This is a genomic window from Saccharopolyspora sp. NPDC000359 (genome assembly GCF_040300525.1).
Taxonomy (GTDB): Bacteria; Actinomycetota; Actinomycetes; order Mycobacteriales; family Pseudonocardiaceae; genus Saccharopolyspora.
In genome coordinates this window covers 1-183,923 of the sequence record NZ_JBEPDU010000006.1, presented here as the reverse complement: position 1 = coordinate 183,923, position 183,923 = coordinate 1, and the positions used below count along the sequence as shown (strand labels likewise).

The window sequence follows — 183,923 nt, the reverse complement described above, 5'->3', positions numbered from 1 at the left end:
TTTTGTGCCGAGGGGTTCGTTTTTGGCTTTGTGGGGGGTGGGGGGGGTGCTCCCGGGCACCCCGCACGTCACCACGACTTCAGGCCGAGTTGTGCATCCGTTGGTCCCCTGACCACGGTTCCAGTTGAAACTGCAGAAGAACAAGCGGCGAGAGGGGATGTCGTGAAACGTGCCGCACTGGTGGTGGCAGCGGTGGCCGCAGCGCTGGTGACCCCGACCGCGAACGCGGCCGAGCCGGTGCGGTTCGCGACGTTCAACGCCTCGCTCAACCGCGCCACCGAGGGCGAGCTCCTCGCCGACCTGTCCACTCCGGACGACGAGCAGGCCCGGAAGGTGGCCGAGGTGGTGCAGCGGGTCCGCCCGGACGTCCTGCTGCTCAACGAGTTCGATTACGTCCCGGGCGGCGCCGCGGTCGACGCCTTCCGCACCAACTACCTGGCCCGCAGCCAGCACGGTGCCGACCCGATCGACTACCCGCACGTCTACACCGCACCGGTCAACACGGGCGTGCCGTCCGGCATGGACCTCGACAACGACGGCACCACAGGCGGCCCGGGCGACGCGCACGGGTTCGGTGACTTCCCCGGCCAGTACGGCATGGTGGTGCTCTCGAAGTACCCGATCGGCCAGGCCCGCACCTTCCAGCAGTTCCGCTGGGCGGACATGCCGGGCGCGCGGTTGCCGGACGACCCGGCGACGCCGGAGCCCGGCGACTGGTTCACCCCGGAGGAGCTGGCGCAGGTCCGCCTGTCCTCGAAGTCGCACTGGGACCTGCCGATCGACGTCGGCGGCCGCACGGTGCACTTCCTGACCTCGCACCCGACGCCGCCCGCCTTCGACGGCCCGGAGAAGCGCAACGCCCTGCGCAACCAGGACGAGATCCGGTTCTGGGCGGACTACGTGACGCCGAACCGCGGCGACTACATCTACGACGACGAGGGGGTGCGCGGTGGCCTGCGGCCCGGTGCCCGGTTCGTCGTCGCGGGCGACCAGAACTCCGACCCGCTGGACGGCGACAGCAACGGCATCCGCGAGCTGCTGCACGCCCCGCGCGTGATCGACCCCCGACCGGGCAGCGCCGGGGCGGTCGAGGCGAGCGTGACCCAGGGCGGCGCGAACGGAACCCACCGCGGCAGCCCGTACTTCGACACGGGCGACTTCGACGACGAGTCGCCGGGCAACCTCCGCGTCGACCACGTCCTGCCGTCGGCCCCGCTGGTCCCGCTGCGCTCCGAGGTGTTCTGGCCAACGGCGGACGACGAGTTGTCCCGCCTCAACGACGCCTCCGACCACCATCTCGTCTGGGTGGACGTCCTCCCGTGACCCGAGGCGACTAGGTTGGAGCCGAAGTCGCGACGAGAGGCGAATAACTGTGGTCGAGGTCCTGCTCATCACGGGGAGCACGCGGAGCGGCTCCACGAACACCGCCGCGCTGCGCACGATGCGCGATGCCGCGCCGGAGGGCGTGGAAGCGGTGCTGCACGAAGGCCTGGCGGACCTGCCCGCGTTCAACCCGGACGACGACGTCGACCCGCTCCCTCCCGCGGTGGCCGAGCTCCGGAGCCGCTTGGCCGCGGCGGACGCGGTGCTGTTCTGCACACCCGAGTACGCCGGAACGCTGCCTGGCAGCTTCAAGAACCTGCTGGACTGGTCGGTGGGCGGCACCGAGCTGAACGGCAAACCGACTGCCTGGGTCAACGTGGCAGCCGAGGGCCGTGGTGACGGCGCGATCAGCACGCTGGAGACCGTGCTCCGCTACTTGAGCGTCGACCTCGTCGAACCGGCCTGTGCCCGGTTGTTCGTGCCGCGGGACGCAGTCGGCGCGGATGGCGCGGTGTCGGAGCCCGGGATCCGCGACGGCCTGCGCGAAGTCCTGCGGGCGCTTGCCGCCCGGGTCTGAGCGGGGCTGCAAACCAGGGCCGGTTCGGGGTTCTCCCTGGCGTGCCGACGATGTCGGAGATCGATGCTGGGGGCATGAGAACGCTGATAGCCGCCGTGTCGGCGAGCGCGCTGCTGCTGACCCCGACCGCGGTGGCCACCCCCGTCCCCGCGTTGCCAGGACCGACCGGCCCGCACGCGGTGGGCACCACGACGCTGCACCTGGTCGACCACGACCGGCAGGACCCCTGGGTGCCGCAGGAGGACCGCGAGCTGATGGTGTCGTTGTGGTACCCGACCAGGGACCACGACGCCCCGCGCGCCCAGTACGTCACGCCGGAGGAGTCCCGCCGGATCCTCGAAGGCCAGGACCTCGGCGGCGTTCCGCCGGAGGTCTTCAGCACCACCCGCACCCACGCGGGCGTCGACGCGGAGCGACCGGCTCGCGACCTCCCGCTGGTGCTGCTCTCGCCCGGGTTCAACCTGCCACGCACCTCGCTGACCGGTCTCGCCGAGGACCTCGCCAGCCGTGGCTACGCGGTGGCCGCGGTCGACCACAACTACGAGGCCAGTGCGATCACCTTCCCGGACGGCCGGGTCACCGGCTGCCTGGCCTGCGAGCAGGTACCGGGGCCGGATGGCGAGGTGGTGGCGGGAAACCGCGCTGCTGACCTGTCCTTCGTGCTCGACGAGCTGATCGCGCGCGGCGGGATCGACGCCGACCGGGTCCTGGTGGCGGGCCATTCGATGGGTGGCGCGGCGGCGACCCGCGCGCTGCTGGCCGACCACCGGTTCCGCGCCGCGGCGAACCTGGACGGCACCTTCCACCCGGGGCTGACCGCCGACTCCGACCGTCCGCTGCTGATGCTGGGCGCCGACCAGCACGGGCGGCCGGGCGCGGACGACACCTGGGACCAGACCTGGGCGCACCTGACCGGCTGGAAGCGCTGGTTCTCGGTCGAGGGGTCGGCGCACTGGTCGTTCACCGACTACTCACCACTGGCCGAGCAGGTGGGCGTCGACCTGGGGGAGGAGCCGCTGGGCGGCGACCGCGCGGCCCGCATCACCCGCGACTACCTGGCCGCGTTCGCGGACCTGCACCTGCGCGGGGTCCCGCGGCGGCTGCTGGACGGTCCGTCCCCGAGCCATCCCGAGGTCCGCTTCGAGAACCCGTGACGGACGTGGGTGTTCTGCGATTCGCCGCAGAACACCCACGCCTGCTCAGCTCCAGCTGCCAGCGGGTTCGGTGGCGGTGAGCGGCTGGTAGATCATCTTCAGGCCGGTGGCGTCGGCGGGGATGTCGAAGAACACCTTCCCGCTGTCGGAGTCGCCCTCCGCCAGCAGCGTCGCGAAGAGCTGGCCGGTCAGGTCGGTGCCGTTCGGCGCGGCGTTCGGGTACTCGTTGCCCGCGGCGTCGACCAGCATGAAGTCGACCGAGGCGACGGCGCCCCCGGTGCCACCGACGAGTTCGGCCGTGACGTCGGTGGAGACGTACTTGCCCTCCATCGGCGGGGTGGTGAACTCGGTGACGTCCTGCAGCGGAGTGGCGGTGATGGCGAACTGCCCGCCCTCCTCCTCGATGCCAGCGGTCTCGCCGAAGGCCACGTCCTTGCCGCCGACCTGGGTCTGCGAGGTGTCGGCCTCACCCTGCTCGGACTGGGACTGCGGTTCGGGGGCGGAGGTGGTCTCGCTGGCAGCGCCGCATCCAGCCAGGCCCAGCAGGACCAACCCGACCACGGGCGCGATGAACTTCTTCACTTGTCCTCATTTGATCATCCGGAACGAACGCGAGGATGTTCCCAGCGCGTCACGTCCCCGACAACGGGAATCCGGAACAATTCCCAGGACCATTTCAACTGAACTCGGGATCATCGCTCTTCCAACGGGTTTCGCGTGCTCGGGCTGCCTTCGCGCAGTCGCTCGGAGGTTCCGCATGCCCACCGCCCCGACTGCCTGACCTGGGGGTGGAAGGCGATTCCAACGGGGCCAGGTGTCTGGTTCCCATTGGAATCGCAAGTTCCGGTGGAAAAGTTGGGGGAGTCCCCGGGTTTGGATTACTGGGTGGACCAGACGCCGAGTTCGTTGCCCGCGGGGTCGTGGAAGTGGAACCGCCGCCCGCCGGGGAACTCGTACGGACCCTGCGTGACCGTGCCGCCCGCGTCGCGCACGGCCCGCGCGCTGGCGTCGAGGTCGGCCGAGTACAACAGCACCAGCGGACCGCCGGAGGTGGCCTCGTCGACCAGTCGGAAGCCGCCGACCTCGGCGTCACCGCTGCCGCGGATCCCGACGTAGGCCGGTCCGGGCCCGTAGTCGGTGAACTCCCAGCCGAAGGCCGCGCCGTAGAACGCCTTGGCGGCGGCGAAGTCGGTCACGGGGATCTCGACGTAGTCGAGCGCGTGGTGTTGCTGCGAAGAGATGTCGGACATGCCGGGAGTGTGTCGGAACTACCCGACAGCCGCCCGCGGCCTGCGGCAGAATCGCCGGATGGGTGAGCGCAGGTGTGCCGTACTGGCACTGCACTGGCAGGTCAACGTGATCAGGCCCGAGGGCTTCTTCGGCGGGATGCTCGCCGAGCCGGTGGCCCGCAGCGGGGTCGTGGAACGCGCGGCGCGGTTCCACGGCGCCATCGGCGAAGCGGGTGCCGACATTGTCCACACCCGCTTCACCATCCCCGAGGGCGAGGGCCAGCTGGTCCGCAACACCGGGTTCATGCGGGCCGTGGCCGATGCGCAGGAGGCCTTCCGCCCCGATGCGCCGGGCTCGGCCCTGGTCCCGGAGGTGGCGCGCCCCGCGAACCACGTGGTGGACAACCAGAAGCTCTCCGGCCTCGCGGGCAACGACCTGGCGGACTGGCTGCGCGCGCGGGACGTCGACGTGCTGTTCCTGACCGGGGTCGCGACGAACCTGACGGTGGAGCAGACCGCCCGCCACGCCACCGACCTCGGCTTCCACGTCCACGTCGTGGCCGACTGCGTCGCAGCGGCCGACGAGCAGGTGCACGAAGCCTCCCTGGCCAACCTCGACCTGACCACCGCGGGCTGCGTGTCGGCGGCCGAAGCCATCCGGATCGCGCACGACCTCTGACCCCGCGTCCCACCGCCTCGCCTCACCTGGCGATCCCCGGTGCCGGAGCCAACGATGGGACCGGGGCAGCCGCGGCGGAGGGGAGGCAGCGATGCGCCAGACCAACCTCGCCAGGGAGACCGCCGAGTACGTGCGCGCCCGCGAGGAGCTGCGCAGCGCCGAGATCAAGTTGATGCGCCACCGCGAGCGGGTCGCGGAGCAGCGCCGCCAGCTCCCGCCGGGCCCGGTCGTCGACGACTACCTGTTCGAGGAGGGGCCGGCGGACCTGGGCGCCGGTGACGAGCCGGTGCGGGAGGTGCGGTTGGGCGAGCTGCTCACCGCCCCCGACCGCGACCTCGTCGTCTACCACCTGATGTTCGGCAAGGCGCAGACCGAGCCGTGCCCGATGTGCACGATGTGGGTCGACGGCTTCAACGGGATCGCCCACCACGTGGACCGCAACGTCGACCTCGCGGTGGTGGCCGCGGCTGACCTGCCCGCCTTGCGCGAGCACGCCCGCAACCGGGGCTGGACGCGCCTGCGCCTGCTCAGCGCCGCGAAGAACACCTTCAAGCGCGACCTGGCCAGCGAGGACGAGCGGGGCAACCAGGACTCGGCGGTCTCGGTGTTCACCCGGGACGGCGACGGCGCCGTGCGGCACGCCTACTCGGTGCACCCCCGCCTGTCGGACGAGATCGGCGAGCGCGGCATCGACCTGCTGACCCCGGTCTGGCACCTCCTCGACCTGACGTCCCGGGGCCGCGGTGACTGGTACCCCACCCTCGACTACTAGCCGGTCAGCGGAAGGCGGCGCTGTTCACCGGGAAGTCGAAGTGCTGGTCCGGGAACGGTTCGTCGGGCAGGTTGTAGTGCCACCACTCGTAGGCGTAGTTCTTCAGCCCGACCGAGGTGAGCACGTCGCGCAGCAGGTTCCGGTTGGCCGCGGCTTCGCCGGTCACGCGCGGGTCGTCGGTGTGCGAGAGGTTGTCGAAGCAGTCGTAACCGGTTCCCATGTCGATGCTGTTGTCCGGGAACCGCTGCGCTGCTGGGGCGGTGCACGAGGTCAGCGGCTCGCCGGGCACGTAGGCGCGCTGGGGGTCGGCGGGGAGCCGCACCAGCGTCAGGTCGACCGAGCTGCCCCGGCTGTGCCCGGAGCGCTCGGCGATGTAGCCGTCGGCGAACAGCCGCGACTTGTCCAGGCCCGGGTAGAACTCGTCCTTCATGCGCTGGTCGTCGACGTCCTCGGCCCACGCGACGAAGTGCCCGTCGGCGCGTTGCGGCCGGTAGCAGTCGTAGACCTTGAGCGCGTAGCCCTGTTCCACGAACCGTTCCTGCGCCGCGCGGAGCGCGTCGGCGAGCGGCGTCGTCACGACGCACATCGGCTCGTCGTAGCCGGGCACCGGGTCGCCGGTGAAGTTGTGCGGCGTCGCGTAGCGGACCTCTTCGATGATCGTGGGGTCGACGTCGCGCAGCGGCACGAAGCCGGGCGGCGCGTGCTCGACCTGCTGCGTGGGCTCCGGGCTCGACGGCGGCGCAGGCGGGGCGGGCGGCGGAGGTGGGGCCGGAGCGGGCGGCGCGGTCGTCCCGCACGCCGCCGCGACCAGCACCAACGCCACCGGGACGAGCCGCCATGAACCACGGGTCATCCAGCCACGCTAACCCCGCTTCGCCCGGACCACCCGTCCCAGCGCTGGTCGCAGGACTGGCGCGTTGCTGGCCAGGAACTCCCACAGCTGGTCGGCGACCGGTCCGTGCGGCCGGTCGCGCCGCCGGGCCGCGGAGAGGTCCTCGACCACGCCCGGGAAGTGCCGCCCCGCGATGGACAGCAGCCGCCCGTCGCGCAGCTCCGACTCGACCAGGAACCGCGGCAGGTGCCCCCAGGCCATGCCGTGCAGGACCAGCTCCTTCTTCATGAGGTGGTCCGGCACCGAGCTCTGCGGCGCGCCCTCGACCAGGAAGTGCCCGGGTTCGAAGGGGTCGCGCGCGGAGTCCCGGACCACGCACTGGGTGAAGGTCTGCATCCGCTGCGGCGTGATCTCGGTGTCCGGCGGGAACGGCAGGAACCCGGGCGCCACGACGGGCACCAGCGCGACGCGGCCGAGGTCGATCCACTCCATCCGCACGTCGCTCTTGGGCACCCGGTGCACGATCAGGTCGGCCTCGTCCTCCAGCAGCCGCTCCCACGGCCCGGTGACCGCCTCGAACTGCAGGTGCAGCCGCGTCTGCGGGTGCTGCGCGAAGAAGCGGCTGAGCAGCTCCAGCACCGGCGGCAGCGGGCACAGGTCGCCGAGCACCACGCGCAGTTCGGCCTCCTCGCCCATCGCCAGCTGCTCGGCGTAGGTGTGCAGCTCCTCGGCCTCGTGCAGCAGGAAGCGCACCTTGCGGTGGAAGGCGCGCCCGGCCTCGGTGGGCTGGACCCGGTAGCCCGAGCGGTCCAGCAGTGCCAGGCCCAGCTGCCGCTCCAGCTTGGCGACGGCCGCGAACACCGAGGGGTGGGAGCGGTGCAGCCGTTCGGCGGCGGCCTGGAACCCGCCGTGGAGCACGACGGCGTTGAAGCACTGCAGCTCGTGGAGCGTGAACATCGTCCATTGAACCTACAGGGATGGTCGGATCTTTGTAATGGATGCCTACGGGGTACCTCCCTAGGCTGAGCGCATGACCGTGGAATTCACCACCACCGGCGATGGCGTCCGCCTCGCCTACCGCTTCGACGGCGACCGGGACGCGCCGGTCCTGCTGCTCTCGAACTCCATCGGCACGGACCTGCACATGTGGGACGGCCAAGTGCCCGCGCTGACCGAGCACTTCCGGGTGCTGCGCTACGACGCCCGCGGCCACGGCGCCTCCGACGCGCCGAGCGGCCCCTACGCCCTGGACCGGCTGGGCCGCGACGTGGTGGAGCTGCTGGACGCCGTGGGCCTGGAACGGGTGCACGTGCTGGGCCTGTCGCTGGGCGGGATCGTCGCGCAGTGGCTGGCGATCCACGTCCCGGAGCGGGTGGACCGCCTGGTGCTCTCCAACACCGCCGCGAACCTCGGCCCGGCGAGCCGGTGGGACCAGCCGATCGCCGAACTCCTGGCAGCCCCCGACATGCAGGCCACGGCGGAGGACTTCCTGCACGACTGGTTCCCGCCCCACCTGCTGCACGACGAGGTCGTCGAGCCCTTCCGCCGCGCCCTGCTCGCCACCAGGCGCGAGGGCGTGGCGGGCAGCTGGGCGGCGGTGCGCGACTACGACCTGCGCCGCACGGCCGCGCTCATCCAGAGCCCGACGCTGGTCATCGCGGGAGCGCACGACACCGTCACGTCCGCTGCCCACGGCGAGGAGCTGGCCGGGATCGTCCCCGGCGCCAAGCTCACCGTCCTGCCGACGGTCCACATGGCGAACGTCGAGGCCCAGGCTGAGTTCCTGGACGCGGTGCTGACCTTCCTAGCCGAGCCGTAAACCGGCAACGGTTGGTAAATCGCCAAGACCACTCCTGCGCCGGTTGTTCTGCTAACTTCCGAGAAATGCGCCGAATCTCGTCGAACGATCGCGGAAGAGCTCGTCTGGCCAAGGTGTTCGCGGCGTCCGCCTGCGCGCTGGCGCTGCTCCCCGCCGGTTCGGTGGCGCACGCGGACGTCGTGGCACCCGCCGCCAGCAGCAGCCTGCGCGACGAGTGCGCGACCCCGTCGATCAACCGGTACCAGCAGTGGCTCGCGTCCGGCGAAGGCACCACCGTGCCCGCGACCGGCAGCCTGCTCGTGCCGGAGGGCGACGGGTACGCGGCGAAGGTGGAGTTCCTGCGCGACGAGTGGCACGTGGCGGTCCTGTGGCTGGCCAACCAGTTCGAGGCGCAGGTCGACCTCGCCGGCTCGTCCGGTTTCTGGCTGACCTACAGCGCGACCGACGACTTCTACGTCCAGCTGCGCCCGGCCTCGCACTGGAGCGGCGGGGACAAGTGGCTCACCCTGCTGCCGTCGACCGGCGGGCAGGTCGAGCGGAAGTTCGTCAGCTTCGCCCCGCAGGACTGGACCTGGCTCCCCGAGCTGGGCGAACCGTCGTACCCCTTCGCCGAAGCGCTGGGCGAGGCCCGCGGCCTGGTCTTCGTCGGCAAGACCCCGAACAAGCTCGACTTCCGAGGCCTGGAAGTCGACGGCTACCAATCACCCTGCCGGTGACCGGAGGCCACACCACCGCTCAGTCCACGTCGGTGACGCACAACAGCAGCAACATCCGCTGATCCAGGTCGTAGGCGACCCACGTGACGTTGAACAGCCCGGGGAACCACGCGCACCACGGGTCCGGCGTCTTGTACACGTTGATGGCGGCGTACCGGTCGCCGAACAACATCGAGTACAGCTCCTCCCCGGCGTTGATGGCGCGCTGCTCCCGCTCGGCGGCGGTCAGGGTCCGGTCGATGGACGTGTACATGCCACCGGCGTACAAGCTCCACGCCCACTCCCTGCTGAGCTGCATCGACAGACTGGCTCTCCGAGTGGGTGGGGGATCCCGACAGCCCCGTCACCGAGGACAGCTACTGCCAGGTCGACCTGCAACCCGGTGAGACCACGACCTGCGATGTGCGCACGTACCACCCGACGTCGGGCAAGCCGTACAACGTCACGGCAGCGTCGGGCGGTGGTGCCGAGCGTCGCTCCGGTGTGCGCAGCGACGCCTACTACTGGGAAGGCGACGACTTCGGCGCCCACGTCACCGGCTGATCTCTGCCCGGTTGGCGGGAGCTCGGCTGGGGAACCTCCTCGTGCGAGCAAACTTCCGCGCACTACCGTGGCCGGGTGCCCGAGGAACTGGCCCGCGCCTTCTACGACGAGCTCGCCGAGGACTACCACCGCATCTACCCCGACTGGGACGCCAGCACCGCGCGGCAGGCCAAGGCCCTCGACGGTGTGATCAGCGGCGAACTCGGTCCCGGACCGCGTGCGATCCTCGACTGCGCCTGCGGCATCGGGACCCAAGCCATCGGTCTCGCCGCGCTCGGGCACAACGTCGTCGGCACCGACGTCAGCCCCGTCGCCACCGCCCGCGCCGCTCGCGAAGCGGCTGCCCGCAACCTGCGCCTTCCCGCCGCCGCGGCGGACATGCGCACACTGCCCTTCGGCTCCGACGCCTTCGACGTCGTCGTCTGCGCGGACAACTCGCTCCCGCACCTGCTCACGCCCCACGACCTGCGGGCGGCGCTCGGCGGCATGCACCGGGTCCTGAAGCCCGGCGGGCTGCTGCTGCTCACCACCCGCCCCTACGACGAGGTCCGCGAGACCCGCCCCCGCTCCACCCCGCCGCAGGTGGCCGACACCCCAGCAGGCCGGTCGATTACCTTCCAGCTCTGGGACTGGCACGACGACGCGGAGCGCTACGACCTGGAGCACTTCCAGCTCGTCCCGCAGGCAGGGTCCTGGATTGTCCGGCAACGCCGCACGACGTACTGGGCGCTCACCCAGGACCAGATCACCAGCTTCGCCAGCGGAGCGGGCTTCCGGGCCGCGAAGTGGCACACCCCGCAGGACACCGGCTTCTTCCAACCAGTCCTGACCGCCCGCACCCCCAGCTGAGCCGAGTCCCGCCGATCACGCCTGCCGGAGCGGGAATTTCGGAGCCTGCTCAGCCACCCTGCCGAAGCCGTGGCCCGAGTCCCTCTCCCGCGGGCCCCGGTTCGGGTACCGTGCGAGGTGGAGTGCCGGGAAGTCTGGTCGGCGAAGTGGTTTCCATTGCTGAGCTCGACCAGAGAGGCGCTGTCGTGGCGTACGAGCAACTCCCGACCCCGTTGACCATCGCCATCACCGGGGCCAACTCGGGCATCGGGCTTCGCGCAGCCCGGCAGCTGGCCCTCGCGGGTCACGAGGTCGTCGCGCTGTGCCGGGACCCGGACCGGGGCGCCACCGCCCTGGAGCAGATCAACCGGGGCGTCGCGCGCCCAGCCCGCATGGTGCCCGTCGACCTGGCCGACCTGGGGTCCGTCCGCACCGCCGCCGCGACGGTGCGGCGCGAGTTCGACCACCTCGACGCCCTGATCAACAACGCTGCGCTGTTCGACCAGACCCTCCGGCAGCCCGTTCGCAGTCGTGACGGGCACGAGTTGTTCTGGGCCACCAACCACCTCGGGCCCTTCCTGCTCACGGCACTGCTGAGCCCCCTGCTGGCCGCAGCTCCCGCGCCGCGCCTGCTCACGATCGCCAGCAAAGGACTGATCGCCCACCCGCACCTGCGCATCCGGTTCCCGGAGCTTGACTGGCCGGAGGTCGCGGACTGGTACACCCCCACCAGGGCCTACTACCACGCCAAGTTGGCGCAGGTCATGACCAGCTTCAGCCTGGCCGAACGCGCCGGGGGGCAGCTCCGCGTGACCTGCCTCCGGGTACCTGCGGTGCGGTTGGACCCAGACCGCACCGCCGCCCTACCGCGGCTCCTGCGCGTGCTCCACGCCCCGAAGAACCGGATCGCGCTGCCCCCGGAACGACTCGCCCGCTCCTACGCGCAGTTGGTCACCGGGCACGCGCCCGGTGCAGTGCGGCCGTCCCGCGACGCAGGAGCAGACCCCCTGCGCGGGCTGTACGTCAATGAGGACCTGGAGCCCGTCCGCGCCCCTGTCCACGCCCACGACACCTCCGACCGGCGGCGCCTGTGGACCAGGACGCAAGCGGCGACGGGAAACCCCGACTGGGCGTGGTGAGGACGTTGGCGCGATCGCCGGACCGGATTCGTGCCGAGCTGTTCCGGAGCTGCTCGTGTCAGTGCTTCACTGGTGCGTCGGGTGGGACCGGTGTTGCGGGACTGGGGTGCGCATGCGGCTGTTGCTGGGAATCCTCGTCGCCTTCGGCTGCGTGGCGCTGACAGCGACCGCTGGCGTGTCCGTGCTGGTGGGCATCGCGGAGCAGCGCCACGCCGATCGCGCCTACGTGGTCGGATTCGTCCCCGGGGCCGGTTGCGACGACGGTCACGAGCTGTACCTCAGGACCAGGGACGGGGCGGTGCTGGACTGCGTGACCGCGGGGTTGCTCGGGTCCCGCAGGGTCAACCTGCCGGGATTCACCGAGGAGCAGGAAGAGCAGGTGGAGGAGCTGGTCGAAGACCTCGGTGGCGACGGGTTGTCGGTCGCTGAGCAGGCCGAGGTCCAGGGGCTCGTGGACAGGCTCGTCGCCCAGCTCCCGCCTGAGCAGCGGCTCTACGGCGAGTACGAGGTGTGGGGCAGCGGCCGGATCTGGCGCGGGGTCAGAATGGCCCTCGCCGGTGTGATCGGCCTCGTGGTCGTCTTCTGGTTGATCGCGCGAAGCGGCACCCGCCACGGCTGAACACGCGCAACTGAGGGGGTCGCCACCTCGGGGGGCGTTGTCGAGCAGTCCGCCGACAGCGGGGCGGCTTCCTCGGTGTCCCAGGTGCGAAGGCGAGGCCGACGAGCCGCACCCCGAGGTCGAAGTGCCACCAGGCGGGTGCACTGGGAGCGCAGTGCTCGCTGGGCCCAGTACCGACGAGATCGCGCCTGCCCCCGCTTCTTCGCAGCTCCTGCCGAGGGGAACGAAGATGACAACGGAACGGTCAACTGAGACCGGAACTGAGCCGAAGCGCGACAGAGCCCGGCCGGGGACGATCCCCGCCGGGCTCTTCTCGTGCTGGTCATAGGCGCGGAAGCGGGGGGATTCGAACCCCCGGTCGCTCTCGCGACGCTCGCTTTCAAGGCGAGTGCATTCGGCCGCTCTGCCACGCTTCCAGGGCGCAGCGTAGCCAACCGGGGCGGGTTGGCGTGCAGCCGGGCCGCTACTTGATCCCGCCCAGGTGGGTCGTCAGGCGGTCGAAGATCCGGCCCAGCGCTTCCTGCTCCTGCTCGTCCAGGATGTCGATCAGGTTCTCGCGCACGCTCGCCACGTGGCTGGGGGCCGCTTCCTGGAGCTTCGCCGCGCCCGCCTCGGTGAGGATCGCGAAGACGCCGCGGCCGTCGTCCGGGCATTCGTCGCGGCGGACCAGCCCGGCCGCTTCGAGGCGGCGGACCTGGTGCGACGTGCGGCTCTTGGAGTGCGCCACGTCGTTGGCCAGCTCGCTCATGCGCATCCGCTGGTGGGGTCGCTCGGACAACCGGACCAAGATCTCGTAGTCCGCGATCGACAGGTCGTGGGTGAGCTGCAAGTCCCTGTTCAGGCGATGCGTCAGCAGTGCGCTCCCCACGATGTAGGAGCGCCAGGCCGCCATCTCGCGGTCGTTCAGCCATCGAGTGCCCTGCTCAGTCACTTGATCAGGCTACAAGCCCGCACCGACGCCGGGAAATCATTTGCCACCTGACCATTCGGCGCGGATACCATCGGGGCGTGCCCGGCTTCGCGGAGCAGGACCCGCGGCAGATGCCGCTGACCCGACTGGTGGGCTTGACCGGTCGGCGGTTGTCGCAGCACTGGGAGCGGACCGTGGCGCGCAGCACCGAGCTGAGCCGGACCTCCCTGCTCGTGCTCGACGTGCTCGACCAGCAGAACGACCAGACCCACCGTGAAGTGGCCCGGCGCTGCTGGGTGCGTCCGGCGACGTTGACCCCCGTCGTCGACGCCCTGGCGGACGGCGGGCTGATCACCCGTCGCCGGGATCGTGCCGACCGCCGGGTGGTCAGGCTGCGCATCACCACGCGGGGGCGCGCCGAGCTGCACTCGGCGCAGCAGGTGGTGCGCGCCGAGCACCAGCGGATCGAACCGGACATCCCACCGGCGGAGGCGGCGATCGTCCGGCAGTACCTGCTTGCGGTCCTGAGCGGACTTGGCGAGGAAGAAGGCGGATGTGACCACTGCGGTTGAAGTGACCGACCTGGTCAAGCGGTACCCGAAGGCGCGCGGCAACGCGGTCGACGGGATCAGCTTCCAGGTCGGCGCGGGGGAGGTCTTCGGGCTGCTCGGGCCGAACGGCGCGGGCAAGACCACCACGGTCGGGATCCTGACCACCAGGGTGCTGCTGACCAGCGGCAGCGCCCGTGTCGCCGGGGTGGACGTGGCCGCCGACCCGGTGGCCGCGCGCAGCAAGGTGGCGGTGGTGCCGCAGCGGGTGAACCTGGACCGCTCGCTCAACTCCCGGCAGAACCTGGTCTGGCACGCCGCCTACCACGGGGTGCCGCGGGCCGAGCGGCGCCGCCTCGCCGACGAGCTGCTGGACCGGATGGGGCTGGCGGACAAGGCCAAGGCGCGCGTCGACGACCTCTCCGGCGGGCAGGCGCAGCGGCTGATGATCGCCCGCGCCCTGATCCACCGGCCCGAGGTGCTGTTCCTGGACGAGCCGTCCACCGGCCTGGACCCGCAGGCCCGGCTGTTCGTGCACGACCGGATCAACGACCTGCGCTCCGAGGGCGTGACCGTCGTGCTCACCACCCACGACATGGACGAGGCGGAGAAGCTGTCCGACCGCGTCGGCGTGGTGGACCACGGCAAGCTGCTGACCCTGGACACCCCGGAGGCGCTGATCAAGTCGCTGCCGGGCAGCGGCACGGTGGACGCGACGCTGCGGCCCAACGGCTACGAACCGGCGCGCATCTCGAAGCTCCTGTCCGAAGTGGACGGTGTGCAGCGGGTGGAGCAGATCGGCAGCGGCACCGCGGCCGACGGCGGGACCGAGCTGCGGCTGCGGCTCTACGTCGGCGGCGAACCAGCCGCGCTGCTCGGCCCGGTCGCGCAGACCCTGCACGAGCAGCGGGTTTCGGTCAGTGACCTGGCGCTGGGCTCGGCCACGCTCGAAGACGTCTTCATCGACCTGACCGGGAGGGAGCTGCGATGAGTCCGGTGCGCGCCTTCACCGCGGTGCTGGGCCGCGACGTGTTCGTCACCGGCCGGGAACTGCCGAGCTTCCTGGCGCAGGTGCTGGTCCAGCCGGTGGCGCTGCTGTTCATCTTCGGCAAGGTGCTCAGCGAGCTCGGCTACGCCCAGCCCGGTTACGCGCAGATCCTGTTGCCGGGCATGATCGCGCTGAACGCCTTCCTGGTGTCGCTGCAGAACACCTCCTTCCCGCTGGTGCTGGACTTCTCCTACTCGCGGGAGATCGAGGACCGCCTGTTGGCGCCCCTGCCGATCAGCTGGGTGGCGGTGGAGAAAATGCTCTTCGGCGCGCTGCGCGGCCTGCTCGCGGCGGTGCTGATGGTGCCGATCGGCATGGTGATGCTGGGCGAGATCAACTGGAACTACCGCGGTCTGGCCTTCGCCCTGCTCTGCATGCTGCTCGGCTCGCTGGCCGGGGCCGCGGTCGGGCTGACGGTGGGGGCGGCCGTGCCGCCGCGCCGCATCAACATCATGTTCGCGGTGATCCTGGCCCCGCTGATGTTCACCGGTGCGACCCAGTTCCCGTGGGCGCAGCTGGAGCACCTGCGCTGGTTCCAGGTGCTCTGCGCGATCAACCCGCTGACCTACGTCAGCGAGGGCATGCGCGGCGCCCTCCTCCCCGAGGTCCCGCACATGCCAGCGTGGATCTGCGTGCTGGCGCTGCTGGCGTCCTGCGTGGTCTTCGGGGCGCTGGGCATCAAGTTCTTCCTCCGCCGCGCGCTCGACTGACGTTCGGCGGAGCAGGTTCGTGCTGACGGCGGATGAGCAGTGCACCGGCGACGTGCTTCTGTGGGAGGGGGCCCGCTTCGCAGGGAGGTCGCCGGTGACGACTCGGACGCTCGTCAGGCAGTTGCAGTCCACGATCTACCAGGCCGAGCGGCGGGCCTCCGCGGTCCGCCCGCTGGCCGCGCCGCCGCCCGGCTCGGGCCTGCGGCCGGTGCTGGGCAACCAGGGACTGCCGGTCATCGGGCACACGGTCAGCGTGCTGACCGACCTGCTCGGCTCCTCCCGCCGGCGGTACGAGGAGTTCGGGCCGGTGTCGTGGGGCGTGACGCTCGGCACCAAGGCGGTGAACGTGATGGGGCCGGAGGCGCTCGAGGTGGTGGCCGCCAACCGGGACAAGGCGTTCGCCAACGAGGGCTACTACAATTACCTGATCGGCCCGTTCTTCCGCCGCGGCATCCTGCTGATGGACTTCGAGGAGCACCTGCACCACCGGCGGATCATGCAGCAGGCCTTCACCCGGGAACGCCTGGTCGGCTACCTGGACGCGATGACCCCGGCCATCGACCGCGAGCTCGCCAAGTGGCGGCCGGGCGAACGGTTCCCGATGTACACCGCGGCGAAGCGGCTCACCCTCGACCTGGCCACCGAGGTGTTCGTGGGGGAGGAGCCCGGCGCGGACGCGGACCGGCTCAGCCAGGCGTTCGTGGACGCGGTGCACGGCGGTCAAGCGCTCGTGCGCGCCGACGTGCCCGGCGGCACCTGGGCGCGGGGCCTGCGCGGGCGCCGGTTCCTGGAGGACTACTTCCGGGAGCGGATCCCGGCGAAGCGGGCAGGGGACGGGCAGGACCTGTTCAGCGTGCTGTGCCGGGCCGAGACCGAGGGTGGCGACCGCTACTCGGACGAGGACATCGTCAACCACATGATCTTCGTGCTGATGGCGGCGCACGACACCAGCACGATCACGCTCGCCATGGCGGCCCACTACCTCGGCAAGCACCCGCAGTGGCAGGACCGCGCCCGCGAGGAGGCCTTGGCGCTGGGCAAACCCGCTGTCGAGCACGCCGACCTGGACCGGTTGCCGCTGCTGGACATGGTGGTGAAGGAGTCCATGCGGATCAACGCCCCGGTGGGCGGGTTGTTCCGCGAGACCGTCAAGGACACCGAGATCCTCGGCCACCACATCCCGGCCCGCACCAAGGTGGTCGCCCAGATCTACGCGACGCAGCGGATGGCGGAGTGGTGGCCGAACCCGGACGTCTTCGACCCGGAACGCTTCGCCGAGCACCGCCGCGAGGACAAGGTGCACCGCTACGCGTGGGCCCCGTTCGGCGGTGGAGCGCACAAGTGCATCGGCATGCACTTCGGCACGATGGAGGTGAAGGCGATCCTCCACCAGCTGCTCCTGCGCTACCGCTGGACGGTGGACTGGGACTACGAACCCCCGCTGCGCTACGGCACCGGCCCGATGCCCACCGACGGCCTCCCCCTCCACCTCACCCGCCGAACCTGACCGCGGGGCCATCGGTCCGCACCAGGCTCACCTCTCGGATTCCGCCTGGTCGCTGGAAAGCTCCCGGGGCGGGGGAGAAGCCGATCTGATCGCGTCGAATCCGCAGCCGGACGGCGGCAGGCTGCCGAGTCCCGGTCCTGCGAGTAGCGGACCCGACCTGCCCTGTCGAAGCAGGTCTCCCCGGCCCTGCCGTCACCGGCTCCCGCGCTGAGCGAAGACCGGTCCCAGGACTCAGCGGTCCAGGCGCCCCGCCTTGACGGTCGCCAGGAACGAGTCCCACGAAGGCTGGCCCACGCACAACATGCCACCGTCGCGGTCCTTGGTGTCACGGATGTAGGTGGCGGCCTCGATGCCCCCGACCTCGCGGCGTCGAGCCGGACGGCCGGTCGGCGTGTCGTCTTCTCCCCGCGCGCCGACCGACCACCCCACTAGGGGTTCCTGATCCTTAGTGCAGTTCGAAGATTCTTCAGAACATTAGCCCATTCTGGTGAAATTTCTGGTTCCGGCGTGCCAGGGTCTGGCCTGACACCCCAACCGAACATCTCTCTGTGCGAGGAACGTTGAACAGGCTGATTGCACCCCTGGCCGCTGCGCTGTTGATCGGGCTGGCAGGCTGCGGTTCCGCTTTGCCGACCACGACCCAGACCGACTCCGGCAGCTCGGAGGCTGAGCAGGCGGCCGAGGAGACCACCAGCGGTCCGGTGGCCTTTGGGGAGTTCGCCGAGGTCAAGAAGGACATGGGCGCCCGCCTGAAGGTGTCCATCGGCGCGCCCGCCGACTACACCGCCACGGACTCGATCTTCGAGCCGGAGGTCGGCAAGTTCGTCTCGGTCAGCGCTCAGGCCGAACTGCTGGCGGGTACCGTCGAGAACATCAGCGAGGACGAGTTCACCCTGGTCGACGCGCAGGGTAACCGCTACGAGCCGACCACCGTGTCGCTGGACGACATGTTCCTGCACCTGCTCTCCGAGGGGGAGCCGGTCTCGGGGACGATCGTCTACGACGTCCCGGCGGACGCCTCCGGCTTCACCGTCGAGTACGAGCCGACCGACCTGAACGAGAAGTCGTTGGGCGTGCTCGCCAGCTGGAAGTAACCTCCGGCATCCCCTGGCCGGGTTGTTCGAGCCCCTTCCGGGCTTGAGCAACCCGGCCTTTTTGTCGCTCGGGAGAGCTAAAAAAGCCACACTATTGAGTGATCAGGACTCGGTAACGAATCGGTCCACTCGATCAAGCTGGCCTGTTTGTCCTGTTCAGGCGGTGGTTGCGCCACTTCTCGCAGTGATCGGCCCACGTCAACGGCTTGCGGTGCCAGGTTAGCGTCCGTCCGGCATTTGATCTCCCGCAGATCACAACGCCACCCGCACAGGTGCCCCGGTCGAACACCGGACCTCCGTAGGGCACCTGCACCGCAGGAAGGCCAGGAGCCGAACATGAGTACACGGACCGCCGCTGCCCGGCGCAGGATCCAGCTGGGTGCTGCACTCGGCGCGCTGTGCGTCGCGCTCACGGGCTGCGGCGCCCAGGCCGCCGAACCCGCCCAGCTGATGGCCCGCGCCGACCTCGGCATGCAGGCACCGGCCAGCACCTTCACCGAATTCCCCACCGCGCCGGGGGACCCGGATCCCGGAGGGGACACCAGCGGCGTGGTCCTGCGCGTCAAGCAGGACATCGCGCTGCACCACGCGCCCGGCGGTGCGGTGTTCGCCAAGCTGCCCGCCAAGCAGCTGGAGAACCCCACCTGGGTGCCGATCATCGCCGAACGCGGGCCGTGGGCGCAGGTGCTGCTGCCGTCCCGCCCGAACGGCAGCACCGGTTGGGTCCGCACCGACGGCCCGGTCGAACGCGCCCGCACGCCCTACGTGGTCGACGTCGACATCGACGCCCGGCGCCTCGTGGTGCGCAAGGACGGCGCACCCATCGGCGAATGGGTGGTCGGCGTCGGAGCGGACGGCTCACCCACCCCGCGCGGCCGGACCTACATCATGGCCGCGATCGAGGAGACGGTGACCAAGTTCAGCCCGATCATCCTGCCGCTGGGCACGCACTCCAACACCTTCAGCACCTATGGCGGCGGCCCCGGCACGGTCGCGCTGCACGGCTGGCCCGAACCCTCCGTGTTCGGCCAGGCCAGCAGCGACGGATGCGTCCGAGTGCCCGACGATGCGCTCCAGCTGCTCACCACCCTGCCGCTGGGCACTCTGGTCCACCTGCGGTGAACACCGCGGATGGAAAACCCCCGAAAGACGAGGAATTGGGAGGAGCTATGCGTAGAAGTGCTTGCCTCGCAGGCGCGTTCGTCGCTGGCGCAGGACTGCTCGCCGGAGCCGCTCCGGCGTTCGCCGACAGTGCCGACAACGACGGCATCAACATCGGCAACGACAACAACCTGAGCGTGCTGCCGGTCCAGCTGTGCGGCAACAACATCACGGTGATCGGCGCGGTCGTGTCGATCCTGTCGCCGCAGGCCAACGAGTGCGTCAACGCGCCGATCCTGGACCACCCCCAGGACGTGCCGCCGAAGCTGGACCCGCCGCCGGTCGAGAGCTCGACGCCCCCGGACGACGGAGTGGTCCCCCCGCCGGTGGTCAAGGACCCCCCGCCGGTGCAGCACACCACGCCGCCGGCGGACCCTTCGGAGCTGCCCACCGCGCCGACCCCGGCGCTGGTGCGCGGCCACCACGCGGTCACCGGCTGACAACGGGCAATCGCCACCTGAACGGGTGCAACACGCCGTTCAGGCTGGCGGGACCCCGAGATCATCACTACATTCCGGAGCTGCGTAGATCGCTACGCGCTCCACGTGGCCGTCCCGGCTCGGACGACCACACCCCCTGCGGTGGTGCCCGGCGAAGTACTCCCCCTCTCTTCGCTGGGCACCACCGTTTTTGCGGGCCCTCCCGCGCGCTCAGCCCACTCGGGATTGCTCGAACACCCGCAGCGACAGCCACGCGGCGACCAGGAGGCTCGCGGCGCACACCCCGAGGGCGACGTGGTAGCCCACCTCGAACGCGGTGCGGGCCGCGGCCTGCACGTGGTCGGGGACGCCGCGGAGGTCGCCGGTGGCGATGCCGGAAGGCCAACGCTCCTGCCCGAACTGCGATGCGGACCAGGTGTGCTGGGTCGCGGCCGCACCGGCGGCGCCGACGATCGCGAGCTCGGCCGCGGTGCCGAGCTGGCGAGCGGAGTTCAGCACCGCCGACGCGGCACCTGCGACGGACCCGGGGACATCGCGCATGGCCACGTGGGTGATCCCGGGGACCAGCAGTCCGAAACCGACCCCGGCGACCAGGTAGCCGACCGCCGCGACCAGGAACGGGGTGGTGGGGGTCAAGGTGCTCAGCGCTGCCACGCCGAGCGCTCCGGCCGCGCAGCCCGCGGTCACGGTGGCCCGAGGAGTGAAGCGCTGGCCGAGTTCCCCGGCCGCCTGCGCGGCGATCAGGAACGGGACGTTCAACAGCAGCCACGACAGGCCGGTGCGGAGCGCGGACCAGCCGAGGACGTTCTGGAACAGCAGGCTGACGTAGTAGAGCGTGCCGCTGAAGGCCAGGTAGCTGGTGAAGTAGATGGCGCAGGCGCCGGTGAACGCCGCGCTGCCGCGCACTGCCCTCGGCACCAGCGGATCGCTGGCGCGGCGCTGCCATCGGACGAACGCGGCGAGCGCGAGCCCGCCGACGACGAGGGGGATCAGGATTCGCGCTGGGTCCCGGTCGGTCGCGGTGATCAGCCCGAAGGTCACCGATGCCAGCCCCGCCGACGCGAGCGCGACACCCGGCACGTCGAGCGGCCGCGGCTCCGACGTCGCGGCGGCTCGCGGGACCGCCAGGAGGATCAGGACGGCCGTGACGACGACGATCGGGAGGTTGATCCAGAAAATGCTCGACCAGCCGAAGGACGACAGCAGCAGTCCCCCGGCTATCGGGCCCGCGCCGAACCCGGTGCCGCCGATCGCCGCCCACCAGCCGATCGCGCGACCACGCCGGTCCGGTGGGTGGGTGTCGGTCAGCACGGCGAGGGTGAGCGCCAAGATCGCTGCGCCGCCGACGCCTTGACCGACGCGGGCACCCACCAGCGCCGCCGGGCCGGGCGCCAGCGCCGCTCCCGCGGAGCAGGTGCCGAAGACCGCGAGACCGGCCAGCAGCACGAGCCGGTGGCCGAACCGGTCGCCAAGCGCGCCCATCAGCGGGATCAGCGCAGCCAGCCCGAGGGCGTACCCGCTGATGATCCACTCCAACGCCCCGGGGGATGCTCGGAGCGCGCGTTGAATCGTCGGGAGACCGACGTTGACGATGGTGACGTCGAGCTGGATCGCGAAGCCCGCCAGGCACAGGGCCAGCAGCACCAGACGTCGTCGACGGGAATCGGGTGTCACATCGTGCTCCTGTCACGTTCTCGCTCGCAGGCGTGTCACAGGCACTGACACCCCGCCGAACGAGGACGTGACCGATGGACCCCGCAGAACAGCTCAGCAGGCACTTCGAGGAGAACCGGCACCGGCTGACCGCGCTGGCCCGCCGGATCCTCGGCAGCTGCGCGGACGCGGAGGACGCCGTGCAGGACGCCTGGGCCCGCCTCAGCCGTCCCGGCGCGACGGACCTCTCCGCCGTCACCAACCTCGACGGGTGGCTGACCACGGCCGTCTCGCGCACCTGCCTCAACAAGCTCAGGGCCCGAGCCGCGCGCCCCGAAGGCCCGGTGGACGCGACCGGTCCCGAACTCCACCTCCGACCGGACCAGGACCTCGACCCAGCGGATCAAGCCCTGCTCGCCGAGCAGGTCGGCTTGGCGCTGCACGTCGTCCTGGGGAGCCTGACGCCGCCCGAGCGCCTCGCGTTCGTGCTGCACGACTCGTTCGGGATGCCGTTCGACGAGATCGCCGAGGTCCTCGGCAAGTCGACCGAGGCGACCCGCAAGCTCGCCAGCCGCGCCCGCCGCCGGGTGCACGCCGGGGGTCCGGCCGAGATCGAGACCGACGCCGCCCGCCAGCGCAGCGCGGTCGACGCCTTCTTCGCGGCGTCCCGCGACGGCGATCTCGACGCGCTCCTCGCCCTGCTGCACCCGGAGATCACGTTCCGCGCCGACGGCGGCGCCACCAGACCTGCCGCGACAGCCACGATCCGCGGCCCGGAGCGGGTGGCGAGACGCGCTGCGGCTTTCGCCATCCCGGACGCGGTGCTCCAGCCGGTCGCGGTGAACGGCAGCGCGGCGGTCGTCGTCCGCGCCAACGGCCAGCCGGTCTCGATCATGGCATTCGTGATCTCCGGCGGCCGGATCGCCCAGATCTACTCGCTGCTCGACCAGCCGCGCGTCAAGCGCCTGGTCAACGGTCTCGCACGGTGAAAACAACTTCGCCGCTCACCTCGGATTGGTGAGCGGCGAAGCCGTTGCGCGTTGGTCAGTTGGTGGTGCGGTCCAGGAGCTTGGTGAGGGCCGTGGTGGTCTTGGCCGCTTGCTCCCAGCTGGTTTCCTCTGGTTCCAGGGTGAGCAGGACGATGATCTTGTCGTCGTCGTCGACCGTGCCCGTGGTGTGCATGGCTCGGCGCTTCAGGTCGATGTCGGTGGCCGCTCGGGCGGTCAGCGGGGCTTCGGCCGGGGCGATCCGGCGGGCTTCCTGGACCTCCGGGGAGGCCATGACCCGGGCGGTCATCGCCGGGTCGCTGGAGTCCTCGCACTCCTCGCCGGGCTCCGGGCCCTCGCCGAAGCCGGACCAGCCCTGCTTCACCGCGCCCGGCTCCTCGACCGCGCTGGGGATGCCGAAGGACTGGTCGAAACCGTCACCCGCGCACTGGGTGTGGGCGCGCAGGTTGGTCAGCATGAACTTGCGGACCTCCGGGGCGGCGTCGTCCAGGATGTACTGGTAGACCTTGGCGACGTCGGCCGCGCTGACCGCGGTGTAGCCCCACACGCCCGGCTGCTCCGCCGGCGGGGGAGCGGTGTCGGTCAGGCCGATCTTCGACACCATCCGCTCGATGATCTCCTGCTGGCCGCCGCGCACCCAGAACACGCTGGCCGCGTCGTCGTTGCTGGACCGCAGCATCGGTTCGAGCAGCGCGCGGTCCTCGTCCGGGATCGCCTCGCCGTCGAGGTTCTCCAGGTAGTCAATGGCGATGAGCAGCTTCACCAGCGAAGCCGACCGGAACTTCTGGTGCTCGTTCGCCTTGGCCTTCGTCTCACCGGAATCCGCGTCGACCACGACGTACCCGGTGGTCACATCGCTCGGCGCCGCGTGGACGGGAGGTGCCGCGAGCAGAACCGCAGCGGTCGCCGTCGCCAGACCAGCAACGGCCTTCTTCGTGAAATTCAATGAGCAGTCCCATGTGTGTTTCGTTTCGCCCGCGCCACGAACTCTACGTCGACGATGTTGAAACTTGATCACACGCGGGGGACGGTTTCGGCGCACCCGGGGAACCCGCGTGCGCCGAACCGGGAACCACTAGTCCACCCGGGGGAACGACTTCGCTGCCGCGAGGAAGGTGTCGTTCTCCTCCGGCTGGCCGATCGTCACGCGCGCCCCCTCGCCCGCGAACGCCCGGACCACCACGCGGTTCTGCAGGCAGTGCTCGTTGAAGTCCGCGGTGCGCTCACCCAGCGGCAACCAGACAAAGTTCGCCTGAGTCTCCGGGACGTCGTAGCCCAGGGCCAGCAGCTCGCGGTGCACCCGCTCCCGCTCCGCGACCACGCTCGCGCAGCGCTTGCGCAGCTCGTCCTGGGCCTCCAGGGACGCGATCGCGGCGACCTGCGCGAGCGCGTTGACGCTGAACGGGATGATCACCTTGCGCAGCGCGGCGGCGACCTCCGGCGGCGCGATCGCGTAGCCCACGCGCAGGCCCGCCAGGCCGTAGGCCTTGGAGAAGGTGCGCATCGAGGCCACGTTGCCGCGCTCCCGGGTGATCTCCACGCCGTCCGGGGCGTCCGGGTCGCTGACGAACTCGAAGTACGCCTCGTCCAGGACCACCAGCACGTCCTCCGGCACCCGGTCCAGGAACGCGTCCAGCTCCGCCTTGCGCAGCAGCGTGCCGGTCGGGTTGTTCGGGGTGCACACGAACATCAGCCGGGTGGCCGGCGTGATCGCGGCGAGCATGGCCTCCAGGTCCAGCGCGTGCTCACCGGTCAGCGGCACCCGCACCTGCTTGGCGCCCACGACCTGCGTGATGATCGGGTACGCCTCGAACGAGCGCCACGGGAAGATCACCTCGTCCGCGGCGGTGCAGGTGGCCTGCACCAGCTGCTCGCACAGCGCCACCGAACCGCAGCCCACGGCGATCCGCTCCGGCTCCACCCGGTAGTGCGCGGCCAGTGCCTCGGTCAACCGTCCGACACCCATGTCCGGGTACCGGTGCACCTCGCTGGCCGCCTGGTTGATGGCCGCCACCGCGCTGGGCAACGGACCCTCGGAGACCTCGTTGCTGGCCAGCTTGATCGAACCGGGCACGGTCCGGCCCGCCACGTAAGCGGGCAGCTGGTCGAGGTCGGCACGGGTGCGCACGCTCATCTTCTACGACTCCTTCGAGGTCGGTCACGCTGACGTTAACCCGTCCGGAGCCCGCGCAGCAGCCCCGTGTCCGACTCCGGTCAGTGCCACCCGTTGCCGCGAACCGGTGATCTTGTGCCGTACTCGCTGGTCCGACTGGATGACGTTGTTGACTGGTGTTCACCTGGGCGTGATTACCTGCACGGCATGACCGAAACCCGGACCGAGACGATCGCGCTCACCGACGGCACCGAGTTGCGGCTCACCGTGGCCGAACCGGACAACGTGGTGCGCGGCGGGCTCGTCTTCCTGCACGAGGCCCGCGGGGTCACCGACCGGGTGCGCAGGCTGAGCAGCGCCCTGGCGGAGGAGGGCTGGCTCACCGCCGCACCGCACCTGTACCACGGTGACGACGATCCCGACCAGGTCCGGCGGCTGTCCGGCGACTCGATCCTGGCCGACACCGACGCGTCCTTCCTGTGGCTGTCCGACCAGGGCGTGCCCACCGACCGGCAGGGGATCATCGGCTTCGACATCGGCGGCACCGCGGCGCTGGTGGTGGCCGCGAGCCGCACGCTCGGCGCGGCGGTCAGCGTCGGCGGGCGGGGCATCCTCGAACCGCTGTCCGACGGGCTGCCCCCGCTGGTGGAGATCGCGGGTGAGCTGTCCTGCCCGTGGCTCGGCCTGTACGGCGACGACGAGGGCGTGGACGCGGGCGAGGTGGACAAGCTCCGGGAGGGCGCGGACACGGCGTCGGTGGTGACCGACGTGGTCCGCTACCCGGGCGCGGGGCACCGCTTCGACCGCGACCCGGAGGCCGCGGCGGAGGCATGGAGCCGCGCCCGCAACTGGCTCGACCTCCACCTCCGCTGAGTTCCAGCCGCCCGACCTGCGCGGATCCAACGGGGATCGGACGCCTGGTCCCCGGTTGGGGCCGCGTGGCACCTCGGGCCGGTAAAAGGGCAGCTCATCCGGGGTGGCTGGGTGGGGGTTCGGTGGGTTAGGAAGGGCGCATGACCTCGCGCACCGAACCCGCCTCGAACCCCGAAGTGCTGTGGCAGCCGAGCGACGAGCGCGTGGCTGCCAGCCGGATGGCCGCGTTCCGCGACTGGCTGCGTGCCGAGCGCGAACTCGCCCTGCCCGACTACCGGGCGCTGTGGGAGTGGTCGGTGTCGGACCTGCCCGGGTTCTGGGCCGCGATCGCGGACTTCTTCGACGTCCGCTTCCACCGCCGCGCCGACCGGGTGCTGACCGCCGAGGTGATGCCCGGCACGGAGTGGTTCCCCGGCGCGACGCTGAACTACGCGGAGCACGCCCTGCGCGCAGGCGCGGGCAAGGGCGACGACGACCTCGCGGTGATCTTCGCCCGCGAGGACGGCCGCCGCGAGGAGATCACCTACGGCGAGCTGCGGGCCCGCGTGGCGGCGGCTCGCGCGGCGCTGCTGGACCTGGGGGTGCGGATCGGCGACCGGGTCGCCGCGCTCGCGCCGAACTGCCCCGAGACGCTGGTGGCGTTCCTCGCCGCGGCCAGCCTCGGCGCGACCTGGTCGTCGTGCTCCCCGGACTTCGGCGCGCGGGCGGTGGCGGACCGGTTCGTGCAGATCGAGCCGAAGGTGCTGATCGCGGTCGACGGCTACCACTACGGCGGCCGCCCCTTCGACGTCCGCCCCACCGTGGACCGGCTGCGCGAGCAGATGCCGGGGCTGGCCGCGACCGTGCTGGTCGACTACGTCGGCGGCGGCTCGGTGGAGGGCGCGCTGAGCTGGGACGACCTGCTCGCGCAGCACCGCGGCGCGCCGCTGGACTTCGATCCGGTGCCGTTCGACCACCCGCTGTGGATCCTGTACTCCTCCGGCACCACCGGCCTGCCGAAGGGCATCGTGCACGGCCACGGCGGCATGGTCCTGGAGCACCTGAAGGTCATCGGGCTGCACTGCGACCTCGGGCCCGGCGACCGGTTCTCCTGGTTCACCACGACCGGCTGGATGATGTGGAACTTCCTGGTCGGCGGCCTGCTCAACGGCACCACGCTGGTGCTCTACGACGGCAGCCCCGGCTACCCGTCGCTGTCGGCGCTGTGGGAGCTGGCGGCCCGCAGCCGGGTCAACTTCTTCGGCACCTCGGCCCCGTTCATCCAGAACTGCCTCAAGCACGACCTGCGCCCGAAGGACGACTTCGACCTCTCGGCGCTGCGCGCGGTCGGCTCCACTGGCGCGCCGCTGAGCACCGACGGCTTCCGCTGGGTGGCCGACGCGATCGGCGCGGACGTGCAGATCGCCAGCGTCTCCGGCGGCACCGACGTGTGCACCGCGTTCGTGGGCTCCGCCCCGGACGTCCCAGTGTGGCTGGGCGAGATCTCCTGCCCGATGCTCGGCGCGGCGGTGGCCTCCTACGACGAGCACGGCGCGGAGCTGCACGAGGAGGTCGGTGAGCTGGTGCTGACCAAGCCGATGCCGACCATGCCGGTGTCCTTCTGGAACGACCCGCACGGCTCGCGGCTGCGTGAGGCCTACTTCGAGGCCTTCCCCGGCGTCTGGCGGCACGGCGACTGGGTGCGCCTGACCGACCGCGGCTCGGTGGTGATCTACGGCCGCAGCGACTCGACGCTCAACCGCGGCGGCGTCCGGATGGGCACCGCGGAGTTCTACCGGGTGGTGGAGGGCTTCGACCAGGTCGTCGACTCGCTGGTGATCGACACCTCCGGCGCCGGGCGGACCGGCGGTGAGCTCCTGTGCTTCCTGGTGCTGACCGAGGGCGCGTCGCTGGCCGACGTCCAACCCGAGCTGGAGGCCGCGCTGCGCAGCGAGCTCTCGCCCCGCCACGTGCCGAACCGCTTCCTCGTCGTGGACGAGGTGCCGCGCACCCTGAACGGCAAGAAGCTGGAGGTTCCGGTGAAGAAGATCCTCGCCGGCACCCCGCCGGACCGGGCGGTCAGCCGCGACGCCCTGCAGAACCCGGCGGCCCTGGACGCGTTCGTGCAGCTCAGCGCGGATCTGCGGGGGTGATCGCGGCCCAACTGGACCCCCCTTGCAAAGGGGTTGAACGGGGCGTGTAGTCTTTTCTCCGGTGGCCGCGAAGGACGCCGGGAGGCTTCGCCTAGTCTGGTCTATGGCGCCGCACTGCTAATGCGGTTGGGGGTTACGCCCCCTCCCGGGTTCAAATCCCGGAGCCTCCGCAGCGGTTCCCACCGTAAGGTGGGGACCCACAATTGAACAAGCGCCCGTAGCTCAACGGATAGAGCATCTGACTACGGATCAGAAGGTTTGGGGTTCGAATCCCTACGGGCGCGCGTCTGGTCGAGACAGCAAGGACCCCCTCCAGCAGGGGGTCCTTTGCTGTGCAGGGACTGGATGGCTGCGGTGCCTTCCACCTCTTGTCGTGGTGACCGGGGTCACTCCTTCTGTAGGTGTGAGCCACCGCTCACCCCGGCGAGGTAAGGGGAGCCGGTACCCGCTCGGCGAGCGTCGCGACGGGCAGGGCGCGGCACGCCGAAGCGACTCGGGGCACTGGTCTAGCCGGGCGGGCTTTCGGGAATGCGAGCCGTGTGTTCGGGCAGAGTTCGGTCTTGCCCCCCGGTGCTCCTCGTCACCCGCTCCTAGTTTTGGGTGGACGTCGTAGTTCGACCCTAAATGGGAGTGCGGTATGACTCGTCGGATTCTGGCCGGTGCCGCGTTGGCCACGTGCCTGCTGGGGCTGGGGGCGCCCGCCGCCATGGCGGCGGACTGGCGGTACGTCGCCTCCGGCAGCCGGGACTACGTGGACGCCGAGTGCGCCCAGGGCAAGAGGTTCGGCGCGTGGAGTGAGTGCGACATCCGCAAGCGCGGTGACGGCACTGGTTGGGACCTCTACGTGAGGTGACCCCGCGGCCGCGCCTGTGGTCGAGACCGCTGGAAACCCCCTCGAGCAGGGGGTTTTCGGCTTTTCGGCGGCAGCCTGCCCTGCCGATCACCCGGCTTCGCGCCGGGGCAGGGCCATGCGGGTCGCGGCGGGGGTCGCCACCTGCCAGGACACCTACGTGATCGTGGTGATCGTGCAGGTCCCCGGGGTGCCGGTGGGGCCGTCGGCGGAGATGGTGACGAGTTCGATGTCGGCGTTGGGGACGCCCGTGGCGAACACGACCTCGCGCTGGTCCGGGCCGAACTCGCCGCTGGTGCCGCTCGCGGTGGTCCCGTCCTTCTTGCGGATCTCGTAGGTGAAGGTGTCCCCGGGCTGGCCTGCGACGGTCAGCTCGGCCGTCGGGACGTCCGGGGTGCGCTCCACCACCGGAGCCGCGCACTCGGGCGGGTCCTGGTTGGCGGGTGCGGCCACGCCGAGGATCGGGTCGTCCTGGGCCCGGGTCCGCTCCGCGGGACTTCCTCCCGGCGGCTGGGCGCCGCTGCACGCCGACAGCGCAGCTGCCGCCGTCAACGTCAGCGCGGCGAGTGCGACCGCCCGCATCCAGATCTCCATCGCCATCAGACTACGCAGGTCGGCAGGGAGGCCGTCCCCGCGCCGTGGCGGGTGTTCGCCAGCGCGGAAAAACCGTTGGATCTGCCCGGTCCTGCGGCATATTCTGCCGCAGGACCGAGTTGCCTAGTCGAGGGCGTGGCCGTTGTACACCAAGTGAGACCTCCCGAGAGCTGATTCGTTGCGCGTCGCGCTCCTGCGCCGCGCTTCTTCTTGCTGCGGTTTTCTCACTGGAACAGGTGTACTTCTGTGCTCATCAGTTGGATGGTCGTGCCCACCTGCCTGCCGCTCGTTCGTCGCCGCTGCCACGCGTGCGAGTCCGAGCTGTTCCGGGCGAACGGCAAATTCCGAGTCAACGCCAACCACAAGCTGCTCGACGCCTGGCTCCTCGCGCTGTGCGAGGGGTGCGGGGACACCACCAAGCTCGCGATCCTGGACCGGGCGCACGTGCGCTCCGTGCGACCTGACCTGCTGGACCGGATGCACGACAACGATCCCGGCCTGGCTGCTGAGCTGCTGCAGGACCCGGTCGTGCAGCGGCGCAACCGCATCGCCCTGGACTGGAACGGCGCCTGGCGCCTCGACACCGGCGGGGCGGAACGGCCCGTGGACGAGGCGGTCGACGTCGAGGTCCGCTTCGCGGCGCGGATCCCGGTCCGGCCGGTGCGGCTGATCGCGGACGGCTTCGGCTTCTCGCGAGCCGAGGTCGAGCGGCTGGTCGACGAGGGCAGCCTGGTGTCGGCGGTCCGGTTGAGCGGCAAACTCTCCGGCGACTTCGCCTTCCTGCTCAAACCCTGACCGGCAGGGCCTGTCCGGCGTGCGCCGGACAGGCCCTCCCTCAGCCGGACCAGGCCGGGTCGCGGCCGAGGAAGGCCATCAGCGCGGTCTGCGCGGAGGCGTCGTCGGCGACCGGCACGGCCGGGCCGAACTGCCCGCTGTCGCGCAGCACCTGCTCCATCGGCTTCATCCCCGCCAGCGCCGCGCGGCAGCGCTGCTCGCCCAGGTCGGGCTCGCGGCCCAGCGCCTTGGCGAGGTCCCAGGTGTGCATCCAGACGTCGGCTGTGTAGAACTGGTCGATCGCCTCGTCCACCGGCCTGTCGCCGGTGTGCGGGTTGCTGAGCACCCGCCCGGCGGGATCGTCGAGGATCGCCTGGATGTCGGCGACGTGCTGGTGCCAGGCGGCGACCGGGTCGGCCGCCACGTCCACGGCGGGGAGTTCGATCCCGGCGCCCGCCAGGAAGCCGCGGGACCACTCGACCAGGTGCTTCACGACGTCGAGGGCGGTCCACCCGGCGACCGGGCTGGGGCGCGACCAGTCGTCGGCCGCGTCCACCAGCTCGGTGAACCGGGCTGCGTCGTGCGCGTGCTGCTGGGCGGGGTTCACCTCAGGACCTGCTCGCCAGCAGTTCGTCGAGCTTGTCGTAGCCCTCGCTGATCCCGGTCTCCATGCCGCTGGCCAGCATCCCGTCCCGGGTCTCGAAGTCGGGCACCACGCTCAGCACCCGCAGCCGGGTGCGGCCGTCCTCGAGCGCCTCGAAGGTCAGCGTCTCCAGCGAGACGATGTCGGGGTGGCCCTCGTAGGTGAAGGTCCACACGATCCGCTCGTCCGGCCGCACCTCGTGGAAGCTGCCGTAGAACGAGGCGATCTCCTCGCCGTCGCGGTCGTTGGCGAAGGCCCACTCGCCGCCCGTGCGGGCGTCCCACCGCGTGATCCGCGTGGTCAGCGATCGCGGCCCCACCCAGCGCGCGTAGAGCTCGGGGTCCACGTGGGCGCGGAACACCTGCTCGGGGGCCGCGTCGAACTCTCGGCTGATCTCGATCGTCGGGACCTTCTCGTCGGCCGTGATGCGGGCCTCGTGCTTGCTCATGACGCGTCCTTCCGCTCGTCCTCGTCCATCCGGTCCAGCAGGGCGTCGAGCCGTTGGTAGCGCTCCTCGGCCTCCCGCCGGTACCGCTCGATCCACTTCGACATCAGGTCGAACACCTCCGCGTCCAGGTGCACCGGCCGACGCTGCGCGTCCTTGCTGCGGGTCACCAGTCCGGCGTCCTCCAGCACCTTCACGTGCTTGGAGATGGCCTGGAGGCTCATGTCGTAGGGCTCGGCCAGCTCGCCGACGGTCGCGTCCGCCCCGGCCAGCCGGGCCACCAGCTCGCGCCGGGTGGGGTCGGCCAGAGCCGCGAACGCCCGGTTGAGCCGCTCCGTGCTCTCGTCCACGTTCATTCCTCAACTAGTTGGTTGAACACCAAGCTAGGGCGGGTCGGGGGTGTTGTCAACCGGTTGGTTGAGCAGGGGTCGTGAGTGGCGGTGGTGGTTCTGACGACCATCGCCACTCACGAGTGGGATCACCCGGAGGGGGCGGGAAATCCTTCGAGCGAGGGCATCGGTTCGGTGCTCCGGTGGCCGATGGACAGGTCGTGATCGCCCGGATGGGGCCGGGGGTCGCGGATATCGGCACTTCCCGGGGAAAGGACCTCGAACGATGAATCTTCGACGTGCTCTGGCGTGGGCCTTCGCGCTGCTGACCCTCGTGGGGCTGGCCGGGTTCGCCCCGGCGGCGACGGCGGCGGAATCCCGCGCGGCCATCCCGTCCGGTACCTACCAGATCGGGTTCGCCGCGAGCTCGTTCGGAGAGGTGCTGACCGAGGGCGGTGCGGAGCCCGGGACACCCGCGCTGCTGCTGCCGCGCGGCCAGGGCCACCAGGACTGGCTGATCACCCCGAACGGCCAGGGCTACACCATCCAGAACGCGCACTCCGGCCGCTACCTGGGCGTCGAGTCCGAGCCGAGCCAGCACCGGTACGCGGTCGCCTCGGCCGCGCCCCACACCTGGAACCTGGTGTCCTCGCCGCAGGGCGACCGGGTGCGCATCGCCAGCTACGGCCCGGAGGGCGAGTTCCGGCTGGACGTCTCGCCGCTGCTGATCTTCCCGCCCCGGGTCGACGTCCAGCACGCCCGCGACGGCATCGGCCAGGACTGGCAGCTGACCCGCGTCGGCTGACCCGCACGACCTCGGAGAGCGCCCAGTCGACCCCGACCGGGCGCTCTCCGCATGTCCGGACCGGTTCCGGGTGGGGGAGGGTGGCGGGGGCAGAATGCCCTTGGTTCGACCGCGATGGGGAGGTTCTCGATGGCCAGTGGCGATGACATGGACCGGGCGATCCGGGCGTTGCGCACGGGTGCTGCGCTGCCCGCCGAGTCCTCCGGGCTGCTCGCCGACCTCATCGACGCCCACATCGACGCCGAGGTCGGCACCGCGCCGCCCAAGGGTTGGCTGATCGCCGACATGGCCGCGCTCGACCTGGCCCGCGCCGCGCTGGAGGACCGCACCGCGGCACCGGACGACCTGAAGCGGATCGTCGCGACGCTGCGCGAGGGGACGCCGCTCCAGCCCGACCTCTCGCCGAAGCTGGCCGCGCTGCTGGAGAAGCACCAGCAGTTGGAGTGGCCGGAGGAGACCCCGGAGGCGTGGCAGGGCGTCCGGGAAGGCGCTCAGGCCGTGGCCGCCGCCGTCGTGCAGTCGATGGCGTAGCGCTCACGCCGGTTGCGGCACGGGCCTCCTGATGGCGCTGGCGAGCAGGGCCCCCATCGCGCACAGGGCTGCCGCGCTGATCCACACCGCGTCGTAGGAGCCCATGACGTCGCGCGCCACACCGCCGCCGAGCGCGACCAGGCCTGCGCCCACCTGGTGGGCGGTGCTCACCCAGCCGAAGACGATCGCGCCGCCCGCGCCGAAGACCTCGTGGCACAGGGCGATCGTCGGCGGGACCGTCGCGACGTCGAGCAGGCCGAACAGGACCGCGAAGACCACCAAGCCGGGCTGCACCGCCGACGCCAGCAGCGACGGCAGGAACAGCAGCGACACCCCGCGCAGGCAGTAGTAGGCGGCCAGCAGCAGGCGGGGGCTGAAGCGGTCGGTGAGCCAGCCCGACGCGATGGTGCCGACCACGTTGACCACGCCGATGACCGCCAGCACGGAGGCGGCGGTGGTCGTCGGCATGCCGTGGTCGTGCGCGGCGGAGGCGAAGTGCGTCCACATGATCCCGTTGGTGGAGGCGCCGCAGATCGCGAAAGTGCCTGCCAGCAGCCAGAACGGGCCGGTCCGCGCGGAGTCGAGCAGCAGCCGGGCGGCGCGGCGGGCGGCGCCGGGCTCGGGGCGCGGCTTCGGCTCGAACTCCGCCGCGCCGAACGGGCGTAGGCCGAGGTCGGCGGGGTGGTCGCGGAAGACCAGCCAGGTCAGCGGCGTCGCGGCCAGCGCGACCAGGGCGAGGCCGGTGGTCGCCGCGCGCCACGCGAAGTTCTCGACCACCCAGGACATCACCGGCAGGAACGCGAACTGGCCGAACACGCTCGCCGCGGTCAGGAGACCGGTCACCAGGCCGCGCCGAGCCGCGAACCAGCGGTGCGTCACGGTCGCCGCGAACGTCATCGCCAGCGCGCCGCACCCGGTCCCGACCAGCACGCCCCACCCGGCGATGAGCTGCCAGGACGCGGACACCGCGGTGGTCGTCCCGGCCCCGGCGGTGATCAGCAGCAGCGCGCCCACCGCCACCCGCCGGATGCCGAAGCGGTCCACCAGCGCGGCGGAGAACGGCGCGGTCAACCCGTACAGCACCATGTTCACCGACACCGCGACCCCGGTGGTGGCGCGCGACCAGCCGAACTCCTGGTGCAGCGGGGTGACCAGCAGGCCCGCTGCGGTGGCGCAGGCCCCAGCGACGACGACGATCAGCGCGGTGGCGGCGGCGACCCACCAGGCGCGGTGCACATCGATCCTCATGGCCACCAACCCTGCGCGGAGCAGCCGCGCCGAACGAGTGGCCTGATGGACAACATGTGCAAGAATCGGGCCATGTCCAGTCGCATCGCGGTACTCGTCCGGCACGGCGTCATGCCGATGGAACTCGGGCTGGTGCACCAGCTGTTCGGTCGCGCGCGGGGGCCTGCCGGGGAGCCGTTGTACGAGGTCATCACCTGCGCCGTCGCGCCGGGGGAGGTGCGCACCGACGCGGACTTTTCGATCCACGTCGCGCGCGGCCCGGAGGCGATGGCCACCGCGGACACCGTGATCGTCCTGGCCACCCACGAGTACGACGAGACCGAGACCGAGGGGCGGCTCGGCCCGGAGCTGGCCGCCGCGCTGGCCCACATCCGGCCCGGCACGCGCACCGCCTCGGTCTGCACCGGGGCCTTCGTGCTGGCCGCCGCGGGACTGCTGGACGGGCGGCGGGCGACGACGCACTGGATCTCCGCCGACCAGTTCCGCGCGTTCTTCCCCTCGGTGCGACTCGACCCCGACGTGCTCTACACCGATGACGGCGACGTGCTCACCTCCGCCGGGGAGGCCTCCGGGATCGACCTGTGCCTGCACATGATCCGCAGCGACCACGGGGCAGCGGTCGCCAACGAGGTCGCGCGGATGACCGTCGTGCCACCGCACCGCGACGGCGGGCAAGCCCAGTACATCCGGCGGCCGGTGCCGGAACCGCAGGTCTCGTCCACCCGGCGGGCCCGCGCCTGGGCGCTGGAGCACCTGGACCGGCCGCTGTCGCTGCGCGAGCTGGCCGCCCAGGAGTCGATGAGCGTGCGGACCTTCACCCGGCGGTTCCGTGACGAGGTCGGGATCTCGCCGCTGCAGTGGCTCACCCAGCAGCGCGTCGAACGCGCCCGACAACTGCTGGAGGAGACCGACCTGCCGGTGGAGCGGATCGCCGCCGAGGCCGGGTTCGGCACCGCGGCCTCGCTGCGCCAGCACCTGCAGGCCGCGCTCGGGGTGTCGCCCAGCGCCTACCGCAGCACCTTCCGCGGCACGGACCTTCTGGCGGCGAGTTGAGCCCACCGGGACGGGCCCTTGCCCCGGCGCTGTGCGAGGGGGAATGATTCGCCGGTCGGAGCGGGGCGGTAGTCCCCTGTGGACGATCGGGAGGGTGCATGTCGGAGCGGCTGTCCAACCTGTTTCGGCTCGACGGGCGCGAGGCCGTGGTCGTCGGCGGCGGTAGCGGCCTGGGGCGCGCCAGCGCGATCGGCCTCGCCGAGCACGGCGCGCGGGTGGTCATCGCGGACCTGGACACCGGCGGCGCGGCGGAGACCGCCGAAGCGATCCGGCAGCTGGGCCACGAGGCGAGCTGGCGCGAGCTGGACGTGCGCGACGGCGCCGGGATCGGTGCGCTCGCCGAGGCCGAAGCCGATGCCGAGGTGCTGGTCGTGACGCCCGGCATCAACGTCCGCAAGCGCCTGGTGGACACCGTCGACGACGAGTTCGACCGGGTCGTCGACGTCAACCTGAAGGGCACCTACCGGCTGCTGCGCGAGTTCGGCGCGCGGATGGGCGAGCGCGGGCGCGGCAGCATCATCACCTTCGCCAGCTTCCGCGCGGAGGTGGTCGAACCGGGCCAGGGCATCTACGCCGCGACGAAGGCCGGGGTGGTGCAGCTCTCCCGCGCACTGGCGGCGGAACTGGGGCCGAAGGGCGTGCGGGTCAACGCCATCGCGCCCGGCCCGTTCGAGACGCCGCTGACCGAGCAGATCAAGTCGGACGAGGCCTGGTACGGCGCGTACGCGCGCAAGACCGCGCTGCGGCGCTGGGCCAAGGCCGACGAGATCGCCGGAACCGTGGTGTACCTGGCCTCGGACGCGGCGTCCTACGTGACCGGCAGCCTGCACCTGGTGGAAGGCGGCTGGACAGCCATCGACGGCCGCTTCGACCCCAACGTCTGACCAACCACCCCACGACCGGATCCACAGTTTCAACTGAAACTGTGGCCCGTCGTGAGTGGGTTCCGCAGTTTCAATTGAAACTGCGGTTCGGCGTGGGTGGGAGTCGCAGTTTCAATTGAAACTGCGGTTCGGCGACGGTGCCGGGGGTTGGGGTTTCGCCACCTCTGCGGGGAGGCCGCCGGTGATCCGGACCAGTTCCTCGAAGGTCGTGGGGAACATCGCGTGCTTGGTGCCCGCGCCCGCCCACACCACCGGGTGGTCGGCGAGCATCCGGTCCACCACCGTGCGGATCGGTTGCGGGTGCCCCACCGGGCCGACGCCGCCGACCGGTTGACCGGTCGCCGCCTGCACGAACTCCGGGGTGGCGCGGCGGATCTTGCCGGTGCCCAGCAGCCGCGCGACGTGCTTGGTGTCCACCCGGTGCGCGCCACTGGCGATGATCAGCAGCGGTTCGTCGTCGGCGGTGAAGACCAGGCTGTTGGCGATGGCGCCGACCTCGCAGCCGAGCTGTTCGGCGGCCGCGGCGGCGGTCGGCACCTCGGTGCTGAACTCGACGACCTGGCCGGGCACGTCCAGCTCGCGCAGGCAGGCGGCGAAGGTGGCGGTGGTGTTGCTCATGCCGCGCAGGATTCCGCAGCCCGCCCGCGGGGACAAGCCAACAGCTCCGGTCAGCGGGCGCGCCGGGCCTTCAGGACGGTGTCGCGGGTGTGGTGGGTGCCCGGCGGCGGGGGCGTGGTCCGCGCGCGGGTTTCGTTGACCAGCACCGTCCAACCGTCGTCGAGGAGGGCAGCGATGTCGGCCGGGTGGTAGTAGTCGGCCGGGTCGAAGTCGGCGTCCGAGGGCAGGTCGGCGAGGTCGTGGCCGCCGACCAGCAGCGTGCCGCCCGGTGCGACGGCGGCCAGCAGGCCGCGCAGCGCGGAGTGCCCGGGTTCGCGCAGCAGCGGGAAGTACTGCACCGAGACCAGGTCGAACGCGCCCGCCGGGGGTGGTGTGGTCGTCGGGTCGCCGTGCTGCCAGGAGATGTCGAGGTCCGCACTGGCCGCGGCGGCGCGCTCCAGGGCGACCCGCGAGATGTCGACGGCCGTGACTTGCCAGCCGCGCCGGGCCAGCCAGATCGCGTCGGCGCCCTCGCCGCACCCCACTTCGAGCGCCTGCCCCGGGGTCAGGTCGCTCGCCTCGGTGACGAGCACCCCGTTGGGGTTGCCGCTGAAGAGCTGGTCGCTGCTGCCGTACCGCTCGTCCCAGAACTGCTGGTTCATGTGCCCTCGCTCGGTCGTGCCGGTGGTTCACCTCCAACCTGCCCGCCGCGCCGACGAGTCGACAAAGTTCTTTGCGGGAACAGCAAGCCGGGCGTTTCGACCTCGGACCGCGGCGCCCGGCCCACCCGGAAACCACTGCGGGGAAAGGGGATCCAGGGCGGCCACTCCGCGTGATTGGTGATCCGGGTCACGCGTGTTAACACGCGTCGGGGCTGTGTCGAAATGCGGGGTGCGGCCGGTGTTGCGGTCGTTGTTCCGCCTGACACCGAGAACGGGTCTGGCCTTCTTGGCCGTCCGCAGTTGCAGGGTCAACCCCAACCGAACACTCCCCACCGCTGGCCCCGCCGTGCCCCGGCGAGGTCGCGGTCCCCCCACCTCCACGCGATCGACCCGCGGGTCGTCGCGCGATCCGTGCTGCCCGCCCACCCCGCAACCCCGAGGGACGCCAATGCAATTCCGGCTCCTGGTGCTCGCCGTCGGCACCTTCGTCATCAACACCGGGTCCTACCTGGTCGCCGGGGTGCTCCCGGCGATCGCCGGGCACGTCGGGGTGCCGGTCACCACCGCGGGCCAGCTGGTCACCGTGCACGCCCTGACCTACGCGATCAGCGCGCCGGTGCTGTCCACTGTGGTCGGCAAGTGGGAGCGGCGGCGGCTGCTGCAGCTGTCGCTCGCGCTGTTCGTGGTGGGCAACATCGCCACCGCGCTCGCCCCGGACTTCGGCACCCTCACCGCCGCGCGCGTGCTGGGCGCGCTGGGTGCGAGCCTGTTCACCCCGACCGCGGTGGTGATCGCCGCCGACCTGGTGCCGCTGGACCGCCGCGGCCGCGCGGTGTCGATGGTGCTCGGCGGGCTGACCCTGGCCACGGTGATCGGCGTGCCGCTGGGCGTGCTGCTGGAGGAGTCCGTCGGCTACCAGGGGCTCTTCTGGATGATCGCGGGCCTTGGTGTGCTCGCCTCGACTGCCCTGCTGGCGCTGCCGCCGGTCCCGGCGCCACCCGCGATGCGGTTCGGCGAGCGGGTGTCGGTGCTGCGCAACAAGGCCGTCGTGTGGGTCCTGGTGGTCTCGATGCTGGCCTCCCTCGCCGACTTCGCCGCCTACACCTACGCCTCGCCGATGCTCTCCGCGCTGACCGGTGCGGGCGCGGGCACCCTCGGCGTGCTGCTGTTCGTCTACGGCGTCGCCGGTGCGATGGGCAACGCGGTGGTCGGCCGGATCACCGACCGCTTCGGCTCCGGCGTCGGCATCGCGGGGTCGTTGTTGCTGCTCGCCGCCGGGCTGGCGTTCCTGCCGCTGGCCGGTGGGTCGACGGAGCTCACGGCGGTGCTGCTGGTGCTGTGGGGGCTGGGCGGCTGGGGGATCATGCCCGCCGTCCAGCACCGGCTGATCTCCGCGGCCCCGACCGGTGCCGCGGTGGTGATCGCGTTCAACTCCTCCGCGCTCTACCTGGGCATGGGCTTCGGCGGGATCACCGGAGGTTCGGTCGCCGCGCAGTGGGGTTGGTGGGCGCTGGGCCCGGCCTCGGCCGTCGTCGCGGTGCTCGCCCTCGGCCTGTTCTGGCGGATGCCGACCGCCCCGGCGCCGGAGTCGGTCGCGACCCCCGAGCGCGAGGCGGCGCCCGCCTGAGCTGGGGGCGGGCGGTACCCCGGCCCGCCCGCCCCACTGATCCCGCCTCAGAGCAGCAGTGGGAGCTTCTTGACCCCGGTCAGGACCGGGCTCGGGATGAACTCCGGCGCCTCAGTCGGATCGGTCCGCATGTCGGGGAACCGCTCCAGCAGGATGTTCAGCGCCACCCGGCCCTCCAGCCGGGCCAGCGGCGCGCCCAGGCAGAAGTGGATGCCCCGGCCGAACCCGATCTGCGGGTTGGGGTCGCGGGTGATGTCGAAGATGTCCGGGTCGGAGAACTGGCGCGGGTCCCGGTTCGCCGCCGCCACCCACAGCAGCACCATCTGGTCGGCCGGGATGGTCCGCCCGCCCAGCTCCACCTCCCGCGTGGTTGCCCGCGACACGGCGGCGAACGGGCTGAAGAAGCGCAGCGACTCCTCGATGGCGCCGGGTACCAGCGACCGGTCGGCGAGCAGCTTCGCGCGCTGCTCCGGGTGCGCGTCCAGGCACAGCACGGTGTTGCCCAGCAGCATCGTGGTGGTGATGTGGCCCGCGATGAGCAGCACCATCCCGAAGTTGGCGACCTCGGCGTCGCTGAGCCGCTCCCCGTCCACCTCGGCCGACACCAGCTTGGTCAGCAGGTCCTCCCGGGGTTGCTCCCGCCGCTCGTTGGCGTGCGTGACCAGGTACTCGGACAGCTCCTGGACCTGCTCCATGGCCTTGGTGAAGTACTCCTGCTGTTCCTGGCTCGGCTCCTTGAAGGAGATCTGGTTGGAGCTGGAGAACATCGCGTCGACCCACTTCTTGAACAGCCCCCGGTCGCTGCTCGGCACGCCCAGCAGCTCGGCGATCACGATCACCGGCAGCGGGTAGGCCAGGTCCGCGACCAGCTCGGTCCGGTCGGAGACCCCGTCGAGCAGCTCGTTGGTGAGCTCGGCGATGCGGGGCTCCAGGTCCGCGACGACCTTCGGGGTGAAGGCGTGGCTGACCAGCTTGCGGAGCTTGTCGTGCTCCGGCGGGTCCATGTTCAGCAGGTTGCCCTCGGAGAACTGGTCGCCCAGGTCCGGGACCAACCGCCGGGTGTCGGAGGAGAAGGTCCGGAAGTCGCTCAGCGCCTCCAGGATCTCGGGGTAGCCGTAGACGTTCCACATGCCCGCCGCCTCATCGTGTTCCACCGGCTGCGCCGGTCGAACACCGCGCAGCCAGAACTGCGCTTCGTTGATGCCCCAGGTGTCGGCGAGGGTCGTCATGTGTAGCCCCTTTCGTGGTGGTCGAGCGGGAGGTCAACCCCGCTCGTTCCCGGGAGCGCCGTATATCCACTCCCGGTAGCTCGTGTCCAGGTCGTCGAACAGGTCGGCGATCTCGTTCGCGGCCGAGACCAGCAAGGTCGGGTCGGGGTCGTCGTCCGGTTCGAAGGCGTGCCGGACGGTGTGCGCCAGTACGTCCGCTGCGCTCTCGTCGTCCAGCTCCGGCACGCCGGGCTTGAGGGAACTCATGGTGTAGAAGCCGAGAGTGGACGCGTTGATCGCGTAGGCCAGGTGCGGGACGTCGTCGCGCACCAGGCCGTGCTTGGTGATCAGCGCGTAGTACCGGTTGGCGATGTCCTGCTCGCGGGCCCGCACCGGGGACTCCGTGAGGCTGCCGAGCAGCTCCACGTCCGAGGTGACCAGCGCCCGCAGCAGCGGGTTGCGCTGGGTGGCGCGGAACGCCGAGCGCAGGAAGCGGTGCGGCTGGATCTCCGCCGGATCGCGCCGCAGCTTCTCCGCCAGCTCGGTGATCATCTCCCGCGCCGAGCGCAGGATGAGCGATTCGAACAGCTGCTCCTTGGTGCGCCAGTGCAGGTAGACGGTGCCCTTGCCGATGCCTGCCTGGCGGGCGACGTCCTCGACGGTCACCTTCCGGTACCCCAACCGGATCATCAGCTCGCCGGCCGCGTCGAGGATGCGGTCGGCGCGTTCGGTGGGCTGCGGCACTGGACACCTCCGGGTGGTTCTGACGCGATGACCGGATTTGAAATCTGGTCATCCGGTCAGGGCGAACGGTAGCGCTGAACCGCGCCCGGCGGCAAGACCCCTCGAAGGTGTTAACCGCGAACCTCGGCGGACTGCGGGTCGCGGGCTCAAGGCTTAGGTTCGGCGTGCGCAGTCCGAGGACTTACCCACGCGACCTTGGGAGGGAGCACCATGGGACTCGGAGACTTCAAGGACAAGATGAAGGACATGGCACGGGGGCACGGGGACAAGGTCGACAAGGGGGTCGACGCGGCCGCGGGCAAGGCCAAGGAGAAGTACGGCCACGAGGAGCAGGTCGACAAGGCCGCCGAGAAGGGCAAGGAGTACCTGGCCGACGACTCGAAGCCCGAGCCGGACCAGCAGTAGGCACCAGGGCATCGCCGCCCGACCCACGCTGCGGCACGGGACCTGGTGAGGGCCGTCCCGGTGCGGCAGTGGTCGGAGCGGATCATGGAGAGGCCGCCCCACGCACAGGGCGGCCTCTCTTCACGCCCGGACCCGGCGCGGCCCGCCTTCGCGGCCTTCTCGCCCGGGTCTGGCGTGATCCTTCCCGCCCGGGTCGGCGCGAACCGCCTTCTCTCCCGGCCCCAGCGCAATCCGCCTTCGCGCCCGGGGCCGGCATGATCCGTCTTCCCGGCCCAGGTCCGGTGTGATCCGTCTTCTCCTTCAGGCCGGGGCTCTTCGCGTCCGAGCTCGGCGTGGACATGTCTTCTCGTCCGAGCGGTGTGGGCCTGTCTCCTCGTCCGCGCTCGGTGCGGGTTCGTTCGGACCACAGTTTCAGTTGAAACTGTGGTTCAACGGCGTGTCGGACGTCCGACACGCCGACGTGCGTCCGGGACTTCCGCGAGTTCAACGGGAATCGGACGTTCGATTTCCATTGGCATCGCACCCGGTCCGGGGTGGGGATGGCTCAGCCAGGACCAGGGCCTGGGTCAGACCGAGGTGGGGGTTTCGACTTGGGCTGAGTCGGGGGTGAGGGCGACTACCCGGCTGCCGAGGTCGCCGAGTTCGCGGAGGCGTTGGGGGGCTGCGGCGTCGAGGGGGACCGTCGTGGTCGTGCGTTCGCAGGTGACCAGTTCGTCCAGGAAGCGGCGGGAGTCGTAGCCCATGTCCACTGTGGACTTGAGGCCGCCGGTGGAGGCGAGCGAGCCGCGGGCCGCGCCCAACCGGCCGAGGGCGTCGTCCACCGCGTCGAGCAGGGCGTTCCGGTTGCCCTCCGTCATGGCCCGCACCAGCTCCGGCGAGCTGCCCGCCACCCGCGTGCCGTCCCGGAACGAGCCCGCCGCCAGCGACAGCGCGAGCGGTCCACCGTCCGCGCCGACCGCCGCGAGCACCGCGGCGAACACGTGCGGCAGGTGCGAGATCCGGGCCACCGCGGAGTCGTGCGACGCCGCCGAGGTGGGCACCACCTGCGCGCCGCAGTCCAGCGCCAGCTGCGCGGCCTCCCGCCACGCCGCCAGCGAGGTGTCCTCCTCGAGGGTGACCGCCCAGGCCGCGCCGGAGAACAGCTCGGCGGAACCGGCCACCCACCCGGAGCTGGACAGCCCGGCCATCGGGTGACCGCCCGCGTAGCGGGCCCCCGGCAGCAGGCTGCGGACCTCGGCGGCGACGGGATCCTTGACGCTGACCACGTCGGTAAGCCACGCCTCCGGCGCGTGCTCGGCGACCGCCCGCAGCACATCGCGGACGGCGGTCAGCGGTGTCGCCACCACGACCAGCGCGTCCTCGGTGGCGGCCCGGCGCAGCGCCGCGGCCACGTCGACGACCTCGAAGCCCTCCGCCCGCGCTGCGGCGGCGTCGTCCTCGGAGGCGGTGCTGCCCCACGCGGGGCGCCCGGCGGCGGAGGCGGCCCGCAGCACCGAGCCACCGATGAGTCCCAGTCCGATCACGCACACGGCACGCATCCACCCATCCTGCCCGACCCGGTCGGTCACGGCGCACCCGGTTGAGGGGCTTTCGGTGCTCGGAAGGTTACGAGCGCGCAGTAGTGCTTTCGGGTGGCGTTCACACGCTCTACGGTGTCCCCATGACGGTGCAGGAGCCGGTCGCGGGCTTCGCCGTCGCCGTGGTGCGCGAGGACGGGCGGTGGCGGTGCAGCGCGATGGACAGAACCGCGCTGACCGGCCTGGACGCCTCCATCACGGCGTTGCGCGAGCTGCGGTCCACCGGCGCGGTGTTCGGCATGTGCAATGTGGACGACGAGTTCTTCGTGCTGATCCGGCCGGTGCCCGGCGGGGTGGACCTGCTGCTGTCGGACGCGGCCGCCGCGCTGGACTACGACATCGCCGCGGACGTCCTGGACCTGCTGCGCGTCGAGCCGCCCGACGAGGACGACGAGGAGGTCTGGCCGGAGGGCAACCTGTCCATCCTGGCCGACCTGGGACTGCCCGAGGGCGAGCTGCTGGTGATCATCGAAGAGGTCGACCTCTACCCGGACGAGCAGCTGGTGATGATCGCCCAGCGCTGCGGCTTCGGGGACGACTTCGAGAAGCTGCTGGAGAAGTTGGAGCAGTGAGCGGATCCGGTTCCCGCGCCGGTGACGTCGAGCTGGTGCGGGCCGCGCTGCGCGTCGCCGCCGCGGCTCCGTCCACAGGGGATGTTCCGATCGGCGCGGTGGTGGTGGACCCGGGCGGCCGGGTGCTGGCCGAGGCGCACAACCAGCGGGAGGCCCTCCGCGACCCCACCGCGCACGCCGAGGTCCTGGCGCTGCGCGCCGCGGCCGCCGCGCACGGCGACGGCTGGCGGCTGGAGGGCTGCACGCTCGCGGTCACCGTCGAGCCCTGCACGATGTGCGCGGGCGCGCTGGTGCTGGCCAGGGTGGCCAGGGTGGTGTTCGGGGTGTGGGAGCCGCGCACCGGCGCCGTCGGCTCGCTGTGGGACGTGGTGCGCGACCGTCGGCAGAACCACCGGCCCGAGGTGGTCGGCGGGGTGCTGGCCGACGAGTGCGCGGCGGTGCTCGAGGAGTTCTTCGCCGGCCACCGCGGTGATGTGGATCACTGACCGGAGTGGTCCGGGCGATCGTGGGTACCCGGAGTGGTGCACGTGTTCCCCGTAGGAACGGAGTGACCGATGGGTGTGTTCGACAAGGCCAAGCAGCAGGCCGAGCAGCTGGCCGGGCAGGCCAAGGAAGCCCTCGGCAAGGCCACCGGGAACGACGAGATGAAGCGCGCTGGCGAGCGCGACCAGGTGGCGGGCAAGGCCAAGGAGGCCGGCCAGGACGTCAAGGACCGTGCGGCCGGGGCCGTGGACGACGCGAAGGACCGGCTCCGCGACGACAACAAGTGAGGAATATTCCACCGGTTCGGGTGGCCTGTCCGGGCCACCATCCTGACCGGATCCTGTGACGATGGGTCCGCTCCGCTTCGCCGGGGCGGACCCATCGCGTTGCAGGGGAGTGACGTGGAGCCGACCGATGCGGTGCTCGCAGAGCGCATCGCTGCTGGTGACGACGTGGCCTTCGAACAACTGGTGCACAGCTGCTCGGGCCCGCTGCTGGGCATGGCGCTGCGGATGCTGGGCGACCGCGCGGAGGCCGAGGACGTGGTCCAGGACGCCTTCATCACGGTGTGGCGGCGGGCCGGTGACCTGCGCGAACCGGCTGCGCTGCGGACCTGGCTGTTCCAGATCGCCCGCCGCCGCTGCCTGATCGTCCTGCGCACGAAGCGCACCCGCCGCACCGACCTGGTGTGGTCGGTGCCGGAGCAGCGCGCGGTGCACGGCGGTGCGCCCATCGCCGACCCGCAGCGAGCGGCCGAAGCGGGCGCGGGGGTGCTGGACCTGCTCCGCGCGCTGGCCGCCCTGCCGCCCGCGCAGCGCGAGGTCTGGCTGCTCGCCGAGATCGACGGCCTGTCGTACCTAAAGATCGGCGAGCGCGTCGGCGCAGGTGAGCAAGCGGTGCGCGGACGCCTCTTCCGGGCCAGGGTCGCCCTGGCGGACGCCCTCCGCGCGTGGCGCTGACCCCCCGCCAGGAGCGCGGACCCGAACATGTAGCCTAGTCGGCGGTAGCGTGTCCGAGCGGCCTAAGGAGCGCGCCTCGAAAGCGCGTGTGGTTAACAGCCACCGTGGGTTCGAATCCCACCGCTACCGCTCGAAGAGGACCGGTCCCCACGGGGGCCGGTCTTTTTTCGTGCTGTTCACGATCACAGCGTGAACAGCAGGAGGACCCCGAGGGGTGCGAGCACGAGCGCGGGGATGCCGCGCAGCAAGACCGACCTCGACGTGCGCCCGCGCAGCGCCGCCACCAGTTGGGCCGCGGCCAGCAGCAGGCCCAGGGCGCCGAGCAGGACCGGGAGGCTCATCGCTTCGGCGCAGTCGGAGTCGTCGAAGTCGTCGGTGCACATCGCGGAGAACCCGAACATCAGCAAGCAGAACAGCGACCAGGGCACCAGCACTGCGCACGTGGCGAGGACGACCAGTACTCGGGCCCCGACCGGTCTGCTCGGCACGGCGTACCTCCCATCGGCGATCACACTGCTCAGTCCAGTGGGCCACCACCCGGCCCGGCAAGGGGGGAACTACTCAGCACGCGCTGGTGCAGGCGACCTCGTTGTTCACGTGATCGTGTGTCGTTCGTGGCTTCGGGCGGGTAGCTTCTCGGCGATCATGTCGCTTGGCGAGAGGAAGCCGAAGTGCGCGTCACGTCACTGCTCGTCGCTACCGGGGTGCTGGTCTCCTTGGCCCCCGCCGCCGCTGCTGGACCCGCGGTGCGGATCCACGACGTCCAGGGCACCACGCGGGTGTCCCCGCTCAGCGGGCAGCGGGTGTCCGGGGTGCCCGGCGTCGTCACCGGGGTGCGCGGCCACGGGTCGGCGCGCGGGTTCTGGTTCCAGGACCCGGATCCCGACGGTGATCCGCGCACCAGCGAGGGCCTGTTCGTCTTCACCGGTGAGCAGACCCCGGCGGTGGCCGTCGGCGACGCGGTGGCGGTGGACGGCACGGTCACCGAGTACTACCCCGCGGGGAGCGGGGAAACGCCGGAGACAACGCCGAACCAGTCGGTGACCGAGCTGGTCGAGGCGAGCTGGCGGGTCACCGGCCGCGGCGAGGTGCCCGCCGAGGTGCTCGGCCCGGACTCGGTGCCGGTCGAGTTCGCCCCGCTGGACGGCGGCATCGACAAGCGGGAGCTGGAACCGCAGCGCTACGCGCTGGACCACCTCGAGTCGCGCGAGGGCATGCTGCTGCGGGTCGACGACGCGCGGGTGGTCGGGCCGACCGACGCCTACCGGGCGCTGTGGATCACCACCAAGCCGGAGCAGAACGCCAACGGCCGTGGCGGCACCACCTACACCGGCTACGCCGACCCCAACGCGGGGCGGCTGAAGGTCGAATCGCTGGCCGGCGGTGAGTTCCCCGCGGCCAACGTCGGCGACACCCTGCGCGGCGGCACCGAAGGACCGCTGGACTACTCCAGCTTCGGCGGCTACGTGCTGGCGGCGACCCGCCTCGGCGAGCACCAGCCAGGCGACCTGCGGCCGGAGTCGACCCGACCGCAGGGCCGGGACGAGCTGGCGGTCGCCACCTACAACGTGGAGAACCTCGCACCGGGCGACGACCAGGCGAAGTTCGACCGGCTCGCGCAGGGCGTGGTCGAGCACCTGGCGTCGCCGGACATCGTCGCGCTGGAAGAGGTCCAGGACAACAGCGGCCCGACCGACGACGGCGTGGTGGCTGCCGAGGACACGCTCCGCGAGTTCACCGACGCGATCGCGGCGGCGGGCGGCCCGCGCTACCTGTGGCGCCAGATCGACCCGCAGGACAACACCGACGGCGGCCAGCCCGGCGGCAACATCCGGGTGGCGTTCCTCTACAACCCGGCCCGGGTGTCCTTCGTGGACCGACCGGGCGGCGACGCGACCACCCCGGTGCACCCGGTCGAGCGCGGCAACGGCGTGGGGCTGAGCGCCTCCCCGGGCCGCATCGACCCGGCGGACGAGGCTTGGCAGGACAGCCGCAAGCCGCTGGTCGGCGAGTTCCTGTTCCGCGGCCGCCCGGTGCTGGTGGTGGCCAACCACTTCAACTCCAAGGGCGGCGACCAGCCGCTGCACGGCCGCTTCCAGCCACCGGAACGCGTCTCCGAGATCCAGCGCGACAAGCAGGCGCAGGCGGTGCGCGGCTTCGTCGACGAAGCACTGGCCATCGACGACCAGGCCCGCGTGGTGGTCCTCGGCGACCTCAACGACTACGGCTTCTCCCCGGCGGTGCGGCGGCTGACCGAGGGCGGCGCGCTCGTCCCGCTGGCGGACGCCCTGCCCCCGGTCGAGCGCTACAGCTACGTCTACGAGGGCAACTCCCAGCAGTTGGACCACATCCTGGCGACCCCGTCGCTCCCGGCGGACTACGACCTGGTCCACATCAACGCGGAGTTCGCCGACCAGGCCAGCGACCACGACCCCCAGATCGCCCGTTTCACCGTCCGCTGAGACCGAAGAGGCGAATGCCCCGCGAGGACCTCGCGGGGCATTCGCCCTGAACGCGGAGGATGCGGGATTCGATGGCCTGATCCGGAGGGCGACGCCCCGGCCGCCAGCGCCGACGTCCGCGTGTGGTGCAGGGCTGGGAATTCCCCGAGTGACTGAGGTGGGAATTGGGCCTGGACGCGGAAGAGCCCCGGCTGCGCGTGTGGCTGCCGGGGCTCTGACCAGCGGAGGATACGGGATTCGAACCCGTGAGGGCTGTTAACCCAACACGATTTCCAATCGTGCGCCTTAGGCCGCTCGGCCAATCCTCCGTGCGGAAGCCTAGCAGAGGGCTCCCTGAGCAGCGGATACGGGTCATGACCTGGGCGGACGCGCCTGGCGGCGGTGGTCGTCGTGATCTTGCGTGGCGCTCGGTGGCGACCTTGTTCGAGGGCCTGTGGCAGGAGAGCACGGCGGAAGGCGTCAAGGCTCGGGGGCTCGGCGGCGCGGAGCATGAACTTTTCTGCGCCGCCGCGGTGGGCCGGTGGTCGGGTCGCCTCGGCCGAACAGCTGGTTCCGCGCGAAAACGGTGGTCAGGACGCCTGGTTGGAGTAGCGTCTGCTGGCGCTGGAACACGGGTGCGGGGAGCGCTGGCGTCGCGGTGCTCCCCGATGGGGGAGGCGCGATGAAGGTGCTCGCGGGGATCATCGGTGCCTTGATGTGGTCCTTCGCGTTCGGCGCGGCGGTCGCTGGATCGGTTGCGCTGCTCGGCGGGCTGCACAGCACCGGCGAAGGGCCCCCGACGTGTGACGGGAAGGTCATGCACCGCGGGGACCAGTGCCTCATCACCTTCGGTGAGCAGCGCTCGTCGGTCGGCTACGACGAGATGGTGCGGCGCATGGAGAGCGCGCCGCGGGAGGGCGTGATCATCGGGAGTTCCCTCCTCGGCGGGGCAGTGGTGCTGACCCTCGGGGGCTGGGGCCTGGTGCGTTGGGCCGCTCGGTGACGCGCTCCTCCCACCGCACGACTTCGTGACGATGCCCGGCGCACGACGGCGCATGTGCGGCCAGCGCGTCCGACGTTCCTGAGTCCCGCGCCACCTCGCGCTCCGGATCGCAGACCAGCAGCCCCGTGTGATCGCGACCCGGTTGACCATCGCCGCGCCGCCTGTAAAGTACTTTCCAGTTAGAAAGTGGACGAGCGAGGAGCGGGCATGGACGAGGTGGGATCGGCTCTGGGCGAGGTCGAGCGGCAGCAGGCGGAGCTCGCCGGGCGGTTGCGGCTGCCTGGTTGGTACGTGGTGCTCTACGCGGTCGGGGCGGCGGCGCTGCTGGGGGCGCCCGTGCTGTACGTCACCGGGTTCGGGGTGGTCGGCGCGTTGGCGCAGGTGCTCGGGCTCGCCGCCCTCTGCAGCCCGGCCTTCCTGGTGCCGAGGTTGGTTGGGGTGAGCCTGCCCGCGCGGACCTCGGCCGCTTACCCCTCCGTCGCGCGGACGGTGCTCCTGCAGGTCGGGGCGCTGGCGGTGGGCACCGTCGGGGTGCTGGTGCTGATCCTGAACGGGCTCGTCGGGGCCGCGCTGGGAGTGGCCGTGCTCGGCGGGGCGGCGGCCGGGGTGGCCGTCCGGAACGTCTACCTGGGCATCGGCCGGGACGTCGCCGCGGGAAAGGTGCGGGCGTGATCGACTCCGTCATCCACCCGCTGCCGCGGCTGTCGATCTGCGCGCTGCTGGCCGGGGCGGACTGGGTGGAGTTCAGGGTGGTGCGGGACTCGACCGAGCTCAGCGACTCGATGCTGTCGAAGCACTCGCGGGCGCTGGAGGACGCCGGGTACCTGGAGGTCCGCAAGGGTGCGGTGGGGCGTCGGCCGCGGACTTGGTTCCGGCTCACCGAACAGGGCCGGAACGCCTACCGCGGACACGTGGCGGCGCTGCGCCGGATGACCGGGGACGTGCCCGCCGACCGGTGAGCGAGGCCTCGTCGCGGAGCACCGAGGCGGTCGGGTTACACTGTCCGTGGACCCCGTGCGGCGTCCATCCTGTGAACTCCCCCAGGGCCGGAAGGCAGCAAGGGTAAGCGGGCTCTGGCGGGTGCACGGGGTCCCCTTCTTCATTCGGGGCCGTTCGGGTCCTGTTCGGGCCGTCAGCCGTACCGCGTAGGGTTCTGGTCGTGGCGCTCGCCCTCTACCGCAAGTACCGTCCGGCGACCTTCGCTGAGGTCGTCGGGCAGGAACACGTCACCGAGCCGCTGCGGACCGCGCTGTCCTCCGGCCGGATCAACCACGCGTACCTGTTCTCCGGGCCGCGCGGCTGCGGCAAGACCTCCAGCGCGCGCATCCTCGCCCGCTCGCTGAACTGCGCGCAGGGGCCGACGGCCGACCCGTGCGGCGAGTGCGACTCCTGCGTGGCGCTGGCGCCCGAGGGCGGCGGCAGCGTCGACGTCGTCGAGCTCGACGCGGCCAGCCACGGTGGTGTCGACGACACCCGCGAACTGCGCGACCGGGCCTTCTACGCGCCCGCCCAGTCGCGGTACCGGATCTTCATCATCGACGAGGCCCACATGGTCACCACGCAGGGCTTCAACGCCCTGCTGAAGATCGTCGAGGAACCGCCCGAGCACCTGATCTTCGTCTTCGCCACCACCGAGCCGGACAAGGTGCTCACCACCATCCGGTCCCGGACCCACCACTACCCGTTCCGGCTGATGCCGCCGGGCGTGATGCGCGAGCTGGTCGAGCGGATCTGCGCCGACGAGGGCGTGCAGGTGGAGCCCGCGGTGTTCCCGCTGGTCATCCGTGCTGGCGGTGGCTCCGCGCGCGACACGCTGAGCGTGCTCGACCAGCTGCTGGCCGGGGCGACCGACCAGGGCGTCACCTACGAGCGCGCGGTCGCGCTGCTCGGCGTCACCGACGTGGCCCTGATCGACGACATGGTGGACGCGCTCGCGAGCGGCGACGCGGCGGCCGTCTACGGCACCGTCGACCGGCTGGTGGAAGCGGGCCACGACCCGCGCCGCTTCGGCTCGGACCTGCTCGACCGCTTCCGCGACCTGGTGCTGCTCAGCTCGGTCCCGGACGCGGCCGACCGCGGCCTGGTGGAGGCGGCGGGCGAGGAGCTGACGCGGATGCGCACCCAGGCCGACCAGCTCGGCCCGGCCACCCTCTCCCGCTTCGCCGAGATCGTGCACACCGGGCTGGCCGAGATGCGCGGCGCCACCGCACCCCGCCTCCTGCTCGAACTCCTCTGCGCCCGGATGCTGCTCCCCGCGGTCTCGGACGCGGAGGCGGCGCTCCTGCAACGAATCGAACGCGTCGAACGCCGCGCGACCCTGGCCCCAGGCGAGGGCACCGCACCCGCCCAGGACGCCGCGCCAGCGGCGGACGGCGACTCCCGGCCGCGCCGGGTCTTCCAACGCCCGCACGAGCGCGCGGCGGCGGAAGCCGCGACCCGCGACGGAGCGGAGCCGGGCGGCGGAGCCGCGGCGGAGCCGCAGGGCGGAGTCGCGGCGTCGGGCGGAGCGTCGGCGCAGCCGGGTGGAGCTGTGGCGGAGCCTGGCGGAGCTGTGGCGCAGGGCGGAGACGGGCAGACGGGCGGAGTACCGGCGCCGGGCGGAGCCGTTGCGGAGCCGGGAAGCGGAGCGTCGGCGCAGGCGGGCGGAGCTGCGGTGCAGCCGCGTGGCGGCGCGTCGGCGGCGCCGGGCGGCGGAGCCGGGGCGCAGCCGCCGAGCGCGCGTGGTGCGGCGGAGCCGCAGCGCGGCGGAGCGGCGACCGGCGGTGGAGCGACCGGCGGAGCCGGGCAGGCGGAGCCTGCTGCGGCGGGAGCCGCAGGCGGGTACGACGCGGCGCAGGTGCGGAAGGTGTGGAACGACGTGCTGCAGGCCGTCGCGAAGCTGAACCGGCCGACGCAGGCGCTCCTGCTCAACGCCACGGTGCAGGACATCCGCGACGGTGTGCTCGTGCTGTCGATGCCCACGTCCGGCCTGGTCAAGCAGTTCGCCCAGCAGCGTCGGCTGGACTTCGTGCGGCAGGCGCTCAGCCAGGTGGTCAGCCCCGGCGACTGGGAGATCCAGTGCGTCGAGGCGGGTGCGGCGCCGCCGCCAGCACCGGCGCGCCCGGCTGCGCCGAAGCAGCCCCCGCAGCGCCGGTCGACCGCGAACTCCGAGGCCACGAGCCCGCCACCGAGCGAGCCGCCGAACAACCCGGCTTCGAGCGCTCAGCCGTCGCGCCCGTCCAACGGGCAGGCGCGGGCGCAGTCGCCGCGCCAGGGTTCGGTGCCGCGTACGCCGGAGCCCGACGACATCCCGCCCCCGCCCGAACCCCCGGACGAGGAACCGCCACCGCCGGACGACGTCCCGCCGCCACCGGAGCCGGTCAGGCCGTCGGAACCGCCGCGCGCGCCGAAGCCGTCGGCCGCCGACGACGAGGAGGACCCGGAGGCGATGCTCGCCGAGTCCTCCCCGTACGACGGCACCACGCCGGTCGGCCCGGACCCCGAGGCGGCGGCGGTCGAGCTCTTCGAACGGGAACTCGGCGCCCGCCGAATCGACAACTGACCCCACACCGCCCAGGGGCTCCGCCCCACCGGTTCCTCGGCTCCGACCACGTGATTTCCACTGAGGTCGGACGTCCGATCTCAATGGGGATCGCACCTTCACCTGCACCGAGCAGTGAAGTCGTCCCGACGCACCACCGGTGTGTCGGGCACCCGACACGCCGGAAGCCCGCAGTTTCAATTGAAACTGCGCCCGTCCTTGCTCATCCGACGACACGTCACCGCTCTTTCGCTCGCGATCGGCGCTGGGGGTCGGTGGGAGCGGCGTCGGTGCTTGCCTGACCGTTGCAGTTTCAGTTGGAACTGCAACGACGGGTGGCTCGGCTGCAGGGGTTCCACCTCGGTGGAAACCGCGTTCGGGGCCGACGGCGGGGCGGTTGGGTCAGGTGGGTTTCGCGAGGTGGCGGGCCAGGAAGTCGAGGGCCCTGGGGTAGGCGTCGAGTCGGTTGGTGCGCTTGGCCAGGCCGTGCCCTTCGTCCGGGTAGACCAGGAGTTCGCACTCCAGTCCCTTCGCGCGGAGCGCTCCGGCGACCTGCTCCGCCTCCGACAGGGGCACCCTCGGGTCGTTGGCGCCGTGCAGGACGAACAGGGGTGCGGCGATCGACTCGACCTCGGTCAGCGGCGAGGCCCGGTGGAGGAAGTCCGCGTCGGCGCGCAGCGAGCCGTACTCGCGTTCGCGGTGGGCGCGCCGGTACGGGGCGGTGTTCTCCAGGAACGTCACCAGCGACGAGATGCCGACGATGTCGACGCCCGCCGCCCAGCGCTCCGGCTGGAACGCCAGCCCGGCCAGCACCATGTAGCCGCCGTACGAGCCGCCCCACAGCGCGGCCCGGCGCGGGTCCAGGCCGAGCTCGGGCAGCCAGTCGTGCAGGTCGCCCAGGTCGGCCACCGCTTCCAGGCGCTTGCGGCCGTCGTCGGCGGAGTACCAGCGCTTGCCGTAGCCGGTGGAGCCGCGCACGTTCGGCACCAGCACCTCGTGGCCCTGCGCGACGAGCGCCTGGATGATCGGGTTGAACGCCCGCACCGACTGGCTCTCCGGTCCACCGTGGACGATCAGCACCGCGGACCCGGCCAGCTGCGGGTCGGGGTCCGCGGGGGAGTAGCGGAAGCACGGCAGCTGCTCGCCGTCGCGGGTCGGCACCCGGTGGGTGCTCGGCTCCACCGGCCGCTCGTCGAGCTGCCCGGCGGAGTTGGTCAGCGCGCGGCACTCGCCGGTGGTCACGTCCAGCAGCAGCGCGTCGCCGGGGACCGCCGGGCCGGTGAACGTCAGCGCGACGAACCGCGAGTCAGGCGACCACACGGGTTGCGGCAGCGGTAACGCGCACCAGCCGTCCGCGGGCAGGCGCACCTCGCGCAGCCGCTCGCCGGTCGCCGCGTCGTGCAGCGCCAGGCGGCTCGCACCGTCGTCGTTGGCCTGCACCAGCAGCGTCCTGCCGTCCGGGGAGGGCCAGCCGGTCAGGTCGTGGTTGTCGGAGGTCACCAGCCAGGTCCGGGCCCCGGTGCGCGGGTCGATGCGGGCGATGCCGGTGCGGTCGCGCTCGAAGTTGGTGGTGGTGATCAGCCCGGAACCACCGGGCAGCCAGCGGATGTTGGTGTGCCGGGCGGGCACCTCCCGGCCGGTCACCGCCCGCACCGAGGTCCCGTCGACCACCAGCAGCTGGTCGGACATCGGTGGCCCGCCGGGCACGGTGAGCGCCACCCGGTGGCCGTCCGGCGCCGCCGCGACCTCCAGCACCATGCCGCCCCCGTCGTAGGCGACGTGCTCCTCGCCGGTGGTCACGTCGCGGACCACCACGTCGAAGTCGACCTCGTTGCGGCGGTTGGTGCTGTAGACGATCCGGCCGGGCAGCACGTCCAGCAGCCGGTGCACGTGCTCGGGGTCGCGGACCAGCGGGCACAGCTCGGGCAGCCGGACCGGTCCGGGCCGTGGCTGGTCCAGGCGCAGCAGCGACAGCTGGCCGCGTTCGTCGCCGTCGGTGTCGTGCTGCACCACCACCGCGCGCTCGCCCGGCAGGTAGCGGCCGGACACCGCGCCGGACAGCGCGGTCAGCGGGGTGCTCGTGCCGCCGCCGATCTCGACCAGCTGCGTGGAGCCGGACTCGTCGGAGCCCGCCAGCACCCGCCCGGTGCTGGCCACGTCGAAGGCCCGCCAGCTGGTGAGCTGCAACAACCGCACGATGTCCAGCGCCATGCCGACACCCTGTCACGTGGAACCTGCCAAGCCCAGGGGTTGACCCGCGCACCAGGGAGCACCTAAGCGACCACGCGAGCAACGCGACCACCAGCAGGCTTTAGGCTGGAGCCGTACCCCCCGTGCGGGGTGGCGCAGGTCCCGCGAGGCGAGGAGGAACACGGTGCAGCCAGGTGGCCAGCCGAACATGCAGCAGATCATGGAACAGGCGCAGAAGATGCAGCAGCAGCTGATGACTGCGCAGCAGGAGCTCGCCGCGGCTGAGGTCTCCGGCAGCGCCGGGGGCGGGCTGGTTACCGCCACGGTGACCGGCTCGGGCGAGCTGAAGGGGCTTTCGATCGACCCGAAGGCCGCCGACCCGGAGGACACCGAGACGCTGGCGGACCTGGTGGTCGCCGCGGTCCGCGACGCCAACCGCGCGGCGCAGGAGCTCCAGGCGGAGAAGATGGGCCCGCTGACCAGCGGCCTCGGTGGTGGACTCGGCGGGATGAGCCTCCCGGGCATGTGATCCCCGGACCAGCTTGGATCCGGTTCTCCCACCTCGTCCAGCGTGGCGGTGCCGGGAGCGGAACCTCAGCGCCCGCCTGGTCTGCGGGTGCCCTGACTGGTGCAGGACCGCATGGCGTCAGGGCCGTCCTCGCCAGGCGAACGCTGAGGATTCGCGGCGGTGCGAGCCGCGGAGGTGGGCACCGGAAGCCCTTGGCGGCAACCTGTGGCTCAACGCAGGCCAGGTGCCGCAGCGGTCGCAGCCGACCAAGAGAAGAGCTCAGCGGAGCACCAGCCGTGATCGCAGTTTCAGCCGAAGCTGCGCAGCCCCTGGAAACGAGCGAGAAGTGTACGAAGGTCCGGTACAGGATTTGATCGACGAGCTCGGCAGGTTGCCGGGCATCGGTCCGAAGAGCGCGCAGCGCATCGCCTTCCACCTGCTCGCGGCGGAGCCCGCGGACGTGACCCGGCTGCAGGAGGTGCTGCAGAAGGTCAAGGAGGGCGTGGTGTTCTGCGACGTCTGCGGCAACGTCTCCGAGGAGGCCACCTGCCGCATCTGCCGGGACTCCCGCCGGGACAAGACGCTGGTGTGCGTCGTCGAGGAGCCCAAGGACGTCCTGGCCATCGAGCGCACCCGCGAGTTCAAGGGGCGCTACCACGTGCTGGGCGGTGCGCTGGACCCGCTGTCCGGGGTCGGCCCGGACCAGCTGCGGGTGCGCGAGCTGCTGGCCCGCATCGGGCAGGACGACATCACCGAGGTGATCATCGCGACCGACCCGAACACCGAGGGCGAGGCCACCGCGACCTACCTGGTCCGGATGTTGCGCGACTTCCCGGGCCTGACGGTCACCCGCCTCGCCTCCGGCCTACCGATGGGCGGCGACCTCGAGTTCGCCGACGAGCTCACCCTGGGCCGAGCCCTCTCGGGCCGCCGAGCCCTGTAGCCATCGGGAATCCCGTGGCCGGTTGGCGTGGCGGTGCGGGCTCCGGGATGTTCGCCCGCACTCCCTTCCCACCGTGGCGCGGTCGGCTTGCCACAGCCTGTGAATCCGGTGGGTGTCAGCGGATTTTCCCGTATTTGCCACAACTCCGGTCCGGAGTTGCTTCGGTGGAAAGTAGGCGAATTCGCTGGTCCGACTGGATTAATGTCCGATATCCACCGGTTCATTAGGTCGCCCTAAGTAGTCGGATCGTAACCTCGAGGACCCCAGTGAACGCGCGCTGCGGGTTAGTCTCACGGAACTCTGAGACCTGAGACACACTGAGGTGTTCCATGAGTAGAGCTCCATCGGCGCCACGTCGCGCGCTCACCACGCGGCGCCGTGTCGCCACCGTCGGTGTCGCCTTGGTCGCGGCCACCTCGCTGGCCGCCTGCGCGCAGTCCCAGCGCGAAGCGGGCGGCGGGGAAGGCGGCACGTTCACCTTCGGCGCGGCTGGGGCCCCCGACGGGTTCGACCCCTTCTACGCCTCCGACGGTGAGACCTTCCGGGTCACCCGGCAGATCACCGAGGGGCTGGTCGGGTTCAAGCCCGGGTCCGCCGACGTCCAACCGGAGCTCGCGGAGTCCTGGGAGCACACCCCGGACGGCAAGACCTGGACGTTCAAGCTGCGCACCGGCGTGAAGTTCCACGACGGCACCGACTTCAACGCCGAAGCGGTGTGCAAGAACTTCCAGCGCATGTACGAGCAGACCGGGGCCGGGCAGAACAACGCGCTGTCCTACTACTGGATCGAGAACTTCGGCGGGTTCTCCGACGGTGCGACCCCGTCGCTGTACCAGTCCTGCGAGTCGCCGGACCCGGCGACCGCGGTGGTGCACCTGACCCGCGCCAGCTCGAAGTTCCCGGACATCCTCGGGCTCCCGTCGTTCAGCATGCAGTCGCCGACGGCGATGGAGAAGTACCAGGCCAACAACGTGCAGGCGCAGGGCGACAGCTTCGTCTACCCCGAGTACTCGCGCTCGCACCCGACCGGCACCGGGCCGTTCAAGTTCGCCTCCTACGACGAGGGCAACGGCACCATCAAGCTCACCCGCAACGACGAGTACTGGGGTGAGAAGGCCAAGGTCAACGAGCTGATCTTCCGCATCATCCCGGACGAGACGGTGCGCAAGCAGGAGCTGGAGTCGGGGGCCATCGACGGCTACGACTACCCGAACGCCGCCGACCTCAAGGCGCTGCGCGACGCCGGGCACAACGTCCAGGTCCGCGACCCGTTCAACATCATGTACCTGGGCATCACCCAGAAGAACAACCCGGCGCTGAAGGACCTGCGGGTCCGCCAGGCGCTGGCCTACGCGGTGGACCGGGAGACGCTGGTCAAGGCGAACCTGCCGGAGGGCGCCTCGGTGGCGACCCAGTTCTACCCGGAAACGGTCGACGGCTACGCCAAGGACGTGCAGCAGTACCCGCACGACCCGGCCAAGGCCAAGCAGCTGCTCGCCGAGGCGGGCGTGCCGGACCTGGCGGTGAACTTCTACTGGCCCACCGAGGTGACCCGGCCGTACATGCCGGACCCGCAGGGCATCTACAACGCCCTCGCCGAGGACCTGCGCGAGGCCGGCATCACGGTCAACCCGGTCAGCAAGCCGTGGAACGGCGGCTACATCGACGACGTCGACAACGCCCGGGCCGACATCTTCCTGCTCGGCTGGACCGGCGACTACAACACGCCGGACAACTTCATCGGCACCTTCTTCGGCACCACGGAGAACCGCTTCTACACGGCGGGTTCGCCGTGGGGCGCGGACCTGGCCAACCAGCTGAAGGCCGCCGACAGCGAACCGGACGAGGCCAAGCGCAACCAGATGTACCAGGACATCAACCGCAAGCTGCTGTCCGAGTACCTGCCGGCCGTCCCGCTGTCGCACTCGCCGCCGGCGATCGTGACGAGCTCCAACGTGGACGGTCTGCAGACCTCGCCCCTGACCGCCGAAGAGTTCGCCTCGGTGAGCGTCTCGGGCCAGTGAGGTGACGGTCTCGCGCGGAACCGGCGCTGCTGCCCGGTTCCGCGCGGGACCGTGCTCACGGCCGAACTGAGCAACGGGGGTTCGCGTGCTCCGCTACACGATCCGGCGACTGGCACAGCTGGTGCTGGTCGTCTTCGTCCTGTCGATCCTGCTGTTCGCCTGGCTGCGGTCGCTGCCCGGCGGGCCGGTGTCGGCGATGCTGGGGGACCGCGCCACGCCGGAGGCGCGGGCCAAGCTGGAAGCCGACCTCGGCATGGACCAGCCGATCTTCGTGCAGTACTGGCGCTTCCTGGGTCGCGCCATCACCGGTGACTTCGGCAGCTCCACCGGCGTCCAACCCGGGTCGCCCGCGCTGGAGGTGTTCCTGACCCGGTTCCCGGCGACGCTGGAGCTGTCCATCCTGGCGCTGCTGCTGGCGGTGGCGATCGGCATCCCGATGGGCTACCTGGCCGCCCGCAAGCGCGGCAGCTGGCTGGACAACGTCAGCATCACCTGGTCGCTGGTGGGCGTCGCGGTGCCGGTGTTCTTCCTGGCGTTCCTGCTGAAGTTCGTCTTCGCCGTCCAGCTGGGCGTGCTGCCCGCGTCCGGTCGGCAGGACGCCGGGCTGGACGCCACCCGCATCACCGGCTTCTACATCCTCGACGGGCTGATGACCCGCGAGTGGGACGCCGCGTGGGACTCGTTCGTGCACCTGATACTCCCGGCGATCGCGCTGTCCACCATCCCGTTCGCGGTGATCTTCCGGATCACCCGGGCCGCGGTGCTGGACGTGATGGACGAGGACTACGTGCGCACCGCGCGGGCTAAGGGCCTGGGCGCGATGGTGATCCGCCGTCGGCACATCCTGCACAACGCGATGCTGCCGGTGGTCACCACGGTCGGCCTGCAGACCGGTGCGCTGCTGGCCGGGGCGGTGCTGACCGAGCGGGTCTTCAACATCGCCGGCATCGGGCAGGCGGTCGCGCTGGGCTTCGAGCGCAAGGACTTCCCGGTGCTGCAAGTGGTGATCCTGGCTTCGGCGATGGTGTACGTGCTGGTCAACCTGCTGGTGGACCTCTCGTACGCGGTGATCGACCCACGACTGCGGACACGGTGAGGTCATGGCTCTGAAAACGCAGCGCAAGGAGCGCATCGACGCGCTGGCGGAGGCGTCGTCGGACGCCGGGGTCAGCTTGGCGGCGTCCGCGTGGCGGCGGCTCAAGCGCAACCCGGTGTTCGTCGTCGGCGCCGTGATCATCGCGGTGTTCGTGCTGGTGGCGCTGCTGGCGCCGCTGCTGGCGCCGCACGACCCGGCGCAGCGGGTGCTGGTGGACCAGGTGTCCCGCGCGGAGAACCTGATCCCGCCGCCGCAGGAGGGCCACCCGCTCGGCGGCGACCAGTACGGCCGCGACCTGTTCTCCCGGCTGCTGCTGGGTTCGCAGCAGACGCTGCTGGTCGCGGTGCTGGCCACCGTGATCGGCCTCGGCGGCGGGCTGGTGCTGGGCGTGCTGGCCGGGGCGTTCGGCGGCTGGGTGGACTCGCTGGTGATGCGGGTCGTGGACGTGATGCTGTCGGTGCCGTCGCTGCTGCTGGCGGTGTCGATCGGCGCGCTGTTCGTGCAGCAGAGCCAGTTCACCGTGATCCTGGCGGTGGCGATCGTGCAGGTGCCGATCTTCGGCCGCCTGCTGCGGGGCACGATGCTGGCGCAGCGCGCCAGCGACCACGTGCTGGCCGCGCGGGCGCTGGGCGTGAAGGAGAGCTCGATCGTGTTCCGGCACATGCTGCCGAACGCGCTCGGGCCGGTGATCGTGCAGGCCACGCTGGTGCTGGCGGTGGCGATCATCGACGCGGCGGCGCTGTCCTTCCTCGGCCTCGGCGCGGCCGACGACTCGGTCCCGGAGTGGGGCCAGATGCTCGGCGGCGCGCAGAACATCATCGACTCGCACCCGCAGCTGGCGTTCTGGCCGGCGAGCTGCATCATCCTGGTCGCCCTCGGCTTCACCCTGGTCGGCGAGTCCCTGCGGGACGCGCTGGACCCGAAGCGCCGGCGCTGACGGAGGAGGAACATGGCACTGCTGGAAGTCCGCGACCTCTCGGTCGTCTTCGCCCGCAAGGGCGAGCCGCCGGTGACCGCCGTGGACGGCATCTCCTTCGACGTCGAGCCCGGCCGCACCGTCGGCCTGGTCGGCGAGTCCGGGTGCGGAAAGTCGGTCACCTCGCTGGCGATCATGGGGCTGCTGCCGCAGCGCGGTGCGGAGGTCTCCGGCTCGGTGCGCTTCGACGGCACCGACCTGCTCGCGCTGTCGAAGCGGGAGCTGGACCAGCGCCGCGGCAGCGATCTGAGCATGGTGTTCCAGGACCCGCTGACCTCGCTGAACCCGGTGGTGTCGATCGGGCTGCAGGTCTCCGAGGTCATCGAGCAGCACCGCGGCCTGCCGCGCAAGGAAGCGCTGCCGGAGGCCGAGGACCTGCTGCGCCGGGTGGGCATCCCGGACCCGCGACGGCGGCTCAAGGAGTTCCCGCACCAGCTCTCCGGCGGCATGCGGCAGCGCGCGCTGATCGCGATGGCGCTGGCGTGCAAGCCGCGGCTGCTCATCGCCGACGAACCCACCACCGCGCTGGACGTGACGATCCAGGCGCAGATCCTGCGGCTGCTGTCGGAACTGGTCGCGGAGACCGAGACCGCGCTGATCATGATCACCCACGACCTGGGTGTGGTGGCCGGGCTCTGCGACGAGGTGAACGTGCTCTACGCGGGCCGGGTGGTGGAGCGCGCCGCGCGGCACGAGCTGTTCGCGCGTCCCCGCCACCCCTACACCGCCGGGCTGCTGGCCTCGATCCCGCGGCTGGACGCTCCGCGCGGCCAGCGGCTCTCGCCGATCAAGGGCTCGGTGAGCGACAACATCCCGTGGGACGCGGGGTGCGCGTTCTGCCCGCGCTGCCCGAACGCGCAGGAGGTCTGCGAGCAGCAGACCCCGGACGTGAGCATCGACGTCGGCGCCCGCCTGCTGCGGTGCCACAACCCGGTGCGAGAAGCACAGACCCCGGTGGAGACACCGTGATCTCCCTTGTGCCGAACGAAGTCCTGCTCACCCGCACCTCAGGGGACCGTGACGTGACCCAGCCCCAAGAAACCGCGGAACGTGAGTTCGATCCTGGGCGCGATCACCACTGGAAATCGCGGAGAGGCGGAACTGCATGACCGAGACCTTGGGGACCGCCGGGGACACCCAGGACGTGCTGATCGACGTCGAGGACGTCGCGGTGCACTTCCCGATCAAGCGCGGCGTGGTGCTGGACCGCACGGTCGGTTACGTCTACGCCGTCGACGGCGTGTCGTTGCGCATCGAACGCGGCGAGACCTACGGCCTGGTCGGGGAGTCCGGCTGCGGCAAGTCGACGCTGGGACGCGCGGTGCTGCGGCTGGAGAAGCCGACCGGCGGCAAGGTGGTGTTCGACGGCGTCGACCTGTCCGGGATGAAGGGCGAGGCGCTGCGCCGGATGCGCCGCCGCATGCAGATGGTCTTCCAGGACCCGCTGTCCTCCCTCGACCCCCGGCAGTCGGTGCAGTCCCTGCTGGTCGAGGGCATGCGCGCGCACGGCATGGACTCCGGCCGGGAGGTCACCGACAAGAAGCTGCGGGAACTGCTCGACGCGGTGGGCCTGCCGTCGACCTCGCTGCGCAAGTACCCGCACGAGTTCTCCGGCGGCCAGCGCCAGCGCATCGGCATCGCCCGCGCGCTGTCGGTGGGACCGGAGCTGTTGGTGGCCGACGAGCCGGTGTCGGCGCTGGACGTCTCGGTGCAGGCGCAGGTGGTGAACCTGCTGGAGGACCTGCAGGCCGAGTACGGCCTGACCTACCTGGTCATCGCGCACGACCTGGCGGTGGTGCGGCACATCGCCGACCGGGTCGGCGTGATGTACCTGGGCGGCATCGTGGAGGAGTCCACATCGGACGACCTCTACGCGGAGCCGCTGCACCCGTACTCGAAGGCACTGCTGTCGGCGGTCCCGGTGCCGGACCCGACCGTGGAGGACTCGCGCGAGCAGATCCTGCTCACCGGAGACCTGCCGTCCCCGGCCAACCCGCCGGCGGGCTGCCGCTTCCACACCCGCTGCCCGTGGCGCCAGCCGAGCCGCTGCGACACCGAGCGCCCCGCCCTCCGCGAGCTGAAGCCCGGCCACCGGGTGGCGTGCCACTACGCCGAGGAGATCCGCGACGGTCGCCTGAAGCCGCACGAGGTGGTCGCCGAAGCGGTCGACCCGGCGGACTTCGGCGACCGCGACATCACCTCCGCCCCCTGACCGGTGGTCCGCAGTTTCAATTGAAACTGCGCCGCGCCCTCAGGGGAAGTCGCAGTTTCAATTGAAACTGCGAGGACCTCGGGTCGGGAGGTGCGATTTCCGCGCGGTGCGGGGTGGCGTCCACATAGGATCGACGGTCAGGTGAACGGAGGTAGCGAGTGAGGTACAGCAGCGCGCAGCGGTGCACCGCGTGCGATCACCGGGCGATCCTGGCGACGGCGACGGCGGACCGCCTGGTGACCGAGTCGGGCCGCACCCTGGTGTCCTACGACTGCCCGGAGGGCAACGGCGTCCACGTGTGCAACCCGGACTTCGAGCGGACCAGCAGCCGCCGGTCCTGAGGCGCGCCGTCAGCCCGCCTTCGCCGAGGCGGTCGCGGCGGGCGGTTCGAGCGCTTCGGGCGGGGCGGCCCGGCGGGTGAGCTTGAGGCTGCCCAGCAGCACCCCGCTCACGACGACGGCGCCCGCCGCGAGCTCCACCGGGTGCGGCTGCTCGCCCAGCACCAACCACGCGGTGGTGAACCCGACGATCGGCACCAGCAGCGAGAACGGCGCAACCCGGCTGGCCGGGTACCGACCCATCAGCGTCGTCCACAACCCGGACCCGACGATCGTGGCCAGCAACGAGGTGTAGGTGAGCCCGGCGAGCGCGTACCACCCGGTGGCGGAGTCGAAGACGGACACCAACGCGTCCCACCCGGCGCTCGGCCCTTCGAAAGCGGCGGACAACGCGAACATCGGCAGCGGCGGCACGATCGAGATCCACAACGTCAGGTGCAACGGGTTCCGCGCATCGGCCTTCCGCGCGCACAGGTTCCCCAAGGCCCACGAAAAAGCCCCGCACACGGTGATCAGCATCGGCACCAGTGCGGCGCTCTGCGCCCGGTGCCACCCGATGACCACCATGCCCACCACAGCGGTGAGGATGCCAACAACCTGCAAACCAGTGATCCGCTCCCGGAGCAGCAAAGCCCCGAGTGCCACGGTGAACGGAGCGGAAGCCTGCTGCACCAGGGAAGCCAACCCAGTGGGCATCCCGATGTTCATCGCCACGAACAAGAAGGCGAACTGCAAGGCCCCGAAGCACAACCCGTACCCAACCAACCACTTCCAAGGAACCCCAGGAAGCGGAACGAAGAACAACAGCGGCAACAGCACGGCGAACCGCAACCCGGCGAAGAAGAAGGGCGGGAACTGCCCAAGCCCAAAATCAAGAGCGATGAAGTTGGCTCCCCACAACACGGCAACCAACAAGGCCAAAGAACGATCCCGAGCACTCACCCCCCAACCCTCACCCCCCGAACCATGAACCACAAGCAACACTAACTGCACGAACCCTGAAGAAGTCCTCTAAGGACTCCAAGAACCACCCCAAACCCAGCCCCCACCCCAGGTCAACCCCGCAACAGACCCCAGGCCCGAACCCGAACAAGGCTCAGGCCCGAACCCCAGGACAGAGCCCAAGCCCGAACCCCAGCAGCAAGGCCCAATCCCGAAACCGAGGCCAAAGCCCAGGAACCCCAAACGCAAGACCCAGGACCAACCCCCGAAACCAACTCCGGAACGGAGTCCCCGGAGTGCATCGCAGGGCGGAACCCTGGAGCGATCTACGTGACGGACCCCCGCAACGATTGGCAGGGCGGGACGACCGGAGCGATTGGCAGGGCGGGACGACCGGAGCGATTGGCAGGACGGAGTCCCCAGCGATTCGCAGGACGGGAACCCCCGGTGGTGACGTCTGCAATTTCGATTGAAATTGCCTCGCATCGCCACTGCACCATCCGTCGAGAACGACGGCAATTTCGATTGAAATTGCAACACCACGCAAAACAACCACCCACCGCTTTGAACCCAAACTCAACCCCCTCCCCAAAGACACCCACTCCTCCCTAACCCCGCCGCAGTACCACCACTGATCCGAATGTCCAACCCCACGTCACCACCCATCCGCGGGCCCCCACCACAAACCCCTCCACCCACCCCCAACCAAGTAACCTCCCGTCATGGACGTGCGCAGGCTGCGGCTCCTCCGGGAGCTGGCTGACCGCGGAACGGTCACCGCCGTCGCCAAGGCTCTCTCCTACACCCCCTCCGCGGTCTCCCAGCAGATCCGAGCCCTGCAAGCCGAGGTGGGCGTCCAGCTCACCGAACCCGCCGGCCGCGGCCTCCGCCTCACCGACGCGGGCGCAGCCCTCGCCGCCAGGGCCGACGAGGTCCTGGCCGCCCTGGACCGAGCCGAAGCCGAGCTGGACAGCTACCGGTCCACCCCGCGCGGCGTGGTGCGGGTCGCGATCTTCCCGTCCGGCGCGTTCCTGCTGCTCCCGGGCCTCCTGCGGCGGATGGCCGCCCACCCCGAGGTGCGCTTGGAGTGCCGGGACGTGGACATGACGCCGGTGGAGGTGCCGGGCCTGACGGCGGACTTCGACCTGGTGGTCACGCACCGGGATGACCAGGCGGAGCCGTTCGACGGCGAGCGCTTGGCGATCACGCCGCTGCTGCGCGAACCGCTGGACGTCGCGCTCCCGCTCGGGCACCCGCTGGCCGCGCAGGAGCGGGTGGAGCCGGCGGAGCTGGTGGGGGAGCCGTGGCTGAGCGTGGACGTCGGGTTCCCGGTGGACGACGTGCTGCGCTCGCTGGCCGTCCGCACCGGTGTGCGGCCGAGGGTGGTGCAGCGCATCAACGACTTCAGGGTCACGGAGGCGCTGGTCGCAGGTGGGCACGGCGTCGCCCTGCTGCCCCGCTACTCGGCGAACCTCCGCGAGGTGGCGCTGCGCCCGCTCGGCGGCGTCAAGGCGGGTCGCAACATCGAGGTCGTCTCCCGGCGAGGGGCTGCGGAACGCCCAGCGGTCCAGCTCGTTCTCGACGCCCTGGTCGCCGAGGCGGAGACCGTCACCAGCCGGTAGCTGGCCGGAACCGTCGTCCACCGGGTTCCGCAGCAGCACGCAACGATCAGCGGACGATCAGGAGATCCGAACTTCGCTGGGCCTCGCGGCGGTGCTTGGCCAGATTGGTCGTCGAGGTCGACAGCGAAGAGGGTTCAGGATGGCAGGACGATTCTGGTCGGCAGCCGTCGTGCTGGCCGCGGTGCTGGGTGCGACGGCGTGCAGTGGGGGAGGTGCTCCAGCGGCACCGGAGGCCGCGCCCCCGGCTCTGCCCGGGGCGCCCGTTCCGGGGCTGGCCGCCCAGCCGGTGTGGCAGGGGGCGCTGGCCGCGCGCGGGCACGGGGACTTCGGGACCAGCGTGTTCCAGAAGGTCGCCAGCACAGGTGAGGTGTTCGCCTTCCTCGGCGACCAGGGCCAGCAGGAGGTGCTGACGTTCGTCGACCCCGCCAGCGGGCGGGAGCGGGCCAGCATCCCGGTGCCCTCGGGGGAGTCCAAGGCGGCCGAGGTGACCAGCGGCGACGTCGGCGGGCGACCGGTGGTGGTCCTGCGCTACCCGACGACGACACCGGGGACGACGACCACCGCCGCCCGGGAGGAGGCCGTCACCGAGGTCTACGACTCGGCGGCGCAGCTGGTGTGGCGGCAGGCCGGTGAGCCGGATTCCCCGGAGCAGTTCCGCAACGGCTGGCTGGTGCGCTCGGAGCCGGGTTCCGGGGTGCAGGTGGTGCACGACCTGGGGGGCACCGAGGTATGGCGGTCCGGTGACCTGACGATCGCCGGAGCCCAGCACGTCGTCGAGGTGCGCGGTGACGTGCTGATCACCCAGTACGGCGACAGCGGGCCGCTCGTCGCTTACCGGCTGTCCCCGGCGGGTTCGGCGCAGCTGTGGCAGAGCAGCGACGTCGCACCGCCGGGGGAGGGCGGACCAGCGGTGGCCCCGGATGTGGTCGGTTTCGCCGAAGGTCAGGTGCTGATCCACTGGCAGTTGGACGCCGACTTCTACGCGCTCGCCGCCCACGACCCCGCCAGTGGTGCGGTCGCCTGGTCGGTGCCGGTCGAGCGAGGGCACCGCTGGTCCGGTTTCCAGCAGGACCTGACCTACGACCCGGTGAGTGGTGTCGCGGCGGTGCACAGCGAGAGCGGTGCCACCGTGGTCGACGTGCGCGGGGGACGGCTGCTGTGGGAGAACTCCGACGAGGACCGGGCGTTCCAGGTGACGGCGGTGACCGCCCGTGCCGTCTACGGGCTGGTCGACGGGGAGCTGCCGATCGCCATGGCCACCGAGCAGAAGCAGCTGGTCGGCGAGGGCCTGACCGCGTTGCCGATCGCCACGGCGGGTGGGTACGCGTGGGCCACCCGCGGCCCCGCCGAGCACTGGGTGTTCGCGGTCGAGTGATCAGCTCGGTGCCGGGTGCGGGGAACGCTGCAGGATGTGGCCGAGCCCGGTCGCGGTGCGGGCCAGTCGTCGGGCGCGGCCGACTTCGGCGAGCCGGTTGCGCCCGTACTGGCGCACCAGCCCCGGCAGCGCGTACCGGGTGAGGCCACCGGAGTCCACTGTGGTCAGAACGGACTTGTCGACCAGCCCGGCCAGGGCGGCGAGCACGTCCTCGGCGGTCAGCCCGCCTTCGGCACCGACGCGCTCGGCCGACTCCAGGGCGATGTCGGTCTCGAAGAGGCTCAGCCGCGCCCACACCACCTGTTCGACCGGTGAGCAGAGGTTCCAGCTCCAGTCGAACACCGCCCGCAGCGTGCGGTGCCGATCGTCGGATCCGCGGTCCCCGTTGCGTAGCAGCCCGAAGCCGTCGCCGAGCCGCGCGAGCAGTTCCTGTGGCTTGAGCACCCGCACCCACCGGGCCGCCATCTCGACGGCCAGCGGCAGGTTGTCGACGCGACGGCACAGCTCGGCGATGACCTCCCGGTCCTCCGCGCCCACCGCGTACTCCGGGGCGACGGCGGCCGCGCGGTCGGCGAAGAGCGCCACGGCGTCGTCGTCGGCCAGCGGACGCGCCACCAGGACGTGCTCGCCGGTGACCCCCAGCGGCTGGCGGCTGGTGGCCACGACCAGCGCGTTCGGTGCCACGGCCAGCAGGCGTCGGGCCAGCGCGGCGCACTCCTCCGCCAGGTGCTCGCAGGTGTCGAGCACCAGCACGAGCCGCTTGCCCGCCAGGAACACCGGCAGGTCCGCTTCGGGCGCGCCGAGCGCGTCGGCGACCGCGTGGGCCGCCGACGCGGACCGTGCCAGCTCCACCAGCCACACCCCGTCCGGGAAGGCCCGGGCTGCCCGGTCGGCGATCTGCAACGCCAACCGGGTCTTGCCGACACCACCGCCACCGACCACGGTGACCAGCCGCGACCGCGTCAGCAGCTGCTCGGCCGCCGCGAGTTCCGGCGCGCGACCGACGAACGTGGTTAACTCCGCAGGGAGGTTGCCGACGCAACCACTGGTTTCGTCGCGCGGTTCGACCGGTTCGGGAGCGTGCCGCAGCTCCCGCCAGCGCCGCGCCCACTCGGCCACGAGCCCCTTGGGCGTCCACTCCCGCACCGCGTCCACCGCCCGCTCCGGGTTGGTGTGGGCGAACGCGACGCACGCGCGGACGAACATCTCGGTGACGTCCCAGGTCGGCACCTGCTTGCCCGCAGCGGCATTGCGCAACGACGTGTCCGAGAACCCGTGCCCCAACCGCGTGGTCTCGTAGGACAACGTCTCGTAGCTGGGCTTCCCGGCCTCCTGCCGCAGCCGCTGCAACCCGAGCGCGAACCGCCCCAACGGCGAACCCGGATCCGGAACAGTCGAGGCGCGGCGGCCCCGGTGCGGCGCACTCACCGAACGCCGCCCAGGACCCCGCCGTTGTCCAGCAACGAAAGCACCGCCATACCTGGGAAGAGCAGCCATCCTGGCGTCGACATCCCCGCCACCTCCTCGTCGTCGTGGGATGAGCACCGTCAAGGTGACGTGCTCGGTGAACAACAACCAACGAGGTCAGCGGGGTGCTAATCATTTGTGCGACATCCACCGACGACTGGAGGCGCAGATGACGGGGAAACCGGGTCGCCGCGAGGCCGCCATCGACCCGGAGGAGGGGCCGCTGGCCAAGTTCGCGCACGAGTTGCGGATGCTCCGGCAGCAGGCGGGCGGGCCGAGCTTCCAGGAACTCTCCCGGCAATCCCGCCAGCTCGGGGAACCGTTCTCCACCAGCACGATGCGCAACGCGGTGTCCGGCTCGGTGCTGCCGACCGCGGAGGTGACCGCGACGTTCGTCCGCGCGTGCCTGCGCCACGCCCGGCTGAACCGGCACCTGCTGGCTGATCCCGCGGTCCTGGACCACGACGTGGCCGAGCTCGTGGACCGCTGGTGCCAGCGCCGCAACGAACTCGCCCGACCCGCTCCGGCCGCGGAACCACCCGCAGCTGCCGCGTCGCCCGAACCGGTCGGACGGCCTGCACCTGCTGCTGCGCCCGAACCTGCCGTGCCACCAGCAGCTGCCGCACTTCCCACACCTGCCGCGCCGCCCGAAACCGCCGCTCAGCCCGAGGAAACCGCTTCTCAGCCCGAGGAACCGGACTCGCCTGAGCCAGCACGCCGTCCCGACCGACGTCGCCGGATGGCGGTCGTCGGTGCGGCCACGGTCGCGGTGCTCGGGGGCGTCGCGGCGGCAGTGGGGTTCCTGGTGCCTGCGGGGAAAGAAGCGCCGCTGGCCAAGCCGATCGTCGCCAAGACCGCCACCCCGGTGTCCGCGGACCAGATCGCCCAGCAGTGCCGAGGTGCGTGGGAACGGGGCCCGGTCAAGGTCGACCCGTGCATCAGCACCTCCCCGGAGGGCGTGCGGATCTCGGTGCGGGTGTCGTCGGTGGATGCCGCACCTGAGGTCGCGGTGCACCTGTGGCTGCGCGACACCACCACCGCGCAGCGGGTGCCCGACACGCTGCACCACTGCCAACTGGCCTTCACCGCGCCCGGCCAGGCAGCCACCTGCGGCCCCGTCCTGGTCCACCCGCAGCCGGGCCACGACTACGTGACAGCGGCGTCCTCGGAGACGGGCACGTCACCGGTCCCGTTCATGTGGGAGGACGCGAACGCCACCGGCCTGAACAGCGCAGCGGTCACCTGGCCCCCGCGCTGATCCGGTGCTCGTCACCGAGCGCTCAGCCGTCGATCAGGAGCCGATCAGCCGACCCGGAGTTCGCTGGAACCGCCCCGGTTCGCGCGGCACGGTGAACACCGACCTGAGCGATGAGGAGGACAGGTGCTGGATTGGCTCGACGAACCAGAGCACTTCGAGGAGTCGTGGTTGCGAGCGGCCGACGGTCCGCCCGCCGGGGAAGGGCTGTTCACCGGCCAGGACGACACGGGCAGCGTCTCGGTCGGTGTGGATGGCGCAGGCGCGGTGCGAGCGGTCCAGGTGGCCGGGACCTGGCGCGCGGAGGTGGCTCCGCACCGGCTCGGCGAGGCGGTGCTGGCCGCTCGCAACGCCGCGATGTCCGCGCTGGTCAGCGCTGGACTCGCCGAGGTCCGCGCGCAGCAGGGCAGTCCGGTTGCGCACGACCTGCCTGGTGACCCGGTGGCTGCGGCGCGGATGCTCCGCGACGCCCACCAGTTCCTGGACGACGTCGAGCGGCACCGCACCACCGACCGGACGCTGGTCAGCTCCGGCGGTCACGTCGTGGTGGTGCTCACCGGCGGTGAGGTCACCGGGATCGCGGTGGCCGCGGACCGCCTCGGCACGCCGTCAGGCATCGCCGCTGCGGTCCGCGAGGCCTTCGCCGAGGTCGAGTCGGCAGCGCCTCCGGCTGCCCCGGTGGCGCTGCCCGGCCTCGCCCCACCGGTCGCCTGACGGTCCCAGCGGCTACCAGTTGCCGGGGTTGGACAGGTCGGTGGTCTGCCTCGGCCACTGGTTGTTCGGGAATCCGGCGTTGGAGGCCAACTGCTTCTCCAGCGCCGACATCTGCGCCCGCACCGTCTTGGCGAAGTTCGACAGCTGGTCCCCGGCGGAGATCAGGAACGCCACCGTGGCCGTCGCGCACGAGAGGAACCACGCCACCAGACCGGGCAGGGTGGCGAGGCTGGCGACGATGATCGTGCCAGCGGCGGCGGCGAGGCTGGCGACCGCCGTCGTGATCGACACCAGGAACGACGTGATCGCCGAGGACAGCTCGACGAGCGCGTCCTTCACCGCGTCGGTGGTGGTCTTGATCGACTCCAGCGCCTTCTGCTGCCCGGGGATGGTCTGCTTGTAGGCGTAGGCCGCTCGGCCGTCCCACAGGTCGTCGGCCCCCAGCCGCTGGGTGGACATGTTCGCGGACAGCACGGTCACCACGCCCCCGATCTCCGCGTTCCAGCGGTCCGAGGCCCGGGTCAGGGCGTCCGCGTCCCCGGGGTGGGCCAGGTACTCGCGGACCAGGTCCACCCCGTCCGCGAACGGCTTCATGGCCGCCGCCAGCAGCTCCAGCACTTCGTCGGCGATCGCGCCCGGCAGGCCCTGGACCTTCGACCGGACGGCGGACAGGACTTCGCCGGACAGCCCCTCCAGGCGGTGCAGGAGCCGCTGGGCCTCGTCGACGGCCGCGGAGAACTGGCCGGTGGTGGTTGCGGGCATCGTGGTCTCCTACCGCTTGATCTGGTTGAGCTTCTGGGCGTTCTGGTCGTCGACCTGCTCGTAGGTCTTGGCGCACTCGCGGAGGGCGGCGGCCACGTCGCGGAAGTTGGTGGCGGCTCCGTGCAGCAGGTGCGCGAACTTGCGCTGCACCCGCTGGTAGACCTCGGTCATGCCGAGGTCGTCGGCGAGGAAGCCGAAGTGCTGGACCGTGAGCACCAGGTCGTCGGCGGCCTGCGCGGCGGGGCCGACGTCCTTGGCGAAGTCGTCCCAGGACTTCGCGTCAGCGACCAGCAACTCCGTCGCCGTCGTGAACCCATCGTCGTCGGGCATGGAAACCCCTTCCATGAGGCGTTTTGCGCGTGGAGCAGCGGCTCAGGCGAGGGAGTGGGAGCGCAGCTCGCTGGTGCCGCGCGTGTTCGAGCCGCGTTGGAGACGTGCGCGATTTCCATTGGAATCGCATCGAGTCGTCGCGCGACTCCCGGCGTGTCGGGCCCCGAAACGCCGGAGATCGGCGATTTCAATGGACATCAGACGTCCGATTTCCATCGGAATCGCGGTGAGGTCACCGCCCCCGGTAGGGCCGGACACCGATCGCGATGTCGATGGTGGGCTTGACCACCGCGATGCCCTGGGTCTCGCGCGCAGCTCCTCGGGTTCTGCTTCGACCTTCCCCATCTCGTTCCTCGCCAGATCCGCGCGGACACCCGGTGCGTCCGCGGCACAGCACGAATCTGGCGGTGGGGCTGATGATTAGCCAGTGAGCTGCGCAAATGCTGATCGTCTGCGCATCACCGCGGCCCGTGCTCGGCGGCCCAGCGGCAGATCGCGGCGACCTCGTCGGCCTGGGCGGGCAGCGTCGTGTCCGCGATGCCGACCACCGGGATGTGGCCCTCGTGGAAGACGTCCGGCGGCCGGTGCAGGAAGCCCTTCTCGTGCACGCCCGTGCTGCCCTGGCCGGGGGTGCCCTCCGCGAGGTGCGCGGTGGTGCGGGCGTAGCGGTTGAGCACGCGGGGTGCGCGCAGGTCGCGGTCCATCCGGTACCACTGCTGGCTCAGCGGGAAGACCGACAGCAGCGCGTCCCACCAGCCCTCCACGGCCAGCACCAGCTCGGGGTGGCGGCTGCGCAGCTCGGCGACCAGCTGCCGGTAGCCGTCGAAGACGTCGTGCCGCGGGTCGTTGAACCAGAAGCCGAGGGTGTCCAGGAACGCCGCGTCGACGCCGAAGTCGCGCACCGTCGCGGAGATCGACTCCACCAGGTGCGCGCGGAACTCCGGCTCACCGGGGTTGAGGAACACCTGGTCGCCCTCGCCGACCCGGTCGCTGTCCCAGTCCGGCCGGTTCAGCAGCTCCACGTACCGGTCGGTGTCGTTGCGCAGCACCGCCTGTTCCCACGGCGGGTACTGGACGACGTTCGCGCCGTGGCCGCCGAACATCGGCATCAGCCGCACGCCCAGCTGCCGCGCGGTACGGGTGAGCGCGGCGAACCCCTCGGCGCCGCCCAGGTCCGCACCGGGGCGGTAGTGCGGGTAGGCGTAGTAGTAGCGGCCCTCCCACCCCGGCAGGTAGGCCAGCACGCGGTGCGGCTCGATGTGCTCCGCGACGAAGCGCAGCGCCTCGGCCATCTGCGGGAAGGTGTTGAACACGTACCCCGACCAGTGCTGGCCGTGCAGCGTCACCACCAGCGCGATGCGGCGCATCCAGTCCGGCACGTCCGGCCGGGAGGCCCAGGGCCGCAGGTCGTGCGCGCGCTCCACGAAGGACATGTGCTCGTCCAGGTCGGCGTCCACGGTGCGCGCGTCGGCGCCGGGGCGCAACCGGATCGGCGGGACCTGGTAACTGGTGGAGCGGGCGCTGGCCATCGGCAGGTGCACCAGCTCGGCGATCGGCCCCGGCGCGTAGGGCGGCTGGTGGACGTGCAGGATCTGCCGCCGCACCAGCGGATCGCGCACACTGAGCACGAACCCGCCCTGGTCGGTGCCCGCGGCCACCCACGGGGTCGCCCAGTCCGGGCCCGGGTACTCGAGCTGGAACCGCTGGCCGTTGACGCCGTGCGCCCAACCCCGCCCGGTGTTCGGCGCCCACCACCCGGCGCGCAGCTGGTCGGCGGGCAGGCCGCGCAGCAGCAGCTTGACGGACTTGATCGGCTCGTCGTGGCGCGCGGCGATGGACCACTCGAGCACCCCGCCGCGGTGGGTGACCTCGACGTCGACCGACCCGGCGGCCACCGGCAGCTGCTGGCCGAGCCAGGCGTAGCGGTCGGCGCGCAGGTGCGTCCGGTCGTCGCTGAGCCGGACACCAGCCGAGTCGAGGCCGTAGCCGTTGGTGGTGGTGAACACCTGCAGAGCCCACTCGACACCGGACGAGCCGGGGGTGGGGAAGTAGGGGTCGCGCGGATCGAAGCTCAGGTCGGTGTCGATCAGTCCCACGCGGCACCCTCCTATCGGTCCGGGTTGCCGCTGGCAGCGAACCCGACGGCTTTGTCCAGCAGTGCGGCGAGCCCGTCCGCCTCGGCCGCGGTGAGCACGAGCGTCTCCCCGGGCGGCAGCACGACGGCGACCCGATCACCCACCACCAGCACGGACAGGGAGTCGGTGGCGGGCGGTCGGCACGGGATGCGCCAGCGCAACTGCTCGCACGGATCTTCGGTCGGCCACATGTTCACCTCGGCACGGCTGTCATTCCGGTGCCTGACTGAACCCCGTGCACCACCCAGCATCAAGTTCGGTACACCGATCGGGTGGCTCGGGCAACCGGACCCGCCCGATGTTCACACGCACCGACCAACACGAGGACCCGAACGCCGGAACCGGCCTGAGCAGCAGCGGGACGACTCGTCAACCGCTGGTGGTCCCTGGGGAGGTCCAGAGGGAGGGCCGGTCCCCGACGTTGTTCCCCCGCCCCCTCCGACCCATCCCTCCGACCCTGTGTTCCCCAGGGGCGTCGCTTGGCATCCCGCGACGTAGCTCCATGCTGCCGAACGGACGCCCCGCCCGGTACCGTCTTTGGTCGAGTGTGTTGGCCGAACCGGACGCTGATCCTGGCCACCGCCGACTACGACCGCAGTAGGACCCCGCAGCTCAGCTCGGTGGGCCCGCGGCCTCGAACTCCTCGCCCGCAACCTGGTACAGCTCCGCGTACCGGGCCAGCCGGTCGCGGTCCAGCTCGACCCCGATGCCCGGCGCGTCCGGCACCCGCAGCCGACCGCCCCGGTGCCGCAGCGGGCCCCCTACGAGCACGTCGTCGGAGAGCAGGGCGCGGTAGGACTGGTTGGCGTGGTCGAAGCCCGGGGTGGCCGCGATCAGGTGCGCTGCCGCGCAGGTGGCCACGCCGAGCTCACCGAGGCTGTGCTTGACGGCCGGGATGCCCGCCGCCTCGCAGGTGCCGGCCGCGCGCTTCATGTTCAGCAGGCCACCGTCCAGCGCGTTGTCCACCGAGATCGCGTCGGCCGCACCGAGGCGGACCACCTCCAGCTGGCTGGCGCGGCAGAGCTGACCGGCGAGCAGCGGGACGCGGACGTGCGCGCGCAGCCGGGCCATCTCCGGGATGTTGCGGGCGGAGACGGGCTGCTCGACGAACTCGATGTCGTAGGGCGCGAGGGCCCGCAGCGCCCGCAGCGCTGCCGCGGGCGACCAGGCCGCGTTGGCGTCCACCCGGATCGACCGGCCGGGGCCGATGCCGTCCCGGACGGCGGCGACCCGCTCCACGTCGGTGCCGAGGGCGTCGGCGCCGACCTGCACGTGGAAGCTCTCGGACCCGGCGGCGGCACCCTGCGCGGCCAGCTCCCGCATCCGCTCCGGCGCGCCGGTCGGGATCTGGTGCAGGTACTCGACCTCCTCGCGCAGCCGCCCGCCGAACAGGTTCACCAGCGGTTGGCCGCAGGCCTTGCCGACGATGTCCCAGCAGGCCATGTCGATGGCGGCCAGCGCCGGGCTGGTCGCGCCGACCGGGTGCCCGGTGCCGACGACCTCGCCGAGCTTGGCCAGGCGCTCGGTGCGGAACGGGTCCTCGCCGATGGCGAAGCGCTCGACCGAGCGCAGCACGGCGAGCACGACCTCGGCCGACGGGTGCGCCGGGGCCTCGCCGATGCCGGTGATGCCCTCGTCGGTGTCGATCTCGATCAGCACGCTGATCAACCCGCGCCGCCCCGAGGCCCACCGCTCCCCGTGGTGGAACGGCACGGCGACCGGTATGTGCCGAATGCCGATGATGCGCACAGTGCCCTCCCCCGCGGGCAACGCTCGATGTGGTTACGGTCACACCGGTTGCGTGACGGCGCCACAGATGTGCGCAGGTCTTCGGGTTCCCGGGCAACGTCAACGGCCTCGGGTACGTACTCTGGCCGGTGGCCCGTCCCGGCCGCGCCCGAACCCGATCAGAACGGACCTCCATGATCGAACTGCTGGACTCGATCCCGCCCGGGGTGATCTACCTGGTGGTCGGGTTGATCATCGGGCTGGAGAGCGTGGGGATCCCGCTGCCCGGTGAGATCATGCTGGTCAGCGCGGGTGTGGCGGCCTCGCAGGGAGTGGTCAACCCGATCGCGCTCGGCGTCGTCGCGGCCGGCGGGGCGATCATCGGCGACTCGATCGGCTACGCGGTCGGCAAGCGCTACGGCCGGAACCTGCTGGGCTGGCTGGGGCGCAAGCTGCCGAAGCACTTCGGGCCGAAACCGGTGCGGCAGGCCGAGCGGATGTTCGACCGGTGGGGCGCCTGGGCGGTGTTCGGCGGCCGGTTCGTCGCGCTGCTGCGCATCCTGGCCGGGCCACTGGCCGGGATCCTCGGCATGAAGTACCGCAAGTTCCTGATCGCCAACGCTGCTGGCGGCATCGCCTGGGCGGGCACGGTGACCACCCTGGCGTACGTGTTCGGCCTGGTGGCGGGCCAGTGGTTCCACCGCTTCTCCTGGATCGCCCTGCTGGTCACGGTGGTGCTCGGCTGGCTGATCGTGCGCGTGGTGCGCCGCCGCGCGGCGAAGGAGGACGAGGCCGAGGAGCGGGCGGCTGCGGAGGAGTCCGACGCGAAGGTCCCGTGATCGCCTACTCGGCGTTCAGCGCGGACAGCACGTCCCGGGCGTCCAGGAGCACTGCCTCGTCGGTCTCCCGCTCGATGAGGTCTTCCAGGGCGTGGCGGTAATCCGGCCACTCGGCATAGGCCATGGCCAGGACTGCGGCGTGCCTGATCTCGGAGTGGTCGCTGCGGGCGGCCTTGGCGACGCGGTCGATGATCGCCCGGGTGGGGTCCGCGGGGGAGACGACGCCGAGCAGGCGGACGGCCCGGTCCTTGTCGGCGCGGTAGACGCTCGCGTCGAAGTTGAACGTCGCTTCGGAGATCGTCCAGGTGGCCAGGCCCGAGGTGAGCTCGGCCAGTTCTGTGTCCGGGTCCGGGCCCGTCGCCAGCACGTACCGCTCGCCCGCGAGGTCGTCGACGACGTAGTGGAGGCTGAGCTCGTCCCGCACCTGCCACTTCTTCTCGAAGAAGACTCCGGCCCCGGGGTCGGCGCGCATGGTGCCGAGCTCGGTCCAGCCGCAGGCGGCGGCGAACTCGTTCACCTCGGCCATGGTGACGTGGTCTTTGAGCGCCAAGCGCCGACTGCGGCGGGTTTGCACGGTGCGGACCTCCGGTCGGGGGTGAGGTGATCATGGTAATCCGCTGCGCGCATCCACCGGCCTCCCCGAGCTGTCCACAGCCTGTGCAGAGTTGTCCACAGGGCTGTGGACAACCGAGAACGGCCTGCGCACCCTGCGGTGCGCAGGCCGTTCCCAGTTCTGGTCAGCGGTTCGCGCGGTTCACCGCGGATACCACCGCGCGCAGCATGGCGGTGATCGTCGAGGTGTCCACGCCGACACCCCAGAAGACCTTGTCGCCCACCGCGCACTCCAGGTACGCCGCCGCGCGGGCGTCGTCACCGGCGGTCAGCGCGTGCTCGTTGTAGTCCATGACCCGCACGTCGTAGCCGATGGTGCTCAGCGCGTCCACGAAGGCCGAGACCGGGCCGTTGCCGGTGCCGGTGATCTGCTGCTCCTCGCCGTCCACGACCACGGTCGCGGTGATGGTCTCGTTGCCGTCCTGCCCGGCGACCTGCTGGCGCACCAGCTTCACCGGCGCGGTGGCCTCCAGGTACTCCGCGGAGAACGCCGCCCACATTTCGGCCGGGTTGACCTCGCCGCCCTCGGAGTCGGTGCGGGCCTGCACCACCTTGGAGAACTCGATCTGCAGCTTGCGCGGCAGGTCCAGCTGGTGCTCGGTCTTCATGATGTAGGCGACGCCGCCCTTGCCGGACTGCGAGTTGACCCGGATGACCGCCTCGTAGGTGCGGCCCACGTCCTTCGGGTCGATCGGCAGGTACGGGACCTCCCACGGGTGGTCGTCCACCGGCGTCCCGGCCTTGGTCGCCTCGTCGCGCAGCGCGTCCAGGCCCTTGTTGATGGCGTCCTGGTGGCTGCCGGAGAAGGCGGTGTAGACCAGCTCGCCGCCCCACGGGTGCCGCTCGTGCACCGGCAGCTGGTTGCAGTGCTCGACGGTGCGCTTGATGAAGTCGATGTCGGAGAAGTCGATCTGCGGGTCGATGCCCTGGCTGAACAGGTTCATGCCCAGCGCCACCAGGTCGACGTTGCCGGTGCGCTCGCCGTTGCCGAACAGGCAGCCCTCGATGCGGTCCGCCCCGGCCTGGTAGCCGAGCTCGGCGGCGGCGATGCCGGTGCCGCGGTCGTTGTGCGGGTGCAGGGACAGGATCACCGAGTCGCGGCGGGCCAGGTTGCGGTGCATCCACTCAATGGAGTCCGCGTAGACGTTCGGGGTGGCCATCTCGACAGTGGCGGGCAGATTCAGGATCACCGGGCGCTCCGGTGTGGGCTGCCAGATCTCGGTGACCGCGTCGCACACCTCGGCGGCGTAGGACAGCTCGGTGCCGGTGTAGGACTCCGGGGAGTACTGGAAGCGGAAGTCGGTGTCGGAGTACTTGCCGGCCAGCTCCAGGGTCATCTCAGCGGCCGAGGTGGCGATCTTCTTGATGCCCTCGCGCTCCTCGCGGAACACCACCCGGCGCTGCAGGATCGACGTGGAGTTGTAGATGTGCACGATCGCCTGCGGCGCGCCCTCCAGCGCCTGGAAGGTGCGCTCGATCAGCTCCGGGCGGCACTGGGTCAGCACCTGGATGCGCACGTCCTCGGGGACCGCGCCGTCCTCGATGATCTCCCGGACGAAGTCGAAGTCGGTCTGGCTGGCCGCCGGGAACCCGACCTCGATCTCCTTGAAGCCCATCTGCACCAGCAGGTCGAACATGCGGCGCTTGCGGGCGGGCGACATCGGGTCGATCAGCGCCTGGTTGCCGTCGCGCAGGTCCACCGCGCACCACAGCGGGGCGCGGGTGATCCGCTTGTCCGGCCAGGTCCGGTCCGGCAGGGACACGTCCTCGACCAGCTGGTGGAAAGGGCGGTACCGGTGGTGCGGCATCGAGCTGCCCAGCTGCGGGTTCCACGGCTGCTGGTCGGCGGGGGCGGGGCGGGACGGCTTGCGCACCCGCTCGGCGAACGAGGCCTGCGGTTCGGGGGAAATGTTGCTCATGCGAGTCGTTCTCCTGCACGGTTTCCGGGTCTGGACCGACGACCGGCGCGTTCGAACCCCGCGACGAGGGGCCGGTCGGTCAGACCCCGTCGCGGCGGCGAAGCAGGAGAACGCGAGCCACGGGCCCAGGCTAAACCCTCGGGGCGCCCACCATGCAACCACCCTTTCCACATGGTGGGAGAAGTGGTGCCGTTCTGCCTGCCCGGAGCTGGCAGAGTGAGAGCGGACTCACGCGGAAGGAGCGGTTGATGGCGGCGAACAAGGGCCGGAGCGGGGTGGCTGTGCTGTTCCAGGGGGTGGGCTTCCTGTTCGCCGCGCTCCTGGTGCTGCACCTGTTGTTCATCCTGACCGGGATCGCCAGCGAGGGCGAGCTCGCCGGGTCCGTGGCGCAGGCCGCCGAGCCGCTGGCTCTGTTCTTCCCCGGCCTGTTGTCGGTGGACCTCCCGGTGCTCCAGGTGCTGCTCGATTACGGCCTCGCCGCGTGCTTCTGGGTGCTGGTGGGCGGGCTGCTCGGTCGGGTCTTCGGCTGATCGCGTTCCCCGTGCCACACTGGTTCCGTGGTGGAAGACGTGAGCTCCGGGGCGCACGAGGGCGGTGTGCGGCGCGCTGACCTGCGCCGGGCATGGCACCGGGGGCTCGGCGTGCTCATCTCGATCGTCCGGTGGTTCGGCACCGCGGCCGCCGCGCTGTTGGCGGTGCACGTGGTCCTGACGATCGGCGGGGCCAACCCGGACAACGGCATCACGCAGTTCGTCGCGGCCTGGGCGGAGTGGCTGGCGCTCGGCTTCCAGGGCCTGTTCATGCCTGCGGACCCCGAGCTCGCGGTACTCATCAACTACGGGGCGGCCGCCCTTTTCTGGCTGTTCATCACCTCTCTCGCTACCAGGATCCTGAGTTCCCTCAATCGTCCGTCCTTTTAGGACGCATGTGGCGCCTGCGCGGGCTGCCTCGGTGGAGCAGGCCCGAGCCACCTCCCCGACCGGTGTGATCGAGCCCGCGGTGTGACGCCGGTGTCGATCGCGGGTGCACCGGTCGCCGCCCAGTGACAATCGAGCGCAGATCACCAGCCGCTCGGCGTGGAGCGCGTTTCCCTCGGCCCCGAAGGGATGTGCGTCTTGCCGGGCCAAGCGCTACCCCGCCTCCTGCTGCCGGACTGGTTGCTGCGGCAGCTGCGCCCGATGACCATCCCCGCTGACTGGACGCGCGTCAGCGCGGTGGCGCTGGGCATCGGACTGCCGCAGCTGGTCGGGCTGCTGACGGGCCGGATCGAGGCAGCGGTGCTCGCCTCGGTCGGCGCGCTGTGCGCGAGCTTCTCGGACCTCACCGGCTCGTACCGCTACCGACTGCGCCGGGTCGGGGTCGCCGCGGTCCTCGGCGTGCTCGGGTTCGCCGCCGGAGCCGCCGCGCCCGGCCCGTGGTGGGCCGCCGCCGTGGTGCTGGCGGTGGCGGTGCCGTCGGTGCTGGCCAGCCGGGTGGGCGACCTGTGGTCCTCGGGCGGCGCGCACATGCTGACGTTCTGCATCGTCGCCACCGGCGAGAAGTCGGCGACCTTGCCGGTGGTCGAGCAGGTCGTGTGGTTCTCCGCCGGTGAGCTGCTGCTGTTCGCGCTGGTCGCGTCCACCTGGCCGTTCCGGGGCACCGCACCGGCGCGCAGCGCCGTCGCAGGGGTCTTCGACGCCACGCTGCGGATGCTCGACGCCGAGGAGCCGGTGGCCGCGCGCCAGGCGCTGACCAAGGCCCTCAACACCGCGCACGACGTGCTGGTCGGCGGCGGGTCGATGTCCCGCAGCCGGGTGCGCGACCGCCTCTACCTCGTCCACACCCACGCCACCCCGATCGTCGAGGCCGCGGTCTCCCTTGTGCACGCCGGAGAACGCCCTCCGCATCGTGCCCGCGAAGCCCTGCGCACGCTGGCCCGGTGCATGCGCACCGGCGAGGTGCCACCGCCGTACCCGCCGGACACCGCCGGTTCGCCGCTGGCGCAGGCTCTCGACCGGGGCATCGCGGACCTGGTCAGCGCGTTCCGGCTGGCGAAGCACTCCGCGGTGTCGAGCGAGAAGGAGCGCGTGCGCCTGACCTTCGGCCGCTCCACCTGGGCCCAAGTGCTCCGAATGGTGCTGTGCCTGGCGCTGGCCGAGGGGATCGGCCTGCTCGCCGGGCTGGACCAGCCGTACTGGATCGCGCTGACCGCCGCGCTGGTGCTCAAGCCGAACTCCGGCTCGGTCTTCGCCCGCACCGTGCTGCGCGCCGTCGGCACCGTCGCAGGTGTTCTGCTCGCGTTGCTGCTGCTCTCCCTAGTACCTCCTGGTTGGTGGTCGTTGCCGTTCATCGTCGTGCTGGCGGCCAAGGTGCCGGTCGCGATCGACCGCCACTACGGCTTGTTCAGCGCCGTGGTGACCGTGCTGGTGCTGCTCCAGATGAGCCAGAGCGCGGAGTTCCACGCGCTGGCCCGCCTGGTCGACACACTCGTCGGGTGCGCCGTCGTGCTGGTCGTGGGGTTCCTGCTGCGGCCGCTGCTCCGGGGGCCGGAGCTGCCGGTCCTGTTCGCCGACGCCGTGGCGTCGGTGGCGGAGTACGTCTCCCAGTCGCTGGCCGGGGTGCGGCACGGCCGCCCCGCACTGCGGCGCCGCACCTACCGGCAGCTGGCCGACCTCCGCGCGGCCCTCCAGCAGCAGCTGGTGAACCCCACGACAGCACCTCGGGCGGAACGCTGGTGGCCGACGATCAGCGTGCTGGAGCGGGTGGTCGACGCGGCCACCGAGAAGGCGGTCCGCAACAACCCCCAGGACCTCCAGCAGGCCCAGCGCCTGGTGTCGGCCATGCGCACCGCCACCCGCCAGCTCCGCGCCACCGAGGTGCGCCCCGCCGAGCTGCACGCCGAGCTGGAGCGGGTGTACGCCGGAGTTGCCGGGCGGTGAGCACCCGGCGCGCGGGTGGGGGATGAACCCGCGCGCCGAGCACATCTCCGAGGATGCCCGCCGGAACCGGTTCCCGGATCAGGAGATCGACTGATTCGCGGACGCGGAGATCAGCCGATCGGCCGAGGAATCTCGGCCGTCAGGCCGGGTCCCCGATCGCCACTGATCCGCCCTGGTCCGGCCCGTCACGAGCCCGCCCGCTTCGCCACCGGCCACCACGGGGTGGGCCGGGGCGGGTTCCGCCGCGCGCTGGTGCGTCGACGTGGCCCCAGTCCCCACCGCGCCCGCCGCGCGCGGTGCCGAGGACCTTTGGGAACGTCCCGAGGTCGCCCAGGACGCTGGTCCGGCCCGCTCCGTTCCCCTGTCGCCCGAAGATTTCCTCCACCATGCTGTTCACGCTTCACTCCTCTCCCGCGGTTCGTGTGTGCGGGGCCGGGAAGTCCCGCACACTGGATGCGCTTCCGAGCATGCCGGAGCGATCAGTGGGGCGGATCGGTCGAACGGCCAGGGTCCGGACGACTTGAATCGTCTTGCAGGCCAACATGTTCCGGCCGATCGACCTAACTCGACCGGATGAAAAGGAAAGAGCTGTGCGGTCATCCGGGCGCTATCGTGGAAGCACGTTCGAACCGGCCCGTGCCGCTCGGGGACGATCGCCTCGATCCACCTCTGGGCGGACGGGCACAGCACCGGCCACAGCTCGGACGCGGAGTTGGCGGCCAGCACTCCCAGGTAGGAGCAGCGGGTGCACATCGGCGTGGCAGCGCCCCTCGCCGTGCACCGGGTGCCGAAACCGGAACCCGCGCAGCAGGAGTGCTGTTCGCGATCCCGCGCCCGACCCACCGCGGCCGGGGCGGATCCCCAGCACCCGTCCCGCAGCTCCCGGGGCGCGGCATGGGTGACGGGCCACCGGTTCGGCGAAGGCCCGTCGCACGGCGTCCACCGCGGCCGTGGACCCGAGCGTCGGGAGCACCTCGAAGGCGACCAGCGCCAGCGAGGAGGTCAGGACACGTCGTGCAGGGCGGCGTGGAGTTGTTCGGCGGCTTCCCAGACGTCGACGTAGCGGAGCCAGGAAGGAGCGAAGTTCAGGCGGAGGAGGTCCGTTGCCGGGTGTTCCACCACGATGTCGCGGTCGAACAGCGCGTTCGCGAGGTGCTGGGCCCGCTCGTGGCGGAGGAGGACCTGGGCGCCGGACGGCCCCGGCGGTCGCAGCACCTCGATGCTGGTGTCCGCGCAGTAGTGGTCCAGGCGGTCCAGGAACAGGTCGACCAGGCTCGTCGTCTTGGCGGCCAGTTCCGCCACGTCGATGCCAGCCAGGATCGACAGGCCGGTGCGCAGCTCCGACACCGACAGCGTCGACGCCGAGCCGGTGAAGCCGTCCGCCAGCGGGTGCAGCACCCCGGCGGTCGTGCACACCGGGAAGGCGCTGCGGTGGCGGTCGGCGACGAACGAGTAGGCCGGTGCTCCGGCACCGCCGCCGAGGTACTTGTGCCCGCAGCCGATGGCGAAGTCCGCTCGCCAGTCGTGCAGGTCCACGTGCAGCGCGCCAGCCGAGTGGCTCAACTCCCACAGCGCCAGCGCGCCGCGGCGGTGGATCTCGGCGGTGATGGCCGCGGCGTCCCGCACCGCCCCGGTCCGCAGGTCGGTGTGCGAGAGCGCCACGACCGCCACCTCGTTGGGCGGCAGCGCCGCCAGCTCGGAGATGTCGTTGAACAGGTGCAGGCGTCCGCCGAGGAACTCGGCGGCGGACTTCGCGAGGAACCGGTCGGCGGCGAAGCAGTCCCGGCCCACCGCGAGGACCGGTCGGCCGGGGCGCAGGCGCGCGGCCGCCAGCAGGCCCTTGAACAGGTTGATCGACGTCGATTCGCCGACGGTGAGCTCCTTCGGCGCGGCGCCGATCAGCGGGGCGAGCGCGATCGCGGCGAGGCGGGCTTCGCGCCGCCACTCGGCTTCACCGCGCAGTCGACCGGTGTGCGTCCCGTGCCGGTGCATGACGAATCGGCGCAGCCGGGCGGGGGTGGTGCGCAGGGGTCCGCCACTGTCCCCGTCGAGGCGGATCAAGCCTGGTGGCAGGTCGTAGCGGACGCGCAGATCAGCGAGCGCATCGGCATGGTCGAGCGCTTCGGCGACTGATCTGGTGCTGGTCCACACGTGTGAATTCTTACCCCATCACCGCACGTAATGTAACGACGGAGGCGGCTGAACCCTGAACTTCAGGTGAATTCGCCTCTCGCGGGCGGGGTGCTCAGCGTGGTGCCGCGGTCGTCTTCCCGATGACCAGCTGCACCGCGACCGAGCGGTTCCGCGGTTCCGGCGATCGTCCGTCGACGAATCCGAGCACCATGTCCACCGCCGACGAACCGGCTTCTTCGGCGGGCACGTGCAGCGTCGTCGCCTCCGGCACGGCAAGCCCCAGACCAGCGAGGTTGTCCGCGCAACAGACGCTCAACGACTCCGGTACCCGGACGCCCAGCTGCGCCAAGCGGTACAGCAGCCCGAGGAAGAGCGCGCTGTTGTACGCGACCGCCGCGGTGCACTCGCTCGCCAGCAGCTCGTCGACGATGTCGCTGCCAGCCTCGAAGGTCGGGGGCAGCGGGCCGAAGGCGACGACTTCGTGGTCCAGCCCGCGCTGCAGGCCCTCCAGCCGTCGCGGGTCGGCCCACGAGCCGCGCGGCCCGCCGAGGTAGGCGATCCGCCGGTGGCCGAGTTCGGCCAGGTGGGCGCCCAGTTCGGCGAGCCCACCCGGGGTGTCGACGACCACCGAGGGGACCCCGCGCACCCGCCGGTCCACCAGCACCAGCGGTACGTCCAGCGAGGTGAACAGCGACCCGGCGCCGCGCGGTGCGATGGCGAGGAAGCCGTCCACCCGGTCGCGGAGGCGGTCGATCAGCTGCCGCTCGCGCTCCGGCGATTCTTCGGTGACCACCACCAGCAGGTCGTTTCCGGACTCCTCGGCCGCGCGCTGCGCGCCCGCGATGATCGGTGCGTAGAAGGGGTTCGTCAGGTCCGGCACCAGCAGCGCGAGCAGGCGGCTCCGGCCGGTGGCCAGGGCTTGGGCGGAGGGGTGGTAGCGGAAACCGAGCTCGATGGCGGCGTCCCGGACCCGCTGCCGGGTGCGCTCGGCGACCATCTCCGGCCGCACCAGCGCGCGCGAGGCGGTCGCCACCGACACCCCGGCCTTGCGGGCCACGTCGGCCAGCCGCGCCATCGAGTCCTCCCTCACGTCGTTTGACACCTTCTTACCGTGCTGCTTAACCTCCCTGCAATCGCTTGCACTGCAAGCGCTTGCAATCTTCACCAGGGGAGTAGCGGCCGATGGTCGATGTGAAGCAGTCGAAGCTGGACCGCTGGTTCGGCCTGGCCGAACGCGGCAGCTCGGTGCGCACCGAACTGCTGGCCGGGCTGAGCATGTTCTTCGCCTCGGCCTACGCGGTCGTGGTGATCCCCGGCATGCTCGCCAAGGCGGGGGTCCCGCACGAGGCGGCCACCACCGGCACGATCCTGACGATCGTGCTGGCCACGGCCGCGGTCGGCTTCTTCGCCAACATGCCGTTCGTGCTCGCGCCGGGCCTCGGCGGCACCGCGCTCGTCGCGGCCACGCTGATCCAGCAGCAGCACGTGCCCTACCCGGTGGCCATGGGCATGGTGTTCTGGTCCGGCGTGGCGATCCTCGTGCTGTCGCTGCTCGGCCTGCGCGGCCTGCTCGCCAAGGTCATCCCGGACAACATCCGCAAGGCCATCGGCACCGCGATCGGCCTGTTCATCGTCTACGTCGGCTTCAAGCTCTCCGGCATGCTCGAACCGTCCACGAGCGGCCTGGAGATCGGCGACCTCGGCTCCCCGGAGGTCCTGCTCGCGCTGGGCGGCATCGTGCTGGTCGCCGCGCTGCAGGCGCGCAAGGTGCCCGGTGCGTTCGTGATCGGCATCGTGGCGTTGACGGTCATCGGCATCCCGCTGGGCGTCACCGAGCTGCCCGACCACTGGTTCCAGACCCCGGCCGGGCTCGGCCCGGTGGCCTTCGACATCGACTTCTGGGGCGCGCTGCAGCCGGAGTACCTGCAGTACCTGTTCGCGTTCTTCGCCTCGGAGCTGTTCTCCGCGACGGGCGTGGTGCTCGCGGTCACCGAGCGGATCGGGCTGTCCGAGCGGGCTGGCCAGCGGTCCGACATCAACCGGACGTTCCTGGTCGACTCGGTGGCGATCACCGGCGGTTCGTTGGTCGGCGCCCCGTCGGTCACGACCTACGCGGAGTCGGCGGCCGGGTCCGACGCGGGTGGGCGCACCGGGCTGACGTCGCTGACCACCGCCGGGCTGTTCCTGGTGCTGCTGCTGTTGACGCCGTTCGCGACCATGATCCCGTCGGCGGCGACCGCGCCGGTGCTGGTGGTGGTCGGGCTGAGCATGATGCGCGGGTTCCAGAAGGTCGACCTCAGCGACCTGACCGAGGCGGTCCCGGCGACGCTGCTGGTGGCGTGCACGATCTTCTGGGGCAACTTCGGCAACGGCATCGCCGCGGCGCTGACCGCGTACTTGCTGATCAAGGTCGTGGCGGGGCGGTTCCGCGACATCCACCTGGGCATGTGGATCCTGTTGCCGTTCCTGGTGTTCTTCTTCGCGACCAACGCCCACTAGCGGACCTTCCGCGACTGCGGGGTAGACGTCCGGGAGTCGCGTGTTCTCGGTGCGTCAAACCCTTGCACGCCGGACTACGTACGCGATTCCCATGGAGATCAGGCGCCTGATCTGCACCGAGATCGCACCACCCCTGGGGTGAGGAGAGGGAGAAGTATGGCTGAGCTGCGGATCGCCGGGGGACGGGTCGTTTCCACGTTCACCGGGGAGGTGTTCGAGGCGGATGTGCTGGTCACCGGCGAGGTGATCAGCGGTGTGGTGCCGCCCGGGGCCGGGCCGGCGGCCGATGAGGTCATCGACGCCGGTGGCAGGTTGATCGTCCCCGGGTTCATCGACGCGCACATGCACGTCGAGAGCTCCTTCACCACCCCGGCAGCCTTCGCCTGGTTGACCCTGCCGCGCGGCACCACCACGGTCCTCGCCGATCCGCACGAGATCGTCAACGTCGCGGGCAAGGCCGCGATGCGGTGGATGATCGAGGAAGGCGCGCGCAGCCCGCAGACCCAGCTCTGGGGCGTGCCGTCGTGCGTCCCGGCGCTGGCCGGGCTGGAGTACTCCGGGGCCCACCTGGACCCCGAGGACATCGACGAGCTCCTGGGCTGGGATGGGGTTTCGGCGCTCGCCGAGGTCATGGACTACCGGGCCGTCGTGGCCGGTGACCAGCGGATGCACGACATCGTGCGGGTCGCGCGGGAGCGCGGCACGATCCTCGACGGCCACTGCCCGAACCTCTCCGGCGAGGAGCTCAGCGACTACCTGGCCACCGGCATCGACTCCGACCACACCAAGAACACCCCCGAGATCGCGGTGGAGAAGGCCCGCCTCGGCATGACGGTCATGCTGCAGGAGAAGTGCCTGCTCCCGGAGGTCGTCGGCGCGTTGACGGCGTTGCCGCAGCTGCCGCCGCTGTGCCTGGTCACCGACGACCTGGCCGCCGACCACATCGCCGCCAAGGGCCACCTGGACCACATCGGCCGCAAGGCCGTCGAGGCCGGGCTCCCCGCGCTGGACGCCCTGCGCGCCCTGACCTGGAACCCCGCGCAACGCCTGCGCAAGCACGACCGGGGCGTGGTCGCCCCGTCCAAGCGCGCCGACCTGCTGCTGCTCGACGGCGACCTGGCGGACTTCGCCGTGCACACGGTGATCGCGGGAGGCTCGGTCGTCGCCCGCGGCGGCACCGCGACCTACCCCGAACCCGAGGTAACCCACCCCTTCGCGGGCTCGGTGCACATCGCCGAGGTCGACCCGGACGAGTTCCGCTGGCGACTCGACCTGCCCGACGGCACGCACGGCTTCCGCGCCCTCCAGGTGAACCCGGTCGACACCTACACCCGCCCGGCGGAGGTGGAGCTCGAAGTCGTCGACGGCGAAGTCCGCTGGGAAGGCCACGTCGCGCTGCTCTGGGTCCGCAACCGCCACGGACGCCCGAACACCTCGTGCGTCCCGGTGATCGGCATGGGCCTGGCCGACGGCGCGCTGACCACGACCTACGCCCACGACAGCCACAACTTCGTCACCCTGGGCACTTCCCGGCGAGCGATGCGAGCCACCGCGGAAGCGGTGCTGGCCGACGACGGCGGAGTGGCGGTCGCGCACGCCGAAGGTGTGGTGGCGCGACTGCCACTGGCCGTCGGAGGTGTCATGTCGGCGGAGCCGACCGCGGAGGCGGTGGCGGGCAGCCGCCGAGTGCGCGAAGCGCTCGAGGCGTGGGGCTGGCGGCACGCGAACCCGTTCATGAGCGTCTCGACGCTGACCCTGGCGGTCTCGCCGAGCGTCAAGATCACCGACCTGGGCCTGGTGGACGTCCTCGCCCGGGACTGGACGCCGCAGGTCCTCGACTGCTGCCACTGAACCGGTGGCGTCGGGGTGCGCGGCTAGCGTGCCGCCGTGCACCTGGACGAGTTGACCGATGAGGTCGAGGCGATTTCGGAGCGCTACGCGCGCAAGCTCGGTTTCGAGCGGGACGCGTCGTGGTTCCTGCTGAAGCTGAACGAGGAAGTCGGCGAGCTGAACCAGGCGTTCCTGATGAAAGCCGGGCAGGCCCGCACCAAGGGAAAGAGCGCGGAGGAACTGGGCCGCGACTTCCGCGACGAGGTGGCCGACGTGGTGTGCCAGGCGTTGCTGCTGGCCAGGTTCCACGGTATCGACCTGGAGGCCGCGATCGCCGACAAGTGGCTGGTGTGGAATCCGGAACGGTCAGCTCAACGCGGCGGTGCGTGACAGATCGGCCACCTCATAGATCGGGACCAGGCGGACACGGGTTCCGAGCCGTCGAAGGGCGGGTAGCGCTCGTCGCTCACCCGCTCGGCCGCGTCGATGTAGTCGACGAGCGCGCTGCGGGATCGGGCGAGGCGGTCCATCTGATCGTCGATCCGCCGCAGGCGGGACCGCATCCCGGCCAGCAGTTCGGGGCAGCCCAGCAGTTCCGGGGTTTCGCCGACGGCGCAGGGCAGCAGGAAGGCGATGTCCTCGGTGGACAGCCCGGCGTCGAGCAGGTGCCTGATCTGCTGCACGCGCAGCACGGCGGGCTCGCCGTAGTCGCGATAGCCGTTCGCGCTGCGGTCGACTTCCAGCAGGCCTTGAGCTTCGTAGTAGCGCAGCTGGTGGGCGTGGACGCCCGTCCGACGGCTCAGCTCTCCGATTCGCATCGAATCCGCACTTGACCTTCATACCGGTATCAACGTTGATGATGCTGTCGTGAACGACAAGACCAGCACCCCCGTGGCGGTCATCAGACTCGGCCTGATGGGCCAGGCGCTCGCCGGGGCGCTGCTGAGAGCGGGCACCCCACAACTGTGTGGAACCGGACGACCGCCAAGGCCGACCGGCTGGTGGCCGACGGCGCTCGGCTCGCGCCGACGGTCGGCGAGGCGCTCAAGGCCGGTTCCGTGACGATCCTCTGCGTCACCGACTACGAGGCCGCGCACGAGCTGCTCGACGCGAGCGATGTCGAGCTGGAGGGCAGGACGCTGATCAACCTGACCTCGGGCGAATCGTCCCAGGCCAGGGAAACCGCGCGCTGGGCGGAGGAACGCGGAGCCCGCTACCTGGACGGCGCGATCATGGCGATCCCCTCGACGATCGGAACGCCGGACGGGATCATCCTCACCAGCGGGCCGAAGTCGGACTTCGAGGCGCACGAAGCAACGCTCGCCGGGCTCGGCGTCGCCACCTACCTCGGCGAGGACCCCGGCCTGGCGTCGCTGTACGACGTGGCAGGCCTGGCGATGATGTGGAGCGTCCTGATCGCCTGGCTCCAGGGCACCGCCATGGTTGGGACAGCTGGTGTCGACGCCGCCACGTATGCGGTGTTCGCGCGGCAGATGGCCCTGGGCGTGGCCGAATGGCTGCCGGGCTACGCCGAGCAGATCGACCGCGGCGCGTTCCCGGCCGAGGTCGCGACGCTGGAGACCGAAGCGCGGACCATGGCGCACCTGGTCGAGGAGGCCGAAGCGGTGGGCGTCAACACCGAACTGCCGAAGCTGATCAAGACGATGGCCGACCGCGCGATCGCCGCCGGGCACGGCGGGGAGCAGTACCCGGTCCTGATCGAGGAGTTCACCCGCCCCGAAAGCTGACCCCGTCCGGCGTCAGGCACGCGAACGGGGGGACGGCTCGTGGGTCGTGAGTGCGAAACAGGGTTGGAACACTGTTACGCACTCACGACCCCTTCGCTCCCGGAGGTGAGGTCAGCTCTCGAAGCGCCCACCCTTGATGGCGGCGACGAAGGCCGACCACTGCCCGGGGCGTCGTCACGAAGTACCCACCGTCCCGGTCCTTGGTGTCCCGAACAGCAGTCCCACCAGCTAACTCCCCGACCTCGACGCAGTTGCCGTTCGGATGGCTGTAGCTGGACTTCCGCCAGTTCGCGAGGTGCCCGACCTCGACGCAGTCCCCGGTGTTCTGGCTGTGGTTCGACTTCTGCCACCCGGCCACCCGGCCACCCGACCGACCTCGGCGCACGAGTCAGTGTGCTGGCTGTAGCTGAACTTTCGCCATCCGCTTGCTGAAGTCATCGTTCTGCCTTCGTCTCCTTGCGGACCCTGGCGATGTGCAGCTTCGGCTCTGCCGCAACCAGCGCCGTGCTGAACACCGTCTCAGCGGCTTCGCGATATATGGCGATGTCGGCTGGTTCGTGCAGGAACAAGCCGGACCTGCGGTTCTCCAGATGCACGACGGGCGGTGCCTCGTCCGACTCGATCAGCACGAAGATCCCCTCCAGTGCTGGTTGCCAGGCGCTCTGGAACGGCACGACGCGAACGTCGACGTTGTCGAGGTCCGAGAGCTGGAGCAGGTGGTCGAGCTGGTCGACCATGACGTCCGGCGTACCTACGACCTGCCGGAGGGCTGCTTCGCCGATCGCAGCCTTGAGGTGGACGGGCTCGTCCTTGCGCATGATGGCCTCGCGTCTGCCGACCCGCACCGCGATGCGCGTCTCGACTTCTTCCGGAGGCACTCCACCGGCGGTCATGATCGCGCGGACGTAGGCCGTGCTTTGCAGCGAGCCAGGAATCAGCAGCGGCGCTGCGTGCGTGATCAATCTGGCCGTGCGTTCGAATTCGAGCAGTGCGCTGAGCTGTTGCCGCTGCTCCGGGGGCTCCGCACTGCTGAAGGAAAAGGTTCTCCCGGAAGGAACTCCCGAATGCTCAACGCCCTGCCTTGCCTCGCCGTGCTCCCGGCGGCCGCGCTGATCCTGCTCGTCTCGACGTGGTGCTCCTACCGCCCGCAGCGCGCAGGAGGCGGCGAAGGCGCCCTCACGGTCCAGCAGCTCATCGAACAAGTCGAAGCAGAACGCCGCCAACGAGAACGGACCGGTCGCCACCGCCTCCGCGAACCGGACCCACCATCCCCGCAACCACCCAGCACCCCGTCACCAGAAGTCCAACGCCGAAGCCTCCAAGCCCTCAAGAACCTCTGAACCCGGGCCGATGCCGACAACCCCCGCCCCACGGCATCGGCCCTCTCAGGCCGGTCGGCGCGACGCACCCTCCCCACGCGCCGACCGGCCACCCTCGTGAGCGCCAAAGCGCGCAAGAACAACCATCCCTGCTCACGACTGCTACCCACCCCTCGTGCGTGGCAACGGTGGTTTGAGCGACCGTTGTCGCTCACGAGGTGATGTGGACGTTGGTGGTTTCGCCGTCGGAGACGAACTTCGCGAGGGACTGGCCCTCCTCGGCGATTTCGGCGCGGTCGGCGGCCGCGAGGGGGTGGAGTGGGGTGACCTGGACGGTTCCGCCGTCCGTGGTCCAGGTCGCGGCCACCCGGCCGTCGACCAGGACGACGCGTTCTCCGGCGACGGACAGGCCTCGGTGCTCGTCGTCGATGATGCGGGTTCGGTCGTGGTAGCCGAGGATCGCGTTGTCGAACGCGGGCAGGAAGCGCACCGGGGCGGGGGTGTCGGGATCGGGGCGCGGGGCGTCGGGGAGGTCCAGCAGCTCCCGGCCTCGTTCGTCGCGGAACGACACGAGCTCGTCCCGGAGCGCGGACACCGCCTTCGGCAGTCCCGCGACGCCGCACCAGGTGCGCAGGTCGGTCGACGTCGCGGGGCCGAAGGCGGCGAGGTAGCGGCGGACCAGAGCTTCACCGGCAGGGTCGGAACCGTTCTCGGACGGCGGGTCGGGTTCGCGGCCGAGCCAGGACGAGAGCAGGGCCGCGCGCGCCCCACCCTTCTGCCGCCACAGGCCGCGTGGCGGCAGCTGCACCACCGGGATGAGCGCGGCGAGCAGCATCTCGCCCAGCGCCCGCGTTCCCACTCCCGGCCAGCGGTCGGCGACTTCCCGTGCGATCTCCGGCATCGTCCGGGGCTCGCCGTCGGCCATCACCACACGCCCGGCGGCAGCGAGTTCTTCGAGGTCGACCCCGGCGAGCTCGTCGCGGTAGACCCCGAGCACCCGCTGCCGCAGCATGGCGTCGTGGCGCCCGCGCCAGGCCAAGGCGTCGTCGGCCGTGACCAGGTGAACGGTGCGGCGCATCAAGTGCAGCCGCACCACCCGCCGTTGCACCAGCAGATCGGACAACGTTTCCGGGGTGAAGTCGCGCAGCCGCGACCAGAGCCCGACGAACGGTTCCTGGGGTTCCTGCGCCTGCAAGCCGCACAGGTGCGCGACGGCGTCGAGCGTCGATGCGTGGGAGCGGTCGAGCAGCATCTGCCGGGCGAGCGTGGCGCGGTTGAGCGCCCGGACGTCCAGAACGGTCATGTGGTGGGATCTCCCGCCAGCTCAGTCTTCGTCACGTTGGTGCACGGGGTTCGGCCAGAGCCACAGTTTCAATTGAAACTGCGATTCGCCACGCGTGGGATTCGCAGTTTCAATTGAAACTGCAAACCCTCAGGTGGTCCGCTGGCCGTCGATGGTCTCGCGCAGGATGTCGGCGTGCCCGGCGTGTTGGGTGGTTTCGGCGATGACGTGCAACAGGACCCGGCGGGCGCTCCACGACGTACCCGGTTCGTGCCAGGGGGCCTCCGGCAGCGGGTGGGAGGCGGACAGGTCGGGGAGCGTCGCGATGACCTCCTCGGTGCGGGCGGCGACCTGCTCGTAGCGCTTGAGGATCCCGGTCCTCGTGTCGCCGGGCAGCATCTGGAATTCGTTCTGGTGGTCGATGGCCCACTGCGGGAGCTCGCTGGCAGTTCCGGACTGCAGGTCCGCCCAGGTGACGCCGTCGGGTAGGTCGAAGCTGATCGCCGACGGACCTTCGAGGACGAAGCGCAGCCACGACTCCTCCATGGAAGTGACGTGCTTGAGCAGGCCAGCCAGGCACAGCGAGCTCACGGTGGGCCGCTCGCCGAGCTGTTCGTCGCTGAGGCCGCGGACGGTGCCGGTCAGGGCGGATCGGGCAGTGGCGAGCGCGTTGATCAGGTCGGTGCGCTCAGCATCGAGTTCGGTCATGGGACCAACGGTGGCAGGCGAAGAGGACAGGTTGTGTCCGCTTCTCCCGGCAACATGAGGACCATGCCGAAAACATCAGCGCGCTTGCTGGCACTGCTCTCGCTGCTCCAAGCCCGCCGGGACTGGCCGGGTGCGCTGCTGGCCGAGCGGCTCGGGGTCAGCCCGCGCACGGTGCGGCGCGACGTCGACCGCCTGCGCGAGCTCGGCTACCCCATCGCGGCCAGCAAGGGGCCGGACGGCGGGTACCGGCTCGAACCCGGCGCGGACCTCCCGCCGCTGCTGTTCGACGACGAGCAGGCGATCGCCTTGGCCCTCGCGCTGCAGATCGCCACGACCTCCGGGGCGGGCATCGAGGAATCCGCGATCCGCGCGCTGAACACCATCCGGCAGGTCATGCCCGCACGACTGCGCAGCCGCATCGACGCACTGCAGGTCACCGCCGTTCCCAGCCCGGCTCCGCAGGTCGACAGCGGCGTTCTGCTCGCGGTGGGCGCGGCTGTGCGCGCCCGCGAGGTGCTGCGCTTCGACTACGCCTCCGGCGATCCGCGCCGGGTGGAACCGCACCACCTCGTGACCTGGGGGAGGCGCTGGTACCTCGTCGCCTGGGACCTCGACCGCGACGACTGGCGCACCTTCCGCGTGGACCGGATCAGCCCGCGCATCCCGACCGGCCCCCGCTTCACGCCGCGAGAGGTGCCGGGGGGAGATGTCGCGGCTTTCGTCCTCAACCGGTTCAAGGGCACTGACGGCGCCGGGAACTGGCCCTGCCGCGGGGAGGTGGTCCTCGGTCGCCCTGCGGCGACGGTGTCCCGGTTCACCAGTGGTGGCGTGGTGGAGGAGCTGGGCCCGGACCGCTGCCGCCTCGTCCTCGGCTCGTGGTCCTGGTTCGGGTTGGCGGCCACCATCGCCAGGTTCGACGCGGACGTCGAGGTCATCGGCCCGCCGGAGCTGAAGGACGCCTTCGCCGCCTTGGCCGATCGCTGCGTCAGAGCCGCTCAGAGCTGAGGTTCTCCGACGGGGAGCCGGGCGCACTCCCGGCAGCTGCGGGCCGATGCGGCCAGGAGCACGTGCGTGCCCACCGCGACCGCAGCGGTGAGCCCGATCGACGACCACGTGGTGTCCAGCGGTGCGGTCGTCGACAGCGCGATCGCGGCGAACGGCATGGCCACGCTCGCGGTGCTGCTCGCCCAGCCGACCAGGGTCGTCAGGCCCGCCGGGGCCGGGACCCAGCGGGTGAGGATGCCGGTGGCGACGAGCGCTGCGGCGGCGAGCGTGGCCGCCACCGCCGCGATGCCGATCAGGATCTGCGCCGCGGCCGGGAGCTGCCAGCCGCCGACCGTCCAGACCACGTGGCCGCAGGCGAGCAGGAAGCCGACCACGAAGACGAGCTTGGCCGCGGCGTGCCGGGTCTGGGCGATGGTCAGTTCTTCCTGGCAGCTCGGCACGAGCTCGTCGATGGTGCCGAACTCGCGCAGCGCGCGCGAGACGGCCTGCTCGTGCGGCAGGCCGTGCTCGGTGTGGGCCGCGATGGTCTCGGTGAGCCCGTCGCGGACCTCTTCGATCATCCGGGACTTGGCCCGGGTCGGTCCGCGCAGTGCTGCGGAGAGTTCTGCGGCGTATTGCTCCACGGGATCGCTCATGTCGCGCGCCCGGGGTTGAGCACTGCACCGATCGCGCTGGTGAACTCGTCCCACGCGCTGCGCTCGGTGGCCAGGCCGCGGCGGCCGGAGTCGGTGAGCTCGTAGCAGCGCCGTCGCCGCTCGCCGATGGACTGCCAGGTGCTGCGCAGGAACCCGAGGCGCTCCAACCGGTTCAGCGCCGGGTAGATCGTGCCGGTGCGCAGCGCCAGCGCGCCGCCGCTGCGGCGCTGGACGGCGGTGATGATCGCGTAGCCGTGCATGGGGCCCGATTCGAGCACCGAGAGCAGCAGTCCGTCCAGGTGCCCTCGCACCGCATCAGCCCTCATGAGTCGACAGCCTACACATTGATCAGCCGTCCGTATATGTTGGCAGGCAACGTATTGGAGGGGCCCCGTGACCAAGTTGCTGCTGTCGATCCACGTGATCGCGGCGATCCTGGCGGTCGGACCGATCGCCGTCGCCGCCTCGATGTTCCCGCGCTTCGCCACGCAGGCCGACGAGCGCTCCGCCGCGATCGCCAGGGTGCTGCACCGCACCTGCCGTGGTTATGCCGTGTTCGGGGTCGCGGTCCCGGTCTTCGGGGTCGCCACCGGCGCGCAGCTCGGAGTGCTGACCGATGCCTGGCTACTCGCGTCGATCGCGCTCACCGCCATCGCGGCCGCCGTCCTCGCCCTGGTGGTCCTGCCCGCGCAACGCCGCCTGCTCGACCGGCCGAGCACGGTGACCCGCCTGGCCATGACGACCGGGATCTTCAACGTCCTCTGGGCCGTGGTGGTGGTCCTCATGATCGTCCGCCCCGGCTCGACCACGGGAGCCTGAGTGCGCACCCTCCGGATCTCCACCGCGGCCGAGACCGCGACCCTCGCACTCCTGCTGATCAACCTGGCCACGGTGCACGTGAGCGCGATGTCGTCCCTGCTGGGGCCGCTCCACGGCATGGCCTACCTGCTCGTCATCGCGGCGACCTTCCTCGTCCCGGCCCCGCCGAGCGCTCGATGGCTCGCCGTGATCCCGGGGATCAATGGCCTCCTCGCCCGGCGGCTGATCACTCCTGCTCGGGGAACCGGTGCGGGGTCGTAGCTCTGCTCGGCGGCCGTTCCGGCGCAGGCCTGGCGGAGGTCGGCGAGCAGGCGGTTCCGGTCAGCACCGCCGACCAGCTCAGAACCGCGGTTGGCCCCACGAGTCGGTGAAGACCAGCTCGGCGAGGGGCTTGCGGGTGCGGGGCCGCAGCTCCTTCTCGCGCAGCCGCTCCGGCATGCCCGCCACGCTGCCCAGGCCGCCGATCGCGACCGCAACGACCGGCTCGAACTCCGCCGGGATGCCGAACTCGGCGCGCGCCGCGTCCCGGTCGAACCCGGCCATCTGGTGCCCGTGGAGCCCCTCCGCGACGGCCTGCAGCACCAGGTTCTGGGTGGCCAGCGCCAAGCCGTACTCGCCGTAGGGCATCGGCTCGCCGTCCTCGTCGACCACCCGCGCCACGCCGATCGCCAACGCGGCGGCGTTGCTGGTCCAGCCCTTGTTCCCGCGCGACAACGTGCCGTGGATGCGGTCGAAGGTCGGCTCGCCGCGCCGCGCCGCGAGGTAGCGCGCGGGCTGGGTGTTGCCCCACGACGGCGCCCACCGGGCCGCCTCGAACAGCGCGGTGAACTGCTCGTCGCTCAACGTCGTCGCCGGGTCCAGCGCGCGCGGGCTCCAGCGCTCGGCCAGCAGCGGGTGCACCGGGACCGACGTCTGCGCGGGCTTGCTCGCAGGTACCTCGACCGTGTGGTCCTCAGCGGTCACCGGACACCTCCCAGGTCGTCGCCCCGCGGTCCGGCGGGGCGTGGTCCACTCAGATCGCGTACTGCCAGGCCGTCAGCGAGTAGGCGCCGAACCACGAGCCGAAGAACACCAGCAGCACCGCGGTGGTCACCGCCGTGGTCGTCCGGCGCCGCGCCAACCCGATCGCCACCGGGATGAGCAGCGGGAACGCCGGGAGCATCAGGCGCACCTTCGAGTACATCAAGCCGTCCGAACCCAGGTCCAGCACCAGCACCGCGACCGCGAACAGCAGCAGCGGCCACGGCAGCCCCTGCCGCAAGCACAGCACCATCAGCACCAGCGCGGCCAGCACGACCCACGTCGTGAACGTCTCGAAGACCGACTTCTCCGTGGTCAGCGACTCCAGGATGAACTTGCCGGTGGCGAAGCCGCCGTCGAAGTGCGACGACCACCCGCGCTGTTGGAGCGCGAAGTACCCGGTCAGGCTGCCGGTCTGGATGCCCACCCAGCCGACGTAGAGCAACATCCCGCTCGGCGCGAGCAGCATCGCCAGCCACGGCCGCCAGGTGTCCCTGCGCTGCACGATGGCGACCAGCGCGGCCAGCCCCACCACGCCGATCAGCGCCGCCGCGGTCGGTCGCACCAGGCCAGCTGCGGAGCAGCACAGCCCGGCCAGCAGCCAGTTGCGCTCGATGACCCCGATCAACGCCCAGATGGCCAGCGCGCAGAACAGCGCCTCGGAGTAGGCCATCGACAGCACCACCGACATCGGGGCGGCGGCGAACAGCACCACCAGCAGCAGCCCGACGCCCTCGGAGCCGCCGACGCGGCGCCCCAACCGCGCCAGCCCGTAGGCCGCGGCCACCCCGCAGGCCAGGCTCGCGGTGATCGCGCCCCCGGTGGCGCTCACCCCCGGGACCAGCGAGAACGCCACGATCAGGAACGGGTAGCCGGGGAAGAACGCCAACGGCGTCTCGGGGTACCGGTTGCCGAACCCGTCCACCATGCTCGGGTTCACGCCGTCGTAGCTGTGCTGGGCGATCTCCAGGTACCACTGCCCGTCCCAGGCGGTCAGGTTGTCCAGGATCGACTCGTCGTTGGCCGCCGACAACCACGCCAGCACCAGCAGGCCGACCAGCCGGATTGCGAGGTAAACCACAGCTGGCGCGGCGGCGGTGATCAGCCGACGCTGCCGGGGTGATCCCTCCAACAGCCGCCCCAAGGGGTTGGCCTCGGATTGTTTCCGCTGTTGAGCGGGGATGTTTCCGGAACTTCCCAGAGGTGGCTCGAGCGCACCTGGAGTGGTGGGCAACCCAGTCCTCCGCGCTTGTCGACAATCGAGGTTCACAGGGTAGTGGCGGACGTTGGGGCTGGGGTCGGGCGGTATCGGTTCGGTAGGCTAATCCGGCAGCGGAGCGACCTGGTAGAAGGCCGTTTCGGCCGGTACGGCCGACGCTGCCGACTGCTCGGTCGCTGGGGCAACCCGACGCGCCGCAGTGCGTTGGCGCTCTTCGTTCACCCGGTGTCAGTGCGGGGACAACCCGTGCCCGGGACGACCGCAGCGGTCGAGGAGGTTTGTTTCACGTGGCGCTCGTCGTCCAGAAGTACGGCGGTTCCTCGCTCGAGAGTGCCGATCGCATCAAACGGGTCGCCGAACGCATCGTCGAGACCCGCAAAGCGGGCAACGACGTCGTGGTCGTGTGCTCGGCGATGGGAGACACCACTGACGAGCTGCTCGACCTCGCCAAACAGGTCAACCCGGCCCCGCCGGAGCGCGAACTCGACATGCTGCTGACCGCCGGGGAGCGGATCTCCAACGCGCTGGTCGCGATGGCCATCGAGTCGCTCGGCGCGGAGGCCCGCTCGTTCTCCGGGTCGCAGGCCGGGGTGATCACCACCTCGGCGCACCAGAACGCCCGGATCATCGACGTCACCCCAGGTCGCGTCCAGGAGGCGCTGGACCAGGGGCAGGTCGTGCTGGTCGCCGGTTTCCAGGGCGTCTCGCAGGACACCAAGGACATCACGACGCTCGGTCGCGGCGGCTCGGACACCACCGCGGTCGCGGTGGCGGCGGCCATGAACGCCGACGTGTGCGAGATCTACACCGACGTCGACGGCGTCTACACCGCCGATCCGCGCATCGTGCCCGACGCCAAGCACCTGGAGCGCATCACCTACGAGGAGATGCTGGAGATGGCGGCCACCGGCGCGAAGGTGCTGCACCTGCGCGCGGTGGAGTACGCCCGCCGCTACGGCGTGCCGCTGCACGTCCGCTCTTCTTACTCGCCCAAGCCCGGTACGACCGTGTCCGGCTCAGTGGAGGACCTCACCGTGGAACAGGCCATGATCACCGGCGTCTCGCACGACCGGTCGGAGGCGAAGGTCACCGTGCGCGGTGTGCCCGACAACCCCGGCGTCGCGGGTCGCATCTTCCGCGTGGTCGCCGACGCCGAGATCGACATCGACATGGTGCTGCAGAACGTCTCCAGCACCGCCTCGGGGCTCACCGACATCACCTTCACGGTGGCCCGCAGCAACGGCGCGGTGGCCGTCGCCGAACTGGAGAAGATCAAGGACGAGCTCGGCTTCGAGCAGGTCGTCTACGACGACCAGGTCGGCAAGGTCTCGCTGGTCGGCGCCGGGATGCGCTCGCACCCGGGTGTCACCGCGACCTTCTGCGAGGCGCTGTCCAACGCCGGGGTGAACATCGACATCATCAACACCTCGGAGATCCGCATCTCGGTGCTGATCCGCGACACCCAGCTCGACGACGCGGTGCGTGCGCTGCACGAGTCGTTCGAGCTCGGTGGCGACGAGGAAGCCGTCGTCTACGCGGGGAGTGGTCGCTGATGGCGCCGACGCTGGCAATCGTGGGTGCGACCGGCGCGGTCGGCACCGTGATGATCGACATCATCAACAACCGCGAATCCGTGCCGTGGGGAGAGGTCCGGTTGATCGCCTCGGCCCGCTCCGCGGGCAAGAAGATCACCGTGCGCGGCGAGGAGCGCACCGTCGTGGAGCTCGCGCCGGAGGCGTTCGACGGCGTGGACATCGCGCTGTTCGACGTGCCGGACGAGGTCTCCGCGCAGTGGGCCCCGGTGGCCGCCGAGCGCGGCGCGGTCGCGGTGGACAACTCCGGGGCGTTCCGGATGGACCCGGACGTGCCGCTGGTGGTGCCCGAGGTCAACGCCGAGAAGGTGCACGAGCGGCCGAAGGGCATCATCGCCAACCCGAACTGCACCACGCTGTCGATGATGGCGGCGCTGGGCGCGCTGCACCGCGAGTTCGGCCTGCGCGAGCTGGTCGTCTCCTCCTATCAGGCCGCTTCCGGTGCTGGTCAGGAAGGCATCGACCGGCTGCAGGCGGAGATCGCCGCGGTGGCCGGCAAGGGCGTCGGGGCGCGCGCCGGTGACGTCGCCGAGGCGCTGGCCGCGGCCGGGCTGCCCGCCGAGACGCCGTTCAAGGCCCCGCTGGCGCTGAACGTGGTGCCGTGGGCGGGCTCGCGCAAGGACGACGGCTGGACCTCCGAGGAGCTGAAGGTCCGCAACGAGTCCCGCAAGATCCTGGGCATCCCGGAGCTGAAGGTCTCCGCGACCTGCGTCCGGGTGCCGGTGGTGACCACGCACTCGCTGGCGGTGCACGCCACCTTCGAGCGCGAGGTGTCCGTCGAGCAGGCGCACCGGTTGTTCGAGGCCCAGCCGACGATCGTGTTGCAGGACGACCACGACAACGGTGTGTTCCCGACCCCGGCCGGCGTGGTCGGCGAGGACCCGACCTACGTGGGCCGCGTCCGCCAGGCGCTGGACTTCCCGAACACGCTGGACTTCTTCGTCTGCGGTGACAACCTCCGCAAGGGCGCGGCGCTGAACACCTACGAGATCGCCGAAACCCTCGCGAAGTAAGCCCCTCCGGCTCGACAGGCGCCTTCCTCCCGGCCAGGGAGGGAGGCGCTTTTCGTTGCGGGACAACGGATTCAAAGTTCATTCGAACGTGCGTTCATCGCCGGATCTGCTTGAACACTCCAGCCCCGCGCGCCACAGTGGACCCATGAAAAACAACGCATGGCCCGAAGAACTGCTGATCCTGGACGAATCCACGGCGCTGTCGGAAGACCGCTCGCGCCACTGCGAACCGCTACGAGGACTGCTGAACGACTTCCAGCCGGTGGGTGACGTGTACCGCATCGCCTGGCGCGGTGGCGGCCAGTCCGTGGTGACCGGGTCCGTGCGCGTGCCTTGACGTGGACTTCCGGCGCCCCGGCGCCGTGCCCTGAGCGGACTGGTTGCTGCGTTCGGCGGATAGGTTGGGGGGCATGAGTGCTGCCCCGGTTGTCCTCGGCATCGATCTCGGCACCACGGCGACCAAGGTCGTCGCGGCGGGCGTTGACGCCCAGGTGCTGCACCAGACCGAGCGCGGATACCCGCTGCAGACCGACGACACCGGCGAGGCGACGCAGGACGCCGCGCAGGTGCGGGACGCCGCGATCGAGGCGCTGGCGGAGTGCGTGGCCTGGGCGGAGGAGTACGGGCACGAGGTGGCCGGGCTGTCGTTCAGTACCGCCATGCACACGCTCGTCGGGCTCGACTCGTCCGGTGCTCCGGCCACCCCGGCGTTCAACTGGGCCGACACCAGGGCCGCCGAGGTCGCGGCGCGGCTCCGGGCCGACCACGAGGCCGCCGCCGCGCTGCACCGGGCGACCGGGACGCCGGTGCACACCCAGTCGGTCATGGTGAAGCTGGCCTGGCTGACCGGCAGCCGCTCCGACCTGACCAGCGACGTGGTGCGCTGGTGCGCGCTGAAGGACTTCGTCGTCGCCGACTTCGTCGGGGCATTCGTCACCGAGTACTCGCTGAGCTCCGGCAGCGGGCTGCAGGGCATGTCGACGCTGCGGTGGCACGAACCGGCGCTGGAGGTCGCGGGCATCCGCGCCGACCAGCTGCCGGAGACCTGCTCGCCGACCACGACCATGCCGCTGGAACCGCAGGTGGCCGAGGCCGTGGGGCTGCCAGCGGGGCTGCCGGTCGTGCTCGGTGGCGGCGACGGCCCGCTGGCCAACCTCGGTGTCGGCGCGGTCCAGCCCGGGGTGGCCGCGCTGTCGCTGGGCACCAGCGGGGCGCTCCGCGTGACCCGGGACAAGCCCGGCGTGGACGAGCGGTGCCGGACCTTCAGCTACGCGCTGGCCGACGGGCTGTGGGTGGTCGGCGGTGCCGTGAGCAACGGTGCGGTCGTCGCCCAGTGGGCCTCCGAGGCGTTCGGCGTGGACGTGGCGGACCTGCTGGAGGAAGCCGCGGCCGTGCCGCCCGGTGCGGAGGGGCTGGTCGCCCTGCCGTACCTGCTCGGTGAGCGCGCGCCGTGGTGGGAGCCGGGCCTGACGGGCTCGTTCCTGGGGCTGCGGCGCTCGCACGGGCGTGCCGAGATGACCCGCGCGGTGGTCGAGGGCGTGGCACAGCAGCTCGCGCTGGTGCTCGACGCGGTGCGCGACTCCGGTGCGGAGGTGCGCGCGGTGCGGGCCACCGGCGGTGGCTTCCGGAGCCGGGTGTGGGCGGATGCCATCGCGGCGGCGATGGACATCGAGCTGGGCCTGGCGGAGGGCAGCGGCGGCTCCGGGCTCGGTGCGGTGCTGCTCGGATGGCGGGCGCTGGGTGCGTTCGACTCGCTGGAGCGTGCCGCCGAGCTGGTCTTGCCGGGCGACCGCGTGGTGCCAGACCAGGAGGCCGCGCGTCTGCTGGCGCGCCGCCGCGCGGTGCTGGAACAGGTCTACGAAACCCTGCGCGACCTGCCACTTTGAAGCCAGTCGGCCGCCAGCGGCGGTGGATGAGCCGGACAACACTTCCGAGTGTTTTCTTGACTCATTCCAGTTTGTGCGTGGCAGACTGGCACACGCCATGACCCTCAGCGCGACCAACGGCAACACCGCGGGGAGTGCGGGAGACCTGCCCGAGCGGCTGCGAGCCGCCGGACTGCGGGTCACCAAGCCACGGCTCGCGGTGCTGCGGTGGCTGGCGGAGCACCCGCACTCCACCGCGGACCAGGTGACGACCGCGGTCCGGCAGCAACTCGGATCGGTGTCCACGCAGGCCGTCTACGACGTGCTCCACGCGTGCAGCGGCGCCGGGCTGCTGCGGCGGATCGAGCCCGCCGGGCACCCCGCCCGGTTCGAAACGCGGACCGCCGACAACCACCACCACCTGGTGTGCCGGAGGTGCGGTCGGACCGAGGACGTCGACTGCGTCCACGGCGCCGCGCCGTGCCTGGCGCCCTCGACCACCGCGGGCTACCTGGTGGACGAGGCGGAAGTCGTGTTCTGGGGGTACTGCCCCGAATGCCGGACCTCGGCACCCGGGCCGGAGGAACCCAGCCACCACCACGAGGAGGGACGATCGTGAGTTCGGCACGACCCACGACGACCAACGCCGGTATCCCGGTGGCCAGCGACGACCACTCGCTGACCGTCGGCCCGAACGGACCCGTCCTGCTCCAGGACCACTACCTGATCGAGAAGAACGCGCAGTTCAACCGCGAGCGGGTGCCCGAGCGCGTGGTGCACGCCAAGGGCGGTGGCGCGTTCGGCTTCTTCGAGGTCACCGAGGACGTCAGCCAGTTCACCAAGGCCGCCGTGTTCCAGCCGGGCACCCGGACCGAGACCCTGGTCCGCTACTCCTCGGTCGCCGGGGAGCTGGGTTCGCCCGACACCTGGCGCGACCCGCGCGGCACCGCGATCAAGTTCTACACCAGCGAGGGCAACTACGACCTCGTCGGCAACAACACCCCGGTGTTCTTCATCCGCGACGCGATCAAGTTCCCCGACTTCATCCGCTCGCAGAAGCGCCGCGCCGACAACCACCTGCGCGACCACGACATGCAGTGGGACTTCTGGACCCAGTGCCCGGAGTCGGCGCACCAGGTGACCTGGCTGATGGGTGACCGCGGCATCCCGCGCACCTGGCGCAACATGAACATGTACGGCTCGCACACCTACTCGTGGATCAACGCGGCCGGCGAGAAGTTCTGGGTCAAGTACCACTTCAAGACCGACCAGGGCCACGACTTCCTCACCCAGGCGGAGGCGGACCGGATGGCCGGTGAGGACGCCGACCACCACATCCGCGACCTGTGGACCGCGATCAAGTCCGGCGAGTACCCGAGCTGGACGCTCTACGTGCAGGTCATGCCGTTCGAGGACGCCGCGGACTACCGGTTCAACCCGTTCGACCTGACCAAGGTGTGGCCGCACGGCGACTACCCGCTGATCAAGGTCGGCCGGCTCGTGCTGAACCGCAACCCGGAGAACTACTTCGCGCAGATCGAGCAGGCCGCGTTCGAGCCGTCGAACATGGTGCCGGGCGTGGGCGCCTCGCCGGACAAGATGCTGCAGGGTCGGCTGTTCTCCTACCCGGACGCGCACCGCTACCGGATCGGCACCAACTACATGGACCTGCCGGTCAACCGCCCGGTCGCGCCGGTGAACAGCTACGCCAAGGACGGGTCGATGCGCTTCAGCTTCGACCACGACCCGGTGTACGCGCCGAACTCCTACGGCGGCCCCCGCGCCGAGGCGGCCCACGGCGCCGACGACTCGGCCGCCGGGGTCGAGCAGGAGGTCATCCGCTCGGCGTACCGGCTGCACGCCGAGGACGACGACTTCGGCCAGCCGGGCACGCTGGTCCGCACCGTCTTCAGCGACGAGGAGCGGGCGCGGTTCGTGGACAACGTGGCCGGTCACCTCAAGAAGGGGGTGACCAAGCCGATCTTGGAGAAGGCGCTGGACTACTGGCGCAGCGTCGACAAGGACACCGGCGACAAGATCGCCGACAAGGTCCAGGGCTGATCGCCCCGGAACCGGGCTGAGCAACTCGGCCCACCGCTGCTGACTGCGGCACCACCACGCGCGGAGGTCCTGGGAGCCCCCGACTCCCAGGACCTCCGCCCCACCGGGGCCTCAGCGCGGCCGGTGCCCGGGCTGGTCGGTGATGTACAACTCCAGCTGGGCGCTGTTCTGCGTGCCGAGGAACGCATAGCTGTTCCGGTCGAAGATCAGCACCTCCGGCGGGCCGTCCGGGTTGGGCAGGGAGACGCCGATGCCAGACCTGCCGCTCGGGTCCTTGGCATCGGGGACCACGGCGACGCCGGGGATCTTGGCGGCGGCTTCGAACAGCGCCGCCATCGCCTCCGGCCGCATGTACGACTCGGTGAGGAGCTGCCGGATGACCCCGACCGCGTTGGGGTCGCGGGCGCGCTCCGGATCCTGCAGGTAGTACATCATCTCGTCCGGGTCGCTCGGCAGGCTCGGGTCGTAGTGGGGTTCCGGGGTGCAGCGCCCGGTGTCCGCCGGGGTGTCCGGTGACTCCTGGTACGCCGAGCCGGAGCAGCCAGGAAGCTTCCCGGGGGCCCCGTCGCCCTCCACGTAGAGGCCCTCGCGGGTTCCGTCGGCCGACAACCACGCCTCGCGGGGGCCGGTAAGGGTCTCGGACCGCAGGTAGATGAACTGGTCGGGCTGCGGCGGGGTGTCGGGGCGCTGCAGCGCCGCGTCGGCAGCGCTCTGGAGCACCTGGGCGGCTTCGGCGTTGGCGACCGGGGTCTGGCCGCCGACCTCGCCGACCGGCGTGAGCGCGAAGATGCCGGAGATGGTCGCGGCGAGTCCGACCGTCACCGCGGTCGGCCAGACCAGCCGCCGTCCCCGCCCCAGCCTCGCGGGCGCAGTGCCGGTCCGCTCCTCGACCGCCGCAGCGATCAGGCGGTGGCGCGCGGGCGCGAGCTGCTGCTGGTCCGGGAGCTGCGCGGAGCCCTTGAAGTGCTTGACCAGCTCCATCTCGTCAACGTCCACTGTGCACAACCTCCGAGAGTTTCGACGTGCGGTTCCGAGTGGTGAGCGCGGCACGGGTCTTCTTGCGCGCCCGGTTCAGCCGCGACCGCACGGTGCCGACCGGGATGCCCAGCGCCGCCGCGACCTCCTCGTAGGACAGGTCCTCCCAGGCGACGAGCAGCAGCACGTCGCGGTCCCGCTGGGCCAGCTTCGCCAGCGCGGCACCGAGCAGCGGCCCCATGGCCTGCGCGCTGACCTGCGAGGCGACCCGCTCGGCGTGGCCCAGTTCGTCCGGCACCGGCGCGATGGCGTTGCGGTACCGGTACGCGCGCTCCTCCTGCCGCCGGTGCTGGCTGACCACCTTCGTCGCGATCCCGTACAGCCACGGCCTGGCGTCCCGCCGTGCCAGGTCGTAGCGCTGCCGCTTGCCGAACGCGACCAGGAACGTCTCGGCCACCAGGTCGTCGGCGAAGTCCCCGCCGACGCGGCGGGCCAGGTACCGGTGGATCACCGCCGCGTGCCGGTCGAATATCACGGCGAAGCAGTCCGGGTCCCGCGCCGACCTCCCGATGATCGACGCGTCGTCCTCGACCTCTCCGTCGAGCGCTGGTGAGCTCATGGGTGCCCTTCGCCGTCCGTCCTCGTACATCCTGTTATCCGCACCGGAGCTGAATCGGGTTCACGGCGGAATCGGCGAGGTGGAGGCGCTGGCCGGGGTGAGCCAGCCAGGGCCTGCTTGAGCTGGGGAGGTCGTAGCCGCACGGTGCCGCACCGCGGGTGGTCGACGTGGTGCGGCCCGTTCCGGCCCTAGGCCGGGCGTGGCAGCCGGATGCCCAGGTGGACGGAGAGCGGGTCGTCGGCGTAGTAGCCGAACGCCTCGACCTGGGTGTACCCGGCCGAGCGGTACAGGGCGAGCGCCGCCGGGTGGCGCTCGTTGGTCTCCAACACCATCTCCACCGCGCCGTCCGCAGCCGCCGAGTCCTCCAGCCAGGTGAGGATCTTCCGCGAGTAGCCGTTGCCCCGGTGCTCGTCGGGGACGTACATCCGCTTGAGCTCGGCGCGGCCGCCGCCGAGGTGGCGCCACCCTCCCATCGCCACGGCGGTTTCGCGTTCGTAACCGACGCAGAAGCTCCCGGCGGGCGGGCTGAACTGGGCGGCGCGCACCGGTGCGTCGTCCGGTGCGTCGTAGATCAGCGCGTACTCGGCCTGCAGACGTCCGACGAGCTCGGTCACGTCCCAGTGGTCGTACGCACGCTGGACGATGTCCACTGCATCCCTCCAAGCAAGCCGTCGGGTCCCGGACCGGTGTCCCCGCCGTCGTGCGGGATCGGTGCGCGAGTGCGCGGAGCGCGGGAGCGCCAGCCACTCTCAATCCACTGTGGACATCAATGGCGTGAGTGCGCTCCTGGCGTGTCCTCGGGCCCTTGCTCCGCCGGAGGGTTCTGCGGCACTTCCACCACCCGGGTTGGAGCTTGGTGCTGCGCGGCCCGTCGGCGACCCGTTTGGCGTTGCTGCCCGTGCTGCGGCTGCGCACCGTGCTGCGGCTGCGCACCGTGCTGCGGCTGCGCACCCGGTTGTGGCTGCACCACCGTCTGCGGCTGCCCTGGTCGCGGGTAGCTGTCCTGGGAACGCGTCGGTTGAGCATGCCGCCGCTGCGGCTGCGCGGCTTGGTGTTGGGCCGCCTGCTGCGCCTGCGAGGCCTGGTGCTGAGCCGCCTGCTGGGGGGTGACCGCCTGCTGGGGCTGAGCCCCTTGCCGCGCCTGCCCCGCCTGCTGCGCCTGCCCCGCCTGCGCCGGGCGCTGCGGCGCGTGGGCTTGGTTGACCACCAGGCGTTCGCAGCTGCGCAGGACCGTCCGGACCGCTTCGCGGTGGACGCGGTCGTGCAGCGGGTTCACCGCCTGCTGGCGCCAGCGGGAGAGGGCGGCCGCCGCCTCGTCGGTCAAGTCCACCGCCAGCGCGTTCCCGTCGCGGCCCAGCCGCTCCTGCGGACTGCTGCCGAACGCGCCCAGCAGCCGCTTCGCCTCCGCCTGGAGCGGGCGGCTGAACCGCACCTGCCCGGAGTCCAGGGCCGACAGCAGCCGCAACTCGTCCCACTCGTGCGCGTTGGCCAGCAGCCGCTCGAACTCGCCCTGCAGCTGCTGCACCCCTGGGCGGGGGTTGGCGCGCAGCACCATGTCCACGGCCAGCATCGCGGACCGGGCGCGCAGCGCGTCCTGCCGCTCCACGAACTGCTGATGCAGGGTCTCCTGCAACGAGTTCAGGCCGCTCTCGTCGAGCAGCGCCGATCGCAGCTTCTTCGGTTCCGAAACCCCGCTGCGCAGCAGCGTCAGCGCACGCCCGAGCCCGAACTGCCCGAACCGCTCGAAGAGCCGCTGCCGGATCGCCGCGGGCGTCGACTCGATCTTGCTGTTGATGAACCGGTCCGCGGACAGCAGTAGCGCTTCCAGGTCGTTCTGGGACAGCCGAGCCAGGTTGCCCAGCGCGGTGAACTCCTCGTCGGTCATGGTCGCCACCGCCTGCCCGAGCAGCCCGACCACCGGGATGAGGTGCTGCGCGAACGAGCGCAGCGTCGGGTCGTTGCGGTAGCTCTCGGCGATCCGCTCGGCCGCCTGCAACCCGTCCGGCCCGCCGCTGCCGGTCTCGTCGGCGCGGGAGAACGCGACGATCGTGCTGATCGGGACGCTGCGGGCGGTGTGCAGCTCGTTGACCGACTGCAGGAACTGCAGGTCGGTCTGCCGCGGGTAGCGCGTCAGGTACAGCACGGCGTCCGCCTCGGACAGGATCTGCGCCAGCGCCGACCGCCCGGTCTCCTGCACCGCCGCCGAGGCCACGCCCGGCGTCTCGATCAGCGTGATGGCCTGCAGCCCGGGCGTGGGCGATTCAATGACCAGCCGCGACACCTCGTCGGGCCGCCAGTGCTGCAGGTCGCGGATGGTGCTGGCGTCCAGCGTGGTCACCGGGACGTTCTGCACCGTGCCGTGCGGGGTGTGCACCAGGATCTTCGGTTCCGGCCCGTACTGGTAGAAGGTGCTGACCTGGGTGCGCTCCTCCGCGTCGGTCGGGGCGAGCTCGGCGCCGACCAGCGCGTTGATCAGCGTCGACTTGCCCGCCTTGACCCGCCCGCTGACCGCGATGCGCAGCGGCTGCTCGAGCCGCTCCAGGCGACCGCGCAGCCAGGTCGAGGTGCGCGGGTCGTCCCGGTAGAAGGTCATCGTGCGGATCAGCAGGGCACGGGCGCGGTCCAGCAGGGCTTCTCCGGTCATGCCGCGGTGATCCGGTTCTGGGTGAGCATGGTGACCCGGCGGCGCAGCGAGGTGAGCTCCTCCAGCTTCTGCCGGATCTCCTTGGCCCGCTGGTCCCGGTCCACCGCGCTGCGCTCGGCGGAGCGCTTGATCTCCTGGATGGCCCGGCTGATCTCGGACTGCGCGTCCTCGGTGATCTGCATGTAGTGCGCGTGCAGTCCGCGGTGCACGGTGCGGATGGCGGTCTTGGCCTCCCGGTTGACGTGGAAGATGACCTGCTCGACGTGGCGCTGGACGGCGCCCTTCACCTCGGTCTGGCGGCGCCGCAGCCGCGAGTCCTTCTCCTCGTCGAGGCTCTTGATGCCCAGCAGCACGCCCGCGGAGATGGACACCACGTTGAACAGCCCGAGGCCCAGGCCGATCGAGGTCATCATGCCGAACATCAGGACGCCGCCGTAGGAACCGCGCAACCCGGTGAGGAACTGGTCGAACCGCTTGTACTCGCTGCGGGCGGGCAGCTTCGGTTCCGGCACCTCGTCGAGCGGGGCGGGCGGTTGGACGTTCTCCAGCGCCGGGCTGTCCACGCTGTGCTCGGCCCGCATCTCCTCGGCGACGACCTCGGCGAGCTGCGCCTGCCGGGCGTCCAGCCACTCGAAGGTCTCGACGATCGCGTCGGTGAGCCGGTCGGCGAGCCACTCGCGGAACTCGTCCCAGACCACCAGCGGGTCCGCGGTCTCGAAGATCTCGTTGACCTCGTGCAGGATCGCCCAGCTGCGCTCGCGGAAGTCGAACTCGATGTCGGCGTAGAGCTCGGAGATGCCGTCGTTGAGCGCCTTCTGCCAGCGGTTGGAGACGCGGCGGAGGTCCTCGGCGCGGCGCTGCGCGGTTTCCAGCTCGACCAGGGTTTCCGCGGCGGTGCGCGGGTTCTGCGCGGCGAGCTCGGCCTTGAGCGCGTCGTTGACCTGGGTGAGCGCTTCGGAGACGTTGTGCGCGACCAGCCGCCTGGTGGACTGCTCGTGCTTGCCGGCCAGTTCGGTCTGCAGGAACTCCAGCAGCGGGGGGAACCCGGACTCGGTGTTGAGCGTGCTGTTCTTGGCCTGCATCGCGCGCATCCGGATGCTGGCCGAGACGGGGAAGATCTTGGCCGCCACCCCGGCGTTGTCCAGGTGCTTGCGGTTGACCTCGAGGACCTTCCGCCAGTGCGGGGTGCGGTCGATCTTGGGCAGCACCAGCGCGACGTTCGGGCACAGCGCGGTGGCCTGCTTGAGGAACGAGATCTCGTTGGTGGTGAGTTCCTGGGTGGCGTCGGAGACCATCAGCAGCGCGTCGGCCTCGGCGACCACGGCGAGCGTGGTGGCGGTCAGCGACGAGGACACGCTGCCGACGCCGGGGGTGTCCATCAGCGCGAGCCCGTTCTTCAGCACGGCGCGGGGAATGCCCACTTCGCCTCGGGTGACGGGGCGGCCGAGCGCGAGGGCGCGGTCCAGCTGCTCGCGGACCTGCTCGACCGGCACCGGGGTGCGGTCCAGCGCGGCCGGGCCCTGCCGGGGCTCGTGCTCGATGAGCAGCGCGGTCGGTTCGTCGGCGTACCGGACGAGGGTGGGCACCACGGTGGTGACGTCGTCGCCGGAGGCGCACACCGGGGCGTTGACGATCGCGTTGACCAGCGCGCTCTTGCCCTGCTTGGACTCGCCGACGACCAGCACGAGCTGCGTCGGGTCGAGCACCCGGGTGCGGATTTGGCGCAGGCGGTTGTGCAGATCCGCGCGCTGCTGCTCGGCGCATTCCGCAGTCGCGCGATCGATCAGTTCCACCAACGCCGTCTCGATCACGGCGTCGATTGTGGCGTGCCGTCGCGAAGAGATAAACCCGAACGGCTGAACTCACAGTGGTTCAGTTGCCCGCTGTCGTGGAAAAAACGCGGGAATGCGCGAAATGCCGGGATCCGCGCGCGGCGGATCCCGGCATTCAGTCGCTCACTGCGTTCAGAGCAGGCCGTCCAGGTCCAGCGGCAGTGCGGAGGTGGCGGTGTCGGCGACCTCGCCGACGACCGGCAGGCTGCCGACGGTGTCGGTCACGGCCTCGACCGGCTCGGCCGGGATCGCGGCGGTGACGTCGTCGACCGGCAGGGCGTGCACGTCGCCACCGGCGACGGTGCCCAGCGCGTCGCCCACGACCGGGACGTTGCCCGCGACGTCGCCGACCACGCCGGTGACCTCGCCGACGACCGGCAGGTCGCCCGCAACGTTGGTCACGTCGCCGACCACACCGGTGACGTTGGTGATGTCGCCGCTGGCGACGTTGTTCACCACGTCGCCGACGACCGGCGCGTTGCTGACGACGTTGGTCACGTCGCCCACGACCGGGGCGTTGGAGACGATCTCGGTGACGTCACCGGTGGTGACGTTGTTCAGCACGTTGCCGAGGTTGAGGTCGCCGGCCACATTGGTGACGTCGCCCACGACGTTGGTCACGTCACCGGTGGTGACGTTGCCGACCAGGTTGGTCACGTCGCCGTAGACCAGGGAGCCCGCACCGGCGGTCAGGTCGACGGAGGTGTCGAAGACGTGGTTGGCGGTCTGGTTGATCTCGGTGACCGCACCGCCGACGGTGGTGGTGACGTCGCCGAGGTCCAGGCTGTCGCCGACCTGGCCGACGGTGTTGCCCACCACGGAGCCGATGATGCTGTCGTTGCCGACCGCGTTGTCGCTCAGCACGTGGTGGATGCTGATCAGGTTGTGCGAGTCGTTCTGCTCGATGTCGACGTCCACGTCGGTGTTGTTCGACGGGGCCGGGGCCGGAGCCGGCAGCGTGGCGTCGACGTCGTTGTCCTTGCCGAAGTCCTCGGGCTGGGCGGGGCTGTTCTGCAGCATGCTCTGTTCTTCCTGATCTAGTGGATGTGCGGGATGCAGTTGGTTGAACGCGACGGCCTGGGAGCTCGCAGCGAACTTCTCGACGCTGCTCTGGAGTGAGCGCCCGTATTCCGTCACCACCTCGACCGGCGCGTAGTCGAGGACCAGTGACGAGGCGTGCAGCACGTCCGTCGCGCTCATTCCCCCGAGTCCGGCCTGATCCAGCGTGGCTTGCGGATCGGTGTCGAAGGCCGACCGGGCGGCCGGGTCGCTGACGAGGCGCGTGAGGAACTCGTACAGCGTCGGCTCTTCCGGAAGGCCGGTGGAGTGCGTCCCGGGGTCTGGAGTGGTGGACTCGGCCCGACCGTGCTGAGGGCTCACCATCGTTGGGCCTCCCGATGTGCTCAGCGGTCTCGACTGGGGATTCCGAGTGAGGTCGCGCGGTCCCTCACCCCTGTGGTGATCACGCTATGGGCCTGCGGCCCCCTAGCCATCGGGTACGACTCCTAGTTACTCAGATCTCTATTAGGGGATCCACTAGGTGGTCCGTTAGGGGGTTGAATAGGGCATCCGATACCTGTGTGTAACCGAGTGCGCGCTAAATTGTGTCCACCCTGCGCCGCCACGGGTATCGCCTGATGGTGGCCGATCGGTGACACGAAGGGATTGCATGCCTTACGTCCTCGGCGTCCACCTCGGCGCGACGGCCACGACCGCCGCCATCGCCCGCCGCGAGGGCAGCAGGTGGGCCGCGGCGACCCCGGCCCCGCTGGCCGCTGGGCCGGTGGTGCCGACGGTGCTGTGCAAGGTGCAGGACGGTTCGTACGTCGCGGGGGAGGCCGCCCAGCGCCAGGAGATAGCCCACCACGAGTGGGTGGTGCGCGGGTTCACCGCACGCCTCGGCGACGACCTGCCGCTGCTGGTGGGCAGCGAGTTCGTCCCCGCCCAGCGCCTGGTGGCGACCATGGTCGAGTGGGTCGCCGACGTGGTGGCCGCCCGGCAGGGGCACCCGGCCGAGCACATCGCGATCGCGCACAGCGCCACCTGGGGGCCGCACCGCGTCCGACTGGTGCAGCAGGCGCTGGCGCAGCTCGGGCTGAACGAGGTCACGATGGTCCCGGAGCCGCTGGCGGTGGCACTGGACTACGCCGCCAAGCAACGGGTCCCCGAGCACGAACCGATCGCGGTGGCCAACATCGGCGGCAGCGGGATGGACGCCACGGTGCTGCGCCGCAGGCAGCGCGGTTTCGAGGTGGTCGGCTCCTCGCTGACCGCGGACCACCCCAGCGGCCAGGACCTGGACGACGAGGTCTTCGCCGCGGTGCGCGCGGAGTTCGGCGAGCGGCTCGACGCGTTGGACCTCGCCGACCTGAACCAGCGAGCCGCGCTGGTCCACCTGCGCGCCGAGTGCGTCCGAGCCAAGGAGGCGCTGTCGCACCAGGCCGGGACGCAGGTGCGGGTGGAGCTGCCCGGGGTGCGCACCGAGTTCGCGCTGTCCCGCTCCCGGTTCGAGCAGCTCGCCCGGCCCCATTTGGAGCGGGTGCCGGAGCTGGTCCTGCAGGCGGTGCAGTCGGCGACGCTGACCCAGGACGACCTCAACGCGGTGGTGCTGGCCGGCGGCACAGCCCGGGTCCCGCTGCTCAAGCAGCTGGTGGCCGAGCGGTTGCAGGTGCCGCCGCAGGTCGACGTCTCGCCGGAGCTGGCGGCAGCCAGCGGCGCCGCGTCGGCCGCGGTGCAGTTGCTGTCCACCGACGTTGACGAGGGCCCGGTCGGCGAGACCAGCGTGCTGGTGCGCATCGAGGGCTCGGACTTCGACGAGGACGAGGTCGAGATCCCGGCGGCGCCGCGCCCGCCGATCGAGGTGGAGCCGATGCCGCTGGAACCCCCGGACGAGGACCGCGCGCGCCGGATCAAGATCATTAAGCTGTCCGTGGCCGCCGCGTTGATCATCGGCGGCCTGCTGCTCACCTTCCTCTGGCCGACTCCCCCCACCGGCGGCGGTTTGCTGGGCCTCTTCCAGCAGAGCCGGTGACGGACTGACAAGGACGGCAGGCGTGAACCACTCGACGACCTCCTTGCTGGACGGGCACGCGACCGGGCTGCGGTCGGCGGTCGCCACCGCCCCGTCCGCGCCGATCACCGCAGGTGTCCAAGGCCCTGGCGGCTACGGCAAGACCGCGCTGCTGACCGAGCTGGCGCAGACCTACCGGTCGGCCGGGGTGCCGGTGCTCGGCCCGGCCGAGCTGGACCGGGCGGACGAGGGCGCGGTGCTGGTCGACGACGCGCACCGCCTCGAAGGGTCCGTGCTCGCCGAGCTGGTGGAGGTCGCCCGGCGGCCGGGCGCCCGCCTGCTGGTCGCCTACCGGCCGGGGCCGCGACCCGAGGAGCTGGGCGAGCTGATCGGGGAGCTGGGCGCGCCGGTGCTGCTCTCCGCGCTCAGCCCGGAGGAGCTGGCCGTCGAGGTCGGCACCGCGTCGGCGGACTGGATCCGCTGGCTGCACGCGCAGACCGGTGGCGTCCCCCGCTACGTGAGCCGGGTGCTGAGCGCCGTCGAGCCGGGTGTCGCGGCACTGCCGCCGCGTGCGCTCGACCAGTTCCAGCACGACCTGGACCAGCTCGGCGAAGCCGGGCAGGCGTGCGTGACGGCGATGGCGGTCGGTGCGACCCCCCACCCTGACCTGCTCGCAGCGCTGCTCGACCTGGACCCCGCCGCGGTCGGGGCCGCGCTGCTGGCGGTGCGCTCGGGCGGTCTGGTCGCGGCCAACGACGTGCTGCTGCCGATCGTGCGCGCGGCGGTGCTGCGGTTGACACCGTGGGAGCAGCGGCTCCGCGTGACCCGCCGCCTGGTCGAGACCCAGCTGGCCCGAGGTGGCCCGGTGCTGCCGCTGGTGAGCCCGCTGCTCGGGTCCGAGATCGCGCTGCTGCCGGAAGCGACGCTGGCCAAGGCGTTCGAGCAGGCCGGGGAAGAAGCCCTGCTGGGCGCGCCGAAGCTGGCGCCGCGCTTGTTCGACGCCGCGGTGTCGGCCGGTGCCCCGGCGGCTTCCGTGGCCGCCCGCCGCGCGCGGGCCGCGGCCGTGGCGGGGGAGCTGGACGAGGCGCTGCGGCTGGCCGACCAGGTGATCGTCAACGCGGACGTCCCGGACCGGGAGATCGGCGTGCAGGTCGCGGCGAGCGTGCTGGCGCAGCGCGGACTGCTGGAGCGGTCGGCGGAGATGTGCCGTTGGTCGGTGGGGCGGCTGCGCTGGCCAGGTGACCGGGCCTTCGCCGCGGTCGGCCTGATCGGCGCTGGGCGCCTGGCCGACGCCGACGAGCTGCTGGGCTCCGCCGACGACGCAGGTCCGCCGACGTCCATGACCGGCGCCGCCGTCCAACTGGCCGCCGGGGTCCGCGAATCGGTCACCGGGTCGGCCTCCGCCGCGCTGTCCACCCTGGTGCGAGCGGCATCGCTGTCGGAACCGGTGGGGCGCGGCGTGCTGCTGCCGGACTCCCCGGCGTCGGTGGCGGCGCTGGTCGCGCTGCACTGCGGTGAGCTGGACGTCGCAGCGTCCACATTGGAGCGAGCGGTCGACACCGGTACCGGCGGCCCGCTGCTGCGCGACCGACACCGCCTGCTGGCGGCATGGCTGCCGCTGGTGCGCGGCGACACGGTGGCGGCCCGCGCGAAGCTGCCGACCGGCGAGCTGACCACCCGGGACCGGCTGCTGGCCACGGCGCTCGAAGCCGGGATCGCCAACCGCGACAACGACATGGCCGCCCTCGCCGCCGCGCGCGGCCACGCCCGCCAAGTCGTGGCCGAGCACTCGGTGGACCTGTTCGCCCTGCTCCCGCTGGGGGAACTGGTGGTCGCGGCGGCCCGCCTGCGCGACCAGGACTGGATCGACCCGTACCTGACCGAAGCCCTGGCCCTCCTCGACCGGCTCGGCAACCCGCCGCTCTGGACGTCGATGCTGACCTGGAAGCGCCTCCAAGCATCGATCGTCCTCGACGAGCTGGACACGGCCCAGCAGCGGGTGGCGGAACTGGCCAGCATGGCCCACCACAACCCGCTGGCCGCGGCGATGGGCGGAGCCGCCCGCGTGTGGCTGGGAATCCTCGCGGGCCAGGTGGACCAGGACGAGGTCGAGCGGACGGCCCGGGGCCTGCACGCGGCGGGCCTGGCGTGGGACGGCGCCCGCCTGGCGGGGCAAGCTGCGATCCGCACCAAGGACCGCCGCGCGATGCTGGCCCTGCTCGAATGCGCCCGAGCGCTGCAGGGCAAACCCCCGCGCCCCCGCGCGGTCCGCGGCGATGAGGGCGGGATGCTCAGCGAGCGGGAGAAGGAAGTGGCCGAACTGGTCCTGGCGGGCCTGACCTACAAGCAGGTCGGCAAGCGCCTCTTCATCTCGGCGAAGACCGTGGAGCACCACATGAGCCGGATCAAGCAACGCCTCGGCGCCGCGACGAGGCAGGACCTCCTCACCAAGTTGCGGGAACTGCTCAACCCCGACCGCTGACCCGCTCCCGCCTGCTGCGGTGCGCCGGGTACCCGCCAGCGCCGACCGAGGAGACCGCCCCGGCCACCTCGAGCAGCAGCTCGGCGAGCTCGTCGGGCATCGTGATCATGCAGTCGTGGCCGGTCGGCAGCTCCCGCACCCGCTCGCCTGCTGGGACGGGGCGCCGGGTGATGCCCGCGGGCCGACTCCCGACGCAGTGGATGTGCGTGCGCGGGATCGCGCGCGCGGCCGGGTTGTCCAGCCGGACCGGCTCCTGCAAGCACCGCACCGCCTGGTCCGACAGCGTCGAGCGCAACCAGGCCACGTCGTCCGGGTCGGTGACCCCGAACAGGCCGAGCGGCGGCGGCTGCTCGGGCATCGGCGGCACCCGCCAGCCGTCCACGGCGTTGTCGACGAGCTGCTTGGTGATCGGGTGGACGTCGATGGCGGCTTCGCCGTCCTCGGGCGTCATCGCGTCGAGGAACACCAGGTGCGCGATCGACCCCGGGACCTGGTTGGCGACCCCGGAGATGACCATCCCGGCGTAGCTGTGCCCGACGAGCACGAGGTCGTCGAGCGGCTCGGTGCCGACCAGCGCGACGACCTCGTCCACGTGGGTGCTGAGCCCGACCTCGGGGCCCAGCAGGTGCGCCTTGTCGCCGTGCCCGGTCAGCGACGGTGCGAGCACCCGGTGCCCGGCCGACTCCAGCAAGGGGACCAGCCGGTCCCAGGTGCGCCCGCTGTGCCAGGCGCCGTGCACCAGTAGGAATGTGGCCATGGTGGTGCGGTTCCTCCTCGAGTCGAGCCCCAGTACCTTGCAGTAACCGGGATCATCGTGATCCGCACTACCCGCACCAGGCAATACGGCACTTCGAGGTGCCCCGGTTCCCAGGAGGTAACCGTGCAGGACCCGTGCCGCGCCCGCGAAGTCCTCGGCATCGTGGGGGACAAGTGGGCGCTGCTGATCGTGCGCATGCTCAAGGACGGGCCGCTGCGCTTCACCGAGCTCAAGCGCAGCATCGACGGCATCAGCCAGCGCATGCTCACCGTGACGCTGCGCGACCTCGAACGCGACGGGATCCTGACGCGCACGGTTCACAACGTCATGCCGCCGCACGTCAGCTACGAGCTGACCACGATGGGCCGAACCCTGCGCGAGGCCACCGCACCGCTGCTCGAATGGAGCCTCACGCACCTCCCCGACATCGACGCCGCCCGCGAGGCCTACGACGACCGCTAGGCCAACTGCACCAGCGCCGGAGCTGGTCCGGTGGTACCCCGGAAAGCCCCTGCGGCGGCGAGGTCCCGCACGCGTCGCAACGCAATCCAAGGATGGGAACGCATCCCGTGAGGCGGTCGGCTACTGCTTCGAGCCCCACGCGACACCGCCAAGGCCGAAGATCAACCGTCCCGCCGCGGCACCGGCGGGCGGCTGTCCGGGACCACCCGCGCCCCGGGCGGAGGCGTGGCTGTCCGACCCGTCCACGCCTCCGCCGTGAGCAGCTACCGGGCCCGCAGGGACAGTCCCGCGCGGAGGGAGCCGACGATCTCGAACAGCGCCTCCTGGAACCGGTCACCGACGCCGCGCAGGTTGGCGAAGCCGTGGATCAGGTCCGGGAACCGGCGGCTGACCACCGGCACCCCCTCCTCAGCCAGCCGCGCCGCGTAAGCCTCGCCCTCGTCGCGCAGCGGGTCGAACCCGGCCGTCACCACGCACGCCGGGGGCAGGCCGCTCAGGTCCTCCGCGAGCAGCACCGACAGGCGCGGGTCGGCGCGCAGGTCCTCCGCGGGCTGGTACTGGTCCATGAACCAGGTCATGTCCTCGTCGGTGAGCAGGAAGCCGTTGCTGAACAGCTCCCGCGAGCGGCGGCGGGTGGTGGCGTCCGCCGCCGGGTAGATCAGCAGCTGGAACACCGGTGCGGCCAGCTCGGAGCGGGTCGCGGCCAAGGCGACCGAGGCGGCCAGGTTGCCGCCCGCGCTGTCCCCGCCGACCGCGATCGCGTCGCTGCTGGTGCCCAGGTCGGCGGCGTTGTCCACGGCGTAGCGGTAGGCGGCGAGGCTGTCGTCCAGCGCGGCCGGGAACGGGTGCTCCGGGGCCAGCCGGTAGTCGACCGACAGCACCCGGACACCGGCGTGCTTGGCCAGGAACCGGCACAGGTCGTCGTGGGTGTCCAGGTCGCCGATGACCCAGCCGCCGCCGTGGAAGAAGACCAGCAGCGGGCTGGTGCCGGTGAGCTCGCGGGGCCGGTAGAGCCGGGCGGCCAGGGCGCCGTTCGCGGTCGGGATCTGCCGGTCGGCCGCCACCACGCCGTCGACCGGGGCCCTCGCGGTCAAGCGGGTGCCCTGGCGCATCGCCGCGCGGGCCAGCTCCGGCGTGGCGGCGGCGAGTCGCGCGTGCCCGCGGAGCTCCTGCAGCTTGAGCAGCAGCTGGGCGTCGAGTGCGAGCTCCTGGCCGTCCAGGTGGATGGCCGGTCCGGCGATCAGCCGTCGCACCGGGCGGGGCAGTGCGAAGACGCCGCGCAGGGCCGCGGCCTCCAGCTTCGGTCGCACCAGTTCGAGGGCCTTGGGCATGGGCGTGGACCTCCCGGGGAAGGCAGCAGGGAGGACCGAGGTTACCCGGAAGTAGCCCACTGGGGTTACCTGCCAGTAGCTGTGTTCCAGCGCACCGCTGCGCGCTTTGACCTCGACCGGACTCGAAGTCGTAGCGTGACGAGACGTCCGCTGGGGGAGGACAAGTGCGACGAGCGGGTGGAAGGATCAACGCATGACGGTGACCGTGGTGGGAATCGGCGGTTCGGTACGGCCGGACTCGCAGTCCGAGCGCGCGCTGCACGCGGCGCTGGCGGGGGCCCGGGACGCCGGTGCCAAGGTCCACGCGATCACCGGCAGCAGCCTCGCCCTGCCGTTCTACGACCCGCAGCTGACCGAGCGCACCGACTACGCGCTGGAGCTGGTGGACGCGCTGCGCAGCGCCGACGGCGTCATCCTCGCCTCGCCCGGCTACCACGGCACGGTCTCGGGCCTGATCAAGAACGCCCTGGACTACGCGGAGGACCTGCGCGGCGACGAGCGGCCCTACCTGGACGGCCGCGCGGTCGGTTGCATCGGCATCGCGCACGGCTGGCAGGCCACCGTCACCACGCTGCAAGCCCTGCGCTCCGTCGTGCACGCGCTGCGCGGCTGGCCGACACCGCTCGGCGGCGCGATCAACTCCGCGGAGACGCACTTCGAGTCCGGCGGCGAGTGCGCTGACGAGAAGGTCGCCACCGTGCTGCGCACCATCGGCCGCCAGGTCGTGGAGTTCGCGAACCGGCCTTGATCGCTGCGGTGCGGGTGCGATGGGTCACGATCCGCAGCCGCTCGAGGTGCGTGGGACCTCCGGAAGCAGCACCCTCGATTGAGAGGCAACTCGCGTCCTAGGAGGTTGCACCGCTCATGGCCCAGAAGGCTCCCATCACCAGCCCGCTCAACGACCAGGACCAGGACACGACCGGCAAGCTGCTGCAAGCGACGCTGCTCGACCTGATCGACCTGCACCTGGTGGCCAAGCAGGCGCACTGGAACGTCGTCGGCCGGTTCTTCCGCGACGTGCACCTGCACCTCGACGAACTGGTCAACTCCGCGCGAGGCTTCGCTGACGACGTGGCGGAGCGCGCCGCCGCCATCGGCGTCTCACCGGACGGCCGCGCCACCACGGTCGCGGAAGGCTCCGGGCTGCCGAAGTTCGACTCGGACTGGCGCAGCGACAAGGAGGTGATCGAGGCGATCACCCGAGCACTCGGCGAGCTGATCCGCCGCCTGCGCGCCCGCATCGACGAGTCCGACAAGACCGACCTGGTCACCCAGGACCTCTTGATCAGCATCGCGGCCGAGCTGGAGAAGGCGCACTGGATGTGGCAGGCGCAGCTCGCGACCTGATCCCCCAGCGCGCGACCGGCACCCCTGCCCGGGGTGCTGGTTCCGCGCGTGTCAGGGGAGGCCGGGCTCCAGGACCTGGGCGATCTCCAGGGCCTTGGCGCAGGTCTCCGGGTCGGCCGGTCCGGTGTCGGCGTTGTACTTGAGCTCCACCGAGACCGAGCCCTCGCCGGACGCCACGATCTGCCGGCACCAGGAGAACTCCGAGGAACCGCTGGGCACGGCGCTGATGCCGGGGCGGGAGCCGACGGTGTTCGGCTCGAAGCTGCTGAAGCCGCCGCGCTGCCGCTGCCAGGCGTCGAGGCCGGTGGTCTCGGCCTTGGAGATCCGCAGCAGGAACTCGTCGTCGCCGCGGAAGTTGCAACCGACCTCGCCGTCCTCGTCGGCCTGCTCGCCGGGCTCGGTGACCCCGACGTGCTGCAGATCGCTCTGGGAGAGCGCCGAGCACGGGTCGAACCCGGCCAGGGTCGGGCCGACCAGCGCTTCCTCTTCCGGTGCAGGGGTGTCGTCGTCCGAGGTCGAGCACCCCGTGAGCAGCAGACCGGTGAGAGCCAGCGCGGCGGCGGCTGTGACTGGTGTTGTACGCATGCTCATCTCACGTCCGAGGATTTCCTGCGCCGAGGTTACGCGAGTCGAACACCAGCCCGGGAGGCTTCGCGCCAGAACCCCTGGAGATCCACAGTGGACGAAGCGCGCCATGGCGGGCGCCGCAGCTCAGCGGTGCCCGCCTCCTCGGCCGGAACCTCAGACGCGGCGGGCGCGCTCGTACTGCTTCGGCCAGATGTTGTCCGCGTGCAGGCGGTCGGCCGCGCGCAGCGGCCAGTGCGGGTCGCGCAGCAGCTCGCGGCCGAGCAGGACCGCGTCCGCCGAACCCGAGGCGACGATCTCCTCCGCCTGCTCGGGTGAGGTGATCAGGCCGACCGCCGCGGTGGGCACGTCCGCCTCGGCGCGCACCTGGCGGGCGAAGCGCACCTGGTAACCGGCGCTGACCGGGATGTCCGCCTTCGGCACCGCACCGCCGGTCGAGGCGTCCACCAGGTCCACCCCGCGCTCGGCGAGCAGCCGGGCCAGCCGCACCGAGTCCTCACCGGTCCAGCCGCCCTCGACCCAGTCGGTCGCCGAGATCCGTACGAACAGCGGCCGGTCCGCGGGCCACGCCTCGCGGACCGCGTCGGTGATCTCCAGCAGCACCCGGACCCGGTTGTCGAAGTCCCCGCCGTAGCGGTCGGTGCGGTCGTTGACCAGCGGCGAGTAGAACTGGTGCGCCAGGTAGCCGTGCGCGAAGTGCAGCTCGACCACGTCGAACCCGGCCTGCTCGGCCCGGCGGGCGGCCGCCGCGAACTGGGCGGGCAGCTCCGCCACCTCGGCCTCGGTGAGGGCGCGCGGCGCGGCGTTGGTGCCGAAGGCGTTGCTGGTCGAGCTGACCGTCTCCCAGCCGCCCTCGGACGCGGGGACGGTCTGCCCGCCCTCCCACGGCGCGGAGGTGGACGCCTTGCGCCCGGCGTGCGCGAGCTGCACACCGGTCGCCGCGCCCTGGGAGTGCAGGAAGTCGGTGATCCGGCGCCAGGCCGCGACCTGCTCGTCGTTCCACAGGCCGGTGTCCTGCGGGCTGATCCGGCCCTCCGGGACCACCGCGGTGGCCTCGGAGATGACCAGCCCGGCGCCGCCGGTGGCGAACTGGCCGAGGTGCACCAGGTGCCAGTCGTTGGGCACGCCGTCGGTCGCCGAGTACTGGCACATCGGGGAGACCCAGGCGCGGTTGCGGATGACGAGGTCGCGCAGCTTGATCGGTTCGAAGAGATGGCTCACGACAGGACCGACAACGGCGCGGAACCAGCTATTCCGCCAACCAGCCCATCTCACATCGTGGCGGCCTGCGCCGGGGGGTCGTGAGTGCGTAACAGTGTTCGAACACTGTTACGCACTCACGACCTACCGGGACTCGGCGCGCCAGCAGTCGGCGAGGTGGTCGTCGACCATGCCGGTGGCCTGCATCAGGGCGTAGCAGGTCGTCGGGCCGACGAAGGCGAAGCCGCGCCGCTTGAGCTCCTTGGCCATCGCCGTGGACTCCGGGGTGGTCGCCGGGACGTCCTCGAACCTGGCCAGGTGGTGGCCGCGGGGTTCCGGGGCGAACGACCAGAGCAGGTCGTCCAGCGGCTGGTCCAGCCGCAGGACCGCGCGGGCGTTGTTGATCGCCGCGTCGATCTTGGCCCGGTTGCGGACGATGCCCGCGTCACCGAGCAGGCGTTCCCGGTCCGCGTCGTCGAAGGCCGCCACCTTCTCCGGCTCGAACCCGGCGAAGGCGCTGCGGAACGCCTCGCGCTTGCGCAGGATCGTCAGCCAGGACAGCCCGGACTGGAACGACTCCAGGGTGATCCGCTCGAACAGCTCCACGACACCGCGCAGCGGGACGCCCCACTCCTGGTCGTGGTACTCGGTGTAGTCCTCCGGTCCCGCGCCCCACGGGCACCGGGCCTTGCCATCCGCGCCGAGCACGGCGCCGGATCCACTCACGTCCCTCTCCTGTCGTACTCGCGGCAGAACTGCGCGAACGAGGCCAGCGACCGGCGCAAGCCCCAGGCGAACGCGGGCCGCACCACCGGCCAGGCCAGCGCCGCGCCGGTCGGCAGGGTCAGCCGCTCCCACCAGACGAAGGTCGACGCCTCGTTCCCGCACCGGACCACATCGAACCCGCCGACCCCGACAACCGGCTCCGCGACGTGGCGCACCCGGCAGCTCCGGGGCGGCTCCCAGGCCTCGATCTCCATCCGGTCCACGAACCCGACGCCGCCGAACCCGGTGACCGCGACCAGCCGCCCGCCCGGCCCGCTGGCGTCCCCGACCGGGTGAACCTCGGTGCCGAGCATCCACTCGCCCTGCCGCGCCCAGTCCGTGGCGGCCGCCCACACCACCTCGGGCGGGGCCTGGACCGGGACGCCGAGGCGCAGCTCGACCGGGCGCACCGCTCAGCCCTCCGCGTCGTCGCCGCGCGCGGAGCGGGACTCCTGCAGCTGCTCGCCCGCGACGTCGAGCTGGCGCTCGAGCACCGCGATGCGGCCGTGCAGCTCGTCGATCTCCCCGGCCAGCCGCTCCAGCGCCCAGTCCACCTCGGAGGCCTTGTAGCCGCGCAGGACCTGCTGGAACCGCAGCGCGCGCACGTCGGAGCCCTCGATGTCAGCCGGGGGCAGCCGGGTTGGGGTCGAGCCGGGCGGCAGCGGGGACAGCTCCTCGCCGCGCCCGAAGACGAGCGTCGCGAGCAGGTACACCACCGCGGCGACGGCGAGCACCGCGAAGAGGTAGATGAGCGCACTAGCCACGGTCGTCAATCGTGGCACGGACGGCGAGCCGCCGCGGCCACGGTCAGGTCTTGGCGGGGGCCGCTTCCAGGACGCCTTCGATGGCGCTGGTGAACTCGCGCCACGCCCGCCGCTCGGCCTGCAGCGTCTGCACCCCGGCCTGGGTCAGCCGGTAGGTGCGCCGCTGGCGGCCGCCGACGGTGCTCCAGGTGCTCTGCACGTACCCGGCGCGCTCCAGCCGCCGCAGTGCCGGGTAGACCGTGCCGGTGGGCAGGTCGAGGGCACCACCGCTGCGTTCTTGCAGCGCCTCGATGATCGCGTAGCCGTGCAATGCCCTGCCGTCGAGCGTGGCCAGCAAGAGGGCATCGAGGTGGCCGCGGAGCGCATCAGCCTTCACAAGTAGCGACTCTACGGTTATTTCCGACCACTGTCACCGCTCTTGCACAAGAGGACCTAAGTCCTTTCGCGATCCGGCCGGTGATGACCTCGATCACAGTGCGCCGTTCGGGTGGCGTGAACTGGGAAAGGCGTTGATGACCGGGAACTTCGAGCACACTGCGGAGTCGGATGAGCCGCGCGAGCAACCAGGAGGCGTGCGCCGTGCCCGACTACAGCGCCCCGGCCACCGGGTCCGGGGCCTCGCGGTTGGACGCCGCGACGACCTACGCGCCGCACGAGGAGGCACGCGTCCAGGTCCGCGACTACCTCGCCCAGCTGGTCGACGTGGTCGACCAGCACCCGGAACCGGTCATGGCCCGGGACGAGGCGCACTGGCGGCTGGTGGAGCTGGTGGACGAGCTGTCCCGCGACCCGCTCAGCCCGCGCCGGGTGCAGTCGCGCTGGCTGCGCCTGGTCCCGCTGCTGCGGGAGGTCCGTCCGGACATCCCGTTCCCGGCCCTCACCGACCTCCTCAACCGCGCCGTCGGCACCCCCTAGACCGCAGTTTCAACTGAAACTGCGCTCCCCGCCCACGGCAACTCGCAGTTTCAATTGAAACTGCGACATTCACGCGAGGTGGTCCGCAGTTTCAATTGAAACTGCGGGAGCACCGGGGTGTCAGGCGAGGGCTCGGAGGACCTGGTCCGGTGGGTGGGTGCCCGCGATGGCCGCGACCATGTCCACCACCCGGCGGGTTTCGCGGACGTGGTGGGCGCGGAACACCTTCGCCCCGCCCCAGGCCGCGACCGCCGTCGCCGCGAGGGTGCCCTCCAACCGCTGGTCGACCGCGGCACCCAGCGCCTCGCCGACGAAGTCCTTGTTGGACAGCGCCATCAGCACCGGCCACCCGGTCGCCACCAGCTCGTCGACCCGGCGCAGCAGCGCCAGCCCGTGCCAGGTGTTCTTGCCGAAGTCGTGCGTCGGGTCGATCAGCACGCCCTCCCGGGGCACCCCGAGGCGCACCATCCGCTCCGCCCGCTCGACCAGCTCGGCGGTCACCTCGGCGACCACGTCGGCGTAGCGGACCCGGTACGGGTCGGTGCGCGGCGGCAGGCCGCCGGTGTGCGAGCACACCACCCCGGCGCCGAACTCCGCGGCCACCTCGGCCAGCGCCGGGTCGGCCCCGGCCCAGGTGTCGTTGAGCAGGTCGGCCCCGGCTTCGCAGACCTGACGGGCCACCTCGTGCCGCCAGGTGTCGACGCTGATCACCAGCTGCGGGTGCCGCTCGCGCACCGCGGCCACGAACGGCACCACCCGGCGGGCCTCCTCGGCGGCGTCCACGGTCTCGCCCTGCGCCCCGGCCCGGACCCCGCCGATGTCCACGATGTCCGCGCCGTCGGCCACCGCCCGGTCGACCGCCTCGGCGGCCGCGTCGACCTCGAAGGTCCGGCCGCGGTCGAAGAACGAGTCGCGGGTGCGGTTGACGATCGCCATCACCAGGGGGCGGTCCTGGGGGACGTCCTTGTCGCGGAACCGGAGCAGCTGCACGTCTGGAGATCCTGGCACGCCGCTGGGGTCGGGCGGGAGGCTCACGGGGCGCAGGCGTCGAGCGCCGCGTCGACGTCGGTCACCACGTTGAGCACGTCCAGCGAGTGCTGCTTGGCGAACCCGCTGTCCACCAACCCCTGCAACCACTCCAGCAGGCCCTTGTAGTGGCCGTCCGGGTCGAGCAGCACGATCGGCTTCTGGTGCATCCCGATGTAGCGGGCCGTCCAGACCTCGAACAGCTCCTCGCAGGTGCCGATGCCGCCGGGCAGCGCCAGGAACGCGGTGGCGTGCGCGTCCATCAGCCCCTTGCGGTCGCGCATGTTGTCCACGACCAGCAGCTCGTCCGCCTCGGTGTCGGCGATCTCCCGCTCCACCAGCGCGTGCGGGATGACCCCGACGGTGCGGCCGCCGTCAGCGCGGGCGGCCCGGGCCACCTCGCCCATCATCGAGACCCGGCCGCCGCCGGAGACCAGCGTCCAGCCGCGCTTGGCGATCTTGCGCCCGACTTCGGCGGCCAGGTCGAGGTGCTGCTGGTCGACCGGCCCGGACGCGCAGTAGACGCAGACCGAGACGTCGGCGGGTGCGGAACTGGTCAATGCGTGGCCTCCCATGCGACGTACGCCTCCTGCACGATCCCGACGGCGTCCTCGACGTCGTCGGTGAGGTGCAGCAGCGCGAGATCCTTGTCGCCGATCTTGCCGGATCCCCGCATGCTGTCCCGGATCCAGTCGTACAAGCCCTGCCAGTAGGACTTGCCGAACAGCACCACCGGGAACTTGGTGACCTTCTTGGTCTGCACCAGGGTCAGCGACTCGAACAGCTCGTCCATGGTGCCGAACCCGCCGGGCAGGCAGACGAACGCCTGGGCGTACTTGATGAACATCGTCTTGCGGACGAAGAAGTAGCGGAAGTTCACCCCGAGGTCCACCCACGGGTTCAGCCCCTGCTCGAAGGGCAGCTCGATGCCGAGCCCGATGGACAACCCGCCCGCCTCGGAGGCGCCCCGGTTGACCGCTTCCATCGCGCCCGGGCCCCCGCCGGTGATCACCGCGCAGCCAGCCTTGGCGAGCGCAGCGCCGAGCTCAACACCGGCCGCGTACTCCGGGTGCTCGCGCGGCGTGCGCGCCGAGCCGAAGACGGTGACCGCCCGCGGCACCTCGGCCAGCGCGCCGAAGCCCTCCACGAACTCGGCCTGGATGCGCAGCACCCGCCACGGGTCGGTGTGCACCCAGTCCGACGGGCCGCGGGAGTCCAGCAGCCGCTGGTCGGTGGTGGTGGGTTCGCTCAACCGGGACCGCCGCAGCACCACCGGTCCGCGTTGCTTCTCCTGGGGGCGGTCGGCACCGTTCAGCTCGCCCCACTGGCCTTCGATCGTCATGGGACGAGCCTACGCAGCCGACGCCCCGCACCAACCCCAGGGGAGGCGGCGAAATGCCTGTTCACGGGGGATTCACGACGGCTTGGGCGGGCGTACCCTTGCGATGCAACGATCGAGTGGTGCCGACGGCCCGGCCGGGCACCCCAGGCAGGCGCAGCCGGGTCGCGGGCACGACCGGAACCGAGCTCGGGAGCCTGCCATGCTCATCGAACTGCTCATCGTGATCCTCGTGCTCGGCGTCCTCTACGTCGCGGCCGGCGTCAAGGTCGTCAAGCAGTACGAACGAGGTGTGGTCTTCCGCTTCGGCCGGGTCCAGGAGCTGACCCGCGGCCCCGGCCTGACCGCGATCGTCCCGGTGGTGGACCGGATGCGGAAGGTCAACCTGCAGATCGTCACCATGCCGGTGCCCGCCCAGGAAGGCATCACCCGCGACAACGTGACCGTGCGGGTCGACGCGGTGGTGTACTTCCGCGTCGAGGACCCGGTGCGCGCCATCGTCAACGTCGAGGACTACCTGTTCGCCGTCGGCCAGGTCGCGCAGACCTCGTTGCGGTCGATCATCGGCAAGAGCGACCTGGACGACCTGCTGTCCAACCGCGAGCGGCTCAACCAGGGCCTGGAGCTGATGATCGACAGCCCGGCGCTGGGCTGGGGCGTGCACATCGACCGGGTCGAGATCAAGGACGTCTCGCTGCCGGAGTCCATGAAGCGCTCGATCGCCCGCCAGGCCGAGGCCGAGCGCGAACGCCGCTCCCGGGTCATCTCGGCCGACGGCGAGTTCCAGGCCTCCCGCCGCCTCGCCGACGCCGCCCACGTGATGGCCGACACCCCGGCTGCGCTGCAGCTGCGGCTGCTGGAGACGGTGGTGGAGGTCGCCGCGGAGAAGAACTCCACGCTGGTCCTGCCGTTCCCGGTGGAACTGCTCCAGTTCGTCGACGCCGCCAAGCGCGGGACCGCTGGCGCGGCGCAGCCCGCCGAGGCGGAGCCGGAGGCGGCGGAGCTCGCGGAAGCGGAGCGAGCGGCGCAGCGCGAAGCGGAGCTGGTCAGCGCGGAGGACGGCGAAGCCGAGCTGCCGCGCCAGCGAGCAGCGGAGGCGAAGCCCGGCGCAGCGGAGGCGAAGCCGGAGGCGGAGAGCTCGGAGAGCTCGGAGAGCTCGGAGAGCTCGGAGCAGTCGATGCTCGGCATCGCCTGAGCCGCGCTGCGGGGGCCCCCTCGGCAGGAGGGGTGCCCGTCGGAGTCAGCGCAGGAAGCGGGTGAGGACGTCGGCGCAGTGGCGGATCTCCGCCGTGGCCACGTGCTCCTGCTTGGTGTGGGCGAGGGTGGGTGAGCCGGGGCCGAAGTTCACCGCCGGGAGGCCGCGGGCCGCGAAGCGGGCCACGTCGGTCCAGCCGAGCTTGGCCACCGGGTCCGAGGCGGAGGCCTCGACGAGCTCCGCCGCCGCCGGGGCGGTCAGGCCGGGCAGCGCACCGGCCGCTCCGTCGGTCACCTTGACCTCGAAGCCCTCGAAGACCTCGCGCAGGTGGGCTTCGGCTTCGGCGAGGGACTTGTCCGGGGCGAAGCGGTGGTTGATCGTCACCACGCACTCGTCCGGGACGACGTTGCCCGCCACCCCGCCGGAGATCCGCACCGCCTGCAGGCCCTCGCGGAACTGCAGGCCGTCGATCACCGGGTTGCGCGGCGTGTAGTCGACCAGCCGCCGCAGCACCGGCTGCGCGGCGTGGATCGCGTTCTCCCCCATCCAGGCGCGGGCGGTGTGCGCGCGGGTGCCGGAGGTGCGCACCTCGATGCGCATGGTGCCCTGGCACCCGGCCTCGATCGCCGCGTTCGACGGCTCGCACACCACCGCCAGGTCCCCGGCCAGCCAGTCCGGCAGCTCGCGCTCGATGCGGTTGAGGCCGTTGCGCTCGGCCTCGACCTCCTCGCAGTCGTAGAACACGAACGTCAGGTCGTGGCGGGGTTCGGTCAACCCGGCGGCGAGGTGCAGCATCACCGCGTCGCCGCTCTTCATGTCCACCGTGCCGCAGCCGTGCAGGACCGCGTCCGCGCCCGAGCCGCTGCGGGTCAGCGGCAGGTTGTCGTTGATCGGCACGGTGTCCAGGTGCCCGGCGAGCACGACGCGCGAGTCCCGGCCGAGGTTGGTGCGGGCCAGCACCGCGTCGCCGTTGCGCTCCACCTCCAGGTGCGGCGCCTGGGCGCGCAGCGCCTGCTCCACGGCGTCCGCGATGGCCTTCTCGCCGCCGGAAACGCTGGGGATGTCCACCAGCGCGGCGGTCAGCTCGACGGGGTCAGCGGTGAGATCCAACGACGCAGTCACGACCGGCAGGCTACCCGGCGGCGATGCCGCGGGCTGCTGGGAACCAGATCGCCGAAACGCCCATCCCACCGGTGATCATGTCGCTAGGCTTCGGCCGCTGGAGGTGGGCGTTGACATTCACGGCAGACCCGGACGTGCTGCGCAAGGCCGGGAAAAGCGCGAAGACGGCAGGTGAGCAGGCCGGGCAGGTCAAGCTGGGACCGCCGGTCGAGGACATCGCCGAGGCCATGCCCGGCGGCAGCTCCGCGGAGGCGGCCAAGCAGGTCGCGCAGAGCTGGACGAAGGCCATCGGCGACTGGAGCAAGGCGGCTGACAAGCACGGCGAGTCGCTGACCGCGAGCGCCGACGAGTACCAAAACTCCGACGAGTCCGGGGCGCAGGGCATCAACGCTGCGGGTGGGAGGTAAGCGATGGTGTCCTATGCCGATGTGCGCCGCTGGAAGCCCGAGGAGCTCGAATCGGCCCACGCCGAGCTCGGCAGCCGCCGCAACGACCTGATCGGGCTGCAGGACGAGCTGGACGGCGCCAAGAAGACCGATGGCTGGAAGGGCGAGGCCGCTGACGCCTCCGCCGCCGAGCACGCGAAGCTCGTCGACGGCATGCGCTCGCTGATCGCCGAGGTCGCCACCGTGCGGGTCGCGGTGGCGACCGCCGCCGACGAGGTCGAGCAGCTCAAGAAGCGGATCGAGGAAGCCGACCGCGAGGCCGAAGCCAACGGGTTCCAGATCACCGACGAGGGCGGCATCCGCGACGTCGCCCCGCCGCAGGACGTGCCCGAGGACCAGCTCGAAGAGGTCAAGCAGCGGCGCCTGGCGGTGCGCGACAAGCTGGTGGCCGACATCGAGAAGATCCTCGACGACGCCGAGCAGACCGACGCCGAGCTCGCCAAGGCGCTGACCGCCGCCGAGCAGGACGAGATCAAGCCTGGCGAGGGCGGCACGCTGGCCGACGCGGCGAGCACCGCCGACCTCGGGGAACTGGCCGCCTCCGCGGGCAAGCCCGCCAACGACTCCCCCGAGGCCAACGCCGAGTGGTGGAAGTCGCTGTCCGACGAGCAGCGCGCCGCCCTGATGGAAGCCCCGCCCGCCTGGCTGGGCAGCCGCGACGGCATCCCCGCCGCCGCCCGCGACATGGCCAACCGCGCCAACATCGACAACGTCCGCCAGGACCTGGTGGCCGAGCGGGACAGCCTGCAGCAGGGCGGTGTCACCGAGGACGAGCAGGCGAAGCTCGACCAGATCAACGCCAAGATCGCCTCGGTAGACCAGGTCCGGGAAACCATCGGCAAGGAGCAGCCGCCCCGCCAGCTGCTGGTGCTCGACCCCAGCGGGGAGCGCCTCAAGGCCGCGGTGGCGGTGGGCGACGTGGACAAGGCCGACCACGTCTCGGTGTTCACCCCCGGCTACACGACCACGGTCGACGGCAGCCTGGACAACTACGACGACAAGATGCAGGAACTGGTCGCCCAGTCCCAGGACCAGTTGGCCGAGAGCGGCAAGGGCGGCGAGGTCGCCGCCGTCACCTGGATCGGCTACGAGGCGCCGCAGGAGGACGAGATCGGCGACCTCACCGGTGACTCGGTGGCCAGCTCCAACTCCGCGAAGGAGGGCGGCGCGAAGCTCAACGACTTCTACCAGGGCATCAACGCCTCCCGGGACAACGATCCGCACCTCACCGCGATCGGCCACTCCTACGGCTCGACGACCACCGGCTACGCGCTGCAGGGCGGCGACCACGGCGTGGACGACGCGATCCTCTACGGTTCGCCAGGCGTGGGCACCAACGACATCGAGGACCTGGGCGTCCCGGAGGGGCACGCCTACCTGCTGGAGGCCAAGAACGACCCGGTGGCGGACTTCGCCCGCTTCGGCGGCGACCCCTCGCACATGGACGGCTTCACCGACCTGTCGACGTCGAAGTCCGACCACGGCAGCGAGGTCACCGGCCACAGCGACTACCTCAACCCCGACACCACCAGCCAGCACAACATGGCGGCGGTCGTCGCCGGCCTGCCGGAGAACACCGTCGAGGGCAGTACCGACGGCGTGGGCGACGTGATCTCCTACCTGCCGCACCAGGCCCAGGAAGGCGTTTCGGCGGCCCAGGACTGGGGCAGCCAAGCCTGGTCGGACGTCAAGGACTTTGGTGACGACGCGTGGTCGGGGGTCAAGGACGCCGGTTCCAAGGTCAAGGACCTGTTCTCATGAGGCGCCTCGCCCTGCTCGCCCTCAGCGCCCTGCTCATCACCGGATGCGCGGGCCAGCCCGACACTCCCGACGGGGGAAGCATGCAAGACCAGACCAGCACGCTGCAGCAGCGGCCCTCGATGGAGGAGATCACCGCGCGCTACGAGGAGATGCAGCAGAAGATCCGGGACCGGTTCACCGCGGAACTCGGCCTGGTCACGCCGTGGGTCGACGACGGCGACCCGGGGCAGGCCGGGTGCAGCGAGTTCCCGGACACCCCGGAGGCCGAGAAGCACACGCTGAACCGCTGGTTGTACGAGGGGAACATCCCCGACGACCAGTGGCCCCGCGCGCTGGGGATCGTCGACGAGGTCGCCGCCGAGTACGGCTTCGTCGAGCGCCAGGTGATCCTCGACCGCCCCGGCAACCACAAGGTCGAGGTCCGGGACGGCTTCGGTGGCTGGCTGCAGCTGGGCACCAACGTGAACACCGTGCTGCGGGTCCGCACCGGCTGCCACCTGGTCCAGGGTGGCTGAGCAGCCGCGCGCCCGGCTCGTCGCGCAGGTCTTCGCCGTCCTCGCCGCCCTCTTCGCCCCCGTGGAAGCCGCTTTCGCCGCCTTCCTCGGGGTGCGGGCGGCCGCCAACCCGTGCGAGCCGGACGGGTCGGGGGTCTGTGCGCCGATGGGCTACACGACGGTCGCCGCGTTCTGCCTGATCGCGGCGGCCCCGGTCGTGCTGGTGCAGCGCATCCGCCGTCCGGGCACCGTCGGTACCTCGGTGGCGGTCGGCGTGCTCGGCGTCGTCGTGGCGCCACTGCTGGCCTTCGGGCTCCTCCAGCTCGCGGCGAACTCGATCGGCTGACCCGCGGCGGTGCAGATCACAACTGCGGGTTGACCGGAGCCGTTCTCGGGCATGATCTCGTCCGGCACGCCAGTCCAACCCAGGGGGAGGAGCCGTGGACGATCCCCGCAAGCTGCTCCAGCTGCGGCCCAGCATCGAGGAGATCACCGCGCTGTACGACCAGCTGCAGCAGCGGCTGCGGGACCGGCTGGACCACGAGCTCGGGCCGCTGGCCTGGGTGCGGTCCGAACCGCTCAGCCGTGCCGGTTGCGGCGAGTTCCCGGACGTCCCGGAGGCGGAGGCCTGGGTGCTGGAGTCGTGGCAGGTGCCCGACAACCTGCCGGACTCGTCCTGGCCGCGCGCGGTCGACATCGTCCGGGCGCTCACCCGCGAGTACGGGTTCGGCGAGCCGGAGATCATCGTGGACCGCAGCGGCGACCACGAGATCACCGCCAACGACGAGTACGGCGCGGTCTACCGGTTCAGCACCGCCGCCCGGACGGTGCTGGCCATCACCACCGGTTGCCACCTGCGGGCGGCGGGGGACTGACCCGTGCGGACCACCGCCACCTGCGCCGATTACCGTTCCCGGTATGAGTGCACAGTCTCCCGATCCGCAGACCACGGGCGCCCACGGCGTGGGCCTGGCCACCGTGACCGACGACGGCACGGTGCTCGACACCTGGTTCCCGACCGTCCGGCTGGGTGAGCCGGGCCAGTCCGGCACGAAGCGGCTGTCCGCCGAGGAGGCCGCCGAGTCCCTGGGCGAGGCCGGTGCCGCGCTGCTCGGGCGCGACGAGGCCCGCGGGGTCGAGGTCGTCGCGGTGCGCACCGAGATCGGCCGCCTGGCCGACGCCCCGATGGACGCGCACGACGTGTACCTGCGGCTGCACCTGCTGTCGCACCGCCTGGTCCGGCCGCACGGGCAGAACCTCGACGGCGTCTTCGGCCTGCTGGCCAACGTCGTGTGGACCAACCACGGCCCGTGCCCGGTGGAGGGCTTCGAGGCCACCCGCCTGCGGCTGCGCGCGCGGGGCGCGGTCACCGTCTACGGCGTGGACAAGTTCCCGCGCATGGTCGACTACGTGGTCCCGTCCGGGGTGCGCATCGGCGACGCCGACCGGGCCCGGCTGGGCGCGCACCTGGCCAGCGGCACGACCGTGATGCACGAGGGCTTCGTGAACTACAACGCGGGCACTCTCGGCGCGTCGATGGTCGAGGGCCGGATCTCCGCCGGTGTCGTGGTGGCCGACGGTTCCGACGTCGGCGGTGGCGCCTCGATCATGGGCACCCTGTCCGGCGGCGGCAAGGAGGTCATCTCCGTCGGCGAGCGCTGCCTGATCGGCGCCAACGGCGGCGTGGGAATCTCGCTGGGCGACGACTGCGTCGTGGAGGCGGGCCTGTACGTCACGGCGGGCACGAAGGTGGTGCTGCCGGACGGCACCATCACCAAGGCCGCGGAGCTGTCCGGGTCGAACAACCTGCTGTTCCGCCGCAACTCCACCACCGGCGCCGTCGAGGTCACCGAGCGCGCCGGCGGCAAGGTCGAGCTCAACGCCGCCCTGCACGCCAACGACTGACCGCACCGGGGCCGTGAGCGCTCCTGGGCGCGCCACGGCCCCGTTGCGCCCGTTCGGCCGAGGCGGGGCCGGGGGTCGGCGTTCCTATCATGGGCAATGCCCAGCAACTGGCAGCAGCGCGACCTCGCGGCAGTCGTCGACCTGCCCGCCGAGCCCCTGGTGGTCGACCGGCAGGCCGCCATCGCCGAGCAGGTCCGGGCCGGGCTGGACAACCGCCTGCGCGCGCTGGCCGCCCACGACCCCGGCACCCGGCTCGGCACGGATCCCGAAGAGCTGCACCAGATGCGGGTCGCGGTCCGGCGGATGCGCGCGATGCTGCAGGCCGCCCGGCCGTTCCTGGACCAGAGCTGGTCGGAGCCGCTGCGCGCCGAGCTCGGCTGGCTGGGCCGGGCGCTGGGGCCGGTCCGGGACCTCGACGTCCTGCTCGAGCGCCTGCGCCAGGAGAGCGCCGACCTGCCGACCGACGAACGGGCCGCCGCCGCCCGGCTGATCTCCGGGTTGGAGGTCGAGCACGGCGCGGCCCGGGTGGAGATGCTCGCGGCGCTGGACAGCGACCGGTACCTGGATCTGCTGCGCGCGCTCGCGACCGCCGTCCGCACCACCCCGACAGCCTCCGATGTGGACAGCGAGCGGGCCCTGCGGGAGCTGGTGCTGCGCCAGTTCCACAAGCTCCGGAAGGCCGTCGACCGGCTCCCCGCGGACCCCGCCGACCAGCAACTGCACGCGCTGCGCATCCGCGGCAAGCGCGTCCGCTACACCGCGGAACTCGCGCAGCCCGTCCTCGGCCGACCGGCGCAGCAGCTGATCAGGGCCGCCCGCCACTTCCAGGACGTACTCGGCGAGCACCAGGACGCCTGCGTCGCGGAGGAACGCGTGCGCGCCCTGCTGAGCGGCTTGGGCCACGGGGTGGACGCGGCGGTGGCGTTCGTGGCGGGCCGACTCGTCGAGCGCGAGCGAACCCGCCGGGCCGAACGCCGCGCCCAGTGGGTGCCCGCGTGGGAGGCCCTCGCCGAAGCGGCAGCGGCGACCTGAGGCCGGTCGGTCACTCCCCGAGGCGCTTGGCGGCCGCCGCGATGCGCTCGTCCGTCGCGGTCAGCGCGATCCGGACGTGGTGGTCACCCGCCGGGCCGTAGAAGGTGCCCGGTGCCGCGAGGATCCCCCGCTGCGCCAACCAGTCGACCGTCTGCCACGCGTCCTCGCCGCGCGTCGCCCACAGGTACAGGCCCGCCTGCGAGTGCTCGATCCGGAAGCCCGCTGCCTCCAGCGCGGGCCGCAGCACCGCGCGGCGCGCCGCGTACCGCTCGCGCTGCTCGCCCACGTGCGAGTCGTCGCTGAGCGCCGCGGTGATCGCCTCCTGCACCGGCCGCGGGACGATCATGCCCGCGTGCTTGCGCAGCTCCAGCAGGCGGCGCACCAGGTCCGGGTCACCGGTGACGAACCCGGCGCGGTACCCGGCCAGGTTCGAGGACTTCGACAGCGAGTGCACGGCGAGCACGCCGCGCCGGTCCGCGCCCACCGAGGGGTGCAGCACCGACACCGGCTCGGTGTCCCAGCCCAGCGCCAGGTAGCACTCGTCCGAGGCGACCACCGCGCCGAGTTCCTGCGCGGCCCGCACCGACTCGCCCAGCTGCTGGGCGTCCAGCACGCGGCCCGTCGGGTTGGACGGGGAGTTCAGCCACAGCAGCGCGGTCCCGGGCGGCGGCAGCTCGCCAGGCGCGAGCCGCACCACCTCCGCGCCCGCGATCTTCGCGCCGACCTCGTAGGTCGGGTAGGCCAGCTCGGGGATGGCCACGACGTCGCCGGGCCGCACGCCGAGCAGCGTCGGCAACCAGGCGACCAGCTCCTTGGAGCCGATGGTCGGCAGCACCGCGTCGGGCTCCAGCCCGGAGACCCCGTGGCGGCGCCGCAGCGACGCGACCGCGGCTTCGCGCAGCTCAGGGGTGCCGTGCGTGGCCGGGTAGCCCGGCTTGTCGGCGACCTCCCCCAGCGCCCGCCGGAGGTTCTCCGGCACCGGGTCCACCGGGGTGCCCACGGACAGGTCGACGATCCCGTCCGGGTGGGCCCCCGCCGCGGCGGAGTGCCGGGCCAGCGAGTCCCACGGGAAGTCCGGCAGCTGCGGACCACGGGGCCCGGACGCGGTGTCCGGGCCGGTCGCGCTGCTCATTCGCCCTGCGGGGGAAGGCTCTTGATGGGCTCGACGTCGAAGTCCTTCTTGCCCACCTTCGCCGCACCGCCCGGCGAGCCGAGTTCGTCGAAGAAGTCCACGTTCGCCTTGGTGTAGGGGGCCCACTCGTCCGGCACGTCGTCCTCGTAGTAGATGGCCTCCACCGGGCAGACCGGCTCGCAGGCACCGCAGTCGACGCACTCATCGGGGTGGATGTAGAGCATCCGCCCGCCCTCGTAGATGCAGTCGACAGGGCACTCCTCGATGCAGGCCTTGTCGAGCACGTCCACGCAGGGCTCGGCGATCACGTAGGTCACGGTTGCACTCCTGCTCGAAGCGTTGTCCTACTCGCGCGCAGGAACCTCCTGCCGCGACTGCTGACAGTATCTCTCCTACCCACCCAGGACACGTAACCGGTCCCACAGCTCGGGAGCGCTGCCGACTCTACGTGGCGGGTGTAAACGGCGTAAACCACTGCGGCCCCCGATCGGGCCTCGAAGCGCACGTCAGAGGTGGTGATCGGCCCTCCGCGAACGATCGTGCGCTGCGCCACACCGATCATGTGCGGACGCGCTTCCCGAGCACGATCCCGAGCATCATCGCGCTCGGCAGCGCCCCGGCGCCGATGAGCAGCAGGGTCCGCCAGTCGTTGCCGACCAGGACCATGTCCCCACCCGGACCGAGGGCGCCGAACACCAGCACGGTCAGGAACCAGACCACCAGCGGCGCCCCGGCGATCCGGCGGCGCGGGGAGAGCCGCGCGGCCTCCGACACCAGCAGCGGCGTGGTCACCGCCGCGACCGCAGCGGTGACCGGGAACTGCACGGTGCCGAGGTAGGACGGCAGGAAGAGCAGCTCGACCAGTGCCAGGACCACGGCGTCAGCCAGCAGGAACCCGAACACCGCCCGGTCCAGCCGGCTCAACGGTCCCCCACCGGTTCGGTCCCGCTCACCCCGAGCCCGCCGAACAGGTCCGCCTCGCACCCCACCGGGTCACCGCTGGCCAGCACGTAGTGCTCGGTGGGCACGATGGGCTGCGCGACGCCGTTGGACAGCGCGTACGCCGCGACGCCGTCGCCGTTGTCCCACCGGTCCAGCCACACCTTGACCTGGGTGCCGTGCGCCCGCAGTGCGTTGATCTTGGCGGGCAGGTGCTCGGACACGTCGACCACGGTGGTGATCGACTCGTCGGCGACGCTGGCCAGCTCGTGCGGTTCGGGCAGCTGGAACGGCATGTCCTCGACCTCGGCCAGTCCGGCCAGGCCCTCCTGCAGGGCATCACGCGAGGGCACGGCGTAGAACACGCGCTGCACGTCGGGCACCTTCGCCGCCGCGGCGACGGTCACCTCATGGGCGCGGATGTGGTCGGGGTGGCCGTACCCGCCATCGGCGGCGTAGGACACGACGACCTGCGGCCTGACCTCGCGCAGCACCGCCTCGAGCGCGTCGACCTGCTCCTCGGCTGCGCCGATGGCGAACGCCCGGGGGTGCGCGTCCGGCAGCGCCCCGGCCAACCCCGGCTTCTCCCAGAGCATCCCGGAGTCGCGCCAGCGGCCGATGCCACCGAGGAACCGGTGGTCGGTCACGTGCAGGGCGGCGCAGGCCGAGCGCAGCTCGCCAACCCGGTAGCCGCCGAGCTGGTCCGCCTGGTCGGCGGCCAGGCCGCGCAGGCTCTCCGGGATGACCTCGCCCTCCTCACCGAGAGTGCAGGTCACCACCACGACCTGCACGCCGCGCGCGGCGTAGCGGGCGATCGTCCCGCCGGTCCAGAGGCTTTCGTCATCGGGGTGCGCGTGTACCAGCAGCAACCGCGGTGGGGCCGTCAGCGTCACCGGTCCAGCCTAATCTGCGGCCCGCGGCACTCGGCGGACGGCAGCCGCATTGCTCCGGACGGCCCAACGAGCTGGGCGCGAGCGGATCAGTAGCCGTCGCTGTCGGCGTAGGTCCCGAGCCACTGGGCAGCGCTGGAGAACGGGCCGGACAGGCCGGGGCCCGGATCGACGCCCTCCACCTCCGGGCGCAGCGCCAGGACCTGCGCCTGCTGGTAGAGCGGCAGCGCGACCGCAGCCCGCCACAGCACCGGCTCGACGATCGACGACGCCTCGCCGAACGGCACCTGGCCGGTCATCGCCGCGTCGATGGTCGGCTGCAGCAGCTCGTCGCAGAACCCAGCCGCGTTGTGCGGGTACGGCTGCTCGCCGTCCGGGGTCATGCCGGGGCACCCGTACGCCGCGGCCATGTTCGCGGCCGGGTCGCCACCGGCGGGCCGCGGCGCGATCGCCATGTCCACCGAGGCCGCCCCGCCGGACTCACCGGACTTCGGGTTGGCCGCCAGCATCTCGCCGAACAGCTGGTCCCCGGTGGGCGTCACGACCGTCGCCTGGATCCCCTGCTCGCGCAGCTGCCGCGCGGCCTCCTCCGCGACCCGGATGTAGGCCTCGTGCTCGAACGGCGCGGCGATGACCAGGTTCAACGGCCGCCCGTCGCGCAGCCAGGCGCCACCGCTGCGGTGGTACCCGGCCTCCTGCAGCAGCGCCTCGACCCGCTTCGGGTCGGGCTTCGCGGGGAACGCACCGGCCGGTTCCGTCGGCGTGTAGCCGGGCTCGGACGGCGCGAGCACCTGCGCGTGCGACTGCAGCTGCTCCGAGGGGCCGCCGCCGGTGCCGACCTCGATCAGCGCCGGGCGGTCGAGCGCCGCGAGCACGGCCTGCCGCGCCTTGATGTCGGCCAGCGCGCGGCTGTCCGGGCGCAGCAGCACCTCCACCGTCGCGGGCCGGGGCACGTTGATCAGCTGCACGGAGTCGCCGAGGTCGCGCAGGGCCTGCATGGTCCCGGTGTCCGCGCCGAACACCGCCAGGTGGCTGTCCCCGCTGCGCAGCGCCTCGACCTGGCGGGCCTTGTCGATGGCGCGCAGCACGATGCGGTCGGACTGGGCGGGCGGGCCCCAGTAGCGGTCGTTGCGCTCCAGGATGATCTCGCCGCGGTCCAGGTCGACCTGCCGGATCGCGAACGGGCCGCCCGAGGCCGGGTAGCCGTCGTCCAGCACCGTGGACCAGCCACGGGGCGCGTCCCGCAGCAGGTGCGCGGGCAGCAGGTTGTTGAACAGCGACTGCCAGCCGGGGAAGGGCTTGCTGAAGGTCACGTCGACCGTCTTGCCGCCCTGGCGGGAGGCCACGTCCTCGATCAGCTGGTAGCCGGCGGCGTCGGACACGCCGGGCTGCGAGCGCAGCTGCTGCCACAGGTAGACGAAGTCCTCGGCGGCGATCGGCGCACCGTCGGACCAGTTCGCCTCGCGGCGGATCCGGTAGCGGACGGTGAACTCCTCCTGGGCCGGCACCACCTCCGCCGACTCCATCAGCGTGGTGTCCAGCTGCAGCCGCCCGTCCGGTCCCGGCCGGTGCACCGACGGCAGCATCAGGCTGGCCAGCGCCGAACTGGTCGGCGAGAGGTCGGCGAGGGTGTGCGGGTTGAACCCGGCCTCCAGCTCGTCGACCCCGACCACGACCTCCACCGGCATCGGCTGCGTGGACGGCGCGGTGGTCGTCGGGGGCTGCGTCGTCGGGGTTTCCGACACCAGCGGCGGTGGTGGCGCGTTGGTGCAGGCAGCCACCAAGCTCGCGGTGGTCACCAGCAGGGAGACCGCAGCCAGTGGGCGGCGTCGACCCTGGGACACGCCGAACCTCCCCTCACGTCTGCTCCCCCGGACGGACCCCGGCGGCCCGGGGCACCTCGCACGTGCGGAAGACGCACAAGGGCCCTCCATGGTTCCTGCTGCCGCTCAGACGGTCGCCACCGGGGTCGACGGCCAGTGTGCTCGCCGCCCGCCCGACGCGCCCGCGAAACGGTGAAATACCAGGCTGCGCGCGGAAAAGCGGTAACCCGGCGTTCCGGGCACCGGCGCACCGTGGGCGGCGAACCCGCGTTCGCCGCCCACGACTACCTCTCGCGATCAGGAAGCGTTGTCGCGCGCCTTGGCCCGGGAGCGCTCGCGGGCGCGGGTGGTGCTGTCGAGGACCACCTTGCGGACCCGGATCGCCTCCGGCCCGACCTCCACGCACTCGTCCGCGGAGCAGAACTCCAGCGCCTCCTCCAGCGCCAGGGTGCGCGGCTTGGCCAGCCGCTCCAGCTCGTCGGCGGTGGACGAGCGCATGTTGGTGAGCTTCTTCTCCTTGGTGATGTTCACGTCGAGGTCCTCGGCGCGCGGGTTCTCCCCGACCACCATGCCCTCGTAGACCTCGTTGCCGGGCTCCACGAAGAAGCTGCCCCGGTCGGCCAGCTGCAGCAGCGCGTAGGTGGTCGCCGAGCCCGCCCGGTCGGCCACCAGCGAACCGGTGTGCCGGGTGCGCAGCTCGCCCACCCACGGGAAGTAGCCCTCGAAGACGTGGTTGGCGATGCCGGTGCCGCGGGTCTCGGTGAGGAACTCGGTGCGGAAGCCGATCAGACCGCGCGCGGGCACCACGTAGTCCAGCTTGATGCGCCCGGTGCCGTGGCCGTCCATGGTCTCCATCCGGCCCTTGCGCCCGGCCAGCAGCTGGGTGATCGCGCCGAGGTGCTCCTCCGGGGCGTCGATGGTCAGCCGCTCGAACGGCTCGCACAGCTGGCCGTCGATGGTCCGGGTGACCACCTGCGGCTTGCCGACGGTGAGCTCGAAGCCCTCCCGGCGCATGGTCTCCACCAGGATCGCCAGCGCCAGCTCACCGCGGCCCTGCACCTCCCAGGCGTCCGGCTTCTCGGTGGGCAGCACCTTCATGCTGACGTTGCCGATCAGCTCGGCGTCCAACCGGTTCTTCACCTGCCGCGCGGTGATCTTGGTGCCGCCGTTGCGGCCGGTCAGCGGCGAGGTGTTGACGCCGATGGTCATCGAGATGGCCGGGTCGTCGACGGTGATCCGGGGCAGCGGCTCCGGGGCGTCCGGGTCGGCCAGCGTGTCGCCGATGGTGATGTCCGGGATGCCCGCGATGGCGACCAGGTCGCCCGCGGAGGCCTCCGCGCACGGCACCCGGTCCAGGTTCTCGGTGATCAGCAGCTCGGTCAGCCGGACCTTCTCCACCGTGCCGTCCGCCCGGCACCAGCCGACGGTCTGGCCCTTGCGCAGGGTCCCGGCGTGGATGCGGCACAGTGCGATGCGGCCGAGGAACGACGAGGCGTCCAGGTTGGTCACCAGCGCGCGCAGCGGGGCCTCGATGTCGGCGACCGGCGCGGGGACGTGCTTGAGCAGCACGTCGAACAGCGCGGTCAGGTCCTCCTCGGCGGGCAGCTCGCCGTCCACCGGCTGGACCGCGGACGCGCGCCCGGCGCGGGCGGAGGCGTAGATGACCGGCAGGTCCAGGATCGCCTCCATGTCGAGCTCGACCTCGCCGTCGAGCTCGCTGGCCAGCTCCAGCAGCAGGTCGTGGGTCTCCTCCACGACCTCGGCGCAGCGGGCGTCCGGGCGGTCGACCTTGTTCACCACCAGGATCACCGGCAGCCCGGCGGCCAGCGCCTTGCGCAGCACGAACCGGGTCTGCGGCAGCGGGCCCTCGCTGGCGTCGACCAGCAGCAGCACGCCGTCGACCATGGACAGCGCGCGCTCCACCTCACCGCCGAAGTCGGCGTGGCCGGGGGTGTCGACCACGTTGATGGTCACCGGACCGTCGTCGAACTCCCGGCGGATCGCGGTGTTCTTGGCCAGGATGGTGATGCCCTTCTCCCGCTCCAGGTCGTTGGAGTCCATGACCCGGTCGACCAGTTCGGCTCGTTCGGAGAAGGCGCCGGATTGCCGCAGCATGGCGTCCACCAGGGTGGTCTTGCCGTGGTCGACGTGCGCGACGATCGCGACGTTGCGGAGATCGCTGCGGGTGGGGGCGGCGACGCTGGTGGCGGACACGCGGGTACTCCATGGCTCGGCGCGGAATGCGGGCGGCGGCGGGTTCGTCGACTGCGGGCCGGGGTGCGGATCTCCCGCACCGCACCTCGTCGGGCGCGGGGCTCCTGGTCCTGGCGCCCCTCGGGGCGCCCTGCCGCGGCTCCACTGCGCCGCTGCTGCGGAGCTCCTTCCGGGACGGCACCCCACCAGCGGCGGGGCGCGTGCGTCGACGCGCGGCTCGTTCCAGCGTAGTGCAACGCCCCGCGGCACCGGCCGCCGCGTGCTCAGCGCAACACCGCGCGGCTGTCCACCAACATCATGTTCGCCAACTGAGGTTAGGTTCACCTACCCTGTGCCACGACCCCGTCGTAGCGCCGGAAAGATCCACCGTGGGCAAAGGCACCATCAAGGTCAAGAAGAAATGTTGCCACTCGCAACCCCCGTGCAAGAGCTGCCCGATCGTCGCGCTGCGCAACCTGCTCCGCGAGGCAAAGGCGGAAGAGGTCAAGAAAGCGCAGAAGAAGGCCAAGAAAGAGGCGAAGAAGAAGAAGGCGGATTGATCTCGCCACGGCGCCCGCCGTGGTTGCGGCACGCTGCTGGCAGTTACCTGTGGGCGACCGGGGTCAGCGGGTCGGCGTACTTCGCCAGCTCCGGGATGGTGCGCAGCGCCTGGAACTCGATGACCTCGTAGCGAACCAGCTTGCGCAGGGCGAACGGGTCCGTGGCGAGGATCGCGTCGAGGCGCCCGCGGGACATCGCGCGGGCGATGAGCACCGCCCCGGTGCGCGGGTGCCGGTGGCCGGCCGCGATGAAGTCACCGGCTTCGTAATGCTGGGTCACCCATTCATAGTGATCTACCAAATAGGCGTCGATTTCCGATTCTGGCGCGGTGTATTGGATCAGCACTACAAACATGCTTCCACGGTAGCCCTTCGACTTGACCGCTGCCGATCACCAAGCGGTAGCATCGGTTCGTGCGCACGATGTCGAACACGTGGTGGGCCGCCCGCGGGCGGCCCGGCGGAACTGCGCACTGACGCACAGCACATCGGCCGCCCGACCGGGCGGCCGGGCGGTGCCAGGTCGATCCCGGTGGCGATGGACCACAGGAGAGACCATGACCCGCCTGTCCGGCATCACCCCCTCCGGCCACGTCCAGCTCGGCAACTACCTCGGCGCGGTGCGGCGGTGGGCCACCGAGCGCGAACCCTCGGACCTGTTCTTCGTGTCCGACCTGCACGCCATGACCACGCCGAACCGCCCGCAACGGCTGCGGGCTCTCACCCGCGAGCAGTTCGCGGTGCTGCTGGCGGCGGGCATCGATCCGGACGCGCTGTTCGTCCAGTCCGACCTGGCCGGTGAGCTGGGCGCGCTGAACTGGGTCCTGGAGTGCACCTGCTCCTTCGGCGAGGCCGCCCGGATGGTCGAGTTCAAGGAGCGGGGCGCCGGGCAGGACGGCGCGCGGGTCGGGCTGCTGACCTACCCGGTGCTGATGGCCGCGGACATCCTGCTGCAGGGCGCCGACCGGGTCCCGGTCGGCAGCGACCAGGGCCAGCACGTGGAGCTGGCCCGCACCCTGGCCCGGCGGTTCAACTCCCGCTACGGCCAGGTGTTCGCCGTCCCGGAGGCGGTGGTGCCCCGGACCGCGGCCCGGGTGCGCGACCTGGCCGATCCGAGCCGCAAGATGGAGAAGTCCAACCCGCAGTCCCCCGGCGTGGTCTTCGTGCTCGACGAGCCCGACGTGATCCGCCGCAAGTTCCGGCGTGCCGTCACCGACGGGCTCGACCAGGTCCGCTTCGACCCGGACGGGCAGCCGGGGGTGGCGAACCTGCTGGAGGTCTTGGCCGCCTGCACCGGTACCAGCCCGTACACCGCGGCCGGATCGGCCAGCACCTACGCGGAGCTGAAGGAGGCGGCAGCCGAAGCGGTGATCGAGGAACTGCGTCCGCTCCGCGAGCGCACCTTGGAGCTGCTGGACGACCCGGCCGAGCTGGAACGGGTCCGGGCGCACGGCGCGAAGCGGGCGACCGAGCGGGCCCAGCCCCGGCTCCAGGCCGCCTTCCACGTCACCGGCCTGCGCTGAGCTGCGGAGAGGGTGCCTCCACGACCTCGTGGAGGCGCTTCTCACCTGGCTATTCGTTCACCAGTTCGAGTGGATCACCTGGCGGGGACTCGACCAGTGCCGACAACCTGGACCCATGAGCGCTGTGAGAGGCAACACCACGTTCCCGGCCAGCAAGGGTGCCGTCGTGGCCGCACCGCCGCCCGACCTCGTTCGAGTTGCTGGAGCCCTAGGCGTCGGCGAGCAGGTCCCGGAGGTTGTGCACCAGGACCCGGTCGGCGTCCAGCCAGTCGAGCCCGGTCAGCTCGTCCGCGGTGACCCAGCGGAGCGCGCGGTGCTCCACGGCTTCCGGGACCGCCGTCGGGTCGACCAGCTCGGCCGCGTGGATGCGCAGCAGCATCCCGTTGCTGAGCGGCACGTCGGTGCCGACCCGCCCGGTGGGCCGCACCTCGACCGCCAGTTCTTCCTGGCACTCCCGGACGACCGCGGTCGGCTCGTCCTCACCGGGTTCCACGCGGCCGCCGGGCAGTTCCCAGCGCCCGGCGTCCGGTGCCGGGTAGGCGCGCTGCTGCGCCAGCAACCGCCCCTTGTGGACGATTGCGGTGCCGACGACGATCGAGCGGCTCGCCCAGGACTCGGCGAGCTCGCGCACCGCGGCGATCCGGGCCGCCAGCACGTTCAGCACGAAGCGGCGGCCGATCGCGACGTCGGCCAGCCGCCCCAGCGGCCCGAAGGGGGTGGTCCAGTGCAGTGAATCGGTCAGCAGGGTGCGGGGCCCGGCCGCGGCGAGCACCGACTCGTGCCGCAGTTCCGGCAGCAGGCCGGACACCAGCACCGAGCTGAGCACGTCGGCGTCGGCGCGCACGATCCGGGTGGTCAGGTCGACCGGGAAGCGGGCGATGCGCGCCTGGAAGACGACCTCGTCGCCGGGCACCAGCAGCGCCGCGGGCCGGGTGGCGGCGTGGCCGCTGATCCCGATGTCGGCCAGGCCGACCTCGGCGGTCCGCGTGTGCCGCAGCGCGGCCCCCACCGTGGCGACGGGTGCCTGGATCAGTCCGGTGCTCCGCAAAACCGACACGTGCGCACATCTTGCCGGACCCGTCCGGCACCCCGGCGGGCGGTCAGGGCAGCGGCCGGTGCCTCGGCCACCGCGCCTCCACCCGGGCGCCACCCTCCGGCGACGTCGTCGCGCGGACCACCCCGCCCCGGCGGCGAACCGCGTCGGCGACCAGCGACAGGCCGAGCCCGGCCCCGCCGGTGCTGCGCGCGCGGTCGGATTCCACCCGATGGAAGCGGTCGAACACCCGCACCCGGTGCTCCTCCGGGATGCCCGGCCCGTCGTCGTCCACCACCAACCAGACCCAGCCCATCCCGGAGCCGCCCATGCCATCAGCGAAGACCGAGACCCGCACCACCGTCCGCGTGTAGCGCAGCGCGTTGCCGACCACGTTGTCCAGCACGGTCGACACCTCGGCCGGGTCGGCGAGGACGAGCACCGGAGCAGCCGGGACCTCCACCGAGATCGGCGGCCCCTCGGGCGATTCGAGGCGGCCAGCGGCGGCCCTGGCGGCGGCGCCGAGGTCCACCGGTTGACCCGGTGAGCCCACGCCGCGTTCCGCCCGGGCCAGCGCGAGGAGGCTTTCCACCAGTGCCGACAGCCGCTGCGCTTCGCCCGCGATGTCCTGCAGGGTCTCCTGCGCGAGCTCCGGGTCCGGGTGCACCACGGCGACCTCGGCCTGAGCGCGGATCGAGGCGACGGGGTTGCGCAGCTCGTGGGCGGCGTCGCCGGTGAACCGGCGCAGCCGCTCGGTGTCGGCGTCGCGGCGGGCGAGCATGGTGTTGAGCTCCTGCGCCAGGGCGCGGATCTCGTCGGCGGCCTCCGGTACCGGCAGCCTCCTGCCCTCCGGCAGCCCGGCCGCGGCCATCCGCATCCGCTCCACCGGGCGGAGTGCGCGGCGCACCACCAGCCAGGTGGCCAACCCGACCAGACCAGCCGCGAGGACCGAGCCGAACCCCAGCAGCCGACTGGTCTTGCCCGCCGCGTCGAGCAGCCCGACCAGCCGCGCGCCGGTGGCCACCAGCAGCGGCTGACCGTCCGGCGCGGGCACCACGACAGCGCGCCAGCGGTGCAGGTCGGTCGGCGGGTCGAAGTCGAGCACGCCGCTGCCCGCGCGCAGCTCGTCGACCTGCCAGCGGTGGAAGCCAGGCGCGGGCAGCGAGTCCACCGGGGTACCGGCGACGTCGAGCACCCGGATGTCCGGACTGGCCAGCTCGGCCGGTGCGGCACCGCCCGCGAGCCGGTCCGCGGTGGCGGCCGCGGTGCGGCGCAGGTCGGCGTCCACCGAGTCGATCAGGAGCCAACCGACGATGCCGGTGCTGGCGTGCGCGATCACGCCGAGCCCGATGAGCGCGACCGCGGCGGCCACCACGCTGGTGCGGAACTGGATGGTGCGGCGGTGCCACCACTGCCGCAGGCCGCCGGTCATGCGGGTGGGGCGCAGACCCGGTAGCCCTGGCCGCGCACGGTCTGCACCAGCTCACCCGCACCGGCCGCGGCGAGCTTGCGGCGCAGGTACCCGATGTAGACCTCGACGACGTTGCGGGTGACGAACTGCTCCTCGCCCCACACCATGCGCAGCAGGTCGTCCTTGGCCACCACCGCCTCCGGGTGGCTGGCCAGCGCGACCAGCAGCCCGTACTCCCGGGGCGAGAGCGCGATCGGCTGCCCGGCCCACCGCACCTCGCGGCCCGCGCGGTCGATCTCCAGCGCACCGACCCGCAGGCACCCCTGCCGACCGGCGGTGTCGCGCCGCCGCAGGAGCGCGCGGACCTGCGCGACCAGCACCAGGAAGGAGAAGGGCTTGACCAGGTAGCCGTCCGCGCCGAGGTCGAGCCCGTCGGCCTGGTCGACCTCGCCGTTCTTCGCCGAGATCAGTAGCACCGGGGTGGTGACGTCCTGGTCGCGCATCCGCTCCAGCACCCGGTAGCCGGACAGGCCGGGCAGCATCACGTCGAGCACGACGACGTCGAAGGCACCGGTGAGCGCCAGGCGCAGGGCTTCGACACCGTCCCCGGCGACGGTCACCTCCATGCCCTCGGCGGAGAGGCCGCGCCGCAGCGCGGCTCGAACCCCGGGTTCGTCGTCCACCACCAACACGCGCGGCACCATGCGCTCCAGCATGCCGATCGACGGGCGCCGCGAACATCGAACTCTCAGTCCGTTCTCAGATGGGCACCTGTTTCTCAGGTGGATCTCAGCCTCGGGCCGCGGGGCGGACGGCGAGCGCCGATTCGCCCGGAGGTCCGACGACTGTCCGAACTGGTCCGGCGACCAGCGGTGACCGGGCGGCGCGGCGGACTGTGAGATGGCTCGCCAGCGGCCCGCCCGACCGGCACCGCTCGGACGGGCCGCGCCGGAGCCCCCGCCGACCGCCGCCGCGACCCGGCCGGGACCGGCGAAACCCATGGCCAAGCCGACTCCGCAATCCCACCCGAGCGTTGCGAAAGTAGCAAGGAAACACCCCGTTGGATCTCCACTGCGCAACGGGGGCTTGACATATCTACCCAGCACATGACGTCTTGACAGCCCCGTTCACGTCCGCGAAGGTCGATGCGATCGATTGACTGATCAATCAGTCGAACCATCGAAGCGCAACACCAGCGGGGTGCTGCCGGGCCGCCCGGACGGGCCGACCGGCGCGAGCCGAACCGGCGCACGTCCCGCGAGACACAGGAGGTACCGCCCGGATGGCGAGCAGAGGACAGTCGAACGCCGCCCCGAGTCGACGCGACTTCCTCCGGTACGTCGCGGCGGGTGCGGGCGCGGTGGGCGCGGGCACGCTGATCACCGGGTGCGCGGGCGGCGCGGTCCGCAAGGCCCCGGTGCCGACCGGCCCACCGCAGTACGGCGGACGGCTCCGGGTCGGCATCGTCGGCGGCTCCAGCAAGGACACCCTGGACGCGCACGCCGCCGTCACGCACCCCGACCAGGCCCGGACGTTTCAGCTCTACGACACCCTGCTGAGCTACGACGACGCCTACCAGCTCCAGCCCGCCCTGGCCGAGTCCGTCGAGTCCGACCCGCAGGCGCTGACCTGGACGATCCGGTTGCGCGAGGGCGTGAAGTTCCACCACGGCAAGACCGTCACCGCCGAGGACGTGATCCACTCGCTGCGCCGGATCGCCGACCCCGACGACCCGAAGAACGGCGCGGTCGGGCTGGGGTCGCTGGACCTGGGCGCGATGCGGGCGGTGGACCCGCGCACCGTCCGGTTGACGCTGTCCCGCCCGGACGTCGCGCTGCCCGACCAGTTCGCCCAGTACGCCAACGGGATCGTGCCGGTCGACTACGACCCGAAGCGCCCGGTCGGCACCGGCCCGTTCCGCCACGACTCCTTCGAACCCGGCCAGCAGAGCCTGTTCGCCAAGAACGCCCACTACTGGCGCGACGGCGAGCCGTACGTGGACGAGCTGGTGATCATCGACTTCCCGGACGACACGGCGCGGATCAACGCGCTGCTCGGCGGCCAGGTCGACGCCATCGACCAGGTGCCGCTCGGTCTGCTGCGGGTGCTCGACGCGGACCCGAACCTGCGGCTGCTGGAGTCGGAGACCGGCTCGTGGCTGCCGTTCACCATGCGGGTGGACCGGCCGCCCTTCGACGACGTGCGAGTCCGGCAGGCGTTCCGGCTGGTCGTGGACCGCGAGCAGATGGTCCGGCAGGTCCTCGGCGGCCACGGCACGATCGGCAACGACCTCTACGCGCCGGCCGACCCTATGTTCAACTCCGCCCTCCCCCAGCGCAGGCGCAACGTGGCCAAGGCCCGGCAGCTGCTGCGCGAGGCGGGCAAGGAGGGCCTGACCGTGGAGCTGGTGACCTCCCCGGTGGCCGCGGGCGTGGTGGAGGCCGCGCAGGTGTTCGCCCAGCAGGCCGCCGATGCCGGGATCACGGTCAACATCCGCCGGGTGGACACCGGCGAGTTCTTCGGCGACATGTACCTGTCCTGGGACTTCGCCCAGGACTTCTGGTTCACCCGGAACTTCCTGGCGCAGGCCGCCTCCGGCAGCCTGCCCGACTCGCCGTACAACGAAACCCACTGGGACCACCCGGAGTTCAACGAGCTCGTGCGCGAAGCGCGGGCCACCACCGACGAAGCGCACCGCCGGGAGTTGATCGCGCGGGCGCAGCAGATCGAGTGGGAGAGCGGCGGCTACATCGTCTGGGGCTTCCCCAACCAGCTCGACGCGCACAGCGTGCGGGTGGTCGGGCTGGCCCCGGACAAGAGCGGCATCCCGCTGAACTCCTACGGGTTCCGCCACGCCTGGCTGGCGAAGTGAGGGGGCACCAGATGACTCGAATGCTGGTCAAGCGCATCCTGCTCGGCTTGGTGATCCTCTGGGCGGTGTCGGTGGTGGTCTTCCTGGCCACCCAGGCGCTGCCCGGTGACGCCGCCCGCGCCATCCTCGGCCGGGAGGCCACCCCGGAGCGGCTGGCCGCGCTGCGCGAGCAGCTGCACCTCGACGCGCCGCTGTGGTCGCAGTACTTCTCCTGGTTGGGCAACCTCTTCCAGCTCGACCTCGGCGAGTCCTACTCCAACGGCATGCCGGTCACCGAGCTGCTGAGCTCGCGGCTGAACAACTCGCTGGCGCTGATGCTGTGCGCGACGGTGATCAGCGTGCCGCTGTCCATCCTGGTCGGCACCTACAGCGCGCTGCGCCGCGACAAGGTCTTCGACCACGCCACCTCGGTGGTCAGCCTGGTGCTGGCCTCGCTGCCGGAGTTCGTGGTCGGCATCCTGCTGGTGCTGCTGCTGTCCACCGGCGCGCTGAACCTGCTGCCCGCGGTGTACGTGATGACCGGTTCCGGGTCGGCGTGGAGCGATCCGGTGCAGCTGATCCTGCCGACGTTGACGATGGTGCTCGCGGTCTCGCCGTACATCGTGCGCATCATGCGCGCCACCATGATCGAGGTGCTGGAGAGCGAGTACGTGCAGCAGGCCCGGTTGAAGGGCATGCCGGAGCGGACCGTGATCCTGCGCCACGCGCTGCCGAACGCGATCGGACCGGTGGCCCAGGTGATCGCGCTGCAGCTGGCCTGGCTGGCCGGCGGCGTGGTCATCGTCGAGTTCCTGTTCCGCTTCCCCGGCATCGGGTTCGCGCTGGTGGACGCGGTGAACAACCGCGACCTGCCGGTGGTGCAGACGCTGGTGCTGGCCATCGCGGCCGTCTACATCGTCGTGAACCTGCTGGCCGACGTGGTGAGTCTGGCCGCCAACCCGAAGGTGAGGTCCGCCGCGCGATGACCACGACTGCGCAGAAAACCGGCACCACGACCCCGGCCCCGCCCGCCCCGCGCGCGGTGGGCGTCTGGCGGGCCGCGCTGCGGCTGCCGCGCACCAAGGTCGGGTTGGCGCTCTCCCTCCTGGTGGTGGCGATCGCGGTCGTCGGGCCGCTGGTGGCCCCGCACGCCGCCACCGAGTTCGTCGACACCCCGTTCTCCAACCCGACCGGGAGCAGCTGGTTCGGCACCGACAACCTGGGCCGCGACGTGCTGACCCGGTTCCTGCACGGCGGCCAGACCCTGCTGCTGCTGGCGCTGCTGGCCACGCTGCTGGGTGTCGGGCTCGGCGCGCTGCTGGGCATGTACGCGGGCTACCGGCGCGGATGGCTGGACGAGCTGCTGATGCGCTTCGGCGACATCGCGCTGGCGTTCCCGCAGGTCGTGCTGGCCCTGCTGTTCGTGAGCGTGGTCGGCCCGGAGCTGTGGTTGCTGGTGCTGGTGGTCGGCGGCAGCCACCTGCCCCGGGTGATGCGCGTGGTGCGGGCGGCCACCCTGTCGGTGGCCGAGCGCGACTTCGTCAAGTCCGCCGAGGCGATCGGGCTGCCGAAGTGGCGGATCCTGCTCGGCGAGATCCTGCCGAACGTCACCGGCACGGTGCTGGTGGAGCTCGGCCTGCGGTTGAACTACTCGATCGGGCTGGTCGCCGGGCTGAGCTTCCTCGGCCTCGGCCTGCAGCCGCCGACCGCGGACTGGGGCCTGATGATCAACGAGAACCGCATCGCGCTGACGGTGCAACCGTGGGCGGTGGCGCTGCCGGTGCTGGCCATCGCGATCCTGACCATCGGCACCAACCTCGTCGCCGACGGCCTGTCCCGCTCCGTGGCGGGCGTGGACCGAGGCATCGAGAAGGCCCGCTGATGTTTGCCGAACTCCGCCCCACCCCGGCAGATCCACAGGCCCCACTGGAACGGGGATCGCGTAGCACCGCCGGACACCGAACCGCTCCTGCCACATCCCCCCACCACTCCCCCTCGCCTGGTGGCGGACACCCTTCGCAACACCAGTCGGCGGAAGGTGCCCTCCACCCACGGTGCGAGTCGCGCGGGTGGGCTGCGCGCCTGGTGGCGCACCAAGGGCGGAGGCCGAGAACCGCGGACGCGGACCCAGCGGAAGTTTCTCCAGGTTCCCCCCACCTCAGGAGGTGTCGATGACCGCCCCCGCGCTGGACGCAGCCGGTCTGGAGATCCGGGGCGTGCCCTCGGAAGCCGCCATCGTCGCGGACATCTCGCTCACCCTGGCCCCCGGCGAGATCCTGGGCCTGATCGGTGAATCCGGTTCCGGCAAGACCACCTTGGGCCTGGCGATGCTGCGCTACTGCAAGCGCGGCACCCGCATCGCCGACGGCCGCATCCTCGTCGGCGACACCGACCTCACGGCGCTCCCGGCCAAGCAGGCCGCCGCGCTGCGCGGCCGCCGCGTGGCCTACATCCCGCAGTCCCCCGCCTCAGCGCTGAACCCGGCACTGCGGCTGAGCACCCAGCTCGCCGAGGCGGTGCACGACGTCTCCGGCGCCGACGCGCGGCAGCGCATCAAGCAGGTGCTCACCGAAGTGGCGCTGCCGGACGACGACGAGTTCCTGCGCCGCTACCCGCACCAGCTCTCGGGTGGCCAGCAGCAGCGGATCGCCATCGCGATGGCGTTCGTCGGCCGCCCGGAGGTGGTGGTCCTCGACGAGCCGACCACCGGCCTGGACGTCACCACGCAGAAGACGGTGCTGGCCACCATCCGCGAGATGTGCGAGCGGCACGGCACGGCCGGGGTGTACATCTCGCACGACATGGCGGTGGTCGCCGAGCTGGCCGACCGGATCGCGGTGATGTACTCCGGCCGCGTGGTGGAGACCGGTCCGACCGACCAGGTGCTCAACGAGCCGCGCCACCACTACACCGCGGGCCTGGTGCTCGCGGTGCCGGACCTGGACGGCAAGCGCGCGATGCAGGCCATCGACGGCCAGGCGCCGTCGCCGCTGAACCGCCCGGGCGGCTGCGCGTTCGCGCCCCGCTGCGCGGCCGCGACCGACGACTGCCGCAGCGAGGTCCCGCCGCTCGCCGAGGTCGCCGACGGCCACGAGATCCGCTGCCTGAACCCGCGTTCTGGTCGGCTGGTGGCCACCCCGAGGCCCGCGGACGCCACGCCCGAGTCGGCGGAACCGGTGCTGGAGGTGCGCAACATCCGCGCCTGGTACACGGATTCGCCGGTGCTGCACGATGTTTCGCTGGCCGTCTCGCCCGGCTCCTGCCTGGCGCTGCTGGGCGAGTCCGGCAGCGGGAAGACCACGCTGTCGCGCTGCCTGGCCGGTCTGCACCCCAAGCACGAGGGTTCGGTCCTGCTGCGCGGCACCGAACTCGCCCCCAGCAGCGCCAAACGCACCCGCGACCAGCGCCGCCAGGTGCAGTACGTGTTCCAGAACCCGTACGAGTCGCTGAACCCGCGCCGCCGCGTGCGCGACCTGGTGGCCCAGCCGATCTCGGTGCTCGGCGGCGCCGACGGCAAGAGCACCGAGGAGCGGGTGATCGAGGCGCTGGAGCTGGCCGCGCTGCGCCCGGACATCGCCGAGCGCTACCCGGACCAGCTCAGCGGCGGCGAGCGGCAGCGGGTCGCGATCGCCCGTGCGCTGGTCACCCGGCCCGAGGTGCTGATCTGCGACGAGATCACCTCGGCGCTGGACGTCTCGGTGCAGTCCGCGATCGTCGACCTGCTGCAGGAGCTGCGCGAGGAGATGGGCCTGGCGCTGGTCTTCGTCACGCACAACATCGCGCTGGTGCGCAACATCGCCCAGCAGGTGGCGGTGCTGCAGGGCGGGCGGATCGTGGAGCAGTCCGCTGCGGACGAGCTGTTCGCCGCGCCGCAGCACGAGTACACGCGCTCGCTGCTGACCGACGCACCGAACTTCCAGCTGGAGGCGAGCGACCGATGAGCGGTTTCGACCGGGTAGCCGAGGAGTTCGCCGCGGTGGTCGCGGCCGACCAGGCGGGCGCGGCGTTCGCGGTGTTCCGCGACGGCGAGCAGATCATCGACCTGCAGTCCGGGCACCGCGACCCGGACGGCACCGAACCGATGACCACCGACACGTTGATGCCGATCTTCTCCGGCACCAAGGGCCTGGTGGCCACCGGCGTGGCGCTGCTGGTGGACCGCGGCGCGATCGACCCGGACGCGCCGGTGGTCCGCTACTGGCCGGAGTTCGGCGCGGCGGGCAAGCAGCACGTCGCGGTCCGGCAGCTGCTCTCGCACTCGGCCGGTCTGCCCTACCCGCAGCGCCCGGTGACCCGCGAGGACGCCGCGGACGGCGTGGCGATGGCCGCGCTGCTGGCCGCGCAGGCCCCGCTGTGGCCGGTCGGCTCCACGACCGCCTACCACGCGCTGACCTTCGGCTGGCTGGCTGGCGAGCTGATCCGCCGGGTGGACGGCCGGGAGGTCGGCGAGTTCCTGCGCGCCGAGGTCGCCGAGCCGCTCGGGGCGGACTGCTGGCTCGGCCTGCCGGAGTCGGAGTGGTCGCGCACCGGTCGGCGCTGGCGCGCACCGGACTACCAGGTGGCCAACCGCCTGGACACGCCCGAAGCGCTGGCCTACCGGGACAAGGTGTACGGCAACCCGCCTTCGCTGTTGGGCGAGGACGCCCCGTGGAACACCCCGGCCTGGTGGACCACCGGCATGCCGGGTGGCGGCGCGATGGCCTCCGCGCGCGGCATGGCGGCGGTGTACTCGGCGCTGGTGACCGGGAAGCTGGTCAGCCAGTCCACTATGGACCGGATTGGCCGCGAGGAGAGCCGCGGCACCGACCCCGGCACCGGACGTCCGCTGGTCTTCGGCCTCGGCTACGAGCTCCAGGACGAACTGGGGACGTACGGGCCGGTGGCCGAGGGCTTCGGGCACAGCGGAGCTGGCGGGTCGCTGTTCGGCTGCTGGCCGAGCGCGGGCGTGTCCTTCGCCTTCAGCCCCTGCCTGATGCGCACGGAGGGCTTCGACGACCGGGCCCACCGCCTGCTGGCCGCCCTGCGCGCAGCCCTCTGAAAAAACCCGTGTCCTCGACGACGGGTCCGGCAGTAGCCTGCCCGCCATGGAGTTCGAGGTGGACGACTCGCGGGCCCGGGTGGATCGCGACGCGGTGTGGGAGTGCCTCAGCACGCACGCGTACTGGGGCCAGTGGCGCCGCCGCGAGCAGCTGGACCAGCAGATCGACCAGGCGTGGCGGGTGGTCGGCGCCTACCGCAAGTCCGACGGCGCGCAGATCGGCTTCGCGCGGTCGTTCTCCGACGGCGTGGGCAGCGCCTACCTGGCCGACGTCATCGTCGTCCCGGAAGCGCGCGGCCACGGCGTCGGCAAGGCTCTGGTGCGCGTCATGATCGAGGAGGGCCCGGGCCGCACCTTCCGCTGGATGCTGCACACCAGCGACGCCCACGGCCTCTACCGCGCCTTCGGCTTCGCCGAACCGGACGCCACCTACCTGGAGCGCCCCCGTTCCACCGGTTGAGGCGCGGCCCAGGTGGAGTTCGGCGCCCAGAGCCGCCACCATGTGCACATGACCGAACTGCTCAACGACACCCAGGTCGCCGAGGCGCTCGAACACCTCCCGGAGTGGCGGCAGGACGGGGCCCAGCTGTCCCGCACCGTGGAGTTCGCCAGCTTCCCCCAGGCGATCCAGGCCGTCACCCGGATCGCGGAGATCGCCGAGAGCGAGAACCACCACCCGGACATGGACATCCGCTGGCGCACCGTGGTCTTCCACTGCAGCACGCACTCCATGGGCGGCATCACGGCCAACGACACCTCGCTGGCGCAGGAGATCGACAACGTGGTCGAGCAGCTCAGGTCCTGACGGTCAGCCCGCCACCAGGTCGGCGACCTCGAAGGCGCAGCCCCAGGACAGCGACACCCCGCAGCCGCCGTGCCCGTAGTCGTGGATGATCCGGGCCCCCTCGTACTGCTCGACGTCCACCCGCACCGACTCGCGCCCCGGCCGCAGCCCGACCAGCTCGTCGAGCACCTCGGCGTCGGCCAGCCGCGGGTCGACCGCCGCGCACCGCCGCCGGATCCCGGCGCTGACCTCGGGCCGGACGTCGAGCTTCCACTCCTCCACCTCGGCCACCCCACCGAGCACCACCCGGTCGCCGTGCGGCATGAAGGTGGCGAAGTCCCCCGAGTCGGTCAGCTCGACGAAGTACTCGTCGATGCCGGGGTTGCGCACCACGACGCCCTGGCCGCGCACCGGGTGCACGCCGGGGTCGCCGACGAGCTCCCGCGCGCCCACGCCGGTGCAGTTGACCACCGTGCTCGCCTCGGCGGCGGCGTCGGCCAGCGTCTGGACCGGGCTGAGCTGCAGCTCTCCCCCGGCGTCCTGGAACCGGCCGACCAGGTGGTCGAGATAGCGCGGCATGTCGATCAGCGGCACCGTCCCCCGGTAGCCGCTGACGAAGCCCTCGGGCAGCTCGTCCGGGGTGCAGCGCCGCAGGTCGGGGATCAGCCGAGCCTCGGTCGGGACCGCGTCGCCGAGCTCGAACCGGGCGGCCATCCGACCGGTGGTCAGGCGCACCCCGGAGCCCTCGTCGCGGGCGAGGGCGGTGAACTCGGCGTGCGAGCGGGTCACCCAGTACAACACCCGTTCAGCTGGTCTCAGCTGAGCCGGACCCCACATCGCACCGGCCGCCGCCGAGGTGGTCTCGCGCGGCCGGTCCGCGGTCCGGATCCGCACGGGCCACCCCGCCTCGGCCAGCACGACGCCGCAGGTCAGACCCTGCACTCCCGCGCCGATCACCAGCACCGGTTCTGCGGATGCAGTCATCCTCGAAACGCTAGCAGCGATCGGCGCGGCAGGCCGACGGTCGCACGGGCTCCTCCAGAGCGGCGGGGGATTCGGTCGGCTTCGGGTTCGGGGGCTTGGGGATCGGTGGTGATACCGGGGTCGGCTTGACCACTAGGGGTGCGGTGGGGGCTCATTCTGGGCTCAAAGCGGCGGGTGGTTGCTTTGCGTGGTGTTGCAACTTCAATCGAGATTGCGGACGTCACCACCCCTCGCACGGCCGTCTCGTGAGTGCTTTCGGGGGCAAGAGCCCCCGAAAGCACTCACGACCTGCTCAGTTCAGGAAGTCCTGGATTGTGGCCAGCCAGGCGCCGGGGTTCTGGGCTGCGATCAGGTGTCCGGACTCGACCTCCACGAGCTGCGCTCCGGGGATCGCGTTCGCCAGTTCTCTGGAGTGGTGCGGCGGCACCAGCGTGTCCTGGGTGGTCGCGACGACCAGCGTCGGCACGGAGATCCGCGGCAGGTCGGCGCGGACGTCGACGGTGCGCAGCAGGTCGATGTGGTCACCCGTCCCGGCTGGCACGCCGTCCGCCGTTCCGCGCAGCACTTCGTCCCAGTCGTCGAGCGAGTTCAGCGCTTCCGGTCCGAAGCAGTTCAGCAGCAGGAAGCGCGCGAGCGCGTCCCGGTCGTCCAGGAGGTGCTGCCAGACGTCGAGGTTGAGGTGCAAGTGCCGGTCGGCGCGGGCGAAGCCTGCCGTGAGCACCAGCCCCGTCACGCGCTCCGGATACCTCGTGGCCGCGCGGATCGCGACGGTCGTTCCCATCGAATAGCCGAGCACCGCGAAGGTTTCCACTCCCGAGCCGACCGCGGTGGCGACGACGTCGTCGACGAGCCGGTCCAGTTCCAGCGGCTGCTCGGCCTTCGGCGTCTTGCCCGCGCCCGGGTAGTCCGGCGCGATCACGGTGTGCTTCTCGGCGAGCTCGGCGATGAACGGGAAGTTGGCCGCAGTCGACCCTCCCGCACCGTGCGCCAGCAGCAGGCCCGGCCCGGAGCCCCGGACCTCAGAGGACAGCGACATCAGTTCTTCCTTCCACTACAGCACCTCTCCGAACAGCCGCGGTCATCGCCCAAGCTGCGACCGCGGCGAGAACCCCGATCCCGATCAACCAGTTCGGCGCCGCACCACCGTCGAGCACCCGACCCCCGATCCACGCACCGCCCGCGTTCCCGAGGTTGAACGCCGAGGTGTTCACCGCGACCGTCAACGTCGGCGCGGCCGCTGCAGCCGCGAAGGCCCGAGCCTGCAACGCCGGGATGAGCGCGCAGCTCACCACACCGAGCACGAGCACACCCGCCGCCGCTGCACCCGCGTGCGGCGCCACCACCGCGAAAACCCCGAGCACCGCGGCCATCCCGGCGAGGAGTCCGCGAATTGAACCCCACGGCCACCGATCGGCCAACCGGCCGCCGATCACGTTCCCCACCAGCCCACCGACGCCGAACGCCATCAGCAACCACCCCACCGCCCCGGCTGCGAACCCGGACACCTCGGTGAGGATGGTGGCGATGTAGGTGTACGGCGTGAAGAGCGCGATCTGCGCGAGCACCGTGACCGCCACGACCACGACCACCTCGCGGCTGGCCAACGCCCGGATCTCCGCCCGCACCGACTGCGGTCCGACCGCGCTCGACCGCGGCACCGCGACACCGACGAGCCCGGCGGCGACCAGGCTCACCGCGGCGAGCGCCCAGAACGCGGCCCGCCACCCGAACGCGTGGCCGATGAAGGTGCCGACCGGCGCGCCGAGCACGGTCGCCAGGTTCAACCCGGCGCTGACCACCGCGATCGCCCAACCCCGGCGCTCCGCACCGACGACGGACACGGCCTGCACCAACCCGACGGCGAAGAACGTCGAGTGCACCAGCGCGGCGAGGACCCGAGCGACCAGCACCAGCCCGAAAGCACCGGCGAGCGCGGCCAGCACGTTGCCCGCGGTGAAGACCCCGATCATGCCGATGAGCAGCGCTTTCCGCGGAACCCGCGTGGTCAGCGCGGTGACCACCGGCCCGCCGACGGCGACCGTCAGCGCGTAGCCGGTGACGAGCAGACCGGTGGTCCCGACCGAGACTCGGAGGTCGCCCGCGATGTCGGGCAGCACCCCGAGCACCGCGTACTCCGCGGACCCGATGGCGAACACGCAGACCAACAGGGCCGCGAGGGTCCAACGACTGCTTCTCATGCGGCAGACGCTAAAGTCTGACACCGATGGCAGAGTCAATCTCGCGTGAGCCGGATCTCATGAAGATCGGCGAGCTGTCCCGCCGGACGGGGGTCAGCCAACGCCTCCTGCGCTACTACGAGCAGCAGGGCCTGCTCACCTCGCAGCGAGCCCCGAGCGGCTACCGCTACTACCCGGCGGAAGCGATCACGGTCGTCGCCCAGATCCGCAACCTCCTGGCCGCGGGCCTGAACACGGAGACGATCCGCACGGTCCTCCCCTGCGCCCGCGGCGAGCTCCCCACCCTCGAACCGTGCCCGGACCTCCTGGCCACCCTCCGAGCCGAGCTGACGGCGATCGACGACCGCCTCACCTGCCTCCAACAAACCCGAACGGCCCTCGCCACCTACCTCGAAGCCACCGAACCCTGACCGGGCGAGCACGCGGCCCCACGCCCGTCAGCTCGCTACCGTTGGGCCTGTGACCACGCTGCCCGACTGGATGCGCCCGCCCCGCGCTGAAGGCTGGTTCGCAGAGGATCTCGACCACCTGCCCGAGGCACCCCGGCACACCGAGCTGATCGATGGAGCCCTCGTCTTCATGAGGACCCCGCAGCGGTCCTGGCACGGCCGCCTCGTCACCGGCCTCACCGTCGAGCTCGCCCGCCAGGCCCCCGACGGCATCGAGGTCGAACGGGAGATGACCATCCGGCTCGACGCCCGCAACCGGCCGGAACCGGCCCTGCTCGTCACCACCTCCCCCTTCGGCCCGGACCGGACCTGGTACGAGCCGGAGGACGTGCTGCTGGTCGTCGAGGCGGTCTCCCCGGAGTCCGCACACCGCGACCGGACGGTGCTGCGCAAGTACGCCGACGCCGGTATCCGGCACTACTGGTGCGTCGAGGACGAGGACTCGACAGCGGTCGTGCACGTGTACGAGCTGGACGGGCCGACGGGCGTTTATGCCCCGGCCGGGATCTTCCGGGACGTCCTGCAGCGTCCTGTTCCGTACGAGATCGACGTCGATCTGCGCAAGCTGATGCCGCGGCGGCGCAGCTGAGCGCGAGCCCGGTCACGGGCCACCTTCGCCGACGTGGCCGAGGGGGACGTCGCCGACCAGGTCCACGCAGAGCTTGTTCAGCAGGTCGGCGAGGGTGTTTCTGTCCTCATCGGACAGCGTGCCGAGGAGTTCGTCCTCGTGGTCGAAGATGGCTCCCGCCGTCGCATCCACGACTTCCTTGCCCTCGTCGGTCAGCCGGACGAGCACCGCGCGTCCGCTCGCAGGTTCGCGGCTGATCCAGCCCCGCTGCTCGGCGCGGGCGAGGCGTTGCGAGATGGCCGCTGGCGTGACCGCCGCACGTTCCGCGAGTTCGCGGGTCGTCAGCGCGTACGGCTCGCCGCTGCGGCGGAGCGTTCCCAGCAGGTCCATGAGCGAAGGGTCGATGCCGAGCCGCGCGAGCAGTCTCCGGCGGTCGTCGCCGAAGACCTTCGCCAGGTGCCAGATGCGGGTGACGATCGCGACCGACGCCGGGTCCAGGTCCGGTCGCTCACGCCGCCAGGCCGCCATGATCGCCGCAGCTCGATCCGCCTTGCTCATGCCCGGCAGCTTACATTAAGGTCTTAACGTCCATCTTGTTAAGGCCTTAATGGAGGAATCGTGCACATCGTGACGGGCGGCGGCACGGGCATCGGACGTGCGATCGCGCTGGCACTGCACGCACGCGGGAAACGGGTCCTGGCAACCGGCCGACGGCGCGGGCCGCTCGACGAGCTCGCCGCGGCGAGCGGAGGCGGGATCGCGGTCCTGCCCTGCGACAACTCCGCCCCCGCAGACGTGCGGAAGCTCGCCGAGACCGTCGACGCCCCGGTGACCGGGCTCGTGCACTGCGCTGGCGGCAACCCGGCCATCACCCGCCCGCACCCCACCTCGCTGGAGGACGAGAAGGCGCTCCTCGACGAGACCATCGCCGGGAACCTCACGTCGTCGGCGCTGACGGTCAACGCCCTGCGCCCGCAGATGTCGGCCGGGGCCTCGATCGTCCTGTTCGGTTCCATCGCCGCTGAACACGGTGTCGGCTACTACGGCCCGGCGAAGGCCGCGGTCGCCTCCTACGCCGTCGGTCTCGCCGCAGATCTGGGACCGCAGGACATCCGGGTCAACTGCGTCTCGTCGGGCTACATCGCCGACACGGAGTTCTTCAGCGGCACGCTGAGCGCGGAACGCGCCGAACAGCTCCGGCAGCAAACGGCGATCGGCCGCACCGGAACCCCGGACGACGCCGTGGCGCTCGCGCTGTTCCTGCTCTCCCCCGAAGCCCGTCACATCACCGGCCAGAACCTCCACCTCAACGGAGGCGCGTTCACCACCCGCTGAGGGCCACTTCCGGGCAAGGTGATGATCCGCACGTCAGGAGTCGTCGTCGTGCCCCTGCCGAACTCCCGTCAGCCAGGGGGCGAACAGGCGGGTCATGAACGGCATGATGACGAACGTCATCATGGACACCAGCGTGGCCGACAGCAGCAGCGTCGTGACGTAGACCGGAAGGCGTTCCACCAGGGGCGCTGCCACCCAGAGCAACAGGGTGATCAGCGGGTAGATCGCCAACCAGGTGATGCTGGCGAGCTTGTACCGAGGAGGAGTTCCCGCCAGTCGAGCAGGTGGCCTCCTCGTGGACGCAACGACCTTCCGCCTCGCACGTCGCGTCATGCCGGGGTCTCGTGGTTCACCCACGCGACCTTGTAGGGGTGGCGCGCCCGCCACTTGTGGATCACGTCGACCGCTCCCGGCGCCGCGAACAACGTCGCCAGGTCGGCCTGGTCCGCCACTCCGAACTGCAGCACCGCGGTCGCGATGAACGCCGGGATCGCCTCCTCGCCGACGACGGGAATGTGGCGATGCGCGGAGTACCACCGCACGACCCCGGTCTCTTTCATGGACTTCTCAATATCAGACAGGAACTGATCGGGATCCGCGTCGGAGATCTGATCTTCGCAGGAAACGAGCATCGTGTGGTGCACATGCTGCAACTCCCTCACCGCCCTCGTGAACGCAGCGACAACGCTGAGCGGCACCAGCTGAGACGCCCCTGCTTCGCGTGATGCGTGCGCCGCGGTCGGGACGGACCATCGAACCCACCGACCACGGGAGGCACCTGATGACTGAGCACGCGCAGGACCGCAAACCCACCCCGGATCGGGCCGAGGACAACGCTTTCTTCCCCTCGCCCTACTCGCTCTCCCAGTACACCTCCGACAAGACCGATTACGACGGTCTGGCCACGGAGGAGAAGTACGCCGGTGGCCGCTGGAAGATCCTCGTGATCGCCACCGACGAGCGCTACATGCTCATGCAGAACGGGACGTTCTTCTCCACCGGCAACCACCCGGTGGAGACGCTCCTGCCCATCCACCACATGGCGCAGGCCGGGTACGGCATCGACATCGCCACGATCAGCGGTGGCCCCGGCAAGATCGAGTGGTGGGCGTTCCCGGGGGAGGACGAAGCGGTGAGGTCGGCCTGGGCGGCCACGAAGGACGGCTTCAAGGCTCCGGAGAAGCTCGCCGAGGTGATCGTGGACGGTCTGGAGGACTACGCAGCAATCTTCATCCCCGGCGGGCACGGGGCGATGAACGGCATCCCCTCCAGCGCCGACCTGCGGGATGCGCTGGACTTCTTCCTCGACGACGACCGCCTGGTGATCACGCTGTGCCACGGGCCCGCCGCGCTGCTGGCCGCTGGCGTCGACCGTGACGCCAACCCGTTCTCCGGCTACGAGATCGTCGCCTTCCCCGACGCCCTGGATCTCGGTGCGAACGTCGAGATCGGATACCTGCCCGGGAAGATGCCCTGGAACCTCGGCGAACGGCTGCGAGAAGCCGGTATCGAGGTCATCAACGGCGACATGACCGGAGCGACCACCCGCGACCGCAATCTGCTCACCGGCGACAGCCCGCTCGCGGCCCACCAGCTCGGCAAGAATTCCGCCCTCGCACTGCTGGAGAAGTTCAACAGCTGACCGTGCCGGATCGCGCGTCAGGAGTCGAGGGTGATCGAGGACCCGATCGGGAGGGCCTCGACCGCTGCTGCCTGGCCAGCGGTGATCATGCCTCGTTCCCGCAGCCGCCCCACCGCCCGCGTGCGCTCGGCAGCGAGGCCCTTTACCTTGCGCGGTGGCAGTGCGGCGACCAGCGCGTGGGCGCGTTCCAGGTCCGCCGGGCCCGTGATGTGGAAGTCCTGGGCATCCCCGGCCCGCCGCCCCGCCGAGGCCTGGGTGAACGCTCCGAGCACGGCGACCGCGGCCGCGGTCGCACCCCAGACCGGGAGCGTGACCGAGGCGAACCCGAGCACGTCGACGCCGACGGAGGCCATGAGCGGCAGCGCGACGAGGGCGGCGACCAGCGTGAACACGACCGCGAACACCTCGGTCCCGGCGCGGAGCCGACCACGCCGGAGCCACAGCACCGTCAGGACCACCAACCCGACCAGGGCGACCGCGAAGAAGAACGACGCGGTGGAGGGAGCGCGGTCGCCGAGGTCCACCGGCTCAAGCCACGGCTCGCCCTGGACCTGCCGGAACCAGCCGGGCGCCAGCACCAGCGCGCCGATCCCGGCTGGCATGGCTGCCGCGAACGCCACCGTGTCGGTCGATGGCCCAGTGCGCCACCGGCGCCCCAGGGCCGCCAGGATCTCCGGATGGGAACCGAGCACGTGGAGGTCGAGCTCCGAGAGCCGGAACTCCTCGTCCGACACCTGCGACGCCCACGAGTGGGCACCCGGTCGCTGCGCTGCCATGTCGCTCCCCGATCGAACTACTGCGGTCGGGTCAGCATCGCATGCCGATCACACGTTGAAGCGGAACTCCACGACGTCGCCGTCGGCCATCACGTAGTCCTTGCCCTCCATGCGGACCTTGCCCGCGGACTTGGCCTCCGCCATCGAGCCCGCGCCAGTGAGGTCCTCGAAGGACACGACCTCGGCCTTGATGAAGCCGCGCTCGAAGTCGGTGTGGATCACGCCCGCCGCCTGGGGAGCCGTCCAGCCCTGGCGGATCGTCCAGGCCCGTGCCTCCTTCGGGCCCGCCGTCAGGTAGGTCTGCAGGCCCAGGGTGTGGAACCCGGCGCGGGCCAGCGCGTTGAGGCCCGGCTCCGCCTGGCCGATCGACTCCAGCAGCTCGCGCTGGGACTCCTCGTCGAGCTCCTTGAGCTCCGCCTCGACCTTGGCGTCCAGGAACACCGCGTCCGCGGGCGCGACCAGGTCGCGCAGCTCCGCCTGCTTCGCCTCGTCGGCCAGCACGCCCTCGTCGGCGTTGAACACGTAGAGGAACGGCTTGGTGGTCAGCAGGTTCAGCTCGCGCAGGTCCGGGGTGTCCTTGCCCAGGCCCGCCGCGAACAGCGTCTTGCCGGAGTCGAGGATGTCCTTGGCCTGCTGCGCCAGCTCCAGGGCCGGGCGCTTGTCCTTGTGCGTCCGCGCTTCCTTCTCCAACCGCGGCAGCGCCTTCTCCAGCGTCTGCAGGTCGGCCAGGATCAGCTCGGTGTTGATCGTCTCGATGTCGCTGGACGGATCCACCCGGCCGTCCACGTGCACCACGTCGGGGTCGTCGAAGACCCGGATGACCTGGCAGATCGCGTCCGCCTCGCGGATGTTGGCGAGGAACTTGTTGCCCAGGCCCTGCCCCTCGGAAGCACCCTTGACCAGGCCCGCGATGTCCACGAACGACACCGTGGCGGGCACCGTCTTGGCCGAGCCGAAGATCTCCGCGAGCTTGTCCAGCCGCTCGTCCGGCAGCGGCACGACGCCCACGTTCGGCTCGATGGTGGCGAACGGGTAGTTCGCGGCGAGAGCGTCGTTGCTGGTCAGCGCGTTGAACAGGGTGGACTTGCCGACGTTGGGCAGCCCGACGATTCCGAGGGTGAGGCTCACGCCCTGGAGTCTAGGTGCTGCCCCGGAGCGACATCGGCCCCGGTGGGACTCGTGAGCGGCGGCGGCCCACCACCGCCGCTCACGGCGGTCAGTCGTCGTCCTGCTGGTCGTCGCCCTGCTGGTCGTCCTGCTGCTGGTCGTCCTGGTCGCCCTGCTGGCCGCCGTCCTCCTGCTCCTGCTCCTGCTGCGGAGCCGGTGCCGGATCGTTGCAACCAGCGGTGACCACCACGGCGAGCGCCGCCCCGGCCGCGGCGGTCACGAGCTTGATCTTGGAGTTACCCATGCCGCGACACTAGGGACCAAACGTGCATTTGCCCACCCGGAGCCGCGGCACGGTCGTGTCCGTTTCCCGCTAGTGACCGGTGCTGCCCGCTGGCACGATCGGAGGCATGTTGGTGGGAACCGAAGAAGCCTTCCGGGCAGTGGCCTCGCGTGATGTGCGGTTCGACGGGTGCTTCATCCACGGCGTCCGCTCGACCGGCATCTACTGCCGCCCCTCCTGCCCCGCTCGCACCCCGAAGCGCACCAACAGCGTGTTCTTCGCAACAGCGGCCGCCGCGCAGGCCGCCGGGTTCCGGGCGTGCCGGCGGTGCCTGCCCGACGCCGTGCCGGGCTCGCCCGAGTGGAACCTGCGCGCCGACCTCGCCGGACGGGCCATGCGGCTGATCACCGACGGCGTGGTGGACCGCTGCGGTGTCCGCGGGCTGGCCGACCAGCTCGGGTACTCGGAGCGGCACCTGACCAGGGTGCTCACCGCCGAGCTCGGCGCCGGTCCGCTCGGGCTGGCCCGCGCGCACCGCGCGCACTCGGCGCGGATCCTGATCGAGACGACCGCGATCTCGTTCAGCGATGTCGCCTTCGCGGCGGGCTTCTCCAGCCTGCGGCAGTTCAACGACACCATGCGCGAGGTCTTCGGCACCACGCCGACGGAGATGCGCAGCCGCGCGCAGCGCCGCAACGACGCCCCGAGCGGCGCCGGGACCGTGCCGCTGCGGCTGCCGTTCCGTGCCCCGTGCGACGCCCCGGGTGTGCTGCGCTTCCTCAGCCAACGCGCGCTGGCAGGGCTGGAGGAAGCCGGGCCGGACCACTACACGCGCTCCCTGCGGCTGCCGTACGGGACCGGGGTCGCGACGCTGCGACCGCAGGAGAAGTACGTCGCCTGCACGCTGCAGCTGACCGACCTGCGCGACCTCGGCAGCGCGGTGAGCAGGCTCCGCCGCCTGCTCGACCTCGACGCGGACCCGGTTGCGGTCCGCGAGGTGCTCGGCGCCGACCCGGTGCTGCGCGGACCCATCGCCCGCACGCCGGGCGTGCGGGTCCCGGGCAGCGTGGACGGCCTGGAGATCCTGATCCGCGCGGTGATCGGCCAGCAGATCTCGGTCGCGGCCGCCCGCAGGACCACCGAACGGCTGGTCACCGACCTGGGTGAGCCGCTACCGCACGCGCACGGCTCGGTGACCACGCTGTTCCCCACCGCCGAGGTGCTCGCCGAGCGAGCACTGGAGGCCCTACCCGGCCCGCGGCGACGCGCGGAGACCGTGCGCGACGTGGCGGCCTCGGTCGCCGAAGGCCGGTTGGCCCTGCACCCCGGGCGGGACGAGGCGGAGCTGCGGCACGAGCTGGAGCAGATCCGCGGCATCGGCCCGTGGACGTCGAGCTACGTCGCCATGCGCGTGCTCGGTGCCCCGGACGTGCTGCTCATCGGAGACCTCGCGCTGCGCCGCGGCGCCGAAGCCCTCGGACTGTCCGAGGACCCAGCGGTGATCCAGGAGCACGCCCGCAAGTGGAGTCCCTGGAGCTCCTACGCCGGAGTGCTGCTGTGGGAGGCGGCGGTCGCGCCACCACAGCTGCAGCACGCTTCCTGAACCCCCGCACTTCCCTGGGAGACGTCATGATCAACTGGTCTACTGTGGACACCCCGGCCGGTCCGTTCACGGCTGTGGTCGACGACGGCGCCGTGCTCGCCTCCGGTTGGACCGGTCGGGTGGACGAGTTGCTGCCGCTCATCGCCCCCGCGCTGCTGACCGAGGAGCCGGTGGAGGCCGCCGACCTCGGTGCCGTGACGGAGGCAATCCGCCGGTACCACGACGGAGATCTGCACGCCGTGGACGGGATCCCGGTGCGGCAGAAGTCCGGTCCGTTCCGGGAACAGGCGTGGGAAGTCCTGCGGAAGGTCCCGGCCGGGGAGCCGGTGAGCTACGCCGAGTACGCAGCCCTCGCCGGTCGACCGGAAGCGGTTCGCGCGGCGGCTTCGGCCTGCGCGCGCAACGCTGCCGCGCTCTTCGTCCCGTGCCACCGGGTCCTCCGCAGCGACGGGTCCCTCGGCGGGTTCCGCTGGGGAGTGCCGGTGAAGCGCTGGCTGCTGGACCACGAGGGCAGACTCGCGGCGTGAGGTGACCTCGTTCGAGGACTACTGAGCCGGGTGGGGGTTGTTGCCACTCGAGGAGCGGTGGTGGTACTTCGCGGACTCGACGAAGAGGCGTGGTGGCAACGACTTGGGATGCTGCGGCCAGGTCCTCACCGGTGCGGGTTCGATGCCGGGGCCAAGTCGGCGGGCGAGGTCCGCGTGGACGGCCAGGCCTGCGTGGTCGACGGCGACGTGGTGGGTTCCGGCACAATTGCACGGCCTAGTGAGCGACGAGGAAGGCTTGGGGTCGTGCAGCGAGTCTCGGTGGTGGGGTGTTCCGGGTCGGGCAAGTCGACCGTGGCGCGGCGGCTCTCCAACATCCTCGGCGTGCCCCATGTCGAACTCGATGCGCTGCACTGGGGGCCGGACTGGTCGGCCGCTTCCAGTGACGACCTGAGCGAGAAGGTCCGGCAGGCGACAGCGGCTGACACCTGGATCGTGGACGGGAACTACCAGAGCAAGATCGGCACCCTCGTCTGGGAGCGAGCCGACACGGTCGTGTGGGTGAACCCGCCCAAGCGCACGGTGATGTGGCGTTCCCTGACTCGAACCATCCGCAGGGTGGTGACCCGCGAGGAGCTCTGGAGCGGCAACCGCGAGAACTGGCGGGGGTTGATGTTCTGGCGCGGCGAGGACTCGATCCTGTGGTGGGCGTGGACGTCGTACGCGCGGGTCCAACAACGGTACGAGTCAGCCATGCTCGCCCCAGCGAACAAGCATCTCGCCTTCCACCGCCTCCGGTCCTCCGCGGAGGTCAAGCGGTTCCTGGAGGCTGTCGCAGCCGCCCACGCGCTTGGCTCAGGGGAGGAGGAGTGAGCGATCTGGCGCACGCGTACGGGCGGCGGTGCTGAATTGCAGGCGTCACCACGCCTCCGACGGCTGGGCGTGGGGTTCGGGTGCGTGGGGGGGTTCCCAGGCTGTCGGGCGACGAGGGCAGGGCGCGATCCCTGGTGCGGTCGTCACTTTGGGGTCGGTGGTGGTACTTCGGGGGTTTGTTGAGGAGTGGTGCGGTGGGGTCGGGTTCGGAGCGTTGGGTGGTGTTGCACTTCCAATCGAAATTGCCGTAGTTGTCGACGGAACCTGCGGTGGCGCGGTGAGGCAATCTCAACGACGTTGCAGACGTCACCGCCCCTCGCACGGCCGTGCGCTCAAGGCTTCGGCTTGGGATCGAGTGCGGGGTGCCGGTCTTTGGTCTGGGCGGCACCAGCCCCTCGAACGGCCGCGGGGTGGTTCGGGGGTTGGGTCAGGTTTGGAGTTCCAGGGTCGAGCCTTCTCGGGACTTGCGGACTCGGAGGCGGACCGCGATGCGCTGGCGCATCTCCTCGACATGGGAGACCAGGCCGACCACCCGGCCACCAGCGCGGAGTTCGTCAAGGGTGTCCATCACCAGGTCGAGGGTGTCCGCGTCCAGGGTGCCGAAGCCCTCGTCGATGAACAGGGTGTCCAGGAGTGCTCCGCCGGTTTCGGCCGCGACCACGTCGGCCAGGCCGAGGGCCAGGGAGAGCGAGGCCAGGAAGGACTCACCGCCGGACAGGGTCTTGGCCGGGCGGACCTTGCCGGAGTAGTCGTCGAGCACGTCGAGGCCGAGCCCGCCCCGGGTCCCGCGCGCACCGGCCGCGTCGGAGTGCACGAACGAGTACCGCCCACCGCTCATCCGCTGCAACCGCCGCGTCGCCGCGACGGCCACCTCCTCCAGCCGCGCGGCCAGCACGTACGCCCGCAGCGACATCTTCCGCGCGTTCTGGCCGCGCCCGTTGACCACGTCCGCCAACGCCTCCAGCTCGGCGTGCTCCGCCAACGCCGGTCCGAGCTCCGCCCACGCTCCGCGCAAGCGCTCCGCGAGCTCCGCGATGTCGCGCTGCCGCTGCTCGGCGCGATGCGCCAACGCAGCCGCGCGCTCCGCTGCTTCGCGTGCGGTGGTGGCCGCCTCGGTGGCCTCTTCGAGGCCGACCTCGGCGGCTGCGTCGACTCCGGCGAGCTCCGCGCTGGCCAGCGCTGCGCGGGCGCCTGCGGCGCGCTCTTCGACCTCGGCTAGCGCCTCGGTGAGCTGGGCGATCCGACCCTCGCTGCGCTCGGCGGCCAGGGCGGCGGCGGGGTCGGCGAATCCGGCGGCGGTTGCGGCTTCGGCCAGTGCCCGTTGTTGTTCGGCCAGGCGGCGTTCGGCGTCGTCGCGGGCTGTTCGGGCGGCGGTCAGCTGGTCGAGCCGCGTTGCGAGGTCGAGGAGGTGGGTTCGCCGGTCCGCGATGCTGGGGAAGTCGCCGCGTCCTTCGCGCAGCCGCGCCTCTCGCTTTTCCACTGTGGACAGGAGCGTGGTGTGCTCGCTCTTCGCCGCGGCGAGGGTCGTGCGCAGCTGCGAGAGCTGCTCGGCAAGGCGTTCGGTGGAGGCTTCGAGTTCCGCCAGGTGCTTGGTGCGCTGCGGCAGCTGCTCCGCTGCGCTGCTCAACGCGTCGCGCTCCGCGCGCAGTTCCGCCAGTTCGGCGGCGAGTTCCGACTCCGTGCGCGCGCCGAGTCGCTCCAGCAGTGCGTCGACCTTCTGCTGCGCCCGCTGGACCGCCACCGCGGCCTGTTCCCGACGGCTGTGCGCCGCCTGCTCGTCGAGCTGAGCCTTCTCCTCGTCCTCAGCGCTCACCGGGTCGCCGACCGGCTTCCCCGGTTCCGGGTGCTCTGCCGAGCCGCACACCGGGCAGGGCTCGCCGGGGGTGAGGCGGGTGGCGAGTTCTGCAGCCATCCCGGCGAGCCGCCGGGCGCGGAGGTCCTGGAGCAGGTCACGCGCTTGCTGGTGGGCGTCCACCGCCCGCTGGGCCTTGGTCGTTGCCGCGGTGAGCTCCTGCTGGGCGGTGGGCAGTTCGCGCGCGGCGGTCAGCAGCTCGGCGACCTCGGTCCCCTTGGCCTGGACGGTGTCCAGCCGGAGTTCCGCGTGCTTGGACTCCTCGACCTGCTGGCGGGCCGCGCTGATGCGGTCCGGGAGGGCGGTCTGCTGGTCGAGCAGCTCCGCTTCCCGCTGCTCGTCGCGCGCGACCTGCTCGGCCAACCCGGACAGCCTGCGGCGGTCGGCCTCCTGCTGCTGCGCCTCGGGAACCAGGTGCGCGAGCGCACCGGCCTCCTCCCGCTTCGCCCCGGCCAGGGAGCGCAGTTCCGCCACCGGCGTCTCCGCGTCCAGCTCGCACCGGGCCGCGGCGGCCACGACCTCGGCGCTGGCCTTGTCGCGTTCCTGCTCGGCGCGGCGGACCGCGCGGTGGGCGGCCAGGACCGGGACCGCGCGGTGGGCCGCCTCCCGCTCCGCGCGCCACGCGTCGTGCTCGGCCTGCTTCTCGGCGACCTCGGCGAGCGTGGCGTTCGCCTGGCGAACCCGCCGCACCTTGTCCGCCAGCTCGCGGCGCTGGGCCAGGGTCGCTTCCGCCGCCTCCCGCTCGCGGCGCAGCCTCGACTGCTCGGCCTGCGCCCCCTCCAGCTCGCGGACCGCGCTCTTCTCGATGTCCTCCAACCAGGTCTGGTCGTCCACATCGGACTCCTGCACCGCGCCGGAGACCTGCGAGACGCGCGCGAGCAACTCGCGCACCTGCTGGGTCTGCGCCTCGACCTCGCGGCCACGCTCCCGGCGGCGCTCCACGAACCAGCGCTCGACCTCGCCGAAGCGCTGCGTGCCGAACAGCTTCTCCAGCAGCTGCTCGCGCTCCGCGGTGTCCGAGCGCAGGAACTTCGCGAACTCGCCCTGCGGCAGCATCACCACCTGGAAGAACTGCTCGACCGTCATGCCGAGCAACCGCTGCACCGTGCGGGCGACCTCGTCGATCCGGGTCAGGCCCTCCGGCGGGTACTCGGTCGGCGCACCACCCACCCAGGTCAGCGAGGCCTTCGCCGGTTGCGTGGTGAACCCGTCGCCGCGCTTCTTGGGCCGCTCGTACTCGGGGCTTCGCTCGACCCGCAGCCGCTGGCCCTGGATCGTGAGCTCCAGCGCCACCTTGGTCGGCACGTCGGGCGCGGCGGTGTCGCAGCGGAGCCGCTTGACCTGGCCGCGCGCCCCCGGGACCGAGCCGTAGAGGGCGAAGGCGACCGCGTCGAGCAGCGTCGTCTTGCCCGCCCCGGTGTCACCGTGCAGCAGGAAGAGGCCGTCGGCACCCAGCCGGTCGAAGTCGACCAGCTGGTGGTCCCGGTAGGGGCCGAAGGCGGTGATCTCCAAACTGTGCAGTCTCATTTCGCCCCCTCCGCGGCAGCGACCGCGCGCAGCGCCTCGCCGAGCAGCGCGCGCTCGGAGTCGGTGGGTTCCGAGCCCCGGCAGTCCGCCACGAACTGGTCGGCGAGCGCGTGGTCGTCGCGGCCCCGCACGATCTCGGCGTAGCGCAGCGGGGCGGTCGCGCGACCCGTCGCTGGCTTCCACTCCAGGTGCACCGCGTGCGGGAAGCGCTGCTGGAGCTGGCGCATCGGCTCCAGCGGGCGGACCTCGTCGGTGAGCGTCACCGACAGGTAGCAGTCCGCCAGCTCGGCGTGCTCGGGCGCTTCGAGCAGCTCCGCCAGCTCGCCCTGCGCGGTGGCCAGGCGGCGCGGGACGGGCAGCTCACGGCGCTCGACCCCGGCCAGGCCGTCGGCGTCGAGGTCCACCAGCCACACCGACTTGCGCTGCGCCGCCTCGGAGAAGGAGTACGCCAGCGGGCTGCCGGAGTAGCGCAGGTGCTCGGCCAGCCGCTGCGGGCCGTGCAGGTGGCCCAGCGCGACGTAGTCCACGCCGTCGAAGACCGAACCCGGCACCTGCTCGACACCGCCGACGGCGATGGTGCGCTCCGAATCGCTGCTGTCGCCGCCCGTGACGAAGGCGTGCGCCAGCACCACCGAACGCGTGCCGGCCGGCCGCGCGGCCAGATCGGCGCGGATGCGGTTCATCGCCTCGGTGAGCACCGCGGTGTGGCCGCGGGACTCGATCTCGGCGCTGGCCCCCGGCACGTCCGCGCAGTCCTGCAGCGCACGCCGCGCCGGATCTGGTTCCAGGTACGGGATGCCGTAGACGGCGACCGGCCCGTGCTCGTCGGCGAGCTCCACCGGCACGTGCAACCCGGCGACCTGGGTGCGCAGGTGCAGGCCACCGGCGGCGGCGAACTCGGCGAACGCGCCCACCCGCGCGGCCGAGTCGTGGTTGCCGGAGGTCACCACCAGCTGGGCGCCCGCCTCCCGGATCCGCGCGAGCACCCGCACGCAGGTCTGCACGGCCTCGCCGGAAGGCACGGCGCGGTCGTAGAGGTCCCCGGCGACCACGACGACGTCGACCTGCTCCTCGGTGACCAGGTCGGCCAGCCCGCCCAGGACGGCCTCCTGATCTCCGAGCAGGTCGCGCCCGTGGAACGTCCGGCCCACGTGCCAGTCGGAGGTGTGCAGTACCCGCATGGGCCTCAAGTTATCGGCGTCCGGGCGGAACCCCGCCGACCCCCCACACCGCTTCGGCGTGTCGTGCACCTGCACCCCATCGCGTGACGGGACGATCACCGGCCGTCGCCAACTCCGGGCGGAGAGCCGGAACCCGGGCCCGGGTGGCGGTGCGTGATCTTGTCGGGTCGGTCGGCCATCATCGGTGGTGCAACGGTCACCAACGGACGGAGCTCAAGTGGGTACCGGCGTCCTGATCACCATCGTCGTCGTGCTGACGCTGTTGTTCGCCGCGGCGCTCGTGTTGATCTGGCGGCTGTACACCGACAGCGCCCGCCGCGCCGACGAGGCGCTGCGCATGGTCGAGGCCGAGCGCACGCGCAGCACCGAGCAGCAGGCCGCGCTGCGCCGGTACGAGGTGGCCTTCGCCTCCATCACCGGCCGCGGCGAGCTCGGCGAGCAGGTGCTGGTCGAGACCGCGCGGTCGCTGGGGCTGCGCGAAGGCACCCACTTCACGCTGCAGACCGACCTCGCCGGCGGCGGCGCTGCCCGGCCGGACATGGTGCTCTCGGTCGGCGGCGGTCGGCAGGTGCCGGTGGACGCGAAGGCCAGCCTGGCGGTGTGGGCCGAGGCGATGGAGACCGACGACCCCGAGGAGCGCCGCGACGCCCTGCGGGTGCACGTGCGCAACATCCGCTCCCGCGCCACCGAGCTCGCCGGCAAGGGCTACCAGAAGTGGGCCGACGCGATCTACGGCTCGATCATGTTCGTCCCGTCCGACGCCGCGGTGGTGGCCGCCCTGGACACCGACCCGCAGCTGCTGTCCTGGTTGCTGGACAAGCGGGTCTTCCTGTGCGGGCCGACGGGTTTCGCGGTGCTGGCGTCTGCCGCGATGTTCGCCGCGACCGAGCGCACCATCGCCGAGGACATCGAGCAGGTGCGGGCCCAGGCGGTCCGGGCCCAGCGCGCCGCGAACGGCGCGGTGGAGGCGGTGAACCTCTCCAGCACCCACCTGCAGCGCTTCGTCTCCGCCCGCCGCCGCGAGCTCGACGCGCTCGAATCCTTCCGCAGCGCGGTCCAACCCCTCGCGGAGGCGGCCGGTTCCGGCACCGTCGAGCAGGTCCGCCGCAACGAGGACGCGCTGGTCAACGGGTCGGCACCGGCCGAGTAGACCGGGCCGTCAGACGTAGGTCTCGACGAAGGCGGCGACGGTGTCGGCGATCAGCGGGGTGTGCTGACCGCGGCCGAAGCCGTGGTCGAGGCCCTCGTAGGGGTGCATCTCCACGGTCACGCCGAGGCCGCGCAGGGCTTCGGCGAAGTCCAGGCTCTGCTCCAGCGGGACCAGCGAGTCCGCCGTGCCCTGCTGGACCAGGTACGGCGGCTCGTCACCGGAGATGTTGCGGATCGGGCTCATCTCCTCGGCCTTCGCCGGGCAGTCCACCGGCATGCAGCCCAGCAGCTGGTTGACCACCCGGCGCGCGTAGTCCTGCATGTGCGGCTGCGTCCGCTGCGCCTCGGCGCTCATGTCCGTCGGGCCGAACCAGTCCACCACCGCGCGGATTCCGGTCAGCCCACCGCCCGGCTTGCCCGGGTCACCGGCCACCGCCCCGAGCTGCGAGACCAGGTGCCCGCCCGCGGAAGCGCCCCACAGCGCCACCCGGTCGGCGTCCAGGCCCCACCGGCCGGACTGCTGCTGCAGGTAGCGCACCGCGTCGGCCACGTCGATGACCTGCGCCGGGGCCTGCGCCACCCCGCTCAGCCGGTAGTCCACCGTGGCCACCGCGTAGCCGCGGTCCAGCAGGCGTTGCGCGGTCAGCGCTTCGGTGGCGGTGCGGTCCGAGTCCAGCGTGCGCACGCCCGCGTCCCAGCCGCCGCCGTGCACGTAGACCACCAGCGGAGCCGGTTCCCGCTGAGGGGCGGGCAGGAACAGGTCCAGCTGGAGCGCGCCGGTGTCGTGCTCGGCGTAGACCTGGTCGCGCACCACCCGGGCCGCGCCCAAGTCGCGGTCGGCCGTCTCGACCATCGGGGCCTCGTCGGCGTCCGACACGCGCGAGCACCCCGCGGTGGCCAGCGCCGCCAGGGCGAAGCAGGCCGCGAGAACACGCCGCGTCACCGACATTCGCCCCGATCCTCCCCGATCTAGTTCAAAGCTCACCCGAATGCCTGAGCTTAACAAGATCAGCAGGGCGTCACCGGTGGTTCAGCCGCGCTCGTCCGCGGCGCGCTGCTCACCGGCCAGGAAGTGCGCGATCCGCGTCGTGGACTCGTAGAGGTCGCGGTAGTGGCGGAAGTAGGCGTCGTAGCGCTCGGTGTGCTCCGGGTTCGGCCGGACGGTGCGCACCACTGGGTTCCAGCCGTCCGGGTCGACAGCCACGTCGGTGCCCACCCCCGCGAGCAGCGCATCGCCGTAGGCCGCGCCGATCGTCTCGCCCGGCAGCTGCTGCTCCTGGCCGGTGATGTCGGAGACGATCTGCGTCCACAACCCGCCCTGGGTGCCGCCGCCGACCGCGACCAGGCGACCGGCCGTGCCGCCCGCCTCGCCCATCGCCTCCAGGTTGTGCCGGACCCCGAACCCGATGCCCTCCAGCGCCGCCCGGTACAGCTCGGCGCGCCCGTGCTCGAGGGCCAACCCGGCGATGATGCCCCGCGCGTCCGGGTCGAAGATCGGCGTCCGCTCGCCCGCGAAGTACGGCAGCACCAGCAGTCCGCGGCTCCCGGCGGGCACCGCGGCGGCCTGCTCGACCAGGTCCGCGAACTCGCCGTCGACCAGCTTGCGCAGCCACTGCGTGACCGCGCCCGACGTCGCCATCCCCGCGGCCAGCGTGTACGTGCCGGGGAACGCGCCGCAGGTGCCCCACAGTGCCGGGTGCGGCCGCACCTCGTCGAGGACCTGGACGAAGAACATCGTGGTGCCGTACATGAGCATCACGTCGCCGGGCTGCCGCACGCCGACGCTGGTGGCCTCCGCCCAGGCGTCCACGGTGCCCGCGGTCACCGGAAGTCCCTCCGGCAGGCCGGTTTCCACCGCCGCCTGCGCGCTGACCCGGCCCACGATCTCGGTCGGCCAAGCCAGCTCGGGCAGGTCCAGCCCCGGCGCCACGCGCTGCGCCCAGTCCGCCGACCAGGTGCGCGACTGCAGGTCGTAGAGCGGGTCGCACTGGCTGGCCGAGTGGTGGTCGAGCACGTAGCGGCCGGTGAGCCGGTGCACCAGGTACGAGCTGCACATCAGCAGCATCTCGGTGCGCTGGTACACCTCCGGCTCGTGCTTGGCCAGCCAGCGGATCTTCGGCCCGACGGCCTGGCTGGACAGCGCGGAGCCGCCCCGACGCAGGACCTCGTCGGCGCCGAGCTCCTCGGTCAGCTCGGTGATCTCCTCCGTCGCGCGGGTGTCGACGCCGTAGAGGATCGCCGGGCGCAGCGGTTTGCCTTCGCCGTCCGCGGGCAGCAGCACCGGGCCGATGCCGCTGACCCCCAACCCGGCGATCTCCCGCCCGTCGGCCGCCGGGAGGAGTTCCCGCACCAGCACCAGGAAGTCGTCCCACCACACCGATTCGGCGTCGTGCTCGACCCACCCCGGGTGCGGGTAGGACGTCTCGTGCTGCCGACTCGCCCGGGCCAGGATCCGCCCGTCGGCGCCGACCAGCACGCCCTTCGAACTAGCCGTCCCGATGTCGATCCCGAGCAACACCTTCTCGGCCACCTGACCCGCTCCTCCACAGCTCGACTGCTCGGTCCGCGGTCGCCCTGGGGATCAGGCGCCTGCTCCCAGTGGCGCCGCGGGAGTTCGTGCGCGGACCTCCGGCATGTCGGAGGCCGACGCGCCGGAGATCCGCGACTTCCATTGAAATCGCCGCTGGACCGGGTGTCAGCCCCGGGTCCATTCGTCCAAGCGGACGTCGAGCTGTTCGGCCACCGCGCGCAGCGCCGCGCGGTGGTCACCGGGGATCGCGTGGATGTGGTTGGCGCCGAACTTCGACAGGAACAGCTCACCCGGCGCGTCCAACCGGGCGAAGGCGTGCGGCCACTCCGGCGTCGACTGCTCCACCAGCGACTTGTTCGTCGCGTCGTCGTAGTTCTCGAACTCGCCGAGCATCAGCTGCAACCGGTACTCGCCGTCCTCCCTGGTCAGCCGCCCCAGCGTCATCTGCCCCGGCGCCGCGATGTGCTGCACCGACGCCCCACCGGCCGGGAAGAAGAAGACCTCCGGGTAGAAGTTGACCTTGGCCAGGTTCTCGGCCGGGTCGTCGCTGCGCGCGGCGTACCAGGTGGCGTGCTGACCGGAGTTGCACAGGTCCCAGATGTCGCGGTCGGCGTGGTAGTGGCGGACGTCGGCGAACAGCACCGGCGTGCCGGAGACCGCCTTGAACAGCTGCATGGTCAGCGCGCCGTCCATGTCCGCCTCGGTGGCGCAGACGTGCGGCTCCTTCGGCCCGTTCCAGTCGTAGGGGTCGTTGAGGAAGGCCTCGGTGACGTCCATCGTCGCGAAGTTCTCGGTCAGCTCCGGCTGCGCCTTGATGCCGGTGAAGTCCAGGCCGCGCTCGGCGATGATGTCCCGGATCGCCAGGTAGGAGCGCAGCTGCAGCTCCAGCAGCTCCGGCGTCAGCTTCTTGCCGTCGTAGTGCACCCCGGCGGCGTTCTGCTCGATCCACTCGCGGGCCTTGCGGGCCTCCCCGGCGTCCGCCTTGTCCGCGCGCAGCACCAGCTCGTACTGGTCGATCTCCTCCACGTCGATGCCGAACTTGCGCATCCACTGGTCGGTGTTGGCGACCGCGGTGTTCATGCCCATCGGCCGCCCGCCGAAGCGGCCGAAGGTCGAACCGCGCAACGACTCCACCGCGGCTGAGGCGGCGGCCTGCACGCCGATCTTCTCGACCAGCTCGGCGTCGTCCGGCGCGCCCCAGGCCCGGGTGTGCTGGCGGCCGATCTGGTCCAGCGCGCCACCGGCGGCGAGCATGCCCACCAGCCCGGGTTCGGTCGGGTCGGTGCTGGCCACCAGCACCAGCGGGCTGCGGGTGGCGTCCTGGGCGAGCATCGTGAAGTGCGGGAACGCCCAGACCGTGTAGTAGAAGACGGTCACGTCCACGTCGGCGGCAGCGACCTTGCGCGCCACCGAGGTGGCCAGCGAGTTGGTGGCCACCAGGTCGTCCCCGACCACCACTTCGTGCCCGGCCGCGCGCAGCGCCTGGACGAGGGTGTCCTGCTTGGACCGGATGAAGTCGGCGTTGCGGGCGTGGACGTGGTCACGACCGTCGGAGATGGTCACGACACCGATGCGGGCCACAGTTCCTCCAAGGTGAGCAGGCGGCGTTGACTGCGCAGGACCGGCGGCGGGGAGGCGCCGCCGACCACCCGGCGGGCTCCCCCGCGGGGCCGCCCGACCGGAACAACTCGTGTCCGAATGCCGACATGACCGGCGAGCAATCGTTTTCTCGGACGCTATTCTGGCAGTACGAGGGCTGTCAAGGCGGGCGGCCCGCCATCACTCGGGAAGAGGTCACGAGGAGGAACCGTGGCGACGATCAGTGACGTGGCAACCCGTGCCGGGGTGTCCACCGCGACGGTTTCCCGCGCGCTCAACGGCAAGAGCTCGGTCGACCCCCAGCTGGCGGCCCGGGTGTTCGCCGCGGCCGCCGAGCTCGGCTACCGGCCCAACGGCCCGGCCCGCAACCTGCGCAAGCAGGAGACCGCGGTGCTGGCCCTGATCATCGCGGACGTGGAGAACCCGTTCTTCACCGCGATCGCCCGCGGCGTCGAGGACGTGGCGCACGCGGCGGGGTACTCGGTGGTGCTGTGCAACTCCGACGACGAACCGGCGAAGGAACGCGAGTACATCGACGTCGCGCTGCAGGAACGGGTCGCCGGGATACTGCTCTCCCCCACCGGCCACAGCGAGGGCGTCGAGCTGCTCAAGCGGTCCACCACGCCGGTCGTGGCGGTGGACCGCCCGCTGCCGGGCACCCCGAGCGACACGGTGCTGGTGGACAGCCGCCGCGCCGCCGCCGAAGCCGTCCAGCACCTCGTCGACCAGGGGTACCGCCGGATCGGTTGCCTCACCGGGCCGAGCGGCGTGCGCACGGCCGACGACCGCCTCGCGGGGTACCGCGACGGCGTCCGCGCGGCCGGGCTGCCGTCGGACGACGTGCTGGTGCGGCGCTCGGAGTTCAAGGCGGCCGGTGCGAAGCGGGCCGCGCACTCGCTGCTGGCGCGACCGGACCGGCCGGACGCGGTGCTGGTGGCCAACAACATGATGGCGGTCGGTGTGCTGGAGACCTGCGCCGAGCTCGGCCTGCGGGCCGGGCGGGACGTCGGCGTGGTGGCCTTCGACGACGCGCCGTGGGCGACGCTGCTCGACCCGCCGCTGACGGTCGTCGCGCAGCCCGCCTACGACGTCGGCGCGGTCGCGGCCCAGCTCCTGCTCGGTCGGATCAGCGGCGAGCGCACCGAGGCGACCACCAGGACGCTCTCCGCGCACCTGGTGGCCCGCGCCAGCAGCAGCCGCTGAAGCAGCGAACGGGCCGCCCACCCCGAGGTGGACGGCCCGTTCGCGCAGTCCCGGTCAGCCGGTGGCGCGGCGCCCGTCGAGGATGTCCGCCACCGCTTCCCCGATGTCGAGCTGGCCAGTCCCGGCGTCCTGACCCGTGGTGTGCGGGGCCGTGGTCTCCGGCACCACCGGGCGGGTCGGGGTCACCGAGGTCGTCGGCGGGGCCGACGGAGTCGGGGCCGGGCTCGGCGGCCGGGTCGGCAGCGGCGGCAGGAGGGGCGCGCGGCCCGAGGCGTTCCCGCCGTACCAGTAGGCCGTCGAACCGTAGTCGCCCGGCTCGTCGTTGACCGGCCCGTGCTCGACGTCCGCGACGAAGCCGGTGCGGAACGGCACCGCGTCGTTGAGCAGCAGGCGGTAGGCACCCGTGCAGTCGTACCGGCAGCCGTCGCCGTTGATCTCGTGCGACGGGTTGCCCGCCAGCGGCATCGAGTAGGTGGTGCCGAACCGGAAGTACCAGCCCGACTCGTAGAAGTCCTCGGTGCCGGTCCCGTGCCAGGCCGGTTCGCGGGAGCCGTCGACGTAGAACCGCTCGTCGCCCTCCAGGTAGTTGCGCTGGTTCACCTCCAGCGCCCGGGTGCGCAGGTCGGAGTGCGGCTGGGTGGAGCGCGTCCGGGCGCCCGGCGGGATCAGCCCGCGCATGCTGTGCGAGACGCCGTAGAAGGTGCCCGCGCCGTGGGCGGTCAGGAAGTTCCAGTCCTCGCCGGGCACCGTGGTGCCGCGGTGGTGGGTGGCGTGGAAGTAGCCGGTGCCGGGGGTGAGCTCGGTCGGCGCGCTGACCACCTCGGCGGTCGCGCCGGTCACCGGCACGCCGCTGCCGTTGACCAGCTCCACCTTGGCGCTCTTGCCGAACGGCATCGGCCACCAGGCCGTGTACCAGCCGTCCAGGCCGGGGTCCACCGAGCTCATCATGGTGCGCACGTCGTACTCGCCGAGCCCGGTGCCGAAGAACTCGCCGATCGGCGCGTCGACGGTGGTCCGGCCGTCGAAGGTGATGCGCAGCCGGGTCCCGTCCAGCACCTCGTCGGAGGCGGCGACGTCCTCCGGCCGCGTCGGGTAGCGGCCGATCAGCTTCTCCCGGGCGAAGACCGGGTTGTCGATGCGGTAGCCGTGCGCGGCTTCCTCACCGGGGTGGCCCGGGCCGAGGTCGAGCACGTCGGTGCGCACCCACTCGCCGTCGACCAGGCTGTGCACGTCGTAGCGGAACTCGTTGAAGTCCAGCGAGGACGAGGTGAACCGGTTCTCCACCTGCACCGTCGACCGGCCCGCGGTCACCTCGGCGGGCACGTCGACGACCTGCACGCCCCACAGTCCGGGCGCTGCCGCGCCGCTGCGCCACTCACCGACCCGCCGCCCGTTGACGTGCAGGCTGCCGACCTGGTCGGCGATCTGCGGGTCGTACCGGCGGATCACCCGGATGCCCTGGTTGCCCGGGTCCACCCGCATGGTGAACCGGCTGCCGCCGCCCGCGCCGAACGCGCGCCCGTCGTCGACCACCTGCGGCGCGGCCACCACCTGCGGCAGCTTCACCCGCAGCTGGTTGATCTGGGCCGGCCCGGACAGCTCGGCGACGGTGGTGGCGGCGCCGGGCGCCAGGTCGAAGTCGCGGCGCACCGGGGTGCCGCTGGGGCCGCCCTTCGGGTCGGCCACGCCGAAGGTGCGCAGCTGCTCGAGGACGTCCTCCGCCGGATCGCCCGGGTCGAAGGTCCGCACCCCCTCCGCGTCCGGGAAGGCGCGGTAGGACAGGTGGTAGAAGTACGGGTTGTGCTGCACCGTGACCCGCATCGACTCGCGGTACGGCATCGGCACCTTGATCACCACGCCGCCCGCGGTGTCGTTGGCGTCGCCGACCAGCGGCCAGCTGAACGGGGCGCCGAGCTTGCCGGTGACCACGTCGATGAGCGGGGCGTCCAGCACCGTCCGGCCGTCCAGCTCGACCACGATGTTGCCGGTGGCCGAGACGTCGCCGAGCGGTTCGCGGGTGCTCCAGATCGAGGTGATCTCGCCCGCGCCCTGGTGCTCGCCGATCACGCAGCCGCGCTCGGTGGTGCGCAGGCAGGAGTAGGTGCCCTCGAAGCCGTCGTTGTTCCCGCCGGCGCGGTCGTAGCTGGAGAACTGCCGGGACTGCTCGTCGCCGCGGGACTGCGACATGGCGTCCAGGTCCCGGTAGGTGTCCCAGCCGACCGGGCCCTTCGTCGGTGCCGGGGTCTGCGCCTGCGCCTGCCCGGGGGCGCCGACGTCGGCGACCACCGCGGCCGCCGCGAGCGCCGCGACTCCCAGGTACGCACCGAGGCGGCGGGCACGGCGTCCCCGGCTCGACCGCGAACTTGCTGAGCGGACTCCCATCGTGCTCGCCCTCCCCACGCATCACCGTCCGCAGGGGACTGTGGTGCAGCTGTTCCGATGATGGTGCGCGGCCACTGGATCGAGTTCTCCACACGGCGCCGCAGCGGGAGATCACTCGCGCAATGCGCGAAAGCGTAGAGAAGGAGATCTCCGCTGGGCCAACCAATTCGAGCGGTGTCGAGGAATCCGAAACCCGAATTCACTCGATGTGATGGTCACTGGGGAGCGATCTCGCCGACAACCACCATCCAGGTGTATTGCCCGATTCCAGCGGGAGGACCGAACCACCGCGGCAGCGCTTCCCGCGCAGCAGGGGTCCACATCGGACGGCGTGCGCCGCAGCGGTTCCCCCGGCGCGGTCCGCCGGGGGCGCGGAACCCGGTCGCCGCGGTGGGTGCGCGGCGACCGGGCCGGATCAGCTCTGGTTCAGCCGCGCGTAGACGGCGGCCGCGTTGTCCTTGGTGATCAGCTCGGTCTGCAGGGTCTGCGTCTTGGGCACCGGCTGGCAGTCGATGAGCAGCTTCTTGGCCGCCTCCACGGCTTCCGCACCACCGGTCGGGTACAGGTTGGTGGCCTGCAGGCGGCCCTCCTCGACGGCCTTGATGCCGCCCGAGGGGATCGGCAACCCGTCGATTCCGACGAACTTCAGGTCGTCGCGCCCTGCCGCCTGGGCGGCCAGGTACGCGCCCTCGGCCATCGGGTCGTTCTGCGCGTACACCGCCTGGATGTCGGGGTGAGCCTTCAGCAGCGCGTCCATCTTCTGCTGCCCGACCGAGCGCTCCCACTCGCCGTCCGCGGTGGCCACGACCTCGATGTTCGAGCCCGCGATGCCCTGCCGGAAGCCCTCCTCGCGCTCCGCGGCCGGGGTCGACCCGGACAGGCCCTTGATCTGCACGATCTTGCCGCCCTGCGGCAGCAGCTCGTTCTTGAAGTACTCCCCGGCCTGGCGCCCGATCTGCACGTTGTCCGCGCCGATGTAGGTCGTGTAGCCCTCGCCGTCGATCTTGCGGTCGAGCACGACGACCGGGATGCCCTTGTTGTAGGCCTTCGTCACCACGTCGGTCAGCGGGGCCGCCTCGTTGGGCGAGATCATCAGCAGGTCCACCTGCTTGGTGACGAAGTTCTCGACGTCGCTGATCTGCTTGGAGTTGTCCTTGGCCGCGTCGGAGAACTGCACCTCGAACTGCGGCACCTTGGACGCGGCGGTGCGGATGTCGTCGTCCATCCGGACCCGGTAGGGCTCGGCGAGGTTGGCCTGGCTCATCCCGATGGTGTACTTGCCGTCCGGTCCCCCGCAGTTCCCGGTCGGGTCCTGCTGCTGGACCTGTCCGGTGTTCTCGCTGGTGGTGCCGCAACCGGCAGCGGTGAGCGCGACCGCGGCGCAGGCGACTGCGACCAGTGACCTCGTTGTCTTGCGCATCCTGCTTCCTCCCGGGTGTTGGTTCACGACGTGGGGCGCAGCCGCTGCAGCGCCGCCGCCGCGACGATCACCAGACCTTTGATGAGCAGCTGCAGATCGGTGTTGACGCTGTTCAGGCTCAGGATGTTGTTGAGGATGCCGAGCAGCAGCGCACCGGCGATGGTGCCGATCACCGATCCCCGGCCGCCGGCGAGGCTGGTGCCGCCGACCACCACCGCGGCGATCCCGTCCAGCTCGTAGGCGATCCCGTCGTTCGGGCTGCCCGCGTTGAGCTGCCCGGCGTGCACGATCCCGGCCAGCGCCGCGCAGAACCCGGCGATGGCGAACGCGATGATCTTGACCCGGTTCACCGGCACGCCGGAGAGCCGCGCGGCCTTCTCGTTGCCGCCGATGGCGTACAGGTGCCGGGAGTAGGCGCTGGTCCGCAGGAACAGGATCGCGGCCACCGCCACCACGGCGAAGATCAGCACCGGGATCGGCACCACGCCGCCGAACGTGCGCTCACCCAGCAGCGAGAACAGCATCGGGGCCTGCCCCGGCCCGTCGCCGTAGGAGATCTGCACGGTCTCGCCGCCGGACCACATGCGCGCCAGCCCACGCGCGATCTGCAGCCCGGCCAGCGTGACGATGAACGCCTGCACCCCCAGCAGCGCGACGGCGGCGCCTTGCAGCAGGCCGAAGACGATGCCCGCCACCAGCACCAGCGCCACGGTCGCCCACACGCCGAGGCCGTCGTTGACCATCAGCACGGCCGAGCCCACCGCGGCCAGCCCGAGCACCGAGCCCACCGACAGGTCGATGCCGCCGATCAGGATCACGAAGGTCAGGCCCACCGCGATGATCCCGATCTCGGACACCGCGCGCACGATGTTGAACAGGTTGTCGCTGCTCAGGAACAGGATCTGCCCGTCGCTGGCGCGCGGCGAGAAGACCACCGCCGCGAGGAACACGGCGACCAGGCCGAAGAAGCTCTGGAACCGGAACAGCGTCTCCACCCTGCTGGAGCGCTTCTCCGGCGCGGCCGCCGAAGGCCGTTCTGACGTCTGGTTGCTCACCTGCCGCCTCCCCCGGTGCTCTGCCCGGTGCCGACCACCGGACCATCACCCGACCGCTCGCCCATGGCGGCGGCCAGCAGCTCCGCCTCCCCGACCTCCGCGGTGTCGAACTCGGCGACGCTACGCCCACCGCGCAGCACCACCACCCGGTCGCACACCCCGACCAGTTCCGGCAGCTCCGAGGACGCCAGCAGCACCCCGATGCCGCGCTCGGCGATCTCGCCGAGCAGCTGGTAGATCTCCGACTTCGCGCCGATGTCCACACCGCGGGTGGGGTCGTCCAGCAGCAGCAGGCGCGGCTCGGTCAGCAGCATCCGGCCGAACACGACCTTCTGCTGGTTGCCACCCGAGAGGGTGCCGACCGGGTCCAGGACCCGGCCCAGCTTGACCTTGAGCTGCTGCACGCTGCCCTCGGTGGTGGACACCTCCTTGCGGCGGCGCACCAGGCCCAGCGGGCCGAGCCGGTCCAGCACCGACAGCACCGTGTTGGCCAGCACCGAGTGCTCCAGGACCAGCCCGGAGCTCCTGCGGTCCTCCGGCACGAAGGCGATGCCCTCGCGCAGCGCACGGCGCGGACCCCTCGGCCGCACCGGTCGCCCGTCGAGGGTCACCTCCCCCTCCCACGTGCCGGAGGACCCAGCACCGAACAGCGACTCCAGCAGTTCGGTGCGCCCAGCGCCGAGCAGCCCGCAGAGCCCGACGATCTCCCCCCGCCGCACAGTCAGGTCGATCCCCGCGGGCTCCCGGCGGCCCACCCGCGGCCGCCGCGGGCGCACGGCGAAACCAGAGAGCCGCAGCAGCTCCGCACCGACCGCGCGGCGCTCCGCCCGGAACATCGTCTGCACCGAGCGGCCCACCATCGCCTCGGCGGCCTGCTCGGCGGTCAGCTTCCGGGCGTCGAACTCGGCGACCTTGCGGCCGTTGCGCAGCACGGTGGCCCGGTCGGCCACCCGGCCGATCTCGTCCATCCGGTGCGAGATGTAGACGATGCCGGTGCCGCCGCGGCGCAGCTCGGCGATCACCGCGAACAGCCGCTCCACCTCGGTGCTGGACAGCGCCGAGGTCGGCTCGTCCATGATCAGCACCTTCGCGTCCAGCAGCAGCGCGCGGGCGATGGTGACCAGCTGCTGCTCGCCGACGCGCAGCTCACCGACCGGGCGCAGCGGGTCCAGCTCGATGCCGGTGCGGCGCAGCAGCTCCCGGGTGCGGTCGGCCATCTTCCGGCGGTCGACCGCGCCGAACCGGCCGCGCGGCTCCCGGCCCAGGTGCAGGTTCTCCGCGACGCTGAGCGCGGGCACCAGGTCGAGCTCCTGGTGGATCATCGCGACCCCGGCGTGCTGGGCGTCGGCGGGCTTGCCGAACTGCACCGGCCGCCCCTCGATCGAGATCGATCCAGCGTGGTCGACCACATCGCCGGACAGCACCTTCATCAGCGTGCTCTTGCCCGCCCCGTTCTCCCCCAGCAGGGCGTGCACCTCCCCGGCGCGGACCGACAGGTCCACGCCGTCGCACGCCAGCACACCCCCGTACCGCTTGGTGATGCCGGTCATCTCGACCAGCGGTGGCGCCGTGCTCATAGGCCCCCCGTCGCGCCGTTCGCGAAACACGAGAAAACGATTGCTCGGACGCTAAAATGCTCGCGCTGATTGTGTCAAGGTTCACACCGACGGCCAACCGAGAATGGTTCCCACCCATCGCTGGAACGTCGCATTCCGGTCACCGGATGCCGGAAACACCCCGAACCAGGCGTGGGGTAACCCGCAAGTTCCGAAGAGGGCTCTCGTGCCGGGGTACTGGACCGTTACCGTTGTGACTCGTGACCGCGATCCGCGACAACCAGAGCGCCTCATCCCCCGGCAACGGCGTGCCGCCCTGGTCGGCGCGCTCTGCCCTCCGTTCGGCAGGAGTGCCGCTTTGGGTTGCCGTGCTGCTGGCCGCAGCACCGACCGCGATCGGAACCGTGCTGGACATCGTGATCTGGAACCAGCCCGGCATCCTGTTCAAGGCGTGCTTCTTCGTCGGCTGCGTGCTGGCCGTGCTGCTGGTCAAGCGGCGCAACGTGTTCGGGCCGATGGTGCAGCCGCCGCTGGTCCTGGTCATCGTCATGCCACTGCTGGTGCTGGTCACCGGGGCCGGGGCCGCCGCCGGAGCCGGCGCCACCGGCAAGGCGCTCGCGGTCGCGCGCCCGCTGATCAGCAGCTTCCCGATCATGGCCGGGGCCACGATCGTCGCCCTGGGTATCGGACTCGTACGCATGTTCGTTACCGAGAAGGCCGACCGGCGGCCCGAGGTCGCCGACAGCGACGCGGCCACCAAGAAGCGCCGCCGCCCCACCCCGCCCCGCAAACCCGAGGACGGCGAGCGCAAGCGCCGCCCGGACGAGCGCAAACCACGCGGAGAAGGCGGCCGGTCGCGCCGCGGCGAGCGGCCGGAGCGCGAGCGGCCGGAGCGGGCCGAGCGGGAGCGGCCGGAGCGCGGACGCGCGCAGGCGCCGGGGCGGCCCC

At 71.5% G+C, this 183,923-nt stretch carries 186 protein-coding genes, 5 tRNA genes, 1 other RNA gene and 2 pseudogenes; 104 read left to right on the top strand and 90 right to left on the bottom strand.

Features of this window, described 5'->3' with window-relative positions; translation table 11 throughout:
• Positions 1 to 162 precede the first annotated feature (162 nt).
• From ABT324_RS06895 to ABT324_RS06885, 3 genes are all read left to right on the top strand, one after another.
• Positions 163 to 1,323, top strand: a complete 1,161-nt coding sequence (locus ABT324_RS06895; protein WP_351172865.1) for an endonuclease/exonuclease/phosphatase family protein — start codon at positions 163 to 165, stop codon at positions 1,321 to 1,323.
• Positions 1,324 to 1,372: 49 nt separating this feature from the next.
• On the top strand, positions 1,373 to 1,900 hold the full coding sequence (locus tag ABT324_RS06890) for an NADPH-dependent FMN reductase (RefSeq protein ID WP_351172862.1): 528 nt from the start codon (positions 1,373 to 1,375) through the stop codon (positions 1,898 to 1,900).
• A gap of 74 nt (positions 1,901 to 1,974) precedes the next feature.
• Positions 1,975 to 3,054 (top strand): alpha/beta hydrolase family protein, encoded by a 1,080-nt coding sequence (locus ABT324_RS06885; protein ID WP_351172859.1) that lies wholly within the window; start codon positions 1,975 to 1,977, stop codon positions 3,052 to 3,054.
• Positions 3,055 to 3,099: 45 nt separating this feature from the next.
• Here ABT324_RS06885 and ABT324_RS06880 read toward each other — a convergent pair whose 3' ends face one another.
• Both ABT324_RS06880 and ABT324_RS06875 read right to left on the bottom strand, forming a co-directional pair.
• Positions 3,100 to 3,636 (bottom strand): DUF4352 domain-containing protein, encoded by a 537-nt coding sequence (locus ABT324_RS06880; protein ID WP_351172856.1) that lies wholly within the window; start codon positions 3,634 to 3,636, stop codon positions 3,100 to 3,102.
• A 296-nt stretch (positions 3,637 to 3,932) separates the two neighbouring features.
• Entirely contained in the window at positions 3,933 to 4,304 is a 372-nt protein-coding gene (locus ABT324_RS06875; RefSeq protein WP_351172854.1) for a VOC family protein, read from the bottom strand.
• Positions 4,305 to 4,362: 58 nt separating this feature from the next.
• On the opposite strand from ABT324_RS06875, the gene ABT324_RS06870 reads away from it, so the two are divergent.
• Positions 4,363 to 4,962 (top strand): cysteine hydrolase family protein, encoded by a 600-nt coding sequence (locus ABT324_RS06870; RefSeq protein ID WP_351172851.1) that lies wholly within the window; start codon positions 4,363 to 4,365, stop codon positions 4,960 to 4,962.
• A gap of 91 nt (positions 4,963 to 5,053) precedes the next feature.
• A complete protein-coding gene (locus tag ABT324_RS06865; RefSeq protein WP_351172848.1) occupies positions 5,054 to 5,734 on the top strand; it encodes a DUF899 family protein in 681 nt (226 codons plus the stop codon).
• Positions 5,735 to 5,738: 4 nt separating this feature from the next.
• Here the strand turns inward: ABT324_RS06865 and ABT324_RS06860 are convergent, their stop codons facing one another.
• Together ABT324_RS06860 and ABT324_RS06855 are read right to left on the bottom strand one after the other, a co-directional pair.
• On the bottom strand, positions 5,739 to 6,587 hold the full coding sequence (locus ABT324_RS06860; protein ID WP_351172845.1) for a M15 family metallopeptidase: 849 nt from the start codon (positions 6,585 to 6,587) through the stop codon (positions 5,739 to 5,741).
• 9 nt (positions 6,588 to 6,596) lie between these two features.
• Positions 6,597 to 7,523 (bottom strand): LysR family transcriptional regulator, encoded by a 927-nt coding sequence (locus ABT324_RS06855; protein WP_351172842.1) that lies wholly within the window; start codon positions 7,521 to 7,523, stop codon positions 6,597 to 6,599.
• Between the two features lie 73 nt (positions 7,524 to 7,596).
• On the opposite strand from ABT324_RS06855, the gene ABT324_RS06850 reads away from it, so the two are divergent.
• A complete protein-coding gene (locus tag ABT324_RS06850) occupies positions 7,597 to 8,385 on the top strand; it encodes an alpha/beta fold hydrolase (RefSeq protein ID WP_351172839.1) in 789 nt (262 codons plus the stop codon).
• A gap of 113 nt (positions 8,386 to 8,498) precedes the next feature.
• Positions 8,499 to 9,101: a hypothetical protein gene (locus ABT324_RS06845; RefSeq protein ID WP_351172836.1), complete on the top strand. Its 603-nt coding sequence runs from the start codon at positions 8,499 to 8,501 to the stop codon at positions 9,099 to 9,101.
• Between the two features lie 19 nt (positions 9,102 to 9,120).
• Here ABT324_RS06845 and ABT324_RS06840 read toward each other — a convergent pair whose 3' ends face one another.
• The gene (locus ABT324_RS06840) at positions 9,121 to 9,399 is read right to left on the bottom strand and encodes a hypothetical protein (RefSeq protein ID WP_351172833.1); all 279 of its coding nucleotides are present in this window, start codon (positions 9,397 to 9,399) and stop codon (positions 9,121 to 9,123) included.
• Between the two features lie 23 nt (positions 9,400 to 9,422).
• Between ABT324_RS06840 and ABT324_RS06835 the strand changes: the two genes are divergently transcribed.
• From ABT324_RS06835 to ABT324_RS06820, 4 genes are all read left to right on the top strand, one after another.
• Positions 9,423 to 9,644: a hypothetical protein gene (locus ABT324_RS06835; RefSeq protein ID WP_351172830.1), complete on the top strand. Its 222-nt coding sequence runs from the start codon at positions 9,423 to 9,425 to the stop codon at positions 9,642 to 9,644.
• Positions 9,645 to 9,719: 75 nt separating this feature from the next.
• Positions 9,720 to 10,493, top strand: a complete 774-nt coding sequence (locus ABT324_RS06830) for a class I SAM-dependent methyltransferase (RefSeq protein ID WP_351172827.1) — start codon at positions 9,720 to 9,722, stop codon at positions 10,491 to 10,493.
• A 185-nt stretch (positions 10,494 to 10,678) separates the two neighbouring features.
• Positions 10,679 to 11,611: an SDR family NAD(P)-dependent oxidoreductase gene (locus ABT324_RS06825; RefSeq protein ID WP_351172824.1), complete on the top strand. Its 933-nt coding sequence runs from the start codon at positions 10,679 to 10,681 to the stop codon at positions 11,609 to 11,611.
• Positions 11,612 to 11,723: 112 nt separating this feature from the next.
• A complete protein-coding gene (locus ABT324_RS06820) occupies positions 11,724 to 12,230 on the top strand; it encodes a hypothetical protein (protein ID WP_351172821.1) in 507 nt (168 codons plus the stop codon).
• A gap of 331 nt (positions 12,231 to 12,561) precedes the next feature.
• On the opposite strand, the gene ABT324_RS06815 is transcribed toward ABT324_RS06820, so the two are convergent.
• Positions 12,562 to 12,646, bottom strand: a tRNA-Ser gene (locus ABT324_RS06815).
• A 47-nt stretch (positions 12,647 to 12,693) separates the two neighbouring features.
• On the bottom strand, positions 12,694 to 13,122 hold the full coding sequence (locus ABT324_RS06810; protein WP_502949704.1) for a MarR family winged helix-turn-helix transcriptional regulator: 429 nt from the start codon (positions 13,120 to 13,122) through the stop codon (positions 12,694 to 12,696).
• A gap of 116 nt (positions 13,123 to 13,238) precedes the next feature.
• Here ABT324_RS06810 and ABT324_RS06805 point away from each other — a divergent pair, with 116 nt between their 5' ends.
• The 4 genes from ABT324_RS06805 to ABT324_RS06790 all read left to right on the top strand — a co-directional run bounded on the left by ABT324_RS06805 (position 13,239) and on the right by ABT324_RS06790 (position 16,953).
• Positions 13,239 to 13,712 (top strand): MarR family winged helix-turn-helix transcriptional regulator, encoded by a 474-nt coding sequence (locus tag ABT324_RS06805; RefSeq protein WP_351172815.1) that lies wholly within the window; start codon positions 13,239 to 13,241, stop codon positions 13,710 to 13,712.
• Complete coding sequence (locus ABT324_RS06800) at positions 13,696 to 14,679, top strand: ABC transporter ATP-binding protein (protein WP_351172813.1); 984 nt, start codon at positions 13,696 to 13,698, stop codon at positions 14,677 to 14,679. Before ABT324_RS06805 ends, ABT324_RS06800 begins: the two co-directional genes overlap by 17 nt.
• Positions 14,676 to 15,446 (top strand): ABC transporter permease, encoded by a 771-nt coding sequence (locus ABT324_RS06795; protein WP_351172810.1) that lies wholly within the window; start codon positions 14,676 to 14,678, stop codon positions 15,444 to 15,446. The genes ABT324_RS06800 and ABT324_RS06795 overlap by 4 nt, the downstream gene beginning before the upstream one ends.
• 94 nt (positions 15,447 to 15,540) lie before the next feature.
• On the top strand, positions 15,541 to 16,953 hold the full coding sequence (locus tag ABT324_RS06790) for a cytochrome P450 (RefSeq protein ID WP_351172807.1): 1,413 nt from the start codon (positions 15,541 to 15,543) through the stop codon (positions 16,951 to 16,953).
• A gap of 231 nt (positions 16,954 to 17,184) precedes the next feature.
• Here ABT324_RS06790 and ABT324_RS06785 read toward each other — a convergent pair whose 3' ends face one another.
• Complete coding sequence (locus ABT324_RS06785; protein WP_351172804.1) at positions 17,185 to 17,382, bottom strand: DUF397 domain-containing protein; 198 nt, start codon at positions 17,380 to 17,382, stop codon at positions 17,185 to 17,187.
• Between the two features lie 197 nt (positions 17,383 to 17,579).
• Here ABT324_RS06785 and ABT324_RS06780 point away from each other — a divergent pair, with 197 nt between their 5' ends.
• From ABT324_RS06780 to ABT324_RS06770, 3 genes are all read left to right on the top strand, one after another.
• Positions 17,580 to 18,047, top strand: a complete 468-nt coding sequence (locus tag ABT324_RS06780; RefSeq protein ID WP_351172801.1) for a DUF4352 domain-containing protein — start codon at positions 17,580 to 17,582, stop codon at positions 18,045 to 18,047.
• A gap of 336 nt (positions 18,048 to 18,383) precedes the next feature.
• Positions 18,384 to 19,169, top strand: a complete 786-nt coding sequence (locus tag ABT324_RS06775; RefSeq protein WP_351172798.1) for a L,D-transpeptidase — start codon at positions 18,384 to 18,386, stop codon at positions 19,167 to 19,169.
• 47 nt (positions 19,170 to 19,216) lie between these two features.
• A complete protein-coding gene (locus ABT324_RS06770; protein WP_351172795.1) occupies positions 19,217 to 19,648 on the top strand; it encodes a hypothetical protein in 432 nt (143 codons plus the stop codon).
• Between the two features lie 210 nt (positions 19,649 to 19,858).
• Here ABT324_RS06770 and ABT324_RS06765 read toward each other — a convergent pair whose 3' ends face one another.
• Positions 19,859 to 21,322, bottom strand: a complete 1,464-nt coding sequence (locus ABT324_RS06765) for an MFS transporter (RefSeq protein WP_351172792.1) — start codon at positions 21,320 to 21,322, stop codon at positions 19,859 to 19,861.
• A gap of 74 nt (positions 21,323 to 21,396) precedes the next feature.
• Here ABT324_RS06765 and ABT324_RS06760 point away from each other — a divergent pair, with 74 nt between their 5' ends.
• Positions 21,397 to 22,290, top strand: coding sequence for a sigma-70 family RNA polymerase sigma factor (locus ABT324_RS06760; RefSeq protein ID WP_351172789.1), 894 nt, complete (start codon positions 21,397 to 21,399; stop codon positions 22,288 to 22,290).
• 55 nt (positions 22,291 to 22,345) lie between these two features.
• Here the strand turns inward: ABT324_RS06760 and ABT324_RS06755 are convergent, their stop codons facing one another.
• Both ABT324_RS06755 and hisC read right to left on the bottom strand, forming a co-directional pair.
• Positions 22,346 to 23,254: a serine hydrolase gene (locus tag ABT324_RS06755; protein WP_351172786.1), complete on the bottom strand. Its 909-nt coding sequence runs from the start codon at positions 23,252 to 23,254 to the stop codon at positions 22,346 to 22,348.
• Positions 23,255 to 23,383: 129 nt separating this feature from the next.
• A complete protein-coding gene (hisC, locus tag ABT324_RS06750; RefSeq protein ID WP_351172783.1) occupies positions 23,384 to 24,442 on the bottom strand; it encodes a histidinol-phosphate transaminase in 1,059 nt (352 codons plus the stop codon).
• 186 nt (positions 24,443 to 24,628) lie between these two features.
• Here hisC and ABT324_RS06745 point away from each other — a divergent pair, with 186 nt between their 5' ends.
• The 5 genes from ABT324_RS06745 (at position 24,629) to ABT324_RS06725 (ending at position 28,279) form a co-directional block, all read left to right on the top strand.
• Complete coding sequence (locus ABT324_RS06745) at positions 24,629 to 25,294, top strand: dienelactone hydrolase family protein (RefSeq protein WP_351172780.1); 666 nt, start codon at positions 24,629 to 24,631, stop codon at positions 25,292 to 25,294.
• A 140-nt stretch (positions 25,295 to 25,434) separates the two neighbouring features.
• On the top strand, positions 25,435 to 27,426 hold the full coding sequence (locus ABT324_RS06740; protein WP_351172777.1) for an acetoacetate--CoA ligase: 1,992 nt from the start codon (positions 25,435 to 25,437) through the stop codon (positions 27,424 to 27,426).
• Between the two features lie 80 nt (positions 27,427 to 27,506).
• Positions 27,507 to 27,596: transfer RNA gene (locus ABT324_RS06735), tRNA-Ser, on the top strand.
• A 41-nt stretch (positions 27,597 to 27,637) separates the two neighbouring features.
• Positions 27,638 to 27,710, top strand: a tRNA-Arg gene (locus tag ABT324_RS06730).
• Positions 27,711 to 28,063: 353 nt separating this feature from the next.
• A complete protein-coding gene (locus tag ABT324_RS06725; RefSeq protein WP_351172774.1) occupies positions 28,064 to 28,279 on the top strand; it encodes a hypothetical protein in 216 nt (71 codons plus the stop codon).
• Positions 28,280 to 28,432: 153 nt separating this feature from the next.
• On the opposite strand, the gene ABT324_RS06720 is transcribed toward ABT324_RS06725, so the two are convergent.
• On the bottom strand, positions 28,433 to 28,870 hold the full coding sequence (locus tag ABT324_RS06720) for a hypothetical protein (protein ID WP_351172771.1): 438 nt from the start codon (positions 28,868 to 28,870) through the stop codon (positions 28,433 to 28,435).
• A 246-nt stretch (positions 28,871 to 29,116) separates the two neighbouring features.
• Here ABT324_RS06720 and ABT324_RS06715 point away from each other — a divergent pair, with 246 nt between their 5' ends.
• Positions 29,117 to 29,665, top strand: a complete 549-nt coding sequence (locus ABT324_RS06715; RefSeq protein ID WP_351172768.1) for a DUF1062 domain-containing protein — start codon at positions 29,117 to 29,119, stop codon at positions 29,663 to 29,665.
• 40 nt (positions 29,666 to 29,705) lie between these two features.
• Here the strand turns inward: ABT324_RS06715 and ABT324_RS06710 are convergent, their stop codons facing one another.
• The 3 genes from ABT324_RS06710 to ABT324_RS06700 are packed head-to-tail and all read right to left on the bottom strand — an operon-like array spanning position 29,706 to position 31,082.
• On the bottom strand, positions 29,706 to 30,251 hold the full coding sequence (locus ABT324_RS06710) for a maleylpyruvate isomerase family mycothiol-dependent enzyme (protein ID WP_351172765.1): 546 nt from the start codon (positions 30,249 to 30,251) through the stop codon (positions 29,706 to 29,708).
• Position 30,252: 1 nt separating this feature from the next.
• On the bottom strand, positions 30,253 to 30,735 hold the full coding sequence (locus tag ABT324_RS06705) for an SRPBCC family protein (protein ID WP_351172762.1): 483 nt from the start codon (positions 30,733 to 30,735) through the stop codon (positions 30,253 to 30,255).
• Entirely contained in the window at positions 30,732 to 31,082 is a 351-nt protein-coding gene (locus tag ABT324_RS06700; RefSeq protein ID WP_351172759.1) for an ArsR/SmtB family transcription factor, read from the bottom strand. Before ABT324_RS06700 ends, ABT324_RS06705 begins: the two co-directional genes overlap by 4 nt.
• 265 nt (positions 31,083 to 31,347) lie before the next feature.
• On the opposite strand from ABT324_RS06700, the gene ABT324_RS06695 reads away from it, so the two are divergent.
• On the top strand, positions 31,348 to 31,866 hold the full coding sequence (locus tag ABT324_RS06695) for an RICIN domain-containing protein (RefSeq protein WP_351172756.1): 519 nt from the start codon (positions 31,348 to 31,350) through the stop codon (positions 31,864 to 31,866).
• A 129-nt stretch (positions 31,867 to 31,995) separates the two neighbouring features.
• On the top strand, positions 31,996 to 32,397 hold the full coding sequence (locus ABT324_RS06690) for a hypothetical protein (RefSeq protein WP_351172753.1): 402 nt from the start codon (positions 31,996 to 31,998) through the stop codon (positions 32,395 to 32,397).
• A gap of 3 nt (positions 32,398 to 32,400) precedes the next feature.
• On the opposite strand, the gene ABT324_RS06685 is transcribed toward ABT324_RS06690, so the two are convergent.
• Positions 32,401 to 33,645: an MFS transporter gene (locus ABT324_RS06685; RefSeq protein ID WP_351172750.1), complete on the bottom strand. Its 1,245-nt coding sequence runs from the start codon at positions 33,643 to 33,645 to the stop codon at positions 32,401 to 32,403.
• A gap of 45 nt (positions 33,646 to 33,690) precedes the next feature.
• Between ABT324_RS06685 and ABT324_RS06680 the strand changes: the two genes are divergently transcribed.
• Positions 33,691 to 34,698 (top strand): GlxA family transcriptional regulator, encoded by a 1,008-nt coding sequence (locus ABT324_RS06680; RefSeq protein ID WP_351172747.1) that lies wholly within the window; start codon positions 33,691 to 33,693, stop codon positions 34,696 to 34,698.
• Positions 34,699 to 34,796: 98 nt separating this feature from the next.
• On the top strand, positions 34,797 to 35,582 hold the full coding sequence (locus ABT324_RS06675) for an SDR family NAD(P)-dependent oxidoreductase (protein ID WP_351172744.1): 786 nt from the start codon (positions 34,797 to 34,799) through the stop codon (positions 35,580 to 35,582).
• Between the two features lie 111 nt (positions 35,583 to 35,693).
• Here ABT324_RS06675 and ABT324_RS06670 read toward each other — a convergent pair whose 3' ends face one another.
• Positions 35,694 to 36,200 carry a YbaK/EbsC family protein gene (locus tag ABT324_RS06670; protein ID WP_351172741.1) on the bottom strand — a complete coding sequence of 169 codons (507 nt, stop codon included), beginning with the start codon at positions 36,198 to 36,200 and terminating at the stop codon, positions 35,694 to 35,696.
• 50 nt (positions 36,201 to 36,250) lie between these two features.
• Complete coding sequence (locus ABT324_RS06665; RefSeq protein ID WP_351172739.1) at positions 36,251 to 36,841, bottom strand: class I SAM-dependent methyltransferase; 591 nt, start codon at positions 36,839 to 36,841, stop codon at positions 36,251 to 36,253.
• A 448-nt stretch (positions 36,842 to 37,289) separates the two neighbouring features.
• Here ABT324_RS06665 and ABT324_RS06660 point away from each other — a divergent pair, with 448 nt between their 5' ends.
• Positions 37,290 to 38,468, top strand: a complete 1,179-nt coding sequence (locus ABT324_RS06660) for an MFS transporter (protein ID WP_351172736.1) — start codon at positions 37,290 to 37,292, stop codon at positions 38,466 to 38,468.
• 47 nt (positions 38,469 to 38,515) lie between these two features.
• Here ABT324_RS06660 and ABT324_RS06655 read toward each other — a convergent pair whose 3' ends face one another.
• Positions 38,516 to 39,697: a cytochrome P450 gene (locus ABT324_RS06655; protein WP_351172733.1), complete on the bottom strand. Its 1,182-nt coding sequence runs from the start codon at positions 39,695 to 39,697 to the stop codon at positions 38,516 to 38,518.
• 33 nt (positions 39,698 to 39,730) lie between these two features.
• Positions 39,731 to 40,420, bottom strand: a complete 690-nt coding sequence (locus ABT324_RS06650) for a TetR/AcrR family transcriptional regulator (RefSeq protein ID WP_351172730.1) — start codon at positions 40,418 to 40,420, stop codon at positions 39,731 to 39,733.
• A gap of 210 nt (positions 40,421 to 40,630) precedes the next feature.
• Here ABT324_RS06650 and ABT324_RS06645 point away from each other — a divergent pair, with 210 nt between their 5' ends.
• Entirely contained in the window at positions 40,631 to 40,825 is a 195-nt protein-coding gene (locus ABT324_RS06645) for an antitoxin (protein WP_351172727.1), read from the top strand.
• 566 nt (positions 40,826 to 41,391) lie between these two features.
• Here the strand turns inward: ABT324_RS06645 and ABT324_RS06640 are convergent.
• A complete protein-coding gene (locus ABT324_RS06640; RefSeq protein ID WP_351172724.1) occupies positions 41,392 to 42,363 on the bottom strand; it encodes a prephenate dehydrogenase in 972 nt (323 codons plus the stop codon).
• A 122-nt stretch (positions 42,364 to 42,485) separates the two neighbouring features.
• Here ABT324_RS06640 and ABT324_RS06635 point away from each other — a divergent pair, with 122 nt between their 5' ends.
• The 5 genes from ABT324_RS06635 (at position 42,486) to ABT324_RS06615 (ending at position 44,545) form a co-directional block, all read left to right on the top strand.
• Positions 42,486 to 42,974, top strand: a complete 489-nt coding sequence (locus tag ABT324_RS06635) for a tRNA adenosine deaminase-associated protein (protein WP_351172721.1) — start codon at positions 42,486 to 42,488, stop codon at positions 42,972 to 42,974.
• Entirely contained in the window at positions 42,971 to 43,459 is a 489-nt protein-coding gene (locus ABT324_RS06630; protein ID WP_351172718.1) for a nucleoside deaminase, read from the top strand. The genes ABT324_RS06635 and ABT324_RS06630 overlap by 4 nt, the downstream gene beginning before the upstream one ends.
• A gap of 69 nt (positions 43,460 to 43,528) precedes the next feature.
• Positions 43,529 to 43,744: a CsbD family protein gene (locus ABT324_RS06625; RefSeq protein ID WP_351172715.1), complete on the top strand. Its 216-nt coding sequence runs from the start codon at positions 43,529 to 43,531 to the stop codon at positions 43,742 to 43,744.
• A 114-nt stretch (positions 43,745 to 43,858) separates the two neighbouring features.
• Positions 43,859 to 44,416 carry an RNA polymerase sigma factor gene (locus ABT324_RS06620; RefSeq protein ID WP_351172712.1) on the top strand — a complete coding sequence of 186 codons (558 nt, stop codon included), beginning with the start codon at positions 43,859 to 43,861 and terminating at the stop codon, positions 44,414 to 44,416.
• Positions 44,417 to 44,459: 43 nt separating this feature from the next.
• Positions 44,460 to 44,545 (top strand) — tRNA-Ser (locus ABT324_RS06615).
• A 53-nt stretch (positions 44,546 to 44,598) separates the two neighbouring features.
• Here the strand turns inward: ABT324_RS06615 and ABT324_RS06610 are convergent.
• The gene (locus tag ABT324_RS06610; protein ID WP_351172709.1) at positions 44,599 to 44,904 is read right to left on the bottom strand and encodes a hypothetical protein; all 306 of its coding nucleotides are present in this window, start codon (positions 44,902 to 44,904) and stop codon (positions 44,599 to 44,601) included.
• Positions 44,905 to 45,087: 183 nt separating this feature from the next.
• Between ABT324_RS06610 and ABT324_RS06605 the strand changes: the two genes are divergently transcribed.
• Positions 45,088 to 46,878 carry a DUF8508 domain-containing protein gene (locus ABT324_RS06605; RefSeq protein WP_351172706.1) on the top strand — a complete coding sequence of 597 codons (1,791 nt, stop codon included), beginning with the start codon at positions 45,088 to 45,090 and terminating at the stop codon, positions 46,876 to 46,878.
• A 222-nt stretch (positions 46,879 to 47,100) separates the two neighbouring features.
• On the opposite strand, the gene ABT324_RS06600 is transcribed toward ABT324_RS06605, so the two are convergent.
• Positions 47,101 to 47,186, bottom strand: a tRNA-Ser gene (locus ABT324_RS06600).
• 353 nt (positions 47,187 to 47,539) lie between these two features.
• On the opposite strand from ABT324_RS06600, the gene ABT324_RS06595 reads away from it, so the two are divergent.
• The 5 genes from ABT324_RS06595 to ABT324_RS06575 all read left to right on the top strand — a co-directional run bounded on the left by ABT324_RS06595 (position 47,540) and on the right by ABT324_RS06575 (position 51,401).
• Positions 47,540 to 47,860, top strand: coding sequence for a hypothetical protein (locus ABT324_RS06595; protein WP_351172703.1), 321 nt, complete (start codon positions 47,540 to 47,542; stop codon positions 47,858 to 47,860).
• A gap of 207 nt (positions 47,861 to 48,067) precedes the next feature.
• Complete coding sequence (locus ABT324_RS06590; protein ID WP_351172700.1) at positions 48,068 to 48,532, top strand: hypothetical protein; 465 nt, start codon at positions 48,068 to 48,070, stop codon at positions 48,530 to 48,532.
• On the top strand, positions 48,529 to 48,819 hold the full coding sequence (locus tag ABT324_RS06585) for a winged helix-turn-helix domain-containing protein (protein WP_351172697.1): 291 nt from the start codon (positions 48,529 to 48,531) through the stop codon (positions 48,817 to 48,819). The genes ABT324_RS06590 and ABT324_RS06585 overlap by 4 nt, the downstream gene beginning before the upstream one ends.
• 45 nt (positions 48,820 to 48,864) lie before the next feature.
• An RNA gene (gene ffs, locus ABT324_RS06580) (signal recognition particle sRNA small type) lies at positions 48,865 to 48,959 on the top strand.
• Positions 48,960 to 49,019: 60 nt separating this feature from the next.
• Positions 49,020 to 51,401: a DNA polymerase III subunit gamma and tau gene (locus ABT324_RS06575; RefSeq protein WP_351172694.1), complete on the top strand. Its 2,382-nt coding sequence runs from the start codon at positions 49,020 to 49,022 to the stop codon at positions 51,399 to 51,401.
• Between the two features lie 381 nt (positions 51,402 to 51,782).
• Here ABT324_RS06575 and ABT324_RS06570 read toward each other — a convergent pair whose 3' ends face one another.
• Positions 51,783 to 53,591, bottom strand: coding sequence for a S9 family peptidase (locus ABT324_RS06570; RefSeq protein WP_351172691.1), 1,809 nt, complete (start codon positions 53,589 to 53,591; stop codon positions 51,783 to 51,785).
• Between the two features lie 187 nt (positions 53,592 to 53,778).
• Here ABT324_RS06570 and ABT324_RS06565 point away from each other — a divergent pair, with 187 nt between their 5' ends.
• The 8 genes from ABT324_RS06565 (at position 53,779) to ABT324_RS06530 (ending at position 61,670) form a co-directional block, all read left to right on the top strand.
• The gene (locus ABT324_RS06565; RefSeq protein ID WP_351172688.1) at positions 53,779 to 54,099 is read left to right on the top strand and encodes a YbaB/EbfC family nucleoid-associated protein; all 321 of its coding nucleotides are present in this window, start codon (positions 53,779 to 53,781) and stop codon (positions 54,097 to 54,099) included.
• Positions 54,100 to 54,424: 325 nt separating this feature from the next.
• Positions 54,425 to 55,021: a recombination mediator RecR gene (gene recR, locus ABT324_RS06560; protein WP_351172685.1), complete on the top strand. Its 597-nt coding sequence runs from the start codon at positions 54,425 to 54,427 to the stop codon at positions 55,019 to 55,021.
• Between the two features lie 329 nt (positions 55,022 to 55,350).
• Positions 55,351 to 57,045 carry an ABC transporter substrate-binding protein gene (locus ABT324_RS06555; RefSeq protein ID WP_351172682.1) on the top strand — a complete coding sequence of 565 codons (1,695 nt, stop codon included), beginning with the start codon at positions 55,351 to 55,353 and terminating at the stop codon, positions 57,043 to 57,045.
• A gap of 85 nt (positions 57,046 to 57,130) precedes the next feature.
• Positions 57,131 to 58,141 carry an ABC transporter permease gene (locus ABT324_RS06550; RefSeq protein WP_351172679.1) on the top strand — a complete coding sequence of 337 codons (1,011 nt, stop codon included), beginning with the start codon at positions 57,131 to 57,133 and terminating at the stop codon, positions 58,139 to 58,141.
• 4 nt (positions 58,142 to 58,145) lie between these two features.
• Entirely contained in the window at positions 58,146 to 59,078 is a 933-nt protein-coding gene (locus tag ABT324_RS06545) for an ABC transporter permease (protein WP_351172676.1), read from the top strand.
• Between the two features lie 12 nt (positions 59,079 to 59,090).
• Entirely contained in the window at positions 59,091 to 60,086 is a 996-nt protein-coding gene (locus ABT324_RS06540; RefSeq protein WP_351172673.1) for an ABC transporter ATP-binding protein, read from the top strand.
• A 136-nt stretch (positions 60,087 to 60,222) separates the two neighbouring features.
• Positions 60,223 to 61,329 (top strand): ABC transporter ATP-binding protein, encoded by a 1,107-nt coding sequence (locus ABT324_RS06535; RefSeq protein WP_351172671.1) that lies wholly within the window; start codon positions 60,223 to 60,225, stop codon positions 61,327 to 61,329.
• Between the two features lie 158 nt (positions 61,330 to 61,487).
• Complete coding sequence (locus tag ABT324_RS06530; protein WP_351172668.1) at positions 61,488 to 61,670, top strand: hypothetical protein; 183 nt, start codon at positions 61,488 to 61,490, stop codon at positions 61,668 to 61,670.
• A 9-nt stretch (positions 61,671 to 61,679) separates the two neighbouring features.
• On the opposite strand, the gene ABT324_RS06525 is transcribed toward ABT324_RS06530, so the two are convergent.
• Positions 61,680 to 62,609, bottom strand: coding sequence for an EamA family transporter (locus ABT324_RS06525; RefSeq protein ID WP_502949703.1), 930 nt, complete (start codon positions 62,607 to 62,609; stop codon positions 61,680 to 61,682).
• A 722-nt stretch (positions 62,610 to 63,331) separates the two neighbouring features.
• Here ABT324_RS06525 and ABT324_RS06520 point away from each other — a divergent pair.
• Positions 63,332 to 64,231, top strand: coding sequence for a LysR family transcriptional regulator (locus tag ABT324_RS06520; protein ID WP_351172665.1), 900 nt, complete (start codon positions 63,332 to 63,334; stop codon positions 64,229 to 64,231).
• A gap of 139 nt (positions 64,232 to 64,370) precedes the next feature.
• Positions 64,371 to 65,606, top strand: coding sequence for an outer membrane protein assembly factor BamB family protein (locus ABT324_RS06515; RefSeq protein WP_351172662.1), 1,236 nt, complete (start codon positions 64,371 to 64,373; stop codon positions 65,604 to 65,606).
• Here the strand turns inward: ABT324_RS06515 and ABT324_RS06510 are convergent, their stop codons facing one another.
• Positions 65,607 to 66,977 (bottom strand): ATP-binding protein, encoded by a 1,371-nt coding sequence (locus ABT324_RS06510; RefSeq protein WP_351172659.1) that lies wholly within the window; start codon positions 66,975 to 66,977, stop codon positions 65,607 to 65,609. It lies immediately after the preceding gene.
• Positions 66,978 to 67,242: 265 nt separating this feature from the next.
• Here ABT324_RS06510 and ABT324_RS06505 point away from each other — a divergent pair, with 265 nt between their 5' ends.
• Together ABT324_RS06505 and ABT324_RS06500 are read left to right on the top strand one after the other, a co-directional pair.
• On the top strand, positions 67,243 to 68,331 hold the full coding sequence (locus ABT324_RS06505) for a hypothetical protein (RefSeq protein ID WP_351172656.1): 1,089 nt from the start codon (positions 67,243 to 67,245) through the stop codon (positions 68,329 to 68,331).
• A gap of 123 nt (positions 68,332 to 68,454) precedes the next feature.
• On the top strand, positions 68,455 to 69,042 hold the full coding sequence (locus tag ABT324_RS06500) for a hypothetical protein (RefSeq protein ID WP_351172653.1): 588 nt from the start codon (positions 68,455 to 68,457) through the stop codon (positions 69,040 to 69,042).
• A 12-nt stretch (positions 69,043 to 69,054) separates the two neighbouring features.
• Here the strand turns inward: ABT324_RS06500 and ABT324_RS06495 are convergent, their stop codons facing one another.
• The 5 genes from ABT324_RS06495 to ABT324_RS06475 all read right to left on the bottom strand — a co-directional run bounded on the left by ABT324_RS06495 (position 69,055) and on the right by ABT324_RS06475 (position 74,018).
• Positions 69,055 to 69,804: a hypothetical protein gene (locus ABT324_RS06495; RefSeq protein ID WP_351172650.1), complete on the bottom strand. Its 750-nt coding sequence runs from the start codon at positions 69,802 to 69,804 to the stop codon at positions 69,055 to 69,057.
• Between the two features lie 9 nt (positions 69,805 to 69,813).
• Positions 69,814 to 70,134, bottom strand: coding sequence for a DUF2563 family protein (locus ABT324_RS06490; protein WP_351172647.1), 321 nt, complete (start codon positions 70,132 to 70,134; stop codon positions 69,814 to 69,816).
• A 458-nt stretch (positions 70,135 to 70,592) separates the two neighbouring features.
• Positions 70,593 to 72,230 carry an alpha-amylase family protein gene (locus ABT324_RS06485; RefSeq protein WP_351172644.1) on the bottom strand — a complete coding sequence of 546 codons (1,638 nt, stop codon included), beginning with the start codon at positions 72,228 to 72,230 and terminating at the stop codon, positions 70,593 to 70,595.
• Between the two features lie 11 nt (positions 72,231 to 72,241).
• Positions 72,242 to 72,460, bottom strand: a complete 219-nt coding sequence (locus ABT324_RS06480) for a hypothetical protein (protein WP_351172641.1) — start codon at positions 72,458 to 72,460, stop codon at positions 72,242 to 72,244.
• 421 nt (positions 72,461 to 72,881) lie between these two features.
• Positions 72,882 to 74,018 carry a mandelate racemase/muconate lactonizing enzyme family protein gene (locus tag ABT324_RS06475; protein WP_351172638.1) on the bottom strand — a complete coding sequence of 379 codons (1,137 nt, stop codon included), beginning with the start codon at positions 74,016 to 74,018 and terminating at the stop codon, positions 72,882 to 72,884.
• A gap of 173 nt (positions 74,019 to 74,191) precedes the next feature.
• Here ABT324_RS06475 and ABT324_RS06470 point away from each other — a divergent pair, with 173 nt between their 5' ends.
• Complete coding sequence (locus tag ABT324_RS06470; protein WP_351172635.1) at positions 74,192 to 74,836, top strand: DedA family protein; 645 nt, start codon at positions 74,192 to 74,194, stop codon at positions 74,834 to 74,836.
• 4 nt (positions 74,837 to 74,840) lie between these two features.
• On the opposite strand, the gene ABT324_RS06465 is transcribed toward ABT324_RS06470, so the two are convergent.
• Both ABT324_RS06465 and leuA read right to left on the bottom strand, forming a co-directional pair.
• On the bottom strand, positions 74,841 to 75,386 hold the full coding sequence (locus ABT324_RS06465; protein WP_351172632.1) for a hypothetical protein: 546 nt from the start codon (positions 75,384 to 75,386) through the stop codon (positions 74,841 to 74,843).
• Positions 75,387 to 75,573: 187 nt separating this feature from the next.
• Positions 75,574 to 77,367, bottom strand: coding sequence for a 2-isopropylmalate synthase (leuA, locus tag ABT324_RS06460; RefSeq protein WP_351172629.1), 1,794 nt, complete (start codon positions 77,365 to 77,367; stop codon positions 75,574 to 75,576).
• A gap of 248 nt (positions 77,368 to 77,615) precedes the next feature.
• Between leuA and ABT324_RS06455 the strand changes: the two genes are divergently transcribed.
• The 3 genes from ABT324_RS06455 (at position 77,616) to ABT324_RS06445 (ending at position 80,285) form a co-directional block, all read left to right on the top strand.
• Positions 77,616 to 77,897, top strand: coding sequence for a hypothetical protein (locus ABT324_RS06455; protein WP_351172626.1), 282 nt, complete (start codon positions 77,616 to 77,618; stop codon positions 77,895 to 77,897).
• A gap of 27 nt (positions 77,898 to 77,924) precedes the next feature.
• The gene (locus ABT324_RS06450; RefSeq protein WP_351172623.1) at positions 77,925 to 78,287 is read left to right on the top strand and encodes a hypothetical protein; all 363 of its coding nucleotides are present in this window, start codon (positions 77,925 to 77,927) and stop codon (positions 78,285 to 78,287) included.
• Between the two features lie 195 nt (positions 78,288 to 78,482).
• Positions 78,483 to 80,285: an FUSC family protein gene (locus ABT324_RS06445; RefSeq protein ID WP_351172621.1), complete on the top strand. Its 1,803-nt coding sequence runs from the start codon at positions 78,483 to 78,485 to the stop codon at positions 80,283 to 80,285.
• Positions 80,286 to 81,287: 1,002 nt separating this feature from the next.
• Here the strand turns inward: ABT324_RS06445 and ABT324_RS06440 are convergent.
• Positions 81,288 to 82,436, bottom strand: coding sequence for an aminotransferase class V-fold PLP-dependent enzyme (locus ABT324_RS06440; RefSeq protein ID WP_351172618.1), 1,149 nt, complete (start codon positions 82,434 to 82,436; stop codon positions 81,288 to 81,290).
• Between the two features lie 94 nt (positions 82,437 to 82,530).
• On the bottom strand, positions 82,531 to 83,520 hold the full coding sequence (locus ABT324_RS06435) for a LacI family DNA-binding transcriptional regulator (RefSeq protein ID WP_351172615.1): 990 nt from the start codon (positions 83,518 to 83,520) through the stop codon (positions 82,531 to 82,533).
• 80 nt (positions 83,521 to 83,600) lie between these two features.
• Between ABT324_RS06435 and ABT324_RS06430 the strand changes: the two genes are divergently transcribed.
• The 3 genes from ABT324_RS06430 (at position 83,601) to ABT324_RS06420 (ending at position 87,137) form a co-directional block, all read left to right on the top strand.
• Positions 83,601 to 84,917 carry an NCS2 family permease gene (locus ABT324_RS06430; RefSeq protein WP_351172612.1) on the top strand — a complete coding sequence of 439 codons (1,317 nt, stop codon included), beginning with the start codon at positions 83,601 to 83,603 and terminating at the stop codon, positions 84,915 to 84,917.
• Between the two features lie 156 nt (positions 84,918 to 85,073).
• Entirely contained in the window at positions 85,074 to 86,768 is a 1,695-nt protein-coding gene (locus ABT324_RS06425) for an adenine deaminase C-terminal domain-containing protein (RefSeq protein ID WP_351172609.1), read from the top strand.
• A gap of 36 nt (positions 86,769 to 86,804) precedes the next feature.
• Entirely contained in the window at positions 86,805 to 87,137 is a 333-nt protein-coding gene (locus tag ABT324_RS06420; protein ID WP_351172606.1) for a nucleoside triphosphate pyrophosphohydrolase family protein, read from the top strand.
• On the opposite strand, the gene ABT324_RS06415 is transcribed toward ABT324_RS06420, so the two are convergent.
• On the bottom strand, positions 87,119 to 87,565 hold the full coding sequence (locus ABT324_RS06415; protein ID WP_351172603.1) for a MerR family transcriptional regulator: 447 nt from the start codon (positions 87,563 to 87,565) through the stop codon (positions 87,119 to 87,121). The genes ABT324_RS06420 and ABT324_RS06415 overlap by 19 nt on opposite strands.
• A gap of 49 nt (positions 87,566 to 87,614) precedes the next feature.
• On the opposite strand from ABT324_RS06415, the pseudogene ABT324_RS06410 reads away from it, so the two are divergent.
• Positions 87,615 to 88,495 (top strand): annotated as a pseudogene (locus ABT324_RS06410) (NAD(P)-dependent oxidoreductase).
• Between the two features lie 82 nt (positions 88,496 to 88,577).
• On the opposite strand, the gene ABT324_RS06405 reads toward ABT324_RS06410, so the two are convergent.
• From ABT324_RS06405 to ABT324_RS06390, 4 genes are all read right to left on the bottom strand, one after another.
• Positions 88,578 to 88,853 carry a DUF397 domain-containing protein gene (locus ABT324_RS06405; protein WP_351172600.1) on the bottom strand — a complete coding sequence of 92 codons (276 nt, stop codon included), beginning with the start codon at positions 88,851 to 88,853 and terminating at the stop codon, positions 88,578 to 88,580.
• A 76-nt stretch (positions 88,854 to 88,929) separates the two neighbouring features.
• On the bottom strand, positions 88,930 to 89,739 hold the full coding sequence (locus ABT324_RS06400; RefSeq protein ID WP_351172597.1) for a DUF5753 domain-containing protein: 810 nt from the start codon (positions 89,737 to 89,739) through the stop codon (positions 88,930 to 88,932).
• Positions 89,740 to 90,025: 286 nt separating this feature from the next.
• A complete protein-coding gene (locus ABT324_RS06395) occupies positions 90,026 to 91,117 on the bottom strand; it encodes a winged helix DNA-binding domain-containing protein (protein WP_351172594.1) in 1,092 nt (363 codons plus the stop codon).
• Positions 91,118 to 91,246: 129 nt separating this feature from the next.
• Positions 91,247 to 91,804 carry a DinB family protein gene (locus ABT324_RS06390; protein ID WP_351172592.1) on the bottom strand — a complete coding sequence of 186 codons (558 nt, stop codon included), beginning with the start codon at positions 91,802 to 91,804 and terminating at the stop codon, positions 91,247 to 91,249.
• Between the two features lie 63 nt (positions 91,805 to 91,867).
• Between ABT324_RS06390 and ABT324_RS06385 the strand changes: the two genes are divergently transcribed.
• Positions 91,868 to 92,809, top strand: a complete 942-nt coding sequence (locus ABT324_RS06385; RefSeq protein ID WP_351172589.1) for a helix-turn-helix transcriptional regulator — start codon at positions 91,868 to 91,870, stop codon at positions 92,807 to 92,809.
• Here ABT324_RS06385 and ABT324_RS06380 read toward each other — a convergent pair.
• Positions 92,800 to 93,444: a permease prefix domain 1-containing protein gene (locus ABT324_RS06380; RefSeq protein ID WP_351172587.1), complete on the bottom strand. Its 645-nt coding sequence runs from the start codon at positions 93,442 to 93,444 to the stop codon at positions 92,800 to 92,802. The two genes, ABT324_RS06385 and ABT324_RS06380, sit on opposite strands and share 10 nt — an antisense overlap.
• Entirely contained in the window at positions 93,441 to 93,770 is a 330-nt protein-coding gene (locus tag ABT324_RS06375; protein ID WP_351172584.1) for a helix-turn-helix transcriptional regulator, read from the bottom strand. Before ABT324_RS06375 ends, ABT324_RS06380 begins: the two co-directional genes overlap by 4 nt.
• Before the next feature lie 67 nt (positions 93,771 to 93,837).
• On the opposite strand from ABT324_RS06375, the gene ABT324_RS06370 reads away from it, so the two are divergent.
• Together ABT324_RS06370 and ABT324_RS06365 are read left to right on the top strand one after the other, a co-directional pair.
• Entirely contained in the window at positions 93,838 to 94,263 is a 426-nt protein-coding gene (locus ABT324_RS06370) for a hypothetical protein (protein WP_351172581.1), read from the top strand.
• Positions 94,264 to 94,524 carry a hypothetical protein gene (locus ABT324_RS06365; protein ID WP_351172578.1) on the top strand — a complete coding sequence of 87 codons (261 nt, stop codon included), beginning with the start codon at positions 94,264 to 94,266 and terminating at the stop codon, positions 94,522 to 94,524.
• A 78-nt stretch (positions 94,525 to 94,602) separates the two neighbouring features.
• Here the strand turns inward: ABT324_RS06365 and ABT324_RS06360 are convergent, their stop codons facing one another.
• A complete protein-coding gene (locus ABT324_RS06360) occupies positions 94,603 to 95,226 on the bottom strand; it encodes a nitroreductase family protein (protein ID WP_351172575.1) in 624 nt (207 codons plus the stop codon).
• A gap of 49 nt (positions 95,227 to 95,275) precedes the next feature.
• Positions 95,276 to 96,364 (bottom strand): putative hexosyltransferase, encoded by a 1,089-nt coding sequence (locus ABT324_RS06355; RefSeq protein WP_351172572.1) that lies wholly within the window; start codon positions 96,362 to 96,364, stop codon positions 95,276 to 95,278.
• Between the two features lie 425 nt (positions 96,365 to 96,789).
• Here ABT324_RS06355 and ABT324_RS06350 point away from each other — a divergent pair, with 425 nt between their 5' ends.
• The 6 genes from ABT324_RS06350 to ABT324_RS06325 all read left to right on the top strand — a co-directional run bounded on the left by ABT324_RS06350 (position 96,790) and on the right by ABT324_RS06325 (position 103,033).
• The gene (locus ABT324_RS06350; RefSeq protein WP_351172569.1) at positions 96,790 to 98,055 is read left to right on the top strand and encodes an aspartate kinase; all 1,266 of its coding nucleotides are present in this window, start codon (positions 96,790 to 96,792) and stop codon (positions 98,053 to 98,055) included.
• The gene (locus tag ABT324_RS06345; protein WP_351172567.1) at positions 98,055 to 99,107 is read left to right on the top strand and encodes an aspartate-semialdehyde dehydrogenase; all 1,053 of its coding nucleotides are present in this window, start codon (positions 98,055 to 98,057) and stop codon (positions 99,105 to 99,107) included. Before ABT324_RS06350 ends, ABT324_RS06345 begins: the two co-directional genes overlap by 1 nt.
• A 145-nt stretch (positions 99,108 to 99,252) precedes the next feature.
• Positions 99,253 to 99,444 carry a hypothetical protein gene (locus tag ABT324_RS06340; RefSeq protein WP_351172564.1) on the top strand — a complete coding sequence of 64 codons (192 nt, stop codon included), beginning with the start codon at positions 99,253 to 99,255 and terminating at the stop codon, positions 99,442 to 99,444.
• A 73-nt stretch (positions 99,445 to 99,517) separates the two neighbouring features.
• The gene (locus ABT324_RS06335; RefSeq protein ID WP_351172561.1) at positions 99,518 to 100,993 is read left to right on the top strand and encodes a gluconokinase; all 1,476 of its coding nucleotides are present in this window, start codon (positions 99,518 to 99,520) and stop codon (positions 100,991 to 100,993) included.
• A gap of 97 nt (positions 100,994 to 101,090) precedes the next feature.
• Complete coding sequence (locus ABT324_RS06330) at positions 101,091 to 101,591, top strand: Fur family transcriptional regulator (RefSeq protein ID WP_351172558.1); 501 nt, start codon at positions 101,091 to 101,093, stop codon at positions 101,589 to 101,591.
• Positions 101,588 to 103,033, top strand: a complete 1,446-nt coding sequence (locus ABT324_RS06325) for a catalase (RefSeq protein ID WP_351172555.1) — start codon at positions 101,588 to 101,590, stop codon at positions 103,031 to 103,033. The genes ABT324_RS06330 and ABT324_RS06325 overlap by 4 nt, the downstream gene beginning before the upstream one ends.
• A 111-nt stretch (positions 103,034 to 103,144) precedes the next feature.
• On the opposite strand, the gene ABT324_RS06320 is transcribed toward ABT324_RS06325, so the two are convergent.
• From ABT324_RS06320 to ABT324_RS06295, 6 genes are all read right to left on the bottom strand, one after another.
• A complete protein-coding gene (locus ABT324_RS06320; protein ID WP_351172552.1) occupies positions 103,145 to 104,029 on the bottom strand; it encodes a CU044_5270 family protein in 885 nt (294 codons plus the stop codon).
• On the bottom strand, positions 104,019 to 104,627 hold the full coding sequence (locus ABT324_RS06315) for an RNA polymerase sigma factor (protein WP_351172549.1): 609 nt from the start codon (positions 104,625 to 104,627) through the stop codon (positions 104,019 to 104,021). The genes ABT324_RS06320 and ABT324_RS06315 overlap by 11 nt, the downstream gene beginning before the upstream one ends.
• 188 nt (positions 104,628 to 104,815) lie before the next feature.
• On the bottom strand, positions 104,816 to 105,277 hold the full coding sequence (locus tag ABT324_RS06310; protein WP_351172546.1) for a GNAT family N-acetyltransferase: 462 nt from the start codon (positions 105,275 to 105,277) through the stop codon (positions 104,816 to 104,818).
• Positions 105,278 to 105,393: 116 nt separating this feature from the next.
• Positions 105,394 to 107,271, bottom strand: coding sequence for a dynamin family protein (locus tag ABT324_RS06305; RefSeq protein WP_351172543.1), 1,878 nt, complete (start codon positions 107,269 to 107,271; stop codon positions 105,394 to 105,396).
• Positions 107,268 to 109,082 (bottom strand): dynamin family protein, encoded by a 1,815-nt coding sequence (locus ABT324_RS06300; protein ID WP_351172540.1) that lies wholly within the window; start codon positions 109,080 to 109,082, stop codon positions 107,268 to 107,270. Before ABT324_RS06300 ends, ABT324_RS06305 begins: the two co-directional genes overlap by 4 nt.
• Before the next feature lie 153 nt (positions 109,083 to 109,235).
• Positions 109,236 to 110,486: an IniB N-terminal domain-containing protein gene (locus ABT324_RS06295; protein ID WP_351172537.1), complete on the bottom strand. Its 1,251-nt coding sequence runs from the start codon at positions 110,484 to 110,486 to the stop codon at positions 109,236 to 109,238.
• Positions 110,487 to 110,772: 286 nt separating this feature from the next.
• Between ABT324_RS06295 and ABT324_RS06290 the strand changes: the two genes are divergently transcribed.
• The gene (locus ABT324_RS06290) at positions 110,773 to 112,134 is read left to right on the top strand and encodes an Hsp70 family protein (protein WP_351172534.1); all 1,362 of its coding nucleotides are present in this window, start codon (positions 110,773 to 110,775) and stop codon (positions 112,132 to 112,134) included.
• 22 nt (positions 112,135 to 112,156) lie between these two features.
• Complete coding sequence (locus tag ABT324_RS06285) at positions 112,157 to 114,595, top strand: helix-turn-helix transcriptional regulator (protein WP_351172531.1); 2,439 nt, start codon at positions 112,157 to 112,159, stop codon at positions 114,593 to 114,595.
• On the opposite strand, the gene ABT324_RS06280 is transcribed toward ABT324_RS06285, so the two are convergent.
• Positions 114,579 to 115,352 carry an alpha/beta fold hydrolase gene (locus tag ABT324_RS06280; protein ID WP_351172529.1) on the bottom strand — a complete coding sequence of 258 codons (774 nt, stop codon included), beginning with the start codon at positions 115,350 to 115,352 and terminating at the stop codon, positions 114,579 to 114,581. The genes ABT324_RS06285 and ABT324_RS06280 overlap by 17 nt on opposite strands.
• A gap of 123 nt (positions 115,353 to 115,475) precedes the next feature.
• Here ABT324_RS06280 and ABT324_RS06275 point away from each other — a divergent pair, with 123 nt between their 5' ends.
• Positions 115,476 to 115,814 (top strand): winged helix-turn-helix transcriptional regulator, encoded by a 339-nt coding sequence (locus ABT324_RS06275; protein ID WP_351172526.1) that lies wholly within the window; start codon positions 115,476 to 115,478, stop codon positions 115,812 to 115,814.
• Between the two features lie 263 nt (positions 115,815 to 116,077).
• On the opposite strand, the gene ABT324_RS06270 is transcribed toward ABT324_RS06275, so the two are convergent.
• A complete protein-coding gene (locus ABT324_RS06270) occupies positions 116,078 to 117,145 on the bottom strand; it encodes an alpha/beta hydrolase (protein ID WP_351172523.1) in 1,068 nt (355 codons plus the stop codon).
• 193 nt (positions 117,146 to 117,338) lie between these two features.
• Between ABT324_RS06270 and ABT324_RS06265 the strand changes: the two genes are divergently transcribed.
• Together ABT324_RS06265 and ABT324_RS06260 are read left to right on the top strand one after the other, a co-directional pair.
• Entirely contained in the window at positions 117,339 to 117,893 is a 555-nt protein-coding gene (locus tag ABT324_RS06265; protein WP_351172520.1) for an NADPH-dependent FMN reductase, read from the top strand.
• A gap of 116 nt (positions 117,894 to 118,009) precedes the next feature.
• A complete protein-coding gene (locus tag ABT324_RS06260; RefSeq protein WP_351172516.1) occupies positions 118,010 to 118,492 on the top strand; it encodes a Dps family protein in 483 nt (160 codons plus the stop codon).
• 51 nt (positions 118,493 to 118,543) lie between these two features.
• Here the strand turns inward: ABT324_RS06260 and ABT324_RS06255 are convergent, their stop codons facing one another.
• The 6 genes from ABT324_RS06255 to ABT324_RS06230 all read right to left on the bottom strand — a co-directional run bounded on the left by ABT324_RS06255 (position 118,544) and on the right by ABT324_RS06230 (position 122,182).
• Positions 118,544 to 119,077, bottom strand: a complete 534-nt coding sequence (locus ABT324_RS06255; protein ID WP_351172513.1) for a DUF3558 family protein — start codon at positions 119,075 to 119,077, stop codon at positions 118,544 to 118,546.
• 156 nt (positions 119,078 to 119,233) lie between these two features.
• Positions 119,234 to 120,298 carry an NADH:flavin oxidoreductase/NADH oxidase gene (locus ABT324_RS06250; protein WP_351172510.1) on the bottom strand — a complete coding sequence of 355 codons (1,065 nt, stop codon included), beginning with the start codon at positions 120,296 to 120,298 and terminating at the stop codon, positions 119,234 to 119,236.
• A 123-nt stretch (positions 120,299 to 120,421) separates the two neighbouring features.
• Positions 120,422 to 121,003 (bottom strand): DNA-3-methyladenine glycosylase I, encoded by a 582-nt coding sequence (locus ABT324_RS06245; protein WP_351172507.1) that lies wholly within the window; start codon positions 121,001 to 121,003, stop codon positions 120,422 to 120,424.
• Positions 121,000 to 121,452 (bottom strand): SRPBCC family protein, encoded by a 453-nt coding sequence (locus tag ABT324_RS06240; RefSeq protein WP_351172504.1) that lies wholly within the window; start codon positions 121,450 to 121,452, stop codon positions 121,000 to 121,002. Before ABT324_RS06240 ends, ABT324_RS06245 begins: the two co-directional genes overlap by 4 nt.
• A gap of 3 nt (positions 121,453 to 121,455) precedes the next feature.
• Positions 121,456 to 121,806 (bottom strand): DivIVA domain-containing protein, encoded by a 351-nt coding sequence (locus ABT324_RS06235; RefSeq protein WP_150065289.1) that lies wholly within the window; start codon positions 121,804 to 121,806, stop codon positions 121,456 to 121,458.
• A 43-nt stretch (positions 121,807 to 121,849) separates the two neighbouring features.
• Positions 121,850 to 122,182 (bottom strand): PadR family transcriptional regulator, encoded by a 333-nt coding sequence (locus ABT324_RS06230; protein WP_150065560.1) that lies wholly within the window; start codon positions 122,180 to 122,182, stop codon positions 121,850 to 121,852.
• A gap of 170 nt (positions 122,183 to 122,352) precedes the next feature.
• Between ABT324_RS06230 and ABT324_RS06225 the strand changes: the two genes are divergently transcribed.
• Positions 122,353 to 122,721 (top strand): hypothetical protein, encoded by a 369-nt coding sequence (locus ABT324_RS06225; RefSeq protein ID WP_351172501.1) that lies wholly within the window; start codon positions 122,353 to 122,355, stop codon positions 122,719 to 122,721.
• 120 nt (positions 122,722 to 122,841) lie between these two features.
• On the opposite strand, the gene folP is transcribed toward ABT324_RS06225, so the two are convergent.
• Genes folP through ABT324_RS06210 form a run of 3 tightly spaced genes read right to left on the bottom strand, consistent with a single transcriptional unit; the run spans position 122,842 to position 125,089 of the window.
• Positions 122,842 to 123,711 (bottom strand): dihydropteroate synthase, encoded by an 870-nt coding sequence (folP, locus tag ABT324_RS06220; protein WP_351172499.1) that lies wholly within the window; start codon positions 123,709 to 123,711, stop codon positions 122,842 to 122,844.
• 41 nt (positions 123,712 to 123,752) lie between these two features.
• Positions 123,753 to 124,307, bottom strand: a complete 555-nt coding sequence (locus tag ABT324_RS06215; RefSeq protein WP_351172496.1) for an LOG family protein — start codon at positions 124,305 to 124,307, stop codon at positions 123,753 to 123,755.
• Positions 124,304 to 125,089 carry an LOG family protein gene (locus ABT324_RS06210; protein ID WP_351172493.1) on the bottom strand — a complete coding sequence of 262 codons (786 nt, stop codon included), beginning with the start codon at positions 125,087 to 125,089 and terminating at the stop codon, positions 124,304 to 124,306. The genes ABT324_RS06215 and ABT324_RS06210 overlap by 4 nt, the downstream gene beginning before the upstream one ends.
• A 199-nt stretch (positions 125,090 to 125,288) precedes the next feature.
• Between ABT324_RS06210 and ABT324_RS06205 the strand changes: the two genes are divergently transcribed.
• Entirely contained in the window at positions 125,289 to 126,281 is a 993-nt protein-coding gene (locus ABT324_RS06205; protein ID WP_351172490.1) for a slipin family protein, read from the top strand.
• 45 nt (positions 126,282 to 126,326) lie between these two features.
• Here the strand turns inward: ABT324_RS06205 and dapE are convergent, their stop codons facing one another.
• Complete coding sequence (gene dapE, locus ABT324_RS06200) at positions 126,327 to 127,403, bottom strand: succinyl-diaminopimelate desuccinylase (protein ID WP_351172487.1); 1,077 nt, start codon at positions 127,401 to 127,403, stop codon at positions 126,327 to 126,329.
• A 110-nt stretch (positions 127,404 to 127,513) separates the two neighbouring features.
• Between dapE and ABT324_RS06195 the strand changes: the two genes are divergently transcribed.
• The 7 genes and pseudogenes from ABT324_RS06195 (at position 127,514) to ABT324_RS06165 (ending at position 133,041) form a co-directional block, all read left to right on the top strand.
• Positions 127,514 to 127,810 carry a hypothetical protein gene (locus tag ABT324_RS06195; RefSeq protein WP_351172484.1) on the top strand — a complete coding sequence of 99 codons (297 nt, stop codon included), beginning with the start codon at positions 127,514 to 127,516 and terminating at the stop codon, positions 127,808 to 127,810.
• A 3-nt stretch (positions 127,811 to 127,813) separates the two neighbouring features.
• Positions 127,814 to 129,610, top strand: a complete 1,797-nt coding sequence (locus tag ABT324_RS06190) for an alpha/beta hydrolase (RefSeq protein WP_351172481.1) — start codon at positions 127,814 to 127,816, stop codon at positions 129,608 to 129,610.
• Positions 129,607 to 130,125, top strand: coding sequence for an LppA family lipoprotein (locus ABT324_RS06185; RefSeq protein ID WP_351172478.1), 519 nt, complete (start codon positions 129,607 to 129,609; stop codon positions 130,123 to 130,125). The genes ABT324_RS06190 and ABT324_RS06185 overlap by 4 nt, the downstream gene beginning before the upstream one ends.
• The gene (locus ABT324_RS06180) at positions 130,118 to 130,450 is read left to right on the top strand and encodes a hypothetical protein (protein WP_351172475.1); all 333 of its coding nucleotides are present in this window, start codon (positions 130,118 to 130,120) and stop codon (positions 130,448 to 130,450) included. The genes ABT324_RS06185 and ABT324_RS06180 overlap by 8 nt, the downstream gene beginning before the upstream one ends.
• An 82-nt stretch (positions 130,451 to 130,532) precedes the next feature.
• Positions 130,533 to 130,979 (top strand): annotated as a pseudogene (locus tag ABT324_RS06175) (LppA family lipoprotein); the annotation flags it as partial.
• Between the two features lie 43 nt (positions 130,980 to 131,022).
• Complete coding sequence (gene dapD, locus ABT324_RS06170; protein ID WP_351172472.1) at positions 131,023 to 132,009, top strand: 2,3,4,5-tetrahydropyridine-2,6-dicarboxylate N-succinyltransferase; 987 nt, start codon at positions 131,023 to 131,025, stop codon at positions 132,007 to 132,009.
• A gap of 96 nt (positions 132,010 to 132,105) precedes the next feature.
• Complete coding sequence (locus ABT324_RS06165; protein WP_351172469.1) at positions 132,106 to 133,041, top strand: CHAD domain-containing protein; 936 nt, start codon at positions 132,106 to 132,108, stop codon at positions 133,039 to 133,041.
• Positions 133,042 to 133,051: 10 nt separating this feature from the next.
• Here ABT324_RS06165 and dapC read toward each other — a convergent pair whose 3' ends face one another.
• The 6 genes from dapC to typA form a co-directional block, all read right to left on the bottom strand.
• Positions 133,052 to 134,173 (bottom strand): succinyldiaminopimelate transaminase, encoded by a 1,122-nt coding sequence (gene dapC, locus ABT324_RS06160; protein WP_351172466.1) that lies wholly within the window; start codon positions 134,171 to 134,173, stop codon positions 133,052 to 133,054.
• Positions 134,170 to 134,490 carry a ferredoxin gene (gene fdxA, locus ABT324_RS06155; protein WP_351172463.1) on the bottom strand — a complete coding sequence of 107 codons (321 nt, stop codon included), beginning with the start codon at positions 134,488 to 134,490 and terminating at the stop codon, positions 134,170 to 134,172. Before fdxA ends, dapC begins: the two co-directional genes overlap by 4 nt.
• Positions 134,491 to 134,731: 241 nt before the next feature.
• On the bottom strand, positions 134,732 to 135,097 hold the full coding sequence (locus ABT324_RS06150; RefSeq protein WP_351172460.1) for a hypothetical protein: 366 nt from the start codon (positions 135,095 to 135,097) through the stop codon (positions 134,732 to 134,734).
• Positions 135,094 to 136,005, bottom strand: a complete 912-nt coding sequence (gene mshB, locus ABT324_RS06145; RefSeq protein ID WP_351172457.1) for an N-acetyl-1-D-myo-inositol-2-amino-2-deoxy-alpha-D-glucopyranoside deacetylase — start codon at positions 136,003 to 136,005, stop codon at positions 135,094 to 135,096. The genes ABT324_RS06150 and mshB overlap by 4 nt, the downstream gene beginning before the upstream one ends.
• 86 nt (positions 136,006 to 136,091) lie before the next feature.
• Positions 136,092 to 137,846: an ABC transporter family substrate-binding protein gene (locus ABT324_RS06140; RefSeq protein WP_351172455.1), complete on the bottom strand. Its 1,755-nt coding sequence runs from the start codon at positions 137,844 to 137,846 to the stop codon at positions 136,092 to 136,094.
• 276 nt (positions 137,847 to 138,122) lie between these two features.
• Positions 138,123 to 140,039, bottom strand: a complete 1,917-nt coding sequence (typA, locus tag ABT324_RS06135) for a translational GTPase TypA (RefSeq protein WP_351172452.1) — start codon at positions 140,037 to 140,039, stop codon at positions 138,123 to 138,125.
• Positions 140,040 to 140,407: 368 nt separating this feature from the next.
• Here typA and ABT324_RS06130 point away from each other — a divergent pair, with 368 nt between their 5' ends.
• Positions 140,408 to 140,578: a hypothetical protein gene (locus ABT324_RS06130; protein WP_351172449.1), complete on the top strand. Its 171-nt coding sequence runs from the start codon at positions 140,408 to 140,410 to the stop codon at positions 140,576 to 140,578.
• Positions 140,579 to 140,621: 43 nt separating this feature from the next.
• Here ABT324_RS06130 and ABT324_RS06125 read toward each other — a convergent pair whose 3' ends face one another.
• On the bottom strand, positions 140,622 to 140,933 hold the full coding sequence (locus ABT324_RS06125; RefSeq protein ID WP_351172446.1) for a YciI family protein: 312 nt from the start codon (positions 140,931 to 140,933) through the stop codon (positions 140,622 to 140,624).
• 202 nt (positions 140,934 to 141,135) lie between these two features.
• On the opposite strand from ABT324_RS06125, the gene trpS reads away from it, so the two are divergent.
• Positions 141,136 to 142,101 carry a tryptophan--tRNA ligase gene (trpS, locus tag ABT324_RS06120; protein WP_351172443.1) on the top strand — a complete coding sequence of 322 codons (966 nt, stop codon included), beginning with the start codon at positions 141,136 to 141,138 and terminating at the stop codon, positions 142,099 to 142,101.
• Between the two features lie 208 nt (positions 142,102 to 142,309).
• Here the strand turns inward: trpS and ABT324_RS06115 are convergent, their stop codons facing one another.
• Genes ABT324_RS06115 through ABT324_RS06105 form a run of 3 tightly spaced genes read right to left on the bottom strand, consistent with a single transcriptional unit; the run spans position 142,310 to position 145,249 of the window.
• A complete protein-coding gene (locus tag ABT324_RS06115) occupies positions 142,310 to 143,158 on the bottom strand; it encodes an NUDIX domain-containing protein (protein ID WP_351172440.1) in 849 nt (282 codons plus the stop codon).
• 43 nt (positions 143,159 to 143,201) lie between these two features.
• Complete coding sequence (locus tag ABT324_RS06110; RefSeq protein WP_351172437.1) at positions 143,202 to 144,566, bottom strand: sensor histidine kinase; 1,365 nt, start codon at positions 144,564 to 144,566, stop codon at positions 143,202 to 143,204.
• Positions 144,563 to 145,249, bottom strand: coding sequence for a response regulator transcription factor (locus ABT324_RS06105; RefSeq protein ID WP_351172434.1), 687 nt, complete (start codon positions 145,247 to 145,249; stop codon positions 144,563 to 144,565). The genes ABT324_RS06110 and ABT324_RS06105 overlap by 4 nt, the downstream gene beginning before the upstream one ends.
• A gap of 578 nt (positions 145,250 to 145,827) precedes the next feature.
• Here ABT324_RS06105 and ABT324_RS06100 point away from each other — a divergent pair.
• The 7 genes from ABT324_RS06100 (at position 145,828) to ABT324_RS06070 (ending at position 153,239) form a co-directional block, all read left to right on the top strand.
• The gene (locus ABT324_RS06100; RefSeq protein WP_351172431.1) at positions 145,828 to 147,417 is read left to right on the top strand and encodes an ABC transporter substrate-binding protein; all 1,590 of its coding nucleotides are present in this window, start codon (positions 145,828 to 145,830) and stop codon (positions 147,415 to 147,417) included.
• 11 nt (positions 147,418 to 147,428) lie between these two features.
• The gene (locus ABT324_RS06095) at positions 147,429 to 148,382 is read left to right on the top strand and encodes an ABC transporter permease (RefSeq protein ID WP_351172429.1); all 954 of its coding nucleotides are present in this window, start codon (positions 147,429 to 147,431) and stop codon (positions 148,380 to 148,382) included.
• Positions 148,379 to 149,278, top strand: a complete 900-nt coding sequence (locus ABT324_RS06090) for an ABC transporter permease (protein WP_351172426.1) — start codon at positions 148,379 to 148,381, stop codon at positions 149,276 to 149,278. Before ABT324_RS06095 ends, ABT324_RS06090 begins: the two co-directional genes overlap by 4 nt.
• Before the next feature lie 289 nt (positions 149,279 to 149,567).
• Positions 149,568 to 151,337: an ABC transporter ATP-binding protein gene (locus ABT324_RS06085; RefSeq protein WP_351172423.1), complete on the top strand. Its 1,770-nt coding sequence runs from the start codon at positions 149,568 to 149,570 to the stop codon at positions 151,335 to 151,337.
• Complete coding sequence (locus tag ABT324_RS06080) at positions 151,334 to 152,434, top strand: serine hydrolase domain-containing protein (protein ID WP_351172420.1); 1,101 nt, start codon at positions 151,334 to 151,336, stop codon at positions 152,432 to 152,434. Before ABT324_RS06085 ends, ABT324_RS06080 begins: the two co-directional genes overlap by 4 nt.
• Positions 152,435 to 152,480: 46 nt before the next feature.
• Positions 152,481 to 152,894 carry a GNAT family N-acetyltransferase gene (locus ABT324_RS06075; RefSeq protein ID WP_351172417.1) on the top strand — a complete coding sequence of 138 codons (414 nt, stop codon included), beginning with the start codon at positions 152,481 to 152,483 and terminating at the stop codon, positions 152,892 to 152,894.
• Positions 152,895 to 152,942: 48 nt separating this feature from the next.
• Positions 152,943 to 153,239: a 4a-hydroxytetrahydrobiopterin dehydratase gene (locus ABT324_RS06070; protein ID WP_351172414.1), complete on the top strand. Its 297-nt coding sequence runs from the start codon at positions 152,943 to 152,945 to the stop codon at positions 153,237 to 153,239.
• 3 nt (positions 153,240 to 153,242) lie between these two features.
• On the opposite strand, the gene ABT324_RS06065 is transcribed toward ABT324_RS06070, so the two are convergent.
• From ABT324_RS06065 to ABT324_RS06055, 3 genes are all read right to left on the bottom strand, one after another.
• Positions 153,243 to 154,202 carry an FAD-dependent oxidoreductase gene (locus ABT324_RS06065; RefSeq protein WP_351172411.1) on the bottom strand — a complete coding sequence of 320 codons (960 nt, stop codon included), beginning with the start codon at positions 154,200 to 154,202 and terminating at the stop codon, positions 153,243 to 153,245.
• Between the two features lie 292 nt (positions 154,203 to 154,494).
• Entirely contained in the window at positions 154,495 to 155,238 is a 744-nt protein-coding gene (locus ABT324_RS06060; protein ID WP_351172408.1) for an alpha/beta fold hydrolase, read from the bottom strand.
• On the bottom strand, positions 155,222 to 156,400 hold the full coding sequence (locus ABT324_RS06055) for an MFS transporter (RefSeq protein WP_351172405.1): 1,179 nt from the start codon (positions 156,398 to 156,400) through the stop codon (positions 155,222 to 155,224). The genes ABT324_RS06060 and ABT324_RS06055 overlap by 17 nt, the downstream gene beginning before the upstream one ends.
• 59 nt (positions 156,401 to 156,459) lie before the next feature.
• Here ABT324_RS06055 and ABT324_RS06050 point away from each other — a divergent pair, with 59 nt between their 5' ends.
• Positions 156,460 to 156,810: a MerR family transcriptional regulator gene (locus ABT324_RS06050; RefSeq protein WP_351172868.1), complete on the top strand. Its 351-nt coding sequence runs from the start codon at positions 156,460 to 156,462 to the stop codon at positions 156,808 to 156,810.
• Between the two features lie 49 nt (positions 156,811 to 156,859).
• Positions 156,860 to 157,438 carry a Uma2 family endonuclease gene (locus ABT324_RS06045; RefSeq protein WP_351172402.1) on the top strand — a complete coding sequence of 193 codons (579 nt, stop codon included), beginning with the start codon at positions 156,860 to 156,862 and terminating at the stop codon, positions 157,436 to 157,438.
• Positions 157,439 to 157,450: 12 nt separating this feature from the next.
• Here the strand turns inward: ABT324_RS06045 and ABT324_RS06040 are convergent, their stop codons facing one another.
• Complete coding sequence (locus ABT324_RS06040; protein ID WP_351172399.1) at positions 157,451 to 157,975, bottom strand: MarR family winged helix-turn-helix transcriptional regulator; 525 nt, start codon at positions 157,973 to 157,975, stop codon at positions 157,451 to 157,453.
• 60 nt (positions 157,976 to 158,035) lie between these two features.
• On the opposite strand from ABT324_RS06040, the gene ABT324_RS06035 reads away from it, so the two are divergent.
• Positions 158,036 to 158,752: an SDR family NAD(P)-dependent oxidoreductase gene (locus tag ABT324_RS06035; protein ID WP_351172396.1), complete on the top strand. Its 717-nt coding sequence runs from the start codon at positions 158,036 to 158,038 to the stop codon at positions 158,750 to 158,752.
• A 33-nt stretch (positions 158,753 to 158,785) separates the two neighbouring features.
• Here the strand turns inward: ABT324_RS06035 and ABT324_RS06030 are convergent, their stop codons facing one another.
• Together ABT324_RS06030 and ABT324_RS06025 are read right to left on the bottom strand one after the other, a co-directional pair.
• The gene (locus ABT324_RS06030; protein ID WP_502949702.1) at positions 158,786 to 159,085 is read right to left on the bottom strand and encodes a putative antibiotic biosynthesis monooxygenase; all 300 of its coding nucleotides are present in this window, start codon (positions 159,083 to 159,085) and stop codon (positions 158,786 to 158,788) included.
• Positions 159,082 to 159,414, bottom strand: a complete 333-nt coding sequence (locus ABT324_RS06025) for a hypothetical protein (protein WP_351172390.1) — start codon at positions 159,412 to 159,414, stop codon at positions 159,082 to 159,084. Before ABT324_RS06025 ends, ABT324_RS06030 begins: the two co-directional genes overlap by 4 nt.
• Positions 159,415 to 159,533: 119 nt before the next feature.
• Between ABT324_RS06025 and hchA the strand changes: the two genes are divergently transcribed.
• Positions 159,534 to 160,394, top strand: coding sequence for a glyoxalase III HchA (hchA, locus tag ABT324_RS06020; RefSeq protein WP_351172387.1), 861 nt, complete (start codon positions 159,534 to 159,536; stop codon positions 160,392 to 160,394).
• 17 nt (positions 160,395 to 160,411) lie between these two features.
• Here the strand turns inward: hchA and ABT324_RS06015 are convergent, their stop codons facing one another.
• The 3 genes from ABT324_RS06015 to ABT324_RS06005 all read right to left on the bottom strand — a co-directional run bounded on the left by ABT324_RS06015 (position 160,412) and on the right by ABT324_RS06005 (position 162,581).
• A complete protein-coding gene (locus ABT324_RS06015) occupies positions 160,412 to 161,170 on the bottom strand; it encodes a hypothetical protein (RefSeq protein WP_351172384.1) in 759 nt (252 codons plus the stop codon).
• Positions 161,171 to 161,218: 48 nt separating this feature from the next.
• Positions 161,219 to 162,298, bottom strand: coding sequence for a redox-regulated ATPase YchF (gene ychF / locus ABT324_RS06010; protein WP_351172381.1), 1,080 nt, complete (start codon positions 162,296 to 162,298; stop codon positions 161,219 to 161,221).
• Positions 162,299 to 162,386: 88 nt separating this feature from the next.
• Positions 162,387 to 162,581, bottom strand: a complete 195-nt coding sequence (locus ABT324_RS06005) for a hypothetical protein (RefSeq protein WP_351172378.1) — start codon at positions 162,579 to 162,581, stop codon at positions 162,387 to 162,389.
• A 106-nt stretch (positions 162,582 to 162,687) separates the two neighbouring features.
• Between ABT324_RS06005 and ABT324_RS06000 the strand changes: the two genes are divergently transcribed.
• The 3 genes from ABT324_RS06000 to ABT324_RS05990 all read left to right on the top strand — a co-directional run bounded on the left by ABT324_RS06000 (position 162,688) and on the right by ABT324_RS05990 (position 165,521).
• Positions 162,688 to 164,163, top strand: a complete 1,476-nt coding sequence (locus ABT324_RS06000) for a DNA-3-methyladenine glycosylase 2 family protein (RefSeq protein ID WP_351172375.1) — start codon at positions 162,688 to 162,690, stop codon at positions 164,161 to 164,163.
• A gap of 26 nt (positions 164,164 to 164,189) precedes the next feature.
• Complete coding sequence (locus tag ABT324_RS05995; RefSeq protein ID WP_351172372.1) at positions 164,190 to 164,690, top strand: methylated-DNA--[protein]-cysteine S-methyltransferase; 501 nt, start codon at positions 164,190 to 164,192, stop codon at positions 164,688 to 164,690.
• Between the two features lie 174 nt (positions 164,691 to 164,864).
• Positions 164,865 to 165,521 (top strand): P-loop NTPase family protein, encoded by a 657-nt coding sequence (locus ABT324_RS05990; RefSeq protein WP_351172369.1) that lies wholly within the window; start codon positions 164,865 to 164,867, stop codon positions 165,519 to 165,521.
• 427 nt (positions 165,522 to 165,948) lie between these two features.
• On the opposite strand, the gene ABT324_RS05985 is transcribed toward ABT324_RS05990, so the two are convergent.
• Positions 165,949 to 168,900 carry an AAA family ATPase gene (locus ABT324_RS05985; RefSeq protein WP_351172366.1) on the bottom strand — a complete coding sequence of 984 codons (2,952 nt, stop codon included), beginning with the start codon at positions 168,898 to 168,900 and terminating at the stop codon, positions 165,949 to 165,951.
• Positions 168,897 to 170,081: an exonuclease SbcCD subunit D gene (locus ABT324_RS05980; protein WP_351172363.1), complete on the bottom strand. Its 1,185-nt coding sequence runs from the start codon at positions 170,079 to 170,081 to the stop codon at positions 168,897 to 168,899. The genes ABT324_RS05985 and ABT324_RS05980 overlap by 4 nt, the downstream gene beginning before the upstream one ends.
• 217 nt (positions 170,082 to 170,298) lie before the next feature.
• On the opposite strand from ABT324_RS05980, the gene ABT324_RS05975 reads away from it, so the two are divergent.
• Positions 170,299 to 171,231, top strand: coding sequence for a DNA recombination protein RmuC (locus ABT324_RS05975; protein WP_351172360.1), 933 nt, complete (start codon positions 170,299 to 170,301; stop codon positions 171,229 to 171,231).
• A 9-nt stretch (positions 171,232 to 171,240) separates the two neighbouring features.
• On the opposite strand, the gene ABT324_RS05970 is transcribed toward ABT324_RS05975, so the two are convergent.
• The 3 genes from ABT324_RS05970 to ABT324_RS05960 all read right to left on the bottom strand — a co-directional run bounded on the left by ABT324_RS05970 (position 171,241) and on the right by ABT324_RS05960 (position 175,341).
• The gene (locus ABT324_RS05970; protein ID WP_351172357.1) at positions 171,241 to 172,179 is read right to left on the bottom strand and encodes an alpha/beta hydrolase fold domain-containing protein; all 939 of its coding nucleotides are present in this window, start codon (positions 172,177 to 172,179) and stop codon (positions 171,241 to 171,243) included.
• Between the two features lie 81 nt (positions 172,180 to 172,260).
• Positions 172,261 to 173,760 (bottom strand): FGGY-family carbohydrate kinase, encoded by a 1,500-nt coding sequence (locus ABT324_RS05965; protein WP_351172354.1) that lies wholly within the window; start codon positions 173,758 to 173,760, stop codon positions 172,261 to 172,263.
• Between the two features lie 165 nt (positions 173,761 to 173,925).
• Positions 173,926 to 175,341, bottom strand: a complete 1,416-nt coding sequence (locus tag ABT324_RS05960) for an L-fucose/L-arabinose isomerase family protein (RefSeq protein ID WP_351172351.1) — start codon at positions 175,339 to 175,341, stop codon at positions 173,926 to 173,928.
• Between the two features lie 228 nt (positions 175,342 to 175,569).
• Here ABT324_RS05960 and ABT324_RS05955 point away from each other — a divergent pair, with 228 nt between their 5' ends.
• The gene (locus tag ABT324_RS05955) at positions 175,570 to 176,562 is read left to right on the top strand and encodes a LacI family DNA-binding transcriptional regulator (RefSeq protein WP_351172348.1); all 993 of its coding nucleotides are present in this window, start codon (positions 175,570 to 175,572) and stop codon (positions 176,560 to 176,562) included.
• A gap of 54 nt (positions 176,563 to 176,616) precedes the next feature.
• Here ABT324_RS05955 and ABT324_RS05950 read toward each other — a convergent pair whose 3' ends face one another.
• The 4 genes from ABT324_RS05950 to ABT324_RS05935 form a co-directional block, all read right to left on the bottom strand.
• Positions 176,617 to 178,848 carry a glycoside hydrolase family 172 protein gene (locus tag ABT324_RS05950; protein WP_351172345.1) on the bottom strand — a complete coding sequence of 744 codons (2,232 nt, stop codon included), beginning with the start codon at positions 178,846 to 178,848 and terminating at the stop codon, positions 176,617 to 176,619.
• 511 nt (positions 178,849 to 179,359) lie between these two features.
• Entirely contained in the window at positions 179,360 to 180,364 is a 1,005-nt protein-coding gene (locus tag ABT324_RS05945; RefSeq protein ID WP_351172342.1) for a substrate-binding domain-containing protein, read from the bottom strand.
• Positions 180,365 to 180,387: 23 nt separating this feature from the next.
• Positions 180,388 to 181,419 (bottom strand): ABC transporter permease, encoded by a 1,032-nt coding sequence (locus ABT324_RS05940; protein ID WP_351172339.1) that lies wholly within the window; start codon positions 181,417 to 181,419, stop codon positions 180,388 to 180,390.
• Positions 181,416 to 182,996: a sugar ABC transporter ATP-binding protein gene (locus ABT324_RS05935; RefSeq protein WP_351172336.1), complete on the bottom strand. Its 1,581-nt coding sequence runs from the start codon at positions 182,994 to 182,996 to the stop codon at positions 181,416 to 181,418. The genes ABT324_RS05940 and ABT324_RS05935 overlap by 4 nt, the downstream gene beginning before the upstream one ends.
• 239 nt (positions 182,997 to 183,235) lie before the next feature.
• Between ABT324_RS05935 and ABT324_RS05930 the strand changes: the two genes are divergently transcribed.
• On the top strand, positions 183,236 to 183,923 hold a 688-nt coding region (locus ABT324_RS05930), incomplete at its 3' end, for a DUF6542 domain-containing protein (RefSeq protein WP_351172334.1).

Bases quoted from the DNA above. Each gene is read 5' to 3' on its own strand.
- ABT324_RS06065 (WP_351172411.1), bottom strand. From the start codon at position 154,202: ATGACTGCATCCGCAGAACCGGTGCTGGTGATCGGCGCGGGAGTGCAG.
- ABT324_RS06545 (WP_351172676.1), top strand. From the start codon at position 58,146: ATGGCTCTGAAAACGCAGCGCAAGGAGCGCATCGACGCGCTGGCGGAG.
- ABT324_RS06295 (WP_351172537.1), bottom strand. From the start codon at position 110,486: ATGGTGAGCCCTCAGCACGGTCGGGCCGAGTCCACCACTCCAGACCCC.
- trpS (WP_351172443.1), top strand. From the start codon at position 141,136: ATGACCCGCCTGTCCGGCATCACCCCCTCCGGCCACGTCCAGCTCGGC.
- ABT324_RS06760 (WP_351172789.1), top strand. From the start codon at position 21,397: ATGGACCCCGCAGAACAGCTCAGCAGGCACTTCGAGGAGAACCGGCAC.
- ABT324_RS06720 (WP_351172771.1), bottom strand. From the start codon at position 28,870: ATGGAGATCTGGATGCGGGCGGTCGCACTCGCCGCGCTGACGTTGACG.
- ABT324_RS06655 (WP_351172733.1), bottom strand. From the start codon at position 39,697: ATGACGACCCTCGCCGACACCTGGGGCATCAACGAAGCGCAGTTCTGG.
- ABT324_RS06105 (WP_351172434.1), bottom strand. From the start codon at position 145,249: ATGGTGCCGCGCGTGTTGGTGGTGGACGACGAACCCGGGGTTCGAGCC.
- ABT324_RS06660 (WP_351172736.1), top strand. From the start codon at position 37,290: ATGCAATTCCGGCTCCTGGTGCTCGCCGTCGGCACCTTCGTCATCAAC.
- ABT324_RS06190 (WP_351172481.1), top strand. From the start codon at position 127,814: ATGGTGTCCTATGCCGATGTGCGCCGCTGGAAGCCCGAGGAGCTCGAA.
- leuA (WP_351172629.1), bottom strand. From the start codon at position 77,367: ATGAGCAACATTTCCCCCGAACCGCAGGCCTCGTTCGCCGAGCGGGTG.
- ABT324_RS06125 (WP_351172446.1), bottom strand. From the start codon at position 140,933: ATGTTTGTAGTGCTGATCCAATACACCGCGCCAGAATCGGAAATCGAC.
- ABT324_RS06505 (WP_351172656.1), top strand. From the start codon at position 67,243: ATGACGGGGAAACCGGGTCGCCGCGAGGCCGCCATCGACCCGGAGGAG.
- ABT324_RS06625 (WP_351172715.1), top strand. From the start codon at position 43,529: ATGGGTGTGTTCGACAAGGCCAAGCAGCAGGCCGAGCAGCTGGCCGGG.
- ABT324_RS06595 (WP_351172703.1), top strand. From the start codon at position 47,540: ATGAAGGTGCTCGCGGGGATCATCGGTGCCTTGATGTGGTCCTTCGCG.
- ABT324_RS06770 (WP_351172795.1), top strand. From the start codon at position 19,217: ATGCGTAGAAGTGCTTGCCTCGCAGGCGCGTTCGTCGCTGGCGCAGGA.
- ABT324_RS06680 (WP_351172747.1), top strand. From the start codon at position 33,691: ATGGACAACATGTGCAAGAATCGGGCCATGTCCAGTCGCATCGCGGTA.
- ABT324_RS06665 (WP_351172739.1), bottom strand. From the start codon at position 36,841: ATGAACCAGCAGTTCTGGGACGAGCGGTACGGCAGCAGCGACCAGCTC.
- dapD (WP_351172472.1), top strand. From the start codon at position 131,023: ATGAGTGCACAGTCTCCCGATCCGCAGACCACGGGCGCCCACGGCGTG.
- ABT324_RS06775 (WP_351172798.1), top strand. From the start codon at position 18,384: ATGAGTACACGGACCGCCGCTGCCCGGCGCAGGATCCAGCTGGGTGCT.
- ABT324_RS06675 (WP_351172744.1), top strand. From the start codon at position 34,797: ATGTCGGAGCGGCTGTCCAACCTGTTTCGGCTCGACGGGCGCGAGGCC.
- ABT324_RS05945 (WP_351172342.1), bottom strand. From the start codon at position 180,364: ATGCGCAAGACAACGAGGTCACTGGTCGCAGTCGCCTGCGCCGCGGTC.
- ABT324_RS06565 (WP_351172688.1), top strand. From the start codon at position 53,779: ATGCAGCAGATCATGGAACAGGCGCAGAAGATGCAGCAGCAGCTGATG.
- ABT324_RS06290 (WP_351172534.1), top strand. From the start codon at position 110,773: ATGCCTTACGTCCTCGGCGTCCACCTCGGCGCGACGGCCACGACCGCC.
- ABT324_RS06705 (WP_351172762.1), bottom strand. From the start codon at position 30,735: ATGAGCAAGCACGAGGCCCGCATCACGGCCGACGAGAAGGTCCCGACG.
- ABT324_RS06570 (WP_351172691.1), bottom strand. From the start codon at position 53,591: ATGGCGCTGGACATCGTGCGGTTGTTGCAGCTCACCAGCTGGCGGGCC.
- ABT324_RS06280 (WP_351172529.1), bottom strand. From the start codon at position 115,352: ATGGCCACATTCCTACTGGTGCACGGCGCCTGGCACAGCGGGCGCACC.
- ABT324_RS06535 (WP_351172671.1), top strand. From the start codon at position 60,223: ATGACCGAGACCTTGGGGACCGCCGGGGACACCCAGGACGTGCTGATC.
- ABT324_RS06050 (WP_351172868.1), top strand. From the start codon at position 156,460: ATGAAGATCGGCGAGCTGTCCCGCCGGACGGGGGTCAGCCAACGCCTC.
- ABT324_RS06540 (WP_351172673.1), top strand. From the start codon at position 59,091: ATGGCACTGCTGGAAGTCCGCGACCTCTCGGTCGTCTTCGCCCGCAAG.
- ABT324_RS06375 (WP_351172584.1), bottom strand. From the start codon at position 93,770: ATGAGGGCTGATGCGGTGCGAGGGCACCTGGACGGACTGCTGCTCTCG.
- ABT324_RS05980 (WP_351172363.1), bottom strand. From the start codon at position 170,081: ATGCGGGTACTGCACACCTCCGACTGGCACGTGGGCCGGACGTTCCAC.
- ABT324_RS06380 (WP_351172587.1), bottom strand. From the start codon at position 93,444: ATGAGCGATCCCGTGGAGCAATACGCCGCAGAACTCTCCGCAGCACTG.
- ABT324_RS06015 (WP_351172384.1), bottom strand. From the start codon at position 161,170: ATGGCAGCGCAGCGACCGGGTGCCCACTCGTGGGCGTCGCAGGTGTCG.
- ABT324_RS06205 (WP_351172490.1), top strand. From the start codon at position 125,289: ATGCTCATCGAACTGCTCATCGTGATCCTCGTGCTCGGCGTCCTCTAC.
- ABT324_RS06685 (WP_351172750.1), bottom strand. From the start codon at position 33,645: ATGAGGATCGATGTGCACCGCGCCTGGTGGGTCGCCGCCGCCACCGCG.
- ABT324_RS06670 (WP_351172741.1), bottom strand. From the start codon at position 36,200: ATGAGCAACACCACCGCCACCTTCGCCGCCTGCCTGCGCGAGCTGGAC.
- ABT324_RS06075 (WP_351172417.1), top strand. From the start codon at position 152,481: ATGGAGTTCGAGGTGGACGACTCGCGGGCCCGGGTGGATCGCGACGCG.
- ABT324_RS06185 (WP_351172478.1), top strand. From the start codon at position 129,607: ATGAGGCGCCTCGCCCTGCTCGCCCTCAGCGCCCTGCTCATCACCGGA.
- ABT324_RS06090 (WP_351172426.1), top strand. From the start codon at position 148,379: ATGACCACGACTGCGCAGAAAACCGGCACCACGACCCCGGCCCCGCCC.
- ABT324_RS06345 (WP_351172567.1), top strand. From the start codon at position 98,055: ATGGCGCCGACGCTGGCAATCGTGGGTGCGACCGGCGCGGTCGGCACC.
- ABT324_RS06040 (WP_351172399.1), bottom strand. From the start codon at position 157,975: ATGAGCAAGGCGGATCGAGCTGCGGCGATCATGGCGGCCTGGCGGCGT.
- ABT324_RS06870 (WP_351172851.1), top strand. From the start codon at position 4,363: ATGGGTGAGCGCAGGTGTGCCGTACTGGCACTGCACTGGCAGGTCAAC.
- ABT324_RS06840 (WP_351172833.1), bottom strand. From the start codon at position 9,399: ATGCAGCTCAGCAGGGAGTGGGCGTGGAGCTTGTACGCCGGTGGCATG.
- ABT324_RS06270 (WP_351172523.1), bottom strand. From the start codon at position 117,145: ATGCCCAAGGCCCTCGAACTGGTGCGACCGAAGCTGGAGGCCGCGGCC.
- ABT324_RS06640 (WP_351172724.1), bottom strand. From the start codon at position 42,363: ATGCGTGCCGTGTGCGTGATCGGACTGGGACTCATCGGTGGCTCGGTG.
- ABT324_RS06490 (WP_351172647.1), bottom strand. From the start codon at position 70,134: ATGCCCGACGACGATGGGTTCACGACGGCGACGGAGTTGCTGGTCGCT.
- ABT324_RS06225 (WP_351172501.1), top strand. From the start codon at position 122,353: ATGAGCCGCGCGAGCAACCAGGAGGCGTGCGCCGTGCCCGACTACAGC.
- ABT324_RS06385 (WP_351172589.1), top strand. From the start codon at position 91,868: ATGCCGAAAACATCAGCGCGCTTGCTGGCACTGCTCTCGCTGCTCCAA.
- ABT324_RS06255 (WP_351172513.1), bottom strand. From the start codon at position 119,077: ATGCGTACAACACCAGTCACAGCCGCCGCCGCGCTGGCTCTCACCGGT.
- ABT324_RS06265 (WP_351172520.1), top strand. From the start codon at position 117,339: ATGACGGTGACCGTGGTGGGAATCGGCGGTTCGGTACGGCCGGACTCG.
- ABT324_RS06390 (WP_351172592.1), bottom strand. From the start codon at position 91,804: ATGACCGAACTCGATGCTGAGCGCACCGACCTGATCAACGCGCTCGCC.
- ABT324_RS06165 (WP_351172469.1), top strand. From the start codon at position 132,106: ATGCCCAGCAACTGGCAGCAGCGCGACCTCGCGGCAGTCGTCGACCTG.
- ABT324_RS06005 (WP_351172378.1), bottom strand. From the start codon at position 162,581: ATGGGTAACTCCAAGATCAAGCTCGTGACCGCCGCGGCCGGGGCGGCG.
- ABT324_RS06425 (WP_351172609.1), top strand. From the start codon at position 85,074: ATGGCTGAGCTGCGGATCGCCGGGGGACGGGTCGTTTCCACGTTCACC.
- ABT324_RS06260 (WP_351172516.1), top strand. From the start codon at position 118,010: ATGGCCCAGAAGGCTCCCATCACCAGCCCGCTCAACGACCAGGACCAG.
- ABT324_RS06855 (WP_351172842.1), bottom strand. From the start codon at position 7,523: ATGTTCACGCTCCACGAGCTGCAGTGCTTCAACGCCGTCGTGCTCCAC.
- ABT324_RS06885 (WP_351172859.1), top strand. From the start codon at position 1,975: ATGAGAACGCTGATAGCCGCCGTGTCGGCGAGCGCGCTGCTGCTGACC.
- ABT324_RS06740 (WP_351172777.1), top strand. From the start codon at position 25,435: ATGACCTCGCGCACCGAACCCGCCTCGAACCCCGAAGTGCTGTGGCAG.
- ABT324_RS06330 (WP_351172558.1), top strand. From the start codon at position 101,091: ATGACCCTCAGCGCGACCAACGGCAACACCGCGGGGAGTGCGGGAGAC.
- ABT324_RS06315 (WP_351172549.1), bottom strand. From the start codon at position 104,627: ATGAGCTCACCAGCGCTCGACGGAGAGGTCGAGGACGACGCGTCGATC.
- ABT324_RS06745 (WP_351172780.1), top strand. From the start codon at position 24,629: ATGACCGAAACCCGGACCGAGACGATCGCGCTCACCGACGGCACCGAG.
- ABT324_RS06645 (WP_351172727.1), top strand. From the start codon at position 40,631: ATGGGACTCGGAGACTTCAAGGACAAGATGAAGGACATGGCACGGGGG.
- hchA (WP_351172387.1), top strand. From the start codon at position 159,534: ATGACTGAGCACGCGCAGGACCGCAAACCCACCCCGGATCGGGCCGAG.
- ABT324_RS06690 (WP_351172753.1), top strand. From the start codon at position 31,996: ATGGCCAGTGGCGATGACATGGACCGGGCGATCCGGGCGTTGCGCACG.
- ABT324_RS05995 (WP_351172372.1), top strand. From the start codon at position 164,190: ATGATCAACTGGTCTACTGTGGACACCCCGGCCGGTCCGTTCACGGCT.
- ABT324_RS06455 (WP_351172626.1), top strand. From the start codon at position 77,616: ATGGCGGCGAACAAGGGCCGGAGCGGGGTGGCTGTGCTGTTCCAGGGG.
- ABT324_RS06335 (WP_351172561.1), top strand. From the start codon at position 99,518: ATGAGTGCTGCCCCGGTTGTCCTCGGCATCGATCTCGGCACCACGGCG.
- ABT324_RS06030 (WP_502949702.1), bottom strand. From the start codon at position 159,085: ATGACGCGACGTGCGAGGCGGAAGGTCGTTGCGTCCACGAGGAGGCCA.
- ABT324_RS06000 (WP_351172375.1), top strand. From the start codon at position 162,688: ATGTTGGTGGGAACCGAAGAAGCCTTCCGGGCAGTGGCCTCGCGTGAT.
- ABT324_RS06340 (WP_351172564.1), top strand. From the start codon at position 99,253: ATGAAAAACAACGCATGGCCCGAAGAACTGCTGATCCTGGACGAATCC.
- ABT324_RS06495 (WP_351172650.1), bottom strand. From the start codon at position 69,804: ATGCCCGCAACCACCACCGGCCAGTTCTCCGCGGCCGTCGACGAGGCC.
- ABT324_RS06080 (WP_351172420.1), top strand. From the start codon at position 151,334: ATGAGCGGTTTCGACCGGGTAGCCGAGGAGTTCGCCGCGGTGGTCGCG.
- ABT324_RS06395 (WP_351172594.1), bottom strand. From the start codon at position 91,117: ATGACCGTTCTGGACGTCCGGGCGCTCAACCGCGCCACGCTCGCCCGG.
- ABT324_RS06210 (WP_351172493.1), bottom strand. From the start codon at position 125,089: ATGACGATCGAAGGCCAGTGGGGCGAGCTGAACGGTGCCGACCGCCCC.
- ABT324_RS06810 (WP_502949704.1), bottom strand. From the start codon at position 13,122: ATGGCGGCCTGGCGCTCCTACATCGTGGGGAGCGCACTGCTGACGCAT.
- ABT324_RS06415 (WP_351172603.1), bottom strand. From the start codon at position 87,565: ATGCGAATCGGAGAGCTGAGCCGTCGGACGGGCGTCCACGCCCACCAG.
- ABT324_RS06470 (WP_351172635.1), top strand. From the start codon at position 74,192: ATGATCGAACTGCTGGACTCGATCCCGCCCGGGGTGATCTACCTGGTG.
- ABT324_RS06480 (WP_351172641.1), bottom strand. From the start codon at position 72,460: ATGTGGCCGACCGAAGATCCGTGCGAGCAGTTGCGCTGGCGCATCCCG.
- hisC (WP_351172783.1), bottom strand. From the start codon at position 24,442: ATGAGCGTGCGCACCCGTGCCGACCTCGACCAGCTGCCCGCTTACGTG.
- ABT324_RS06555 (WP_351172682.1), top strand. From the start codon at position 55,351: ATGAGTAGAGCTCCATCGGCGCCACGTCGCGCGCTCACCACGCGGCGC.
- ABT324_RS06820 (WP_351172821.1), top strand. From the start codon at position 11,724: ATGCGGCTGTTGCTGGGAATCCTCGTCGCCTTCGGCTGCGTGGCGCTG.
- ABT324_RS06850 (WP_351172839.1), top strand. From the start codon at position 7,597: ATGACCGTGGAATTCACCACCACCGGCGATGGCGTCCGCCTCGCCTAC.
- ABT324_RS06520 (WP_351172665.1), top strand. From the start codon at position 63,332: ATGGACGTGCGCAGGCTGCGGCTCCTCCGGGAGCTGGCTGACCGCGGA.
- ABT324_RS05985 (WP_351172366.1), bottom strand. From the start codon at position 168,900: ATGAGACTGCACAGTTTGGAGATCACCGCCTTCGGCCCCTACCGGGAC.
- ABT324_RS06725 (WP_351172774.1), top strand. From the start codon at position 28,064: ATGACTCGTCGGATTCTGGCCGGTGCCGCGTTGGCCACGTGCCTGCTG.
- ABT324_RS06590 (WP_351172700.1), top strand. From the start codon at position 48,068: ATGGACGAGGTGGGATCGGCTCTGGGCGAGGTCGAGCGGCAGCAGGCG.
- ABT324_RS06085 (WP_351172423.1), top strand. From the start codon at position 149,568: ATGACCGCCCCCGCGCTGGACGCAGCCGGTCTGGAGATCCGGGGCGTG.
- ABT324_RS06060 (WP_351172408.1), bottom strand. From the start codon at position 155,238: ATGTCGCTGTCCTCTGAGGTCCGGGGCTCCGGGCCGGGCCTGCTGCTG.
- ABT324_RS06795 (WP_351172810.1), top strand. From the start codon at position 14,676: ATGAGTCCGGTGCGCGCCTTCACCGCGGTGCTGGGCCGCGACGTGTTC.
- ABT324_RS06305 (WP_351172543.1), bottom strand. From the start codon at position 107,271: ATGACCGGAGAAGCCCTGCTGGACCGCGCCCGTGCCCTGCTGATCCGC.
- ABT324_RS06865 (WP_351172848.1), top strand. From the start codon at position 5,054: ATGCGCCAGACCAACCTCGCCAGGGAGACCGCCGAGTACGTGCGCGCC.
- ABT324_RS06070 (WP_351172414.1), top strand. From the start codon at position 152,943: ATGACCGAACTGCTCAACGACACCCAGGTCGCCGAGGCGCTCGAACAC.
- ABT324_RS06860 (WP_351172845.1), bottom strand. From the start codon at position 6,587: ATGACCCGTGGTTCATGGCGGCTCGTCCCGGTGGCGTTGGTGCTGGTC.
- ABT324_RS06110 (WP_351172437.1), bottom strand. From the start codon at position 144,566: ATGACCGGCGGCCTGCGGCAGTGGTGGCACCGCCGCACCATCCAGTTC.
- ABT324_RS06430 (WP_351172612.1), top strand. From the start codon at position 83,601: ATGGTCGATGTGAAGCAGTCGAAGCTGGACCGCTGGTTCGGCCTGGCC.
- ABT324_RS06515 (WP_351172662.1), top strand. From the start codon at position 64,371: ATGGCAGGACGATTCTGGTCGGCAGCCGTCGTGCTGGCCGCGGTGCTG.
- ABT324_RS05970 (WP_351172357.1), bottom strand. From the start codon at position 172,179: ATGTCGGTGACGCGGCGTGTTCTCGCGGCCTGCTTCGCCCTGGCGGCG.
- ABT324_RS06875 (WP_351172854.1), bottom strand. From the start codon at position 4,304: ATGTCCGACATCTCTTCGCAGCAACACCACGCGCTCGACTACGTCGAG.
- ABT324_RS06055 (WP_351172405.1), bottom strand. From the start codon at position 156,400: ATGAGAAGCAGTCGTTGGACCCTCGCGGCCCTGTTGGTCTGCGTGTTC.
- ABT324_RS06100 (WP_351172431.1), top strand. From the start codon at position 145,828: ATGGCGAGCAGAGGACAGTCGAACGCCGCCCCGAGTCGACGCGACTTC.
- ABT324_RS06635 (WP_351172721.1), top strand. From the start codon at position 42,486: ATGACGGTGCAGGAGCCGGTCGCGGGCTTCGCCGTCGCCGTGGTGCGC.
- ABT324_RS06095 (WP_351172429.1), top strand. From the start codon at position 147,429: ATGACTCGAATGCTGGTCAAGCGCATCCTGCTCGGCTTGGTGATCCTC.
- ABT324_RS05935 (WP_351172336.1), bottom strand. From the start codon at position 182,996: ATGAGCACGGCGCCACCGCTGGTCGAGATGACCGGCATCACCAAGCGG.
- ABT324_RS06695 (WP_351172756.1), top strand. From the start codon at position 31,348: ATGAATCTTCGACGTGCTCTGGCGTGGGCCTTCGCGCTGCTGACCCTC.
- dapC (WP_351172466.1), bottom strand. From the start codon at position 134,173: ATGAGCAGCGCGACCGGCCCGGACACCGCGTCCGGGCCCCGTGGTCCG.